The sequence below is a fragment of the Arthrobacter silviterrae genome, assembly GCF_011045165.1.
Taxonomy (GTDB): Bacteria; Actinomycetota; Actinomycetes; order Actinomycetales; family Micrococcaceae; genus Specibacter; species Specibacter silviterrae.
Map to the genome: position 1 here is coordinate 1 of NZ_JAAKZI010000003.1, position 168,155 is coordinate 168,155.

The 168,155-nt window shown below is 65.9% G+C and carries 149 protein-coding genes, 5 tRNA genes and 1 riboswitch; of the genes, 117 read left to right on the top strand and 37 right to left on the bottom strand.

Annotation, left to right across the window (positions count from 1 at the left end):
* Positions 1-1,062 precede the first annotated feature (1,062 nt).
* Together G6N77_RS02795 and G6N77_RS02800 are read right to left on the bottom strand one after the other, a co-directional pair.
* A complete protein-coding gene (locus tag G6N77_RS02795) occupies positions 1,063-1,953 on the bottom strand; it encodes a hypothetical protein (RefSeq protein ID WP_165180501.1) in 891 nt (296 codons plus the stop codon).
* Positions 1,953-3,065, bottom strand: a complete 1,113-nt coding sequence (locus tag G6N77_RS02800) for a hypothetical protein (protein ID WP_165180502.1) — start codon at positions 3,063-3,065, stop codon at positions 1,953-1,955. The genes G6N77_RS02795 and G6N77_RS02800 overlap by 1 nt, the downstream gene beginning before the upstream one ends.
* Before the next feature lie 596 nt (positions 3,066-3,661).
* Here G6N77_RS02800 and G6N77_RS02805 point away from each other — a divergent pair.
* From G6N77_RS02805 to G6N77_RS02820, 4 genes are all read left to right on the top strand, one after another.
* Positions 3,662-4,078 carry an AAA family ATPase gene (locus tag G6N77_RS02805; RefSeq protein ID WP_165180503.1) on the top strand — a complete coding sequence of 139 codons (417 nt, stop codon included), beginning with the start codon at positions 3,662-3,664 and terminating at the stop codon, positions 4,076-4,078.
* A gap of 251 nt (positions 4,079-4,329) precedes the next feature.
* A complete protein-coding gene (locus G6N77_RS02810; protein ID WP_165180504.1) occupies positions 4,330-5,232 on the top strand; it encodes a hypothetical protein in 903 nt (300 codons plus the stop codon).
* A gap of 81 nt (positions 5,233-5,313) precedes the next feature.
* The gene (locus tag G6N77_RS02815; RefSeq protein WP_165180505.1) at positions 5,314-6,105 is read left to right on the top strand and encodes a hypothetical protein; all 792 of its coding nucleotides are present in this window, start codon (positions 5,314-5,316) and stop codon (positions 6,103-6,105) included.
* Between the two features lie 4 nt (positions 6,106-6,109).
* Complete coding sequence (locus G6N77_RS02820; protein WP_165180506.1) at positions 6,110-6,499, top strand: hypothetical protein; 390 nt, start codon at positions 6,110-6,112, stop codon at positions 6,497-6,499.
* A 467-nt stretch (positions 6,500-6,966) separates the two neighbouring features.
* Here G6N77_RS02820 and G6N77_RS02825 read toward each other — a convergent pair whose 3' ends face one another.
* From G6N77_RS02825 to G6N77_RS02835, 3 genes are all read right to left on the bottom strand, one after another.
* Positions 6,967-7,593 carry a helix-turn-helix domain-containing protein gene (locus G6N77_RS02825; protein ID WP_165180507.1) on the bottom strand — a complete coding sequence of 209 codons (627 nt, stop codon included), beginning with the start codon at positions 7,591-7,593 and terminating at the stop codon, positions 6,967-6,969.
* Positions 7,594-7,664: 71 nt separating this feature from the next.
* Positions 7,665-8,012 carry a hypothetical protein gene (locus tag G6N77_RS02830; protein ID WP_165180508.1) on the bottom strand — a complete coding sequence of 116 codons (348 nt, stop codon included), beginning with the start codon at positions 8,010-8,012 and terminating at the stop codon, positions 7,665-7,667.
* A 451-nt stretch (positions 8,013-8,463) separates the two neighbouring features.
* Positions 8,464-8,536: transfer RNA gene (locus tag G6N77_RS02835), tRNA-Arg, on the bottom strand.
* 184 nt (positions 8,537-8,720) lie between these two features.
* Here G6N77_RS02835 and G6N77_RS02840 point away from each other — a divergent pair.
* The 3 genes from G6N77_RS02840 to ettA all read left to right on the top strand — a co-directional run bounded on the left by G6N77_RS02840 (position 8,721) and on the right by ettA (position 11,650).
* Positions 8,721-9,299: a single-stranded DNA-binding protein gene (locus G6N77_RS02840; protein ID WP_165180509.1), complete on the top strand. Its 579-nt coding sequence runs from the start codon at positions 8,721-8,723 to the stop codon at positions 9,297-9,299.
* 43 nt (positions 9,300-9,342) lie between these two features.
* Entirely contained in the window at positions 9,343-9,906 is a 564-nt protein-coding gene (locus G6N77_RS19740; RefSeq protein ID WP_306986710.1) for a DUF6993 domain-containing protein, read from the top strand.
* A gap of 61 nt (positions 9,907-9,967) precedes the next feature.
* On the top strand, positions 9,968-11,650 hold the full coding sequence (gene ettA, locus G6N77_RS02850) for an energy-dependent translational throttle protein EttA (RefSeq protein ID WP_165180510.1): 1,683 nt from the start codon (positions 9,968-9,970) through the stop codon (positions 11,648-11,650).
* A 97-nt stretch (positions 11,651-11,747) separates the two neighbouring features.
* Here ettA and G6N77_RS02855 read toward each other — a convergent pair whose 3' ends face one another.
* The gene (locus tag G6N77_RS02855) at positions 11,748-12,656 is read right to left on the bottom strand and encodes an acyl-CoA thioesterase (RefSeq protein ID WP_165180511.1); all 909 of its coding nucleotides are present in this window, start codon (positions 12,654-12,656) and stop codon (positions 11,748-11,750) included.
* Between the two features lie 114 nt (positions 12,657-12,770).
* On the opposite strand from G6N77_RS02855, the gene G6N77_RS02860 reads away from it, so the two are divergent.
* A complete protein-coding gene (locus tag G6N77_RS02860; RefSeq protein ID WP_165180512.1) occupies positions 12,771-13,277 on the top strand; it encodes an acyl-CoA thioesterase in 507 nt (168 codons plus the stop codon).
* Positions 13,277-13,945, top strand: coding sequence for a DUF8185 domain-containing protein (locus G6N77_RS02865; RefSeq protein WP_165180513.1), 669 nt, complete (start codon positions 13,277-13,279; stop codon positions 13,943-13,945). Before G6N77_RS02860 ends, G6N77_RS02865 begins: the two co-directional genes overlap by 1 nt.
* Positions 13,946-14,107: 162 nt before the next feature.
* Here G6N77_RS02865 and G6N77_RS02870 read toward each other — a convergent pair whose 3' ends face one another.
* The 5 genes from G6N77_RS02870 to pepN form a co-directional block, all read right to left on the bottom strand.
* Entirely contained in the window at positions 14,108-14,641 is a 534-nt protein-coding gene (locus G6N77_RS02870) for a globin (protein ID WP_370875252.1), read from the bottom strand.
* Positions 14,642-14,779: 138 nt separating this feature from the next.
* On the bottom strand, positions 14,780-15,505 hold the full coding sequence (locus tag G6N77_RS02875; protein WP_240901646.1) for a mechanosensitive ion channel family protein: 726 nt from the start codon (positions 15,503-15,505) through the stop codon (positions 14,780-14,782).
* A gap of 75 nt (positions 15,506-15,580) precedes the next feature.
* Positions 15,581-16,063, bottom strand: a complete 483-nt coding sequence (locus tag G6N77_RS02880; protein ID WP_165180515.1) for an OsmC family protein — start codon at positions 16,061-16,063, stop codon at positions 15,581-15,583.
* On the bottom strand, positions 16,054-16,902 hold the full coding sequence (locus G6N77_RS02885) for an SGNH/GDSL hydrolase family protein (RefSeq protein ID WP_165180516.1): 849 nt from the start codon (positions 16,900-16,902) through the stop codon (positions 16,054-16,056). The genes G6N77_RS02880 and G6N77_RS02885 overlap by 10 nt, the downstream gene beginning before the upstream one ends.
* A gap of 113 nt (positions 16,903-17,015) precedes the next feature.
* Positions 17,016-19,565: an aminopeptidase N gene (gene pepN / locus G6N77_RS02890; protein WP_165180517.1), complete on the bottom strand. Its 2,550-nt coding sequence runs from the start codon at positions 19,563-19,565 to the stop codon at positions 17,016-17,018.
* Positions 19,566-19,803: 238 nt separating this feature from the next.
* Here pepN and G6N77_RS02895 point away from each other — a divergent pair, with 238 nt between their 5' ends.
* From G6N77_RS02895 to G6N77_RS02910, 4 genes are read left to right on the top strand one after another with little or no spacing between them, the layout of a single operon-like run.
* Positions 19,804-20,796, top strand: coding sequence for a hypothetical protein (locus tag G6N77_RS02895; protein ID WP_165180518.1), 993 nt, complete (start codon positions 19,804-19,806; stop codon positions 20,794-20,796).
* Between the two features lie 58 nt (positions 20,797-20,854).
* On the top strand, positions 20,855-21,328 hold the full coding sequence (locus G6N77_RS02900) for a ribose-5-phosphate isomerase (RefSeq protein ID WP_165180519.1): 474 nt from the start codon (positions 20,855-20,857) through the stop codon (positions 21,326-21,328).
* A 51-nt stretch (positions 21,329-21,379) separates the two neighbouring features.
* Positions 21,380-22,447 (top strand): SdpI family protein, encoded by a 1,068-nt coding sequence (locus G6N77_RS02905; protein WP_165180520.1) that lies wholly within the window; start codon positions 21,380-21,382, stop codon positions 22,445-22,447.
* Positions 22,440-23,408: an Fpg/Nei family DNA glycosylase gene (locus tag G6N77_RS02910; RefSeq protein ID WP_165180521.1), complete on the top strand. Its 969-nt coding sequence runs from the start codon at positions 22,440-22,442 to the stop codon at positions 23,406-23,408. Before G6N77_RS02905 ends, G6N77_RS02910 begins: the two co-directional genes overlap by 8 nt.
* Before the next feature lie 102 nt (positions 23,409-23,510).
* On the opposite strand, the gene G6N77_RS02915 is transcribed toward G6N77_RS02910, so the two are convergent.
* Positions 23,511-23,581: transfer RNA gene (locus G6N77_RS02915), tRNA-Gly, on the bottom strand.
* A 166-nt stretch (positions 23,582-23,747) separates the two neighbouring features.
* On the opposite strand from G6N77_RS02915, the gene G6N77_RS02920 reads away from it, so the two are divergent.
* The 9 genes from G6N77_RS02920 (at position 23,748) to G6N77_RS02960 (ending at position 32,823) form a co-directional block, all read left to right on the top strand.
* Positions 23,748-23,820, top strand: a tRNA-Pro gene (locus G6N77_RS02920).
* A gap of 88 nt (positions 23,821-23,908) precedes the next feature.
* Positions 23,909-25,282 carry a trigger factor gene (gene tig, locus G6N77_RS02925; protein WP_165180522.1) on the top strand — a complete coding sequence of 458 codons (1,374 nt, stop codon included), beginning with the start codon at positions 23,909-23,911 and terminating at the stop codon, positions 25,280-25,282.
* 318 nt (positions 25,283-25,600) lie between these two features.
* On the top strand, positions 25,601-26,221 hold the full coding sequence (locus G6N77_RS02930) for an ATP-dependent Clp protease proteolytic subunit (RefSeq protein ID WP_165180523.1): 621 nt from the start codon (positions 25,601-25,603) through the stop codon (positions 26,219-26,221).
* A gap of 32 nt (positions 26,222-26,253) precedes the next feature.
* Positions 26,254-26,946: an ATP-dependent Clp protease proteolytic subunit gene (locus tag G6N77_RS02935; protein WP_165180524.1), complete on the top strand. Its 693-nt coding sequence runs from the start codon at positions 26,254-26,256 to the stop codon at positions 26,944-26,946.
* A 198-nt stretch (positions 26,947-27,144) separates the two neighbouring features.
* Positions 27,145-28,431, top strand: coding sequence for an ATP-dependent Clp protease ATP-binding subunit ClpX (clpX, locus tag G6N77_RS02940; protein WP_165180525.1), 1,287 nt, complete (start codon positions 27,145-27,147; stop codon positions 28,429-28,431).
* A 64-nt stretch (positions 28,432-28,495) separates the two neighbouring features.
* A complete protein-coding gene (locus tag G6N77_RS02945; protein ID WP_165180526.1) occupies positions 28,496-29,134 on the top strand; it encodes a mycothiol-dependent nitroreductase Rv2466c family protein in 639 nt (212 codons plus the stop codon).
* A 410-nt stretch (positions 29,135-29,544) separates the two neighbouring features.
* Positions 29,545-30,690, top strand: a complete 1,146-nt coding sequence (locus tag G6N77_RS02950) for a glycosyltransferase family 4 protein (RefSeq protein WP_165180527.1) — start codon at positions 29,545-29,547, stop codon at positions 30,688-30,690.
* Complete coding sequence (locus tag G6N77_RS02955) at positions 30,687-32,009, top strand: UDP-glucose dehydrogenase family protein (RefSeq protein WP_165180528.1); 1,323 nt, start codon at positions 30,687-30,689, stop codon at positions 32,007-32,009. The genes G6N77_RS02950 and G6N77_RS02955 overlap by 4 nt, the downstream gene beginning before the upstream one ends.
* A gap of 1 nt (position 32,010) precedes the next feature.
* Entirely contained in the window at positions 32,011-32,823 is an 813-nt protein-coding gene (locus G6N77_RS02960) for an SGNH/GDSL hydrolase family protein (RefSeq protein ID WP_240901634.1), read from the top strand.
* On the opposite strand, the gene valS is transcribed toward G6N77_RS02960, so the two are convergent.
* Positions 32,820-35,438 (bottom strand): valine--tRNA ligase, encoded by a 2,619-nt coding sequence (gene valS, locus G6N77_RS02965; RefSeq protein WP_165180530.1) that lies wholly within the window; start codon positions 35,436-35,438, stop codon positions 32,820-32,822. The genes G6N77_RS02960 and valS overlap by 4 nt on opposite strands.
* 75 nt (positions 35,439-35,513) lie before the next feature.
* On the opposite strand from valS, the gene G6N77_RS02970 reads away from it, so the two are divergent.
* The 6 genes from G6N77_RS02970 (at position 35,514) to ndk (ending at position 42,507) form a co-directional block, all read left to right on the top strand.
* Positions 35,514-35,870 carry a DUF488 domain-containing protein gene (locus G6N77_RS02970; RefSeq protein WP_165180531.1) on the top strand — a complete coding sequence of 119 codons (357 nt, stop codon included), beginning with the start codon at positions 35,514-35,516 and terminating at the stop codon, positions 35,868-35,870.
* A 35-nt stretch (positions 35,871-35,905) separates the two neighbouring features.
* On the top strand, positions 35,906-36,667 hold the full coding sequence (locus G6N77_RS02975; protein ID WP_165180532.1) for an SDR family oxidoreductase: 762 nt from the start codon (positions 35,906-35,908) through the stop codon (positions 36,665-36,667).
* Positions 36,668-36,938: 271 nt separating this feature from the next.
* The gene (ileS, locus tag G6N77_RS02980; RefSeq protein ID WP_165180533.1) at positions 36,939-40,232 is read left to right on the top strand and encodes an isoleucine--tRNA ligase; all 3,294 of its coding nucleotides are present in this window, start codon (positions 36,939-36,941) and stop codon (positions 40,230-40,232) included.
* A complete protein-coding gene (locus tag G6N77_RS02985) occupies positions 40,232-41,614 on the top strand; it encodes a bifunctional folylpolyglutamate synthase/dihydrofolate synthase (protein WP_165180534.1) in 1,383 nt (460 codons plus the stop codon). The genes ileS and G6N77_RS02985 overlap by 1 nt, the downstream gene beginning before the upstream one ends.
* 3 nt (positions 41,615-41,617) lie before the next feature.
* Positions 41,618-42,055 (top strand): DUF4233 domain-containing protein, encoded by a 438-nt coding sequence (locus G6N77_RS02990; RefSeq protein ID WP_165180535.1) that lies wholly within the window; start codon positions 41,618-41,620, stop codon positions 42,053-42,055.
* A gap of 35 nt (positions 42,056-42,090) precedes the next feature.
* Entirely contained in the window at positions 42,091-42,507 is a 417-nt protein-coding gene (gene ndk, locus G6N77_RS02995; RefSeq protein WP_165180536.1) for a nucleoside-diphosphate kinase, read from the top strand.
* 84 nt (positions 42,508-42,591) lie between these two features.
* Here the strand turns inward: ndk and G6N77_RS03000 are convergent, their stop codons facing one another.
* Positions 42,592-43,254 carry a vitamin K epoxide reductase family protein gene (locus G6N77_RS03000; protein WP_240901635.1) on the bottom strand — a complete coding sequence of 221 codons (663 nt, stop codon included), beginning with the start codon at positions 43,252-43,254 and terminating at the stop codon, positions 42,592-42,594.
* 366 nt (positions 43,255-43,620) lie between these two features.
* Between G6N77_RS03000 and G6N77_RS03005 the strand changes: the two genes are divergently transcribed.
* The 16 genes from G6N77_RS03005 to G6N77_RS03080 all read left to right on the top strand — a co-directional run bounded on the left by G6N77_RS03005 (position 43,621) and on the right by G6N77_RS03080 (position 59,787).
* On the top strand, positions 43,621-47,211 hold the full coding sequence (locus tag G6N77_RS03005; RefSeq protein WP_165180537.1) for an Rne/Rng family ribonuclease: 3,591 nt from the start codon (positions 43,621-43,623) through the stop codon (positions 47,209-47,211).
* A 163-nt stretch (positions 47,212-47,374) separates the two neighbouring features.
* A riboswitch (TPP riboswitch) is annotated at positions 47,375-47,473 on the top strand.
* Positions 47,464-48,996, top strand: coding sequence for a bifunctional hydroxymethylpyrimidine kinase/phosphomethylpyrimidine kinase (gene thiD, locus G6N77_RS03010; RefSeq protein ID WP_165180538.1), 1,533 nt, complete (start codon positions 47,464-47,466; stop codon positions 48,994-48,996). Its footprint overlaps the riboswitch before it by 10 nt.
* Positions 48,997-49,328: 332 nt before the next feature.
* Complete coding sequence (rplU, locus tag G6N77_RS03015) at positions 49,329-49,637, top strand: 50S ribosomal protein L21 (protein ID WP_054011346.1); 309 nt, start codon at positions 49,329-49,331, stop codon at positions 49,635-49,637.
* 62 nt (positions 49,638-49,699) lie between these two features.
* On the top strand, positions 49,700-49,957 hold the full coding sequence (rpmA, locus tag G6N77_RS03020; protein WP_113718066.1) for a 50S ribosomal protein L27: 258 nt from the start codon (positions 49,700-49,702) through the stop codon (positions 49,955-49,957).
* A 108-nt stretch (positions 49,958-50,065) separates the two neighbouring features.
* Complete coding sequence (obgE, locus tag G6N77_RS03025; protein WP_165180539.1) at positions 50,066-51,673, top strand: GTPase ObgE; 1,608 nt, start codon at positions 50,066-50,068, stop codon at positions 51,671-51,673.
* A complete protein-coding gene (gene proB, locus G6N77_RS03030) occupies positions 51,663-52,811 on the top strand; it encodes a glutamate 5-kinase (RefSeq protein ID WP_165180540.1) in 1,149 nt (382 codons plus the stop codon). Before obgE ends, proB begins: the two co-directional genes overlap by 11 nt.
* A 29-nt stretch (positions 52,812-52,840) precedes the next feature.
* Complete coding sequence (locus tag G6N77_RS03035; protein WP_165180541.1) at positions 52,841-54,139, top strand: glutamate-5-semialdehyde dehydrogenase; 1,299 nt, start codon at positions 52,841-52,843, stop codon at positions 54,137-54,139.
* A 151-nt stretch (positions 54,140-54,290) separates the two neighbouring features.
* Positions 54,291-54,539, top strand: coding sequence for a hypothetical protein (locus G6N77_RS03040; RefSeq protein WP_205677941.1), 249 nt, complete (start codon positions 54,291-54,293; stop codon positions 54,537-54,539).
* A complete protein-coding gene (gene nadD, locus G6N77_RS03045) occupies positions 54,472-55,206 on the top strand; it encodes a nicotinate-nucleotide adenylyltransferase (RefSeq protein WP_165180542.1) in 735 nt (244 codons plus the stop codon). Before G6N77_RS03040 ends, nadD begins: the two co-directional genes overlap by 68 nt.
* A 7-nt stretch (positions 55,207-55,213) precedes the next feature.
* Positions 55,214-56,962 carry a hypothetical protein gene (locus G6N77_RS03050; protein ID WP_165180543.1) on the top strand — a complete coding sequence of 583 codons (1,749 nt, stop codon included), beginning with the start codon at positions 55,214-55,216 and terminating at the stop codon, positions 56,960-56,962.
* Positions 56,963-56,988: 26 nt separating this feature from the next.
* Positions 56,989-57,444 (top strand): ribosome silencing factor, encoded by a 456-nt coding sequence (gene rsfS / locus G6N77_RS03055; RefSeq protein ID WP_165180544.1) that lies wholly within the window; start codon positions 56,989-56,991, stop codon positions 57,442-57,444.
* A gap of 32 nt (positions 57,445-57,476) precedes the next feature.
* A complete protein-coding gene (locus G6N77_RS03060) occupies positions 57,477-58,226 on the top strand; it encodes a histidine phosphatase family protein (protein ID WP_165180545.1) in 750 nt (249 codons plus the stop codon).
* 143 nt (positions 58,227-58,369) lie between these two features.
* A tRNA-Ala gene (locus G6N77_RS03065) sits at positions 58,370-58,445 on the top strand.
* A 48-nt stretch (positions 58,446-58,493) separates the two neighbouring features.
* Positions 58,494-58,569: transfer RNA gene (locus tag G6N77_RS03070), tRNA-Ala, on the top strand.
* Between the two features lie 100 nt (positions 58,570-58,669).
* Positions 58,670-59,398, top strand: coding sequence for a FadR/GntR family transcriptional regulator (locus tag G6N77_RS03075; RefSeq protein WP_165180546.1), 729 nt, complete (start codon positions 58,670-58,672; stop codon positions 59,396-59,398).
* Positions 59,395-59,787 carry a YchJ family protein gene (locus tag G6N77_RS03080; protein WP_262452407.1) on the top strand — a complete coding sequence of 131 codons (393 nt, stop codon included), beginning with the start codon at positions 59,395-59,397 and terminating at the stop codon, positions 59,785-59,787. The genes G6N77_RS03075 and G6N77_RS03080 overlap by 4 nt, the downstream gene beginning before the upstream one ends.
* Before the next feature lie 3 nt (positions 59,788-59,790).
* On the opposite strand, the gene G6N77_RS03085 is transcribed toward G6N77_RS03080, so the two are convergent.
* A complete protein-coding gene (locus tag G6N77_RS03085; RefSeq protein WP_165180548.1) occupies positions 59,791-60,732 on the bottom strand; it encodes an MIP/aquaporin family protein in 942 nt (313 codons plus the stop codon).
* A 176-nt stretch (positions 60,733-60,908) separates the two neighbouring features.
* Here G6N77_RS03085 and G6N77_RS03090 point away from each other — a divergent pair, with 176 nt between their 5' ends.
* Together G6N77_RS03090 and G6N77_RS03095 are read left to right on the top strand one after the other, a co-directional pair.
* Positions 60,909-62,096: a class I SAM-dependent methyltransferase gene (locus tag G6N77_RS03090; RefSeq protein WP_306986692.1), complete on the top strand. Its 1,188-nt coding sequence runs from the start codon at positions 60,909-60,911 to the stop codon at positions 62,094-62,096.
* Positions 62,097-62,321: 225 nt separating this feature from the next.
* Positions 62,322-63,527, top strand: a complete 1,206-nt coding sequence (locus G6N77_RS03095; RefSeq protein WP_165180549.1) for an ROK family transcriptional regulator — start codon at positions 62,322-62,324, stop codon at positions 63,525-63,527.
* Positions 63,528-63,555: 28 nt separating this feature from the next.
* Here G6N77_RS03095 and G6N77_RS03100 read toward each other — a convergent pair whose 3' ends face one another.
* Positions 63,556-63,753: a hypothetical protein gene (locus G6N77_RS03100; RefSeq protein ID WP_165180550.1), complete on the bottom strand. Its 198-nt coding sequence runs from the start codon at positions 63,751-63,753 to the stop codon at positions 63,556-63,558.
* Positions 63,754-63,897: 144 nt separating this feature from the next.
* Between G6N77_RS03100 and G6N77_RS03105 the strand changes: the two genes are divergently transcribed.
* The 9 genes from G6N77_RS03105 to G6N77_RS03145 all read left to right on the top strand — a co-directional run bounded on the left by G6N77_RS03105 (position 63,898) and on the right by G6N77_RS03145 (position 74,575).
* Positions 63,898-64,905 carry an AAA family ATPase gene (locus G6N77_RS03105; protein ID WP_165180551.1) on the top strand — a complete coding sequence of 336 codons (1,008 nt, stop codon included), beginning with the start codon at positions 63,898-63,900 and terminating at the stop codon, positions 64,903-64,905.
* 52 nt (positions 64,906-64,957) lie between these two features.
* Positions 64,958-65,842: a DUF58 domain-containing protein gene (locus G6N77_RS03110; protein ID WP_165180552.1), complete on the top strand. Its 885-nt coding sequence runs from the start codon at positions 64,958-64,960 to the stop codon at positions 65,840-65,842.
* Positions 65,832-66,344: a hypothetical protein gene (locus G6N77_RS19745; protein WP_165180553.1), complete on the top strand. Its 513-nt coding sequence runs from the start codon at positions 65,832-65,834 to the stop codon at positions 66,342-66,344. Before G6N77_RS03110 ends, G6N77_RS19745 begins: the two co-directional genes overlap by 11 nt.
* On the top strand, positions 66,335-67,318 hold the full coding sequence (locus tag G6N77_RS03120; RefSeq protein WP_165180554.1) for a vWA domain-containing protein: 984 nt from the start codon (positions 66,335-66,337) through the stop codon (positions 67,316-67,318). The genes G6N77_RS19745 and G6N77_RS03120 overlap by 10 nt, the downstream gene beginning before the upstream one ends.
* Positions 67,315-68,322, top strand: a complete 1,008-nt coding sequence (locus G6N77_RS03125) for a vWA domain-containing protein (protein ID WP_165180555.1) — start codon at positions 67,315-67,317, stop codon at positions 68,320-68,322. The genes G6N77_RS03120 and G6N77_RS03125 overlap by 4 nt, the downstream gene beginning before the upstream one ends.
* The gene (locus G6N77_RS03130; RefSeq protein WP_165180556.1) at positions 68,319-69,035 is read left to right on the top strand and encodes a hypothetical protein; all 717 of its coding nucleotides are present in this window, start codon (positions 68,319-68,321) and stop codon (positions 69,033-69,035) included. Before G6N77_RS03125 ends, G6N77_RS03130 begins: the two co-directional genes overlap by 4 nt.
* Before the next feature lie 349 nt (positions 69,036-69,384).
* The gene (locus G6N77_RS03135) at positions 69,385-70,353 is read left to right on the top strand and encodes a methylenetetrahydrofolate reductase (RefSeq protein WP_165180557.1); all 969 of its coding nucleotides are present in this window, start codon (positions 69,385-69,387) and stop codon (positions 70,351-70,353) included.
* Positions 70,354-70,407: 54 nt separating this feature from the next.
* Complete coding sequence (gene metE / locus G6N77_RS03140) at positions 70,408-72,723, top strand: 5-methyltetrahydropteroyltriglutamate--homocysteine S-methyltransferase (protein WP_165180558.1); 2,316 nt, start codon at positions 70,408-70,410, stop codon at positions 72,721-72,723.
* Between the two features lie 268 nt (positions 72,724-72,991).
* On the top strand, positions 72,992-74,575 hold the full coding sequence (locus G6N77_RS03145) for an HNH endonuclease (protein ID WP_165180559.1): 1,584 nt from the start codon (positions 72,992-72,994) through the stop codon (positions 74,573-74,575).
* Here the strand turns inward: G6N77_RS03145 and G6N77_RS03150 are convergent.
* Together G6N77_RS03150 and G6N77_RS03155 are read right to left on the bottom strand one after the other, a co-directional pair.
* A complete protein-coding gene (locus tag G6N77_RS03150; RefSeq protein WP_306986688.1) occupies positions 74,464-75,030 on the bottom strand; it encodes an SRPBCC family protein in 567 nt (188 codons plus the stop codon). The two genes, G6N77_RS03145 and G6N77_RS03150, sit on opposite strands and share 112 nt — an antisense overlap.
* Positions 75,027-75,959 carry a LysR family transcriptional regulator gene (locus G6N77_RS03155; RefSeq protein ID WP_165180560.1) on the bottom strand — a complete coding sequence of 311 codons (933 nt, stop codon included), beginning with the start codon at positions 75,957-75,959 and terminating at the stop codon, positions 75,027-75,029. Before G6N77_RS03155 ends, G6N77_RS03150 begins: the two co-directional genes overlap by 4 nt.
* Positions 75,960-76,446: 487 nt before the next feature.
* Between G6N77_RS03155 and nrdH the strand changes: the two genes are divergently transcribed.
* The 5 genes from nrdH to G6N77_RS03180 all read left to right on the top strand — a co-directional run bounded on the left by nrdH (position 76,447) and on the right by G6N77_RS03180 (position 81,087).
* Complete coding sequence (gene nrdH / locus G6N77_RS03160) at positions 76,447-76,692, top strand: glutaredoxin-like protein NrdH (protein WP_165180561.1); 246 nt, start codon at positions 76,447-76,449, stop codon at positions 76,690-76,692.
* Between the two features lie 139 nt (positions 76,693-76,831).
* Positions 76,832-77,308 (top strand): class Ib ribonucleoside-diphosphate reductase assembly flavoprotein NrdI, encoded by a 477-nt coding sequence (nrdI, locus tag G6N77_RS03165; protein WP_165180562.1) that lies wholly within the window; start codon positions 76,832-76,834, stop codon positions 77,306-77,308.
* Between the two features lie 14 nt (positions 77,309-77,322).
* Positions 77,323-79,443, top strand: coding sequence for a class 1b ribonucleoside-diphosphate reductase subunit alpha (gene nrdE, locus G6N77_RS03170; RefSeq protein WP_165180629.1), 2,121 nt, complete (start codon positions 77,323-77,325; stop codon positions 79,441-79,443).
* Between the two features lie 111 nt (positions 79,444-79,554).
* Positions 79,555-80,532 (top strand): class 1b ribonucleoside-diphosphate reductase subunit beta, encoded by a 978-nt coding sequence (gene nrdF / locus G6N77_RS03175; RefSeq protein ID WP_165180563.1) that lies wholly within the window; start codon positions 79,555-79,557, stop codon positions 80,530-80,532.
* A gap of 9 nt (positions 80,533-80,541) precedes the next feature.
* Positions 80,542-81,087: an NUDIX domain-containing protein gene (locus G6N77_RS03180; RefSeq protein WP_165180564.1), complete on the top strand. Its 546-nt coding sequence runs from the start codon at positions 80,542-80,544 to the stop codon at positions 81,085-81,087.
* Here G6N77_RS03180 and G6N77_RS03185 read toward each other — a convergent pair.
* Together G6N77_RS03185 and G6N77_RS03190 are read right to left on the bottom strand one after the other, a co-directional pair.
* Positions 81,084-82,718 carry an AMP-binding protein gene (locus G6N77_RS03185; RefSeq protein ID WP_165180565.1) on the bottom strand — a complete coding sequence of 545 codons (1,635 nt, stop codon included), beginning with the start codon at positions 82,716-82,718 and terminating at the stop codon, positions 81,084-81,086. The two genes, G6N77_RS03180 and G6N77_RS03185, sit on opposite strands and share 4 nt — an antisense overlap.
* 39 nt (positions 82,719-82,757) lie before the next feature.
* Positions 82,758-83,972 carry an FAD-dependent oxidoreductase gene (locus G6N77_RS03190; RefSeq protein WP_240901636.1) on the bottom strand — a complete coding sequence of 405 codons (1,215 nt, stop codon included), beginning with the start codon at positions 83,970-83,972 and terminating at the stop codon, positions 82,758-82,760.
* Between the two features lie 247 nt (positions 83,973-84,219).
* Here G6N77_RS03190 and G6N77_RS03195 point away from each other — a divergent pair, with 247 nt between their 5' ends.
* Genes G6N77_RS03195 through G6N77_RS03205 form a run of 3 tightly spaced genes read left to right on the top strand, consistent with a single transcriptional unit; the run spans position 84,220 to position 86,392 of the window.
* Entirely contained in the window at positions 84,220-84,798 is a 579-nt protein-coding gene (locus tag G6N77_RS03195; RefSeq protein ID WP_240901637.1) for a DedA family protein, read from the top strand.
* A gap of 20 nt (positions 84,799-84,818) precedes the next feature.
* Positions 84,819-85,637: a thioesterase family protein gene (locus tag G6N77_RS03200; protein WP_165180567.1), complete on the top strand. Its 819-nt coding sequence runs from the start codon at positions 84,819-84,821 to the stop codon at positions 85,635-85,637.
* Positions 85,634-86,392 (top strand): lipoate--protein ligase family protein, encoded by a 759-nt coding sequence (locus G6N77_RS03205; RefSeq protein WP_240901638.1) that lies wholly within the window; start codon positions 85,634-85,636, stop codon positions 86,390-86,392. The genes G6N77_RS03200 and G6N77_RS03205 overlap by 4 nt, the downstream gene beginning before the upstream one ends.
* Here G6N77_RS03205 and G6N77_RS03210 read toward each other — a convergent pair.
* Positions 86,379-87,497 carry an S-(hydroxymethyl)mycothiol dehydrogenase gene (locus G6N77_RS03210; protein ID WP_165180568.1) on the bottom strand — a complete coding sequence of 373 codons (1,119 nt, stop codon included), beginning with the start codon at positions 87,495-87,497 and terminating at the stop codon, positions 86,379-86,381. The two genes, G6N77_RS03205 and G6N77_RS03210, sit on opposite strands and share 14 nt — an antisense overlap.
* A gap of 35 nt (positions 87,498-87,532) precedes the next feature.
* Positions 87,533-87,790: a mycoredoxin gene (locus G6N77_RS03215; RefSeq protein WP_165180569.1), complete on the bottom strand. Its 258-nt coding sequence runs from the start codon at positions 87,788-87,790 to the stop codon at positions 87,533-87,535.
* Between the two features lie 105 nt (positions 87,791-87,895).
* Between G6N77_RS03215 and G6N77_RS03220 the strand changes: the two genes are divergently transcribed.
* Positions 87,896-88,615, top strand: coding sequence for an SOS response-associated peptidase (locus tag G6N77_RS03220; RefSeq protein ID WP_165180570.1), 720 nt, complete (start codon positions 87,896-87,898; stop codon positions 88,613-88,615).
* A 52-nt stretch (positions 88,616-88,667) separates the two neighbouring features.
* Here the strand turns inward: G6N77_RS03220 and G6N77_RS03225 are convergent, their stop codons facing one another.
* The 3 genes from G6N77_RS03225 to G6N77_RS03235 form a co-directional block, all read right to left on the bottom strand.
* Positions 88,668-89,198 carry a hypothetical protein gene (locus tag G6N77_RS03225; protein ID WP_165180571.1) on the bottom strand — a complete coding sequence of 177 codons (531 nt, stop codon included), beginning with the start codon at positions 89,196-89,198 and terminating at the stop codon, positions 88,668-88,670.
* 164 nt (positions 89,199-89,362) lie between these two features.
* Positions 89,363-89,797 carry a VOC family protein gene (locus tag G6N77_RS03230; protein ID WP_165180572.1) on the bottom strand — a complete coding sequence of 145 codons (435 nt, stop codon included), beginning with the start codon at positions 89,795-89,797 and terminating at the stop codon, positions 89,363-89,365.
* Positions 89,798-89,840: 43 nt separating this feature from the next.
* Entirely contained in the window at positions 89,841-90,347 is a 507-nt protein-coding gene (locus G6N77_RS03235) for a GNAT family N-acetyltransferase (protein ID WP_165180573.1), read from the bottom strand.
* A 242-nt stretch (positions 90,348-90,589) separates the two neighbouring features.
* Between G6N77_RS03235 and G6N77_RS03240 the strand changes: the two genes are divergently transcribed.
* The 6 genes from G6N77_RS03240 to pdxS all read left to right on the top strand — a co-directional run bounded on the left by G6N77_RS03240 (position 90,590) and on the right by pdxS (position 98,883).
* Positions 90,590-90,997 carry a DUF6504 family protein gene (locus G6N77_RS03240; protein ID WP_240901639.1) on the top strand — a complete coding sequence of 136 codons (408 nt, stop codon included), beginning with the start codon at positions 90,590-90,592 and terminating at the stop codon, positions 90,995-90,997.
* On the top strand, positions 90,990-94,625 hold the full coding sequence (locus G6N77_RS03245; RefSeq protein ID WP_306986676.1) for a DNA polymerase III subunit alpha: 3,636 nt from the start codon (positions 90,990-90,992) through the stop codon (positions 94,623-94,625). Before G6N77_RS03240 ends, G6N77_RS03245 begins: the two co-directional genes overlap by 8 nt.
* An 18-nt stretch (positions 94,626-94,643) precedes the next feature.
* Positions 94,644-96,653, top strand: coding sequence for a threonine--tRNA ligase (gene thrS / locus G6N77_RS03250; RefSeq protein WP_165180574.1), 2,010 nt, complete (start codon positions 94,644-94,646; stop codon positions 96,651-96,653).
* Positions 96,654-96,673: 20 nt separating this feature from the next.
* Positions 96,674-97,219: an HIT family protein gene (locus tag G6N77_RS03255; RefSeq protein ID WP_165180634.1), complete on the top strand. Its 546-nt coding sequence runs from the start codon at positions 96,674-96,676 to the stop codon at positions 97,217-97,219.
* Positions 97,220-97,245: 26 nt separating this feature from the next.
* Positions 97,246-97,872 (top strand): phosphatidylinositol phosphate synthase, encoded by a 627-nt coding sequence (pgsA, locus tag G6N77_RS03260; RefSeq protein ID WP_165180575.1) that lies wholly within the window; start codon positions 97,246-97,248, stop codon positions 97,870-97,872.
* Positions 97,873-97,980: 108 nt separating this feature from the next.
* Positions 97,981-98,883, top strand: coding sequence for a pyridoxal 5'-phosphate synthase lyase subunit PdxS (gene pdxS / locus G6N77_RS03265; protein ID WP_165180576.1), 903 nt, complete (start codon positions 97,981-97,983; stop codon positions 98,881-98,883).
* Between the two features lie 75 nt (positions 98,884-98,958).
* Here pdxS and G6N77_RS03270 read toward each other — a convergent pair whose 3' ends face one another.
* Together G6N77_RS03270 and asnB are read right to left on the bottom strand one after the other, a co-directional pair.
* Positions 98,959-99,630 carry a GNAT family N-acetyltransferase gene (locus G6N77_RS03270; protein WP_165180577.1) on the bottom strand — a complete coding sequence of 224 codons (672 nt, stop codon included), beginning with the start codon at positions 99,628-99,630 and terminating at the stop codon, positions 98,959-98,961.
* A gap of 25 nt (positions 99,631-99,655) precedes the next feature.
* On the bottom strand, positions 99,656-102,340 hold the full coding sequence (gene asnB / locus G6N77_RS03275) for an asparagine synthase (glutamine-hydrolyzing) (protein ID WP_165180578.1): 2,685 nt from the start codon (positions 102,338-102,340) through the stop codon (positions 99,656-99,658).
* Positions 102,341-102,499: 159 nt separating this feature from the next.
* Between asnB and pdxT the strand changes: the two genes are divergently transcribed.
* From pdxT to G6N77_RS03320, 9 genes are all read left to right on the top strand, one after another.
* Positions 102,500-103,171 carry a pyridoxal 5'-phosphate synthase glutaminase subunit PdxT gene (gene pdxT / locus G6N77_RS03280; protein WP_306987506.1) on the top strand — a complete coding sequence of 224 codons (672 nt, stop codon included), beginning with the start codon at positions 102,500-102,502 and terminating at the stop codon, positions 103,169-103,171.
* A gap of 2 nt (positions 103,172-103,173) precedes the next feature.
* Complete coding sequence (locus tag G6N77_RS03285) at positions 103,174-103,929, top strand: YebC/PmpR family DNA-binding transcriptional regulator (protein WP_165180580.1); 756 nt, start codon at positions 103,174-103,176, stop codon at positions 103,927-103,929.
* A 3-nt stretch (positions 103,930-103,932) separates the two neighbouring features.
* Complete coding sequence (gene ruvC / locus G6N77_RS03290) at positions 103,933-104,520, top strand: crossover junction endodeoxyribonuclease RuvC (protein WP_165180635.1); 588 nt, start codon at positions 103,933-103,935, stop codon at positions 104,518-104,520.
* A gap of 75 nt (positions 104,521-104,595) precedes the next feature.
* Positions 104,596-105,231 (top strand): Holliday junction branch migration protein RuvA, encoded by a 636-nt coding sequence (gene ruvA, locus G6N77_RS03295; protein WP_165180581.1) that lies wholly within the window; start codon positions 104,596-104,598, stop codon positions 105,229-105,231.
* A 3-nt stretch (positions 105,232-105,234) separates the two neighbouring features.
* Positions 105,235-106,350, top strand: a complete 1,116-nt coding sequence (gene ruvB / locus G6N77_RS03300) for a Holliday junction branch migration DNA helicase RuvB (RefSeq protein ID WP_240901640.1) — start codon at positions 105,235-105,237, stop codon at positions 106,348-106,350.
* Positions 106,351-106,539: 189 nt separating this feature from the next.
* On the top strand, positions 106,540-106,989 hold the full coding sequence (locus G6N77_RS03305) for a preprotein translocase subunit YajC (RefSeq protein WP_306986673.1): 450 nt from the start codon (positions 106,540-106,542) through the stop codon (positions 106,987-106,989).
* Between the two features lie 94 nt (positions 106,990-107,083).
* Complete coding sequence (secD, locus tag G6N77_RS03310) at positions 107,084-108,889, top strand: protein translocase subunit SecD (RefSeq protein ID WP_165180582.1); 1,806 nt, start codon at positions 107,084-107,086, stop codon at positions 108,887-108,889.
* The gene (gene secF, locus G6N77_RS03315; protein ID WP_165180583.1) at positions 108,889-109,881 is read left to right on the top strand and encodes a protein translocase subunit SecF; all 993 of its coding nucleotides are present in this window, start codon (positions 108,889-108,891) and stop codon (positions 109,879-109,881) included. Before secD ends, secF begins: the two co-directional genes overlap by 1 nt.
* Before the next feature lie 259 nt (positions 109,882-110,140).
* On the top strand, positions 110,141-112,402 hold the full coding sequence (locus tag G6N77_RS03320; protein ID WP_306987503.1) for a RelA/SpoT family protein: 2,262 nt from the start codon (positions 110,141-110,143) through the stop codon (positions 112,400-112,402).
* Here the strand turns inward: G6N77_RS03320 and G6N77_RS03325 are convergent.
* The 3 genes from G6N77_RS03325 to G6N77_RS03335 form a co-directional block, all read right to left on the bottom strand.
* Positions 112,399-113,019 carry a hypothetical protein gene (locus G6N77_RS03325; protein WP_165180585.1) on the bottom strand — a complete coding sequence of 207 codons (621 nt, stop codon included), beginning with the start codon at positions 113,017-113,019 and terminating at the stop codon, positions 112,399-112,401. The genes G6N77_RS03320 and G6N77_RS03325 overlap by 4 nt on opposite strands.
* A gap of 84 nt (positions 113,020-113,103) precedes the next feature.
* Positions 113,104-114,636, bottom strand: a complete 1,533-nt coding sequence (locus G6N77_RS03330) for a DUF349 domain-containing protein (RefSeq protein ID WP_306986671.1) — start codon at positions 114,634-114,636, stop codon at positions 113,104-113,106.
* 125 nt (positions 114,637-114,761) lie between these two features.
* Positions 114,762-115,559, bottom strand: coding sequence for a peptidylprolyl isomerase (locus G6N77_RS03335; protein ID WP_165180587.1), 798 nt, complete (start codon positions 115,557-115,559; stop codon positions 114,762-114,764).
* Between the two features lie 243 nt (positions 115,560-115,802).
* On the opposite strand from G6N77_RS03335, the gene hisS reads away from it, so the two are divergent.
* Both hisS and aspS read left to right on the top strand, forming a co-directional pair.
* On the top strand, positions 115,803-117,149 hold the full coding sequence (gene hisS / locus G6N77_RS03340; protein ID WP_165180588.1) for a histidine--tRNA ligase: 1,347 nt from the start codon (positions 115,803-115,805) through the stop codon (positions 117,147-117,149).
* 341 nt (positions 117,150-117,490) lie between these two features.
* Positions 117,491-119,266, top strand: a complete 1,776-nt coding sequence (aspS, locus tag G6N77_RS03345) for an aspartate--tRNA ligase (protein ID WP_165180589.1) — start codon at positions 117,491-117,493, stop codon at positions 119,264-119,266.
* Between the two features lie 48 nt (positions 119,267-119,314).
* Here the strand turns inward: aspS and G6N77_RS03350 are convergent, their stop codons facing one another.
* Complete coding sequence (locus tag G6N77_RS03350) at positions 119,315-120,616, bottom strand: hypothetical protein (protein ID WP_165180590.1); 1,302 nt, start codon at positions 120,614-120,616, stop codon at positions 119,315-119,317.
* A gap of 178 nt (positions 120,617-120,794) precedes the next feature.
* Between G6N77_RS03350 and G6N77_RS03355 the strand changes: the two genes are divergently transcribed.
* Entirely contained in the window at positions 120,795-121,586 is a 792-nt protein-coding gene (locus G6N77_RS03355) for a GNAT family N-acetyltransferase (RefSeq protein WP_165180591.1), read from the top strand.
* Positions 121,587-121,677: 91 nt separating this feature from the next.
* Here the strand turns inward: G6N77_RS03355 and G6N77_RS03360 are convergent, their stop codons facing one another.
* Positions 121,678-122,334 carry an acVLRF1 family peptidyl-tRNA hydrolase gene (locus G6N77_RS03360; RefSeq protein WP_306986669.1) on the bottom strand — a complete coding sequence of 219 codons (657 nt, stop codon included), beginning with the start codon at positions 122,332-122,334 and terminating at the stop codon, positions 121,678-121,680.
* Between the two features lie 57 nt (positions 122,335-122,391).
* Here G6N77_RS03360 and G6N77_RS03365 point away from each other — a divergent pair, with 57 nt between their 5' ends.
* The 14 genes from G6N77_RS03365 (at position 122,392) to nusB (ending at position 135,467) form a co-directional block, all read left to right on the top strand.
* Positions 122,392-123,828 (top strand): replication-associated recombination protein A, encoded by a 1,437-nt coding sequence (locus G6N77_RS03365; RefSeq protein WP_165180592.1) that lies wholly within the window; start codon positions 122,392-122,394, stop codon positions 123,826-123,828.
* Positions 123,829-124,081: 253 nt separating this feature from the next.
* Positions 124,082-124,708 (top strand): 30S ribosomal protein S4, encoded by a 627-nt coding sequence (gene rpsD, locus G6N77_RS03370; protein WP_165180593.1) that lies wholly within the window; start codon positions 124,082-124,084, stop codon positions 124,706-124,708.
* A 132-nt stretch (positions 124,709-124,840) separates the two neighbouring features.
* Positions 124,841-125,215 carry a DUF948 domain-containing protein gene (locus G6N77_RS03375; protein WP_165180594.1) on the top strand — a complete coding sequence of 125 codons (375 nt, stop codon included), beginning with the start codon at positions 124,841-124,843 and terminating at the stop codon, positions 125,213-125,215.
* A 27-nt stretch (positions 125,216-125,242) separates the two neighbouring features.
* On the top strand, positions 125,243-125,479 hold the full coding sequence (locus G6N77_RS03380) for a hypothetical protein (RefSeq protein WP_165180595.1): 237 nt from the start codon (positions 125,243-125,245) through the stop codon (positions 125,477-125,479).
* Between the two features lie 145 nt (positions 125,480-125,624).
* The gene (gene alaS / locus G6N77_RS03385; RefSeq protein WP_165180596.1) at positions 125,625-128,303 is read left to right on the top strand and encodes an alanine--tRNA ligase; all 2,679 of its coding nucleotides are present in this window, start codon (positions 125,625-125,627) and stop codon (positions 128,301-128,303) included.
* Positions 128,304-128,311: 8 nt separating this feature from the next.
* A complete protein-coding gene (ruvX, locus tag G6N77_RS03390; RefSeq protein WP_165180597.1) occupies positions 128,312-128,905 on the top strand; it encodes a Holliday junction resolvase RuvX in 594 nt (197 codons plus the stop codon).
* On the top strand, positions 128,898-130,103 hold the full coding sequence (gene mltG / locus G6N77_RS03395) for an endolytic transglycosylase MltG (RefSeq protein ID WP_165180598.1): 1,206 nt from the start codon (positions 128,898-128,900) through the stop codon (positions 130,101-130,103). The genes ruvX and mltG overlap by 8 nt, the downstream gene beginning before the upstream one ends.
* A complete protein-coding gene (locus tag G6N77_RS03400; RefSeq protein ID WP_205677946.1) occupies positions 130,104-131,000 on the top strand; it encodes a shikimate dehydrogenase in 897 nt (298 codons plus the stop codon). It begins immediately after the preceding gene.
* Positions 131,001-131,029: 29 nt separating this feature from the next.
* Positions 131,030-132,229, top strand: coding sequence for a chorismate synthase (gene aroC, locus G6N77_RS03405; RefSeq protein ID WP_165180599.1), 1,200 nt, complete (start codon positions 131,030-131,032; stop codon positions 132,227-132,229).
* Positions 132,230-132,300: 71 nt separating this feature from the next.
* The gene (locus tag G6N77_RS03410) at positions 132,301-132,807 is read left to right on the top strand and encodes a shikimate kinase (RefSeq protein ID WP_240901641.1); all 507 of its coding nucleotides are present in this window, start codon (positions 132,301-132,303) and stop codon (positions 132,805-132,807) included.
* Entirely contained in the window at positions 132,804-133,895 is a 1,092-nt protein-coding gene (gene aroB / locus G6N77_RS03415; RefSeq protein WP_165180601.1) for a 3-dehydroquinate synthase, read from the top strand. The genes G6N77_RS03410 and aroB overlap by 4 nt, the downstream gene beginning before the upstream one ends.
* Positions 133,896-134,396, top strand: coding sequence for a tetratricopeptide repeat protein (locus G6N77_RS03420; RefSeq protein WP_165180602.1), 501 nt, complete (start codon positions 133,896-133,898; stop codon positions 134,394-134,396). It abuts the gene before it with no gap.
* A gap of 61 nt (positions 134,397-134,457) precedes the next feature.
* A complete protein-coding gene (gene efp, locus G6N77_RS03425) occupies positions 134,458-135,021 on the top strand; it encodes an elongation factor P (RefSeq protein ID WP_165180603.1) in 564 nt (187 codons plus the stop codon).
* Positions 135,021-135,467 carry a transcription antitermination factor NusB gene (gene nusB / locus G6N77_RS03430; protein ID WP_165180604.1) on the top strand — a complete coding sequence of 149 codons (447 nt, stop codon included), beginning with the start codon at positions 135,021-135,023 and terminating at the stop codon, positions 135,465-135,467. The genes efp and nusB overlap by 1 nt, the downstream gene beginning before the upstream one ends.
* A gap of 73 nt (positions 135,468-135,540) precedes the next feature.
* Here nusB and G6N77_RS03435 read toward each other — a convergent pair whose 3' ends face one another.
* Positions 135,541-136,680 (bottom strand): PrsW family intramembrane metalloprotease, encoded by a 1,140-nt coding sequence (locus G6N77_RS03435; RefSeq protein ID WP_165180605.1) that lies wholly within the window; start codon positions 136,678-136,680, stop codon positions 135,541-135,543.
* 353 nt (positions 136,681-137,033) lie between these two features.
* Between G6N77_RS03435 and pyrR the strand changes: the two genes are divergently transcribed.
* From pyrR to G6N77_RS03500, 13 genes are all read left to right on the top strand, one after another.
* Entirely contained in the window at positions 137,034-137,642 is a 609-nt protein-coding gene (gene pyrR, locus G6N77_RS03440) for a bifunctional pyr operon transcriptional regulator/uracil phosphoribosyltransferase PyrR (RefSeq protein ID WP_165180606.1), read from the top strand.
* A complete protein-coding gene (locus G6N77_RS03445) occupies positions 137,639-138,646 on the top strand; it encodes an aspartate carbamoyltransferase catalytic subunit (RefSeq protein ID WP_165180607.1) in 1,008 nt (335 codons plus the stop codon). The genes pyrR and G6N77_RS03445 overlap by 4 nt, the downstream gene beginning before the upstream one ends.
* Positions 138,643-139,968, top strand: a complete 1,326-nt coding sequence (locus tag G6N77_RS03450; RefSeq protein ID WP_165180608.1) for a dihydroorotase — start codon at positions 138,643-138,645, stop codon at positions 139,966-139,968. Before G6N77_RS03445 ends, G6N77_RS03450 begins: the two co-directional genes overlap by 4 nt.
* Positions 139,968-140,522 (top strand): PH-like domain-containing protein, encoded by a 555-nt coding sequence (locus G6N77_RS03455; protein ID WP_306986664.1) that lies wholly within the window; start codon positions 139,968-139,970, stop codon positions 140,520-140,522. Before G6N77_RS03450 ends, G6N77_RS03455 begins: the two co-directional genes overlap by 1 nt.
* The gene (carA, locus tag G6N77_RS03460) at positions 140,519-141,718 is read left to right on the top strand and encodes a glutamine-hydrolyzing carbamoyl-phosphate synthase small subunit (RefSeq protein WP_165180609.1); all 1,200 of its coding nucleotides are present in this window, start codon (positions 140,519-140,521) and stop codon (positions 141,716-141,718) included. The genes G6N77_RS03455 and carA overlap by 4 nt, the downstream gene beginning before the upstream one ends.
* The gene (carB, locus tag G6N77_RS03465; protein ID WP_165180610.1) at positions 141,718-145,026 is read left to right on the top strand and encodes a carbamoyl-phosphate synthase large subunit; all 3,309 of its coding nucleotides are present in this window, start codon (positions 141,718-141,720) and stop codon (positions 145,024-145,026) included. The genes carA and carB overlap by 1 nt, the downstream gene beginning before the upstream one ends.
* Positions 145,019-145,915, top strand: coding sequence for an orotidine-5'-phosphate decarboxylase (gene pyrF, locus G6N77_RS03470; RefSeq protein ID WP_165180611.1), 897 nt, complete (start codon positions 145,019-145,021; stop codon positions 145,913-145,915). Before carB ends, pyrF begins: the two co-directional genes overlap by 8 nt.
* 98 nt (positions 145,916-146,013) lie before the next feature.
* Positions 146,014-146,334: an integration host factor, actinobacterial type gene (mihF, locus tag G6N77_RS03475; protein WP_165180612.1), complete on the top strand. Its 321-nt coding sequence runs from the start codon at positions 146,014-146,016 to the stop codon at positions 146,332-146,334.
* Positions 146,331-146,945 (top strand): guanylate kinase, encoded by a 615-nt coding sequence (gene gmk, locus G6N77_RS03480; RefSeq protein WP_240901642.1) that lies wholly within the window; start codon positions 146,331-146,333, stop codon positions 146,943-146,945. The genes mihF and gmk overlap by 4 nt, the downstream gene beginning before the upstream one ends.
* 33 nt (positions 146,946-146,978) lie before the next feature.
* A complete protein-coding gene (rpoZ, locus tag G6N77_RS03485; protein ID WP_165180613.1) occupies positions 146,979-147,236 on the top strand; it encodes a DNA-directed RNA polymerase subunit omega in 258 nt (85 codons plus the stop codon).
* A 27-nt stretch (positions 147,237-147,263) separates the two neighbouring features.
* The gene (gene coaBC, locus G6N77_RS03490) at positions 147,264-148,529 is read left to right on the top strand and encodes a bifunctional phosphopantothenoylcysteine decarboxylase/phosphopantothenate--cysteine ligase CoaBC (RefSeq protein WP_165180642.1); all 1,266 of its coding nucleotides are present in this window, start codon (positions 147,264-147,266) and stop codon (positions 148,527-148,529) included.
* Positions 148,530-148,607: 78 nt separating this feature from the next.
* Positions 148,608-149,810, top strand: coding sequence for a methionine adenosyltransferase (gene metK / locus G6N77_RS03495; protein WP_165180614.1), 1,203 nt, complete (start codon positions 148,608-148,610; stop codon positions 149,808-149,810).
* A gap of 156 nt (positions 149,811-149,966) precedes the next feature.
* Positions 149,967-152,144, top strand: a complete 2,178-nt coding sequence (locus tag G6N77_RS03500) for a primosomal protein N' (protein ID WP_165180615.1) — start codon at positions 149,967-149,969, stop codon at positions 152,142-152,144.
* Positions 152,145-152,189: 45 nt separating this feature from the next.
* Here G6N77_RS03500 and G6N77_RS03505 read toward each other — a convergent pair whose 3' ends face one another.
* From G6N77_RS03505 to G6N77_RS03520, 4 genes are all read right to left on the bottom strand, one after another.
* Complete coding sequence (locus tag G6N77_RS03505) at positions 152,190-153,314, bottom strand: glycosyltransferase family 4 protein (RefSeq protein ID WP_306986660.1); 1,125 nt, start codon at positions 153,312-153,314, stop codon at positions 152,190-152,192.
* Positions 153,311-154,243 (bottom strand): alpha/beta fold hydrolase, encoded by a 933-nt coding sequence (locus G6N77_RS03510; protein ID WP_165180616.1) that lies wholly within the window; start codon positions 154,241-154,243, stop codon positions 153,311-153,313. The genes G6N77_RS03505 and G6N77_RS03510 overlap by 4 nt, the downstream gene beginning before the upstream one ends.
* 6 nt (positions 154,244-154,249) lie before the next feature.
* On the bottom strand, positions 154,250-155,083 hold the full coding sequence (locus tag G6N77_RS03515) for an aldo/keto reductase (RefSeq protein WP_165180617.1): 834 nt from the start codon (positions 155,081-155,083) through the stop codon (positions 154,250-154,252).
* A gap of 86 nt (positions 155,084-155,169) precedes the next feature.
* Positions 155,170-156,132, bottom strand: a complete 963-nt coding sequence (locus tag G6N77_RS03520; RefSeq protein WP_370875201.1) for a sugar-binding transcriptional regulator — start codon at positions 156,130-156,132, stop codon at positions 155,170-155,172.
* 173 nt (positions 156,133-156,305) lie between these two features.
* Between G6N77_RS03520 and G6N77_RS03525 the strand changes: the two genes are divergently transcribed.
* The 8 genes from G6N77_RS03525 (at position 156,306) to holA (ending at position 168,151) form a co-directional block, all read left to right on the top strand.
* A complete protein-coding gene (locus G6N77_RS03525) occupies positions 156,306-158,090 on the top strand; it encodes a glycerol-3-phosphate dehydrogenase/oxidase (RefSeq protein ID WP_370875251.1) in 1,785 nt (594 codons plus the stop codon).
* Positions 158,091-158,172: 82 nt separating this feature from the next.
* The gene (locus G6N77_RS03530) at positions 158,173-158,913 is read left to right on the top strand and encodes an MIP/aquaporin family protein (RefSeq protein WP_165180619.1); all 741 of its coding nucleotides are present in this window, start codon (positions 158,173-158,175) and stop codon (positions 158,911-158,913) included.
* A 102-nt stretch (positions 158,914-159,015) separates the two neighbouring features.
* Positions 159,016-160,530: a glycerol kinase GlpK gene (gene glpK / locus G6N77_RS03535; RefSeq protein WP_165180620.1), complete on the top strand. Its 1,515-nt coding sequence runs from the start codon at positions 159,016-159,018 to the stop codon at positions 160,528-160,530.
* Between the two features lie 235 nt (positions 160,531-160,765).
* Positions 160,766-163,270, top strand: coding sequence for a leucine--tRNA ligase (leuS, locus tag G6N77_RS03540; protein ID WP_306986657.1), 2,505 nt, complete (start codon positions 160,766-160,768; stop codon positions 163,268-163,270).
* Positions 163,271-163,291: 21 nt separating this feature from the next.
* Positions 163,292-164,278: a DegV family protein gene (locus G6N77_RS03545; RefSeq protein ID WP_165180621.1), complete on the top strand. Its 987-nt coding sequence runs from the start codon at positions 163,292-163,294 to the stop codon at positions 164,276-164,278.
* A gap of 60 nt (positions 164,279-164,338) precedes the next feature.
* Complete coding sequence (locus G6N77_RS03550) at positions 164,339-165,205, top strand: ComEA family DNA-binding protein (protein ID WP_165180622.1); 867 nt, start codon at positions 164,339-164,341, stop codon at positions 165,203-165,205.
* Positions 165,202-167,037 (top strand): ComEC/Rec2 family competence protein, encoded by a 1,836-nt coding sequence (locus G6N77_RS03555; RefSeq protein ID WP_165180623.1) that lies wholly within the window; start codon positions 165,202-165,204, stop codon positions 167,035-167,037. The genes G6N77_RS03550 and G6N77_RS03555 overlap by 4 nt, the downstream gene beginning before the upstream one ends.
* Positions 167,038-167,146: 109 nt before the next feature.
* Positions 167,147-168,151 (top strand): DNA polymerase III subunit delta, encoded by a 1,005-nt coding sequence (gene holA / locus G6N77_RS03560; RefSeq protein WP_306986652.1) that lies wholly within the window; start codon positions 167,147-167,149, stop codon positions 168,149-168,151.
* Positions 168,152-168,155: the final 4 nt, after the last annotated feature.

A 168,155-nucleotide genomic window follows, 5' to 3' on the forward strand; every position in this document is an offset into this window, starting at 1 on the left:
TCTGTACCTTGATTGGCATCGTGCGTGGCAGGCCTGGAATCCAAGTACCGATGCTGGCCCGCGTGTAGTGGACTGCCATCCGACCTTTCAGGTGGCCGTTCCAAACGCATGCTACTGACACAGAATATGGTCCCCTCAGTAGAAGTCGCATGTCACAGCTACCCGAATGAAGTTGACCACTTATGCGCAGTCTGTCGATGAAAGCTTGCCAAAAGTTCAACCGCAAGAGAATGGTGTACTTTGATGGAGATGCTACATAGTCCCACCGAAGCCGGCGGGTTGGGCTTCTGTCATGATGCCCTTAGTCTCCTACCTCAGGGCTATCACGGGCCTTTGGTAATTTCGCTCGATTCAAACATACTTATCGACCTGCGTGAGCACGGAGTTGCAGTGCTTAACAATGGTCAAATTGTTGATCTCGAGAGAGAGTACGCGCGGAACCTTGAAGGCTTGGGAACAATCCTGAACTTGTGGCTTGTGCGAGACCTCCGATTCGTCGTTACGCCTCGATCCCTTACTGATGCAAGAAGGCGGACCGATCGCTTCCTCGCCTCACACGCCCCTGCCGTGGAAGCGATTGGAGAAGCGCTGGCGTTCCAAATCGGTGACTGGGGCCAACGTGCTCCGTCTAACGCCCCGGCCTCACCGTCCATTGGTCAAGAAACTGGGTTGCCAATCGGAGCTGACCGGGATCTCATCCTTGAAGCACAATCCGTCCGTGCGCACATATTTCTCACCAGGGACAAACAAGTTCTCAAACAGGCCCGGTTGAGCGGGCCGAAACTGGCCATTATGACACCGGCGGCGGTAGCTGAACTTCTTGTTGGAAGTGGTGTCGAATTGTTCGCGGGTGGGACCTGCACGGCGCACGATTGCCCATACAGCGGATGGCCGTTGCCGTTCCCTGACATAGGGAAATGGGGACCACTTCTTAGTCTCTTCTAGGGACTGCCCCTGCTTTGTTTGAGAGGATCAACGAAATCCGGGGCAGTCCACTGGTTGTGTATTTCTATAGTCCCGTAGTGGCGTCAGTTTGGTCTTTCCAGAGTCGGCAGACGTCGCCTAGGTTGCGAGGATCGCTCCGTAGCTGGCGATTCGTAGATCTAAAAGTTCGTAAGTCTGGCTCGATACATCACAGTGTTTTGACAATTCCGCGATGCGTGTCCTATCGAAGATTACGCCAGCTTCCTGAAGTCTTCGGTGCCAGTTGGCGATTGGTACAACCACGCAAAAAGGAATAGCCAAAAGTCGGAGGACTCCGGAGGCGGGATCTATGTGGTTCATGATCGTTCTGTTGTTAGCTTCCATAGTCTTAGTGGTCCAGTCGCGCCCAGTCGCGCACTGCAGCCAAGCGTGGGGGCCACCTGAACGACGGTCCCTAAACGATTGCCAGAAGACACCGTCTAGACCAAGATCTTTGTCCGTTGGTAGGACCGGGAACTTCACTTCGTAGTGGATCAAATGCGATTTCTTCGCATAAATATTAATTCGATCTTGCAATCCAGCAGGTTCACCTCTAAGTGCAGGGAAACCTATTCGATATGAATTTGACCCTGTCCATCCAGCGATTAATTCAATACATAAGTATTCGAAATTGCGGCGATCTTCCGATGTTACTTCCTGTTTACTGCTGATAAACAATAGGTATAAATAGATAATCCAATACGTTTTATGGCGACCTTCTCTGCGAGTCATTTTATTGCTGTCAATATGAAATGGCCAACTTGCTAGTAGTTGTTGTTGCCTAGATTTTAGAATTGACCATATATTAGATTCGAGCTTCACATCCCTCTTTGAAAAATTTGTTTCATCGGTTTCCCATGGAATTAGATGTGAAAGATCGCCCCTCTTTAGGGTCTTGTTATTGAGAATTGCCCAGGCTTCAAGCCAATCTGCAATAATTTCAGCCGTGAGTTCTTGGGTCCAACTCTCTTGGAGATCTGGGAATTCCATTAGCTGTCGACCTGTGTGGAATCAAGATTGCTGCCAGTCTTGCTGGCTCCGATGAGGACGTTAATAACTCGGGCAAGCTTTGCAATCTCTTCATGCACTGTTTCATCTAGGTCGGCAGAAGCTATATCAGGTAGAAGTTCGGATAGCTGACTTCCTATTTTCGCAATTTTCGTAGCGAGTAGTTCATGCCCAGGAGTGGCAATTTTATATGCAGACTCGAGGTCCTCGGTATTCCTTAGCCATTGGAGGGCACGCTCGCTGGCGACCACAGCGCCAAGTTTTTTCTTGATTTCTCGGGATTCACCTATGACAGGAGGTGTTTCATACCCATCCCCATAGATCCAAACAAGCATTTCTTCCAACTTGGCCAAGTTATCGGGTTCGACAAGATTGGAAACACTAGCCGTCGGGAGGGCCAGTGATATTCCAAGGTGCTTCTTTATGCTGGTGTTTCCCAGCATCGTTTCAATTAGGGAAAAGTTCTCTGCAAGCGTCTGTATTTCTATCTGAGGCAGATCGGTTTCTACCTGTCGATATAGTACGTAGCTTTGGTACATTCTCTTTGCCGCTGTCGCCGTCGGATCGCCAATGAGTTCCTGGACTTCATCAACCGTGCGCCCATCCTCCACCAGCTTTGCGACGAATCTTGCTTTTTGGAGAGGCTTCCATGTCCTAGCGCCAGTAATGTGACGAAATCCAAGATAAGGCGCTACCGATTCACGGTTTCTGTACTTAACTGTGGGAACAACTTCGAGCCCAAGGCGCTGATCTTCAGTTAATTCTGGCCAATTTGATGAATCTCCGCCTATTTCAAGCAATAATTCCGGGGACAATAGAAGCTTCAGGGTAGCAAGCCGCCTGTTCCCCTCAACTACGACCAATGTATCGTCTGAACCGTCGATCGTAACTAGGGGTTCTTCTTCAAAGTACCCGTTGCGCTGAAAAGACAGAGCAAGTTCCTCCAACGACTCTTGAAAGTACAGGATCTTTACGATCTTGGTCTGGTCGTATTCTGGTGAGGCAAGCCGTGGGTTCTCAGGGTCCAACAGGAGGTCATGCACACTCACGTTGGATCGAATCGTTCTCGGACTCACTTCATCGGCTTTCGTCATGTCTCTATTCTGTCCTACTTTCCTTAGTACCAGGCCCTGTGCAGGCGCGGTGTTGGGAACCTTTGCCCGTTAGGTCTAGAAACTAGGAGTTCCCCACGAATCGATTCTTCAGTTTTCAGTGTTCGTGACAGTCTGGACCCGGTCAGTAGGCTGCACCGCGGTAGTGCGGCACCACCTGACCCGCACGGTTTGCAAGACCAGTTCGGCTGGGGCACATCGCAATTAACTGTCTGGGTACACGCCGGCCAACTGAGGTTCATCTGTAGGCGGGTGCTTTGCCTCGGATTGATAGGCCGTGCGGAGTGGGGCATCTATGAAGGAACTTGTCGATGATCGTCATTGGCAAGGGACCATGACGAAGACGTTTCTTCAATGAGTACATCAACCATGACGACGTGCAAATATGTGGCTCGTCGTGGAGTTTCAGTAGCAGTTGACCAGCTCCTCAACGTTCGGCAGTTTGCCTGCAACCGATCCGAGCGAAGTCGAGATGTGTGGGTTTTCATAAAGGCTTTCTCGATTTGTATATTCTTAGAAAATCGGGCAGCATCAGCCAAAACCATTCAAGTTTGAGTCATCGCTAAACGGGGGTAAAAGTGACTGAACTGCATGCACTCACCTTGAATGAGCTGGCTGAATCTTTACGAGCGCAGGCTGCCGACAGTCTGGCCGGGGATGCAGAGGCTTGGAATGAATTGGTCCGTTTGGTGGATGACGCAACCACAGATGACTGTAGTGATGTTTTGACTACAAACCGTAAGTGGCTGCTCCGAAAACTGTCCGTCGAGGGTTTCCGTGGAGCTAAACACAAGTTTGATCTTGACCTTGACAATCCTCGAGGCATAACCGTACTTTTTGGTGAAAACGGCTCTGGCAAGTCAAGCCTGGCGGAAGCAGTACGCGTCGCCATCGAAGGTAGAACCAGTGCAACGCATCTGGAGACGACTGGAAGCGGGCATGAACTCTGGGAAGCCTCGATCGGCGAAGTCAAGGTGTCGAAAGTGCAACGATAGCTCTCGTTCTGACTGATGAATCCACAACCGATCGGCTTACAATTCAGGCCACTATTGATGCGACGGGAGTGAGACGAAATGGGTCCCTTGAGAATCGAGAGGGACGAGTCGATCTAGACGCAAGTTCGCTTGCCTGGAGGGTCTGGGCTGACGCAGTCAGGGCATCACCGCCAGTGTTGGCATACGCAGAGCTGGCGGACGAGCTGCAGAAGAAAAGGGACCTGCGGGTCTGGTTGACTTCGTGTCTCGCGATGGACAACGCCACGAGAATTTTCGATGCCATCGTCAAATCTGAAGTTGAGTCGGCCTTGCCTGCGGAGAAGCGCATCACGAACGCAAGGGTGCGTGCTGAAAGCGCTGTCTTAGAAGTCGATGTTCAGGCGAAACGGCAAGGCGTTGAAGGAATTTCTGAGCTTGAATGGGCAACGTGTGACTCGATGGAGAAACTCGACGATTGGTTGCAGTCGAACGACATCATCATGAGAGAAAAGCGTCTCCATGTCCTCGATCGGGAAGTCTTGGCTGCCCTTCCTGACTGGGGTATTGAATTCACTGATAGTTGGAAGGCGTGGTCTCAAGCCGCCACGACGGCGCTCCTGACTGCACATGTCACTGAAGCAATCGTGAGCATGCAGGACCGTGTTCTGAGTTCGCACCAGGGAGACAAGGGTGGCGTGTGCCCAACTTGTGGATCACTCCATGGAGACTGGAGAGGCCACTTGCAAGCAGAGGCGAAGAGGCTTCGGCATGCTCAGCTGGCAGCACTTGGTCTAAAGGGGCTTGTTCGTGAGCGTTCGGCCAAACTCCTTGGCCCTCTAAAGACATGTCTCCTCGTCTTGCCATCGGGCTGTGACGCGTCTGTCACCGAGCTCAGGAATCTGATTGCCGAGGTAGAAAGATCCAACACAGGCGATGATCTTGATGTTGATTTGTTGTTGGCGATTGGCAATTTGTCCAGGTGGATCCAGGGTCCCGAGGCTAAATCTATTTTCAGGTCTGCGCTTGAGGCTTCAGGGCTGCAGCACCAATGGCGGTGCAATCGCTGGGACGCTGTCGCTCCTTTTGTGGCGACGTTTCGTTCGGAAATTGAGGCTGCTGCAAAGGCAGGAATGCTCAAATGGGCCCGAACAAAATGGAATCGTCACCTAGCGTAAATTCGCAGTCAACGCAGCACCAGCCTCCAGGCAGTGGTTAGTCCAGCGGTATCGACCCTTCTTGGTGACGTGGGAATCTCTGTGTCTACAATTGACATCACCAAAGCCGAAAGTAGGCTAGAACTCGTCGACTCGAAGGGGCGGGTCGTAGAGCTGGCTCACCTCAGCGCTGGCCAAAGAAACGCCCTGATCTTGAGTCCAGTGATTGCGACTGCAGAGTCTGGGATTTTCGGATTCTATGTTCTGGATGACCCGGTTCACGCGTTCGATGACTTTCGAGTAGATAAGCTGTCCGCCGTGCTTGCCCAGCTCGGCCGTCGGCAAGCGCTGATTGTGACTACGCATGACGCTCGCTTCGTTTCATATCTTCGAGTCCATGCCCCCTTGGAATTCTCGGTGCTGGCTACGCGCAGAGATGGAGACGGGCGAATGACACTGACAGCCACTGAGGATGCGCCTGCGGAGCTGATTCAGTTCGCTAAAGACCTCGCCGGCGACTTGGAAAAAGTCGAAGCAGTGCAAGGACGATCGGAAGTGATTGCTCTCCTGCGGATGGCACTCGATGAAGCCTTTGAACAACTTGCTCTTCGGCATTTCGCGCGACGGCCAGCTGCCGAGGCGAAACAGGATCGAGCTTATTTTGACCAAGCGATGATGACTGGAGACCGGAAGAAGGCCCTCAGACAGTTCATGGCTGATAGTGAAACTCAGCTTGCAACCTTCACATTGGCTTGGCAGGTAGTCTATGTTTCGGCCAAGCGGTGGTCTCAAGCGGTCCACAGCACCCATCTGGTCCCAGATGCGGGTCAGCTACCAGTCGAGATTGCGATTGCAGGTCAGGCTGTCGATATCCTCCGGGGAATCAGGTGGTAGTGGTATGAGCACTTTCGACCCCAAAATAGAGGCGCTCCGTATCCGTCGCGACATCGAATCGATCGCGCTCACACTTTGGGCGGACGCATCTGGCTTGGATCGCTCCATGCTTGTCTCAAAGGCCGTCGATAGGCGCCTAGTTTTGCTTATGGCCCAAGTTGAAGACCGCCAGCGCCTAGCGGCCTTCAGAGCAGCCCGACAGGCAGGTCATGTCTATGGTGAGACATCGGACGTCTTGCACGGGCGTACTCGAGGAGCACGATTTGGGGCAGTTCAGATTGGCGAATGGGACAAAGATTTGCAGAGGCTGCGCTCGTTCATCGGTGAGACACCGGCGATACCCCAAAGCCTGATGAAGGACGAGAAGTCGCCTTACAATCAGGAGGACTCGTGAGTGCCTGCAATGTGAACTCTATTGACACATTTTCCCTCTCGTTCGGCTAACGGCTATCGATGTATGCATCGTGCTGAACAGGCCATGATGTCGGCAATCCCTGTTATCCATCGCCGACCGTCATTGCTGCCACCATCTGTGGTTAGCCGTTTCGTTGCGGAGCCTTAAGTAGCGGGAGGTGTTAGTTGCAACCGACTCGCCATAAACTCTCCAGAATCAACACAACCTGGAGAGTGTTTAGTAGCCGCCATTGTTCCACTTTGTCCCCGGAAACATGGGCCAATACGGGGCAATGGCAAAAGTCAGCAGCTCGCTACTTGTAAAGCCGGGATAGACATGCGGATTGTCGGCTCCCGCTTGTCTCGTTGCTGCGATGATGGCCGCGCGAGTGCAACTCAGGGATGGGTCCACCTCCGCGTCGAGGGCGTTCGCCTTTAACGCCATAGCCAAGGCTTGGTGCTAGATTTCTACATCGTGCTGTGCCAGCCCGGCATCACGTCATCGAGTGCACCCTCACGCCACCAGGCAAGTCTTCCCTCCCCGCGGGCCTGTGTCTGGACGTGCAGCCAAACACCCAAGACACGTTCCTGCTCGCTGGCGTGGTTCTTCCACCTCGGGGTCCTTCCCGTAGAAGCGATGAATGCCTCGAGCTGGATGAGTCGTTGACGCCAGCGTTCATTCCACTCCCTGCGCTGAGGTGACAGGTTCCACCCCGGCAACGTTCCCATGAGGATGATCTTCGAGGTGGACAGCTCGCCCCGGTGGTAGGCACGGCGCTGCTTGGCAATCCACGCATTCAGGGATGACTCGGTGGAATCACCGCCATGTCCTGGCAGTCTGCCGTGGCTGGCGAGGAAATCCTCGGCCCCCTTCAGGCGCCCTTTCCAGAGAACAGTTTGGTGGTCGCTTTCCCGGTTGGCGAAGGCGGCTTCGTGCTGGGCCCGCAACCCTTTCCTGAAACGTTCCCGGTTGGCAAGATGGGCCCTTACAGTATTGCCTCGCCTCTTGCACTGGTCGGCGATTTCGCGCACGGTCAGGCCGGAAGCGTACATCATGTCCCACTCCGGATGCCTTGACACCTCCCAGCCCGCCATGTGTGTCAGAGTAGCCCAAAGTCTCGGTCCCTGCCACCAATTTTGGCAGTCTGTGGATAACTACATTGACATCACTTCCCGTGCCGGTCCCGGCGTTCGATGCGCTTGATTCGAGCATCCGGGAACCATCCGAGCCGGCAGGTTCCGTCATCGTCGTACCAGGCGACAAGTCCGTAGGAGCGGGTGTAGGCGACGACCGTGCCATGGAGTTCGCCGACTTTGACAAGCAGTCGCTGCCAGGGGGAGAAGCACTGGGGTTCCCAGTCGCTGCGATCGGAGTGGCGGTTGGATGCTACGACGATTTCCATGAGCTTGGAATCTGGATCGAAATTATCCAGGATCAAAGTATGCACACTGTTACTGACATAGAACATAGTTATCAGGATCACCCGTCGTAGCAGCGTGAAGATCATCTGCACCAGTGAGACCATCGAGACCGTCGCCACCGAGCAGACGGAGTCTGAATGCTCCGACTATCGGCAGGGTTTCGATGACACCCTCCGAATGCTGCCTCAAGGTGTCCGACTGCCCAGCGTTCGCGTGGGAAGGTAGATCGGTCAATATCCCCTGTCCCACTTGAGCCTTTGGGAAAAACGTGGGATCCGTATTGACGATGTAGTGTGCGGACATGCGGCATCCTTGTACGATCCGCAGATCGTGGACCGACCTCCGCAGCGCCGGCTATCGCACCTAACCGGGACTTAATCACCTGCTTGGTTTCAAAAAGGGGAGTTCGCCACGCTGAAAAGGGGGAGTGATTTCTGAAGAAGATTTTGCTGAATTGGGGGAGTAAAGGGGGAGTTGGGCTATTTTTGCCCTTAAATGACTCTGACCTCCGGAATGAAACCGCAGGTCAGAGGCCCTTTTGGGTGCCCCGGGCGGGAATTGAACCCACGACCAAGAGATTAGAAGGCTCCTGCTCTATCCGCTGAGCTACCGAGGCGTGGCCCACCGGAGTGAACCTCCACTAAATTATCAGGTTTATCTGCGTATCTCTTCCTCCACATGTGCAAACCAGGGCAGTGTTGTCCACAAATCGTGCGCACCCACTGGTCCCCGCCTCTAGCGGGGCGTTTGCTGGAACCAACCAACAACGCCGCAGCAGCGGCCCAGTGAAAGGCAGTCCCATGGCAAACACCATCACCATTCGCGGCTTTGTATGCTCCACCGTGGAAACCCGCACCACGCAGACGGGCCTGGTCCTTGGCAACTTCCGCATGGGTTCCACCCACCGCAAGCAGGATCCCATCACCAACGAGTGGGTGGACGGCGACACCAATTGGTTTCGCATCAATGTCTTCCGGTCCCTGGCCCAGAACTCCGTTTCCAGCATTCACAAGGGCGACCGCATCATCGTCATGGGGAAGCTCCACGTCACGAACTTCCTTCGCAAGGATGGCACCCCGGGGTTAAGCGTCGAGATTGATGCGGAAACCATCGGGCCTGACCTGCAGTTTGGCATGGCGTACTACTCGCGCACCGGAACCGGCCGCGCTGGAACCCCCGGCTCCCAGCCGGGAGGTACACCAGAAGAAGTTGACGCTGAGGTGGCCAAGCTGGAAGTTTCCGTCGCCATGGCCGGCCAGGATGCTCCCGAGCATCAGGACGATCCGGAAGGCCAAGACGACCAGACCAGCGGAATGGCTGATGGCGAGACGGTGGATGAGGCCACCGGGGAGGTAATCCAGGAGGATTCCCCGTTCTGAGCGCCTGGCCGCTCGGGGTGTCACACCGTGGAAGAATGGCGGAGTGACCGAGGATACTGCTACCAGCCGCCCATTTCTGAAGCCTGCCAACAGGCGTCTTCGTGCCGCCATGGTCGCGCTGTTGCTGGTCGGGAGCCTGGCCACCACAGGATGCTCATTCCTTCCGGGGAAGTCAACCCCTGGCGACACTGTTGGCTCCTCGGCCCGGGGCACGGCCTCCCAGGCCCCAACCGGAGGCCAGCCGGCACCGACAATTTCGGCCGGAGCTACCCAGCCGCCGGCAGTCACGGCCCAAGCCACGGAACCGCCGTCGGCCGCGGATGCCTTGGCCGCCAAGGTAAATGCATCACTCACCAAGCTGGGCAGCACCACGTCCGGCCCCAACAGGGACCAGATGAGGGCCGCCATGGTGGAGGCCGGCGCCGCATCGGACAAGCTCGAAATATCCATCGACAAAACGCCAACGGGCCTGGCCGTCGACGCCATCGAGGCGGCGGCACCCATCGGCAAGCAGTGCGTTATCGGGCAGGTTCGCGACGGCAAGGCTTCCGTGGCAGTCCTGCCCATCCTCGCCACCGGACTGTGCTTCGTGGGCGACCAGCACTAACCCGCCAGCCGGGCCGCCCCTGAATGTGAGTTAAGGGCCCGTACCCATTAGCCTTAGGGGTATGGCGGAATTTATTTACACGATGTCCAACGCCCGCAAGGCAGTTGGCGACAAACTCATTCTTGACAACGTAAGCATGTCCTTCTTCCCGGGTGCCAAGATTGGCGTTGTGGGACCCAATGGTGCCGGAAAATCCACCATCCTGAAGATCATGGCCGGACTGGACACCCCCTCAAACGGCGAGGCCAGGCTCAGTGCTGGCTACTCCGTGGGCATCCTGCTCCAGGAGCCGCCGCTGAACGAGGAAAAGACCGTCCTGGGCAACGTCCAGGAAGGCGTTGGCGAGATCTACGGCAAGATCCAGCGCTACAACGAGATCTCCGAGGAAATGGCCAGCCCCGACGCTGACTTTGACACCCTCCTTGAAGAGATGGGCAAGCTGCAGGAAGCCATCGACGCCGCCGACGCCTGGGACATTGACTCCCAGCTCGAGCAGGCCATGGACGCACTCCAGTGCCCCCCGGGCGACTCCGACGTCACCGTCCTCTCCGGCGGTGAGCGCCGCAGGGTTGCCCTGTGCAAGCTCCTCCTCCAGAAGCCGGACCTGCTGCTCCTCGATGAGCCCACCAACCACCTTGACGCCGAGTCCGTCAACTGGCTGGAACAGCACCTGAAGAGCTACGCCGGCGCCGTCCTGGCCGTCACCCACGACCGTTACTTCCTTGACCACGTGGCCGAATGGATTGCCGAAGTGGACCGCGGCCACCTGTACCCCTACGAGGGCAACTACTCCACCTACCTGGAGAAGAAGCGCGCCCGCCTGGAAGTCCAGGGCAAGAAGGACGCCAAACTCGCCAGGCGCCTCACCGAGGAACTCGAGTGGGTCCGCTCCAACGCCAAGGGCCGCCAGACCAAGTCCAAGGCCCGCCTGGCCCGCTACGAGGAAATGGCAGCAGAGGCCGACCGCACCCGCAAGCTCGACTTCGAGGAAATCCAGATTCCACCGGGCCCGCGCCTGGGCAGCGTGGTGCTGGAGGCCAACAACCTCCAAAAGGGCTTCGGCGACCGCGTCCTGATCGACGGACTCTCCTTCACCCTGCCGCGCAACGGCATTGTCGGCGTCATCGGCCCCAACGGCGTCGGCAAGTCCACCCTCTTCAAGACCATCGTTGGCCTGGAAGAGCTCGACGGCGGCTCCCTCAAGGTGGGCGAAACCGTCAAGATCTCCTACGCCGACCAGAGCCGCGGCGGCATCGACCCCGACAAGACCCTTTGGGAAGTGGTTTCCGACGGGCTGGACTACATCCAGGTCGGCAACGTTGAAATGCCCTCCCGTGCCTACGTTGCCGCCTTCGGCTTCAAGGGCCCGGACCAGCAGAAGAAGGCCGGGGTGCTTTCCGGCGGTGAGCGCAACCGCCTGAACCTGGCACTGACGCTCAAGCAGGGCGGCAACTTGCTGCTCCTCGATGAGCCCACCAACGACCTCGACGTGGAAACCCTCGGCAGCCTGGAAAACGCGCTGCTCGAATTCCCCGGCTGCGCCGTGGTGGTCTCCCACGACCGCTGGTTCCTGGACCGGGTGGCCACCCACATCCTGGCCTACGAAGGCACCGAGGAAAACCCGGCCAACTGGCACTGGTTCGAGGGCAACTTCGATTCCTACGAGGTTGACAAGGTGGCCCGCCTCGGCGTTGATGCAGCCCGTCCGCACCGCGTCACCCACCGCCGCCTGACCCGCGACTAGCTCGCAACCAGCAGCGAAAAGGCCGGTCCCTTGCCCAAGGGACCGGCCTTCAACTGTTTAAGCCGGGCTCAACGGCTGTTTTAGGGCACGTGGCAAGTCAGTCAACCACCGGCGTGCCCTCCGGCAGCCGGATCATCCCTTCCTGCGCCACCGACGCGACCAGTTCGCCGTCGCGGTTGTAAAACCGGCCGTGGCTCAGGCCGCGGGCGCCGGACGCGCTGGGGGAGTCGGCCACGTAGAGCAGCCAGTCGTCCACGCGCAGCGGGCGGTGCCACCACATGGCATGGTCCAGGCTGGCCACACTCATTCCCGGGGTGGCCCAGCTGAGCCCGTGCCGGCGCAGCACCGGTTCCAGCAGCGTGTAGTCGCTGACATAGGCGAGCGCCGCCCGGTGCAGGCTCTGGTCATCCGGCATGGGGCCCATCGTCTTTATCCAGACGGCCTGTTGGGCCACATGGTTCTCCGGGGCCCGAAAGTAGATGTCAGGGTCCACGTGGCGGATGTCGAAGGGCCGGTCGAAGGCCCAGGCCTGCGCCACCGGGTGGTCAATGCCGCCCAGCAAGTCAGCCGCCGTCGGCAGCGTCTCGGGGGCGGGCACCCCGGCAGGCATGGGCTCCTGGTGTTCCAGGCCGCCGTCGGGCACCTGGAAGGAGGCGATCAGTGACAGGATGGGCGCGCCCCCCTGGTAGGCGTGCGCGCGGCGGGCCGAAAAGGAACGCCCGTCGCGCAGGCGCTCCACGCCAAAGGTGATGGGGGCGGAGGCGTCCCCGGGGCGCAGGAAGTAGCCGTGCATGGAGTGCACCAGCCTGTCCCCCTCCACGGTACGCGAGGCAGCCATGATCGACTGGGCCAGCACCTGCCCGCCAAACAGCCGCGGCCGGACGGGATTTGCTTCGCCAGGACCCACGAAAATGTCCTCATCCGTTTGGGCCCCGCCGGCATCGGACAGGTCCAGGATGTGCAGCAGCTGGTCCAGGGGAGTGGCGTTTTGCGGCGTGGAGTTCATAAACGTGACACTATATGTCGCCCCGTGCCGGAACAAATGGGGTTCACGGCATGAAACGGGTGAGCTGGGTCGCATCTGTTGGGTGCCGGGCCGCGTATTTGGGATGATGGCCCTATGGCCCAGGCAATCCAAATTTCCCTCCAAGTCCGCTTCGGCGACATTGACGCGTACAACCACGTCAACAACGTTGTCTACCTGCAGTATTTGGAGGACGCCCGCATCCGGTTGATCCACACCCCGCTCGGCACGCCGGAATCGCCGGGCACCAGTTTCAACGACCTCATCGGCGACGGGCTTTTCACCCTGGTGAGCCGCAACGAGATTGAATACCTGGCACCCATCGCCTTCCGCACGGAACCCGTGTTCGTGAACATTTGGGTCACCCATGTGGGCGGCTCCAGCTTCGACTTTGGCTACACCATCACCGACGCCGACACCTCAGCTGTTTTCGCCCAGGCAGCCACCTCCATGGTGCTGGTTTCGCGCACCACCGGCCGGCCCGTCCGCCTCACGGAAGCCCAGCGCAACGCCCTGCAAACCTGGCGCGGCGGCCCCGTGGTGTTCCGGCGCCGCCCCGTGGATCCCGCTGCCGCAACACTTGCCACACAAGGAGCGCTCTGATGCCCACCGCCACCCACACCGATGAACTCCGGCTGGCCGACGCCGGAACAGTTGCCGACCTGCGCACCTTTGTGTCCCGGGCCCGGGCCGCGGACGACGGCGGCATCCGTCTTCAGGGGGCCGGAAACGTGCTGGCTGCGTACGTCTGCGTGATGCGCGCCAAGTTGCTGGGCGAGGGAACGCCCACGATTTTGGGGCTGCGCACCATGGCCCTTGGTGCCCCGGCGACGCTGGACGTGACGGTGAGCCTGGCCTCCGTGGCCGACCGCCTGGCCCGCATGGACGACGCCGACGTGGTGCTGCCCGTGCCCCCCATGACGGTGAACGAGTCATGGGCTGCCGTCACTGCGCCGCGCGGCGCCTGGGAGCAGCTGGGCGAGGTGTCGGCGGATGATTTGATCAAGGTGGCTCGCGACGGCGTCCAGGAGATCGGCCAGATCATCCCCGTCAACCCCGGCGCGCTCATTGTCAACAATGCGCGGGCCGCCGTATGGGGCCGCCCCATGGACGGGGTGCCCGGCGAACTGCCAGGCGGTGCCGCCTTTGCCGCATACACGCTGGGGTTCGTGGCTCCGGGGGAGACGGGCGAAGTGTTCCGCTCCAACCGGTGGCTGCGCCTGAGCACGGCCCGCGGCCACATCCTGGTCCGCCCGAAGGCTGTCCTTTAGGGCCGGCCCACCGGGACGGGCCGGGCCGCCAAGGCATCGACAACACACTTAATGCGGGTTGTGGCGTGGCTGCGGCGTCGACCGTACAGCAATGGCGACCGGGCACCGGCCTGGCCCGCCATTACTGTACAACGGGCGAAAGTGGGCGCCCGCCGGGACACCTCAGGCGCGCTGGGTGGGTTCCGAGGGCGAGTTGACCAGGGACGCCGCGGCCCGCTCCAGGTAGTCCCAGAGTGTGGCTTCGTGCAGCGGGGACAGCTCCACGGCGTCCACGCCCTTGCGCATGGCGGCAAGCCAACGGTCGCGTGCCTCGGGCGTGACGGCAAACGGCACGTGGCGCATGCGCAGGCGGGGATGCCCGCGCTCCTCAAGGTACGTGCGCGGCCCGCCCCAGTACTGCTCCATGAACATCAGCATGCGCCGCTCCGCCGGTCCCAGGTCCTCCTCGTGGTACATGGCGCGCAGCAGCGGATCGGCAGCGATGCCCTCGTAGAAGACGTGGATGATCTTTTCAAAGGTGGCGTGGCCGCCGATCTGGCCGTAGAACGTGTCGGCGTAGGCGGACTCGTCGACGGCACCGGCTTCACCACCCTGGGCTGATGCATCGGACGGGGCCGCAGGTGCCGCACCAGTGCCCGCCGCTGCGCCGGAGGTGGACGGCAGCGGGTGCCCCTGCCGGGTGGGAATGGGCAGGATGCGGGCCAGCGGAGCGCCAAAGCGTGACGGGATGGGGATGCCGGTGTCGGCCCCGTGCTCCGCGGCGTCGTTTTCCGTGGGGCCGTTGGCAAAGGGGGACAGCTGGTTGTGCTCTGCGGTCATGGCGGGGGATGCCTTCTATTCTGCGGATTCGTGGGGTTCGGTGGTGAGCGGGGTGCCGGCGGGAGGGGCGCTGGGAGGCGCGGCGGCCGGCGTCGTGCTGGCAGGGACGGTTGCCGGGGGAGCGGCAGGCTCGGCCTCCGGCGCTGTGTAGCTGCCCTTGGAACGGTTCCCGAGGCGCAGGATCTCGCCGTTGCGCAGGTACCAGAGTGTGCCGTCCTCGCCCAGGACCCGGGTGATTCGCAGGCCCACGTACTCCACCTCGCCGATGACCTCGCTGGTCTGGATGATGTCGCCAATGCCGTACTGGTCCTCCAGGGTGATGAAGATGCCGGCCAGGAAGTCGCGGATCAGCTGCTGGCTGCCGAAGCCGATGGCGATGCCCACCACGCCCACGCTGGCCAGCAGGGGGCCGATGTCCACATGGAAGGCGAGCAACACGTAGAACCCGCCAATGACCACCACAATCACCGTCAACAGCGAATTCAGCAGCGTGCCGATTGTCCGGGCGCGCTGGACGCGGCGTTCATTGTCGAGGGCGCGCATCACCGGGTCCAGATTTCGGAACACGGGCTTGACCCAGCCCAGTCCCTTTTGGCGCCACGGGCCCTTTTCGGCGCGCTTGACCACCATGCGGATCAGGTAGTGCAGGACCAGCCACGCCAGCAGGGAAATGGCCACGGCAATGCCGGCATGGAGCAGGTTGTCCAGGACGGAGTTGCCTGCAGCTTCAAGGGTGTTCAGGGGCACGCGTCAATCACCTTGCATGTTGGGAACGGGATTGTTCTCTTCCAACCCTAACGCGGGTGCGCGGCGAATTCAGTCCTGTGTGGGCGCCAGCACGCCCGGCTCATGGTGCACGGGGAAGTTCACGCTGCGGGCAATGAAGCACTTTCGCGACGCCTCCGCATGCAGGCCCAGGGCCAGCTCCAACGTGGCGGGATCGGCCACGGAGATGAGCGGGTGGAGCGTGGCGGACTGGAACTGGCCGCTGCCGTCCGGGTTGAGCAGCATGGTCCCGGTGGCCTTGTCCTGGTAACGGGTGATGACCACGCCGTTCATGACGGCCACATGCAAATACGACAGCATGTGGCACTGCGACAGGGCCGTCAGGAGCAGCAGTTCCGGGTTCCAGCGGTCCGGGTCGCCGTGGAACGGCCTGTCCGCCGAGCCAAGCAGCGTGGGCAGGCCAACGGCCGTGACGCTGTGGTCACGGCCGTAGTCCTTGTAACCGGACGTCCCGGTGCCCCGGTTGCCCGTCCAAAATGTGTCTATTTCGTAGTGGTGTTCGTTCAGCGCCATACTCCAGCATAGAGCGGCGGGTTCAGCTGCACGTTTTGCAGCGTGGCCGCGTAGCCCGAGGCGTAGCCGCCGGCCGTGGGGTGGAACGCGAACGGGTTGTAGGGGTTGAAGGGCGGCACCAGCCAGCTGTCCGCCGACGGGAATCCGTGGCCGTCAAAGGCCGCCGTCACCGAAACAAAGCTCGCCCCGCTGCGCTGGGCGCCTTGGGCCAGCACGGCGTCGAGCTGGTCCACGGCGCCGTTGACGGCTGCTGCCGCGGCCACTAGTTCAGCCGGGTATTGCATGGCCGCCATGGTGGCCGGTTCCAGCAGGTGCGGGTAGCCCATGTAGATGACCTGGGCGCGCGGCACCTGGGACCGGATGTCCTGGGTCAGCGCCTTGAGCTGTGCCGGCAGCATGGCCAGCTTGGCCTGCGCACCCGCGAGCGCTGCTGCGCACACGCCTGCGGTGCCGCTGAGGCAGGCGGCCGCAACGGCTCCGGCGCCCACATCATTGCCGCCCACGGTCAGCGTGATGAGCCGGGTCGATGAGGGGATCAGCGGGACCTGCAGGGCCGCCACCTGGTCAATCGTGGCGCCGTAGCATGCCAGGTTGGCCATGGCCAGCCCGTTGGCGGCGGCAAAGTCGCTGCCATAGCCATAGGGGCTTTGCATGCACGGCGCGGCTTCCTGCCCGCCGCCGGATCCTGCCGAATAGGAGTCACCAAGGACGGTGTACGTGCCGGCCGGCGGCGGTGCCGCCAGCGCGGGAACGCCGGTGAACCCCAGAATGAGTCCCCCGGCAAACAGTGCGGCCGTGGCTGTGCGCGCGGCCAACTTCTTTAGTGGATGTGCTCTCATGGCCTGAAGCTACCTCCAAACCGGCGCCGTGGATAGAGTGGCGACCACTTGTTTTCCGGCAGCGCGGGCCCATCTGCCATGGTGGCAGGGGGCCAGCGCTGCCGGAAAGGGTGCTACTGGTCGGCGGCCTGCGCCTTCAGCGCCCGCTGGACGCCGTCGCGGCTTTCCACGATGAGCCGGCGCAGGGCCGGGGTTTCGCTGCCCAGGGCGGCCAGGAACGCATCCGTGGCGTCCAGCGTGGCCTGCGAAACCAGCTGCGAGGGGTACAGCCCCGTGATGATGGTGGAGGAGGTCTCATAGGACTTCTCCTCCCAGACCTGCTTGACCGCGGCAAAATACTTCGCCACGTACGGCTCCAGCAGCGAGGTGTCCCAGACGCGGCCAAAGCCGTTGATGGCGCTGCGGGCGGCGGCGTTCGCCAGGTCCCCGCGGACGACGACGGCCTCCCACGTCCCAGCCTTGGCCTCCGGCGTGGGGATGGCCGCCTTCGCGGCGGCGGCCGCCAGCTGGCCGTTCTGGGTGTTGTCCTTCGCCAGTTCGGCGTCGATGGCGCCCTGGCCTGCCCGGCCGCCGGCGACCAGGGAGGTCAGCAGTTCCCAGCGCAGGTCAGTGTCGACGGACAGCCCGTCCAAGGTTGCCGTGCCGTCCAGCAGCGCCTGGACCGCGTCCAGCTGCGCGCCCGACTGGGCCTGCAGGGCAAAGGCCTTGGCGAACTGCAGCTGAGCGTCGGAGCCGGCTTCGGCGCCTTGGGCCAGGGCCCACAGCGAGTCTGCGGCCGCCACTGCAGTCTCCTGCTGGTGTTCCGGTGCCACGTAGAAGTGCAGTGCGGTGGCCAGCTGGCGCAGCAGCACCGTAATGACGGTGGAGTCGCTTTCGCGCCCCACGGTGGCCAGGACAAAGTCCACGTAGGCGCGGGCCGGGGCTTCGCCGTCGCGCGTGGCATCCCAAACGGAGGCCGAGACGAGGGTGCGCGGCAGGGAGTCCTTGAAGTCCACCAGGTGCGCCTGCGCGGTGGCCAGCGACACGTCATCGAGGCGGATCTTGGCATACGCCAGGTCGTCGTCGTTGAGCAGCACCAGGGCCGGGCGGGCCAGGCCCACCAGCTCCGGCACGGGGGTCACGGCGCCGTCCACGTCCAGCTCCACGCGGTGGGTGCGGACCAGCTTGCCCTCGTCGGGGCCCGAGGCGGCCAAGTTGTAGAAGCCGACGGCGGCGCGGTGGGGGCGCAGCACCGGGTGCTCGGCCACGGCGGACTGGAGGATCGAGAATGAGGTGATGGCGCCGTCGTCGCCGGTCTCAATCTGTGGCTTGAAGATGTTCACGCCGGCTGTCTCCAGCCACTTTTGGGTCCACGTGGAAAGGTCGCGCCCGCTGGCGGCCTCCAGCTCCACCATGAGGTCGGTGAGCTCGGTGTTGGACCAGGCGTGCTTGCCGAAGTAGGCGCGCACCCCGGCCATGAACTCCTCCTGGCCCACCCAGGCCACCAGCTGGCGCAGCACCGAGGCGCCCTTCGCGTAGGTGATGCCGTCAAAGTTGACCAGCACGTCCTCCAGGTCGGTGATGTCAGCCTTGATGGGGTGCGTGGACGGCAGCTGGTCCTGGCGGTACGCCCAGCTCTTCTCCAGGGAGGAAAAGGACGTCCAGGCGTTGACGTACTGCGTATTTTCCGCCGCGGCCAGGGTGGACATGAACTCGGCGAAGGATTCGTTGAGCCAGAGGTCGTTCCACCAGCGCATGGTGACGAGGTCGCCAAACCACATGTGGGCCAGTTCGTGCAGGATGGTGATGGCGCGGCGTTCCACCATGGCATCGGTGACCTTGGAACGGAACACGTAGCTTTCCAGGAACGTCACGGCGCCGGCGTTCTCCATGGCCCCGGCGTTGAATTCGGGGACGAACAGCTGGTCGTACTTGGGGAAGGCGTACGGGGTGCCGAACTGCTTTTCAAAGAACTCGAAGCCCTGGCGCGTCAGCTCGAAAACATTGTCCGCGTCCATGAACTCCATGAGCGACTTGCGGGCAAACACGCCCAGCGGGATCACGCGCCCGTCGGAGCTGGTCAGCTCGCTGCGCACCGAGGCATACGGCCCGGCAATCAGCGCGGTAATGTAGCTGGACATCTTGAGCGTGGGCTCAAAGTGCCACACCGCCCTGCCTTCGCCGGCCGCCTCTGGCTTCGGGGTGGGGGAGTTGGAGATGACGTCCCAGTGGGCCGGGGCCGTGATGTGGAAGGTGAACGTCGCCTTCTGGTCCGGCTGCTCAAACACGGCAAACATGCGGCGGCTGTCAGGCACCTCAAACTGGCTGTACAGGTAGACCTCGTTGTCCACGGGATCCACGAAGCGGTGCAGGCCCTCCCCGGTGTTCATGAAGAGGGCGTCCGCCTCCACCGTGAGCACGTTGTGGGCGGCCAGGTGGGGCAGCTCGATCCGCACGCCGTTGCTGACCGCGGCCGGGTCCAGCTCCACGCCGTTGAGCGTGACCTTGTGGACCTTGTCGGTGACGGCGTCAATGAACGACGACGACCCCTCCTTCGCGCTGAACGTCACCGTGGTGGTGGACGGGAAGGTGGTCTCCGAGGCGGTCAGGTCCAGGGTGACCTCGTAGTGCTCCGCGGTCAGGGTGGCCGTGCGCTCAATGGCTTCGGCGCGGGTCAGATTCATGCCAGGCAAAGTGATGCCTTCCGTTCGGTGTCGGGTGGACAGTGGTTCCGTGCATCCTGCTGGTGCCCGGTCCCACGGTGCCGGCTCAGCGCGCCGGCGGCTTGCCCATAGTCTTTCACTTAACTTCCCCACGCGTGGGCGGCGGCACGCCCGCCTCCCCGGCTGGGCGCGCGCCGTGGGCTCCCTGACAGGGGCCGGGGCATAGGCAGGCCGCTGCCCGTATGGAAAAGTAGAAGCCATGGACATCCCCGCAGCGGAGAACGGCAAGGACAGGCATCTGGACGCCCGGGCGCTGCGCTTTGCCATCATCCTTCCCGTCCTCATGTCCGCGGGCCTGGTGGCCGGCGGCCTTCTTCTCGGCGGCGGGCCCGCCGGTGGAACCATCCCGCCGCTGGCCTCCGCTCCGGTGCCGTTCCCGGTTTTTCTTGCCATGGGGGTGGGGCTGATCCTGGTCCCGGGCATCGGCATCGGCTCGCAGGGGGCACGGACAGTGCTACCGCGCCAGCTCCGCCGCATCCTGCTGGGCCTGGCAGTGACCCTGCAGATGACCGCCGTGTCCTTCTTTGCCGCGGCACTGGTGGGCCAGACCAGCCAGGGCGGCCTGCCCACCGAGCCCATGGACGCCCAGGTGGCCCTCATGGGCACCGGCCTGGCCTGCGCCATGGGCGTGGTGCTGGCCCTGACGTTCAAGCCGGACGAACAGTGGGGCGCCTCCGACGACGCGGCACTGTCCGAGCTGCTGGCCATCGAAGCGGACCCCACTGTGGCCAACGACCGGCTCGCCTACGCCATCCATCCGCGCAGCTCGGTGGTGATCATGATCCTGCTGGCGGGCCTGCTGCCGGGGGCCGTGCTCACCATTTTGAGCCCCTGGTTCCTGCTCGCCCTGCCGCTGCTGGCTGTGCTGGGTATCGCCGCCCTGAGCGCGACGGTCCACATGGACAGGCGCCGCCTCTCCGTGAAGCTGGCCGGGCTGGTGCCGGTCATCCTGGTGCCGTGCACCGACGTCGACGGCGCCGTGTCTCTTGACATCAAGGCGGGCGACTACGGCGGCTGGGGCCTGCGCCGGCACAGCGGCAGTGAATCGTTCCTCGCCTACTCGGGGGCCGGCGTCGTTCTGCGGACCGAAAAGGCGGGCCGGGTGGTGGTCAACGCCCCCAACCTGGACACCGCCGACGACCTCGCCGCCATCCTCAACCGCCGGGCCGGCAAGGACGCCGGGCAACACTAGGCCCCGTGTTTCGGTAGGCTTGGAGGGATTTCAACCCAACAAGCCCCAAGGACAATTCATGCGCGTTCACATCGCAACCGACCACGCCGGCATGGAGCTCAGCGCCCACCTCATCACGGCGCTGGCCGCCAAGGGCTACGACATGGTGGACCACGGGCCGAAGGCCTACGACGCCGAAGACGACTACCCGTCCTTCTGCATCAACGCAGCACTCGCCGTGGTGGCGGACCAGGCGGCCGGAGTCGACGCCCTGGGCATTGTGCTGGGCGGCTCGGGCAACGGCGAACAGATCGCCGCGAACAAGGTCAAGGGCGTGCGAGCCGCGCTGGCCTGGAACCTGGACACGGCCAAGCTGGCCCGCGAACACAATGACGCCAACGTGGTGGCCGTGGGCGGGCGCCAGCACTCCGTCGAGGAAGCCACCTCACTGATCGAGGCATTCCTGGCCGAACCCTTCAGCAACGCCGAACGCCACGTGCGCCGCATCGGCAAGATCGCCGCCTACGAAGCCACGGGCGAGGTTGCCGAATAGCCTGCAACATCCTTGGGGGAACAGTGGCAACAGGCGATTTTAGGGGGAGCGATGAAGGGCAGCCAGCCTTCAAGGGGCGGGGGAGCGCCGGCATTTGACCGGCGGACGTTTTCTGTCAGTGCTTCGGCCGTGGTGCTCATCACCGCGGGTCTCGGCGCGTGGCTGCTGGCAATTGCAGGCCGCCTGCCGAACCCCATCGCCTCGCACTGGAGCGGATCCGGGGCGGCCGACGGCTTTGCCGGCGTCGGGACCTCCGCCACACTCGGCGTTGCCGTCTCGCTCGGCACCGGCCTGTTGGTGGGCGGCTGCCTGTCCCTGAATTCACTGGCTTCGGGCCTGCGCCGGGCCGGGGTGGCACTCACGGTGGTCTTTACGGCGTTCATGGCGATGATCTTTGTGGCCGGGCTGGCACCGCAAATCGGCAAGGCCTCCGCCGTGGGCACCGTCATGGACTGGGGCTTGGTCTGGGCCGGACTGGGCATCGCCCTGGCGGCAGGCATCCTCCTGGCCTTCCTGGTCCCGGCCCGTCCGCTGGAGGCGTTCGACGGCGGCCTGCCCGGCAGTTTCCCCGGCAGCAGGCACGAGGGCGGACTGCCCCGGGGCGCCCGTGTTGACGCCGCCGCAGCCGGCCGGGGTGAGAGCGCCAGCTGCCGCATCCGTGCTACGCCGGGGATGTACGCCGTGGTGGGCGGCATCGCCTTTGTGGCCCTCGCCGTCCTCGCGTTTGCATCGCCGTGGTGGCTGCTGGGCGGCGCTGCCCTGGCGGCGGCGGTGGTTTCCTTCATGGCAGGAACCGTGTCAGCGTCTTCCGACGGGCTGTCGGTCAGGGTGTGGGGGCGCTGGCGCATTGTCCATATACCGGTTGCCGCCTATGGATCCGCCCGGGCCATCGAGGACATCGAGCCCATGCGCTACGGCGGCTGGGGATACCGGGCAGGCTCCTGGGGCACTGCATTTGTGGTGAGGCGGGGGCCCGGCCTGGTGGTGTCCCTGGCCGGCGGACGCGAGTTCGTGGTCAATGCCGACACCATGTGGAAAACGCCGAACGCCTGGCAGCCCTGCTCAACGGCTACCGGCGGCTGGCGGAAAACCGTCATGCTTAAGGCGAGACGTGCCTGAGGGGCATTCCGTGCACCGGCTGGCACGGCAGTTCAATGACGTGTTTGGCGGCGCGGAGCTGGCGGCGTCCAGCCCGCAGGGGAAGTTTGCAGCCGGTGCCGCCCGGATTGACGCCCACGTGCTGGAGAGCGCCGAGGCCCACGGCAAGCAGCTGTTCCTGTTCTTTTCCCATGACCTGGTGCTGCGCGTGCACCTGGGCCTCTACGGGGCCTGGGACTTTGGCGGCGACAGGACGTTCACCGGGGCATCCAGCATTGGCGCCCCGCGGCGGATCGGCGAGCAGGAAGAGGCCGGCGACGACAGCGCGGAGTACGCCGGCCCGCCCGAACCCCAGGGCGCCGTGCGGGTGCGCCTGGTCTCCGCGCACGGCTGGGCCGACCTGCGCGGGCCCACAAGCTGCGAGGTGCTCACGCTGGCCGAGGCTGCCGCCGTCCGGTCAAAACTGGGCCCGGACCCCTTGCACAACCTCCCCGGCGACAGGGAGGAATTTGTGCGGCGCATCCGCAAGAGTTCCACCTCCGTTGCCCTGCAGTTGATGAAGCAGGACGTGCTGGCCGGCGTGGGCAATGTGTACCGGGCGGAGGCCCTGTTCCGCCGGGGCCTTGACCCCCAGCTGCCCGGAAAGTCGCTGCGGCCCGGGGACGCCGCGGCCTTGTGGGACGACATTGCGATGACCATGGCCGACGGCGTCCGCGACGGCCGGATCATCACCACGGAGCTGGCGGAGCGGCCTTCGGGCCGTGGCGTCGGTGTGGGCGGTGTCGGCGTGGGTGGCGTGCCGCCGTCGAGCCTTGACGGTGTTAATAAGGGCGACAGTGACAACAAGGCCGTGCCCGTGGCGGACGCGCACTATGTGTACAAGCGCAACGGCCTGCCATGCCGGCGGTGCGGGACCCTGGTGGCCATGGTGGAGCTCGGCGGCCGCAAGCTCTACTGGTGCCCCGGCTGCCAGCGGTCCTGAAACGAACAGCGGTCCTGAAACGAAAAATGCCGCCGTTCCCGCATTTTGACGCAGCTATAACGGCGGCAAAATGCGGGAACGGCGGCAATTCTGTAATAACGGAGGGGGCGACGGGAATCGAACCCGCGTAATCAGTTTGGAAGACTGAGGCTTTACCATTAAGCTACGCCCCCGAAGTGATGCTTGGGGCTGTCATTTCCGCCTCTCGGCTGAACAACTCCTCGATACTAGCAATGGTGCCGGTGGGCCGCAAATCGGCAGCGGGGCCTCCGGACCCCTTTGGCGCCGGGGCTAATTGTGCATCTGCGATCTTTTGCCCGTAGACTGTTGCGGGCACTACGGGGCGTAGCGTAGTGGCTAGCGCGCCTGCTTTGGGAGCAGGAGACCGCAGGTTCGAGTCCTGTCGCCCCGACTCAGCATTATCCGGTTCACGTTTGGTCAGTGACTGCCCATGTGCTGGTGCCTAACATCCACCAACAGACCATCAGGAGTACCACGCTGTGAAGAGCGCTGTCGAAAACCTCACGCCCACCCGGGTAAAGCTCAATGTTGAGGTTTCCTTTGAGGAATTGAAGCCCAGCATTGCCGAGGCTTACAAGACGATTGCCACACAGGTCCAGGTGCCTGGCTTCCGCAAGGGCAAGGTCCCCAACAAGCTGATCGACCAGCGCGTTGGCCGTGGCTACGTCCTGGAAACCGCCATCAACGAGGGCCTCAACGGCTGGTACCAGAGCGCTGTGGTGGAAACCGGCATCAGCCCCCTGAGCCGCCCCGAGGTGGAAATCACCGAGGTTCCGGACCCGACCGCGACCGACGGCGAGCTGAAGTTCCACGTCGAGCTGGACATCCGCCCCGAGATTGAGCTGCCCGACTACGCCGGCATCGCCGTCGAGGTTGAGGCCGCGGAAGCCACCGACGCCGACACGGACAAGGCACTCGACGAGCTGCGCGGCCGCTTCGGCACGCTCAAGGCCGAGGACCGCCCCGCCGCCGACGGCGACTTCCTGACCATCAACATCGCCGCCGTCATTGACGGCAAAGAGGTTGACTCCGCTTCGGACCTGTCCTACCAGATCGGCACCGGCAACATGCTCGAAGGGCTGGACGAGGCCGCCACCGGCCTGTCCGCCGGCGAGGAAGCCATCTTCGACACGAAGCTGGCAGGCGGCGAGCACGCCGGCGAGGACGCACAGGTCACCGTCAAGGTCACCGCCGTCAAGGTCCGCGAACTGCCCGAGGCCAACGACGACTTTGCCCAGCTGGCCAGCGAATTCGACACCATTGCCGAACTGCGCGAGGACCTGGCCAAGCAGGCCTCCGACTCCAAGACCATGGAGCAGGGCGTCGAGGCCCGCGACAAGGTGCTGGACAAGCTCGTTGAGCTCATCGAGGTCCCCGTGCCCGAATCCGTGGTTGCCGAGCAGATCGAGCAGCACTTCAAGCCGGAGAACTCGCACGGCGAGGACCACGACACCGAAGAGCACCGCGCCGAGGTCAAGGAAAACACCGAGCGTGCATTCCGCAACGAGATCATCCTCGACGCCATCGCCGACAAGGAAGAAATCGGTGTCAGCCAGGCCGAGCTGATCGACTACATCGTCTCCTCCGCCAGCCAGTACGGCATGGACCCGAACCAGTTCGCGCAGATGCTCGACTCCTCCGGCCAGGTCAACATGATCGTCGGCGAAGTCCGCCGCCGCAAGGCCCTGGCCGCCGTGCTGGCCCAGGCCGCCGTGAAGGACACCAACGGCGCCGACGTCGACCTGACCGACTTTGTCTCCGTGGCCGGCGAGGAAGAAGAGCTCGACGCCGTTGACGGCGACGAGGTCATCGAGCCCACCGCCGTGACCGACCCGGGCGAAGTCCGCATCTAGTCTTTTCCCGCAGCACAAAGACCAAGGCCGTTGCCGGTTCCCCCAGGGGAGCCGGCAACGGCTTTTTCCGTCCCCCAAGCCCCGTGCCCCGGGCCCGGACGACGGCGGCGGGACCGTTCCGCCGCCGCGGTCCGCTGTGGGCGGACGCCACCGTGCGCCGTCAGCGAACAGCACGGTTTTGCGAAACAAAACAGCGCCAAAAACGGCTACTGTCCAAGTAGTGAAGATTAGTGATGGTCCGGAATTGGACTGGGTGCTCCGGTAGTTGCCGGGGCAGTCAAGGTCCGGCGGGCCGCACGAAGGAGAGGTAAGTCCACCATGGCACAGCACACCACCCCGTCGATGGCCGGCCCGGAATCGGCAGGCTCGGATACATACATTTACAACCGCCTGCTCAAAGAGCGCATCATCTGGCTTGGCTCGGAAGTCCGTGACGACAACGCCAACTTGATCTGCTCCCAGCTGCTGCTGCTCTCCGCGGAGGACCCGGAAAAGGACATCTTCCTTTACATCAACTCTCCCGGCGGTTCGGTCACGGCCGGCATGGCAATCTACGACACCATGGAGTTCATTCCGAACGACGTGGTCACCGTGGCCACCGGACTGGCCGCATCGATGGGCCAGTTCCTGCTCTCCTCCGGGACCAAGGGAAAGCGGTATGCCACCCCCAACGCCCGCATCCTCATGCACCAGCCCTCCGGCGGCATTGGCGGAACGGCGTCGGACATCAAGATCCAGGCGGAACTGATCCTGCACATGAAGAAGGTCATGGCGGAACTGACCGCAGAGCAGACCGGGCAGACCGTGGAGAAGATCCTCACGGACAATGACCGTGACAAGTGGTTTACTGCCGAGGAAGCCCTGGAATACGGCTTCTTCGACAAGATCAGCCGGCATGCGGGCACCGTAGCCGGTGGCGGCGGAACCAGCGCGAACTAACGGGCCCGGGAACAGACTTCAGGAGCATGGACATGACATACAATTTTGGCAGCACCGCCTTCGGCACCGCAGGTTTCGGCCGCACCGCAGGCAACCTCCCAACCAGCCGCTACGTCCTCCCGCAGTTCGAGGAGCGCACCCCCTACGGCTTCAAGCGCCAGGACCCCTACACCAAGCTGTTTGAGGACCGCATCATCTTCCTGGGCGTCCAGGTTGACGACGCCTCCGCCGATGACGTCATGGCGCAGCTGTTGGTGCTTGAGGCCGACGACACCGACCGCGACATTACGCTCTACATCAACTCGCCCGGCGGATCATTTACGGCGATGACGGCCATTTACGACACGATGCAGTTCATCCGCCCCGAGATCCAGACCGTGTGCCTGGGCCAGGCGGCCTCCGCAGCGGCAGTGCTGCTCGCCGCCGGATCCCCCGGCAAGCGCCTGGCGCTGCCGAACGCCCGCGTGCTGATCCACCAGCCTGCCCTGTCCGGCGGCCAGGGCGGCCAGGCCTCAGACCTGGAAATCCAGGCCAATGAGGTCATGCGGATGCGCGAATGGCTGGAAAACACGCTCTCGGAGCACTCCGGGCGCACACCCGAGCAGGTCAGCAACGACATTGAGCGCGACAACATCCTCACCGCCGCGCAGGCCAAGGACTACGGCCTGATCGACGAGGTGCTGGCGCCGCGCAAGATCAAGCCCGCCGCGATAGCCGCCCGCTAGCCAGCAGAAAATCCCGACGCCGGGGCGCCGCAAACCAGGGCGCCCCGGCGTTTGGTTTCCGCCCAATGTCAGTGGCTTGGCCTAGAGTGGAACCATCATGCAAAGCGGGCACGCACAGCGTCCCGTTTTGCGACTCGACAGTTTGAACAGCAATGGCACGGAGCTGGCGTTCCGTTCCATCCGCGGAAGGAAGCACGCATGGCCAGAATGGGCGAAAGCACTGATCTGCTGAAGTGTTCCTTCTGCGGCAAAAGCCAAAAGCAGGTCCGCAAGCTCATCGCCGGACCGGGCGTCTACATCTGTGACGAATGCATTGAACTGTGCAATGAGATCATCGACGAGGAACTGGCCGAAGTGGCCGACCTTGACGCCTTTGAACTGCCCAAGCCGCGGGAAATCTTTGACTTCCTGCAGGAATACGTCATTGGCCAGGAACCGGCCAAGCGTTCCCTGGCCGTGGCCGTCTACAACCACTACAAGCGGATCCAGTCCGGCCACGCCGTCAAGTCGACCACCCTGGCCGGCGGCGTCCATGACGAGGTGGAGATCGCCAAGTCCAACATCCTGCTGGTGGGCCCCACGGGCTGCGGCAAGACATACCTGGCCCAAACCCTGGCGCGCCGCCTGAACGTCCCGTTCGCCGTTGCCGACGCCACGGCCCTGACGGAAGCCGGCTACGTGGGCGAGGACGTGGAGAACATCCTCCTCAAGCTCATCCAGGCCGCCGACTTCGACGTCAAGAAGGCCGAGCAGGGCATCATCTACATTGACGAGATCGACAAGATCTCCCGCAAGTCCGAGAACCCCTCGATCACCCGCGACGTTTCCGGGGAGGGCGTGCAGCAGGCCCTGCTGAAAATCCTCGAAGGCACCGTTGCCTCGGTGCCGCCGCAGGGCGGGCGCAAGCACCCCCACCAGGAATTCATCCAGATCGACACCACCAACGTGCTGTTCATTGTGGCCGGCGCGTTCGCGGGACTCGAGGACATCATCGGCTCGCGGGCAGGCAAGAAGGGCATCGGCTTCGGCGCCCCCCTCAGCGCGCTCAAGCAGTCCGAGGCCACCTACGCCGACGTCATGCCCGAGGACCTGCTGAAGTTTGGGCTGATCCCGGAGTTCATCGGCCGGCTGCCCGTCATCACCACCGTGACCCAGCTGGACCGCACCGCCCTGATCCAAATCCTCACCGAGCCCAAAAACGCGCTGGTCAAGCAGTACCAAAAGATGTTCACCCTGGACGGCGTTGACTTGGAGTTCGACGACGGCGCGCTGGCTGCCATTGCCGACCTCGCCCTGGCGCGGGGCACAGGGGCCCGCGGCCTGCGGGCCATCCTGGAGGAAGTCCTGCTGCCGGTCATGTTTGACCTGCCCAGCCGTGAAGACATTGCCACCGTGGTGGTCACTGCCGAGGCCGTCCTCAAGAAGGCCGAACCAAATTTGATTCCCCACGATGTTGTGGCCAAGCGCAGGAACAAGTCCGCCTGATTTTCCGTTGGCACTGATAGGCGTGCCACGTACGCACATTCCTCAGTTGACGAAGGAGACCGCTGTGTCTGAAACCGTGTCCCACAATGATGTTGCCACCGCCGAAAAGGCAGACTTCTGGTTTGACCCCACCTGCCCGTTTGCCTGGGTGACCTCCCGCTGGATCGGAGAGGTGGAGAAGGTTCGCAACATCACCGTGGACTGGCATGTCATGAGCCTGTCGGTGCTCAATGAGCACAAGGAAGACATCTCCGACGCGTACAAGGCCCACGTGGCCCGCGCCTGGGGACCCGTGCGCGTCATCACTGCCGCCGCCGAGGAACATGGCCCCTCCGTCATCAAGCCCCTCTACGACGCCATGGGAACCCAGATCCACATCCACGCCAACAAGGACCTCACGGACGTGGTCGCCAAGGCACTGGCGGAAGTCGGACTGCCCGCCGAACTGGCGCAGGCTGCCACCACCGACGCACACGACGCCGCCCTGCGGGCCAGCCATGCCGAGGGGATCAACAAGGTTGGCCAGGACGTGGGTACGCCCGTCGTGGCCTTTAACGGCACGGCATTCTTTGGCCCCGTCATCACGCGCATTCCGCGCGGCGAGGACGCCGGGAAACTGTGGGATGCCACGGTGGCACTGGCCAGCTTCCCCTACTTCTTTGAGATCAAGCGGAGCCGCACCGAGAGCCCGCAGTTCGGCTAGCAGACTGCAGGAAGGGCGGGGACGGGCCGGTTACAAAAACTGGTCCGTCCCTGCCCTTGTTTTTGCCATTGGACAGGCGCATACTTTTTCTTACCCCATCCTTCGGGAGAGGGTGCAGACACCAGAGATTCAGCGACAGAACCGATTGATACATTGGGATACCGCCCATGGCGGCAGTCCCGTGAAACTAGGAACTGGAAGCCGGTGACGCGGCTAAATGCACTGAAAGGCAATGGAGTCCGCAAGACCACCGCACGTCACGCAGTGGCCGAAAGCCGAAGCCCCACCGACGGCAAAATGCCGATGGGGCTTCCCCTTTGCCCTCAGCGGGGGCAGGCGTTAACCCACTCTTCACCGCCGGGACTCCCCAGCACCGGCCGGCGGCCACCTTGGCCCGCCATGGTGGAAGCGTGAAGGTTGCCATAGTTGCTGAATCGTTCCTGCCGGAAATGAATGGGGTCACCCATTCCCTGTTGAAAATCCTCCAATTCCTGGCCAGCCGGGGTGACGAAGTGCTGGTCATAGCCCCGTCCACGCCGGAAGACGCCCCGGGGACAGTGGAAGGCGCAGCGGTCCACCGCCTGCCTGCCATTCCCGTCACGGGCTACCGCACCATACGCGTTGCAGTCGGCGGTGTGGCCCGGGTTAAGGCCTTGCTGGCTGACTTTGGCCCGGACGTGGTCCACCTGGCCTCCCCGTTCGTCCTGGGGTGGCGCGCCGTGCGGGCGGCGAAGCAGCTGGGCATCCCCACCGTGGCCGTGTACCAGACCGACGTTCCCGGATATGCCGCGAAATACGGCATGCCCTTTTTGGAAAACTGGGCCTGGAGCAGGGTGGAGCGCATCCACATGGCGGCCACCAAAACCCTGGCGCCGTCGTCGGACTCGGTGAACCAGCTGCGCGGGCATGGCATTCCCCGGGTGGAGCTCTGGCGCCGTGGCGTCGACTTGGAACGCTTCCACCCCGGCAAGCGAAGCCCTGTCTTCCGGTCCAGGCTGGCTCCCGGCGGCGAGCGGATCATCGGGTACGTGGGCCGGCTGGCGCTGGAGAAGCAGCTTGAAGACCTGGCAGCCCTGGCCGGAATCCCCAACACCCGGCTGGTCATTGTGGGGGACGGACCCCGCCGCCAGGCACTGCAGGAGTTGCTCCCGGAGGCCCACTTCACCGGCTTCCTCGGTGGGGAGGAACTGGCTGCTGCGGTTGCGTCCTTTGACTTGTTTGTCCACCCGGGCGAACTGGAAACGTTCTGCCAAACCATCCAGGAGGCCATGGCGTCCGGCGTTCCCGTGGTGGCGACCGGCCGCGGCGGGCCGGTGGACCTGGTTGATTCCTCCCGCACCGGCTGGCTGTACCAGCCGGGCGACCTGGCCCAGCTGCGCGGCTATGTCACTGACCTGACGGGTGACGACGCCAAGCGGGCCGCGTTCGGCGCGGCGGCCCTGGCCCAGGTCCAGGGGCGGACCTGGGAGGCGGTCTGCAGCCGGCTGGTCGGGCTGTATGGCGAGGCCATGGCGGAAAACCGCCTGCAAGCAACCGCCCTGAAGGGGAACAAATGAAAATATCGGTTATCGGCTGCGGCTATCTTGGTGCCGTCCACGCGGCCACGCTGGCATCCATGGGCCATGACGTGGTGGGCCTGGACAACGACAGCGCCCGGGTGGCCCTGCTGGCCGGCGGCCGGGCGCCGTTCCACGAACCGGGCCTGGAACCCCTCCTGCGGGAGGGCCTGGACGCCGGCCGGCTTGAGTTCACGGCGGATCCTGCCCGGCTGGCCGCAGCGGACGTGCACTTCCTGTGCGTGGGCACGCCGCAGTCCAAGACCGCCAACGCCGCAGACCTCTCGCAGCTGCTCGACGCCGTTGCCGCCCTGCGCCCGCACGTGCGGCCAGGCGCCCTGGTAGTGGGCAAGTCGACGGTGCCGGTGGGCACGGCGAACGCCGTGGCCGGGTACCTGTCCGGCACGGGTGCCGAGCTGGCCTGGAACCCGGAGTTCCTGCGCCAGGGCACGGCCGTGCAGGACTCGCTGCTGCCGGACCGGCTGGTGTACGGGGTGGCCGGTGACGGCCCCGTTTCCGTGCTCGACGCCGTCTATGCGGCTGTGCTGGACCGCGGCACCCCGCGGGTGGTCACCGACTTCGCCACGGCCGAACTGATCAAGGTTGCGGCAAACGCGTTTCTGGCCCTGAAGCTTTCCTTCATCAACGCCGTGGGTGAGTTTTGCGAGGACGCCGGTGCCGACGTCGTCCGGCTTTCCGAGGCGCTGGGGCATGACGGCCGCATCGGCGGCCGCTACCTGCAGGCCGGCGCCGGATTCGGCGGGGGATGCCTCCCCAAGGACCTGCGTTCCTTCCGGTCCCAGGCGCAGCAGCGCGGCGTGGAGTCACTGGATGAGCTCCTGTCGCTGGTGGACGGCATCAACGCGGACGCCAGGTTCAGGGCGGCGGAGCGGGCCGTGCGGCTGTGCGGGGGAAGCGTGGAAGGGCGGCGCATCACCATCCTCGGCGCGGCCTTCAAGCCCGGCACGGACGACATCCGCGATTCACCCGCGCTGGACGTGGCCCTCCAGCTGGCGGCACAGGGCGCGGTGGTAACGGTGACCGATCCCCAGGCGCTGGGCAACGCAAGGCTCCAGTGTCCGCAGCTGGCCTTTGAAGCCGAGCCGCTTGACGCCCTGCGCGGCGCCGAGCTGGCCGTGCTCCTGACGGAATGGCCTGAGTTCACGGGGCTGGACCCGGAAGCGGCGGCGGCCGCCATGGCCCGCGCCGTGGTGCTGGACGGGCGCAACGCCCTGGATGCGGCGGCCTGGCGCCGGGCCGGCTGGGCCTATTGCGGCATGGGGGCGCAGCAGCCCCGCACCAGCAGCCCAGTGGCGTAAATTGGGTGCAGCACGGCGGTATGTGGCGCTGGGGGACTCCTTCACGGAAGGCGTGGGGGATAGCTCCCGGCACCTGCCCAACGGGGTTCGCGGCTGGGCGGACCGGGTGGCGGAGGGGCTGGCACGCCATGAGCCGGGCTGGGAATACGCCAACCTGGCCATCCGCAGCAAGCGGCTCCGGCACATCATTGCCGAACAGATGGGCCCGGCCGTGGCCATGGAACCGACCCTCATCACCCTCTACGCCGGCGGCAACGACATCATGGACGTCGGGACACGGGTGCCGGACATCCTGGCCGACTACGAGTTCCTGGTGGGCCGGCTCGCCGCCACGGGGGCGCGGCTGGTCCTGTTCACCGGCTACGACGTGGAGGTCTCCGCCGTACTGTCACCCCTGCGCCGCAAGAACCACCAGTACAACGACGGCGTCCGGCAGATCGCGGCCCGCCACGGTGCCGACGTAGTTGACTACGCGGAGTTCGGTGCCTACCGCGACCCGCGCATGTGGTGCGTCGACAGGCTTCACATGTCCAAGGCCGGCCACAAGTACCTGGCCGCCCGGGTGCTGGAGGTGCTGGAGGTGCCGCATGCCATCACGCTCAAGGATAAGGCGGAAGGTCCCGCCCCCAGTTGGCAGGACTGGGGACGGGACCAATGGCGGTGGATCCGGGACTGGGTGCTGCCCATGTTTGCGCGCAAACTCCGCGGGGTTACCCTGGGCGACGCGCTCACACCCCGCTGGCCGGAGCCGGTGCGGGTGCCGCCCCGCAAGGGCCTGAAGAAGCTGGCCCGGGTTTCGTCAGGCCGGGACTAGGCCTGGACGGGCTCTTCCGCCGGCGCCAGCACGACGTCGGACACGGTGAGTTCGCCCGTCCCGGCCACCACGGTGATGGCCTCCGCATTTGCCGCGGCCTTCAGGTCCCCGAGACCGGCAGCAAGCTGCGCAGCCTTGGCCGCCGTGGCCGTCACGGTGGCCGAGAGCACCTGGGTGCGCTGCTTGACCTTGGCCTCGGACTTGGCCTTGCGGATGCCGCCCAGCGCGTCCCCGACTGTTGACAGCATGGTGGTGTCGCCGTCGAGCACGTCAATGGCGGCCGGCCACGGTGCGCGGTGGACGGAACCGGTGCGCCACCAGCTCCACACTTCTTCCGTGGCGAACGGCAGGAACGGGGCAAACAGGCGCAGCAGCGAATCCAGCGTGGTGGCCAGCGCTGCAAGGACGGACGCCTTCCCCGCCTCGCCGGCCGCACCGTACGCGCGGTCCTTGATCAGTTCCACGTAGTCGTCGGTGAAATGCCAGAAGAAGCTTTCGGTGATCTGGAGGGCTTTGGCATAGTCGTACTTTTCAAACGCCGCCGTTGACTGGCGGACCACGTCGGCCAGCTGGGCCAGCACCGCCCGGTCCAGGGGGTTGCTGGCCACCTCAGTGGCGCCCGTGAGCACATTGGCTTCCGTGGCGCCCAGGTTCAGGACAAACTTGGAGGCGTTGAGCAGTTTGATCGCCAGGCGGCGGCCAATCTTCATCTGCGCAATCTCGTACGCCGTGTCGGCCCCGAGCCTGGCGGACGCGGCCCAGTAGCGGACGGCGTCGGCGCCAAAGTCGTTGAGCACGTCGGTGGGGACCACCACGTTGCCCTTCGACTTGGACATTTTCTTGCGGTCCGGGTCCAGGATCCAGCCGGAGATGGCGGCATGCTTCCACGGGGCGCAGTCCTGCAGGGCGTCGGCACGCACAGCGGAGGAAAACAGCCAGGTGCGGATGATGTCGTGGCCCTGGGGGCGCAGGTCGAAGGGGAAGACCTTGGTGAAGAGGTCCTCGTCCTGGCTCCAGCCGCCCACAATCTGCGGGGTCAGGGAGGAGGTGGCCCAGGTGTCGAGCACGTCCGCGTCGCCAATGAAGCCGCCCGGTTCGTTGCGCTGGTCCTCGGTGTAGCCGGGGGCCGCATCCGCTGCCGGATCGACCGGAAGCTGGTCGGTGCCGGGCAGGATGGGGTGGTCGTAGTCCGGGTTGGCATCGGCGTCGAGCGGGTACCAGACGGGGACAGGCACGCCAAAGAAGCGCTGGCGGGAAACCAGCCAGTCGCCGTTCAGCCCGGAAATCCAGTTGTCATAGCGCGAACGCATGAACGACGGGTGGAATTCGATGTCCTTGCCGCGGTTGATCAGGCGTTCGCGGCGGTCGGCGTCGCGGCCGCCGTTGCGGATGTACCACTGGCGGGAGGTGACCACTTCCAGGGGCTTGTCGCCCTTTTCGAAGAAGTTCACGGGGTGCATGATCTTCTTGGGCTCGCCGTCCAGCAGCCCTGCCTCGGACAGCATGGCAACCACGCCTTCCTTGGCGCTGAAGACCGTCTTCCCGGCGATGGCTGCGTAGTTGGCCCGGCCTTCCTCGGACGTGACCCAGGCGGGGGTGTCGCCGATGATGCGGCCGTCGCGGCCCACGATGGCACGGGTGGGCAACTGCAGTTCACGCCACCACGTAACGTCGGTCAGGTCGCCGAAGGTGCACACCATGGCGATGCCGGAGCCCTTGTCGGCCTTGGCCAGCGGGTGGGCGCGGACTTCAACCTCGACGCCGAACAGCGGCGAGGTGACCTTTTTGCCGAACAGCGGCTGGTAGCGCTCGTCGTCCGGGTTGGCCACCAGGGCGGAGCACGCCGCCAGCAGTTCGGGACGGGTGGTCTCGATGTAGATCTTGGTGCCGTCTTCGGCGAAGAACGGGTACCGGTAGTAGGCGCCGGGCATTTCGCGGTCTTCCAGCTCGGCCTGGGCCACGGCAGTGCGGAACGTGACATCCCACAGGGTGGGCGCCTCGGCCATGTAGGCGTCGCCGGTGGCAAGGTTCTCCAGGAAGCCGCGCTGGGAAACGGCCCGGGAGTGGTCGTCGATGGTCCTGTACGTCAGGTCCCAGTCAACGGACAGGCCCAGGGTCTGGAAAAGGTTCTCAAAGACCTTCTCATCCTCCACGGCCAGCTCTTCGCACAGCTCGATGAAGTTCCTGCGCGAGACAACGTCAAAGTCGCGCTGGTTCTTGGCGGGCGTGGCGGGCGGCCGGTAGCCGGCGTCGTACTGGATTTTCGGGTCGCAGCGGACGCCGTAGTAGTTCTGCACGCGGCGTTCGGTGGGCAGGCCGTTGTCGTCCCAGCCCATGGGGTAGAAAACATTCTTGCCGTTCATGCGCTGGAAGCGGGCCAGCACGTCCGTCTGGGTGTAGGAGAACATATGCCCCACGTGCAGCGAACCGGAGGCCGTGGGCGGGGGAGTGTCAATGGAGTACACCTGCTCACGCGTGGTCCCGCGGTCAAACTTGTAGGTCCCCTCATCGAGCCAGCGCCTGGTCAGGGACTCTTCAAGGCCTTCAAGGGCCGGCTTGTCGGGAACGGTGCTCGTGGGTGCGGGCGTGTCTGTGCCCGGAATGTTTTCAGCCATTTGGCAATTCTTTCACGAGTTGGCCCGAACGCCCTGCACGGCCCCCAGGGGGAATCCCGGGACTATGATGCGAACATGGGCACACTGAGGATTTTGCGAGTGTATGAGGAACCCGAACCGGATGAGTACCGTGTCCTGGTGGACAGGCTGTGGCCGCGGGGGATCAAAAAGGACCGCATTGACGTCTGGCTCAAGGAGGCGGCCCCCAGCACCGGGGTGCGCAACGCCTTCGGACACCAGCCGGAGCATTTTGCCGCATTCGTCGCGGACTACCGGGCGGAGCTGGAACACAACCCGGCTGTCGCGGAGATCCGCAGCCTGGCCGGGGAGCACGGGAAGGTGGTTCTGCTCTACAGCGCGAAGGACCACCGGCAGAACCAGGCCGCCGTGCTGCTGGACTTCCTCAACGGCGTGGAGACAAAACTGGACTAGACAAAACATTCGCAGCTGCGCGATACATTGGGAGCATGACTGATAACGCCCCCTTCCATCATGCAGTAGTCACCGGCGCCAGTTCCGGCATCGGCGCCGCCACCGTCCGCAAGCTCCGCGCCGGCGGCTGGCACGTGGTGGCCGTGGCCCGCCGCGCGGACCGCCTCGAAGCCCTGGCGGCAGAAACCGGCGCCCTGGCCTTCGCTGCCGACGTGACCCGCGACGACGACGTCGAGTCCCTGGCCGCCTTCGTGGCCGACCATGGCGGCCTCGACACGCTGATCAACGTGGCCGGCGGCGCCCGCGGCGTGGACCGGCTTGCCACAGCGCATGCCGACGACTGGGAGTGGATGTTCCAGGTCAACGTCATGGGCACCCTGAAAGTGACGCAGGCGTTCCTCCCCGCCCTCCGGGAGCACCGCAGCGGCACCGTGCTGAACCTGACATCCACCGCGGGGCTGGTGGCCTACGAAGGCGGCTCCGGATACAACGCAGCCAAGTTTGCCCAGCACGCCGTCACCAACGCACTGCGCCTGGAGGAAGTGGAAAACAACCTGCGCGTCATCGAGGTGGCGCCCGGCCTGGTGGCCACGGAGGAGTTTGCGCTCAACCGGCTGGGCGGCGACAAGGAAGCGGCGGAGAAGGTCTACCAGGGCGTGGAAAAGCCGCTGACTGCCGGCGACGTGGCGGAAGTGGTGGGGTACGCCGTCGGGCTTCCCCACCACATCAACCTGGACCAGATTGTGATCCGGCCCGTGGCCCAGGCCGCCAACCACAAGCTCATCCGCACCAGCTGAGCGGGAGCGCCGCCCGCGTCACAGCAGGCGGGATGCGGGCAGCGGCCCGCATCCCGTAGGATGTGAAGCAAAGCTTTGACCCGGCCATCACCGGTGAGCTTCCGGAAGAACGCCCCGCACAAAGGGCTGGTAGAACCGGACGGGTAAGCCCGTCACAGCAGCTAATGAGCGGCCGCGCAAAGGGTGAAACCGGAGGGCGGCAAGCGAGGTGGTACCGCGGCGCAAGCCGTCCTTGCATCCTGAATTGATCGCCCACCACCAGGATGATGTGATGACCCACTTCCCGAAGGCAACCGCGGCCCATGGCCTCCATGCCGAATCCAACCATGTGCCAGCTTCCGTGCGTTTCCCGGAAGTGGAGGAACTGGTCCTGAAGTACTGGGCGGAAGACGGCACCTTCCAGGCCAGCATCGACGCCCGGGAAGCCGGTCAGGACGGCTCCAACGAATTCGTCTTCTACGACGGCCCTCCCTTCGCCAACGGCCTGCCCCACTACGGGCACCTGCTCACCGGCTACGCCAAGGACCTCGTGGCCCGCTACCAGACCCAGCGCGGCCGCCGGGTGGAGCGCCGCTTCGGCTGGGACACCCACGGGCTGCCCGCCGAGCTGGAGGCCATGAAGCAGCTGGGCATGACGGACAAGAAGCAGATCGAGGCCATGGGCATCGACAAGTTCAACGACGCCTGCCGTTCCTCCGTCATGAAGTACGCCGGCGAATGGCAGGAATACGTCACCCGCCAGGCCCGCTGGGTGGACTTCGACAACGACTACAAGACGCTCAACGTCGAGTACATGGAATCCGTGCTCTGGGCGTTCAAGCAGCTGCACGAAAAGGGCCTGACCTACAACGGCTACCGCGTGCTGCCTTACTGCTGGAAGGATGAGACGCCCCTCTCCAACCATGAACTGCGCATGGACGAGGACGTCTACAAGGACCGCCAGGACCAGACGGTCACTGTCACTTTCCCCCTGCTGGCAGGCGAATCCGAGCTGTCCATGGAGCTCGCCGGCGTGGCCGCGATCGCCTGGACCACCACCCCCTGGACCCTGCCCACCAACCAGGCCCTGGCCGTGGGACCTGCGGTGAGCTACGCCGTCGTGCCTGTTGGGCCGAACGGGGTTTCGACGGGCTCAAGCACCGGAAACCCGTCCGCGGAAAAGTTCCTGCTCGCCGCCGAGCTGGTGGGCGCCCATGCCAAGGACCTGGGGTACGACGACGCGGCTGCCGCAGCCGCCGCCGTCACGGCCACGTACGTGGGCGCCGAGCTGGAGGGCCTGAAGTACCAGCCCCTGTGGGACTACTTTGCCGACGATGAAAAGTACGGCACGGCCAAGTCCTGGCAGGTCCTGGTGGCCGACTATGTCACCACCACCGACGGCACGGGCATTGTCCACCAGGCACCCGCCTACGGTGAAGAGGACCAAAAGACCTGCGAAAAGTACGGCATCCCCGTGGTGCTCTCCGTGGACGAAGGTGCCAAGTTCCTGCCCCTGTTTGAAGGCGGCCCGCTCAACGACATCGCGGGCGTGCAGGTCTTTGACGCGAACAAAACCATCACGCGCGTGGTCCGCGACGCCGGCCGCCTGCTGCGCCAGGCCAGCTACGTGCACAGCTACCCGCACTGCTGGCGCTGCCGCACGCCCCTGATCTACCGCGCCATCTCCTCCTGGTACGTGGAGGTGACGAAGTTCAAGGACCGCATGCTGGAACTGAACCAGGACATCAACTGGATCCCCGGCAACGTCAAGGACGGCCAGTTCGGCAAGTGGCTGGCCAACGCCCGCGACTGGTCCATCAGCCGCAACCGCTACTGGGGTTCCCCCATCCCCGTCTGGCAGTCCGACGACCCCGAGTACCCGCGCACCGACGTCTACGGCTCCCTGGCCGAGATGCAGGCAGACTTTGGCCGGCTGCCGCTGAACAACGACGGCGACGTTGACCTGCACCGCCCCTTCATCGACGAACTGACCCGCCCCAACCCGGACGACCCCACCGGCAAGTCCACCATGCGCCGCGTGGAGGACGTGCTGGATGTCTGGTTTGACTCCGGCTCCATGCCGTACGGCCAGGTCCACTACCCGTTCGAGAACGAGGACTGGTTCAACACCCACAACCCGGCCGACTTCATTGTCGAGTACATCGGGCAGACGCGCGGCTGGTTCTACATGCTGCACATCCTCTCCACCGCGCTCTTCGACCGCCCGGCCTTCCGGAACGTCATCAGCCACGGCATCGTGCTGGGCTCGGACGGGGCGAAGATGTCCAAGTCGCTGCGCAACTACCCCGACGTTTCCGAGGTCCTGGACCGCGACGGCTCCGACGCCATGCGCTGGTTCCTCATGTCCAGCCCCATCCTGCGCGGCGGCAACCTCGTGGTCACCGAGCAGGGCATCCGCGACGGCGTCCGCCAGGTGATCCTGCCACTGTGGAACGTGTACAGCTTCTTCACTCTGTACGCGAACACGGCCGACGGCGGCAAGGGCTACGACGCGAAGCTGCGCTTTGACGGCTACACCGACACCATGGACGAATACCTGCTGGCCAACACGGGGGAGCTGGTGCGCGAGATGCAGGCCAGGCTCGACGACTACGACGTCTCCGGTGCCTGCGACGCCCTCCGCAGCTACCTCGACATGCTGACCAACTGGTACGTGCGCCGCAGCCGGAACCGCTTCTTTGACGAGAACACCGACGCCTTCGACGCCCTCTACACCGCATTGGAAACCGTGTGCCGGGTAGCTGCCCCGCTGCTGCCGCTGGTCACCGAGGAAATCTGGCGCGGCCTCACCGGCGGGCGCTCGGTGCACCTCTCCGACTGGCCCAACGCCGGGCTGTTTGTTCCCAATGCGGCCCTCGTTGACCAGATGGACCAGCTCCAGCAAATCTGCTCGACCGGCTCCAGCCTGCGCAAGGCTGCCAAGCTGCGGGTTCGCCTGCCCCTCTCGGAGCTGACGGTGGTGGCCCCCAACGCGGCACTGCTGAACGACGGCGGAGCCATCGTGGCCGAGGAACTGAACATCCGCAAGGTGCGCTTTGTTGACGCCGCCGACGCCTCGCCCGAGGAGTTCGGCATCTCGCAAAAACTGGTGGTCAACGCCCGCGCGGCCGGCCCGCGCCTGGGAAAGAACGTCCAGCAGGCCATCAAGGGCTCCAAGTCCGGGGACTGGTCCGCCACCGACGGTGTTGTCACGGCTGGCGGCCTGGTGCTTGAGCCGGCCGAATACACCCTGGAAACCGTGGTGGAAGACGCCCACGACGGCGGCGCCACGGCAGTTGCCATGCTGCCCCACGGCGGCTTCGTGGTGCTCAACACCGCCGTCACCCCCGAACTGGAGGCGGAAGGCACGGCCCGTGACATGGTCCGGTCCATTCAGCAGGCCCGCAAGGACGCCGAACTCCATGTCAGCGACCGGATCCGCACCATTGTCCAGGCCCCCCAGGACGTGGTGGACGCCCTCCACGCCAACATGGACCTGGTGAAGAAGGAAACCCTCACGCTTGACCTGGAGCTGGTTCCGGGCGACGTGGAAACCACCATCACCGTTGAACGGACACACCCTTGATGAGCACCGAACACGACGAATTCTCCGTGGAAAGCGTGTACGCCGAGCTGTTGGGCCGCGCCCCCGAAAACAAAATGGAACCGCGCCTTGCCCCGCTGTTCCGGGCCATGGACATCCTGGGGGAGCCGAACAAGGCGTTCCCCATCATCCACATCACCGGCACGAACGGCAAGACGTCCACCGCCCGCATGATCGAGTCCGGGCTGCTGGCCCACGGCCTGCGCACGGGCCGGTACACCAGCCCGCACCTGAGCCGTGTCACGGAGCGCATCAGCATAGACGGCGCGCCCGTCGCCGACGACACCTTTGTGCGGATCTGGGATGAAATCCACCCCTACCTTCTCATGGTGGATGCCGAGCTCGAAACGGCCGGGGAACAGCGCCTGACCTACTTTGAATGCCTGACCATCCTGGCCTACGCCATCTTCGCCGACGAGCCCGTGGACGTGGCCGTGCTGGAGGTGGGCCTGGGCGGGATCACCGACGCCACCAATGTGGGCGACGGGCAGGTGGCCGTCATCACGCCCATCTCCCTGGACCACACGGAACTGCTGGGGGACACCACGGGCGAAATTGCGCTGGAAAAGGCGGGCATCATCAAGGAAGGCGCGTTCCTGGTCAGCTCCGCCCAGCCCGTGGACGCCGCCCAGGTGATCCTGGACAAGGCCCGCGCCATGCACGCCCAGTACAAGTTCGAGGGCGTGGAGTTTGGCGTGGAATCGCGCACCATCGCCGTGGGCGGGCAAATGCTCACCCTGCAGGGGCTGGCCGGGCGGTATCCGGAGATCCTGCTGCCCCTGCACGGGGCACACCAGGGCGAAAACGCCGCCGTCGCCCTTGCCGCGCTGGAAGCGTTCCTGGGCGGCGGGGAAAAGGAACTGAACCTGGAACTGGTCCAGGAAGGCTTCCGCAACACCACCTCGCCCGGGCGGCTGGAGGTGCTGCGGACCTCGCCCACCATCGTGGTGGATGCCGGGCACAACCCCGCCGGGATTGCGGCCAGCGCCGTGGCCCTGCAGGAAGCCTTCGCCTTCAGCAAGCTGGTGGTGGTGCTGGGCATCCTGAAGGAAAAGGACGCCGAGGAAATCCTGCGCACGCTCAAGGAATCGTACGGGGACGAGGCCGCGGAAATCTGCCTCACCCAGTCGAGCTCCCCCCGGGCCATCCCTGCGGCGGAACTGGCCGAAATGGCCGTTGACCTGGGCTGGGACGAAGACGACGTCCACATTGCCGAAAGGCTCGACGACGCCATCGAATGGGCCGTGGAACGTGCCGAGGCCAACAACGACCTGGCCGGGGGCGTGCTGGTCACCGGCTCCATCACGGTGGTGGCCGAGGCGCGGATCCTGCTGGGCCGCCCCGGGGAAACGGAAGGTGCCTAAAGAATGGCGAAACTAACCCGCGCCCAGCGCGAATGGCGGCCCGGCATGCCCAAAAAGCAGCGCTCCACCAGGGCCCTGTTTGCCTCCACGGTGCTGGCACTGGAGGCGTTTGTGGTGCTCTTTGCCGGCCTGGGCCTTTTCGGCCTGCACGGAAAGAACCCGCTTTACCTGGTGGTGACGGTGGTCCTGGCCGCACTGTTCATCGGCACGTGCGCCATTGTCACCAGGAAGGCCGGCCCGGCTGTTGGCTGGGTGCTCCAGCTGCTGTTGGTTGCCGGCGGTTTCTGGGAGCCGCTGATGATCTTTGTGGGGGTGCTGTTCGCCATCGCCTGGTGGTACGCGCTCAATGCGGGCGGCCGGATTGACCGGGAAAACCGCGCACGTGCCCGCCAGCAGGCCGCCTGGGATGCCGAACATCCCGAACCCGGCACCGTAGACTGACAACGACACCAAAACCAACTGAAAGTGGAACGACTGTGAGCATTGAGCGCACCCTTGTCCTGGTCAAGCCCGACGGCGTGGTCCGCAAGCTGTCCGGCGAAATTCTGGCCCGCGTTGAAGCCAAGGGCTATACGCTGGCCGAGCTGAAGAAGGTCACGGCCACCCGCGAGCAGCTGCAGGCGCACTACGCCGAGCACGAGGGCAAGCCGTTTTACGAGCCCCTGGTGGAATTCATGCTCTCCGGCCCCGTGGTGGCGGCAATTTTTGAGGGCCACCGCGTCATCGAGGGCTTCCGGGCACTGGCCGGCACCACCGACCCGACCACGGCGGCACCGGGCACCATCCGCGGCGACTTTGGCCGCGATTGGGGCCTGAAGGTCCAGCAAAACCTGGTCCACGGCTCGGACTCCGTGGAGTCCGCCGAGCGCGAGATCGGCATCTGGTTCGCCTAAGCGCCGCCACCCCAGGGCCACCTGTTCAGGCCCAAGCGAAAGGGCACCTCCCGGCCGGGAGGTGCCCTTTCGCGTACCGGCCGACTACGCGTTGGAAGGGATGATCAGTGCCATGAACTTGAAGAAGATGGCAGCAACCACGCCCAGGTAGGCCAGGCCGACGATGACCCAGGCCCAGCCGGAGGCAAATTTCACCACGCCGGCCGGCGCCGGGATCACTCCGTGGGCCAGGTTGCGCACAGTGATCCAGACGAAGAGCGGGATCATGGCCGCCCACACCACCATGCAGTAGGGGCACAGGATGGCGAGGACGTAAACGGCCTGCGTGAAGAACCAGCAGATCAGCACGATTCCCGCAGTGATCCCCACCTGCAGGCCGATCCAGTACCAGCGCGCCAGTTCCGCGCCGGCCAGCAGCGCCACGGCGGTGGTGATGATGACGGCGAACGCCACAATTCCGATGAACGGGTTGGGGAAGCCGAATATGGCCGCCTGGGACGTTTTCATGACATCGCCGCAGGAGATCCAGGTGTTAATGTCGCAGCTGACTTTGGCATTGGGATTGGCATACAGGCTCAGGCGTTCCAGGACCAGCGTGGCGGAGGCGATCCAGCCAATGGCGCCGGCAATGAGCAGGAACCACGCGAAAGGATTCGCACGGACCAGGGTGGGAACGGCGGGTGTGTCGTGAACGCGCGCGGAAACGCGGGAGTCAGGCATGGGGCCCTTTTCTGTTCGTAGCGGCATTGTTGTCCTGATTCTAGCCCGGCCAACTTGGCGCGCCGGGCCTCCCTTGCGGCGGGTGCGCGGGGCTGGTATGAGACAATGAAGGTGGCTGTTCAGCGTTCCACATGCGCTCCACAGTCCAATGGCAGGCCCACGGGGCGGCCGGTGACGAGGCACCTAGCAACGGCAGCCCTCCACCAGGTCCGCTCCACGCCAGGCAAACGCGGAACAGGCAGGCCATTGGCTTTTCAGAGCTTGTGCACCCAGGAGTTGGTGCCGCCTGAGAGGTAATAAGACGACTTCCGTCAACGCCTGCGGGTGTTGGCACATCAGCCGTACGCGGCACCCGATGTGGGGGTGTTGCCCCGGCGCGAAAGTAACGCCCAAATGAATAACGAAAAAGACGCAACAAATTCAGCCGCAACCGCCGATGAAGGCACTGCGGCGGCACCCGCCAAGGCGGTCCGCTCACGCCGGGCATCAGCCAAGGTCACCTCGCCGGCCGCCGCGCCCGCGGCACAGCGGCCATCCGCGGCTGTGGCAGCCCCCGCAGTTGATGCCGGTGCGGTTGCCGTTGCCGGTGCCGTTGAGGCGGCCCCGGCCAAGAAGGCGCCCGTCCGCCGCAGCCGGGCCAAGAAGGCCGCCCAGGACGCAGTTCCGTCCCTGCTGGACGCCTTGGCTGACGGCACGGCAGAAACTCACGCTGCCGTTCCCGCCTCCGCCCCGGAAGCGGCCGCCACGGCCGAATCAGCCCCGGCAGATGACGTTGCCCCGGGTGCTGCCACTGCCCCGGCGAAGGCACCGGCCAAGCGCCCCGCCCGCCGCAGGGCCACCGCCCCCGTGATGGCGCCGGCCTCCGTCCAAGGCGAATTGCATCTGGAATCGGCCCAGCCCGAGGGTGCTGCTGTTGTAGCGGCCGAAGCCCCGGCCAAGAAGGCCCCCGCACGCAAGGCGCCGGCCCGCAGCCGCGCCGCCAAAAAGGCTGAAACCACCGCCGTGCAGGACGACGCCGCTGTGGTGGCCGGCACCGATGAAGTTCCTGCCACGGATTCGGTGCCCGCCTCGGCACCCGCTGCCGGGGAAACGGCCGCGGCTGCTCCGGCCAAGGCCGTGCGCAGCCGCCGCAGGACCGCTGTGAAGAAGGCTGACGACCAGGGCGAAAGCAACGGTGCTGCAGGAGTGGACGCCCGCGCGGAATCCCCGGACGCTGCCCAAGGTCCGGCTGAACAGGCCGTTGCCCAGGCAGGCGGGGACGTTGCCGGGGCTGCTGCTGCAGAGGCACCGGCTGCCGCGGACGCTGCCACGCACACAGCCGCAAACACCGAAGCCGGGGACGCTGCCGGCGAAGGGCCAGCCCAGGGGGCGGCCGCCACTTCACTGTTCCTGTCCCCAGCCGCCGGCATTTCCGCACTTTTCCTGGCACCAGACTTGAGCCTGGCCGTCCCCGCGCCTGCCGCCAGCCGCGAGCATGACGAGGAATCCGAAGCCGGCGAGGGCCACGATGATTCCGCGTCCGGGCGCCGGGGGCGCAACCGCCACCGCCGAGGCGGCAAGCCCGCCGGGAATGCCGGCGATGAAGCGGGCACCGCGGCAGCTGATGCTGCCGATGAGTCGGGCGAGGACGACTCCGCGGATGGCGTGACGTCGCGCCGTCGTCGTCGCCGCCGCCGTGGCGAAGCTGATCTGGAACTGACGGGCGGCACCGATGAAGACCCGCCCAACACCGTCACCCGGGTCCGGGCGCCACGCACCCCGGCCGAGCCGTCGTCGAGCGCGTCAAACCGGGTGACGAGCCTGCGCGGCTCCACCCGCCTGGAGGCGAAGAAGCAGCGCCGCCGCGACTCGCGCGACTCCGGCCGCCGGCGCACCGTCATCACCGAGGCCGAGTTCCTGGCCCGCCGCGAATCCGTGGACCGCGTCATGGTGGTCCGTCAGAACGAGGACCGCATCCAGATCGGGGTGATGGAGGACGGCATCCTGGCCGAACACTTCGTGTCCAAGACGCAGCAGGATTCGCTCATTGGAAATGTGTACCTGGGCAAGGTCCAAAACGTGCTGCCCAGCATGGAAGCCGCTTTTGTGGACATTGGACGCGGACGCAACGCCGTGCTCTACGCCGGTGAGGTCGACTGGGACGCCGCCAAGCTCAATGGCCAGCCGCGCCGCATTGAAAACGCCCTGAAGTCGGGGGACTCCGTCCTGGTCCAGGTGTCCAAGGACCCCGTGGGCCACAAGGGGGCGCGGCTGACCAGCCAGGTCTCCCTGCCGGGCCGGTACCTGGTGTACGTGCCCGGCGGCTCCATGACGGGCATTTCCCGCAAGTTGCCCGACGTCGAGCGGAACCGCCTCAAGCGGGTCCTGAAGGACCACCTGCCGGAAAATGCGGGCGTCATTGTGCGCACGGCCGCCGAGGGCGCCAGCGAGGAAGAGCTGACCAACGACATCAACCGGCTGCGCGCCCAGTGGGAAGGCATCAACAACCGGGCCACGTCCCACAAGACCTTGGCACCGGAGATGCTGTACGCCGAACCGGACCTGACCATCAAGGTGGTTCGCGACGTCTTCAACGAGGACTTCAGCAAGCTGATCGTCTCCGGCGAGGAGGCGTGGGACACCATTGAGGCCTATGTGACGTATGTGGCCCCGGACCTGCTGGACCGCCTGGAAAAGTGGACCCGGCCCGAAGACATCTTTGGCGTCCACCGCATCGACGAGCAAATCTCCAAGGCCCTGGAACGCAAGGTGTTCCTGCCGTCCGGCGGCTCGCTGGTCATTGACCGCACCGAGGCCATGACAGTGGTTGACGTGAACACGGGCAAGTTCACCGGCTCCGGCGGCAACCTGGAGGAAACCGTCACCAAAAACAACCTCGAAGCTGCGGAGGAAGTGGTCCGCCAGCTGCGCCTGCGCGATATTGGCGGCATCATTGTCATTGACTTTATCGACATGGTCCTGGAATCCAACCGCGACCTTGTGCTCCGCCGCCTGGTGGAGTGCCTGGGCCGGGACCGGACCAAGCACCAGGTGGCCGAGGTCACCAGCCTGGGCCTGGTGCAGATGACGCGCAAGCGCATGGGCACCGGACTGCTGGAAGTCTTTGGCGAGCTCTGCGAGACCTGTGCCGGCCGTGGCATGGTCACCCACGAGATCCCGGTGGAGCACCGCCGCGTGCACACCGTGGCCGTTGACACCCACCATGCGCACGCTTCCCGGCCCGAGCACCGCGAAAACGAACGGACGGCCAACCGCTCCACGCGCAGTGAGCGCAAGCGCAACCGCAACAACCGCCCGGCCCACCTGGACAACGAGCACGCAGACGGTACCGACGCCGTCGAGCTTTCCCATGAACCGGCCGACAGCGCCACCGAGGCCCAGAAGGTGCAAAAGGCCCACGAGGCCCGGGCCGCGCTGGCGAACATTGCCGCCGCTGCCGCCGCCGCCCACCACGGTGCGGGCGCCGGTGTGGGCGCCGGTGCAGGGGCGTCGTCCCAGGCGGCCGAGGTGGAGGAAGTTGAGGTCAAGGCGCTGCCCGCCAGCCTGGGGGAGAACGCCATTGTGACCTTGGGCGGGGAAGCCATTGAGCTGCCCCGCGGGCACCACAATGACACGCCCCACGCCGGAAATGCCGAGCAGGCGCAGCGCCTGGCCGGACTTGCCGAAGCACTTGACCAACTGGCCGGTTCGCATGCGGCGGCCGGTGAAGAATCCGGGAACGGCCGCCCCCGCCGCGCACGGCGCAACCGCAGCGCCCGCAGCGCCCAGGGCGGAGCCGACATGTCCGTGGAAACGTCTGAGCCCGCTGCGGCCCAGGCTCCGGCAACGGCCGGTTCGGGGCGGGCAGCCACGGCTGACACTCCCAGGGCTGAGGCTGCCAAGGCTGAGGCTGCCAAGGCCCAACCGGCCAAGGCCGAAGCGGCCAGGAAGGCGCCGGAGCCCATCATCATGCTGGGTGTGGGGGTTCCCGCCTCCGAGCTGTAGGGCTCACAACTGCACTGACTGTGCGGTCAGTATGCAGCGATGGCGGCTTGCCTGCGGGCAAAGCCGCCATCGCTGCATACTGGCGTGTGGCCGGGGTGAAACGCCCGGTCCGGAATTTTCCGTCACGCAATTTTTCCCAGGGGGACGCGGGCGGGCTAGGCTGGGGTGCGACACGGGGTGCCAGGCCAGCAGGGCCGGCTGAGATAAAACCCGTTGAACCTGCCCGGCCAGCACCGGCGAAGGGATGTCCCCATGATCGTCAACACCTTGTCCGAACCCGCAACCGGAGACCGGGCAGCAGCCCCGACGCCGGCAGCCACGGTGCGCCGCCACCCGCGAGTCCTGAGCATTGCCGGTTCCGACCCGTCCGGCGGCGCCGGGATCCAGGCGGACATCAAGTCCATTGCCGCCAACGGCGGGTACGCGATGGCGGCCGTCACGGCCCTGACTGCCCAAAACACCCGGGGCGTGCAGTCGGTCCACGTACCCCCTGCGGAATTCCTGCGCCGGCAGCTTGAGTCGCTGTCGGACGACATTGCCATTGACGCCGTGAAGATCGGCATGCTGGCCAATCCCGAGGTAATGCGCGCCGTGGGGGAGTGGCTGGAAACCACGCGGCCCGCCGTGGTGGTGCTGGACCCGGTGATGGTGGCCAGCAGTGGCGACTCCCTCGTGGCGGTGGATGCGCGCCTGGCCCTGCTGGACCTCCTGCAGCACGCCCACCTGGTGACCCCCAACCTGCCCGAGCTGGCAGTGCTGGTGGGGGAAGCCGAGGCGGACTCCTGGGAAGCGGCGCTCGAGCAGGGCCGGCGCCTGGCCGCCACGTCACAGGTGCGCGTGCTGGTGAAGGGCGGCCACCTGGCCGGCAGCGCCTGCCCGGACGCCCTCGTGGAACCCGGCGGCAGCGTGGAAGAGTTCACGGCACTGCGCATCGACACCGCCAACACGCACGGCACGGGCTGCTCGCTCTCCGCAGCGCTGGCCACTGTCCAGGCCCAGACCAATCACTGGCCGGAGTCCGTGCGCCGCGCCAAGGGATGGTTGTGGGATGCGCTGGAAACGTCCGCCGAACTCGAGGTGGGGCACGGCCATGGGCCGGTCAACCACTTCCATTCGCTCTGGGACGCGGCGCCACCGGCGGGCAATGCGTTCAGCAGGAGCCTCTGGGACGAGGTGGAGCCCCAACGCAAGGCCATTTTTGAGCTCGGCTTCATCAAGGACCTCGCGGCCGGCACGCTCACTGAGGCCCACTTTGCGTACTACCTGGCGCAGGACGCCATGTACCTGGGCAGCTACTCGCGCGTGCTGGCGCGCGCCAGCGCCCTTGCCCCCACCGCGGAGGAACAGCTGTTTTGGGCCAAGGGGGCAGAAAATTGCCTTGCCGTGGAGCTGGCGCTGCACGGCGACTGGCTGGCCCGGCACCCCCTGGACGTGGGCCCGGGCCCCGTGACCAAACACTACGTTGACCACCTGCAGGCCGCGGCGTTCGCCGGCAGCTACGGGGAAGTGGTGGCCGCCGTGCTGCCCTGTTACTGGCTGTACGCCGAAGTGGGCCGGGTCCTGCACGCGGACTACCTGGCGTTCGACGGCGTGCACCCGTACGCCAGGTGGCTGGAAACGTACGCCGACCAGGCGTTCGCCGACGCCGCTGAGGCCGCCGTGCGCATAGTTGACGCCGCCGCGCGCCGGGGATCTGCCCTGGACCGCGAACGCATGCGCGAGGCGTTTGTGCACTCGGCCCAATACGAGGTGGACTTCTTTGACGCCGCACGGCTGCACGCCTGAAAGGCCGGCAGGTGATTAACGCCACCGGGGTGCTGCGGAAAAAACCGGCGCGCCACACCCGCAGAACGGGCGCCGCGTCCCCATGCGCGCTAGAGTAGTTGCGCATGGTTCCTCTCAAACGGGCTGATGCGCGCGGACAGCTGTCCGGCACGCAGCGAATCCGGGACAGCGGGCCAGTCTCATTTGCGGCCGGGGCAGGAATTAGCGTATTCTTGATCTTCGGTGCTTACGCCAACCTAGGGCAACCACTCCATGGTAGAACTCCATTGAGGTCCACGGCGTTGAGGCACATCAATACTTTGTTATAAACGTCGAGAGAAGTGAGTTCCCCAGTGGTGTACGCGATTGTCCGCGCAGGCGGCCGTCAAGAAAAGGTTTCCGTTGGAGACTACGTGACCATGAACCGCGTCCCCGGTGGAGTCGGCAGCACGCTTGAGCTGCCCGCTTTGCTCTTGGTTGATGGTGAAACAATCACCACCGCCGCAAAGGACCTGGCTAATGTAAAGGTTACGGCTGAGAAGTTGGAGGATCTTCGCGGGCCGAAGATCGTCATCCAGAAGTTCAAGAACAAGACCGGTTACAAGAAGCGCCAGGGCCACCGTCAGGAACTGTCCAAGGTCAAGATCACCTCGATCGCGTAATTCCGCGTTCGGCACGTCGATCAACTTAAACAGTCTTTTAGTCAAAAGGTAGGCATTTTACAATGGCACATAAAAAGGGTGCGAGTTCCACTCGCAACGGTCGTGACTCCAACGCTCAGTACTTGGGCGTCAAGCGCTTCGGCGGTCAGGTTGTCAAGGCGGGCGAGATCATCGTCCGCCAGCGCGGCACCCACTTCCACCCGGGCGCCGGCGTCGGCATCGGCAAGGACGACACCTTGTTCGCCCTGGACGCCGGTGCGGTCGAGTTCGGCCAGCGCCGCGGCCGCCGCGTGGTGAACATCGTCGCCGCTGCGGTCTAACACCAAAGCTTTTTTACCAGTGGAGCGGGCCGCACGGCTCGCTCCACTGTGTTTTAATACGCGGACTAGAATGAGTCCGCAAGGGCAGCATCAATCGAGGAGAATTCATTGGCCAGCTTTGTTGACCGGGTTGTTTTGCACGTATCCGGCGGGACTGGCGGCCATGGCTGCGTCTCGGTCAAGCGCGAAAAGTTCAAGCCGCTGGGAGGGCCCGACGGCGGCAAGGGCGGCGACGGCGGCGACGTGATCCTGCGCGTGAGCGCGCAAACCACCACCCTCCTTGACTTCCACCATGCCCCGCACCGCCACGGCACCAACGGCGGGCCCGGCATGGGCGACTGGCGGGACGGCAAGATCGGCGAGTCCCTGATCCTCAACGTCCCGGACGGCACGGTGGTCAAGGACAAGTCCGGCACCGTCCTGGCCGACCTGGTGGGCGAGGGCACCGAATTCATTGCCGCCGCCGGCGGGCAGGGCGGACTGGGCAACTCGCAACTGTCCACGCTCAAGCGCAAGGCCCCCGGCTTTGCGCTCCTGGGCGTCGAGGGCGAGGAACGCGACATCGTCCTGGAACTGAAGTCCATTGCCGACATCGCCCTGGTGGGCTTTCCCTCCGCCGGCAAGTCCAGCCTGATTGCTGCGATGTCCGCGGCCCGGCCGAAGATTGCCGACTACCCGTTCACCACCCTGGTCCCCAACCTGGGCGTGGTCCAGGCAGGGGAGATCCGCTTTACCATTGCCGACGTGCCGGGGCTCATCGAGGGCGCCAGCGAAGGCAAGGGCCTGGGCCACAACTTCCTGCGCCACGTGGAACGCTGCGCAGCGCTGGTGCACGTGTTGGACTGCGCCACCCTGGAAGCGGACCGCGACCCCCTGTCAGACCTGGCCGTCATTGAAAGCGAACTGGACCGTTACGCGGTGGACATGAGCTTTGCCGGGGCCGACGGCGACGTGGTCCCGCTCAATGAGCGCCCCAAGCTGGTGGCCCTGAACAAGATCGACTCCCCGGACGGTCGCGACATGGCCGAATTCGTCAAGGGTGACCTGGAAGCCCGCGGATACAGGGTCTTTGAAGTCTCCGCGGCCAGCCATGAGGGCCTGCGCCAGCTTGGCTTCGCCATGGCCGAAATTGTCCAGGCTGCCCGCGACGCCATTGCCGCCGCCCCGGCCAAGGTGACTCCCGTGGTGCTGCGGCCCCGCGCTGTCAACGCCACGCCTTTCACCATCCGGCGCGAAGAGAAGAACCTTGAGCCGCTGTTCCGCGTCTTGGGCGAAAAGCCCGAGCGCTGGGTGAAGCAGACAGACTTCCAAAACGAGGAAGCCATCGGCTACCTGGCGGACCGGCTGGCCAAGGCAGGCGTGGAGACGGGCCTGTTCAAGGCCGGCGCCACCCCCGGGGACACCGTGGTGATCGGCGAAGACGACGCCATGGTCTTCGACTGGGAGCCCACCATGATGGGCGGAGCCGAACACCTGGCCGCACCGCGCGGCACCGACCTTCGCCTCCTTGACCTGGGCGACCGCCCCACCCGTGCCCAAAAGCGTGAAGAGCAGCAGGACCGCCGGGACGCGAAGGCCGCCGCGCGCGCAGAGCTGGAAGCTGAGCGCAAGGCCGGCATTTGGACCGAATCCACCAACCGCCAACATGCCCGGAACCTGGGCATCAAGGATGACCTTGACGCCGACGGCGGTGCATCCGACGACGATGAACTCTAAGGCCGAAGCCGCCGCCCCTGCGGGGGCACGGCAGGGGATCGCAACGGCGTCCCGGATTGTGGTGAAGGTTGGCTCCTCCTCGCTGACCTCGGTTGCAGGCGGCATTTCCGATGCCGCCCTCAACAAGCTGGTGGATGTCCTGGCGGCGCGCAGGCTCGCCGGCTCCGAGGTCATCCTGGTTTCCTCCGGCGCCATCGCGGCCGGGCTGATGCCGCTGGGCCTGGCCCGGCGGCCCAAGGACCTGGCCACCCAGCAGGCGGCCGCCAGCGTGGGGCAGGGACTGCTCATGGCCCGCTACAACCAGGCCTTCATGGGGCACGGGGTCACCGTCTCGCAGGTGCTCCTGACCGCCGAGGACCTGAGCCGGCGCCGCCACTATGTCAACGCCCACCGGGCCCTGGAACGCCTGCTGCACCTGGGCGTGGTGCCCATTGTCAACGAAAACGACACCGTGGCCACCCACGAGATCCGCTTTGGTGACAATGACCGGCTGGCCGCCCTGGTGGCGCACCTGATTAAGGCCGATGCCCTGGTGCTGCTCTCCGATGTGGACTCGCTCTACGACGGCCCGCCGTCGGAAGGGGCAAAGCGCATCAGCCACGTGGACTCGCCGGAGGACCTGGAGGGCATTGTCATCGGCAGCGCGGGCAAGGCCGGCGTGGGCACGGGGGGCATGGCCACGAAGGTGCAGGCAGCAATCATCGCCGCCGAGACCGGCATTCCGGCACTGGTCACTTCCACCGACAACGCCGCGGCAGCCCTCGCCGGGGAGGACGTGGGAACCTGGTTCAGCATCAACGGCAACAAGCGCCCCGTGCGCCTGCTGTGGCTTGCCCACCTCGCCGACATCCGCGGGCGCCTGGTGCTTGACGACGGCGCCGTGCGGGCCGTGTGCGAACGCCACAAGTCGCTGCTTCCGGCCGGCATAGTCTCGGTCTCGGGGGACTTTGACGCCGGGGACGCCGTGGAAATCGCCGACCTGTCGGGGCATGTCATAGCGCACGGGCTGGTCAACTACCCGTGCGGGGACCTGCCCCGGATGCTGGGGCGCTCCACGAAGGCCCTGGCGAAGGAGCTGGGACGGGAGTATGAACGCGAGGTGGTCCACGTGGACGACCTGGTGCTTCTCCACACGTAATGTGGCGTGCCGTGGCCTAGACTTGAGCCATGAGCGAGCAGATTGTTGAACACATTGCTTCCGCGCCTTCCTCGGCGGCGGAAAATGTCCGCAGCATCACGGACAGGGCCCGGCGCGCCTCACGCCGCATGGCCGGCGCCAACCGTGCCTGGAAGGACAGGGCCCTGCGGGCCATAGCCAAGGAACTCCTGGCCAATGAGCACCACATCCTGGCCGAAAACGCCAGGGATGTTGCCGCCGGCCGGGAGCAGGGCACGTCCGCGGCCATGCTGGACCGGCTGACGCTGACCGCCCAGCGCGTCCAGGGGCTTGCCGACGCGCTCGAGAACCTCGCATCCTTGCCGGACCCTGTGGGCAATGTGGTGCGCGGCCAGACCCTGCCCAACGGCCTGCGCATGCGTCAGGTCAACGTGCCGATGGGCGTGGTGGGTGCCATCTACGAGGCCCGGCCCAACGTCACGGTGGACATTGCCGGCCTGGCCCTGAAGAGCGGCAACGCCGTGATCCTGCGCGGCGGCACGGCTGCCGCGCACACCAATGAGGCCCTGCTGGCCATCCTCCGGGACGCCCTGGATTCTGTGGGTCTGCCCGCCGACGCCGTCCAGTCCGTGGACAAATACGGCCGCGAGGGCGCCAACCTGCTCATGAAGGCCCGCGGCCAGGTGGACGTGCTCATTCCCCGCGGCGGCCGCGAACTCATCCAGGCGGTTGTCACCAACGCCGCCGTGCCCGTCATTGAAACGGGCGAGGGCAACGTGCACATTTTCATCGACGCCAGTGCCAGGGAGGACATGTGCGTTGACATCCTGCTCAACGCCAAGACCCAGCGACCCAGCGTCTGCAACACCGTTGAGACCCTGCTGGTGCACAAGGACGCCACCGTCACCAGGGCGGTGCTCAAGGCCCTGTCCGACGCCGGTGTGCGGCTTCACGTGGACAGCCGGGTGGCGCCGCTGGTTCCCGCAGGCGCCGCCAGCTTCCCGGCCACCGACGAGGACTGGGCCACCGAATACATGGACCTGGACCTGGCCGTGAAAATGGTCGACTCCCTGCCCGAGGCCCTGGAGCACATCCGGAAGTGGTCCACGGGGCACACCGAGGCCATCCTCACCAACGATCTCGGCAACGCCGAAAAGTTCATTGCCGAGATCGACTCCGCCGCCGTCATCGTCAATGCCAGCACCCGCTTCACCGACGGCGGGGAACTGGGGCTGGGCGCCGAGGTGGGCATCTCGACACAGAAACTGCATGCGCGCGGGCCCATGGGGCTGACGGAGCTGACCACCACGAAGTGGATTGTGCAGGGCGAAGGCCAGGTGCGGGCCTGACGGAGGCTTTTCCGGGGCCGGGAATCCGCTCCCACGGCGCGGCCGGTGTGCCACGGCCAACGGTTACCACGTACCATTAGAGTGATTCCAAGACATGAAGGCCGGGTGCCGCCCAACCGGGCACCGGACCACAACCCATAGGGGAGAAATAATGCTGACCCAGCTTGCCGGCGTCGTCCTTGCCGAAGCAGCCGCCCACGAGGAAGCCGCGCCCTTGATTGCGCCGCCGTTTGTGATTGGCGGGGTCATGCTGGCCACGTTGCTGCTGCTTATGTTCATCTGCGTGTCCTTCATGAACCTTGGCAACCGCCACTCCGCCGTGGACGCCACCGATGACCCGCACAAGCAGCACACCAACAAGCACATGCACCACGACGATCCGGCGTCCTCCAATCACTAAGGTCAGCGGCCTGGTGCCTTCCGTTGAGGGCACCGGCAACCGTCTCCGCGTTGGAGTCATGGGCGGCACGTTTGATCCGATCCACCATGGTCACCTTGTCGCAGCCAGCGAGGTTGCGAGTGTTTTCAAGCTTGACGAGGTCATCTTTGTTCCCACGGGGGAGCCGTGGCAAAAAGCGAACCGCAAGGTCAGCGCCGCCGAACACCGCTACCTGATGACCGTGATCGCCACGGCAGCCAACCCGCGGTTCACCGTCAGCCGCGTTGACATTGACCGCCCCGGGCCCACTTTCACCATTGACACTTTGCGGGACTTGAAGCGGATGCGCCCCCAAGCGGACCTGTTCTTCATCACGGGCGCGGACGCCATGGCACAGATCATGTCCTGGAAGGACAATGACGAGCTGTGGGATTTGGCACACTTCGTCGGCGTGACCCGGCCGGGCCATGTGCTCGACGACATGGGGCGATCGGACGTAAGTTTGTTGGAAGTGCCCGCAATGGCCATCTCCTCCACGGACTGCCGCACCAGGGTGCAGGAACAAAACCCGGTGTGGTACCTGGTCCCGGACGGCGTGGTGCAATACATTGCCAAGTACGGGCTGTATGTTCAACCAGACGGCAATTCGGCAGGACGTGTCTTGCCGGTGGCTTCCAGTACTGAATGAGTAAGTGATGAGCAAGGAAACGGAACCGGTCCGCAGCCGCAGGGAACTGCGGGACGTGTTGGCGGCACAGGCCGCCGGGACGCCAGGCCAGCCGCCGGCGGCACCGCGGCCCGCGCCGGCAACACCGCCTGCCCCGGTGCCCCCTGCCTCAGCTCCCATGGTGGACAGGCATGGCCGCCGCGGATCCGCTGCCGCCACGGACGCCACTGCGGCCACGGCCGGCGACGCCGGTGCCCCGGCCGCCCGCGAACGGTCGTCCCAGACGCGTGCCCGCGATAGGGCGGCACTGCGGGCCTACAAGGAACTGCTGGAGCCTGCTGCGGCGCCCGTGGATCCGCTGCCCTCACGGCGTGCCCTTCGCCAGGCACAGCTCGACGCCGAACGTGCGCCCGTCACGAGTGTGAACCCCGTGGTGAAGGTGGCGGTGAATCCGGCCCCAGATGCCGTCCCGCCCGCCACGGCGGCCCCCGGTTCGGCACCGGTATCACGACCAGCCCCGGCACCCCTGGTGCATTCGGCACCGCCTGCAGTCCAGACACCGGCAACGGACTTGGCGCCTGGAGCAGTTTCGGCGCCTGGAGCGGAACCGGCCACGCCTGCCGTCCCCGCACCCCACCACCACGCCGGGCCATTCCCCGCAGCGGCCGGACAGGAACCAAATCGCCGTCGCGGCGGCCGCCGCGCAGCAGCCTCCGCTGCGCCCGACGCACGGGGAACGGCACGCGCGGGGCAGTCCCCGTCGGGGCCCGCAGCCCTTGCCCACCCCAATTCCATCCCCGTGGTGGGTGCACCAGTCGTGGCGGCACCCCGCGCTGAGCCCGGCGCTCCGGCGACCGCACCTCCCGCCGTTCCGCCTGCCGCTGGCCATTCCGGAGCCGGCACTTCCGGGGTAGGCACGTCCACCGCCGGCCCCGGTACTTCTGGTGCACCGGTTCCGTACTATCCCGTGTCGGCGGGAATTGGCCTGACGGCCAGCCAGGCGCCCAGCTCCGAGGAATTGCAGGCGCTGGCCGAACAGCGTGCACAGGCGGAACGCGCAGCCGTGCTCAGCCAGCGTGCCCAGGCGCGCGAACGGCTGCTGGCCGAGAGCGCCAAGAGCCGCCGGACGGCAGCGGACCCAACGTCCACGAACAACCTGGCCATGGTGACCCCCATGGAGTTCATCGAGGTGCCGGGCCTGGATCGCCCCGTGCTGCGCCCCCCGGCCACCACGCATGTGCCGATCGTCACCATGTCCAACCCGAAGCAGCGCACCGCCAAGCGCACACCGGCCACGAATGCGGCCTCGAACGCCGCAGCCGTCAGCCCCGAGGCGGCCCGCTTTGACGCCGCACTGGCCGCCAGGCCCCCGCACCGGCCAGGTCTCGGCAACCGGCCCCTGACGGGCGGGCGCAGCAGCACGCTCAAGCGTGCGGAGGCAATGGCCGCCGGTGCTCCCGCAGTTCCCGCCACCGCTGTTCCCACGGTCCAGGCGCCTCCCTCGGGTCCCGCCGCCACGCCTGCTCCCGCCGTCGCGCCCGGCGCACACGCGGCCGCCGTTCCCGGGGCCGCGGCACCCGGCCCGGAGGGCGTCACCCGCACACAGATGCCGCCCATGCCAGCCGATTACGCGCACGGGCTGGAACCACTGGACGCCGTGACGGCGGGGCTGGGCAGAACCCAGCGCAACCTGTTCATCCAATGGGGCAGCATCATTCTTGGGGGTGCGGCACTGGTTGCCGGAGCCGTCATGTTCATCACCGCACTGGCACGCTAGAGCCGGGTTTATCAAAGGAAATGCAAGTGACCGCAACAGAACACTCCATCGAAGTTGTTCGCGCTGCAGCGCGGGCGGCGTCAGACAAACTGGCGCAGGACCTCATTGCCCTGGACGTCAGCGACAGGCTGGCCATCACTGACATCTTCTTCATCGCCTCGGCGTCGACGGAGCGCCAGGTCAACGCCATTGTTGACGGCATTGAGGACGAACTGCACAAGTTCGGCATGCGTCCCGTGCGCCGCGAAGGCCGCTCCGGCGGGCGCTGGGTGCTGCTGGACTACGCTGACATCGTGGTGCATGTCCAGCATGAGGAAGACAGGATCTTTTACGCCCTGGAGCGGCTCTACGCAGACTGCCCCGTCGTCGACCTGCAGCTGGATGCCGCCGATCCGTCGCGCATGAAGGACAGCGAGCCCGCGGTCGGCAGCACCGAGGAAGACACCGCCGACTCCGGACGTGAGGGCGTGGAGGCAAAGTAGTTGACGCCCGTGACGAAGGAACCGCGCCGGCCATGACAACCACCCAGGCCGCCACGACCTCAGTGCTTCAGCCCGCCGGTTCGCGCCGTCGGGTCATTTTTTGGCGGCATGGGCGCACCTCTTGGAACGCGGCCCGCCGCTTCCAGGGGCAAAGCGACATCCCGCTCGACGACGTTGGCGTGCTGCAGGCTGCCCGTGCCGCATCCCTGCTGGCGGGCAAGCTGGGCGGCCCCGGGCAGATGGCGGCCGTGCGGATCATTTCCTCCGACCTCTCGCGTGCCCGGGACACGGCCAGGGCGCTGTCAGCGCTGACCGGAACGCCTGTCACGGAGGACCGGCGCCTGCGCGAGACCTTTGGCGGCAGCTGGGAGGGGAAGACGTTCGAGGACATCGAGCGCGGCGACCCTGCCCTGATCAAGCTGTGGCAGCTTGACGAACCCGGCGTCCGCGCCGGCGGGGGAGAGACGCGTGTGGAGGTGGCGGAGCGGATGGTGGCTGCAGTGCTCGACGCCGCCGCCACAGTCCCGGAGGGCGGCACGCTGGTGGTGGCCACGCACGGCGGGGCCACCCGGGTGGCCATGGCCAAGCTCCTGGGACTGCCGGAAGAACTCTGGCGGGTCCTGTCCGGGCTATCAAACTGCCACTGGTCCGTGCTGGAACAGTCGCCGCCGTCGCTGGCCGGTGCGCGGGAGTGGCACTGGCGGCTCACCGAACACAATGTCGGGACCCTGCCGGAACCCTATGAACTGCCCGAGGACCTGGCCGAACCGGTGGAGGACTAGGAGCGCCCCTTCGGTCAAATCACGGGCTTCGGGAACCTTTCGCAGGGGGTGCGGCTGCCGATTTGGCAAGCGGCGGAGACGTGTTCTAGGATAGACAAGTTGCTTCGGCCAAGACCGCCAGGTCAGGGAAAAAGCAAGTGTTTGGGGCTGTGGCGCAGCTGGTAGCGCACCTGCATGGCATGCAGGGGGTCAGGGGTTCGAGTCCCCTCAGCTCCACCAAACAGGCCGGGCATCCGGTGGTTTGAAACTGAATATCGATTATGTTTTGGGGCTGTGGCGCAGCTGGTAGCGCACCTGCATGGCATGCAGGGGGTCAGGGGTTCGAGTCCCCTCAGCTCCACCAAAACAAAAATGTCCCCCAAGGCCGCCGCGCCTTGGGGGACATTTTGTATGGCCGGTTCCCCTGGCCGGGAACGGGCAGCAAACAGTGAAAGAATGGTGCCGTGCCTACTGAAGAACCCGCCGCCGCGCCTGCCGCCCGCAGCTATGAGGCAGTCCTCCGCGGCATCGAGGCGGATCTCAAGAGCGGCAAGGTCAAGGTGGGGGACCGGCTGCCCGGTGAACGCGCACTTGCCCAGGCACACGGGATTTCCCGCGCCTCCGTGCGGGACGCCATCCGCATCCTTGACGTCATGGGCGTGGTGCACACCGCCGTCGGCTCCGGCCCCACCTCCGGCGCCGTGGTCATTTCAAACCCGTCGGCCGGCCTGGGCTCCACCCTCCGGCTGCACATGGCCACCCGGCACTTCCCCGTGGCCGACATCGTGCAGACCCGCGTCATGATGGAGACCTGGGCCGCAGGGGAGGCAGCCGGGCGGACCCACGACGACCGGGTGCTGGCACAGGCGCAGGAACTCCTGGCCGCCATGGCCGAGCCCGCCCTGGACCGCGACGCCTTCCATGTCCTCGACGCCCAGTTCCACGTGCTGCTCAGCTCACTGGCAGGCAATGTGGTGGTCACCGCAATGATGGAATCACTGCGTTTTGCCATACAGGGCTACGTGGCGGACTCCATTGACAGCGATGCCATGTGGGCCGGGATTGTCCCCGAGCTGCGCACCCAGCACCAGAACATCATGGGTGCCGTTCTCCGGCACGACGGCGGTGCAGCGGCCGCCGCCCTCAGGCACCACATCCAGTGGTTCCACGCGCAGACACACCCGATGCAGTGAACGGGGCGACATGGAGGTGCCCCTGCAACTCGGGGGACACCTATGCCGGCTGCTGTGGCAGGTTCATTGACGCAGGCTCATTCCCTCCCACCGCCGAGGCACTGATGCGCTCACGCTTCACCGCGTTTGCCACGGGCAACGCTTCCTACCTGCTCAAGACCTGGCACCCTGACACGCGCCCGGGGACCCTGGAATTGGATGGGTCACAGCAGTGGGTCCGGCTGGACATCCGGGGTATCACGGACGGCGGCCCCTGGGACACGGAGGGGGTTGTGTCCTTCACGGCCCACTACAGGCGGGAAGGCACCCGCGGCAGCCAAGCCGAAACCAGCCGGTTCACCCGGATTGGCCGGCAGTGGCTGTACGTGGATGCCCTCACCCTCGCCTAGGACTCAGTCCTCCTTGGTGGCACTTCCCGGCTCTGCCTGCTCCGCCAGCGCACGGCGGGCGTGCAGGATGTCGCCAATGAACCAGTCGTAAATTAAAATGCCAAGAACACCGCCAATGAGCGGTCCCACGATCGGCACCCAGAAGTACCAACTGAAGGACCCGGCAACTGTGCCCGGCAAGGCCACATCACCCCAGCCGGCCATCCACGCAAACAACCGCGGCCCAAAGTCGCGGGCGGGGTTGATGGCGTACCCGGCGTTGGCGCCAAAGGACATGCCGATGGCCGCCACGGCCAGTCCGATGATGAACGGCCCAAGGTTTGCCTGGACCGCCAGGTTGCGCATGTCCACAATGGCCGCAATGAGCAGGACCAGGAACATGGTGCCGACAATCTGGTCAATGAGTGGAATGGTCAGGTTGCCGTGGAAGTACGGGGCGGGGAAAGTGGCAAATATTGAGTAGGTGGCCAGACCGCCGGGAGCATCCCTTTGTGTTTTGGCTGCGGCGTTGAATGCGTCGATGGCGTTGTAGTACAGCACATACAGCAGGGCGGCGGCGGCAAACGCCCCCACCACCTGGGCGGCAATGTACGGCAGCACCTTGTTCCATGCGAACTTCCGCCGCACGGCAAACGCCAGTGTAACGGCCGGGTTCAGGTGCGCCCCGGTCACCCCTCCGGCAACATAGACCCCCATAGCCACGGCAAGGGCCCATCCCCACGTGATGAGCAGCCAGTCGCCAGCCGCCATGAAAATGGTGGTGTCGGTGGCGGCACGCCCGCTGCCCGGCAGGGCAGCCACGGCCATGGCCACAACGCCGTCACCAAAACAGATCAGGACGAACGTACCCAGAAACTCACCCAACACCTCCCCCCAGAGGCCCCCGATGCCTTTGAGCCCGCTGCCGTGCCGGACCGCATTTCTCAGTGGAGATATTTCGCTCATGATGCTCCCTAGAGTCGTCGCTGACGGCGACATAGCCCTTGATTTGAGTGACTGATCTGATTCTATGGCGAATGTGACGTGTTGCACATGTGTATTTAGTCACAGGCCAGTACAATGCAGGGCGCGGCTAAACTTGGCAGGATGCCCCGCCACCGGGACGGACGAAAGGCCACACCATGAACGGCATGCAACAACCGGCCACCGGGGCACCGCGGCCCCGCGGACTGGAGCTGTCCCTGCTGCGCAGGTTCCCGGACGTCGAAGCGGACAACCTCCACGCACACGACGCCACTGACGAGCTGATCCTTGACCGTGCCGGCGCCGAACTGGCAGCCTTGGCCGCCGGCGGGCAAGGGGGCGGGGCCCTGGCCGTGGTGGGGGACCGCTACGGGGCATTGGCCCTCGGTGCGGCGGGCGGGCATGGGCTCGAGCGGATCCGCGTTCACCAGGACCCGCTGTCGGGCGAGCTCGCACTCGCCGCCAATGCCGCCCGTTTGGGCCTGGCCGGGTCCTTTGAATCGCTGCCCCTGTCGGCCAAGCTGTTTGCCGGCGCCACGGTGGTGCTGTGGCAGCTGCCGCGCAGCCTGGACGAGGTGGACGAGGTGGCGGCCCTCATTGCAGCAAACGCGGAGCCGGGAGTTCGAATTTATGCCGGCGGCCGGCAAAAACACCTGGCCGTGGCCATGAATGGCGTGTTGGGGCGGTATTTCGGCAACGTCCTGCCGGGCCGGGCGTGGCACAAGTCCCGTGTGCTCGAGGTGGACAGCCCCCGGGACCAGCTGCCCGCACGGGCGTTTCCGCGCAAGGACTGGAACGACGACGCCGGCCTGTGGCTGTGCGCCCACGGGGCAACGTTTGCCGGCACCAAGCTGGACATCGGCACCCGCTTCCTGCTCGACTTTGTTCCCCTCATGCGCCCCGGTGCGGCCCGGGCCATAGACCTGGGGTGCGGCAACGGCACCATAGCGGCATTCCTGGCGGCCTCCCGGCCTGAGCTGCGCCTGCTGGCCACCGACCAGTCGGCTGCCGCCGTCGCCTCCGCCGCGGCAACAGCTGAAGCCAACGGGCTGGGCGGACGTGTCACGGTGGTGCGGGACGACGCCATGGCAGGATTTCCGGCGAACTCGGCTGACCTGGTGGTGCTCAACCCACCGTTCCATGTTGGGGCCACAGTCCACGCGGGCATTGCCTTGAAGCTGTTCGACGCGGCCGCGAGGGTGCTCGCGCCCGGAGGCGAATTGTGGACCGTCTACAACCGGCACCTTGACTACCGCGGGCAGCTGCAGGAACGGGTGGGGCCGACGGAAATCAAGGGGCGCAATCCGAAATTTACGGTCGCCGTGTCGGTGAAGCCCGCCTTCTGACGTCCGCGGGCCGCACCCCGGAACCGGCCCCGCCACAACGTCCCAACGGGCGTCCGGACCCTGGCTGCCGTGGCGTGCGCGCACTGGGGCGCCCGGAAGGGTAATCTGTCAGCGGGGGCCATAGGGATGCGTGCATCCGACACATCAAAGCTTTGCAAGGAGAAAATGTTGGGTGTTCCCGAGGTTGGTGTGCCGGCGCGCCGTCGAGGCACGAACCTGCCCAAGATGGGTGATTTCAATCAATCGGTCATCCTGGACTCCATCCGCCGCTCCGAGGAGGGTCTCAGCCGCGTGGAGCTGGCCGGTTCCGCAGGCCTGGCCGCACAGACCGTCTCCAACATTTGCCGCCGTCTCCTGGATTCCGGATTGATCGTGGAAGCCGGCAAGGAAACGTCCGGCCCCGGCAAGCCGCGCACCATCCTCCGCCTGAACCCGAAAGGCATGTTTGCGGTGGGCGTCCACATCGACCCGGCCCTGACCAGCTTTGCCCTGGTGGACGCCGTCGGCACCGTCCTTGAAGCCTTGGAGGTTCCCACAGACTTTTCCCAGCCGGCCGAAGATGCCGTCAGGGCCATGGGACGGGAAATCCGGTCCCTGGTGGCCCGTTCCGGCGTTGACGAGGGCCGCATTGCCGGTGTGGGCGTGGCAACGCCGGGACCGGTGGACGCGGCCAGCGGCACGGTGGTGGCCCCGCCCCACATGCCCGGCTGGACGCGGGTTCCGCTGCGGGACATCCTGGCCGAAGCCACAGGACTGCCGGTCGTGATGGACAAGGACGTGACCGCGGCGGCGGTGGCCGAACTGTGGACGGGATCCGCGGGCGGGGCGTCCAACTTTGTGTACGTCTACATCGGCACCGGCATCGGCGCGGGGCTGGTTCTGGGCGATGAGGTGGTCCGCGGCTCGTCGGGCAACGTGGGGGAGATCGGCCACATCATCACCGATCCCGACGGGCCCCCCTGCGACTGTGGGCGACGCGGCTGCGTCAAGGTCACCTGCATGCCCGAAACCCTCGTGGCCGAAGCCCGCGCACTGGGGGCCCTGCCCGCCGCTGAAGGAGCACACCCGGCCACCCTGCAGGCCGACCTCGCCGCCCTGGCCGCGGCCGCCCAAGGCGGCAACGCGGAGGCGGCCGGCATTCTGGAACGAAGTGCCTGGCGCCTGGCCGGGGCCGTCTCCGTGCTGACAAACCTCCTGGACGTTGACCAGGTGGTATTTGGCGGGCCTTTCTGGCCCTCCCTGGCCGACACCTACCTGGCCCGGTTCCCTGACCTGCTGGCGCAGCTGAGCGTCACCACGGACGTGCACTCCGTCGGTGTTGCCGGAACCCGCCTGCTAACCAGTGGGGAGGCGTTTGGGGCCGCCTGCCTCGTCATGGAAAAGACGTTCAGCCCCAACGCCGCCCAGCTGCTGCTGGACTCCAAGCCGTAGCCGGCCCGGGCTGCGGGGTCCGGCAGGGCTAGTCCACGTCCTCGACCACCGTGCCGAACGGCACGTGGCTGTCGAGGTGGGCCTGCAACAGGGGCGGATCGATCACCACCCTGACCCCGTGGTCTCCCTCGGCTGCGGACTGCTGCAGAATGGGCTTGACGGTGGCAATGAAGTCGTCGTCCTTGCCCGCCAGGTATGCCTCGTATGCCTCCGGTAACTGTTTCATGAACACACACTAGCGCTGCCTGCCCGGCGTGGACAGGGCCCATGGGAAGTTCTGCCCATTGCGGCAGGACCCGCAATTGGATGGACTGGAGCGCAAGGGTCGCCGCAGTGGTGCTCCGGCGCGCCGCAAGAAAGGCCACAGGAATTGTTGCAAGCAAGTGTGTCATCCAGGATCGACCCCGCCGAGCTGGACCGGGTGCAGCGAATTGCTGGCAGCATTTCCCGCAGTTTTGAAGCGAAGGTGGTGGGCCAGGCACGGCTCCGCGAGACGCTCCTGCTGTCCCTGCTGACCGGGGGCCATGTGCTGCTGGAGTCAGTTCCGGGCCTGGCCAAGACGACGGCGGCCCAGACGCTGGCGGACTCCATCAGTGCCGCCTTCCACCGGATCCAGTGCACGCCGGACCTGCTGCCCAGCGACATTGTGGGCACCCAGCTCTATGACGCCGCCCACGGCACATTCGTCACGCAGCTGGGCCCGGTCCATGCGAACATCGTGCTCCTTGATGAGATCAACCGTTCCAGCGCCAAGACGCAGTCGGCCATGCTGGAGGCCATGCAGGAACGCCAAACCACCATCGGCGGGCAAAACCATCCCCTGCCGTCGCCGTTTTTGGTCCTGGCCACCCAAAACCCGATTGAGCAGGAGGGCACCTACCAGCTTCCCGAGGCCCAGGTGGACAGGTTCATGCTCAAGGACGTGCTGGACTATCCGAGCCCCGTGGAGGAGGCGGAAATGATCCGGCGCATCGACGCCGGCGTGTACTCCGCTGAGGCCACCCCCACCGCGGTGGCTGGGCTGGATGATGTGCGCCTGCTCCAAAGGGCAGCCAAGAGGGTGTACCTGGACCCCTCACTGGTGCACTACATCGTGGGCCTGGTCTACGTCACCCGGCACGCGGCAAAATACATTGACCCGGCGCTTGCCTCGCTCATCGAGTTTGGCGCCAGCCCGCGTGCCAGCATTGCCTTTACACAGTCCGCACGCGCCCTGGCGCTGCTGCAGGGCCGCGACCACGTCATCCCGGAAGACGTGAAGGCCCTGGCGGCGCGGGTGCTGCGCCACAGGATCATCCTGGGTTTTGAGGCTGTGGCCGAAAACATTCCCGTGGAAACCGTCATAGATGCCATCGTGGCCTCGGTCCAGATCCCATAGCCAGACCCCATGGCCAGACCCGCAGCCTGCCGCCAGCGTCCCCAAGGAAACAGTGCCCTCCCTTCTCAAATCGGTGAAGTCAAGGATGTACATCTTTGCGCACCGCAAAGCCCGCGGCCTGCTCGAGGGCGAATACGCGTCCATATTTCATGGCCGGAGCCTGGATTTTGAGGACCTGCGGACCTATGTCCCCGGCGACGAAGTCCGTGACATTGACTGGAAGGCAACCGCCCGGGTGGGGACGCCCCTCGTCAAGCGCCACAAGGCCACGCGCCGGCAGCAACTCCTCTTTGTGGTGGACACCGGGCGCAACATGGCCGCCATTGCAAGGGGCGGGGAGACCAAGAAGGACATTGCGGTCATGGCCATGGGAATCCTTGGCTCGCTGGCGTTGAACCACGGCGACCAGGTGGCGCTGGTGCACGGCGATCCCCGCGGCACCCATGCCCTGCCGGCCCAGGGCACCGAAAGGCACCTGGAAGGGCTGCTGCAACGGGTGGACGCGGCCGCGACCCTGGGCGCCGGTGAAAGCAGGCTGGCCGGGCAGCTGGAATATGCGGCGGCCCGCTTCAAGCGGCGGATGTTGCTGGTGGTCCTCGCGGACGAGGTCGCCGTTGACGCCCGGATCACCAAGGTGATGCGCCGGCTGGCAGCCCAGCACGAGATCCTGTGGGTTCAAATTGACGACGCCGAGCTGGCGGGGGCCGAGGCAGCAGCCAGGGCCAGCTATGACGTGGCGGGGATGGGCCCGGTGCTGACCGTGCTGGCGGCGGACCTGGAACTGGCGCGGGACTATGCCCGGGACGCGGCGGCGCGGGCCGAGGCGCTGACCGGGCTGCTGGTGTCCCGGGGGATTGCCATGGCCCGGATCGGCCACACCGGACAGGTGGTCCAAAGCCTCTTTGCCCTGCTGGAAAGGCACCGCCGTGCACAGTGAAGCCGTGGCGGCCCAGGGCGGTTTCTACGCGCTGGCCGGATATTCCATCCTGTGGCCCCTGCTGGGCGCCGCCCTGCTGGTGCTCTGTGCCGGATGGCTGGGGTGGGTGTGGATGTCCACACGGCCCGGGAACACGGCCGCTGTGCCCCACTTTGTCCGGCCGCGAAACGCCGCCACCATCAAGGGCAGGTACCTGGCCCGGATCGACACCCTGGTCCGCCAGCACGACGCCGGCGAACGGGGACTGCGGGAGACGCACCAGGAACTCAGTGCCGCCGTCCGTTCCTTTGTCCACGACATGACCGGCCTCAAGGCCCAGCGCATGACCCTGGCGGAGCTGCGCGCGCACCAGCTGCCGTCCGTGGTCCGGGCCGTGGAAACGTTTTACCCCGCAGAATTCGCCCCACCGGACCCCGGCCGCGGCGAGGGCGGCCCGGCGGCACGCACGGACGTGGCACTCGCTGCCCGGGTGGCCAGGGATGCGGTGGCCACGTGGAGTTGAAATTCTGGTGGCTGCTGCCCGTGGGGATCGCCGCCCTCGCCGCCGCCGTCGTGCTTGCCCTGCGGAAGCCGGGAAGGGACGGCGCCCCGGTCCCGGTGGCGCATGCGGACCGGCTGACGGCGCTGCCGCGGTACCAGCGGGCCCTGGCCGCACAGCGGCGGTGGCTTGCCCTGGGCGTTGCGAGCGTGCTGCTGCTGGCCGGCTCGCTGCTCATGGCGGCTGCCCGGCCGGTGTCCGCCAGCACCACCATTCCCGGGCAGGTGAACCGCGACATCATCCTGTGCCTGGACGTGTCGGGCTCCATGGTGGGCACCGACGAGGCTATTGTGGGGGCGTTCGCGGAGCTGGTGACCCGGTTCAAGGGGGAGCGGATTGGCCTGACGATCTTTGACTCGAGCGCCGTGCAGGTGTTTCCGCTGACCGACGACTACGAATTCGTGGCCGAACAGCTCGCGGCGGCCAAGAAGGCCATGAACAAGGACACCGCCAACTTTGACTTCTTCGCCGGAACGTACCAGCAGCCCGGGTCCTCCCTGATTGGCGACGGCCTGGCCAGCTGTGTGACCGGTTTCCCCGGGGGCGACGGCCAACAACGCTCCCGCTCAATAGTCCTTTCCACTGACAACATGCTGGCCGGCAAGCCGCTCTTCACCCTGGGGGAAGCCGCAGCATTAGCGAAGGCGTCCAAGGTGCGCATATACAGCCTCAATCCCAACGACTACAGCGAAGGCACCTACGCCGACCCCGTTGCCCAGGGGCTCAAGGACGCGTCCGCCACGACCGGCGGCGCCTACTTTCCGCTCACCTCCCCGGCCGCAGTGAAGTCGATTGTGGCGGCTGTGCAGGGCACGGAGGCGAAACGGCTCAACGGCGCCGCCGTGGTGACCGTGGCGGACCGGCCGGACGTGCCCCTGGGCTTGGGCCTGCTGGCCCTGGCGGGCATGGGCGTGGCGGCCTGGAAGGTGCGTCCATGACACTTGAGCCCATATTGCCGCCCTGGTTGTTTTGGATTTCGGCAGCCCTCCTGGCCGGCTTTGCCGCGGCGCTCCTGGCCCGGCGGCGCACACCCGCACGCTGGCGGTACGCCGCGCTGGTGCTGCTTGTGGTGGCGGCCGCCGCCCGCCCCGGAATTCCAGGTGCCTCCGCCCCCGTGGCAGCCGCCGAGCTGAACGTCTTCTTCGTGGTCGACACCACGCCCAGCGCCGGCGCCGAGGATTTCGACGGCAACAGGCTGCGGCTGGACGGGATGAAGGGCGACATCAACGCCATTGCCGGCCGGCTGGCCGGGGCGCGGTTCTCACTCATCACCTTCGACAGCACAGCCAAGGTGGTCCTGCCCCTCACCACGGACGCCACGGCCCTGCGCACGGCGGCGGACATCCTCTCCCCGCAAACGGCGTACGTGTCCCAGGGCAGCAGCGTGACCGGCGCCAACGCCCTGCTCGGTACACGGCTGGCCGCGGCAGCCAAGGCCCATCCCGAACGGCCCCGGCTGGTCTTCTACCTGGGCGACGGCGAACAAACGTCAGCCAATCCGCCGGAACCCTTTGCAGCCGGCACGAAACTGGTCGACGGCGGGGCCGTGCTGGGCTATGGCACCAGCAGCGGGGGAAAGATGCGGGACTACGCCTTTGGCACCAACAAGCCGGGGGACTACATCACTGACAGGTCCACCCGGGACGGCCGACCCGCACTGTCCGTCATCGACGAGAAGACGCTGCAGGCCATTGCCGGCCAGCTGGGAGTGCCCTATGTACACCGGCAAAAGGCCGCCGGCATTGACGCCGCACTGGCCGATTCGGCGCCCCGGGCCGCCATTGCCGCCGTCAACGGGGGAACTGAGGACCGCCAGGGTGCCGGGCGCACGGAACTTTACTGGCTGCCCGCGCTCGCAGGCTTTGGCGTGGCACTGGGCGGCCTGCTGGCCTCCGTGCGGGCCCTCGCGAGGCTGGGCCGTGTGCGGGGGCGTGCCGCATGAATCGAACTCAGAGGCGCAGGCGCCTCCTCCTGTGGTCATCGCCCGTCCTGCTCCTGGCCGTTGCCATGGCCGGGAAGCTGCTGAGTCTGCCCATCCTTGCCGGCCAGGCAAATTCGTCTTTTGACGCGGGCAGCTCCGCAGCTGTGGTCCGGGCTGCACAGGGACTGGACACGGCCAACTTTGTGGAGCCGTGGAAGGCCCACTTTGCGCTGGGTGACGGACACGTGCTTGGCGGCAACTTTGCCGCGGCCCGGAGCGAGTTTGCCGAAGCCCTGACATTGCGGCCGGGGCCGGAGGAATGCAAGGTGCGTGTCAACCTGGCGCTGACACTTGAAGAACTTGGCGACGAAAACGCAAAGGCCGGGAACACTCTGCAGGCCGTGGACTTTTACCGCCAGGGCAGCCAGGTGGTCACGGACGCGCCCCGCGGCTGTTTTGCGCCAGAGGGTGAAGGCAACAAATCCGGTGAGGGGGAGAAGCTGAAGGCGGCCGGCGATCGCCTGGCGGAGAAGCAAAGCAAGTCTGCCACGGCGAAGGATGGGGGCAAGGACGGAAAAGGCCAGCAGCCGGCGGACGCCTCGGCGCCGCCGCAAAGCAAGCTGGACCAGCTCGAAAGCCGCAGCGGCAATGCCCAGCAGGAGCGTTCCCAAAGCGGCAAGCTGAAGGAATCCTTCTCCGACTCGCCGCCCCTGTCGTACGACAAGCCCTGGTAAACGGGCAGCCGTTAATTCGGCCACGGCCAGCAGAAAGCGTGCCAGTCATTCAAATCGACTGAAACAATCCGTAAAACTTGCGTCTCAATTCGGTGCCGGCTTGCCGGTCGTGTGGGGGCATGCGTAAAGTTTGAAGCACGTTAGTTCCTCAACGTGTGTCAGCGACCTCCATTGTTCGGGGGTGTGGGTGCCCCCATGTGGGCCTGACATTTGCTCAGCGGAACGCCAGCGTTGGGCCGTCCCTGACGGCTCCGCGGGTGTCAATCGCCGCCTCCAAGAAAACTTGTCCTGCCGCCGGGTGCACCATTGCCCGCGACGCGCGGGGCGACCCATCGCCAAGGATCAGCAAATGTCCCCACCCAGACCCCTGCAGCCGACCCCGCTTTCCGGGGGAGCGGCGCCCACCGCGCTTTCCTATGAATTGTTTCCGCCACGCAACGAGACGGCATCTGCCTCCCTGTGGGCCACCATCCGCGAGCTGGAAACCACCAATCCCGACTACGTCTCCGTCACCTACGGGGCCAGCGGCAGCAACCGCGACACGGCCGTGGAACTGCTCCACCGACTGCTGTCCGAAACCACCCTGCGCCCCCTGGCCCACCTGACTTGCGTAGGCAACACGGCGGAGGAACTGGCCGGAATCATCTCCGAGCTGCTGGACCACGGGGTGCGCGGCATCCTGGCCCTGCGTGGGGATCTCCCCAAGGACGCATCCGGTGCGCCGAAACGGGGATCGCTCACATACGCGCAGGACCTGATTGAACTGGTCCGCCGCGTGGAACAGCGCCGCTCGGCCCTGCTGTGCGCGGGCAGGGTGGCCATTGGTGTGGCCGCCTACCCGGCCAAGCACCCCGAATCACCGTCCATAGAGCACGATGTGGAAGTGCTCCTGGCCAAGCAGCGTTCCGGCGCCGACTTCGCCATCACCCAGGTGTTCTTCCATGCGGACCAATACAAGTCCCTCGTGGCACGGGCACGCAGGGCCGGGGTCAGCATCCCCATCATCCCCGGCGTCATGCCGCTGACCAGCCTGCGGCGCGTGCAGCGCCTGGGCGAGCTGACCGGCGTCGAGCCCGCCCCTGCCCTGCTGGACGCCCTGGGGCGCGCGGACGACTCCGCCGCCTCGCGCCGCATCGGCGTGGCAGCCACGGTGGACCTGGCCCGTGCGGCGCTGGACGCCGGGGCACCCGGAATCCACCTGTACACCTTCAACGAACACGCCGCCGCGCTGGAGGTCCTGGACAAGCTGCAGCTGCTGCGTCCCGGACGGCCCGCCGTGGCCCGGCGTACGCCGTCCCCCCAACTTGTGCAGGCCTAGGCTCCGGCCTGGTCATTGCAACCACTCTTCAAGAAACAAACCCTAAGGAATCCCATGTCGAACACCCCCGCATTCCCCGCAGCATCCCTCCTTGGCTACCCGCGCATCGGCCGCCGCCGCGAACTGAAGAAGGCCGTTGAATCCTTCTGGGCCGGCCGCATTGACGAGGCCGCCCTGGACGCCGCAGCGAAGGAAATCCAGCTTGGCACCGCCCGCCGCCTGGTGGAACTTGGCCTCACCGACGCCGCAGCGGTCCCTGGCACGTTTTCCTACTATGACCAGGTGCTGGATGCCATTACCCACCTCGGAGCTGAACCGGCCCGCTTCGGTGCGCTGCGCAACGCCGCCGGTGAATTGGACCTCAACGCTTACTTCACCCTGGCCCGCGGCTCCGCCGAGGTGCAGCCGCTGGAAATGACCAAGTGGTTTGACACCAACTACCACTACCTGGTGCCTGAAATTGGGCCGGAAACCAACTTCGCCGCCACCTCCAACCGCATTGTGGAGCAGTTTGAATATGCCCTGGCCAACGGTGTTGAAACGCGCCCCTATCTGGTGGGCCCGGTCACGTTCCTGCTGCTGAGCAAGGCCTCCGACGACGCGCCGGCCGGCTTCAACCCGCTCTCCCGCCTCGAGGACGTGCTGCCCGTCTACGCGGAACTGCTTTCACGCCTGGCCGCCGCAGGTGCCACCTGGATCCAGCTGGACGAGCCGGCGCTTGTTGCCGACCAGGACATTCCCACGGCCGAACTCCAAGCCGCCGTGGCCCGCAGCTACTCCGTGCTCGCGGCCGACGGCGAGCGCCCCGCCATCCTGGTCTCCACGCCGTTTGGCGCCCTCACGGAGCTGCTGCCGACGCTGGCGCAGGCCCCCATCGAGGCGCTCCACATTGACGCGTTCAAGGGTGCCCTGCCCTCCCCGGCCGAGCTGGCGCTGCTGGCCGGCAAGACCGTGGTGGCCGGCGTGGTCGACGGGCACAACATCTGGCGCAACGACCTGGCCGCTTCCGCCGCGCGCCTGGACGTTTTGAAGGCTGCCGGCCTGAACGTTACAGTCTCCACCTCCACCTCCACCCAGCACGTTCCCCACGACGCTGCCGAGGAAGCCCAGCTTCCCGCGGAACTGCGCAGCTGGCTGGCTTTTGCCGACCAGAAGGCCACCGAAGTGGTGACGCTGGCCGCCTACCTGGGGGACCCGGCGTCGTCCGCGTCCGCGATTGCCGAGGCGACTGCCGTCATTGCCTCCCGGGCCGCAGCTGCCGGCGTCAAGCGCCCCGAGGTGCGTGCCCGGCTGGCCGCATTGACCACGGCGGACTTCAACCGCTCAGCCTACGCAGTCCGCGAGGCGGCCCAGGAACAGGCACTCCACCTGCCGCCCCTGCCCACCACCACCATCGGCTCCTTCCCCCAGACCAGCGAAATCCGCAGCGCACGGGCCCGGGCCAACAAGGGTGCCATCACGGGCGAGGAATACTCGCAGCTGATGAAGGACGAAATCAAGCGCGTGGTGGAGTTGCAGGAGGAACTCGATTTTGACGTGCTGGTCCACGGCGAGCCCGAGCGCAACGACATGGTCCAGTACTTTGCCGAGAACCTGGAAGGCTTCGACGTCACCGTCCACGGCTGGGTCCAGTCCTATGGCAGCCGCTGCACCCGCCCCTCCATCCTGTGGGGCGACGTCACCCGGGAGAAGGCCATCACCGTGGAATGGGCCGAATTTGCGCAGTCGCTGACGCAGAAGCCCATGAAGGGCATGCTGACCGGCCCGGTCACGATCTTGGCCTGGAGCTTTGTCCGCGACGACCAGCCCCTGGGAGACACGGCAAACCAGGTGGCCCTGGCGTTGCGCGATGAAATTGCCGACCTGGAAGCCGCAGGCATCAAGATCATCCAGGTGGACGAGCCGGCCCTGCGCGAACTGCTGCCTCTGCGCCGTGCCGACCAGCCCGCCTACCTGGACTGGTCCGTGAATTCGTTCCGCCTTGCCACGGCGGGCGCCGGCGACGGCACGCAGATCCACACCCACCTGTGCTACTCCGAATTCGGCGTCATCATTGACGCCATCGACGGACTGGATGCCGACGTCACCTCCATCGAGGCCGCGCGCTCCCGCATGGAGGTTGTCAACGACCTGGAAACGCACGGCTTTGGCCGCGGCGTGGGCCCGGGCGTCTACGACATCCACAGCCCGCGCATCCCCGGCCAGGCCGAGGTGACCGAGCTGCTGGGCACGGCCGTCCAGCACGTGCCGGCCCGCCAGCTCTGGGTCAACCCCGACTGCGGCCTGAAGACCCGCGGCTACGCCGAGACCGAAGAGTCCCTGCGGAACCTGGTCGCCGCGACCAAGGAAGTGCGCGCACAGCTCGTGTAGGCATTGCGGCTTCGCGGCTTTGCGGCCTGAAGCACGACGGCGGCACCCGACTCTCCCTGGAGGGACGGGCGCCGCCGTCGTGCTTTTAAGTGGTGCTTTTAAGTGGTGAAGGTCCCTCCACACGGGGAGCCGGGGTGGTGGTTGTGCACAGTGTGTGGAGTCGGACTTTTGACGGCCTCCCGGGTAGGCAAGGATGGGGGAAGAAGCGGGACGGCTGCCATGCGTGGCCAGTTCCGGCAAGGGTTGGGAGGAGGTGCGGGACGTGGCGATGCCTGAGTGGTTGCAGGAAAGCGGCGGGGGTGGGGTGCCCGGCGCCGCCCCTGCCGCCCCTGGGGAATTTGCAGCTGACGGCTGGCCGTTGGCCCGTTCGGCGGAAGACGTTTCCGTACAGGCCAAGTCCTTTCTTTCCGGTGTGGTGAATGAACTGGGAACCACCCTGCTGGATCTCGCCGAGCAGCAATTCGCCGAGGCCGCCGAACTGGCCTCCGGTGCACGTCCAGGGGATCCCGTGGCCGTGGACGGACGGGTCCGGGACGTCGTCCAGGCGGCGGGTGCGGCTCTCATCGACGCCATACGGGAGCTGGAAAATGTCAAGAACGCTGCTTCTGCAGCCCAGGCCAAGGCCGAGGTCCTGTTCGAAGTTGTCGAGCGCACCCGTCAGGTGCGGGCCGGAGTGCGGGGGAGTGCCCTGGGCAGGGGAACCGTGCTGGCCGTGGCGCTGGCACGCCGCGAGTCACAGTGGACTGCCGGGCGGCACATGGCCTCGGCCACGCGGATAGTCAGGGAAATGCCGCTAACGCTTGAGGCGTGTTCGAACGGTGTTCTAACGGAGCGCCGGGCTGCAATCATTGAGTCGGGCACGGAATTCCTTACCCGTGAACAGCGGGCGGCTGTTGATCAGGCAATTTCCGGTGACCCCGACACCCTTGAAGGCATGGGGGACAAGGAACTTGACGCCGCCGTCAAGCACATGGCGTACGAGTTGGACAGTGAAGCCTTCACCAAGCGGCTGCGCAAAGCGGAGTCGGAACGCCACGTCGGGCTCAAGCCCGTGGCGGACGGGATGGCTGAGCTGAGGGCGCTGCTGCCCCTCAAACATGGTGTTGCCGTCCTGAAGTCGCTGACCGTCGTGGCCGAATCTGCGCGGAGCGCCGGGGACAAGCGCACCAAGGGGCAATTGATGGCGGATGTGCTCACGCACAGGCTGCGCACCCACCTGCCGTGTGCCGGTGCGGATGCGGATTCCGACGCCGTCGGCTGCCTCACGGCGGCGGAAGCTGACATCCACCTGGATCTCATCATGACGGACAGGGCGCTGTTTGACGGCGCCACCGATCCCGCCGTCCTCACAGGTTTCAGTCCCATCCCGGCCCCTGCGGGTCGAGAGCTGCTCACCAGCACCGCAGGACAGGCGCAGGTATGGTTGAGGCGGCTGTACACCCACCCGGAATCCAACGCGCTCATGTCGATGGATTCCAGAAGCAGGCTCTTCACTGACACCATGAAGCGGTTCCTGTTCGACCAGGACCAGCTTTGCGCCAACCCATGGTGTGGCGCACCCATTCGGGATTATGACCACGTCAAGTCCTTCATTTCGGGTGGGCCCACCTCCATTGGCAACGGGCAGGGACTCTGCCAGCGCTGCAACCTCGCCAAGGAAGTGCCCGGGTGGAGCAGCGAGGCCGTTCAGGGTCCCGGCGGCCGCCCCGGCACGGTGATCCGGACCCCGACGGGACACAGCTACAATGCATCCCGCCCGGTCCTGCCGGGAAAGGCACGGCGGACGGTGCTGCCCTCGCGCGGCGCATCGGACGGTCCAGGTTCTTCAGCCGACGGGCCAAGGCCCGGGTAGCCGCTTCCGCTACGGGGGCGGCAGAGATATTCATTGCGCCGAATGATGAGCCGGCGCAGGTAGCGCGCCAGGACCAATCGTTCCGCGATCCGCCCGAGCATTCCAAAGGGCGCTGCAAACGCAATTTCATCGACCATCAGGGTCCCGGCGGCTGAGGGCTCGAAGGTGTGGATGTGGTGAAAAGACGAGAACGGGCCCTTGACCTGGTGATCCACAAATCGCCGTGGATGGTCCACCTCCGTCACCAGCGACGTCATGCTGAAACGGACACAGAAATGGCGGGCCTTCCATGTGACCGTCTGGCCCGCCGCGATCTGGCCGGCTGTCACCCCGCCCACGGCGCGCTCGCCGGAGGCTGCCATGGAGGCGACATGTTCGTCGACGCTCAATGACCGGCGGAACAGGAGCTCCAGCGGCAGGTTGGAGTCGGTCTCGACGCGGAAATGGACGCTCATGAGGGTGAGTCCAGGGAACTGGAACGGGTGGTTTCGCCCAAAATCCCGGACAGCTTGTCCATGAACACCTCAATCCGGGCTGTGCGCCTGTCGTTGAGCAGCAGGGCAAAGATATTGCGGGCCAGGCGAATTTCCGGCACGTCCAGCACCACCACGCCTTCCGGGCGGTGCGTCAGTGCCAGCTCCGGAACAAGCGCGGCTCCCAAACCAACAGAGGCCAGCTGGAGGCTGGCATTGAAGTCGTCACTGTAGGCGGCAACCCGGGGGTGGAGGTTGCAGCTTGCAAACAGCCGTTCGATGACGGTGGCGTCGCTGGTGCCCGGGTGGTGCATGATCCAGGGCATGTCGGACAGCTGGGCGGCAGCAATTTTCGCCCCGGGGCGGATCCCCCACGACTTGGGCAGGACCACCCTGAAGTTGTCGTCGCCCACCCACTGGCGATTGACGGTGTGCGGCCAGGCCAGGCCGGACTGGCCCACTTGGTAGACGAGGGCCACATCCAGCTCGCCGCCAATCCGCAGCCCTGAAATGGTCTGTTGCGGTTCACCGACGGAGACATGAAGGTTGATTCCCAGTGCGGGCCAATCGGCGCTGCGCATCAACCGGGGGAGGACATAGGTTGCCAGCGAGGGGAAAATGCCCAGCCGCAGTTCCTGGCTGGTGCCGTGTTCCGTGCGTGTGCTGGCTGCCAGCAGGGCGTCAATGTCCGTCAGGACCTTGGCAGCGTGCCTGCTCATCACCATGGCGGCGTCCGTGGGAAGCACGCTGCGTGCTGAACGGTGGAACAAGGTCACGCCGGCGTCGCGCTCCAGGGCTGACATTTGCTGTGAAACGGCCGACGCCGTATATCCCAGGGCGGTGGCCGCTGCGGCAAAGGAGCCGCGGCGGACCACCTCCATCAGGGTCTTGAGGTGGATCGGATTGATCACTGCATGCTCCTTGTCGCACCGAGGTCCCGCCGCACCGGCTCGTCCAGCAAGCATATGCCGCGTGCGCCGGGTGAAAGCATTGGGAGGCGCGCGGCCCCTTCGCGCGCCTCCCAATGGTCCATGCCGCGACACGCCGGGGCCGGCCGACACGCCGTTCAAAATTAAGTGGTTAACTCCTCCACAGCCTGTGGACAGAGGTGGCTTAAGCCCTGGATTTCTGCGCATTTAATCTCTGCAGGCTGTGGACTACCGGTGCATAAAATGACATACTTGTAATACATCATGTTGGGGTCGTTCCCGAGGTCGATCACTACATGTAGTATCGAGTACATCAAAACAAGCACTTCGGGCCAACACCTGAAACGCTGGCGAGGCCGCAAGCAACAGCTGTCAGGCCCCACCGACAGTGGGCAGGTCCGTGCGGGACGCGAATGCTAATTCCAGACAGTGTTTGACGACAGTGATTTACGACAAGGGGATCTCGATCATGACCGTAACGGTTTACACCAAGCCAGCGTGCGTGCAGTGCAATGCCACGTACCGGGCATTGGACAAGAAGGGCATCGCCTACCAGAGCGTGGACATCACCGAAGATCCTGCCGCACTTGAGCGCCTGCTCAGCCTCGGATACCAACAGGCCCCTGTTGTCATTACGGATGCCGACCACTGGTCCGGGTTCCGCCCGGACAAAATTGCCGCCATCGGCCAGGATGCTGCGTCCTACGTAGCATGACTTTCGGCCGGGAATGAAACCGGCCAGAAAAAAATTTCACGTGCAGCACATGCACAAAAGTGGGGCTGACCGTCAAATGGTCGGCTCCACAACAGCAGGACCATGTAAAAGTATTCAAGCAGCGCAGGAAGCGAAGACCATGTCAGCCGTTGCAGCGAAACCAGCTGTGAACCGGGAAACCGGAAGGCCCACCTCCAGCAGCCTGGTCTACTTTTCCTCCATCTCCGACAACACCCACCGGTTTGTTGAAAAGCTTCACATGGATGCAGCGCGCCTCCCGCTCTACACCCATGAAGAGACCCTGACAGCCCTTGAGCCCTTTGTCCTGGTCCTGCCGACCTACGGCGGCGACACCGGGCACGGGGCTGTCCCAAAGCAAGTCATCAAGTTCCTCAACGTTTCCGGAAACCGGGAATTGATCCGCGGCGTCATTGGCGCCGGCAACACAAATTTTGGTGAAACCTACTGTCTGGCCGGGGACGTTATCTCGGTCAAATGCAAAGTACCGCATCTCTACCGTTTTGAATTGATGGGAACGTCGGAAGACGTGGACCGCGTTCACGAAGGATTGGAAGAATTTTGGACACGATTGTCTCAGCAGCAGACTCGGCCGTGAAGCCGTCAAAGGACATGCCCGCCGCGTGGGAGGGCCTTGGCTACCATGAGCTGAACGCCATGCTTAACCTGTACAACTCCGAGGGCAAGATCCAGTTCGACGCCGACCGCGCCGCCGCCCGCCAGTACTTCCTCCAGCACGTGAACAACAACACGGTGTTCTTCCATGACCTGGAAGAAAAGCTGGACTACCTGGTGAAGAACGAGTACTACGAGCGCGAAACGCTTGACCAGTACACAATGAACTTCATCCGCGACCTCTACAACCACGCGTACAAGAAGAAGTTCCGCTTTGAGACATTCCTGGGCGCCTTCAAGTTCTACACGTCCTACACGCTGAAGACTTTTGACGGCAACCGTTTCCTGGAGCGCTACGAAGACCGCGTGTGCATGGTCGCCCTGCACCTGGCCCGCGGCAATGAGCAACTGGCCATCAAGATGGTCGATGAAATCATCGAAGGCCGCTTCCAGCCCGCCACCCCCACGTTCCTGAACGCCGGCAAGAAGCAGCGCGGCGAGCTTGTTTCCTGCTTCCTGCTGCGCATCGAAGACAACATGGAGTCGATTGGGCGCTCCATCAACTCGGCCCTGCAGCTGTCCAAGCGCGGCGGCGGCGTGGCGTTCGCCCTGACCAACATCCGCGAAGTTGGTGCACCGATCAAGCAGATCGAGAACCAGTCCTCCGGCGTCATCCCCGTCATGAAGCTCCTCGAGGACAGCTTCTCCTACGCCAACCAGCTCGGCGCCCGCCAGGGCGCCGGCGCGGTGTACTTGCACGCCCACCACCCGGACATCAACCGCTTTCTGGACACCAAGCGTGAAAACGCCGACGAGAAGGTCCGCATCAAGACCCTGTCGTTGGGCGTCGTCGTCCCGGACATCACCTTTGACCTGGCCAAACGCGACGAGGACATGTACCTGTTCTCCCCGTACGACGTGGAAAAGGTCTACGGCGTGCCGTTCTCCGACATCTCGGTCACCGAAAAGTACTACGAGATGGTGGACGACGCCCGGATCAAGAAGACCAAGATCAAGGCCCGTGAATTCTTCCAGACACTGGCTGAAATCCAGTTCGAGTCCGGCTACCCGTACATCATGTTCGAAGACACCGTGAACCGGGCCAACCCGATCGACGGCAAGATCATCATGAGCAACCTGTGCTCGGAGATCCTCCAGGTTTCCGCACCCACCAGCTACCATGACGACCTGTCCTACGACGAGACCGGCAAGGACATTTCCTGCAACCTCGGCTCCCTGAACATTGCCAAGACCATGGACTCTCCGGACTTCGGCAGCACCATCGAGACGTCCATCCGCACCCTGACGGCCGTCTCCGACATGTCCCACATCGGCTCCGTGCCCTCCATTGCCAAGGGCAACGACCAGTCGCACGCCATTGGCTTGGGCCAGATGAACCTGCACGGCTACCTTGCCCGCGAGCACGTCCACTACGGCTCCGAAGAAGGCCTGGACTTCACCAACATCTACTTCTACACGGTGCTCTACCACTGCCTGCGCGCCTCGAACATGATCGCGATGGAGACAGGTTCCACCTTTGCCGGGTTTGAAAAGTCGAAGTACGCTTCCGGCGAGTTCTTCGACAAGTACACGGACGCCGAATGGGTTCCCCAGACCGAGCGCGTAGCTGAGTTGTTCGACGGCATCCACATCCCCACGCAGGACGACTGGCGCCAGCTGAAGGCTTCCGTCATGGAACACGGCATCTACAACCAGAACCTGCAGGCCGTCCCGCCCACGGGCTCGATCAGCTACATCAACAACTCCACCTCCTCCATCCACCCGGTGGCGTCGAAGATTGAGATCCGCAAGGAAGGGAAGCTGGGCCGCGTCTACTACCCGGCCCCGTACCTGACGAACGAAAACCTTGACTACTACCACGATGCCTACGAAATTGGCTACGAGAAGATCATCGACACGTACGCCGCCGCCACCCAGCACGTGGACCAGGGCCTGTCGCTGACGCTGTTCTTCAAGGACACCGCCACCACCCGTGACATCAACAAGGCCCAGATCTATGCATGGCGCAAGGGCATCAAGACCATCTACTACATCCGCCTCCGCCAGCTCGCGCTGGAAGGCACTGAGGTGGAGGGTTGCGTCAGCTGCATGCTGTAGCACCACCCAACTGAACAGCACGACGGCGGGCGCCTTCCGCCGTCGTGCCTTCGGCTTAAGATTGACTTGGCCCGCGTGGCCGCCAGGACTTTTACAAGGAAAGAAGCAACGATGACACCGGACAAGCTGAAGTTGGCGAACCACGTTGTGGCCATCAACTGGAACCGCATTGAGGACGAGAAGGACGTGGAAGTCTGGAACCGCCTGGTCAACAACTTCTGGCTGCCGGAGAAGGTGCCGCTGTCCAATGACACCCAGTCGTGGGCCACCCTGACTCCGGATGAGCAGCTGCTGACCATGCGCGTGTTCACCGGACTCACCCTGCTGGACACGCTGCAGGGCACTGTCGGCGCCGTCTCGCTGATCCCGGACGCCATCACCCCGCATGAGGAAGCCGTCTACACGAACATCGCGTTCATGGAGTCCGTGCACGCCAAGAGCTACTCCTCGATCTTCTCCACCCTGTGCTCCACGAAGGAAATCGACGAGGCATTCCGCTGGTCGGTCGAGAACGTGAACCTGCAGAAGAAGGCGCAGATCATAGAGTCGTACTACTACGGCGACGATCCGCTCAAGCGCAAGATCGCCTCCACCCTGCTGGAGTCCTTCCTGTTCTACTCGGGCTTCTACCTGCCCATGTACTGGTCATCACGCGCCAAGCTGACAAACACCGCCGACCTGATCCGCCTCATCATCCGCGACGAGGCCGTGCACGGATACTACATTGGCTACAAGTACCAAAAGGGCCTGGAAGGGCTCTCCGAAGAGCGCAAGGCGGAGCTGAAGGACTACACCTTCGAGCTGATGTACGAGCTATATGAGAACGAAGTGCAGTACACGCACGACCTTTACGACTCCGTCGGCCTGGCCGAAGACGTCAAGAAGTTCCTGCACTACAACGCCAACAAGGCGCTGATGAACCTCGGCTACGAGGCCATGTTCCCGTCCGCCGTGACCGATGTGAACCCTGCCATCCTCTCCGCATTGTCCCCAAACGCGGACGAGAACCACGACTTCTTCTCCGGTTCCGGTTCCTCCTACGTGATCGGCAAGGCCGTCAACACCGAAGACGACGACTGGGACTTCTAGCCCTTGTCCATGCCTGAGCCTGCAGAAGCCGGCGACACAGCCGCGGCAGCCCGTTTCATCCGGGATGCCGCGGCTGTTGTGCGCCCGGGGCACATCACCGGTGCCCGCGACCCCGGCGACGCCTGGGTGGACGGGGCGGCGGGAAAGTTTTGGGGCAAGTTTGGCTCTGCCGGGCTCTTGGTTTTCGACGCCGGCCGCGGAATCCTGCTGCAGCACCGGGCCATCTGGTCACACCACGGCGGCACGTGGGGCTTGCCCGGCGGCGCCCTCCATGAGGGGGAAGCAGCCGTGGACGGCGCCCTGCGTGAGGCGTGGGAAGAGGCCGGTGTGCCCCGCCTGAATGTGGAGCTGCTGTTCACCTCCGTCTTCGACGTCGGCTACTGGAGTTACACCACGGTGGCCGTGCTGGCAAGGACGCCGTTTGAGGCAATTGTCAGCGACCCGGAAAGCCTGGCGCTGGAATGGGTGAAGCCCGACGGCGTCGCCCGGCTGCCGCTGCACCCGGGCTTCGCGAGCGCCTGGCCCGGGCTGAGGCGCCGTCTGCCGGGGGCTTAGCTGCCCAAACCCAGAATCTCCACTGTCCGTTCACGCATGTCCATCTTGCGCACCTTGCCCGTGACGGTCATCGGGAAGTCATCCACGACAAGCACGTATCGGGGCACTTTGTGCCGGGAAAGGTGCCCCTCGCAGAATGCTGCGACGGCGGCCTGGTCAAGCGGTTCGGTGCCGGGCTTCATGAGGATCCAGGCGCACAGCTCCTCGCCGTACTTTTCATCGGGAACGCCAATGACCTGCACATCGGCAATGTCCGGATGCTGGTACAGGAATTCCTCGATTTCGCGCGGGTACAGGTTTTCCCCGCCCCGGATCACCATGTCCTTGATGCGGCCCACGATGTTGGTGTAGCCGTCCTCCAGCATGACGGCCAGGTCGCCTGTGTGCATCCAGCGGGCCGGATCAATGGCGGCGGCAGTCTTTTCGGGATCGTTCCAGTAGCCCAGCATGACCGAGTATCCGCGCGTGCAAAACTCGCCGGGGGTCCCGCGGGGGACGGTCAGCCCGGTCGCCGGGTCCACGATCTTGACCTCGAGGTGCGGGTGCACCCGGCCCACGGTCTCCGTGCGGTGGGCGACGTCGTCGTCCATCAGGGTTTGCATCGACACTGGCGAAGTCTCAGTCATGCCATAGGCAATCGAGACACCCTCCATGTGCATTTCAGTCATGGTCCGCTTCATCACCTCGACGGGGCAGGGGGAGCCTGCCATGATGCCGGTGCGCAGACTCGAGAGGTCGTAGGTGGCGAAGTCGGGCAGGTTGAGCTCGGCGATGAACATGGTGGGAACCCCGTACAGGGCGGTGCAGTGTTCCGACTGGACGGCCTGCAGGGTGGCCGCTGCATTGAAGGACGCCGCCGGGATGACGATGGCCGCCCCGTGCGTCGAGGCCCCCAGGTTGGCCATGACCATGCCGAAGCAGTGGTAGAACGGCACCGGCACACACAGCCTGTCCGCTTCTGTGAACCCGATGGTTTCCGTCACAAAGTAGCCGTTGTTGAGGATGTTGTGGTGGCTGAGTGTGGCTCCCTTCGGGTAGCCCGTGGTCCCGGAGGTGTACTGGATGTTGATGGGCTCGTCGGTGCCCAGTTCTGCCATGGCGCGTTCGACGGCGTCACTGGCCACTGCCTTCCCGCCCGCCACGAGCGCGTCCCAGGAAGGCGTCCCGATGTAGACGGCCTCCGTCAGCTCCGGGCAGTCAGGGCGGACCTGCTCGATCATGGCCTGGTACTCGGAGCCGGCGAATTGGGGCAGTGCCACGATCATGCGCATGCCCGACTGCTGGACGGCATACTTCAATTCGTGGGCGCGATAGGACGGGTTGACATTGACCAGGATCACGCCAAGCTTTGCCGTCGCATACTGGATGAGCACCCATTCGGGGACGTTGGGTGCCCAGATGCCCAGCCGGTCACCCTTGCCGACCCCGACGGCGAGCAAGCCGCGGGCCAGGGCATCGACGTCGTTGTTGAGTGCGGCGTAGCTCCACCGCCTGCCGGACGGCATGTCCACCAGGGCATCGCGATCGGGGAAGCGCGTGGCAGTACGGAGGAAATTGGCCCCAATGGTGTCACCCAGAAGCGGAATCGTGGACGTGCCGGACGTGTAGGAAGTCTGAACATCAGTGGTCATGTGATGATGCTAGTACTAAATCAGTTAATGTGCGCTAACTCACCTCCGGAGGTCCTTTCGGCCTTTCCGGCGGAGCCGCTCGGGCCGGAAACCCCGTCCGACGAGGCGGGCCGTGATGGGCCGGGCTGCCTTTGACGCCAATGTGGCAAGACGTGCCTGCCACGGCGGCATCGAGTCCACGCCGCCCGCCCCTGCAAGCAGTTTGTGGACCTGTGCCTGCAGCGGCTGCATCAGGCGCACCGGCCACTCGCGCCGGCGCTGGAAACGTCGCATGGCATTGGCCGTGGGGAGGCCGGCGAGGAGGGGCGGCGCCAGCAGGCGGGCGGCGGCCACTGCATCCTGCACCGCATAGTTGACGCCCACCCCAAAGACGGGGCTCATTGCATGGGCCGCATCGCCTATGCAAAGCAGGCCCGGCACCGACCAGTCCGGGAGGCGGTCCAGCTGCACCGAGAGGAGCCGGATCTGGTCCCAGTCCCGCAGGGATTCCGCGGCCGCCGCAAGGAATGGCGTATTCGTGCGGATGTGCGCTTTCAACGCGTCCAGCCCGCCGGCCTTGATCGTGGTGAAGCCGTTCTTGGGGATCAGCAGGCCCATCTGGTAGTAGCCGGTGCGGGGGATGGTGATGAGAATGGAGCCATTGCGGAGGTATCCCAAGGTGTCCGGTGGCGGTGACGGGGGAGTGGGCAGGCGGAACCAGAGGACATCGATGGGAACGCCCAGCGCCTTCGGGTGCAGGCCGGCCGCCCCTCGAATCGTGGAGCCGCGGCCATCGGCAGCGACCGTAAGGTCTGCGGCGATTGCCAGGGCGCCCTCGGGGCCCGCAGCCTGCACGCCGGTGACTTCGGCACCGTCGTGGAGCAGCCCCGTTGCCCCGGTCTCCATCAACAGGCGGAAATTGTCGAGTGTGCGCCCTTCCTGGGCAAGGAGGTCCAGGAAGTCCCACTGTGGCATGAGGGCTATGCGCTTGTTCGGCCCCCGCAGTGTGCCGAAGTCCACGGGAGTCAGGCGCGTCCCCCCAACTACGACATCCAGCGTGGTGATGCTGTTTTGTGGAATCCGCAGGAATTCCTCTCTCAGGCCAAGCTGGTCTATCAGGTCAAGTGTGGAGGCATGAATGGTGTCGCCGCGGAAATCACGAAAGAAATCTGCATGCTTTTCCAAGACAACAACGTCTACGCCCGCCCGGGCCAGCAGCAAGCCCAGCATCATGCCGGCGGGCCCGGCACCCACGATGCAGCATGTGGTTGACATTTCGGACCCAGCCATCGTCGCCTCCCGCGCCTTGCCGCCCATTTGGACGTGCCGCCCATTTGGACCTGCGGCGGAACATTCCCTATCGATGCTACGCCGCGCCCACCAGCCGCGACAGCGCCAGTGCGGTGCGGATCACCTCCGGGCAATTAGCTGAACTTCGCGTTCGTTGGCTAAGATGGACGGAGTAAATTAGCGCAGGTTTCTGTCGCTGAATTCTCGTTTGTTCCCAGGGGGTGGCGCGCTCATGATGGACACGATCGCCTCCCTGCCCTTTGCGTGGGCGTACCTGCTCTTGTTTGCGGTGGTGATGCTTCGTTCCAATGCCACCTACTGGGCCGGCCGTGGCGTGGCCGCCGGCGGCCGGAAGACACGGCTTCAAAAGTACCTGAAGTCCCCGTCCGTGGCCCGCGCCGAGGCGGCGATTGCCCGATGGGGTGCGCCAGCCGTCAGTGTGAGTTTCTTGACCATTGGCGTGCAGACGGCCGTGAACATGGCCGCGGGCCTGGCCAGGATGCCGCTGCGACGCTACATTCCTGCTACCGTGGTGGGCGCCCTGGCCTGGGCGGCCATCTACGCCACTGTGGGGCTGGCAGCATTTGACGCTGCCGTGGCTGCAGCCGCCGGTTCGCCCGTCGCGTTGATTTCCTTGGCCGTGTTGGCGGCCGCCGCCGTCCTGGGCCTGCACCTGGTCCGGGTGGCCCGCCGCAGGAAACTGGACAGCTCAGCCCTGGCGGACTGCCCCGTCATGAACCCGGTCATGAACCCCGTCATGAACCCGGCCGGCAACCAGACGGCGCCGGAGGGCCCAGTGGGCAGCGCCTGAGAACAGGTAGAGTCTTAGGCATGCACCAATCCACCTCACTGTCGGCCGTTGAGGCCACCTCGTACTACCGCCACTTGGGCGGCGAAGACTATGAATCCACCATCCACACCCAAGGTGCATGGAACCCCCATGAACAGCACATGGCCCCGGTGACAGGTGTTTTGGTGCACGCGCTGGAGCAGTTTCAGCCGCGGGATGGCATGAGGCTGGTTCGGTTCAACTTTGACATCCTGGGCTTGATTCCTGCCGGCCCCTTCTCCATTGAGACCACCATGCTGCGCCCCGGCAAGACGATCGAGCTGTTGCAGGCCGAACTTGTCGCGCACGGCCGCCCCACCGTGCGCGTGACTGCCTGGCGCCTGCAGACCGGAGATACCGGGGCCGTGGAAGCACTGGAGGACCCCTCCATGGGCAGCCCGGATGATGCTGAGCCGTGGGACGGCATGGAGATTTGGCCAGGCGGCTTCATCAGGAGCCTTGAGGGCAGGGTCGAACCAGGGCACCGCCCGGGCCGCGGCCGGGCATGGCTGCGCAGCCCCTATTCCATGCTCGACGGCGTTCCCACGTCCCCGCTGGTCCGCCTCCTCGGGCTGGTGGACAGTGCCAACGGCATTTCAGCACGGGTGGTGCCGGGACCGGGAGGCTACATGTTCCCCAACGTGGACCTGTCCGTCCACGTGCACCGTGAACCTGTGGGTGAGTGGCTTGGCCTGGAGACGCATGTGACGTTTGCGGCGGACGGCGTCGGGCTGACATCATCCGTCCTGCACGACATCAAGGGCCCGTTCGGCCGTTCCGAACAGATCCTGACGGTCCGCCCCATTCCCGACGCCAAATGACAGCAGACAGCCCCGGCCTGATGGCCGCCTCACTCGTGGTCCACAGGCAGCAGGAGACCCTGGGTGCCGGGGCCGACCTCAATCGTGGCCTGGACCTGCTGTCAGAGGTCCGCAGCGGGGCGCGGCCGGCCATGCTGCGCCTTTACCGCCCCCAGCCCACCGTCGCATTTGGCCAGCGAGACACCCGCCTGCCGGGCTACGCCAAGGCCGCCCGTGCAGCCGCAGCCCGCGGGTTCGTCCCGGCCGTGCGGCGGGCAGGCGGCAGGGCTGCGGCCTACCACGAGGGCACGCTGGTGGTGGACCACATCCAGCCCGAGGCGGACGCCATTGCGGGCGCCAAGGCCAGGTTTGGCTTTTTTGGTGAACTGTTCACGGAGGCACTGCGCTCACTGGGGCTTGACGCAGGCGTAGGGGAAATTCCCGGCGAGTACTGCCCCGGCGAGTTCAGCGTGTTCGGGCGGGTTCCCGGGCCCGCGGCCGGGCCTGGCAGGGGTCTGGAGGGCGCCCTCAAGCTGGCAGGCACGGCCCAGCGCGTCGTGGCAGGGGCCTGGCTGTTCAGCTCGGTGATTGTGGTGGAAAATTCTGCACCCATCCGGGATGTGCTCGTTGATACCTACAGCGCCCTGGGCCTGGAATGGGACCCGCACACCGCCGGGGCGGCGGAAGACTTGGTCCCGGGCATCACCGTGGACGCCGTGGAGGCAGCCGTGCTGGCCGTCTACGCCCGCCACGCAAAACTGCTTACGGAGAGCTGAGGTCCGTCTGGGGCCGGGCTTGGAGTTCTACGACTGATCGAAGCACGGAACCCTGCCCCATCCTGGTGAACGCGGCATCAATGTCGTTGATGGTGATTCGTTCGCTGACGAATGTGTCAAGGTCCAAGCGGCCCTGTTTGTAGAGCTCGATCAGCATTGGAATGTCACGGGACGGGAGGCAGTCCCCGTACCAGGAGGACTTGAGGGAGCCACCGCGCCCAAACACGTCCAGCAAGGGCAGCTCCAGGAGCATCTCCGGTGCAGGCACGCCCACCAGCACCACCGTGCCGGCCAGGTCGCGGGCGTAGAACGCCTGCCGGTACGTCTCGGGACGTCCCACGGCGTCAATCACCACGTCGGCGCCGAATCCGCCCGTGAGTCCACGGATGGCCGCCACTGCATCCTCTGAGGCCGAGTCGACCGTGTGTGTGGCGCCGAGTTTCCTTGCCGTTGCCAGCTTTCGCGGGTCCCGGTCCACGGCGATGATGGTGGTGGCACCGGCCAGGGCGGCGCCGGCAACGGCTGCGGAACCCACGCCGCCGCAGCCGATCACGGCCACGGAGTCACCGCGCTTGACCCCGCCCGTGTTGATGGCTGCCCCGATGCCCGCCATGACGCCGCAGCCCAGCAGGCCGACGGCGGCGGGATCAACGTCGGCATCCACCTTGGTGCATTGCCCCGCGGCGACCAGGGTCTTGTCAATGAACGCGCCAATGCCGAGGGCAGGAGTCAGCGGGGTGCCGTCCTCCAACGTCATCTTCTGCGTGGCATTGGCCGTATTGAAGCAGTATTGCGGCTGACCCTTGGCGCATGCTCGGCAGGTGCCGCACACGGCCCGCCAATTCAGCACCACCCTGTCGCCCAGTGCAACATTGCTCACGTCCGGGCCCACCGCGCTGACCACGCCGGTGGCTTCATGGCCCAGCAGGAAGGGAAAGTCGTCGCTGATGCCGCCCTGTTTGTAGTGCAGGTCGGTGTGGCACACGCCGCTGGTGAGGATGTCCACCAGCGCCTCGCCGGGGCCGGGGTCCGGCACCCTTACAGTTTGCAGTGTGACGGGGGCATCCTTGGACAACACGACTGCGCCCTGGACCAGGTGGACCATGTCTTACTCCTTGTATTTGCGGAAGGGAAGGCGGTTCAGACTCCCAGCTTCGCCATGACGTCATTGAGGGACGGGTTGGTTGCAGCGGAGCCGTCCGGATAGATCACGGTGGGCACAGTCTGGTTCCCGTTGTTCAGCTTCTCCACCAATTCGGCGGTGCCGGGAGTGTCTTCAATGTTGATTTCGGTGTAGCCAATCCCCTTGGCGTCTAGCTGCTTCTTCAAGCGCTTGCAGTAACCGCACCAAACGGTCGAAAACATCGTGATGGTGCCGGTTTCCGGGGTGTATTCCACGTTATTTCTCCTACGAATCTATTTCTGTGCCGTCGTAGCCACAACGCTACCGGCTCGCCCGGCTATTCCCGCCATTGGGGCGCCGGAAGTGGCACGATGGATGGCATGTGCGGACGATATGTGATGGCCCGGGCCGTGGGCGACCTGGTTGCGGAACTGGAAGCCGAGGCGGACGAGAACCTGGAGCTGCGCGCTTCCTGGAATGTGGCGCCGACTTCGGATGTGCCCATTGTGCTGGAGCGGCTTGTTGACGGCGTGGCCCACAGGCAGGTGCACGTGGCCAAGTGGGGTTTGGTGCCGCGCTGGGCCAAGGATGCCTCGGTGGGAGTGTGGGCCTTTAATGCCCGGACCGAAACAGTCCTGGAGAAGCCCACCTTTCGCACCGCCGCCAAGTCCAGGCGCTGCGCCGTCCCGGTGGAGGGGTACTACGAATGGAAGAAGCTTCCCGGAGGCGCCAAACAGCCGTACTTTGTCCACAATCCCGGCGGCCGGCTTATTTCCTTCGCCGGGCTGTACGAGTGGTGGAAGGACCCGGCCCTGGCGGACGGGGATCCGGGCCAGTGGCTGCTGTCCTGCACCATCCTCACCATGGCTTCACCGCCCGACGGCGAACTGGCAACCCTCCACGACCGGCTTCCTGTTCCGCTGGGGCAGGACACCCTGGGTGAATGGCTGGACCCGGGAAATACGACGCCGAAAACTGTCTTGGACGCAGTCCTGGCAGAGTCCTACAGCCTGGCTGCCGGTTGGGTGCTGGACCTGGTGGGCCCCGAGGTTGGCAATGTTCGCAACGATTCGCCGGAGCTCATGGCACGTCAGGCCTGAGCGAATGTCAGGCCAGGCCGGCCGCCGGACCAGCGGCTGCGGCACCATCCCGTTAGATAATGCTGAACAGGCACAGGGCCAGCGCCACCGCGGCGAGGGCTTCCTGCACCCCGAGTGCCGGCTGGATTCTTGGCGCTGAATCCTTCGGCATGGCGAAGGTGCCCAGCAGCCAGCCCGCGCAGGAGAGGCTCAGGATCACGGCCACTGCCATGTGTTGGATGATGGTGGCCAGTTCCTGGCTGGCACCGGCATGGTGCACGGTGTTCAGTGCCAGGGAGGCCCACAGGGCGACGGCCGAATATAGCAGGCGGTAAACTGCCGCCCCCCTCCCGGTCCCGGGAGGGCGTTCGCCTCTGCCCGCCGGTGCAGCCACCCGCCAGAGGAACCACATTCCCGCGCAGCCGGCGGCAGCGGCGGCAGCCGGAGACCCTATCAAGCTCCACAGCATTGCACCCGGGGCGAGGGCGGCAACTGCCAGTGCGGCACCATCCACCCTGGCCGGAGCCGATGGTGCCGTGACGGCCCGGGCGGCGCCCGCCAGGACGACGAGCACCAGGAGTGCTGCAACTGCTATGGGGATCATGGCCGGGGCCGCCTTACTCTGTGCATGCGAAAGTGCCGTCCTCTACGGGTGTGGGCACAGCCAATGGTCACACGCCAAGCTGGGGGAATTGGCGGGACATGTCGCGGGCGCAGCAATTTCGGGCAGATTCCCAGCCTGTTCACAGCGGGGATCCACATGGGGAATTAAACTGTGACGCGGCCCGTGTCGTCCACATCCCAGGTGGGGTTGTAGGCCACTTCCCAGCGGAAGCCGTCCGGGTCCGCGAAGTAGCCGCTGTAGCCTCCCCATGACTGGCGCGCCGGGTCGCGGACGACGGCGGCGCCGGCCTTGCGGGCCTGTCCCACCACGGCGTCCACCGCCTCCGGGCTGGACACGTTGTGGCTGAGCGTCACAGGCGGGATGGGACAGGCATCAAGGGCGGCTGGGTCCGTGCCAAGCTCTGCAGCCATGGCGGCCCTGTCCCACAGTGACAAAATGAGGCCATGGTTGACCTGGAGGAAAATGACCTCACCGGGGACGTCAAGCCGTGCCTCGCAGCCGAGTCCCGTGACGTAGAAGTCCCGGGAACGCGAAACGTCACGGACCCCCAGTGATATGAAATTCAGCCGTTGTTCCATGATGCCCCCTGTGTGTGGTCTGTTGGCACTCTGCAGCGCCGCCTCAGTCCTCGCCCTCTTCGGGCGACCAGCGGCGGAAGTCCAGGGACAGGTAGAGGGCAAGGGCGGCCGAGTTGCTGGCCTCCACCCGCAGGGCCACGTCCTTTTGGCCGTCGTTGAACAGGGTGTCCATGGTGGCCAATACCAGGTCCTCGGCCAATCCTTGCCGGCGGTGGAGGCGGTCGGTGATGAGTTCAATGATAAAGGGGGCGTCGGGCGTGTCGCTGCCGATGGCTCGTTCCACGACAAGGATTGCTGCCACGATTTTGCCGTCTTCATCCAGCGCAACATGGGAGGCGTTCGGCAGAAAATTCCCGTACTTCCCGGCCATGGAGGCCTTGATGTCTTCCAGGGCGGCTTGGAGCGATTCGCCGGCAACTCCGGGGTCATAGGCCGTGAAGTACAGTTCGCCCAGGCGGGGAAGGTCTGTTTCTTCCACCGTGCGGGAGGTTGTTTTGAGCTCGCGCTCCAACGGTGTGGTCCTGGCGATGAGGGTGACCATGTCAGTCATGGAACGCTCCTTATAGTCGTTTTGCGCCAGCAGCGTGGTCACGCCGATGACTATAAAGCCATGCTAGACGCCTCATGCCCTGGCAGCTATGTACATAACGCCCTGCGGCTGCTGTGAATGCCCGGCCCGGCGAGATGCTTCCCAATTGACGGCTTTCATGCCGCGTGATGTGAGCGTACACTGAATTACACTAGAATATACATTCTAGTAATTTTCGAAATCCCTGTAATAATGTTCCTTCCATGGACCGCCCTGCGGTGCCGGAGGTGGCCGGGTTTTTTGCGGTATGGACGGAGGTGGCAGCTTGGGTGGGCACATTTAGTGACTCCGTTGAGGTGTCCCTGTCGACAGCCGGCGTGCCGCTGCACTTGCTGTGGCAGGGGCGCCGTTACACCCTGGCGGCAGAACCCCTGTGCTGGTACCAGCGGCGGAACTGGTGGGATGAGGAAACCCGGGCCGCCCGGGGGGATGGGATTGGGCTGGTGGACCGCCAAATCTGGCGGGTCCAGGTCCACCGCGACGGCGCACCCGCCGGTGCTGCCCTGACCACCTTCGACCTGGTGCGGTACCAGCCGGGGGAGCGGTGGCGCATCATCAAGGTCCATGATGCCGTGGTTGAGCTGGCGGAAGGGCAGGATTTCAGTGCCTGAGAACCGGCATAAATTCGTACACCTCCATGCGGCCTCCGCTTACAGCGCCCACTACGGTGTTTCCTGGCCGGTCGATCTGGTGGAGGCTGCGGCCGCGGACGGAGCAGATGCACTGGCCATCACTGACCGGGACGGGCTGTATGGGGTGGTCAAGCATGTCAAGGCCTGCATGGCCTCCGGGATCGATCCGCTGCTGGGCGTGGACCTGGCCATCGTGGAACCAGGCGGGCTGGAACAGGCCGGGCAAGGCCTTGGGGGCCCGCCGGGACCGCGGCTGGCCCCACAGCCTGGCCAACGCCAGGGACCGGGTCCGGAGCAGGACGGCCGCGGGCTGGTGGAGTGTGGCCGGGTGGCCATTTTGGCGCATGGGGGCAGGGACCTGCCCGCCGGTGCCGGCTATGCCGCCCTGTGCCGGCTGGTGTCCTCAGCCCACTCCCGGCCCAGGGGACCCGTTGGGCTCACCATGGCGCAACTGGCGGCCGGGGTGCTGGATCCGGAAACCGGTGAACCGGCCTTGACAGTCCTGCTTGGCCCCTTTTCCAATGTGGGCCTTGCCATGGCCGGACGCAGGTATCTCCTGCCGCGCACCAAGTTTCAGGCCTGGGCGGCAATCATGCCCGCCGGCAGCATGGCGGTGGAAATTGTCAGCCACTTCAGCGAACCTGGCACCGCCCTGAGCACCACCCACGCGGTGCGCATGCTGAAGCTGGCCGAGGAATTCGGCGTGCCGGCGGTGCTGGCCAATGCCGTGCGCTACTGCACCCGGGACGACGCCCCCACGGCTGATGTTCTTGACGCGGCCCGGGCCATCGCCCCCATGCGGCGTGCGCCGGACCTGCAGCCCACCGGACAGGGCTGGCTCAAGGGCGCCACGGACATGCATGCCATGGTTCGTGAAATCGGACGCCAGGGTGGCTTCGGCGCACGGGAGCTTTCCCTCCTGTGGGCCAATACGCACCAGCTGGCGGACAAGTGCCGCCTCGATCCGGTCCATGACCTCGGCTGGAAACAACCCAGCACCCCTGAACCCGGCGTGCTGGGGCTGGCGCAGCCGGCGGAGCGCGAACTCTGGCAGCGGGTTGACGCCGGGCTGGGCTGGCGCTTCCCCGGGCTGCAGGGCGGACGGCTGGCCGCTGTGCGGGACCGGCTGACCCGGGAGATGGAAACCATCAACGAACTGGGGTTTGCCTCCTACTTCCTGACAGTCGCGGAAGTCTCCGAAATGATCCGCACCATGGGGGTGCGCCGGGCTGCCCGGGGCTCCGGGGCGTCGTCGCTGGTCAACTACCTGCTGGGGATCAGCGCCGTGGACCCCATCGCCAACGGGCTCTTGTTTGAACGATTCCTCTCCCGTGACCGCTCCACCCTGCCGGACATCGACCTGGACGTCGAAAGCGCCGAACGGCATGCCGTGTACCGGCGCATCTTTGAACGCTTTGGTTCCCAGCGGGTGACCTTGATGAGCATGCAAAACGCCTACCGGGCCCGGGGTGCCGTGCGGGACGCCGGACTGGCCCTGGGGATGGAGCAGGAGGACGTTGACGGGATCGCCAAGCAGCTGTGGCGGTTCTCGGCCAGTTCCTTCCGGGAAGCCCTGGCGGAAAAACCCGAGCTGCGTGACTTTGCCGCCAGGGTCGAGCAATCCCGGCGTGAAAACTCACTGCCCGAGCATTCCCTGGATGACCGGCCCCCGAAAGGAGGCGCCCAGCTGGACATGCTCGTGGACCTGACCGAAAGGCTGGACCGCCTGCCCCGGCACATCTCCATGCACCCGTGCGGGGTGATCCTGGGGGACTCCACACTGCTGAACCGCACCCCGGTGCAGCCCAGCGGGCTGGGCCTGCCCATGAGCCAGTTCGACAAACATGACATGGACGCCATGGGCATGCTCAAGCTCGATGTCCTGGGGGTGCGCATGCAAAGTGCCATGGCATACGCCGTGCGCGAAGTCATCCGCCTGCACCCTTCCAAGGAGGAGGTGGTCGCCGCCGGCAAACACCCGGTGGACAGCAATGGGCAGGGACCGGCCTATGTGGGGGAGGACGGAACCATTGACCTGGACGCCGTCCCGCTCGACGACGAACCCACCTACGAACTGATCCGCAGCACACACACCCTGGGGTGCTTCCAGATCGAGTCCCCGGGCCAGCGCGAACTGGTGGGCAAAATGGCGCCGGCCGAATTCAATGACCTGATCATCGACATCTCGCTGTTCCGCCCCGGCCCCATGAAGTCCAACATGGTGAAGCCGTTCCTGGAAAACAGGGCCGGGTTCACCCCGGCACACTACGCCCATCCGGACCTGATGCCGGCCCTGGCCGAAACCCATGGGGTGACTGTTTTCCATGAACAGGTGTTGCGGACCCTCCACATCATGACCGGCTGCACCCTTTCACAGGCCGACGAGTACCGCCGCAAACTGGGGAACCCCTCGCAGGAGCCTGCCGTGGAAGAGTTCTTTCGGAATGCCACCCGGAAACGCCGCTACAGCCCGGACGTCATTGAGGAGGTGTGGGGCACGCTGAAGGCCTTTGGCAGTTTTGGTTTTTGCAAGGCACATGGGGCGGCCTTCGCCATGCCCACCTACCAGTCGGCCTGGCTGAAGGCGCACCATCCGGCGGAATTCCTGGCGGGGCTGTGGGAACACGATCCCGGAATGTACCCGCGGCGGCTGCTGGTGGCCGAGGCAAGGCGCATGGGCATCCCCATCCTGCCACTGGACATCAATGCCAGCACCGGGCATTACCGGGCTGAACGTTTGGCAGCCGCGGAAGGGCCAGTGACGGGCATCCGGTTGAGCCTGTCGGACATTTATGGGCTTTCCGGCACTGAACTCAAGCGCATTGTGGCCGGCCAGCCCTATGACTCGCTGGCAGACCTCCGCGACCGTGCCAGGGTGTCCCGGCCCATCCTCAAGCGGCTGGCGCAGCTGGGCGCCCTGGATTCCCTGCAGCGTGAAGCCCAAAAAGGGAGCGGCAACACCGCCAACCGCGCCGACCTCATTGCCCACGTGAACAGCCTGCCTGCGGCCAGGCAGACAAGGCGCAGCGAGCCCATGGAGGGGCAGCTGCACCTGCCGCTGGGGGAGCTGGAACTGGGCACCCTTGCCGCGGAACTGCCTGCCCCCACCCTGGCGGAGACGGTGCGGACGGAGCTGGACCTGCTCTCCCTGGATGCCAGCGCCCACCTGATGGACAGCCATGCGGCGTTGCTGAAGGAGCTGGGGGTGACAAAGTCGGACCAGCTGCTGGGCTTGCGCAACAACACCGAGGTGCTGGTCGCCGGGGTGCGGGTGGCCACCCAAACTCCGCCCATGCGCGGGGGGAAGCGGGTGGTGTTCATCAGCATCGACGACGGCACCGGCTGTGTGGACGCCACCTTTTTCACGGAGGCGCAGGAAAAGTCAGGCCCGCTGCTGTTTGGCACCCGGCTGCTGCTGATCCGCGGCCTGACCCGGCGGACGGGCCCGCGCGGCATCAGCCTGCAGGCGCTGGAGGCCTGGGACCTGGCCGAGCTGCCCTCACTGCCCCTCCCGCAGCCGGTGTTGGTTGGGGCAGCAGCAAACCGATACGATCAAGGAGGCCCCCAGCACCCCCCGTATGTTGCCGGGACTTATGGCCGGACATGACGAATCAAGGAGTTACACGTGCCAGTGGATACGCAGATCACCATCAATGTCGACGGCGAGACGACGACGGTGGCCACCGGCACCACCGGCGCCGAGCTGTTCTTTGAACGCCGCGACGTCGTCGTCGCCCGGGTCAACGGGGTCCTGACGGACCTGGACAGCCCCCTCGAGGAGGGCGCCGCCGTCGAGCCCGTCACCTTGGACTCCCCGGACGGGCTGAACGTGCTTCGCCACTCCACCGCCCACGTCATGGCCCAGGCCGTGCAGCAGCTGCGCCCGGATGCCAAGCTGGGCATCGGCCCGTACATCACGGACGGCTTTTACTTCGACTTTGACGTGGCCGAGCCCTTCACGCCCGAGGACCTGAAGACGCTGGAGAAGATGATGCAGAAGATCATCAACCAGAACCAAAAGTTCGCCCGCCGCGTGGTTTCCGAGGACGAGGCCCGCGAGGCCATGGCCAACGAGCCCTACAAGCTGGAGCTGCTGGGCAAAAAGTCCGACGCCGACACGGCCGGCGAGGGCGTCAATGTTGAGGTGGGTGCCGGGGACATCACCATCTATGCCAACATCGACCGCAAGAGCGGTGAGGAAGTGTGGTGCGACCTCTGCCGCGGCCCGCACCTGCCCAACACCAAGCTGATCTCCAACGCCTTCGCGCTGACCCGCAGCTCGGCAGCCTACTGGCTGGGCAACCAGAAAAACCAGCAGCTGCAGCGGATCTACGGCACGGCCTGGCCCACCAAGGACGCCCTGAAGGCATACCAGGAGCGCATTGCCGAGGCCGAGCGCCGCGACCACCGCAAGCTGGGCGTGGAACTCGACCTGTTCTCCTTCCCGGACGAGCTGGGTTCCGGCCTGCCGGTCTTCCACCCCAAGGGCGGAATCATCCGCAAGGAGATGGAGGACTACTCCCGCAAGCGCCACGTCGAGGCCGGCTACGAGTTCGTGTACACCCCGCACATCACCAAGGCCAACCTGTATGAGGTTTCCGGCCACCTGGACTGGTACCGGGACGGCATGTTCCCCCCGATGCACGTTGATGCGGAGATTGGTGAGGACGGCGAGGTCCGCAAGCCCGGCCAGGACTACTACCTCAAGCCCATGAACTGCCCCATGCACAACCTGATCTTCCGCTCCCGCGGACGCTCCTACCGGGAGCTGCCGCTGCGCCTGTTCGAGTTCGGCTCGGTGTACCGCTATGAGAAGTCCGGGGTGATCCACGGGCTGACGCGCGTGCGCGGCATGACACAGGACGACGCACACATCTACTGCACCAAGGAGCAGATGAAGGATGAGCTCACCAACACGCTGAACTTTGTGCTGTCGCTGCTCAAGGACTACGGCCTGAACGACTTTTACCTGGAACTGTCCACGAAGGACCCGGAAAAGTTTGTCGGCTCCGATGACGTGTGGGAAGAAGCCACCGCCACGCTGGCCGAGGTCGCCACGGCGTCGGGGCTGGAGCTCGTGGCCGATCCCGGCGGCGCCGCCTTCTACGGCCCGAAGATCTCCGTGCAGGCCAAGGACGCGCTGGGCCGCACCTGGCAGATGTCCACCATCCAGCTGGACTTCAACCTCCCCGAGCGCTTTGAACTGGAATACCAGGCGGCCGACGGCACGCGCCAGCGCCCCGTCATGATCCACCGGGCCCTGTTCGGCTCCGTGGAACGGTTCATGGGCGTGCTGACCGAACACTATGCGGGGGCCTTCCCGGCCTGGCTCTCACCGGTTCAGGTGGTGGCCATCCCCGTGGCCGAGGCGTTCAACGACTACATGTTCGACGTCGTTGCGCAGCTTAAGAAGGAAGGCATCCGCGCCGAGGTGGACGTCTCCAGCGACAGGTTCCCGAAGAAGATCCGCACGGCCAGCAAGGACAAGGTCCCGTTTGTGCTGATCGCCGGAGGGGACGACGCCGACGCGAAGGCAGTCTCCTTCCGCTTCCGCGACGGCAGCCAGGACAACGGCGTGCCCGTTGAAGAGGCCGTGGCCAGGATTGTCGAAGCAGTCAGGAACCGCACGGCGTGAGCGAACAGGGTGTGGCGTCCATGCAGGACGACTTTGAGCTTCCGGGAGTCCCTGATGCCTTTCAGCGGCTGTGGACGCCGCACCGGCTCGCCTATGTCAAGGGCGGGCAGGAACAGGTCACCGGTTCGCACAACTGCCCGTTCTGCGAGGCCCCGGGACGGTCGGACGCCGAATCCCTCATTGTCCACCGCGGGGAGCTGGCGTATGTGGTGCTGAACCTGTTTCCGTACAACCCGGGGCACCTGCTCGTCTGCCCCTACCGCCATGTCCCCGACTACACGGACCTGACGGTGGAGGAGACTGCCGAGTTTGCGGCCCTCTCCCAGCAGGCCATGCGCGTGCTGCGGGCCGTATCGGGCCCTTCCGGCTTCAACCTGGGCATGAACCAGGGGGTTACGGGCGGGGCTGGAATCGCAGCCCACCTGCACCAGCACATTGTTCCGCGCTGGGGCGGGGACGGAAACTTCCTGCCGATCATTGCCGGCACCAAGGCCATCACGCAGACGCTCGGCGACGTCCGCAGCCAGGTTGCGGCCGCCTGGGATACGGTTGAACAGGGAGCTTAGGACTAGAAGTTGAATAAGGTTATCCAATGCTGAACAAGTATGCCCGCGCGCTATTCGCAGCCATCTTCACCCCGGTTGCCGCCTTGCTGGTGCGCCTGAAAGTTTCCCCCGACGCCGTCACGATCATCGGCACGCTGGGCGTGGCCGGCGGGGCACTTGTCGGCTACCCCCTGGGCCAGCTGTTCTGGGGCACCGTGGTGATCACCGTTTTCGTCTTTTCCGACATTATTGACGGACTCATGGCCCGGATGACGGGCCGCACCGGCACGTGGGGGGCGTTTCTGGATTCCACCCTTGACCGCGTGGGCGACGGCGCAGTCTTTGCCGGCATCGTGATTTGGTTCTACACCGGCGGACACAACAGCTTCATCGCCGCCATGGCCCTGACCTGCCTGGTGCTCGGCTCCATCGTCTCCTACGCCAAGGCCCGTGCCGAGGGGCTGGGCATGAGCGCCAATGTCGGCATTGCCGAGCGCTCCGACCGCCTCGTGGTGGTCCTCGTGGCGACCGGGCTGGTAGGCCTGGGCATCCCCGAAGCCGTGCTCGCCGTCGTGCTTGTCCTCCTGGCCGTTGCCAGCCTGGTGACCATTTTCCAGCGGGTGGGCACGGTCCGCCGCCAGGCCCTCCACGACAGCCAACCCGCCGGGAAGTAACGCCGGTTTCAGCCCCCGGGGTTTCCGGGAATAGAATGGGCGTACCCGTGCGGCGGAACCCGATCGCCGGCAAGCCAACTTTTTTCGTTCCTTCCCAGAGGGGTTTTTGTGTCTACAAGCGATGTATCAGCGGTGACTGGCAGCAGCCGGGTCAAGCGTGGAATGGCCGAGATGCTCAAGGGCGGCGTCATCATGGACGTGGTCAACGTTGAGCAGGCCAAGATTGCCGAGGATGCCGGCGCCGTTGCCGTCATGGCCTTGGAGCGTGTGCCGGCCGACATCCGCGCCCAGGGCGGCGTGTCCCGTGCCAGCGACCCGGACATGATTGACGCGATCATTGCCGCTGTGTCCATTCCCGTCATGGCCAAGGCCCGGATCGGCCACTTTGTTGAGGCCCAGGTCCTGGAGTCCCTCGGGGTGGACTACGTGGACGAGTCCGAGGTCCTGACCCCGGCCGACTACGAGCACCACATCGACAAGTGGAACTTCAAGGTTCCCTTTGTCTGCGGCGCCACCAACCTCGGCGAGGCGCTGCGCCGCATTAATGAGGGCGCGGCCATGATCCGCTCCAAGGGCGAGGCCGGCACCGGTGACGTCTCCAACGCCACGGGCCACATGCGCAAGATCCGGGCCCAGATAGCCAAGCTGGCGGCCCTGCCGGAGGACGAGCTGTACGTTGCCGCGAAGGAACTGGCAGCCCCGTATGAGCTGGTGAAGGAAGTTGCCGCGAGCGGCAAGCTGCCCGTGGTCCTGTTCACCGCCGGCGGCATCGCCACCCCGGCCGACGCCGCCATGATGATGCAGCTCGGCGCCGACGGCGTGTTTGTCGGCTCCGGCATCTTCAAGTCCGGCAACCCGGCCCAGCGCGCCGCCGCCGTGGTGAAGGCCACCACCTTCTTCGACGACGCCAAGGTCATCGCGGACGTTTCCCGCGGCCTGGGAGAGGCCATGGTCGGCATCAACGTCGCCGACATCCCCGAGCCGCACCGCCTCGCCGAGCGCGGCTGGTAACACCCAAGCCGCCGGTTGACGGGCCTGTCGGAACCCCAGGGTTTCGGCAGGCCCGACGGCGTTAACCCGCGTCCCCTAATGGGGCAGGTGGTGCCACCAGGTCTGGCCCTTGCCAACGAGCTCAAAGCCGCGCGTCCGGTACAGGCGCTGCCCTTCCGGGGTGGCGTTGAGCAGCAGGTGCTCAGCACCGGCAATGGCGGCCGTCACGGCCAGCCTGTCCAGGAGTGCCGTGCCCAGGCCTGTGCGCCGGTGGTCCAGCGCGACTTCCATGTCATAGATGCCGGCCAAGTGCTTGCCGCCTTGCTCCGGGGGCATGAAGGCATATGCGCGGCCGGCCCATTCGCCGCCCAACCGTGCAGTGGCGAGCCACGCCTGGTTCTCCGCCACGCAGGTGAGAGTGACACGTTCATCCGCAGGCCCCTCGGCAGGAATTCCCGCGTCCACGGGCGCCGTCATCCACCACGGCTGCCAGCCGCGCTCAAAGCGGTGACGGGGAAGAATGCCCTCGCGAACGGCGGCATTCAACCAGATTCCCACGGTGGCGGCCCCGCGCCGCCGGGCCTCCGCCATGGCCGGCAGCAAGCCGGATTCGGTGATCTCCGTAGGAAACAGGCACAGCATTTCCCGGGTTTCCGGCAGCCACACCCATTCCATGCGGTGGGTGGAAAATGACCTCCCGCCCGTTGCCTCCGCCAGGGCCTTGAACCAGGCATGCTGGGTCCGCTGGCAATCGGCAATCGTGACCATGGGATTCCTTCACTGCGGCAGGCGGCTACTTTTGGGTGAAGACCAGGGACATGGGCGTGGTCTCCGTGGTCTGGCCCTGCGGGTTGTCGCGGAAGATGTTTTCCAGGGTTTCCTTGCCCAGCTTGGTGTCGTGTCCCAGGGCCACCACGCCAAGGTCGTTGGCATCCATGATGGCAGTGCCGGCAAACGTCTTGGCGTACTCGGCCGGTACGCTCTCCCTGACGAGCCTGCTCAGGCGGGAGGCGACGCCGTCGGGGTCAAGCGGGGCGTACTTCACCGAGTGGGTGGAGGTCCCCACCTGGTAGCCGGCAGCGCCGTCGATCGCGTTGATGTTGTGGCCCACCACCTCATAGAACACGCCGGACTTGCCCTGCAGCTTGCCGATGACGCTGCGTGCGGACGCGTACATGATGCGCGGCAGCCCCACCTCGTCGATGGCCAATTGCATGGACCAGGGGCTGGCCAGGCCGATTCCCCCGGGGTTGCGGGTGACGAACTTGGAGAAGAAGCGTGCTGCGCCGGAAACCTTGATGTCCCAGACCGGGATGGAGCGGCCCTGGGTCATGGCCACGATCTTTTCCGAGAGGAACAGGTACCACGGGGTGTCTGCGGTGGCGGTGCCGTGGTCGCCGCCGGCTTCCGGCAGCCCGTCAAAGAAGCGCTTCACATAGCTCACGACGGCGGGGTCGAAGTCGGTTTCCTTGTAGAAGACTTCGGTACGCAGCGGATAGCGCCGGAAGGTGCCGGCTGCGCCGGGCAGCACGATGTCGAGCTGCTTGTCGGCATTGGGGATGTAGTCGCTCTTGCCCACGATGCCGGCGAGGACGGGCGGCTCGTCAAAGAACTCGCGCAGCCACAGCTCGGTGTTGATCAGGCGCCAGAACACCATGGTGGAGCCGGCGCTCTTGCCGCTGAGGTACTCCTCAAAGGCGTAGATGACGTGGTCCTGGTTCCAGTACGGGCGGGAGCCGAAGGAAGAGGAAAGGAAGATCTCATAAATCTTTTCCTTCATGAGCGAGAACCACTCGGCTTCGGGTGTGGTGAAGCCGATCTTGTTGCGGCGGTTGCTGATCATCTCCGGCAGAAGTTCGCGGGTGGCATCGCGCAGGATCCGCTTGTTCCAGCCGCCCTTGATGATGGACTCGTCGTCCAGGCTGAAGAGGAACTTCACCACTTCCTTGTCCAGGAACGGCACGCGGCCCTCCAGGGAGAAGCGCATGGTGTTCTTGTCCTCGTAGCGCAGCACGGCCGGCAGTGACTTGTGGAAGAGGTCGTCGATGAGGCGCAGTTTGAGGTTGTCCGGGATGTTGGAGAATTTCTCGGCCTTGTGGGCGGCGACAAACTTTTTGTCCAGCAGCGGGGCAATGCCGGCGTCCTTCTTGAACGTCAGCATGCCCTGGATGCGGAAGCGGGCCAGGCGCAGCAGGATGTCCGCGCTGGAGGCGAGCTCCTTGGCCAGCTTGGCATTCGCACCGCTCTTCTTCAGCTGGCGCAGGTAGGCGAAGTAGTAGGGGATGTAGCCGGCCATCATTTCGTCGGCGCCCTGGCCGTCCAGCAGCACTGTCACGTGCTTGGAGGCTTCACGCATCACCTGGTACTGGGCGTACGGCCCGGAGGAGATGATGGGCTCCTCCATGGTGCGCACAAAGTCCTCCAGGTCAGCCACGAACTCGGAGGCCTGCGGGCGGATCTTGTGGCTGGTGACATTGCCTTCGCAACGGGCCAGGACGGCGTCGGCGTACTTTTCCTCATCGTTGATGGAGTTGGGGAAAATGGCGGAGAACGTCTGCTGCTTGGCGCCGAGGGAATCAGTGGCGGCCGCGTTTTCCTGCATGAGCTTGTTGATGGTGGCCACCACGGCTGACGAGTCCAGGCCTCCGGAGAGGGCCGTTCCAACAGGGACCTCGGACTGCAGGCGCAGGCGCACGCCCTCGGTGAAGCGCTGGCGGTACTCCTCAATGACGGCCGGCGAGTACGGGGTCTCAATCTTGGCGAGCTCCGACAGTTCCTCCTTCAGCCGGGTGTAGGGGCTGACGGTGATGGTGCCGGCCGGTCCTGCTTCGGTGTCCACCGTGCTGAGCACCAGCTTTTCGCCGGGCATGAGCTTGTGGATGCCGGCAAAGAATGTCTCGGCTTCCTCGTCGTGGATCCGGAACTGCAGGTAGCGGAATAGAATCCGCTCATTGACTGCGGCATCGATCTTCCCGGCAGCCAGCAGGGGCTTGATTTCCGAGCCGAACAGCAGCGCGGGGGCTTCGGGCGTGCCGGCGGTGGCGTAGTAGAGGGGCTTGATGCCAAAGTGGTCGCGGGCCAGGACCAGCCGGTTGTTCTTCCGGTCGTGGATGGCGAAGCCAAACATGCCGTTGAACTTGTCGAACGCGGCGTCTCCCCATTCCTCGTACGCCTGCAGCACCACTTCGGTGTCCGACTTGGTGGAGAAGGAGCGCCCCAGGGCCTCGAGCTCGGCCCGCAGGTCAAGGTAGTTGTACACCTCGCCGTTGTAGACCAGCACGGTTTCGCCGTCGGCGCTGAACATGGGTTCCTGGCCGTGGGCCACGTCAATGATGGAAAGCCGGCGGTGGGCCAGTCCCACGTTGCCGTTGGCGTAGATGCCCTCGCCATCGGGGCCGCGGTGCTCAATGCACGCATTCATGGCATGCAGGAGGGTTTCGTCTTCCCCATAACCGTAGTAACCGGCGATTCCGCACATACTTGGTTTACCTCATCTTTAGTACGTCAGTCCTCGCACAATGCTACTTGCTCACGGCCTGCCAGGCGGCCAGGCGGCCCCGCCGGCTGGGCATGTGATGTTGGCGACCCTGGGCCGAACTATGATGGAAAAGTGACTCTCACCGACTTAACCCAGGCAATTTCCACCACCCGCACCCAGCCCCTGATCGGCATTTTGGCCCTCCAGGGCGATGTCCGCGAGCACGCCCGCGCCATTGAGGCCTGCGGGGCCAGGGTGGTGGGGGTCCGGCGCCCCGGCGAGCTGGCGGACCTGGACGGGCTGGTGCTTCCCGGAGGTGAATCCACCACCATCGACAAGCTCACCAGGATTTTTGGCCTGCGCGAGCCGCTGGTGGAGCGCATCCACGGAGGGCTGCCGGTGTATGGCAGCTGCGCCGGCATGATCCTGCTGGCCAACGACATTGCAGACCCGGCGCGCGACATGGACGGGAATCCGCAGCAGACACTGGGCGGCCTGGACATCACGGTGCGGCGCAACGCCTTTGGCCGGCAGGTGGACTCCTTTGAAACGGAGCTGCAATTCAGCGCCCTGGCACGCGCCGGCGAAGCGGACGAACCAGTCCACGCCGTGTTCATCCGGGCACCCTGGGTGGAACGGGTGGGGGGCGCCGTGGAAGTGCTTGCCAGCGTGGAACTGCCCCCGGATGGACAAAACGCTAGGATTGAACCAGAAGTCCGTGCGGTAGCCGTTCGTTCGCAGCACTTGCTGGCCACCTCCTTCCATCCGGAAGTGACGGGTGAGCGCCGCATCCACGAACTTTTTATTCGAATGATTAGAGGAGAAGCGTAACCATGTCAGGCCACTCCAAATGGGCGACCACGAAACACAAAAAAGCCATCATTGACAGCCGCCGTGCCAAGTCGTTCGCCAAACTCATCAAGAACATTGAAGTCGCCGCCCGCATCGGCGGTGCCGACATTGTCGGCAACCCGTCCCTTGAACTTGCCGTCACAAAGGCCAAGAAGACCTCGGTGCCTGCGGACAACATCGAACGGGCCATCAAGCGCGGCGCAGGCCTGCTGGGCGACGCCGTCGACTACCAGACCATCATGTACGAAGGCTACGGCCCCCAGGGCACGGCCATCCTGATCGAGTGCCTCACGGACAACAAAAACCGTGCCGCCTCCGAGGTCCGCCTTGCCGTGGGCCGCAACGGCGGCAACATGGGCGACCCCGGCTCGGTGGCCTACATGTTCACCCGCAAGGGCATCGTGGACCTTCCCAAGAACGGCCTCACCGAGGATGACCTGCTCATGGCCGTGCTGGAAGCCGGGGCCGAGGAGGTCAAGGACGAGGGCGAAACCTTCGAGATCATCTCCGACCCCGCGGACCTTCCCGCCATCCGCACGGCGTTGGCCGAAGCCGGTATCGAGTACGACTCCGACGAGGCCGGCTTTGTCCCCTCCATGCAGGTGGAACTCGATGTCGAGCACGCCCGCAAGTTCATGCGGCTCTATGACGCGCTGGAGGACCTGGACGACGTCCAGAACATCTACTCCAACGCAGACATCAGCGCAGAGGTCCTCGCCCAGCTTGACGAGGACTAGGAACTGCGCGTCCTTGGTGTCGACCCCGGCCTGACCCGCTGCGGGCTGGGCGTGGTGGACGTCGCCGCAAACCGCACGGCCACCATGGTGGCCGTGGGCGTGGTGGGCAGCTCCCACGAACAATCACTGGACGGCCGGCTGCTGGTCATCGCGGAAGCGATCGACCAGTGGCTGGACGCGTTTAAGCCCGACGTGCTGGCGATTGAACGCGTCTTTGCCCAGACCAACCTCAGCACCGTCATGGGCGTGGCCCAGGTGTCCGGTGTGGTCATGGTGGCGGCGGCCCGGCGCCGCATTCCCGTCGCCATGCACACCCCGTCGGAGGTCAAGGCCGCCGTGACCGGCAGCGGCCGTGCGGACAAGGCATCGGTGACGGCCATGGTGGTGCGGATCCTCCGGCTCACCGAGCCCCCGCGCCCGGCTGATGCCGCGGACGCGCTGGCCCTGGCCATTGCCCATGCCTGGCGCAGCGGCAACTCCCTGGCCTCCGGCCCTGAAGGCACGACGGCGGCGCAACAGCTCTGGCGCGACGCTGAGACCCGGGCGAAAACCAAGAAGAACAAAGAAAAGCCGGGCCACGCCTGGCGGTAATTGTTCGGAAGTATGTTCGATAAATATGGTGTAGCTTTGTCTGTAACCAGCCAGGCACACCCCAGGAGCAGTCCCATGATTAGTTTTGTCCGCGGTCCGGTGGCCCACCTCACCCTGGCCCAGGCCGTGATTGACGTCAACGGCGTGGGCATGCTGGTGCACGCCACACCCAAGACGCTCGGCAGCCTCGCGGTGGGGGAAGAGGCCACGCTCACCACTGCCATGATCGTGCGTGAGGACTCCATGACGCTCTACGGCTTTGCCGATGCGGGGGAGCGGGAAGTCTTCGACACCCTGCTGAGCGTCAGCGGCATCGGTCCGCGCCTGGCCCTGGCCATCCTTGCCGTGTTGGAACCGGAGGCCATCAGGCTGGCAGTCTCCGGCGGCGACGGCAAGGCCTTCACGAAGGTCCCGGGCGTCGGGCCCAAGGTGGCCGGGCGCATCGTTTTGGAACTCAAGGGCAAGCTCAAGCCGACGGGTTCCGCCGGTGCCGCCGCACCGGCGTCGAACGCGCCCATGGAATGGAAGGACCAAGTCGTGGCCGCCATGACAAGCCTGGGGTGGAATGAACGGGAGGCGCTCAAGAGCATTGACGCCGCCTTGGCCGCAGAGCCGGAACTGGCCGAAAGCCCGCAGGTGCCGGCCATTCTCCGCGCCACCCTCCGCTGGCTGGGCCAGGACAATTCCCGCACCGCAAGCCGGGTGCGTTAGGCCATGGAACAAGCGCAGGGCGCCGGCCTGCCCGGCCAGATCAGCCTGGGGGCCGCCGCGCGCACCCCCGCACCCCCGTCGGGGCTGGCGGCCGCGGCCGAACCCGAGGAACGGGAGCTCGAGGCGGCACTGCGGCCCAAAACCCTTGACGACTTTGTAGGCCAGGAACGGGTGCGCAAGCAGCTGGCCCTGGTCCTGGCGGCCTCCAGGATCCGTGGCCGCAGCGCGGACCACGTGCTCATGTCCGGACCCCCCGGCTTGGGCAAGACCACCCTCGCCATGATCATCGCCTCGGAGATGAATGCGCCCCTGCGCATCAGCTCAGGCCCTGCCATCCAGCATGCCGGCGACCTTGCCGCCATCCTCTCCTCCCTGACCGAGGGGGAGGTCTTGTTCCTGGATGAAATCCACCGCATGTCCCGGCCGGCAGAGGAAATGCTTTACATGGCCATGGAAGACTACCGTGTGGACATCATTGTCGGCAAGGGTGCCGGAGCCACCGCCATTCCGCTGGAGCTGCCACCCTTCACCCTGGTGGGCGCCACCACCCGCGCCGGACTCCTGCCCGGTCCACTGCGGGACCGCTTCGGATTTACCGGGCACCTGGAGTTCTACTCGGTGGCCGAGCTGGAACTGGTCCTCCGGAGGTCGGCCGGCATGCTTGACCTCAAGCTGACCAGCGCCGGATTCGCCGAAATTGCCGGGCGCTCCCGCGGCACGCCCCGCATCGCGAACCGGCTGCTGCGGCGAGTGCGCGACTGGGCCCTGGTGCACGGGATTGAAACCATTGACACAAGCACGGCGTCGGCTGCACTGGACATGTACGAGGTGGATGCGCGCGGGCTGGACCGGCTTGACCGTTCCGTGCTGGAGGCCCTGGTCAACAAGTTCAACGGCGGGCCGGTGGGCTTGTCCACCCTCGCCATCGCCGTGGGCGAGGAACCGGAAACCGTGGAAACCGTGGCTGAGCCTTTCCTGGTCCGCGAGGGGCTCCTGGGGCGCACCCCCCGCGGGCGGATCGCCATGCCGGCCGCCTGGGACCATCTGGGCCTGCGGATGCCAGGGAATGCCGTGGCTGCGGCCATGCTGCCCTTCGATGAGGATGACATCGACGACTAAGCTGTGGGCGATCAGCCACGTCCGCGGGCGCCCCCAGGAGGGGATTCACCGTTCGGGGGCCGTGGATCGGACCCCGTGGGCGGATTTTTGACCGCACGCCCAGCTTTACCCCCTAGACTGGTATGACGCCCGGCACGTTCTTCGCGGCCCGGCACCAACTGTTGACTTATCTGAAATGGAACCTTCGCTGTGACTGTGAGTAGCATTCTCGCCGCCGACCAGGCCGCCGCCGCGCCAGGTGGCGGCTTCATGAATTACATCTTGTTCGCCCTGTTTGGTGTGCTCATCCTCATGATGATCCGCAAGTCGCGCAAGACCAAGGCTGCTGCGCAGGAAAAGCAGTCCAAGCTGGCCCCCGGCGTGGACATCATGACGAACTTTGGCCTCTTTGGGCACGTGAAGGATGTCGACCAGGCGAACAACAAGATCAAGCTGGAAATCAGCCCCGGCGTCATTGTTGAAGTGCACAGCCAGACTGTCGCCAAGATTGTCGAGCCCGAGGACACCGCCCTGCCCGAGGAATCCATTCCGGACGATGTCTCCTCCCTGACCGGGGGATTGGGAAACCGGGACGCCAGCCAGGAAACCGTCGAGGAGACCGTGGCGCGCTTGAACAAAGAAAACAATAAAGACAACTAGGCTTACTCGAGTTTGGCGCTGCTGCAGCAAAGCGATTTGCTGCGGCAGCATTGCCATGTTCATAACTCCCGTGACCCAATAGAAGGATCCCTTGATGGCACGAACCGGCCCGACGTCCAAGGCCCGCAGAACCCTGCTCTGGCTTGCGGCGCTCATAATTGTTTGCATTTTGGCAGTGAGCGGCGGTGTGCTCAACGGTGCCGCTTCGTGGATGCCGAAGCTCGGACTGGACCTTGAGGGCGGCACCGAAATGATCCTTTCCCCGAAGGTGGAGGGGAATGCCGCCATCTCGGCGGACCAGCTGAACCAGGCCGTCTCCATCATCCGCCAGCGCGTGGACGGTTCGGGCGTCTCCGAAGCACAGATCGCCACCGAGGGCGGGCGCAACGTGGTGGTGCAGATGCCGGGCAAGCCCACCGACGAACAGCGCAACCTCATCAAGGCCTCCGCCAACATGAACTTCCGTGCCGTCATTGTCTCCAGCAACGCCCCCTCACCGGCGGTCCCGCTTGCGCAGCAGACGCCGGCGGACAAGCTGAGCACGTTTGTGGCCGCCAACGTCCTCACGCCGAACCCGGACCCGAAGGCCGCTCCCGCCAACGACAGCGATTCCAACTGGATCACCGCGGCGCTCATGAAACAATATGAGAGCACCAGCTGTGTGGCCCCCATCACCGAACTGCCGGCCAATACCGACCCCGCCAAGCCGACCGTGGCGTGTGAGCCGGGCACGGGTGTCAAGTACATCCTTGGCCCCGTTGAAATCCCCGGAAAATGGATCAACACCGCCTCCTATGGATTGCAGTCCGGCGCGCAGGGCGTCACCACGAACACCTGGGCCGTCCAGCTGACCCTGAACAAGCCGGAAGGCTCCACGGCGTTCAAGACCGTCACCCAGCGCCTCAACTCGAAGTACCTGGTCAATCCCAATGATCCCCAGGCCCGCTTCGCCATCGTGCTCGACGGCAACGTCATTTCCGCCCCGGCCTCCATGGCCGTCATCACGGACGGGCAGTCCTCCATTACGGGCAACTTCACGGAGGCCAGCGCCAAGGCCCTGGCCGACCAGTTGAAGTTCGGCGCCCTTCCCATTAGCTTCAACATCCAGTCCGAACAGCAGATCTCGGCCACGCTGGGTCTCCAGCAGCTGGAAATGGGCCTCCTGGCCGGTCTCATCGGCCTGGGCCTGGTGGTCATCTACTCCCTGTTCCAATACCGGGCACTCGGTTTTGTCACGATCCTCTCCCTGGTGATTGCAGGCGGCCTGACGTACCTGGCCATCATCCTGCTCGGCTGGGGCGAAAACTACCGCCTGTCCCTCGCCGGCGTCGCCGGCATCATCGTCTCCATCGGGCAGACGGCGGACTCCTTCATCGTCTACTTTGAACGTGTCAGGGACGAGTTGCGTGACGGTCGCGGCCTGGTGGCCGCCGTCGACAATGGCTGGTTGCGTGCCAAGCGCACCATCCTGGCCTCCAAGGCCGTCAACATCCTGGCTTCCCTGGTCCTGTACTTTGTGTCCGTGGGCAACGTGAAGGGCTTCGCGTTCACCCTGGGCCTGACCGCCGTGGCCGACCTCATCGTGGTCTTCATGTTTACGCACCCCACCCTGCTGCTGCTTGCGCGCACCAAGTTCTTCGGCGAAGGCCACCACTTCTCGGGCCTGGACCCGAAGCAGCTCGGCGCGGTGCCGCTGTACCGTGGCGCGGGACGCATCCGCACACCGGAAGAGTCGCTGGCAGTGGCCAAGGGCAAGAACGCCAAGGCTGCCGGCGAGGCCGAACGCCGCCAGACGATTGCCGAACGGCGGCTTGCCGCCAAGGAAGCTGAAATGGTGGGCAGCCGCGGAGCGGGAGCCGCCAAGTCCGAGTCCTCCGACGACTCCAAGGAGAACAACTAATGAAAAGCTTCGCTACCTTTGGCAATGAGCTTTACACGGGCGAGCGATCCTACGAGTTTGTGGGAAAGCGCAACATCTGGTTCGCCATCACCGGCGTGGCCGTGCTGCTCTCGATCCTGGTTCCCATCCTGGTGGGCGGCTTCAACTTCGGCATTGAGTTCCGCGGCGGCTCGCAGTTCACCGTCTCCGACGTTGCCCACACCGACGTTTCGATCGGTGAGAGGGCAGTCTCGGCTGCCATTCCGGGGCAGGTGGCCGTGGTGACCAATGTGGCCGGAAACACCATGCAGGTCCAGACCGACCAGCTTTCCGATGACCAGACCATCAAGGTCAAGGACGCACTCAAGACGGCGTACGGGGTCACCGAAAACCAGATCACGTCCACGTTTGTCGGGCCGACCTGGGGCCAGGACGTGTCCAGGCAGGCCATCATCGGCTTCGTGGTGTTTGTGCTGCTGGCCACCGTATTGATGGCCCTGTATTTCCGCACGTGGCGCATGTCGATTGCCGCCACGATAGGCCTGCTGGTGGTCATGGTGGTCACGGCGGGCTTCTACGGCGCCTCCCGGTTTGAGGTGACGCCGTCGGCCATCATTGGCTTCCTGACCATCCTCAGCTACTCGCTGTACGACACAGTGGTGGTGTTCGACAAGATCCGGGAAAACACCGCGGACATATCCTCCTCCACGCGAAGAACCTTTGGGGAGGAAGTGAACCTGGCCGTGAACCAGACGCTGGTCCGTTCCATCAACACCATGATGGTGGCCGTGCTCCCCGTGGGCTCGATTCTGTTCATCGGTGCCTTGCTGCTGGGCGCGGGAACGCTGCGCGACCTGTCACTGGCCTTGTTCATCGGCATTATTGTCAGTACCTTCTCCACTGTTTTCGTTGCCGCCCCTGTGTATTCATGGCTGCGCGAGAAGGAGCCGGAGCTGGTCAAGCAGGCCAAGAAGGTGGCCAGCCGCCGTTCGGCTGAGGCCGTTAACGCCTGAGTCAGCTGCAGGCCCCGTTCCAGGGGCCCGCGGAAGGGCCGTGGGGGATGCATGCATCCGCCCCGCGGCCCTTTGGTTTTTGGTCATGGGTGCCGGCACGCCGGGATTACACTAGGTAAATGCCCGGTGTGGCGGTGTCGGGCAAGGGATTCGAGGGAGGCAATGCGCTGTGAGTGACCAATCACCCCCTCATGAGCTTTTGGCCGGAGTTCCCGGGGACGGCAAGGACGACGGCGGCGCCCAGCCGGCCAGGCACCCCGTGGAGGTGCGGCCCACATTTCCCGGCCGCCGTGAGCGCACCCGCTCGCGCCTGGCGCGGCTGACGGGCTGGAACACTGAAACGCATTCACCCATACTTGAACCGTTGTTGCGGATTGTGCGGGCCAACAACCCCAAGGAAGACTTCGACCTCATCCAGCGGGCCTTTGCCGTGGCCGAAAAGTACCACGAAGGCCAAAAGCGCAAAAGCGGCGACCCCTACATCACCCATCCGGTGGCCGTGGCCACCATCCTGGCCGAACTGGGCATGAGCGGGCCCACCTTGGCCGCGGCCCTGCTCCACGACACCGTCGAAGACACCCCGTACACCCTGGATGAACTGCGCCGGGACTTCAGCGATGAAATTGCCATGCTGGTTGACGGGGTCACCAAGCTGGACAAGGTGGAGTTTGGCGACACGGCCCAGGCGGAGACTGTCCGCAAAATGGTCATTGCCATGGCCAAGGACATCCGCGTGCTGGTGATCAAGCTGGCCGACAGGCTGCACAATGCACGCACCTGGCGGTTTGTCTCCGCGGAATCCTCCGGCCGCAAGGCGCGCGAGACCCTCGACATTTTTGCCCCGCTGGCCCACCGCCTGGGCATGAACACCATCAAGTGGGAGCTGGAGGACCTTTCCTTCGCCGCGCTGTACCCGAAGGTGTATGAGGAACTAGTCCGCATGGTCCAGGACCGTTCCCCCGAGCGTGAAAAGCAGCTTGGCGCCATCCGCCGGCAAATTGCCGATGACCTCAGGGTTGCGAAGATCAAGGCTGAAATCACCGGCCGGCCCAAGCATTACTATTCCGTGTACCAAAAAATGGTGCAGCGGGCCAAGGACTTTGACGACATCAATGACTTGATGGGCGTGCGCGTGCTGGTGGACACGGTGCGGGACTGTTATGCCGCACTGGGCACCGTCCATGCCCGCTGGAACCCGCTGCCCGGCCGGTTCAAGGACTACATCGCCATGCCGAAGTTCAACATGTACCAGTCGCTGCACACCACGGTGATCGGCCCGGACGGCAAATCGGTGGAGATTCAAATCCGCACGCATGAAATGCACCAACGGGCCGAATACGGGGTTGCCGCCCACTGGAAGTACAAGACCGGCAGCAAGAACCCGGTGTCCGGCCAGGAGGACATGAACTGGCTGCGCACGCTGGTGGACTGGCAGCAGGAGACGTCAGACCCCAACGAGTTCCTCGACTCGCTGCGGTACGAGATGAACGCCCGCGAAGTGTTTGTCTACACGCCCAGGGGGCAGGTCATTGCCCTGCCTGCCGGGTCCACGCCGGTGGACTTCGCCTACGCCGTGCACACAGAGGTGGGCCACCGCACCGTGGGGGCCCGCGTCAACGGCAAGCTGGTGCCGCTGAACAGCGAGCTCGAACATGGCGACACGGTGGAGATCTTCACGTCCAAGGCCGAAGGTGCCGGGCCCAGCCAGGACTGGCAAAACTTTGTCAAGAGTGCTCGGGCGCGGAACAAGATCCGGCAGTGGTTCAGCAAGGAACGCCGCGAAGAGTCCATTGAAAAGGGCAAGGAACTGCTGACCAAGGCAATGCGCAAGCAGAACCTTCCCCTGCAGAAAATGATGACCCACGACGTCCTCATGGCCGTCACCCAACACTTTCGCTATGTGGACATTGCCGGGCTGTACGCGGCCGTGGGCGACGGCCACACCTCGGCGCAGTCCGTCGTCGAACGCCTCGTGGACGTCCTGGGGGTCAGTGACGACATCGAGGACGCGGCGCCCCCGCTGGACACTCACGTCTCCAACACCCGCTCCAGGGTCTCCGATTCAGGGGTCATCGTGCACGGCGTGGGCGAGGTGCTGGTGAAGCTGGCGCGCTGCTGCACCCCCGTGCCGCCGGACCCCATTGCCGGTTACGTCACCAAGGGGTCGGGGGTCTCGGTGCACCGGGAGGACTGCCCCAACCTGATCCACCTGAAGAATGAACCCGACAAGCTGGTGGAGGTGGAATGGGCGCCCACGCAGTCAGGTGTGTTCCTGGTGGAGATCCAGGTCGAGGCGCTTGACCGCAAGAGCCTTTTGTCCGACGTCACCCGGGTCCTGTCCGAAAGCCACGTCAACATCCTGGCCGCCAGCGTGAACACCTCACGCGACCGGGTGGCGCTCTCCCGCTTCGCCTTCGAAATGGGGGACCCGAAGTACCTGCACCACGTACTGAATGCCGTGCGTCGCATTGACGGGGTCTATGACGTCTACCGGACGTCCGGTTCGCAACGCAGGAACTAGGCAAGGGCGCCGCCTTCCGTGGCAGCTTGTCCCCATGCACGGCCGCCAGCGAGCATGTCGTCGATGAGCTCCAGCGCACGGCGCTTACCGGGAACGTGGGAGGCTGCCGCCACGGCCGCCCTGATTCGCCCCAGCGGGCAGTTCAGGGATGCACTGGACGCCAGGGACCAGAGCGTGGCCGTGGCCAATTCGGCCGATTCAGTGACGGCCACATCAACTGCCGTGCGCAGCGCGCAGGTGACCTGCGCGCCGCCCAGGCGTTCGACGTCGAGCGGATCCAGCCGGACTTCGTGCAGGCTGCAGCCGCTTCGGGCCGGCAGGGCACTGCTGCGGTGCCCGCTGCTGATCAGCAGGCACACAATGGCCGGCCGCGGGGCGCAGCCGTAGACCCAGGCAGCCGACATCCGGCCCAGGGCCGCCCGCCCCGCCAGGTTGTCCGGCACCAGGCTGGCCATGGCGGCCGCCCTCAGCGCCGGGGTCTCCGGCTCGGCGACCGAACGGAAGGCCTGGCCGAACACCGGCACCACCACATGGTCCAGCACCATGGCGCACAGCTCAGGCACCTCGAACTCGCAGCCGGGGGAGAGGATGCCGAATGCTTCCTGGGGATCACTCATGCCTACAGCTTGCACGCCCATGAGGGCACATAAAAGGCCCCTGGGCCGGATTGTGGACAACCCGGCCCGGGGGCCCATTGTTTGCTAGGAGAAGTCTTCGGCTGCCTTGCGAATCTGCTCCAGCCACAGTTCGCGGGCGGCCAGGGCCTCCTGGGCCTTGGCGACCTTGCGGGCGTCTCCGGCCAGTTCGGCGGCTGACAACTCGTCCCGCAGCCCCGCGATGGTCGCCTCGAGCTGGCTCAGTGCGCTGCTGGTGCGGGCCTTGGCTTCCGGGTCGCTGCGGCGCCAGTTGTCCTCGTCGGCGGCGCGGACGGCGTCCTCCACCTTGCGCAGCCCTGCCTCGATGCGCTGCATGTCGGCACGGGGAACCTTGCCGGCCTCTTCCCAGCGGTCGCGGATGGACTGCAGCGCCTTCTTGGTGGCGGTCAGGTCCTTGACGGGGAGCAGGGCCTGGGCCTCGGCGACAAGTGCCTCCTTGACCACCAGGTTGGCACCAAACTCCTCATCCAGGGCCGCGTTGGCATTCTGGCGTGCCGTGAAGAACTTGTCCTGGGCCGCGCGGAAGCGGTTCCACAGGGCGTCGTCGTCCTTGCGGCTGGCCCGCGGGGACGCCTTCCACTGGTCCATGAGCTGGCGGTATTCGCCGGCGGCATGGCCCCAGTCGGTGGAGGTGGAAAGGTCCTCGGCCGCCTTGATCAAGGCTTCCTTGGCAGTCTTTGCGGAGGCGTTGTTATTGTCCAGCTGGGAGAAGTAGGCGCGGCGGTGGCGGTCGAAGACCGTCCGGGCTGCCCGGAAGCGCTTCCACAGCCCCTCCTCCGTGGCGCGGCCCAGGCGGATGCCCGTCTTCTGCGCCTGCTTCCACGATTCAAAGAGTTCATTCATGCGGGCACTGCTGACCTTCCACAGGATTGCGGAAGGGTCTTCGCCGGCGATCGTTTCAGCCTCGGCCACGATGGCTTCGCGGGCTGCCAGCTCCACGCTGCGCGCGGCTTCATGGGAGGCACGCTCGGCGCCTTGGAGAGCCTTGATGCTTTCCGACAGGGCGTCCAGCCGGGCCAGCGCGGCCGCAACGTCGCCCACCGAGGTCCGCTCACCGAGCTGGTCGCGCAGGTGACTGAGTGTCTTGTTCATGTCCGCGGTGGGTGCCTTGGCTTCGACACGCTGTTCCAGCAGGGTCAGCTGGGCGGTGATGTCCTCGAACTTGCGGGCAAAGTAGGCCAGGGCCTCATCCTTGCTGGCGCCGGGGTACTGGCCCACGGGGAATTCTTCGCCGTTCAGGAGCAGGAAGACTGTGCCGTCATCTTCGGCACGGCCAAACTTGGCGGCTTCTTCCAGGTCCACGGCCGGCGGCGCAGCCGGAGCGGGTGCCGGTGCGGCAAGGGGAGCAGCGGCCGGGGCCTTGGGACGGGCCGCGAAGGCTGCCGGCGAGGGCGCGGGAGCTGATGGCAACGGAGCCGATGGAGCTGCATCGGGCGCCGACTGCCCGGCGGGGGCCTCGGCCGCAGGAGCCTCGGGGGCCTCAGGGGCCTCGGCCGCAGGGGCTGTGACGGTGGAATCGTCAATGCCCTGTTCAGTGAGTGTGGCCGTTGTTTCGTCGGATTCTTGACTGTGTGTCACCGCTAAAAGTCTTTCGCGTCGAGGGAAATCTGGCAGGTCTGTGGTGCAGTTCGATGTGGCCGGCATCGAGGGTGCTGCCAACCGGTGCTTCGCATGCGCCGCCCGGGTGGTGGGGCCATTCGTGATTACTTCAGCGTAAGCGAGTCTATCGTGACCTTTGTCTTGGGTGCACCGTCAGTGGCCCCGCCCGCGCCCGGGGTGATGCCGCCGGCGGCGATTTTCGTCACCACGTCCAGGCCGCTGGTCACCTTGCCGACAATCGTGTAACCGCCGGTGTCCTGGGGGAGGATGGTGTCCTTGAACGTGATGAAGAACTGGGTGCCGTTGGAATAGGTGCTGGAGCCCCGTGCCACGGCAATGGTCCCGGCAGGGTACTTCCCGTCGGCCGGCGAGTTCTCCACCGGCCCCCACTGGTAGTTGGGGTCCCCGTTGCCGTCGCCCTTGAGGGAGCCGCACTGGAGCACGCCAAAGTTGGCCGCATCGGCGAGCCGGTGGCAGACCTTGCCGTTCATGAACTTGCTGTCCGCCAGGGACTTGAACACGGCAGCCGCCTGGGGGGCCTTGGTGCCGTCAAACTCCACTCCCAGGGGCTGGCCGTTGAGCGTCAGCGTTCCCGTGAAGACCTTGCCCGCAGCCGTGTCGGCCTTCGGAACCGTGGGGCTGTTCGTTTGGGCCGGCGCGGCAGTGGGGGACGCGCTGGAGGTGGCGGAGGGATTGTCGGTGGCAGCGGCGTCGTTCCTGGAACCGGAAAAAACCGTCAGGGCCAGGACGACGGCGACGCCGACGGCGACCACCATGGCCGCTGCGGCGATCAGGTTGTCCCGCTTGCGGCGTGCCAGCCCGTCCTGGTGCATGCGCTGGTTCGCCTGCATCCGGGCCACGCGTGCCTTGGCCTCACGGTCGTCCTTTTTACTGTTAGCCAACGCTGACTCTCTTTTCACTTCTTCACGGTCCGGGCGCAAGCCGCGGGAACCCGGCGGGGACAAGTTGGGGCGGCCCGCGAAATCTTATAAAATGGCAGCCGGATGCCAGTTTACCCATGTATTTGATTTACCGATGCGTGCGTGGCACCGTGCACTTCACACCATCACTTTTCCCTGTACCAGCCCCTGCCGCGCCAAACCGTGGCGGGATCGGTGCGCAGGCATGTAAGGAGAGCCCCACCCATGGCCCGCAACGCCTCCCTGTCAGGTTTCCACGAGTGGCTGCCGCAGGAGCGGCTGGTGGAGCAGCATGTGCTGGACACGCTGCGCCGCACCTTTGAACTGCACGGCTTCAGTTCCGTGGAAACACGGGCCGTGGAAACCGTGGGGCAGCTGCTGCGCAAGGGCGAGATCGACAAGGAGGTGTATGCCCTTTCCCGCCTCCAGGACGACGACGGCAATGCTGCCGCGAGTGCCAAGGCCGACCCAAGCCAGCTGGCCCTGCACTTTGACCTGACCGTGCCGTTTGCCCGCTACGTGGTGGAAAACGCCGGCTACCTTTCCTTCCCTTTCCGCCGCTACCAGATCCAGAAGGTGTGGCGCGGCGAGCGCCCCCAGGAAGGACGGGCCCGCGAGTTTACGCAGGCTGACATTGACGTGGTGGCCGACGGCGAGCTGCCCTTCCGCTACGACGTGGAGCTGGCGCTGGTCATTGCCGAGGCGCTTTCGGCCCTGCCCATACCTGCCTTCAAGCTCCGCATCAACAACCGCAAGCTCGCCGAAGGCTTCTACCGCGGCATTGGCCTGGAGGACACCGCCGGCGTGCTGCGCAGCATTGACAAGCTGGAAAAGATCGGCGCGGACAAGGTGGCGGAACTGCTCCAGACGGAGCTGGGTGCCACCGCGGAGCAGGCCGCCAAGGCCCTTGCCCTGGCCTCCATCCGCACGGAGGACACTTCCTTCGTGGGCCAGGTGCGCGCCCTTGGCGTGAGCAACGAGCTCATGGAGGAGGGCCTGAATGAACTGGAGCAGGTCATCGCCGCGGCCGTGAAGAGCGCCCCGGGCTCCGTGGTCGCGGACCTCTCCATTGCCCGCGGCCTGGACTACTACACGGGCACCGTCTACGAAACCGTGCTGGTGGGCCACGAACAGCTCGGCTCCATCTGCTCCGGCGGGCGGTACGACGCCCTGGCGTCCAAGGGCAGCCGCAAGTTCCCCGGCGTCGGGCTGTCCATCGGGGTGACCCGGCTGGTTTCGCGCATCCTCAGCCAGGAGTTCGCCACTGCCTCCCGCAGCGTCCCCACGGCGGTGCTGGTCACCCTGGCGGACGACGACAGCTGGACCTCGGCCCAGGAAGTTGCCGCCGCGCTGCGCGCCCGCGGGATCTCCACCGAGGTGGCGGCCAAGGCGGACAAGTTCGGCAAGCAGATCAAGTACGCCGACAAGCGCGGCATCCCGTTCGTCTGGTTCACCGATGACGACGGCGCCCACCAGGTCAAGGACATCCGTTCCGGCGAGCAGCTGCCCGCCGATCCGAATTCCTGGATGCCGCCGGCCGAGGACCTCAAGCCGCAAATCCTCACGGCGTAGTCGGCGCCCCTTGGTCACCTAACGGGGCAGGCCCGGCATTTTTCCGGCGACTATCCGCCGCGTCGGCCGCGGGCGGCCTTTGGCGTCTCCTTTACGTCGCCTACAAAAAATGCCGGCTCCTGCCCCTGCGGGCACGTCACCACCGCCCGTCGGACCAAGGCGCCGGAGCCGCCGTTTTTCTAGCCCGGCGTAAAGGAGACGGAGGCCGCCCGCGGCCGATCGTCGGATAGCCGGGCGGGAAACGGCGGTCCGGCGCAGCCACGGTAAACTTCTAGACAAATCACTTTGCGTCACTTTGCGGCCGCATTCGCGGGCCGTTCACCACCATTGAAAGGAATGCTGTGCTGCGCACACATGACCTGGGCTCCTTGCGGGCTGAACACATTGGACAGACCGTAACCCTTGCCGGGTGGGTCGCCCGCCGGCGCGACCATGGCGGTGTTGCGTTCCTTGACTTGCGTGATGCCTCGGGCGTGTCGCAGATCGTGGTGCGCGAAGAAGACGTGTTCCATGCGCTGCGCAACGAATATGTGCTCAAGGTCACGGGCACCGTCTCCCGCCGCCCCGAAGGCAATGAAAACCCGGCCCTCGCCACGGGTGAGATCGAAGTGGTGGCGGATGACGTCGTCGTGCTTAACGAAGCGGCGCCCCTGCCGTTCCAGGTGGATGAGCACGTGGAGGTGGGTGAGGAGGCGCGCCTGAAGCACCGGTACCTGGACCTGCGCCGGCCGGCCATGCAGCGCAACCTGCGCCTGCGCTCGGAAGCCAACCGCGTGGCCCGCGAGCTGCTGCACGAGCAGGGCTACGTGGAGATCGAGACGCCCACGCTGACCCGTTCGACGCCGGAAGGAGCCCGTGACTTCCTGGTTCCCGCCCGCCTGGCGCCCGGGTCCTGGTACGCCCTGCCGCAGTCCCCGCAGCTGTTCAAGCAGCTGCTGCAGGTGGGCGGCTTTGAGAAGTACTACCAGATCGCCCGCTGCTACCGCGACGAGGACTTCCGCGCCGACCGCCAGCCGGAGTTCACCCAGCTGGACATCGAGGCCAGCTTTGTGGACCAGGATGACATCATCGCCCTGGGCGAGAAGATCGTCGCCGCCCTGTGGAAGCTGATTGACGTTGAGATCCCCACGCCGATCCGGCGCATGACGTACCGCGACGCCATGGCCCGCTACGGTTCGGACAAGCCGGACCTGCGCTTCGGCCTGGAACTGACCGACCTGACGGAATTCTTCAAGGACACCAATTTCGGCGTGTTCAAGGCCCCCTACGTGGGTGCCGTGGTCATGCCCGGCGGGGCCGCCCAGCCGCGCCGCCAGCTGGATGCCTGGCAGGAATGGGCCAAGCAGCGCGGTGCCAAGGGCCTGGCCTATGTCCTGTTCAAAGACGACGGCGAGCTGGCCGGCCCCGTGGCCAAGAACCTGACGGACACCGAGCGTGCCGGCCTGGCCGGCGCCGTGGGCGCTAAGCCCGGCGACTGCATCTTCTTCGCCGCCGGCGAGGTCAACCCGTCCCGCGCACTGCTCGGTGCTGCCCGCGTGGAGATCGGCCACCGCACAGGCCTCATCGACCCCAAGGACTGGGCCTTCGTGTGGGTTGTCGACGCGCCGATGTTTGAGCGTGCGGCGGACGCCGTGGCTTCAGGCGACGTCGCAGTGGGCAGCGGGCAGTGGACGGCAGTGCACCACGCGTTCACGTCCCCGAAGCCTGAGTTCCTGGACACCTTTGACAAGGACCCGGAGAGCGCCTTGTCCTACGCCTACGACATCGTGTGCAACGGCAACGAAATTGGCGGCGGTTCCATCCGCATCCACCAGCGCGACGTCCAGGAGCGGGTCTTTGAACTCATGGGACTGGACAAGGAGTCCGCCCAGACCAAGTTCGGCTTCCTCCTCGAAGGCTTCAAGTTCGGCGCCCCGCCGCACGGCGGCATCGCCATCGGCTGGGACCGTGCGGTGTCCCTGCTGGCCGGCGTTGACTCCATCCGCGACGTCATTGCCTTCCCGAAGTCCGGCGGCGGCTACGACCCCCTGACCGCGGCCCCGGCCCCCATCACTGCCCAGCAGCGCAAGGAAGCCGGCGTGGACTTCAAGCCGGAGGCCAAGCCCGAAGCCAAATAGCAAAAGCCGGGAATGCCGGCCTCCCGCGGGGAGGCCGGCATTCCGTCCTTAACGGCCTTCCATGGTGAGTCCGGCGATGGCCGCGGCCAGTGCCGGGACAGCCCGGACGACGTCGGACGCGTCACCCGCCGCCGTGACCTTGCCGCCCACGGTGATCGAATCCAGCTCGCCTTCCAGCTCCATGGCCGGCACTCCGGCGCCCTCGGTGCGCACGTTTCCGCCAATGCTTGCCGTTCCGATGCGGCCTCCGGGCTTGATGCTCAGCGCAATGGCGGACAGGGGGAGCAGCACGCCCTTGACCAGGGATTCGCCCATGCCGCCCTCGGTGCGCAAGTCGCCGCGGATGGTCAGCGCCGGCAGGTCCCGGCTGACCTGCACGCCCACGGAACCGTCGCCGTGGGTCGTGATGGAGTCGAACACGGCCTCGCGCAGGGAGCCGTCGTAGACATTGAAGCCGCGCGCGCCGAGGCCATAGGTCTCCACCGGTGCGTCAACCGTCAGGACTCCGATGTCGCCAAAGTTCACAAAGCCGATCCCGCTGGGCCCCCACGACGTCACGGCGCCGCGGGCATTCCATGCGGTGACGGCGCCCCAGTTGTCCAAGACCATGTCATTTTGGCCGTAGGTGGTGGTGGTGCCCAGGTTGCGCACCTCGGCAACATTGGCCCCGCTGATGACAAATACGCCGCCGCTGATCAGGTCCGGCGTGCCGGGGGCGATGCCGCCGTTGGAGAACACGTCCACAGTGCTGAGCAGTTCAACGTCGATGGTGCCGCCGTCGGCCTTCCCCGCGGTGTCACCGTGCCCGCCGACAAAAACGCCGCTCCCATGGACGGGTTCCGCGGCGCTGCCGGCGGAGATGCGTTCAAGCCGGGCCGTGAGCCTCACGGCGGCATCGGCCTGGCGGTTCCACACCGTAAAGGCGCCCTGCAGGGCCTCCACGCCGAAGCCGGTGGGGCGGTGGAAGCGCCCGCGCGTGTCCGCTGCGGTGACGTGGACGCCGTCGGCCTCAATGCGGCCCGCCCGGACATTGTTGTCGGCGGCGAGGTACACCTGTCCGGTGGTGGTGACATTGGCCAGGGCCAGGGTGCCAAGGTCCGGCACGGACGTGTCGTTGTAGATGGCCACCTCGTGCGGTGACGTGGTGATGGTGGTGTCCTGCACGGTGTTGTCGCTGGTGAGGCGCAGGCCCTTCGCGCCGAAGGTGAGTTCGCCGCCGCGCAACTTCGTTCCGGGCGGCAAGGTCACGGATGGCATGCCCTTGAGGCGGCCGATCACTTCAATGTTGGCGGCGCCCGAGGCGAGGGCCTGGGTGAGAGCGCCGGCGCTTGTTACTTGTGTCCGTCCCATTGCTGAACCACCATTTCCGAAGACGATTCCGAACCGGCACCCGGACAGCCGTGGGCACCTGAATGAGACTGTAGCCCCGTTTTCCGGTGCCGTGCAGCTTTTTCGGAGGACATTTTTCCGCCGCGCCATTCCTGTCAAGCGACGCAGTGTGGTGGCCGCCGGGGCCTACCATGTGGACATGGATGAACAACGCCTGGACCTGCTGGAATCGCTCATGGCTGCGGCCTGGCCCGCCCTGGAAAGTTCGACGGCGGACGGCTGGGTTTTGCGGTCGGCCGGCGGGGTCACCCAGCGCGCCAACTCCATTTGGCCCGCGGAATCCACCAGTGACGGGCCGGCCGCCCTGAGGACCGCGGAAAACTGGTACGCCGCACGGCGCCAGCCCGTCATCTTCCAATTGACCCGCCGGGAGGAAAATGCGCCGCTGGAGTCATTCCTGGACACGCGGGGCTACTCGAAGCAGTCCGAGACCATCGTCATGACGGCGCCGGTCACGCCTTCAGTGCCTCTCCCGGTGGCGCCCGCCGCAAAAGGCGCCGCCCTGCGCGTGGAAGTTGGGGACGCGCCGTCGGACGAGTGGCTCGAGCTCTGGTGGCGGGTGGACGGCAGGGGAGGGGAAGCGGAAAAGGTGATCGCGCGGCAGGTGCTGTTGGGGGCCACCTCCCTGTACGCCACTGCGCGCAATGGGGAGGGTGTTGCCGTGGGCACGGGCCGGTTGACGCTCGTGGAAGGCTGGGCCGGCGTGTACTGCATGGCCACGCACCCGGACTTCCGGCGGCAGGGAGTGGCGTCGGCAGTGCTGGCGGAACTGGTGCGGCAGGCGTCTGCGGCCGGAGCTGCCGCACTGTGGCTCATGGTGACGGCGGCCAACACGGGAGCACAAGCCCTGTACGGCGCGGCGGGATTCGCCGAGGCCGGCCGCTACCACTACAGGCAGGCCCCTCTTCGGCGGGCGTTCGGCGCCTGCTGACTCGGCGTCCCGTTCCGGCCCCGTCCCTGCGCGAGGTAGCGGGTGCGCGCCGAAACCCGTCCGCCTGGGGGCGAGTCTCGGCGCGGAACCGCTATCTCGGCGCCGAAGGCGGGTCGGTGACCTGGATGCGGATGGCGGAAAAGTCCGCGGCGGCCCGGACCAGCACTGCCATGTTCGGGTCGGGCACGGGCAGGGGCGCCAGGCGCGGGCGGGCGGCAAATGGCCGCAGGAGGGGTTCGGCCAGGACGGCGTCGACCAGGGCCTTGTCACCACCGGTGGCCAGGTATTCAAAGGGCCCGGACGCGAAAATGCGGGCGGCTTCCTCGGCAGCCTTGACCACCAGTGCATCGGCCTGGTTGCCGCGGCGCCGGGCGAACCGGTGCTGTGACTGGCCGCCGGCAGCCGTGCGCGACTGTATGTACTTGGTGCCGCACTTGTGGGCCAGGAGCGTTCCGCCCACGGCGGTGCCCACGGCATATCCGCCACGGCGCACCAGCACCAGGCCCATGGACCGTTCCTGGGATGCCAGCGACACAAGGCGGTCCAGCAACGTGGCACCGCGCCCGGGCCGGCCGGCGTCGGGCCAGGGAGGTGAGAGCAGCGCAACGGCGCCGTCCAGCATGGCCAGCCTGACGCCGTCGTCCGTGTCTTGGAGGACGTCCAGGCCTCCATGCGCAGCGGAGAACCTGTCCACCCAGCCGGTGAGCCGGGCGGCGGGGACAAAGGCTGTGCGGGTTGGCGGGGTCACCCCAGCCACGATACCGGGCGCGGCCCGGGCAGGCGGTGCGGCGGATAGGCTAAGGGGGTGACTGACCTTTTTGACAGTGCGTTTTGGGACGACGACGGGGACGACGGACCCGCGTCCCCCTTCGCCTCCGCGCCTGACACGGGATCGCGGCCTCGCAGCCCGCTGGCCGTCCGCATGCGCCCGCGCAGCCTGGAAGAAGTGGTGGGCCAGCAGCACCTGTTGGGGCCCGGGTCCCCCCTGCAGCTGCTGGCCGGTGGCGGCACGTCCGGCGGCCCGGCCGGCCCGGCGTCCGTCATGCTGTGGGGGCCTCCTGGAACGGGGAAGACCACCCTGGCCCACGTCATCGCACGCGGACCCGGGCGAAAGTTTGTCGAACTTTCCGCCATCACGGCGGGCGTCAAGGACGTGCGGCGGGTCATGGACCAGGCCCTCACGGACCGGGACCTGCACGGGCGCACCACGGTCCTGTTCCTCGACGAGATCCATCGCTTCAACAAGGCCCAGCAGGACGCCCTGCTGCCCGGGGTGGAAAACCGCTGGGTGGTGCTCATTGCGGCCACCACGGAAAACCCGTCCTTCTCCGTGGTCTCACCCCTGCTCTCGCGCTCCATCCTCCTCACCCTCAAGCCCCTGACCAACGACGACATCCGCGGGCTGGTGGAGCGTGCCGTCACCGACCCCCGGGGTCTGGACGGCATGGTCACGCTCACGGAGGAGGCGCTGGACCACCTGGTGTGGCTGGCCAGCGGCGATGCGCGCCGCGCGCTGACCACGCTGGAGGCGGCCGCCGGGGTGGCGCTGTCGGAAAGGTCTGCAGGAGAGGCCGGCGGCGATGCGCCGGTCGCCATTGACCTGGCCATTGCCGAACGGGCCATTGATGCCGCTGCCGTTCGCTACGACAGGGCAGGGGACCAGCACTACGACATCATCAGCGCCTTCATCAAGTCGGTGCGGGGCTCCGACGTTGACGCGGCCCTGCACTACCTGGCCCGCATGCTCGAGGCCGGTGAGGACCCCCGTTTCATCAGCCGCCGCATCATGATCTCGGCCGCCGAGGACGTTGGCATGGCCGATCCCACCGCACTGCAAACTGCAGTCGCAGCGGCCCAGGCGGTGGCCCTGATCGGCATGCCCGAGGCAAGGATCATTCTGGCGGAGGCCGTGGTCCACGTTGCCACGGCGCCGAAGTCAAACGCCGCCTACATGGGCATCAATGCCGCCCTGGCCGATGTCCGGGCGGGCAAGGGAACCATGGTTCCGGCGCCGCTGCGCGACGCCCACTACGCAGGCTCTGCCGCGCTGGGCCACGGCAAGGGGTACATCTACTCCCATGATTCCCCGCACTCCATCGCCACCCAGCAGTACCCGCCGGACGACCTGGTGGGCCGCAACTACTATGTCCCGACCGCCAACGGATACGAACGCGACATGGGCGTGCGCATGGAACGGCTGCGCGCGATCATCCGCGGCACGTCCCCGGCGTCGGGCACGTAGCGCCCGGGACCCAGCGCCCGGCAATTACGGGTCTCACGGCGTCGGGCAGGCAGCCGGGCAGGTGGTAAAGTTGATGGCGCACTGGCAAGCCCCGGCTCCATGTCCAACTCCCTGAATCATTCACGGCCCAGCGCCGCGGTTTGAAAGGCGTGGGTGGCCATGCCCGGGTGCTGTAGCGAAGAGGCCGCAATAGCCTCAACTCTCCACAATGGAGGCCAGACATACATGTATTGCAAATATTGGAAGGACACAAGTGGCTAACAACACACGTGCCCGCCGTCAGGCCCGCCTTTCGCGGTCCCTCGGCATTGCCCTGACCCCCAAGGCCGCCAAGTACCTCGAGCGCCGTCCGTACGGCCCCGGTGAGCATGGCCGCGCCCGCAAGAAGCAGGACAGCGACTACGCAGTCCGCCTGCGCGAAAAGCAGCGCCTGCGTGCCCAGTACGGCATCCGCGAAGCACAGATGACCCGTGCCTTCGAAGAAGCCAAGCACACCAAGGGCATGACCGGTGAAAACCTGGTCGAGATCCTGGAAACCCGCCTGGACGCCCTGGTCCTGCGTGCCGGCTTTGCCCGCACCACCGCCCAGGCACGCCAGCTGGTTGTGCACCGCCACATCATGGTTGACGGCGCCCGCGTGGACCGCCCGTCGTTCCGCGTTGCCGAGGGTCAGCTGATCCACGTGCACCCGCGCAGCCAGACCATGGTTCCCCTGCAGCTTGCCGCTGCCGGCGCGCACCGCGACGTGCTCCCTGCCGTCCCGGCCTACTTGGATGTGAAGCTGGAGAGCCTGCAGGCCCGCCTGGTTCGCAAGCCCAAGCGCGTCGAGGTTCCCGTAACCTGTGAAGAGCAGCTGGTCGTTGAATTCTACTCGCGCTAAACCGTGAGCGGGATGTAGGGCCGGATCGCTCCGGCCCCACCTCGAAAGCAGCCCGTGGCACGCGCCGCGGGCTGCTTTTTAGTAAGGTACGTATGGGTAACATCTGGCTATTCGGAAATGAGGCGGCCCTCCATGACTGGTGGAGACATTGCAGGACTGATTGCAGCGGGGGTATTTGCCATCCTGGTTGCCCTTTTGGCCGTGCCGATCTTCAAGCTGGGCAAGGTGTTTGACGAAATCCGTGTGACCATCCGCCAGATCGGGGACGGCACCACACCCCTCATTGACGAAGTCACCACCACGGTTGCCACCACCAACACACAGCTGGGCAAGGTGGACGGGATTTCCAGCAACATTTCCGACGCCACGGCAAACATCTCGGCGCTGTCCTCCCTGCTGGCCGCCACGGTGGGATCCCCGGTCATCAAGATTGCAGCCTTCTCCTACGGCGTGCGCCAGGCCTTTGCCGGGCGCGACAAAAGCGTCCGCGCACGCCGCAGCCGCTAACGTCCACAGGTTTTTGGAAAGGCACGCATGAAAAAGATCTTCTGGCTTGGCCTCGGCATCACCGTCGGCGTCCTGGCCGCACGCAAGGTGGCCGCCGCGAAAGGCGCCATTGGCCCGGACGGCCTCAATCGCGCCGTGGGCAGGGCGGCCGACGCCGTCCACGACTTCGCGGACGCCCTGCGCGAGAACATGGACCACCGTGAATCGGAGCTCCGGGGAGCACTGGGCCTGGACCCGGACCGTCCCGTGGGCCCCCGCCACTAAGAGCTGCAGCCGCACCGCAGCGCCGCGCCACCGCCCCGGGGCGGCGGAACCACGGGGCCGCCCCGGTACCGGGTGCAGGACGCCCGGCATTGCCCGGGCCACGAATTTTTGAACCGTTTTCACTATTGAAGGAGCCACCAGGCTAATGAAATCCCACGAAATTGCAGAGCGCTGGATTGAGTTCTTCACCAGTAAGGGCCACACCCCCGTGCCCTCGGCGTCGCTGATCTCGTCGGATCCCTCGCTGCTGTTTACTGTGGCCGGCATGGTGCCCTTTATCCCGTACCTCACGGCCCGCGAGGAGCCGCCCTACAAGCGCGCCACCAGCGTGCAGAAGTGCATCCGCACCGGCGACATCGACGAGGTCGGCAAGACCGTCCGCCACGGCACCTTCTTCCAGATGTGCGGCAACTTCTCCTTTGGCGACTACTTCAAGGAAACCGCCATCCCCTACGCCTGGGAGCTGCTCACCACACCCCTGGCCGACGGCGGCTTCGGGCTTCCCGTGGACAGGCTCTGGGTCACCGTCTACACCGAGGATGAAGAGGCGCTGGCGATTTGGCGGGACACGGTGGGCGTGGCCCCCGACCGCATCCAGCGCATCGGCAAGGAAGACAACTACTGGTCCACCGGCCAGCCCGGCCCGGCCGGCCCCTGCTCGGAAATTTTCTACGACCGCGGTCCAGAATACGGCGTGGAGGGCGGCCCCGTCGCCGACGAGACCCGCTACATCGAAATCTGGAACCTCGTGTTCATGCAATACCAGATCGACAACGTCACCTCCAAGGTTGACTTTGACGTGGTTGGCGAGCTTCCCAACAAGAACATTGACACGGGCCTGGGCCTGGAGCGCCTCTCCATGATCCTCCAGGGCGTGGAAAACATGTATGAAACGGACCAGGTGCGCCCCGTCCTGGACAAGGCCGCCGAACTCTCCGGCAAGGACTACACCTCCACCGAAGACCCGGCAGACCCCCACCATGTGGACGACGTCCGCATGCGCGTGGTGGCGGACCACATCCGGTCCTCCCTCATGTTGATTTCCGACGGCGTGACCCCCTCCAACGAGGGCCGCGGCTATGTGCTGCGCCGTTTGATCCGCCGTGCCGTGCGCGCCATGCGCCTGCTGGGCGTGGAAACCGCCGTCCTGCCCGAGCTGCTGCCTGTTTCCCGGGACGCCATGAAGGGCGCCTACCCGGCCGTGGAAGCCGACTTCGCCCGCATTGCCCGGATCGCCTACGCCGAGGAACGATCCTTCCTGCGCACCATTGCCAGCGGAACCGCCCGGCTGGAAGAGGCCGTGAAGGAATCCAAGGCCGCACACACGAGCCTGTCCGGCGCTGAAGCCTTCGCCCTGCACGACACCTACGGCTTCCCCATTGACCTCACGCTGGAAATGGCCGGCGAGGCCGGCCTGGCCGTGGACGAGGCAGGTTTCCGCGCCCTCATGCTTGAGCAGCGCGACCGCGCCCGGAAGGACGCCAAGTCCAAGAAGAGCGGGCACGCCGACCTGTCGGTGTTCCACGAACTCCATGCCCAGGGCGAGACGGTCTTCACCGGCTACACGGAGCTGGAAGGGCAGGGCCGGGTGCGGTCCCTGCTCTCCAACGGCCATCCCGTGGCCCACGCCAGCACGGGGGATGAGATTTCCATTGTCCTGGACGAAACCCCGTTCTACGCCGAGGCAGGCGGGCAGGCAGCGGACACCGGCCTGATCACCGGCGATGGCTTCGTCGTGGAAGTGCTGGACGTCCAGCGTCCCATCAAGGGCCTGAGCGTCCACCAGGCGATCGTGCGGGAGGGCGAACTGCCGGCGGATGCCCTGGTTCACGCCGCCGTCGACCGTCAGCGGCGCCATGCTGCCGAGCAGGCCCACACCGGCACGCACATCGTTCATGCGGCCCTGCACCAGATCCTCGGCCCGGAAGCCCTGCAGCGCGGCTCCTTCAACAAGGCCGGCTACCTCCGCTTCGACTTCTCCTGGGGCGAGGGGCTGAGCACTGCAACGCGTTCGGAGATCGAGGAAGTTTCCAACATAGCCATCCGCAACAACTACCGTGTCACCACCACCGTCATGCCCCTGGCGGCAGCCAAGGCACTCGGTGCCACCGCCCTGTTTGGCGAAAACTACGGCTCCGAGGTGCGCGTGGTGGAGATCGACGGTGCGTGGTCCCGCGAGCTGTGCGGCGGCACCCACGTGGAAAGCACCTCCAGGATCGGTTCGCTCACGCTCCTCGGTGAACAGTCCGTAGGGTCCGGGAACCGACGCGTGGAGGCCTTCGTGGGCATGGACGCGTTCCGGCACCTGGCCGCCGAGCGTGCCCTGGTGACGTCGCTGACCGACATGCTCAAGGTCCCCTCGAACCTCCTGCAGGAGCGGGTCGCCGCCACGCTGGCCAAGCTCAAGCATGCCGAAAAGGAGCTGGAGCGCCTGCGCAAGGACCAGCTTGCCGCGGCAGCCGGCGCCCTGGTGGGCACGGCCGTGGACGCCGCCGGCGTGCGGCTCATAGCGCACGACGCCGGTGACGTCACCAGCGCCGACGACCTCCGCGGCCTGGCCCTTGACCTGCGCCAGCGGCTGGGTTCCGCCGCAGCCACGGTGGCCGTGGCGGGCACCAGCAACGGCCGCCCTGTCATCCTGGTCGCCACCAACGAGGCCGCCCGTGCGGCGGGCGTGAAGGCCGGGGCGCTGGTGAAGCTTGCCGCCGGCGTGCTGGGCGGCGGCGGCGGCGGCAAGCCGGACCTGGCCCAGGGCGGCGGCACGGACACGGCGGCAATCCCGGCCGCGCTGGCCGGCATCGCGGACTCCATCAAGAACCGGTAGGCGGGCGCGTGGAGCCGCGGACGTATCCGCACGGCGTGAAGCTGGGCATTGACGTGGGCCTGGTCCGCGTGGGCCTGGCCTCCTGCGACCCCGACGGGATCCTGGCCACACCCGTGAAGACACTTTCCCGGGACGCCAAGAGGAACTCGGACATCAAGGTGGTGGTGAAGGAAGTTCAGGCGCGGGCTGCCGTCGAAGTTTTTGTGGGGCTGCCCCGCACGCTCCGGGGAGAGGAAAAGGCGTCAGCCGCAATGGCCCGCAGCTACGCCGCGCTCCTTGTCGAAGCCCTCGCAGGTGCCGGGCAGCAGGTGCCCGTGCGCTTGATTGACGAGCGCCTCACCACGGTCAGCGCCCACCATGCGCTCCATGCGGCTGGCCTCGGCAGCCGTGAACACCGTAAAGTGGTAGATCAAGTAGCGGCCGTTGGCATCCTCCAACAGGCCCTTGACATGCAAAAGGCGCGCAACGCCACCGTTGGGGAACTGGTGCGCGCCGAGGACCGGGGCACCCAGGCAGGTGCCGGCCGGTCCGACACAGAAGAAGGTTCAGCCATCTCCAGCCCAACACCGGCGTCCTCACCGGGAGGATGCGACCATGAATGAAGTTTTCCACGAGGCACGCCACGGGGCGCACGCCGCCGACAGCGCCGACTACGAGTGGGCCGAAGAGCACGCCGAAACGGAACATTACTTCCAGGAGCATCCCCTGCCGTCGCGGCGCAGCACCCGCGTCTCCAAGCGGGTCCGCAGGCGCCGGCGCACCGTCATCTTCCTGATAGTCCTTGCCCTTTTTGCCGTCGTCGTCTTCTTTGTGGTGCAGACCATCAAGCCCATGCTTGGCGGCTTCACCCCGGCCGACTATCCCGGCCCCGGCACGGGCACTGTCCAGGTGGTGGTCCCCGACGGCTCCTCCGCCAGAAGCGTGGCGACGGAACTGCGATCCGACGACGTGGTGGCCAGTGAGCAGTCCTTCCTTGACGCCCTGGCAGCCGCCAACGGCACCGGCTCCCTCCAACCCGGATCCTTCGCCATGAAGAAGCAAATGAAGGCCTCGGACGCCGTGGCCGTGCTCCTGGCCGGGGACCTGTCCAAGGTCCACTATGCGGCGGTGGCGCAAAACCTGCGCCTCGGGGAGACCCTTGACGTCCTGGCCAAGGGCACGGGAATTCCGAAGGGGGACTTTGAAAAGCTCGCCTCCGATCCAGCCGCCTTTGGGCTGCCTGCCGCGGCCAAGAACCTTGAAGGCTACCTTTCGCCCGGCGAGTACCGCTTCCCCATTGAGCTCGATGCGAAGGGCATCCTGAAGGAAATGGTGGCGGCGACCCAAAAGAACCTGGCCGCTGCCGGGGTCAGCGACCCGGCCCAGCAGTACAAGGTCCTGACGATTGCCAGCATCATCGAGTTTGAGGGCAATGCGGCCAACTATGCCGAGATTTCCGGTGCCATTGAAAACCGAATCAACAATCCCAACGGCGAAACGCACGGCTACCTGCAGTCGGACGCCACCGTGGCGTACGGGCTGGGCATCAAGTCCTACAACCTGAGCCAGGCCCAAAAGGACGACAAGGCCAACCTGTACAACACCTACGCCCACCCCGGCCTGCCCGTAGGCCCGATCGGCTCCCCGGGAGGGGCCGCCATCGAGGCCGCCGCGCACCCGCAGAGCAACCCGTACTACTTCTGGGTGACGGTCAACCTGAAGACCGGCGAGACGCTTTACGCGGCAACATACGCCGAGCACCTGCAAAACGTGGCCAAGTACACGGCCTGGTGTGCAGCGAATCCGGGGGAATGCAAGTAGATGCCAGTGTTCCGCCAGGGCGCAGTGCTGGGGCACCCCATTGGGCACTCCAAGTCGCCGGCCCTCCACAATGCCGCCTATGCCGTCCTGGGACTCGACTACAGCTACACGGCCATCGATGTCCAGGTGCACCAGTTCCCGGCCTTCCTTGACCAGGTCCGCTCCGACGGCAGCTGGTACGGCCTGTCCGTCACCATGCCGCTGAAGAATGCGGCGGCACAACTGGCGGATGGGCTGACTGACGTGGCCGCAGCATTGGGCTCCGTCAACACCCTGGTTGCCTCCAGGACGGACGACGGCGGCACCAGGTTCCTGGGGGACAATACGGACGTGGCGGGGATTGTGAACGCCCTGCGGCAGGCCGGGGTGGCACCGCGCCCCCGGGCCGCAGTGCTGGGCGGGGGCGGCACGGCCGTTTCAGCCGTCGCCGCCATGGCACGGCTCGGGGCGCCGGAAGTGGACATCTTCGTCCGGGACACCGGCCGCAGCTCAGCGGCCCTGGCCGTGGCCGCGCGGCTGGGCGTGCCCGCCCGGCTGGTGCCCTACAGAGGTGCGGCCCAGGCATTGGCGGGGTACGGCGTCGTGGTTTCAACGCTGCCGCCCCAGGCCGCGGACCCGCTGGCGCAGGAACTCCCCGCCAGCTTGGGGAAAATGTCCGGGGCATGCCTGCTGGACGTTGCCTACGATCCGTGGCCCAGCGCACTGGCTGCGGCATGGGAGCGGGCCGGCGGGACCGTGGTGCCCGGGATTGAAATGCTTTTGTACCAGGGCGTGGAGCAGGCCCTGATGTTTGCCGCCGCCGGGGGACACGGGGACGCGGCCGCCGGGCGGACGGGGGAACTCATCAATGTGATGTGCGACGCACTTGGGCTGGAGCATCGCACGCAGCACAAGTAGCTGGGCCAGAACATGGCAAGATGGAGCGTATGTTGCGTTGGTTGACCGCCGGAGAGTCTCATGGCCCGGCCCTTGTGGGAATTATCGAAGGCGTGCCGGCCGGGGTGGAGCTCAGCAGCGCCATGGTCACGGACGCCCTGGCCCGGCGCCGGCTCGGCTACGGCCGTGGCGCCCGGATGAAATTTGAGCAGGACGCAGTCACCATCCTGGGCGGCGTGCGCCACGGGGTGACCCAGGGCGGGCCCGTTGCGATCCAGATCGGCAACTCCGAATGGCCCAAATGGGAACAGGTAATGTCCGCGGATGCCGTGGACGTCGGCGAACTCGCCGAGCAGGCGCGCAACGCGCCCCTCACGCGGCCCCGGCCCGGCCATGCCGACTTCACCGGCATGCAAAAGTACGGTTTTGACGAGGCGCGCCCCGTGCTGGAGAGGGCCAGTGCGCGCGAAACGGCCACCCGCGTGGCACTGGGCGCCGTTGCCGCGCAGATGCTGGCCGCCGTGGGCGTGCACTTGGTCAGCCACACCGTCCAAATTGCCGCCGTCGCTTCCCCCGACGGGGCGCCGCTGCCTACCTTCCCCGATGTGGCCGCGCTCGACGCCGACCCGCTGCGGTGCTTCGATGCAGCAACCTCCGCCGCGATGGTGGCCGAAGTTGATGCCGCGCACAAGGAAGGCGAAACCCTAGGCGGCGTTGTGGAGGTGCTGGCCTACGGCCTGCCGCCGGGACTGGGCAGCTACGTCCACTGGGACCGGCGCCTGGATTCGCGCCTGGCCGGGGCCCTCATGGGCATCCAGGCCATCAAGGGCGTGGAGGTGGGCGACGGCTTTGCCACGGCTGCCCGCCGCGGCTCCGCAGCCCACGACGAGATCCTGCGGGACGAATCCGGACGCATCATCCGCACCAGCAACCGCGCAGGCGGCATTGAAGGCGGCATGAGCATCGGCGACGTGCTGCGCGTGCGCGCTGCCATGAAGCCCATTGCCACGGTGCCGCGCGCCCTGAAGACCATAGACATTGCCACCGGGGAGCCGGCCAAGGCCCACCACCAGCGCTCGGACGTGTGCGCCGTGCCGGCGGCAGGCGTTGTGGCAGAGGCCATGTGCGCACTGGTCCTCGCCGATGCCCTCGTGGAGAAGTTTGGCGGGGACTCCATTGCTGAAACCAAGCGCAACATGGACTCCTACCTGGCCGCGATCCCGGCCAATCTGGACACGCTGGGGCACTGATGGCGGCGGGGACGGAACAAGACCGGGCGCCACGGTTCGTGCCTGTCCGTCCCATCGTCATGGTGGGGCCGATGGCCGTTGGCAAGTCCGTGATCGGTGCGGAGCTGGCCCGCGTGCTTGGCGTGGACTTCATCGACACCGACCAGCGCATCGTCGCCAAGCACGGGCCCATCCCGCGCATCTTCGGGGCCAGGGGGGAGCACCACTTCCGCCAGCTCGAGGCACGGGCGGTGGCCGACGTCCTGGACACCGACAAGCCCAAGCCGGTGGTTCTTTCCCTCGGGGGAGGGGCCGTCCTGGACACGGGCACCCAGCAGTTGCTGGGCAGGTCCACAGTGGTGTTCCTGCAGGCAACCGTGGAAACCGTGCGGGAACGGATTGTTCGCAACACCGGACGGCCGCTGCTGGCGGGGGATCCGGTCAAGGCCTGGATGCGCCTGGCAGCCGTGCGGATCCCCGTGTATTCCCGACTCGCTGACATCACCCTTGACGTCAGCAATTCAAGCGTGCCGGAGCTGGTGGCGGAACTCATCGCCATCCTGGACGCAGAACAAAGGAAAGAGAACACCGCACCGTGAATGAATTGAACACCGTCATCAAGGTCACCGGCCCGGCACCCGCCGAAAACTACGACGTCGTAGTGGGCCGGAAGCTGCTGGCCAACCTTCCCGGGCTGCTCGGCGAGAGGGTCAAACGCGTGCTGGTCATCCACCCCCGGGCGCTGCGCATGACGGGGGATGCCGTCCGTGATGACCTTGAGGCTGCCGGTTTCACGGCGCTCACGGCGGAAATTCCCGACGCCGAGGAAGGCAAGCACATCCAGGTGTCTGCCTTTTGCTGGCAGGTCCTGGGCCAAAACGACTTCACCCGCTCCGATGCGATAGTGGCCGTCGGCGGAGGTGCCGTGACCGACGTCGGCGGCTTTGTCGCCGCCACCTGGCTGCGGGGCGTGCGGGTCATCCACCTGCCCACGTCCCTGCTGGGCATGGTCGACGCATCCGTGGGCGGCAAGACGGGCATCAACACGGCAGAGGGCAAGAACCTGGTGGGCGTGTTCCACCCCCCGGCGGGCGTGCTGGTGGACCTGGACACCCTTGACACGCTGCCGAAGAACGAAATGATCTCGGGCATGGCCGAGGTGGTCAAGTGCGGCTTTATCGCGGACCCGGCAATCCTGGACCTCATCGAGGCCGATCCGGCGGCCGCTCTTGACCCCCGTTCGGACGTGCTGCGTGAACTAGTTGAACGTGCCATCGCCGTCAAGGCCAAGGTGGTGTCCGAGGACCTCAAGGAGGCCGGACTCCGGGAGACCCTGAATTACGGCCACACCCTGGGCCACGCGATTGAGCACGCCGAACGCTACTCGTGGCGCCACGGTGCCGCCGTGTCCGTCGGCATGATGTTTGCCGCGGAGCTCTCCCGCAGCGTGGGCCGGCTCAGCGACGAGGATGCGGACCGGCACCGGCGCATCCTGGACATGCTGGGACTGCCCCTGACGTACCGCAAGGACCGCTGGCAGGCGCTGCTGGACGGCATGCGCCGGGACAAGAAAACGCGCGGGGACCTGCTGCGCTTTGTGGTCCTTGACGGCATTGGCCAGCCGGGGATCCTTGAGGTGCCGGACCCGTCGCTGCTGTTTGCCGCCTACCAGGAGATTGCTTCGTAGATGTCACTCAAGGACTGGCCCTCAGCGGGCTTCCCGGGGACGGCCGTCAACCCTGAAACCCTGCTGCCCGAAGTGGTTGACGAGGACACGTGCGCCCAGGCCCTGGAACTGAGCCACGATGCAGCCGACCACGTGTTTGTGCTGCTGGCCCGCGGGCTGACTGCGGAGGCTGCGGAAATGGCCGCCGACGCCCGGGTGGCGGATCCGCAATCCATCCGGCTCCAGGTCCTGGACGCCGAGGTGCTGCGCGCCACGAAGCATTTTGACCGTGCCGAAAGGGTGCTCAAGGCGTTGATTCCCGCCGTCGCGGATTCGTCCCTGGAGGCCTGGATCCACCAGCAGCTGGGCAAGGTGTACTTTAGCAACGGCAACTTTGATGCTGCGGCCAGGAGTTTCGCCACTGCCCTGGAGCAAAGGGTGGCGGCAGGGGCGGACGCCTCCGCCATCTATTCCTCCACGGTGTCGCTGCAGCGGGCCCTGGACCTGGCCGAGCGGCAGTAGTTCCCCCATGCGGTAGTATGGTCAATGGATTTTTGATAACACTTATACGTTAGAGGCAATTGTGGCAACCACGAATGACATCAAGAACGGCACCGTTCTCAAGCTTGAGGGACAGCTGTGGAACATCATTGAGTTCCAGCACGTCAAGCCGGGCAAGGGCGGTGCCTTTGTGCGCACCAAGATGCGCAACATCCTCTCCGGCAAAGTTGTTGACAAGACCTTCAATGCGGGCCTGAAGATCGAGACCGCCACGGTTGACCGCTCGGACTATGAGTACCTGTACCAGGACGGCGAAGACTTCGTGTTCATGGACACCCAGAACTACGACCAGCTCACCGTCTCGGGCAAGACCGTTGGCGAGGCCACCAACTTCATGCTGGAAAACCTCCACGTGACGATTGCCCTGCACGAGGGGACGCCGCTCTACCTGGAACTGCCGCCGTCGGTCCAGCTGCGCATCACCTACACCGAGCCCGGCCTGCAGGGCGACCGCTCCTCCGCCGGAACCAAGCCGGCCACCGTTGAAACGGGTTACGAGATCCAGGTCCCCCTCTTCATTGACAACAACACCCTCGTCAAGGTTGACACCCGCGACGGCAGCTACCTGGGACGTGTCAGCGAGTAGTGGCAAGCACGCACAACAGCCCTTCGGGCAAACCAAATTCGGCGCGCAGCAAGGCCCGCCGCCGTGCCCTGGACATATTGTTCGAGGCTGAGCAGCGCGACGTCTCTGCCTTCTCGGCCCTGACGGCACGGCGTGAAAAGACGGACCAGGTCATCAACGTCTACACGGTGGACCTGGTGGAGGGCGTCACCGCCATGCAGGATAGCATTGACGAATTCCTGCAGACGTATTCCCAGGGCTGGACCCTCGAGCGCATGCCCGCCGTCGACCGCATCATCCTCCGGGTCGGCGCCTGGGAACTGCTCTACAACGACGACGTCCCCGACGCAGTCGCGGTGAGCGAGGCGGTGGAATTGGCGAAGACCCTGTCCACGGACGAGTCCCCCCAGTTCGTCAACGGCCTGCTGGGCCGGCTGCAGCAGATCAAGCCCACCCTGCTCGCCTAGCCCCCTCAACTGTGTGTCAGAAACTGCACTCGAATCAACTCAAAACAGTTGATTCGAGTGCAGTTTCTGACACTTAGTTGTTTAAGGGGTGCTGGGCGTGCCACACGGCGGCGGCGTGCCGGCCCAAAAGCTCGCTCCGGGCGGCCGTGGACTTGTGCAGCAGGGCAAGCTCCTGGGCCTGGGCCTCGGCAAAGCGGCGGGCCCCTGCGCTGCCGGGGCGGCCCGCGGCGTCAACCAGCAGCCGGTTCCGGGTGAAGGCCAGGCGGGTTGCCACGCGGATGAATTCCTTCATGGTGCTTCCGCCGCCAAAGGTGCGCGCCCAGGACAAGGCACGACGCCGGCCTGCACCGGTGGCGAGCATCGGCACCTCCTGCTGGCTGAACCACCCGGACGGCACATAGTCGCCCAGGCGGCGGCGTGTGAGCCGTGCCTCCGAGCGGCGCAGGAGGATGATGCCCACGAGGAACAGCACGAAGATGGGCATTTGGAGCGCGCCGTACATGATGAAGAAGTTGCCGCCCACAAATGTCATCCCGTTCCACAGCCCGTGCAGGAGCATGGCGGGGATGAGACCCACCACCCATGCCCCCAGCACCAGGGCCGTGCCGCCGTGGCGGGCTGCGTAGCCCACGCAGGCGCCCAAGGCGCCGGTGAACATGACATGGGCGAAGGGGGACATGAGCCCGCGCATCAGGAAGATGCCCACCAGCCCGCCGGCCGCGCCGTTGCTTTGGTCCAGGGCCTGGCCAAAGTAGAGAATGTTTTCCGTGAACGCAAAACCTGCGGCGATGATGCCGGCATAAACCACGCCGTCAATCGGGCCGTCAAAGGTGCGCCGGCGCAGAAAGAACAGCAGCAGCACGCCGGCGCCCTTGCACAGTTCCTCGACCAGGGGTGCCTGGATCACGGCACCCACCATGCTGGGATCGGCCGAGACGTTGCCGGCCATCAGCAGCGGCTGCACCCAGCTTCCCACCACCAGGGCCGCAATCACCGCCATTCCGGCGCCCCAGCAAAATCCGAAGGCAAGGGCGGTCTTTGGTTCCGGCTCCCAACGGTCAATCCACATCAGGGTCAGGACGCAGATGGTCAGCGGGACCAGGGCCAGGGTGCCGCAGATGAGGAAAACGCTGGCGCCGATCGAGTAGGCAAAGACTGCCAGGGTCCCCGCGGTGACCAACCCCAGCAGGCACAGCAGGATGATGTTTGTCACACGCATCCCCGTGCCGCGCCGCCGCCGGGGGGCCAGCGGTGCCGGGTGGTGCCAGTATTCAGGCGACGGGGACTGGGCCGTCCATGTTTGCCCTGCCGGTGGCTGTCCCAACTGGGCAAGCGGCGCCTGGGGAAGAGGCGCTTGGGGCGGCGCCTGCAACGGCGCCTGCCACTGCGGCTGCGGCTGTGGCTGTGGCTGTGTCCAGGGCCCGGGTTCAGTCATGGTTCAACCTTAGGGCCAGCCCGGTGGCGCTCCAAGGGGCCGCGCGGGCAGGTGGGGCCTGTGGTAGTTTTGGAAATGCAATCATCCTTTTAATTCCGTCCTGTGAGGCGGGGAAAGGGGGACGCGAGAAAATGAGCAGCCCCTCGGCAGCATTTGAGGAAGCACCGTTCAACGCAGCATCGGCCAATGTGTCGCGTGTGGTCCTGACCGCAGCAGACATCGACCGCGCGTTGACTCGTATCGCCTATGAAATTCTGGAAGCCAACAAGGGTTCGGCGAACCTCCTCCTCTTGGGCATTCCCCGGCGCGGTTATCCTCTCGCCCAGCGCCTGGCCGCGAAACTCGCCGCCACTGATCCCACCATTGACCCGCAGGCCATTGTCGGCCAGCTGGACGTCACCATGTTCCGTGACGACCTGGCCCACCACCCCACCCGCGCCCCGGAACGCACCGCGCTCCCCGTCTCCGGCATCGACAACAAGGTCATTGTGCTGGTTGACGACGTCCTGTACTCGGGGCGGACCATTCGCGCCGCGCTGGACGCCCTGGTGGACCTGGGCCGCCCCCGCGCCGTCCGCCTGGCTGTCCTCGTGGACCGGGGCCACCGCGAACTGCCCATCCGTGCCGACCATGTGGGCAAAAACCTGCCCACTTCCTCGAGCGAAAAGGTCAGGGTCCGCCTCGCGGGGATCGACGGCCCCGGCGCAGCCGACCAGGTTGTCATCGAGGCCGGCGCATGAGGCACCTCCTTGACACCGAAAGCCTCAGCCGCGACAACGCCATCCAAATCCTTGACACAGCCCAGGAAATGTCGGCCGTGGGGGAGCGCGAAGTAAAGAAGCTGCCCGCCCTGCGCGGGCGCACCGTGGTGAACCTGTTCTTCGAGGACTCCACGCGCACCCGCATATCCTTCGAGGCGGCAGCCAAGCGGCTTTCAGCGGACGTCATCAACTTCAGCGCCAAGGGCTCCTCGGTCTCCAAGGGCGAGTCGCTGAAGGACACGGCCCAGACACTGGAGGCCATGAGCGCTGACGCCGTCGTCATCCGACACTGGGCCTCCGGGGCACCTGCGCGCCTGGCCACGTCCGGCTGGATTGACGCGGCCGTGATCAATGCCGGGGACGGCACCCACGCCCACCCCACCCAGGCCTTGCTGGACGCCTTCACCATGCGCGCCCACTGGTCGCAGCTGGCAGGCACGCCGTCCGTGGGCGGCGACCTGGCCGGCATGCGCGTTGTCATTGCCGGCGATGTGCTCCACTCCCGGGTGGCACGGTCCAATGTGTGGCTGCTGCGCACCCTCGGAGCGCACGTGACCCTCGTGGCGCCGCCCACCCTGCTGCCCGTCGGAGTCGGGCACTGGCCATGCGAAGTCAGCTACGACCTGGACGCCACACTGGACGCCGGGGTTGACGCCATCATGATGCTCCGCGTCCAGGCCGAGCGCATGGATGCCTCGTTCTTCCCGTCCACCCGGGAATATGCCCGCCGCTGGGGGTTCGACGACGCCCGGCTGGCCAGGCTGGACGAACTCAAGCTCAAGGACACCATCATCATGCACCCGGGGCCCATGAACAGGGGTCTGGAAATCTCATCCTCGGCGGCCGACTCGGCACGCTCCACGGTGCTCCCCCAGGTGCGCAATGGCGTGTCGGTGAGAATGGCCGCCCTGTACCTGCTGCTGTCGGGCGAAATGCGCGAGCAAGCAACCCCCGCACCGTCGAACGCAAAGGACAATTCATGACTGCCGCCAGCTACCTCATCCGCGGGGCATCCCTGCTCGGCACCGCGGCCGGCGACTTGCTGGTGCGCGGCGGCATCATCGCCGCCGCCGGAGAAAACCTGGGCCCGGACGTGGTGGGGGACGCCACTGTCATTGACGCAGCCGGGCTGGTGGCCCTGCCCGGCCTGGTGGACCTGCACACGCACCTGCGCGAACCCGGCCGGGAGGACTCCGAAACCGTCGAAACCGGAACCCGCGCGGCGGCACTGGGCGGCTTCACGGCGGTGCACGCCATGGCCAACAGCTCGCCGGTGGCCGACACGGCAGGCGTGGTGGAGCAGGTCTACACGCTGGGCCGCGAATCAGGCTGGGTTGACGTGCGCCCCGTGGGCGCCGTCACCGTGGGCCTGGCCGGCAAGCAGCTCGCCGAACTGGGGGCCATGGCCGATTCCCGTGCGCGCGTCCGGGTGTTCTCCGACGACGGCATCTGCGTCAGCGACCCCGTCATGATGCGCCGGGCCCTGGAATACGTCAAGGCGTTCGACGGCGTCATCGCCCAGCATGCCCAGGAACCCCGCCTGACCGAGGGCGCACAGATGAACGAGGGCAAGGTCTCCGCCGTCCTCGGCCTGGCCGGCTGGCCCGCCGTCGCGGAGGAATCCATCATTGCCCGTGACGTACTGCTGGCCCAGCACGTGGGCTCGCGCCTGCACGTCTGCCACGTTTCGACCGCCGGCTCGGTCGAAATCATCCGCTGGGCCAAGGAGCGCGGCATCAACGTCACGGCCGAGGTCACGCCGCACCACCTCCTGCTCACCGAGGAACTGGTGCGCAGCTGGAACCCGGTTTACAAGGTCAACCCGCCCCTGCGGGCCGACGCCGACGTCCACGCCCTGCGGGCGGCATTGGCTGACGGCACCATCGACATTGTCGGGACCGACCACGCACCGCACCCCAGCGAGGCCAAGGAATGCGAGTGGGCGGCCGCGGCCATGGGCATGACAGGCCTTGAAACGGCCCTGTCAGTGGTCCAGGAGACCATGGTTGAGACGGGCTTGATGAGCTGGGCCGACGTAGCCCGGGTTACTTCCACCGCACCGGCCGCCATTGGCCAGCTGGCCGATCAGGGCCGTCCACTGGAGGTGGGCGAGCCGGCCAACCTGGTGCTGGTTGACCCTGCGGCCCGCTGGAACGTTGACCCTGCCGCCATGGCCACCAAGGGCCGGAACTCACCCTTTGCCGGCATGGAACTGCCCGGGCGGGTGGTGGCCACCTTCTTCCACGGCCACCCCACGGTCCTGGACGGAAAACTGAACACCCCCTTCATCCACGGAGGGAACTAGTGGGCGACCGCACAGTTCCCGTCCTGATCACGCTGGCGATCCTGCTGGCCATTTTCGCCCTCATGTGGTGGGGCTGGCGGAACAAGCTCAAGCGCCAGGGCGGCATCGCCGAACTGCCCCCCGTTCCGGACGACGCCGGCCCGGCCAGCCTGAGCGTGCCCGGCCAGTACGTCACCACCACCTCCGAGGGGGACTGGCTGGACAGGATCGCCGTCCACGGGCTGGGGTTGCGCACCAAGGCCGTCCTCGGCATCCACGCCGGGGGCATCCTGATCGCCCGCAGCGGCGCGGCGGACGTGTTCATCCCCCGCGACGCACTGACGGAAATAGGGACGCAAAGTGGCATGGCGGGAAAGTTTGTCGAGAAGGACGGCCTGGTGGTCATGACTTGGCGCCTGGGCACATTGTCCGTGGACACGGGATTCAGGACCACGGCGGCCGAGGCAAAAAGGCCGCTGGTCAGGGCCCTGCAGGAGCTCCTGCCGCCGGATGGCGCCGAACTGCCCGAAACATCATCAGCTGACGCAGACATCAAGAAGGAACAAAGCGAATGAGTGAAGCATCCATGCCTGCACAGGCACTGTTGGTCCTGGAAGACGGCCGCATCTTCCGGGGCACAAGCTACGGGGCCGAGGGCACCACGCTGGGCGAGGCCGTGTTCACCACCGGCATGACCGGCTACCAGGAGACCCTGACTGACCCCTCCTACGCCCGCCAGCTGATAGTCCAGACCGCCCCGCACATCGGCAACACCGGCGTGAACCAGGCGGACAACGAGTCCACCAGGATCTGGGCCGCCGGCTACGTGGTGCGGGACGCCGCACGCCGCCCGTCCAACTGGCGCTCGGAAGGCACGCTTGACGACGAGCTCCGCGCCCAGGGCATCGTGGGGATCCAGGGCGTTGACACCCGCGCCATCACCCGACACCTGCGCGAACGTGGCGCCATGAAGGCAGGCATCTTCTCCGGCGCCGGCGCGTCCCGCCCTGAGGCGGAACTGCTGGCCGAAGTGGCCAAACAGCCCTCCATGGAGGGCCTTCAACTCGCGGAAGAGGTCAGCGTGGCCGAGCGCTACGCCGTGGAACCCGCCGAGCACGGCTGGGACGGCGAGCCCCTCTTCACCATTGTGGCGCTGGACCTGGGCATGAAGTCGATGACCCCTCACCGCTTTGCAGAGCGCGGCGTGCGCGTGCACGTGCTGCCAGCCGCCACCACGTTCGAGGAAGCGCAGGCCCTGAACCCGGACGGAGTGTTCCTCTCCAACGGCCCCGGCGACCCGGCCACCGCGGACCGGCAGGTGGGCTTTGTGCGCAGCTTCCTGGAAGCGGGAGTTCCGTACTTCGGCATCTGCTTCGGCAACCAGATCCTGGGCCGCGCCCTGGGCTTCGGCACCTACAAGCTGCGCTACGGCCACCGCGGCATGAACCAGCCTGTCATGGACCGCAGCACGGGCAAAGTGGAGATCACCAGCCAGAACCACGGCTTCGCAGTCGACGCACCCCTGGACGGGGCCACCCGGGCCCCCGAGGACCGGTTTGGCCGCGTCGAGGTCAGCCACATCAGCCTCAACGACCAGGTGGTGGAGGGACTTTCCTGCCTGGACATCCCGGCGTTCTCCGTCCAGTACCACCCCGAGGCAGCGGCGGGCCCCCATGACGCCGCCTACCTGTTTGACCGGTTCATCGCGCTGATGGGCCGGAACAAGAAGAGCACCGCAGCCACCCAGAACGAGACCGAGGAATCCAAGTAATGCCGAAGAGAGAAGACCTGAAGTCAGTCCTGGTCATTGGTTCCGGCCCGATTGTGATCGGCCAGGCCGCCGAGTTTGACTACTCCGGCACGCAGGCCCTGCGCGTTTTGAAGGAGGAGGGCCTGAGGGTCATCCTGGTCAACTCCAACCCGGCCACCATCATGACGGACCCCGAGTTCGCCGACGCCACCTACGTTGAACCCATCACCCCCGAGGTGGTGGAAAAAATCATTGCCAAGGAACGGCCCGACGCCGTGCTGCCCACCCTGGGCGGGCAGACGGCCCTCAACACCGCCATTGCCCTCGACAAGGCTGGCGTGCTTGCCAAGTACAACGTCGAGCTGATCGGCGCCAACATCGCCGCGATCGAACTGGGCGAGGACCGCGAAAAGTTCAAGGGCGTGGTGGAGCGCTGCGGCGCCGAATCGGCCCGCAGCCACATCATCCACACCCTGGAGGAAGCCCACGAGGCCGCCGAGGACCTGGGCTACCCCATGGTGGTCCGCCCCTCCTTCACCATGGGCGGGCTGGGCTCCGGCCTGGCCTACACGCCGTCGGACCTGGACCGCATTGTGGGCCAGGGGCTGCAGTACAGCCCCACCACCGAGGTGCTGCTCGAAGAGAGCATCCTCGGCTGGAAGGAATACGAGCTGGAGATGATGCGCGACAAGAACGACAACGTCGTGGTGGTCTGCTCCATCGAAAACTTTGACCCGGTGGGCGTCCACACGGGCGACTCCATCACCGTGGCCCCGGCCATGACGCTGACGGACCGCGAATACCAAAACCTGCGCGACATTTCCATCGCTGTCATCCGCGAGGTGGGCGTGGACACCGGCGGCTGCAACATCCAGTTCGCCATCGAGCCGGACACGGGCCGCGTCGTCGTCATTGAGATGAACCCGCGCGTCTCCCGGTCATCCGCCCTGGCGTCCAAGGCCACCGGCTTTGCCATCGCCAAGATCGCCACCAAGCTGTCCCTGGGCTACACACTGGATGAAATCCCCAACGACATCACGCAGAAGACGCCGGCCTCCTTCGAACCCACGCTTGACTACGTGGTGGTCAAGGTCCCGCGCTTTGCCTTTGAAAAGTTCCCGGCCGCGGACCCCACCCTGACCACCACCATGAAGAGCGTGGGCGAGGCCATGGCCATTGGCCGCAACTTCACCGAGGCCCTGCAAAAGGCCCTGCGCTCCCTTGAGCAGAAGGGCTCCAGCCTGGACTTCAGCTCCGTGAACGCCCTGGACGTCCCGGACCTGATTGAAGCCGCCAAGCGCCCGACGACGGAACGTCTGTCCCAGGTCCAGCGCGCACTGCTGGGCGGGGGCACCATCGAGGAACTGTACGCCGCGACGGGGATCGACCCCTGGTTCCTGGACCAGCTGGTGTTGCTGAATGAGGTGGCCGTGACCATCCGCCAGTCCACCGCGCTGACGCCGGACATGCTGAAGCTGGCCAAGCGCCACGGCTTCTCCGACGCCCAGATCGGCTCCCTGACCCACAACTCCGAGGCCGTGGTGCGCGGCGTGCGGCAGGCCCTGGACATCCGCCCCGTGTACAAGACTGTGGACACCTGTGCCGCCGAATTTGCCGCCTACACGCCCTACCACTACTCCTCCTACGATGAGGAGGACGAGATTGCGCTGCACGAAAAGCCGTCCATCATCATCCTGGGTTCGGGCCCGAACAGGATTGGCCAGGGCATTGAGTTTGACTACTCCTGCGTGCACGCCTCCATGGCGCTGCGCAAGGCCGGCTACGAGACCGTGATGGTCAACTGCAACCCCGAAACCGTCTCCACCGACTACGACGTCTCCACGCGCCTGTACTTCGAGCCGCTGACGCTTGAGGACGTGCTGGAAATCATCGCCGCGGAGGAACGCACCGGCGGCGTCATGGGCGTGTTCGTCCAGCTGGGCGGCCAGACCCCGCTGAAGCTGGCACAGGAACTGGCCGACGCCGGCGTGCCGATCCTGGGCACGTCCCCGGAGGCGATCGACCTGGCCGAACACCGCGGCATGTTCTCCCGCGTGCTGGATGACGCCGGCCTCCTGGCGCCGAAGAATGGCACGGCCGTCTCCTTCAACGACGCCAAGAAGATCGCCGACGAAATCGGCTACCCCGTCCTGGTCCGGCCCTCCTATGTGCTGGGCGGGCGCGGCATGGAGATCGTCTACGACGAAAGCAATTTGTCCCGGTACATCAAGAACGCCACTGAAATCACGCAGGCCCACCCTGTGCTGATCGACAGGTTCCTCGAGGACGCCATCGAAATCGACGTGGACGCGCTCTTTGACGGCAAGGACATGTACCTCGGCGGCATCATGGAACACATTGAGGAGGCCGGCATCCACTCCGGCGACTCCGCCTGCGTCCTTCCCCCCATCACCCTGGGCAAGGACGTGCAGGAGCGGGTCCGCGAGGCGACCCGGGCCATTGCCGAAGGCGTGGGCGTGCGCGGCCTCATCAACATCCAGTTTGCCCTGGCCGCCGACGTGCTCTATGTGCTGGAGGCCAATCCGCGTGCCTCCCGCACCGTGCCGTTTGTCTCCAAGGCAACCGGCGTGCAGCTGGCCAAGGCCGCCGCACTCATCGGCACCGGGGTGTCCATTGCACACCTGCGCAGCGTCCACCACATCCTGCCGGAAGTGGGCGACGGCGGAAACCTCCCCGACAGCGCACCGGTTGCTGTGAAGGAGGCCGTCATGCCGTTCAGCCGTTTCCGCACCCCCGAGGGGCACGTTGTCGACTCCCTGCTGGGCCCGGAAATGCGCTCCACGGGCGAGGTCATGGGCATCGACAAGCACTTTGACACGGCCTTCGCTAAGAGCCAGGCCGCGGCCAACGGCGCCCTGCCCGTCTCGGGCAAGGTGTTTGTCTCCGTGGCGAACCGCGACAAGCGCTCCATCATCATGGCCGTAAAGCGCCTCGTGGACCTGGGCTATGAAATTGTCTCCACGGGGGGCACCGCCGATGTGCTGCGCCGCAACGGCATCAACTCCACCACGGTGCGCAAGGTGGCCGAGGGCAGTTCGGCGGAAGGTGAGGGCACAGTGGTGGACCTCATCAACAACGGTGAGATCGACATGATCTTCAACACGCCTACGGGCGGCCAGGCCCGCGGCGACGGTTACGAAATCCGTGCCGCCGCCGTCTCCAACGGCAAGCCCTGCATCACCACCGTGGCCGAATTCAACGTGGCCGTCCAGGCCATGGAGGCGCTGCGCCACTATGAGTGGGATGTGACCAGCCTGCAGGAGCATGCGCAGGTGCTCCAGGCCGGCCTGGCGGCGCAGAATGCCTAGCCCGGACGGGCCCGGCGCGGCGGCGGGCCCGGCAGCCCCGGCCACACAGGGCGGGGCCGGGCGCGCCCCCTTCGGTGCGCGCCTGTGGGCTGCCATGCAGGCTAAGGGGCCTTTGTGCGTGGGCATCGACCCGCACCCGGGCCTCCTGGCCGCCTGGGGCCTGCCCGACACTCCCGGCGGGCTGCGCAGCTTTTCCCTGGCGGCACTGGAGGCGGTGGCCCCGCTGGCCGCGGCCGTCAAGCCGCAGGTGGCCCTGTATGAGCGGCACGGCTCGGCCGGCATGGCCGCCCTGGAGGAACTCCTGGCCGCCGCCTCGCAGGCCGGCGTGCTGACCATCGCAGACGCGAAACGGGGGGACATCGGCTCCACCATGGCCGGCTACGCGGATGCCTGGCTTCGTGACGGCTCCACGCTTGCCGCGGACGCCGTGACCCTGAGCCCGTATCTGGGTTTCGAATCGCTGCGCCCGGCGCTTGACCTGGCCGCCGCCAACGGCAGGGGGGTGTTCGTCCTGGCCTTGACCTCCAACCCCGAGGGGGCCTCCGTCCAGCATGTGGGCGGCAGCGAGTCCGTGGCCCGGCGCATCGCCGGGGCGGCCGCCGTCGAAAACCAGCGCTATGCCCGGGATGTGCTGGGCTCGGTGGGCCTGGTGGTCGGCGCCACCGTCGGTTCGGCGCTGGCGGACCTCGGCATTGACCTGTCGGCTGTGCGCGGGCCCATCCTGGCACCCGGACTCGGCGCCCAGGGTGCCACCGGGGCGGACCTGCGGGCCACCTTTGGGGCTTCCTATCCGGCCGTGCTGGCCACCTCCAGCCGCGGAATCCTGGCCGCCGGCCCGGATGTTGCCGCGCTCCGGGCAGCCACCCGGGAGGCCCTGCAAGGCCTGTAGTGCCGCCGGATTGATTTTGCCTGCCCGGTGCGGATAGGTTCAGTAGACACCCGCTTTTGCTGAAGCTGTCCGTACCGTGGCCATTTGAGGAGCCAGTTGTGAGTTTGCCATCGCTCTCAAGCCAGGAACGCTCAGCTGCCCTGAAAAAAGCTGCGGCCGCCCGGACCAGGCGTTCGGAAACAAAGCGGGAGCTGAAGAACGGCAAGGTGAGCGTGGCGGCCGTCATTGCCGCTGCAGCCCATGAACCGGCACTGGGCAGGCTCAAGGTGAGCGATTTATTGGAAGCCCTACCGGGCATTGGAAAGGTACGTGCAACAGTGATTATGAGCGAGCTGGGGATAGCCCCAACCCGCCGGGTGAGGGGGCTGGGCGTGCACCAGCGCCGCACCCTTGTGGAGTACCTGGGACAGGACTCTTGAACGGGCCCGTCCTGCCGGTGGAAAATACCGTCCGCACCAAGGCCCGCAGCGGTGTGACTGTTCTGGCCGGTCCCACAGCCGTCGGCAAGGGCACGGTGTCCACCTTCATCCGTGACAATTACCCGCAGGTGTGGCTGTCCGTGTCTGCGACCACGCGCCCGGCCCGGCCCGGCGAGGTGGAAGGCGTCCACTACTTTTTCAAGACCGCCGAGGAATTCGACGCCCTGGTGGCGGCCGGCGAGCTGCTCGAGTGGGCCGTGGTCCACGGCGTCAACCGCTACGGCACGCTGCGCAGCACCGTCGAGGACGCCGTCGCGGCTGGCCGTTCGGTGCTCCTGGAGATCGACCTCCAGGGCGCCCGCCAGGTCAAACAGGCCATGCCGGAGGCCGACTTTGTGTTTCTTTCCCCGCCCAGCTGGCATGAACTTGTCCGCCGGCTGGTGGGCCGCGGCACGGAAAGTGCCCAGGAACAGCACCGCCGCCTGGAAACAGCTAAACTGGAACTTGCTGCCCAGCCGGAGTTTGACTACACCATCATCAACGATGAGGTAGGCCGCGCCGCAGCCGAGCTTGTCACCCTGATGGGCCTCACCCCCAGCCACCGTGACTAACAGGCGTCACCCATACATATTTTGGAGAAGCAATTGACTACACAACTCGAAGGCATCATCAACCCGCCCATCGACTCCCTGCTGGAGCGTTCGGACTCGAAGTACGGGCTGGTCATCTTTGGTGCCAAGCGCGCCCGGCAGATCAACGCGTACTACGCACAGCTCCACGAGGGCCTGTTTGAGTATGTCGGCCCGCTGGTGGACACGAAGCTCAACGAAAAGTCGCTTTCCATCGCCTACCGTGAAATCGACGAGGGCCTGCTGGTCTCCACGCCGATCGAAACCGCCTAAGCGCCCCGCGCCGAGCCGGTGACCGTGCTGAACATTGTCCTGGGCGTGGGCGGCGGAATCGCCGCCTACAAGTCGGCCCTGCTGCTGCGCCTTTTCACCGAGGCCGGGCACCGGGTCACTGTCATCCCCACGGAGGCTTCCACGAAATTTGTGGGCGTGGCCACGTGGGAGGCACTCAGCGGGCAGCCGGTCACCAACGACGTATTCGATGCCGTTGACCAGGTCAACCATGTGCGCATCGGACACGAAGCGGACCTCATCGTGGTCGCCCCCGCCACGGCCGACCTCCTGGCCCGGGCCGCCGGCGGGCAGGCCAACGACCTCCTGACCACCACCTTGCTGATGGCCCGCGGGCCGGTGCTGTTTGCCCCCGCCATGCATACGGAAATGTGGCGGCACGCTGCCACGGCGGCCAATGTGGCCACCCTCCGCTCGCGCGGGGTGCACGTGCTGGAACCCGCCGTCGGACGGCTCACCGGCCCGGACACCGGCCCCGGCCGGCTGCCGGATCCCGAGGTGATCCTGGCCGCAGCCATGGAGCTGGTGGGCAGCCCGGCTGCCCCCAACACGCACGACGCCGGGTCCCCGGCTGGTGCCCGGCCGCTGGTGGGCCGTCAGGTGGTGATCACGGCAGGCGGCACGCGTGAACCGCTGGACCCCGTCCGCTTCCTGGGCAACAAGTCCTCCGGCAAGCAGGGCGTGGCGCTGGCCGAATCCGCCCTCGCAGCCGGTGCCGAGGTCACCTTCATTCACGGCCACATGGACGTCCCGGCCCCGGCCGGCGTGAAGGCGCAGTCCATCGAGACGGCGCTGGAACTGCGCTCGGCCACCCTCGCCGCAGCCGCCACGGCTGACGTCGTCATCATGGCTGCCGCCGTGGCCGACTTCCGCCCGGCCACCATTTCCACCGGCAAGATCAAAAAGCGCGACGACGTGGCGGATCCCGTCATCAAGCTGGTCCGCAACCCGGACATCCTGGTGGAAATTGTGGCGCACCGTGCCGCCCAAAACCGCGCCCAGCTCATTGTGGGCTTCGCCGCTGAAACCGGCGACTCTGAATCCGACGCCCTCAGCTATGCGCAGGCAAAACTGCAGCGCAAGGGCTGTGACCTCCTGGTGGTCAACGAGGTCGGTCCGGGGGAGTCGGGCACCGAAAAGGTCTTCGGCCAGGACGGCAACCGGGTGGAAATCCTGGCCCTCGACGGTGCCGGCACCGTGCAGGCCGCCGGCAGCAAGCGCGAGGTGGCGGACGCCGTCGTGCGTGTCATAGCGGGGCGGCTCGGCAGCCCCTAGCCCGCCGTGTGTGAACGCGTGTTTCAAGCCAAGCCCCCTGCCAACGGGGCACGAACCAGAACCAAGTAGAGTGAATCAGTGACAACAGCGAACCCCTTGCGCCTTTTTACCTCCGAGTCAGTGACTGCGGGGCATCCGGACAAGATCTGCGACCAAATCAGCGACGCCATCCTGGACGCGCTGCTCGCCGAGGACCCCGATTCCCGCGTGGCTGTGGAAACCATGGCCACCACGGGCCTGGTGCACGTGGCCGGCGAGGTCACCACCAACGCGTATGTGGAAATTCCGCAGATTGTCCGCAACACCATCCTGGACATCGGTTACGACTCTTCCGCGAACGGTTTCGACGGCGCCCGCTGCGGCGTCTCAGTCTCCATCGGCCAGCAGTCACAGGACATCTTTGACGGCGTGTTCAATTCCCTGGAGGTGCGTGAAGGCACCGCGGTGGATGAGGACGACGCCCAGGGCGCCGGCGACCAGGGCCTGATGTTTGGCTATGCCAGCAATGAGACTGCGTCCTACATGCCCACCCCCATTTTCCTGGCACACCGCCTCTCCGAGCGCTTGACGGATGTCCGCAAGTCCGGGCAGCTGGCCTACCTGCGCCCCGACGGCAAGACCCAGGTGACCATCGGGTACGACGGCGACGTCCCCGTCTCCGTGGACACCGTGGTCATTTCCAGCCAGCACGCCGAAGGCACCTCTCTGGACAGGCTCCGTGCGGACCTGCAGGAATTTGTCATTGCGCCCGTCATGGACGCCTCCGGACTGGACCTTTCCGCCATGAAGGCCCACCTGAACCCCGCAGGCGCCTTTGTGGTGGGTGGTCCCGTGGGCGATGCCGGGCTGACCGGGCGGAAGATCATTGTTGACACCTACGGCGGCATGGCACGCCATGGCGGCGGCGCGTTCTCCGGCAAGGACCCGTCAAAGGTGGACCGCTCGGCCGCCTACGCCGTGCGCTGGGTTGCCAAGAATGTGGTGGCGGCCGGGCTGGCGTCCCGCGCCGAGGTCCAGGTGGGCTATGCCATCGGCGTTGCGCGGCCCGTGGGGATTTATGTGGAGACGTTTGGCACCGAGACCGTGGACCCGCGTCGGATTGAGCAGGCCATCGAGTCCGTCTTTGACCTCCGCCCGCGCCCCATCATCCGGGACCTGGACCTCAAGCGCCCCATTTACGCCAAGACGGCCGCGCACGGCCACTTTGGCCGTGACGACCCCGACTTCACGTGGGAAAACCTTGACCGTGTGGATGCCCTGAAGGCCTTTTTCAACGCCTAGGCCCCGCCCGGGGCGCATTTGGGCCCGGGTTGTCCACAGCCAAGCACAGCGGCCGGCAATTTGTCGGCAGGCTGTGCTTAGCTGGTTTCAGGGGCAATACCGCCCCGGCTTGCGGCCACCGTGGCTGCCCGCCGTTGCTACAGGAGGGAGGACGCCATGGCAGCGCACCAGGAACCGGGCGTCCAGCTGACCCTCCTGAGCGGCTTTGTGGGCCGCGAGCGGGTGGCTGACCCGCACAGCGGCGTGGAATTGGCACCGGCGCTGCCCGTGGCCCAGGTGGTGATTGACTCAGCACTGCCGCACCTTGACAGGGTCTTTGACTATTCCGTCCCCAAAGAGCTGGACGCAGACGCGCAGCCGGGTGTGCGCGTGCGGGTCAAGTTCTCCGGACAGGACCTCAACGGCTTTCTGGTTGGCCGTGCTGAGCATTCGGAATCCGAGCGCCTGGTGCCGCTGTCCCGGGTTTATTCGGCAGTTCCCGTGCTGGCCCCGCAGGTGCTGGAACTGGCCCGCCGGGTGGCCGCCCGCTATAGCGGCACGGTGGCTGATGTGCTGCGCGTTGCAGTGCCGCCCCGCGTGGCCAGCCTGGACAAGGGGTATCTGAAACAATTGCAGGAGCGCGCGGACGCTGCCGCACTTGCAGGCGCCCCGGCCGCGCCCGGCAAGGGCCTGGACGCCGGTGTGCCGGGGGGACGTGCCGTGCCGGCGCCCCCGCCGGCGGCGCACCCGGGCCATTCCCTGTTCCGCGGCTATGCACATGCCGAGGACTTTCTCACCCGCCTGGCCATGGGGGCGTCGCCCAAGGCGGTGCTGCAGTCGCTGTCCGGGTACGGCCCTGCCTCCTGGCACCACCAGCTTGCCCAGGCCGCGGCCTACTGCCAGCTGTCCGGCCGCGGCGCCATTGTGGTGGTGCCCGACCTCCGCGACCTGGAACTGCTGGAGAAGGCCTGTGCTTCTGTGCTGCCGGCCGGCAGTTTCGTGAAGCTCACGGCCGACGACGCCCCGAGCCTGCGCTACGACAACTTTCTTCGCGTGCTCAGCGGCGATGTAAAGATAGTCATCGGGACCCGTTCCGCCGCCTATGCCCCCGTCACCGACCTGGGCCTGGTGTGCTGCTGGGACGACGGCGACGAGCTTCACCTTGAACGCCGGACGCCGTACCAGCACAGCCGCGACGTCCTGCTGCTGCGCTCGGAGGTGGAGGACACGGCCGTGCTCATGGCCTGCCACAGCCGCAGCATGGAGTCCCAGCGGCTGGTGGCCACCGGGTGGGCCCAGTCCCTGGTCGCTGAACGTCCCGTGGCACGGACGGAGACTGCCCGCGTGGTCAGCACCGCTGACAGCTGGGAACAGGAGCGCGATCCGCTGGCATCGCTGGCGCGGCTGCCCCACCGCGCCTGGGAAAGCGCCCGGGCCGCCCTCAAGTCCGGGCCGGTGCTGGTCCAGGTGGCCCGCACGGGCTACGCACCCGCACTTGCCTGCCAACGTTGCCGGGAGGCGGCCAGGTGCACGGAGTGCACGGGGCCGCTCATGCAGTCCCGGGCACCTGGTTCCAGCCAGGTGCTGGTCACATGCCGCTGGTGCGGCCGGGCGGAAACGTCCTTCAGCTGCCCCACCTGCGGGAACCACACCTTGCGCGCCTCTGCCGTGGGTGCGCTGCGGACTGCGGAGGAACTGGGGCGTGCCTTTCCGTCGGTTCCCGTCATTTCCTCGGCCGGTGACCACGTCAAGGCCGTTGTCCCTGACCGGCCGGCCATTGTGGTTGCCACCGTCGGCGCGGAACCGGTGGCCCCGAGGGGCTACGCGGCAGCCCTGCTTCTGGACGGTGACGCGATGCTCCGGCGCGAATCCCTGCGCTCGGGGGAAGACACCCTGCGGCGCTGGATGAATGCCGCGGCGCTGGTGCGACCGGCCAGGGAGGGCGGCACAGTGGTTGTCACGGCGGACGACTCCATCGAGGTGCAGGCACTGGTCCGGTGGGATCCGGCCGGCTACGCGGAGCGCGAGTTCGGGCTGCGCCATGAGCTGGGGCTGCCCCCGGCCGTGCGGGTGGCGGCACTGACCGGGGCGGAAGCCGATGTTGTTGCCTTCGCGGCTGCCCTGGACCTGCCGGAATCCGCACGGACAGTGGGGCCGGCACCGGTGCCGGGCTCCTACGGTGCCCGCCCGGGCGTTGACGGGGACAGCGCCCCCGACTACCGGACTCTGGTCTTCTTCCCCTACGCCATGGCCGCCACCGTCACGGGTGCCATGCGTGCCCTGAAGGCCGCCAACGCCGCCCGCAAGGTGGGATCCGCCGTGCAGGTCCGCTGCGACGGCGTTGACGTCATCTAAAGTTCCCTGCCCCGTTCTCAGTGCCGGCTTCTCAGTGCCCGGTTCTCAGTGCCCGGGCCGCAGCTCCCCGGCGATGGCGAGCAACTCCTTGGCGGAGGCCTCCCAACTGAAGGTGCCCGCCTGGGCGACCGACGCCGTCGAGCATTCCTGCCATGCGGCATGGTCGTCCAGGGCGCGCACGGCGGCGGCAAATGCTGTGGGCGAGTCTGCCGGCACGTAACGGGCGGCGGCTCCCCCCACTTCGCGGAAAATGTCCGTGTCGGCCACCACCACGGGCGTGCCGAGTGCCATGGCCTCGACCAGCGGGAGGCCGTAGCCTTCCGCCTTGGACAGCGTGACGAGGGCCGTGGCGCGCAGCAGCATGTCGTCGTATACGGCATCCGTAACGCCATTGTGGAATTCCACGGCGGCACCGGCGGGAACCAGCGCTGAGAGTTCGGCCCGGCGCTGCGGGGTGATCCGGCTGAGCAGGTGAAGGGTGAAATCAGGCAGTTCCGCCATGCCGGCAATGAGCGTTTCAACGTTCTTGTACGGCATGAACGAGCCCATGTAGACCAGGGACTTGTCCGGGACAACGGCAGGGTCCCGGGGCACGCGGTTGCCTTGCGGGGCGTTGCCGACAATGCGGATGGGCTTGCGCGTGAGCCGGAACTTGTTCATCAGCCCCAGCGTGGTCTCGCTGATGGTTGCCACCACGTCAGCACGGTTCAACAGCAGCCGCTGCGGCCAGTACGCCTTGTGGTACAGCCGCCACAGCACGCGCACGGGCGCCGGCAGGAAGCCGGGAGGGGCCGGGTGCTCATAGTAGATGAGGTCGTGGAGGGTCAGCACCAGGGGGTACTTCCGGCCCCAGCTGCCCATGGTCTGCATCGGGCAAAACACCAGCCCGGCGCCCAGTTTGTTCACGTGCCGCGCCACAAACAGCTCCATGGGCGACAGCGGCGAATTGATCTTCACCCACGGCAGCTCCGGCAGCAGGGCCAGCTGGCGCTCGTCATGAATGAGCATGGTCACGTCGGCAAAAGGCGCGACGGCGGCCATGAGGCTTGCGCCGTAGCGGCTGATGCCGTCGTGGTGGTCCAGGCGGGTAAAGCGGGCGTCAAAGACAATCTTGGGCCTTCCGGCCGGGGACGGGCCTCCGGCCGGGCCGGGTGCGTTGCTGGCTGTCACGGGGCTGGGTGCCTTTCCAGGAAGCTGTCGATGGCCCGCGCCGCGGGCCCGGGGGTTTCATAGTGGATCAGGTGGCCGACGTCGTCGATCACCACCAGCTCTGCGTCCGGCAGCAGCCCCACGAGTTTGTGCTGTGTGGGGAGCGTGGCGATTTCATCCTCGGCGCCTGCAATGAGCAGCACCGGGAGGGTGAGCTGGGCAGCAACTTCCCGGACAGTGCCGCCCACGGAGGCGCGGAAGGATTCCAGCAGCATGTCGCGGTCGGCAAAGTCGCTGAAGTAGGCGTGGTGCTGGCCGTGGATGAACGCCAGCAGCTTGGGGTCCCGGGTCTTGGCCATGGTGACGCTCATGACGTGCACAATGAGCCAGCTGCGCAGCAGGCCGTTGCCGAGGGGGCGGGGCAACCTCGCTGCGGCCCAGTAATAGAAAACGGCCAGTTTCGTCATGATGCCCTTGGGCCCCTCCAGGGCGGGGGAGGCGATGGGGTTGACCAGGACCAGGGGGAACACGCGGTGCGGATGGGAGGCGGCAAAGTGTGCGGCCACAATGGAGCCAAAGGAGTGGCCCAGCAGCACCGTGCCGGTGCCGAGGGCCAGTGAGTCCAGGAAGCCCGCCAGGAATGCGCCGTAGCCCACCACGCTGTGTTCACCGTGTGCAAAGGCGGGGGAGCTGCCAAAGCCGGGGAGGTCCGGCATGATGACGCGGTGGTCGGGAAGCAGTTCCACCACGCGTTCCAGCCCGTGGTGGTCGCCGCGGAAGCCGTGCACCATGACGATGGTGCGTGTGGCCGCAGTCCACACGAGTGGCGCATAGTCCCAGTAGTGCACTTGGGTTCCGTCCACGTCCACAGTGTTTTCCGTGGCGCGGGCGGACAGGTCCACGGTGACAGGCGTGCCTGCGGGCGCGGTGCGCGGTTTCAGGAAGGCCATGTGCGGCTAGTTCACGTTGTTGGGGTCGGAGCCGGAGCGCCGCCCGCTGTCCAGGGCTGCAATGGCGGCCATGTCGGCCTCGCTGAGCGAAAAGTCAAAAACGTGCAGGTTCTCGGCAATCCGGGCCGGGCTGCTTGCCTTGGGAATGACCAGGTGCCCGGACTGGACGTGCCAGCGCAGCACGATCTGCGCCGTCGAACGCCCGTGGCCGGCGGCCATGGCGGCGAGCACGGGATCCTCCAGGAGCTGTCCGCGGGCCAGCGGGCTCCACGCCTGGGTGGTGATGCCCAGTTCGGCGTGGAGGGCACGGAGTTCGCGCTGCTGCAGCCAGGGGTGGAGTTCCACCTGGTTCACCGCCGGGACCACGCTGGTGGCGTCCAGCAGGCGGTGCAGGTGGTCGGGTTCGAAGTTGCTGACGCCGATGGCCCGCACCCGGCCCTCCTGGTAGAGGGTCTCCAGCGCCTTGTAGGTGGGGATGAACAGGTCCTGTTCGGGGCACGGCCAGTGGATCAGGAACATGTCCAGGTAGTCCAGTCCCAGCCGGGACATGGACTCGCCGAAGGCGGCCAGGGTGGAATCGTAGCCGTGGCGGTCATTCCAGACCTTGGAAGTGACAAAGAGGTCCTCCCGCGGCGTTCCTGCCATGACGGCGGCGTTGACAGCCCTGCCCACGCCCTCTTCGTTGCCATAGAGTGCGGCCGTGTCCACGGTGCGGTAGCCGGCGTCGATGGCCGTGGAGACAAGGTTGGCGCAATCTTCCGCCGGGACCTTGTACACGCCGTAGCCGAGCTGGTCGATCGCGACGCCGTTGTTGAGGGTGGTTTTGGGTGCCATGTGCATACCTACGACTCTAGACGAGCGGCGCGGGCCGGGGGGAACCCGGGCGCGGAAGCCGGCCCCCGTGCGGCCGGTCCGGCGGCCTCCCGTTACAAGCCGTCCAGGCTGTTGAGGAAGCCAAAGATGGGGTCCGACTGCGCCGATTCCTGCTCCACGAGTTCACGGGCGGTGGTTTCGTCCAGGATCAGCTCGGTGGCCAGCCCGGCTGCGAGCGCGCCGCGCAGTCCCTTGATTTTCTTGGCGCCGGAAACCACGCAGATTCGACGGCGGATCTTGCGCAGGCTGGCCAGGCTGGGCCCGCTGGAGCGTTCGTTGAGCATGATGCCCTCGTCGCTGCCGTCGTCGCGGAAGAAGACTGTGGCGACGTCCCCGGCCACGCCGCTGGCCTCGAGGTCGTCTATGTCGGTGGAGTCCAGGTATCCGCCGGTGTAGACGTGGCTGGGCACCTCGGCGTCGATGGAGCCCACACCGAAGATGGCGATGGTCACGCGCGATTGCAACTCCAGGATGCGCTGGACGCTGCGTTCCTCCCACATGAGGCGCTTCGTCTCGGCGCGGTCAAAGAACGCGGGCACGGGGAACTGTTCCACCTTGGCCCCGTAGGCGGTGCCAAACCGACGGATAATCTCGGAGGCGTAGGTAATGCCGGATGTCTGGGTGTTGCCGGCCCCGTTCAGCTGGACAATGGTTGTGCCGTGGGTGGTCTTGCGCGTCAGGTGGCGGCTGACGGCACTGAGCGTGGACCCCCAGGCCACGCCGATGACGGCGTTGGAGTCCACCAGCGGGGTGATGGTGCGCGCCGCCTGCATGCTGACACGGTCCAGCACGTCCATCTCATTGAGCGTGTCCGCCACGGGCACCACGTGCACATCCACCTTGTAGCGCCGGCGGATGACCCGTTCCAATTCCGGCGCCAGGTCCGCCGGGGTCTTGATCTGGACCTGCACCAGGCCGCTGTCCCGTGCGGCTGAGAGCAGCCGGGAGACGGTGGAACGGGAGGTCCGCAGCTCGCGCGCAATGGCATCCATGGTCTGGTCCTGCAGATAGTACATTTGTGCAGCACGGAGGGTATCCGACTGTTTTGAACGCTTGGCGGGCATGTGACGCACGACCTTTCTGCACGTTTGTGCATGCTGGTTGACTATTTTTTTCACCTCCCCCAACAATAGTTGGAACAGGCGCCCAGAGCGCAGAGAAACGGGACTCGATTGAGGTCAACGTGGGAATCCTTGGCAATGCCGGCAAGAATGCAGCTGCGGACAAGGGGGAGGCCGTCACACGCCCCCAGGTGGAGGCGCTGCGCAGCAGGCCCCACGCGCAGGTGCTCATCATCGGCGGCGGCATCAACGGCGTGGGGACATTCCGCGACCTGGCCCTGCAGGGGGTCGAGGTGGCGCTGGTGGAGCGCGGCGACTACTGCCAGGGGGCCTCGGGCGCCTCTTCCCACATGATCCACGGTGGCATCCGGTACCTGGAGAACGGTGAATTCCGCCTGGTCCGGGAATCCGTCGTGGAGCGCAACCGCCTCCTGAAGATCGCCCCGCACTACGTCAAGCCACTCAAGACCACCATCCCCATCTTCAGCACGTTCTCCGGCATCCTCGCGGCCCCGGTGCGCTTCCTCACCCACAAGCAGGGCAAGCCCCAGGAGCGCGGGGCCTTCCTGATCAAGGCGGGGCTGACCATGTACGATTCCTTCTCGCGCGACGGCGGCACTGTTCCCCGCCATGAATTCAAGGGGCGCAGCAAGGCCCTGGCCGAGCTCCCCGCCCTGAACCCCGGCATCAAGTACGCGGCCACCTATTACGACGCGTCAGTGCACAACCCGGAACGCCTCACCCTTGACGTGCTCCAGGACGGCGAAAAGGCCGGGCTGGCGGGCGGGGGTGCAGCAGGCACCGCGCGTGCGCGCGCCACCAACTACCTGGCCGCCACGGCGGTCACGGCCGACGGCGTGGAACTCACCGACCAGCTCACCGGAGAGTCCTTCACGTTCACCGCAGATGTCCTCGTCAACACCACCGGCGCCTGGGTGGACGCGACCAACACGGCCATGGGAGCCGAAACCCGTTTCATGGGCGGCACCAAGGGCTCCCACATCGTCCTGGACCACCCAGGCCTGCTGGCCGCGTGCAACGGCCGGGAAATCTTTTTCGAGCACACCGACGGGCGCATCGTGCTGATCTACCCCATGGGCGACCGCGTGCTGGTCGGCACCACCGACGTCAATGCCGACATGGCCAAGGATGCCGTGTGCACGGAGGAGGAGATCGACTACTTCTTCGACCTCATCGGCCACGTGTTCCCCGAAATCCCCGTCACGCGCAATGAAATCGTGTACACCTTCTCCGGTGTGCGCCCCCTGCCGCGACATGACGAAACGGCCCCCGGCTTCGTCTCCCGCGACTACCGGATCGAGCGTTCCGACCGGGCCGTTGCAGGCGCCACGGTGCCCGTGCTGAGCCTGGTCGGAGGGAAGTGGACCACCTTCCGCGCCCTGTCCGAGCACCTGGCCAATGACGTGCTCGCCATCCTGGGCGCCGAAAGGAAAACCTCGACGGCGAAGCTCGCCATTGGCGGGGGCGCCGGCTTCCCTGCGACCGACGCCGGCGTCGAGGCCTGGATTGCCGCGCATGCCACCGGCGCCATCAGCGCAAGCCGCGCCGGGGTGCTGCTGACGCGCTACGGCACCCGGGCGGACACGGTCATCGCCTACCTGTCCGCGGGCGCGGCTCCGGACGTGCCCTTTGAATCGACCCATGAGCTGAGCACGCGCGAAATTGCGTTCATGGTGGAGCACGAACAGATCGGCCACCTGGTGGACGTGCTGATCCGCCGCACCTCCCTTGCCTTCCGCGGCCTGGTGACCGCCGAGTTGCTGGCCGAGACTGCCGCTGCCCTCGCCGGGCCGCTGGGCTGGTCCAAGGCGAAGCAGCAGCAGGAGATCCGCCACGCCGAAGATGTCCTGGACCGTTTCCACGGAGTCCAGGTTCAAAGCTTGATTGCCTAAGTGCCCCTTCGGGGAACGGGGTTCAAGAACGGCGGGCCGGCAGCGGCCCGCCATACACAACAAAATATAGAAGGAGTCAAAGATGTCTCTAGGAATAGTGTTCCTGTCAGAGGTGATGGGAACCATGATGCTCACCTTGCTCGGTTGCGGCGTGGTCGCCAATGTGGCATTGAAGGGCACCAAGGGCAATGCCGGCGGGTTCCACCTCGTCAACTGGGGATGGGGCCTGGCCGTCATGGCAGGCGTTTTCGTTGCCGCGAAATCCGGCGCACAGCTTAACCCGGCGGTCACCGTGGGCGTCTGGCTCAGCGGCGGCAAGGAATTTGCCCCGGGCGTCCCCGTGGACGCCGCCAGCATCTTCACCTCGATCAGCGGTGAACTGGTCGGTGCCTTCCTCGGCGCAGTGTTCTGCTGGGTTGCCTACAAGCAGCACTTCGACGAGGAGCCCGACGCCGCAACCAAGCTGGGCGTGTTCTCCACCGGCCCGGCCATCCGCAGCTACGGCTGGAATGTGGCCACGGAAATCATCGGCACCTTTGTGCTGGTCTTCGTCATCCTGCTGTTCGGCAAGAGCGCCGCAGGGCTTGGCCCGCTGCCCGTTGCCCTGCTGGTTGTAGGCATCGGCGCCTCCCTCGGTGGGCCCACCGGCTACGCCATCAACCCCGCCCGCGACCTGGGCCCCCGCATTGCCCACGCGCTGCTGCCCATCAAGGGCAAGGGTTCCAGCGACTGGGCCTACTCGTGGGTTCCGATCGTCGGACCTCTCGTCGGCGGCGCACTGGGCGGGCTGATGGCCAACTGGATGCCACTGCTCGTGAAGTAGCCCTTGTAGCACGCAGGGGATTGAAGTAGACCTTGAAGTAGCGGTTGCAATCGCGGTTGCAGCCAAGTACCAACCGCAGGCTGTACAAACAAAGGAACAATGATGTCTCAGTACGTAATTGCCATTGACCAGGGGACCACCAGCAGTCGCGCCATCGTGTTCGACCACGACGGCAACATCGTCTCCACGGGCCAGCTTGAGCACGAGCAGATCTTCCCCAAGGCAGGCTGGGTGGAGCACGACGCCACCGAAATCTGGAACAACACCCGTGAGGTGATCGGCACGGCACTGGCGCAGGCAAACCTCACCCGCCACGACATCGTCGGCGTCGGCATCACCAACCAGCGCGAGACCGCCGTCGTCTGGGACAAGACCACCGGCGTCCCGGTGTACAACGCCATTGTCTGGCAGGACACCCGCACCCAGGACATCGTTGACGAGCTGGCGGCCGACGGCGGCGTGGAGCGTTTTAAGGACAAGGTGGGCCTGCCGCTGGCCACCTACTTCTCCGGCACCAAGATCAAGTGGATCCTGGACAACGTTGACGGCGCCCGCGCCAAGGCGGAGGCCGGGGACCTGCTCTTTGGCAACACCGACAGCTGGGTGACCTGGAACCTGACTGGCGGCGTGGACGGCGGTGTGCACATCACCGATGTCACCAACGCCTCCCGCACCATGTTCATGGACCTGGAAACCCTCCAGTGGGACGATGACATCCTTGCAGTCTTCGGCGTGCCGAAGTCCATGATGCCTGCCATCAAGTCCTCTTCCGAGGTTTACGGCACGGTCCACGGCAGCCAGCTGCTGCGCGAAGTCCCCGTGGCCGGCATCCTGGGCGACCAGCAGGCCGCCACGTTCGGGCAGGCTGCCTTTGGCACCGGCGAAGCCAAGAACACCTACGGCACCGGCTGCTTCCTGATCTTCAACACGGGCGAGGAAATCGTCCACTCGAAGAACGGCCTGCTGACCACGCTGGGCTACAAGCTTGGCGACGCCAAGCCGCACTACGCGCTGGAGGGCTCCATCGCCGTCACCGGCTCGCTCATCCAGTGGCTGCGCGACAACATCGGCATGATCAAGACGGCGCCGGAGGTGGAGGAACTGGCGGCCGCTGTCGAGGACAATGGTGGCGTCTACATCGTCCCCGCGTTCTCCGGCCTGTTCGCGCCGTATTGGCGCGCGGACGCCCGCGGCGCCATTGTGGGCCTGACCCGCTTTGTCAACAAGAACCACATCGCCCGGGCGGCGCTGGAGGCCACCGCGTTCCAGACCCGCGAGGTGCTCGACGCCGTCAACGCCGACTCGGGAGTGGACCTGACGGAACTGAAGGTCGACGGCGGCATGGTTGCCAACGACGCCCTCATGCAGTTCCAGGCGGACATCCTCGGCGTGCCGGTGATCCGCCCGAAGGTCACCGAGACCACGGCGCTTGGGGCGGCCTACGCGGCCGGCCTGGCTGTCGGTTTCTGGAATGACCTGGGCGAGCTCTCCAGCAACTGGTCGGAGGACAAGCGCTGGGTCCCGCAAATGGATGCCGCCGAGCGCGACCGCCAGATGCGCCTGTGGAAGAAGGCAGTCACCAAGTCCATGGACTGGGTTGACGAAGACGTGAAGTAGCGACCGGGTCCGGGCACCGCCCGAAGCACCCCGGCGGGGGCCCGCCTTCCTTGGGAAGGCGGGCCCCCGCCGTCGTTCTTCAAGTGCGCTAAAGTAAAGGAATGCACAACTTCCTCCTCCTTACCTAGCCGCAACCACCGAAGCGGCCGCCCCTTGCCATGTCGAGGGGCTTTTGTGTGTAAAGGGCAGGGCAGGGCAGTGCAGGAAGCCATTGATTAATGAAAAGGCAGGGTACGTGAGCGTGCAGTCCCAGACGGAAGAGAACAGCGAAGAGGGCGTCTACAGTTTCGCCGCGATGGAGGCCAAGTGGCCGGCCGTCTGGGAGGAATTGAAGGTCTTCACCCCGCTCGACGACGGCTCCAAGGAACGCCGCTACGTCCTGGACATGTTCCCGTACCCCTCCGGCGACCTCCACATGGGCCACGCGGAGGCCTTTGCCATGGGCGACGTTGTCTCCCGGTACTGGCGCCAGCTCGGCTTCGACGTGCTGCACCCGATCGGCTGGGACTCCTTCGGCCTGCCGGCCGAGAACGCCGCCATCAAGCGCAACGCCCACCCCAGCGAGTGGACCTACGCAAACATTGACACCCAGGCGGAGTCCTTTAAGCGCTACGCCATCTCCGTGGACTGGTCCCGCCGGCTGCAGACCTCAGACCCCGAGTACTACCGCTGGACTCAGTGGCTGTTCACGCGCTTCTACCAGCGCGGCCTGGCCTACCGCAAGGATTCCCCCGTCAACTGGTGCCCCAAGGACCAGACGGTGCTCGCCAACGAACAGGTGGTCAACGGCGCCTGCGAACGCTGCGGAACCATCGTGACGAAGAAGTCGCTGAACCAGTGGTACTTCAAGATCACCGACTATGCCGACCGCCTGCTTGATGACATGGACGCACTCAAGGGAAACTGGCCGGACCGCGTGCTGGCCATGCAGAAAAACTGGATCGGCCGTTCCGAGGGCGCCCACGTGCGGTTTGTGATTGAGGCCGCCGGCCCCGGGAAGCCCGAACAGGAACTGACGGTCTTCACCACCCGCCCGGACACCCTCTACGGGGCCACGTTCTTTGTGGTGGCCGCCGATGCCCCCCTGGCCCTGGAACTGGTGACGGCCGAGCACGCCGAGGCACTCAGCGACTACCGCGAGCAGGTCAAGGCCCTGAGCGACATCGAGCGCCAGTCCACCCAACGCACCAAGACCGGTGTTTTCACGGGCCGCTACGCCATCAACCCGCTAACCGGTGAAAAGCTGCCCGTCTGGGCGGCCGACTATGTCCTGGCCGACTACGGCACGGGCGCCATCATGGCCGTGCCCGCCCACGACCAGCGCGACCTCGACTTCGCCAAGGCCTTCGGCTTGCCCGTCCGCGCCGTCCTGGACACCGGCGAGGAAGACCCCGCCGCGACCGGCACCGCCACCACCGGCGAGGGCACCCTGATCAACTCCGGCGAGCTCAACGGCCTGTCCAAGGCCGAGGCCATTCCGGCCGCCATCGCCATCCTGGAGAAGCTGGGCACGGGCGAAAAATTCGTCAACTTCCGCCTCCGCGACTGGCTGCTCTCCCGCCAGCGCTTCTGGGGCGCCCCCATCCCCATCATCCACTGCCCCGACTGCGGCGAGGTGCCGGTGCCGGATGACCAGCTGCCCGTGCGCCTGCCGGACAACCTGCGCGGCGAGTCCCTGGCGCCGAAGGGCACCTCGCCGCTGGCCGCAGCAGCAGAGTGGGTCAACGTGAGCTGCCCCCGGTGCGGCGGCGCGGCCAAGCGCGACACCGACACCATGGACACGTTTGTGGATTCGTCCTGGTACTTCCTGCGCTTCGTCTCCCCGCAGTACACGGACGGCCCCTTCGACCCGGCCAAAGTCAACGACTGGATGCCGGTGGGCCAATACGTGGGCGGCGTGGAGCACGCCATCCTGCACCTGCTCTACGCCCGCTTCTTCACCAAGGTCATCCACGACATGGGCATGCTGGAGGCCACCGAGCCGTTCAGCCGCCTGTTGAACCAAGGCCAGGTGCTCAATGGCGGCAAGGCCATGAGCAAGTCGCTGGGCAACGGTGTGGACCTGGGCCAGCAGCTGGACCGCTACGGGGTCGACGCCGTCCGGCTCACCATGGTCTTTGCCGGGCCCCCGGAGGACGACGTCGACTGGGCCGACGTGTCGCCGTCGGGCTCGGCAAAGTTCCTGGCGCGCGCCTGGCGCCTGGCCCACAGCGTGGCCAGTGCCACCGGAACGGACCCGTCCACGGGGGATGCCGCCCTGCGGTCACTGACGCACCGCACCATCCATGAGGCCAAGGCCCTGCTGGAAGGCCACAAGTTCAACGTGGTGGTGGCCAAGCTCATGGAGCTGGTCAATGCCACCCGCAAGGTCATCGACTCCGGATCCGGGCCCGCCGATCCGGCCGTCCGTGAGGCCGCCGAGGCCGTGGCGATCCTGCTGAGCCTCTTCGCCCCCTACACGGCCGAGGACATGTGGAACGTGCTGGGCCACCCGGCCTCCGTGGCGAATGCAGGCTTCCCGCAGGTCGACGAGTCCCTGCTGGTCCAGCAGAGCATCACGGCGATCGTGCAGATCCAGGGCAAGGTCCGCGACCGCCTCGAGGTGTCCCCGGACATCAGCGAGGAAGAGTTGCGCGAACTGGCCCTGGCCTCCGCGACCGTGCAAAAGGCCCTTGACGGGCGGGGGATCCGGACGGTCATTGTCCGGGCGCCCAAGCTGGTCAACATCGTTCCCGCATAGGCGTCCGCCCGGGAGGGGAAAATGAGCACTGACAAGGTGGCCGGTGGCGGCTGGCTGCGCAGCCAGGCCGCCCGGCTGCGCCCCAAGCCCGCTGTTCCGGGACGGGCCGGCCCACGCGTCCGCGTGGCCGTTGTCACCGACTCGGCGTCAGCACTGCCGCACGACTGGGTGGAACTCCACGGCGGCGGGGGCCGGCTCACCGTGGTCCCCATGCCTGTCATCATCGGGGCCAACGTCTTTTCCGACGACGACTCCGAGCTGGAGGCCGCCATGTCGCTCGCCCTGGCGTCGGGCACCGCGGTGAGCACCTCACGGCCCTCGCCCGGCCAGTTCGACAAGGCCTACCAGGGCGCCGTCGACGCGGGCTTTGACGCCGTGCTGTCCATTCACATTTCCGGCAAGCTCTCCGGAACCCTGGACGCGGCACAGCTGGCCGCGGACAGGTCCGGGATCCCCGTCATGGTCCTGGACTCGGCCACCGTGGGCCTGGCACAGGGCGTGGGCGTGCAGGCCGCCGTGGCCGCAGCCGCCGCGGGGGCCGCCGTCGACCAGGTCATGGCAGCCGCCCAGGAAGCCATCGCCACGGCCGCCGTGTACTTTTACGTGCCCAGCCTGGAACAGCTGAGGCGGGGCGGGCGCATCAGCCTGGCATCATCGTGGGTGGGCACCGTGCTGGACATCAAGCCACTGCTGGGAATTCGGGACGGCGCAGTGGTCCCGCTGGAAAAGGTCAGGTCCGCCGGCAAGGCGGTGGCCCGGCTGGAACGGCTCACCCTTGACGACCTTGCCGCCAGGGCTCCGGGCACCGCGCGGGTGGGGCTGCACCATTTTGGCAACGAGGACCAGGCCCGCGCCTTGGGGGAGTCACTGCAGGCCGAACGTCCCGGCCTTGCGGCACCCGTGCTGACGCGACTGCCTGCCGTGCTGGCCGCCCACGCAGGGCTGGGCGCCCTGGTGGTGGTCGTTTCCGGTGAAATGGGCCCTCCACAGGTGCAGCCCGGCAGCTAGCCGTCAACAGCCGGCCCGGGAGCCCCCGTTCCCCTCCGTGCGGCCACCTAGAGTGTGGGTATGAGAGCCGAAGGGGGTGGTCCCGCATGGACGCCTGCCGCCGGGCGGACCGGCGGCCAGGGCCGGGGCACCCGCGCACCCCGGGGGCCGCGCTGGATCATTTCCGCCCGCGCGGTTGTGGTGCTGCTCGCGATGGCAGCGGCCGTGGTTGCCGTGCTCTGGATGCAACAGGCCGGGGTCAGCGGCGCGTCGGCCAAGCTCGCTTCCAGCGGTCCTGCCAAGGTTGCGGTGCCGCCGCTGCCAGGTTCGACGGCGGCACCCGGCACAGTGCCGGGCGGCCCGGCGCCCCCAGGCGCCGCCACGGGCCCGTCTTCGGGTGCCGCACCTCCCGGCACGCCGGGCGGTGCCGGTGGGGGGAACGGGGCAGGCACGGCGACCATCCACGTGGTGGGCGCCGTGAAAAAGCCCGGGATCGTTGTCCTGCCCGCGGGCAGCCGTGTCTTCCAGGCCATTGACGCGGCGGGAGGGGCGCTGCCCGGCGCCCAGCTGGCGGCCGTCAACCTGGCCGCAATGGTCGTGGACGGCACCCAAATCCTGGTGCCCACGGTTGAACAGGCCGCCGCCGGGGGCGTACCGGGCGCCGGGGGAGGAACTGGCGCCGGCGCAGGGGCAGCAGGTGGCGCAGGCGGTAGTCCGGGCGGGAGCGCCGCCGGTCCGGGCGGGGCCGCGGCCGGGCTGGTGCCGCTGAACTCCGCCACCGCCGCGGAACTTGATGCCCTGCCCGGGGTGGGGCCTGTCATGTCGGAGCGGATTGTGCAGTGGCGGGCGGACCACGGCCCCTTCAAGTCGGTGGACGAACTTGGCTCGGTGTCCGGAATTGGCCCGAAAATGCTGGCCACGCTGCGCCCGCTGGTGACTGTCGGATGAGGGCCCCCGACTCCCGGTGGGCGCGCTACTCCAGGGCAGCAGTGGAGGGTGGGCGGAAGGAAGGCGCGGGAGAGGAACCGGAACCGCGAACGGGGAATCTGCGCCAGAGGCACAACGGAGTCATTCCGCCTGCCATCCTCAACCGGCTGCGGGAGGCCAGGGCACGGGTGGCCGTGGCGGTCGCCGCCTGGGCCAAGGAGGCCGGACACGCTGCCGCCGAGGGTCCGCCCCGGCGTCCCGACCTGCGCATGGTCCCCGCCGTTGCGGCAACGTGGGGAGGGGCCATCGCCGCGATCGGCCTGCCGTGGTCGTTCTCTGCCGCAGGGGCCGCCGGCTCCGCCCTCGTGGTGGCCGCCACGGCGGTGCGGATGGTGAAACGCCGGCGCGCCGGGGCGGCCGCCCTTGCCCTGATGGCGGCCGCAGCGTGCCTCGGAACGCTCCTGGCCGGTGTCGCGCTGCGCCAATATGACAGACAGCATTCCCCTTTGGCGGTGGCGGTGGCCCGGGGGATGGAACTGACCGTCGAGATGGAAATCTCCTCGGCGCCAAGACCCCTTGAATCTGCGTACGGACCCCGCAAGTTCATCTTTGACGCCGTCATCCACCAGGCCACCGGGGGAGGGAGCCTGCTGACGGGAAACCTGCCGGTGCGGGTCATTGCCGGGCAGGAATGGTCGCGGCTGCCGCAGGGGGCCACCGTCCACACGGCGGGCACCGTCGCTCCGGGCGCCTTGCAGGACTCCATGGCCGGGATTCTCAGGCCCGCCACGCCGCCGCTGGACGTTCGCCCCGGCGGTGCCGGACCCCACTTTGGGGCGTCCCTGGCCGCCTCGGCACAACGGGCGTGGGGCAGGCTGTCACAGGACGCCGCGGGGCTGCTTCCGGGAATGGTCATGGGGGACCGCAGCGGCCAGGAACCCGCCCTGGGGGAATCGATGAAGACAGTGGGCCTGACCCACCTGACGGCCGTCAGCGGATCCAACTGCACCCTGGTCCTGACCATGCTCATGCTGGCCCTGCGCACCGTCCACCTTCCCGCCTTTCCCTCCAGTGCCGCAGCTGTCTTTGGCCTGGCAGGCTTTGTGGCGGTGGTGGGCCCCGACCCGAGCGTGCTGCGGGCGGCCGTCATGGGGGCTGTCGGATGCCTGGCGATGGTCGGCGGGCGCCCCAGGCGGGCAGGGACACTGCTGTCCGTGAGCATCCTGGTGCTGTTGGTGGCGGACCCCTGGCTGTCCCTGGACTACGCCTTCATCCTGTCGGTGCTGGCGACATTGGGCCTCCACCTGGTGGGGCGGCGGTGCGCCACCTGGCTGGGAGCCTGGCTCCCAGCCGTCGTGGCGCAGGCTGTGGCGATTCCGCTGGCCGCCCAGTTGTTTTGTGCGCCCGTCATCGTCCTGCTCCAGCCGCGGCTGCTGCTGTACACCGTGCCCGCCAACATGGCCGCGGCGCCCGTTGTTGCGCTCGTGACCATGGCGGGCACCGTCGCGATGGTGCTGGCGCCTGTCGTGCCGGCACTGGCTGATGCGTGTTCGGTGGTGGCCGGTGCGGGTTCGTGGTGGGTGGCCGCCGTCGCCCGCTGGATGGCAGCCTTGCCCGCGGCGAGCCTGCCGTGGCCCGGCGGCGCGGCCGGCTTGGTCCTGATGGCGGTGCTGAATGTGGCGGTCCTGGGCACCCTCGTGGCCCTGGTGGAGCGGCAGCGGCTTGCGGCCGCGCTGAAGTCCATGCAGCGTGCTGTTCCGCCCCGGTGGCGGATTCTGATCGGATTCGGCCCGCTGACGGCGGCCGCAGCCCTGGCCGCCGCCCTGTGGACAGCGGCGGTGGGAGGCGGATGAGCGGCTTGGGAATCCCCGGGCGAAGTGGCACAGTTGATCCCGTGAATACAACCTCCCCGGGATCAGCCAATGCAATCCTTCCCCCGCTGGCACGGATCGGGATGGCACTGTGAGCCCGGCCCCGCGCGGCGGTGCGGCAGTCCCGACGGCAGACTGGCGTGACGTGCCGCTGGCACCAATCGTGCTGATGTACGGGCCCGAGGACTTTATTGCCGGCAGGGTCCTGGAACAATTGCGCGCGAAACTGCGGGCGGCCAACCCCGAACTTGAAGTCACCGCCCTGGATGCGGCGCAATACCCGCCGGGCAAGCTGTCCATGACGGCAAGCCCGTCCCTGTTTTCCGAGCCAAAGCTCGTGGAGATCTCCGGGCTGTCAGCCATGAATGACGACTTCCTGGCGGACACCCTCGCCTACCTGGCGGATCCGGCCCCGGACGTCACGGTGGCCCTGTGGCACAGCGGGGGGACACGGGGCAAGAAGCTGTTGGACGCACTCAAGGCCGCCGGTGTTCCGCGGATTGACTGCCAGGCGCTGAAAAAGGACCAGGACAAGGCCGCGTTTGTCAGTGCCGAGTTCCAGCGGGCGAGGCGCCGGATTGACTCGCCGGGCGTGCGCGCCCTGGTGGCGGCGGTCGGTGCCAACCTCTCCGAGCTGGCGGCGGCGTGCCAGCAGCTCATTTCGGACTCCGAGGGGACTGTCGGCACCGAGGAGGTGGACAAGTACTACGGCGGGAGGGTGGAGGCCACGGCCTTCAGGGTGGCGGACGCCGCATTGGCCGGCAATGCGCCCCTGGCCCTGTCGACGTTGCGCCATGCCTTGGCCACCGGAGTCGACCCTGTGCCCCTGGTGGCCGCCCTGGCCATGAAGGTCCGGCAGGTGGCCAAGGTGTTTTCAGCCCGGGGCAGTTCCGCCCAGCTGGCCCGGGATCTCGGCATGTCGCCGTGGCAGGTGGACAGTGCCCGCCGTGATGCCGGGCACTGGACGGGCGACGGCCTGGTGGCCGCCATCCAGGTGCTGGCCGAGACGGACGCGCAGGTCAAGGGTGCGGCAAAGGACCCTGTGTACGCCGTCGAACGCGCCGTGACCCTGATCGCGACGGCCGCACGGCGCTAGCCTT

Excerpts from the sequence above, each read along its gene's own strand:
- G6N77_RS02795 (WP_165180501.1), bottom strand. The coding sequence starts at position 1,953 with ATGGAATTCCCAGATCTCCAAGAGAGTTGGACCCAAGAACTCACGGCT.
- G6N77_RS02800 (WP_165180502.1), bottom strand. The coding sequence starts at position 3,065 with ATGACGAAAGCCGATGAAGTGAGTCCGAGAACGATTCGATCCAACGTG.
- G6N77_RS02810 (WP_165180504.1), top strand. The coding sequence starts at position 4,330 with ATGGACAACGCCACGAGAATTTTCGATGCCATCGTCAAATCTGAAGTT.
- G6N77_RS02820 (WP_165180506.1), top strand. The coding sequence starts at position 6,110 with ATGAGCACTTTCGACCCCAAAATAGAGGCGCTCCGTATCCGTCGCGAC.
- G6N77_RS02825 (WP_165180507.1), bottom strand. The coding sequence starts at position 7,593 with ATGGCGGGCTGGGAGGTGTCAAGGCATCCGGAGTGGGACATGATGTAC.
- G6N77_RS02840 (WP_165180509.1), top strand. The coding sequence starts at position 8,721 with ATGGCAAACACCATCACCATTCGCGGCTTTGTATGCTCCACCGTGGAA.
- ettA (WP_165180510.1), top strand. The coding sequence starts at position 9,968 with ATGGCGGAATTTATTTACACGATGTCCAACGCCCGCAAGGCAGTTGGC.
- G6N77_RS02855 (WP_165180511.1), bottom strand. The coding sequence starts at position 12,656 with ATGAACTCCACGCCGCAAAACGCCACTCCCCTGGACCAGCTGCTGCAC.
- G6N77_RS02860 (WP_165180512.1), top strand. The coding sequence starts at position 12,771 with ATGGCCCAGGCAATCCAAATTTCCCTCCAAGTCCGCTTCGGCGACATT.
- G6N77_RS02865 (WP_165180513.1), top strand. The coding sequence starts at position 13,277 with ATGCCCACCGCCACCCACACCGATGAACTCCGGCTGGCCGACGCCGGA.
- G6N77_RS02880 (WP_165180515.1), bottom strand. The coding sequence starts at position 16,063 with ATGGCGCTGAACGAACACCACTACGAAATAGACACATTTTGGACGGGC.
- G6N77_RS02885 (WP_165180516.1), bottom strand. The coding sequence starts at position 16,902 with ATGAGAGCACATCCACTAAAGAAGTTGGCCGCGCGCACAGCCACGGCC.
- pepN (WP_165180517.1), bottom strand. The coding sequence starts at position 19,565 with ATGAATCTGACCCGCGCCGAAGCCATTGAGCGCACGGCCACCCTGACC.
- G6N77_RS02895 (WP_165180518.1), top strand. The coding sequence starts at position 19,804 with ATGGACATCCCCGCAGCGGAGAACGGCAAGGACAGGCATCTGGACGCC.
- G6N77_RS02900 (WP_165180519.1), top strand. The coding sequence starts at position 20,855 with ATGCGCGTTCACATCGCAACCGACCACGCCGGCATGGAGCTCAGCGCC.
- G6N77_RS02905 (WP_165180520.1), top strand. The coding sequence starts at position 21,380 with ATGAAGGGCAGCCAGCCTTCAAGGGGCGGGGGAGCGCCGGCATTTGAC.
- G6N77_RS02930 (WP_165180523.1), top strand. The coding sequence starts at position 25,601 with ATGGCACAGCACACCACCCCGTCGATGGCCGGCCCGGAATCGGCAGGC.
- G6N77_RS02935 (WP_165180524.1), top strand. The coding sequence starts at position 26,254 with ATGACATACAATTTTGGCAGCACCGCCTTCGGCACCGCAGGTTTCGGC.
- clpX (WP_165180525.1), top strand. The coding sequence starts at position 27,145 with ATGGCCAGAATGGGCGAAAGCACTGATCTGCTGAAGTGTTCCTTCTGC.
- G6N77_RS02955 (WP_165180528.1), top strand. The coding sequence starts at position 30,687 with ATGAAAATATCGGTTATCGGCTGCGGCTATCTTGGTGCCGTCCACGCG.
- valS (WP_165180530.1), bottom strand. The coding sequence starts at position 35,438 with ATGGCTGAAAACATTCCGGGCACAGACACGCCCGCACCCACGAGCACC.
- G6N77_RS02970 (WP_165180531.1), top strand. The coding sequence starts at position 35,514 with ATGGGCACACTGAGGATTTTGCGAGTGTATGAGGAACCCGAACCGGAT.
- G6N77_RS02975 (WP_165180532.1), top strand. The coding sequence starts at position 35,906 with ATGACTGATAACGCCCCCTTCCATCATGCAGTAGTCACCGGCGCCAGT.
- ileS (WP_165180533.1), top strand. The coding sequence starts at position 36,939 with ATGACCCACTTCCCGAAGGCAACCGCGGCCCATGGCCTCCATGCCGAA.
- G6N77_RS02985 (WP_165180534.1), top strand. The coding sequence starts at position 40,232 with ATGAGCACCGAACACGACGAATTCTCCGTGGAAAGCGTGTACGCCGAG.
- G6N77_RS02990 (WP_165180535.1), top strand. The coding sequence starts at position 41,618 with ATGGCGAAACTAACCCGCGCCCAGCGCGAATGGCGGCCCGGCATGCCC.
- G6N77_RS03000 (WP_240901635.1), bottom strand. The coding sequence starts at position 43,254 with ATGCCGCTACGAACAGAAAAGGGCCCCATGCCTGACTCCCGCGTTTCC.
- G6N77_RS03005 (WP_165180537.1), top strand. The coding sequence starts at position 43,621 with ATGAATAACGAAAAAGACGCAACAAATTCAGCCGCAACCGCCGATGAA.
- thiD (WP_165180538.1), top strand. The coding sequence starts at position 47,464 with ATGATCGTCAACACCTTGTCCGAACCCGCAACCGGAGACCGGGCAGCA.
- rpmA (WP_113718066.1), top strand. The coding sequence starts at position 49,700 with ATGGCACATAAAAAGGGTGCGAGTTCCACTCGCAACGGTCGTGACTCC.
- proB (WP_165180540.1), top strand. The coding sequence starts at position 51,663 with ATGAACTCTAAGGCCGAAGCCGCCGCCCCTGCGGGGGCACGGCAGGGG.
- G6N77_RS03035 (WP_165180541.1), top strand. The coding sequence starts at position 52,841 with ATGAGCGAGCAGATTGTTGAACACATTGCTTCCGCGCCTTCCTCGGCG.
- G6N77_RS03040 (WP_205677941.1), top strand. The coding sequence starts at position 54,291 with ATGCTGACCCAGCTTGCCGGCGTCGTCCTTGCCGAAGCAGCCGCCCAC.
- nadD (WP_165180542.1), top strand. The coding sequence starts at position 54,472 with ATGACCCGCACAAGCAGCACACCAACAAGCACATGCACCACGACGATC.
- G6N77_RS03050 (WP_165180543.1), top strand. The coding sequence starts at position 55,214 with ATGAGCAAGGAAACGGAACCGGTCCGCAGCCGCAGGGAACTGCGGGAC.
- G6N77_RS03060 (WP_165180545.1), top strand. The coding sequence starts at position 57,477 with ATGACAACCACCCAGGCCGCCACGACCTCAGTGCTTCAGCCCGCCGGT.
- G6N77_RS03085 (WP_165180548.1), bottom strand. The coding sequence starts at position 60,732 with ATGAGCGAAATATCTCCACTGAGAAATGCGGTCCGGCACGGCAGCGGG.
- G6N77_RS03090 (WP_306986692.1), top strand. The coding sequence starts at position 60,909 with ATGAACGGCATGCAACAACCGGCCACCGGGGCACCGCGGCCCCGCGGA.
- G6N77_RS03095 (WP_165180549.1), top strand. The coding sequence starts at position 62,322 with ATGGGTGATTTCAATCAATCGGTCATCCTGGACTCCATCCGCCGCTCC.
- G6N77_RS03100 (WP_165180550.1), bottom strand. The coding sequence starts at position 63,753 with ATGAAACAGTTACCGGAGGCATACGAGGCATACCTGGCGGGCAAGGAC.
- G6N77_RS03125 (WP_165180555.1), top strand. The coding sequence starts at position 67,315 with ATGACACTTGAGCCCATATTGCCGCCCTGGTTGTTTTGGATTTCGGCA.
- G6N77_RS03130 (WP_165180556.1), top strand. The coding sequence starts at position 68,319 with ATGAATCGAACTCAGAGGCGCAGGCGCCTCCTCCTGTGGTCATCGCCC.
- G6N77_RS03135 (WP_165180557.1), top strand. The coding sequence starts at position 69,385 with ATGTCCCCACCCAGACCCCTGCAGCCGACCCCGCTTTCCGGGGGAGCG.
- metE (WP_165180558.1), top strand. The coding sequence starts at position 70,408 with ATGTCGAACACCCCCGCATTCCCCGCAGCATCCCTCCTTGGCTACCCG.
- G6N77_RS03145 (WP_165180559.1), top strand. The coding sequence starts at position 72,992 with ATGCCTGAGTGGTTGCAGGAAAGCGGCGGGGGTGGGGTGCCCGGCGCC.
- G6N77_RS03150 (WP_306986688.1), bottom strand. The coding sequence starts at position 75,030 with ATGAGCGTCCATTTCCGCGTCGAGACCGACTCCAACCTGCCGCTGGAG.
- nrdH (WP_165180561.1), top strand. The coding sequence starts at position 76,447 with ATGACCGTAACGGTTTACACCAAGCCAGCGTGCGTGCAGTGCAATGCC.
- nrdI (WP_165180562.1), top strand. The coding sequence starts at position 76,832 with ATGTCAGCCGTTGCAGCGAAACCAGCTGTGAACCGGGAAACCGGAAGG.
- nrdE (WP_165180629.1), top strand. The coding sequence starts at position 77,323 with ATGCCCGCCGCGTGGGAGGGCCTTGGCTACCATGAGCTGAACGCCATG.
- nrdF (WP_165180563.1), top strand. The coding sequence starts at position 79,555 with ATGACACCGGACAAGCTGAAGTTGGCGAACCACGTTGTGGCCATCAAC.
- G6N77_RS03180 (WP_165180564.1), top strand. The coding sequence starts at position 80,542 with ATGCCTGAGCCTGCAGAAGCCGGCGACACAGCCGCGGCAGCCCGTTTC.
- G6N77_RS03185 (WP_165180565.1), bottom strand. The coding sequence starts at position 82,718 with ATGACCACTGATGTTCAGACTTCCTACACGTCCGGCACGTCCACGATT.
- G6N77_RS03190 (WP_240901636.1), bottom strand. The coding sequence starts at position 83,972 with ATGTCAACCACATGCTGCATCGTGGGTGCCGGGCCCGCCGGCATGATG.
- G6N77_RS03195 (WP_240901637.1), top strand. The coding sequence starts at position 84,220 with ATGATGGACACGATCGCCTCCCTGCCCTTTGCGTGGGCGTACCTGCTC.
- G6N77_RS03200 (WP_165180567.1), top strand. The coding sequence starts at position 84,819 with ATGCACCAATCCACCTCACTGTCGGCCGTTGAGGCCACCTCGTACTAC.
- G6N77_RS03205 (WP_240901638.1), top strand. The coding sequence starts at position 85,634 with ATGACAGCAGACAGCCCCGGCCTGATGGCCGCCTCACTCGTGGTCCAC.
- G6N77_RS03210 (WP_165180568.1), bottom strand. The coding sequence starts at position 87,497 with ATGGTCCACCTGGTCCAGGGCGCAGTCGTGTTGTCCAAGGATGCCCCC.
- G6N77_RS03220 (WP_165180570.1), top strand. The coding sequence starts at position 87,896 with ATGTGCGGACGATATGTGATGGCCCGGGCCGTGGGCGACCTGGTTGCG.
- G6N77_RS03225 (WP_165180571.1), bottom strand. The coding sequence starts at position 89,198 with ATGATCCCCATAGCAGTTGCAGCACTCCTGGTGCTCGTCGTCCTGGCG.
- G6N77_RS03230 (WP_165180572.1), bottom strand. The coding sequence starts at position 89,797 with ATGGAACAACGGCTGAATTTCATATCACTGGGGGTCCGTGACGTTTCG.
- G6N77_RS03235 (WP_165180573.1), bottom strand. The coding sequence starts at position 90,347 with ATGACTGACATGGTCACCCTCATCGCCAGGACCACACCGTTGGAGCGC.
- G6N77_RS03240 (WP_240901639.1), top strand. The coding sequence starts at position 90,590 with ATGGACCGCCCTGCGGTGCCGGAGGTGGCCGGGTTTTTTGCGGTATGG.
- G6N77_RS03255 (WP_165180634.1), top strand. The coding sequence starts at position 96,674 with ATGCAGGACGACTTTGAGCTTCCGGGAGTCCCTGATGCCTTTCAGCGG.
- pgsA (WP_165180575.1), top strand. The coding sequence starts at position 97,246 with ATGCTGAACAAGTATGCCCGCGCGCTATTCGCAGCCATCTTCACCCCG.
- G6N77_RS03270 (WP_165180577.1), bottom strand. The coding sequence starts at position 99,630 with ATGGTCACGATTGCCGATTGCCAGCGGACCCAGCATGCCTGGTTCAAG.
- asnB (WP_165180578.1), bottom strand. The coding sequence starts at position 102,340 with ATGTGCGGAATCGCCGGTTACTACGGTTATGGGGAAGACGAAACCCTC.
- G6N77_RS03285 (WP_165180580.1), top strand. The coding sequence starts at position 103,174 with ATGTCAGGCCACTCCAAATGGGCGACCACGAAACACAAAAAAGCCATC.
- ruvA (WP_165180581.1), top strand. The coding sequence starts at position 104,596 with ATGATTAGTTTTGTCCGCGGTCCGGTGGCCCACCTCACCCTGGCCCAG.
- ruvB (WP_240901640.1), top strand. The coding sequence starts at position 105,235 with ATGGAACAAGCGCAGGGCGCCGGCCTGCCCGGCCAGATCAGCCTGGGG.
- secD (WP_165180582.1), top strand. The coding sequence starts at position 107,084 with ATGGCACGAACCGGCCCGACGTCCAAGGCCCGCAGAACCCTGCTCTGG.
- secF (WP_165180583.1), top strand. The coding sequence starts at position 108,889 with ATGAAAAGCTTCGCTACCTTTGGCAATGAGCTTTACACGGGCGAGCGA.
- G6N77_RS03325 (WP_165180585.1), bottom strand. The coding sequence starts at position 113,019 with ATGAGTGATCCCCAGGAAGCATTCGGCATCCTCTCCCCCGGCTGCGAG.
- hisS (WP_165180588.1), top strand. The coding sequence starts at position 115,803 with ATGGCCCGCAACGCCTCCCTGTCAGGTTTCCACGAGTGGCTGCCGCAG.
- G6N77_RS03350 (WP_165180590.1), bottom strand. The coding sequence starts at position 120,616 with ATGGGACGGACACAAGTAACAAGCGCCGGCGCTCTCACCCAGGCCCTC.
- G6N77_RS03355 (WP_165180591.1), top strand. The coding sequence starts at position 120,795 with ATGGATGAACAACGCCTGGACCTGCTGGAATCGCTCATGGCTGCGGCC.
- G6N77_RS03375 (WP_165180594.1), top strand. The coding sequence starts at position 124,841 with ATGACTGGTGGAGACATTGCAGGACTGATTGCAGCGGGGGTATTTGCC.
- G6N77_RS03380 (WP_165180595.1), top strand. The coding sequence starts at position 125,243 with ATGAAAAAGATCTTCTGGCTTGGCCTCGGCATCACCGTCGGCGTCCTG.
- alaS (WP_165180596.1), top strand. The coding sequence starts at position 125,625 with ATGAAATCCCACGAAATTGCAGAGCGCTGGATTGAGTTCTTCACCAGT.
- mltG (WP_165180598.1), top strand. The coding sequence starts at position 128,898 with ATGAATGAAGTTTTCCACGAGGCACGCCACGGGGCGCACGCCGCCGAC.
- G6N77_RS03400 (WP_205677946.1), top strand. The coding sequence starts at position 130,104 with ATGCCAGTGTTCCGCCAGGGCGCAGTGCTGGGGCACCCCATTGGGCAC.
- aroC (WP_165180599.1), top strand. The coding sequence starts at position 131,030 with ATGTTGCGTTGGTTGACCGCCGGAGAGTCTCATGGCCCGGCCCTTGTG.
- G6N77_RS03410 (WP_240901641.1), top strand. The coding sequence starts at position 132,301 with ATGGCCGTTGGCAAGTCCGTGATCGGTGCGGAGCTGGCCCGCGTGCTT.
- G6N77_RS03420 (WP_165180602.1), top strand. The coding sequence starts at position 133,896 with ATGTCACTCAAGGACTGGCCCTCAGCGGGCTTCCCGGGGACGGCCGTC.
- pyrR (WP_165180606.1), top strand. The coding sequence starts at position 137,034 with ATGAGCAGCCCCTCGGCAGCATTTGAGGAAGCACCGTTCAACGCAGCA.
- G6N77_RS03445 (WP_165180607.1), top strand. The coding sequence starts at position 137,639 with ATGAGGCACCTCCTTGACACCGAAAGCCTCAGCCGCGACAACGCCATC.
- G6N77_RS03450 (WP_165180608.1), top strand. The coding sequence starts at position 138,643 with ATGACTGCCGCCAGCTACCTCATCCGCGGGGCATCCCTGCTCGGCACC.
- carA (WP_165180609.1), top strand. The coding sequence starts at position 140,519 with ATGAGTGAAGCATCCATGCCTGCACAGGCACTGTTGGTCCTGGAAGAC.
- carB (WP_165180610.1), top strand. The coding sequence starts at position 141,718 with ATGCCGAAGAGAGAAGACCTGAAGTCAGTCCTGGTCATTGGTTCCGGC.
- pyrF (WP_165180611.1), top strand. The coding sequence starts at position 145,019 with ATGCCTAGCCCGGACGGGCCCGGCGCGGCGGCGGGCCCGGCAGCCCCG.
- G6N77_RS03500 (WP_165180615.1), top strand. The coding sequence starts at position 149,967 with ATGGCAGCGCACCAGGAACCGGGCGTCCAGCTGACCCTCCTGAGCGGC.
- G6N77_RS03510 (WP_165180616.1), bottom strand. The coding sequence starts at position 154,243 with ATGGCCTTCCTGAAACCGCGCACCGCGCCCGCAGGCACGCCTGTCACC.
- G6N77_RS03515 (WP_165180617.1), bottom strand. The coding sequence starts at position 155,083 with ATGCACATGGCACCCAAAACCACCCTCAACAACGGCGTCGCGATCGAC.
- G6N77_RS03520 (WP_370875201.1), bottom strand. The coding sequence starts at position 156,132 with ATGTACTATCTGCAGGACCAGACCATGGATGCCATTGCGCGCGAGCTG.
- G6N77_RS03530 (WP_165180619.1), top strand. The coding sequence starts at position 158,173 with ATGTCTCTAGGAATAGTGTTCCTGTCAGAGGTGATGGGAACCATGATG.
- glpK (WP_165180620.1), top strand. The coding sequence starts at position 159,016 with ATGTCTCAGTACGTAATTGCCATTGACCAGGGGACCACCAGCAGTCGC.
- G6N77_RS03545 (WP_165180621.1), top strand. The coding sequence starts at position 163,292 with ATGAGCACTGACAAGGTGGCCGGTGGCGGCTGGCTGCGCAGCCAGGCC.
- G6N77_RS03550 (WP_165180622.1), top strand. The coding sequence starts at position 164,339 with ATGAGAGCCGAAGGGGGTGGTCCCGCATGGACGCCTGCCGCCGGGCGG.
- G6N77_RS03555 (WP_165180623.1), top strand. The coding sequence starts at position 165,202 with ATGAGGGCCCCCGACTCCCGGTGGGCGCGCTACTCCAGGGCAGCAGTG.